The organism is Aeromonas enteropelogenes (assembly GCF_020097295.1).
In the GTDB taxonomy this organism is placed as follows: Bacteria; Pseudomonadota; Gammaproteobacteria; order Enterobacterales; family Aeromonadaceae; genus Aeromonas; species Aeromonas enteropelogenes.
Genome location: NZ_CP083625.1, coordinates 2132672 through 2363357 on the forward strand (window position 1 = coordinate 2132672; position 230686 = coordinate 2363357).

A 230686-nucleotide genomic window follows, 5' to 3' on the forward strand; every position below is an offset into this window, starting at 1 on the left:
GTAGCTGAAGTCACCGATCGCCTGATGCAAGGTCTGGGGCGTGTGGTTGGTGATGATGATGACGCTCTTTGACAGGTTGCGGCGCCGGCGCAGCAGGTGGCCGAGGAAGCTGGACTGGCTCTCCGCCATCTTGGCCCGGTTGGCCGACACTTCATCGATGATCAGTAAGTCCACCTCTTCCAGGGCACGGCGATACTGGTTGCGCTCGTCCTGATCGGGGATCACGTTGAAGAACAGCCGATCGACGATGGAGGCCCACTGCTGGAAGATCACCGACTTTTGGTGGCGCTCGATCAACTCATGGGCCACGGCACCTGCCAGGGTCGATTTGCCGGTGCCATAGTCACCGTAGATCAGCATGCAGCCGCCGCCGCTCTTCTCCCAGTGTTCGAAGCCGCTGATAAAGTAGCGGGCGGTTTCGATGGGATATTGCAACGCCGGATCACCGGCATCCATCTTGTCGAACACCCAGTCCGGGTTGAGGTCGGCCTGGGCGATCAGCTTCTGGATCCGCTCTTGGCGCGCCACCTTCTGCAGCTCGCGCACCTCGGCATTGGCCTTGGCATCGTACTCCTTGCGCAGGGTCTCGTAGTCGTACTGGCTGCCGCCGGTCTCCTGTTGTAGACGGCGAATTCGCTCCAGCAGGCTGCCGACGTGGCGTTTCAGCTCGGGGTCGTGGGCGCGTTGATCCTGCTTGGCCTTGGCAATTTTTTGGCGCTTGGCCTCGATCTCTTCCAGCTCCTGGCGCAGGGGATCGTACGGGTCAGTCATGGAGTGCTCCTTCTGCTTGATCAGGGATGGGGGGACAGGGGGCTGATTTTGCCTGTTGGCGGGGGCCTGTATCAATCATTATCCGGTGCCTCTGCTGCTTGTTGCCCCTGGGCCAGCCGTTTGGCCTCCTCGATCATCTCCTGGGCCCGCCGGCTCGGGCCAGCCTCCGCCGGCGCTGGCGTCACCTGTTGGTAACCCCTCACCTCCGTCGGCTGGCGACGGGCGTAGCGGCGGGTCTTGAGGGCGCGGATGAACTTGAGCATCCACTGGTGCTGGGAATCGAACACCTCGGGGCGCCCCAGCCAGTAGGCGATGAACTCCCCCAAGTCCTCTTCGCTGTAACTGGCATCGATCACTCCGCACAGGCGGGCGAGGGCGGGCAGCTCCTCGTCAGGGCGCCATTGCAGATGCATCTGGAACGGGCGATCAGGCAGCGGACTGCGTACCTTCTGGGCCAGCAGCGGCAACTGGAACGGGCACTGATGATAGTGCTCACTCTCGCTTTGTGCCTCGACTTGCAGGAGGCCCGCCTCCATCAGCTCGTCGAACAGCTCGGTCAGTTGGCGGGCATTGACCTGATAGGAGAAGCCGCAAGGATCACTCGGGTCGACCACAGCCAGCGCCCGGCCAAGCTCGGGGTAGTTGAGCCGGGCCAGCTGATTTTCCAGCACCAGTCTGCGCAGCTGCAGGGTATAGAGGCTGCGGGCTGGGTGGGAGAGTCTGGGATGGGCGAGGGCGCTGTATTCGGCTGGGGTCATGGTCTTCTTCATGCTCTGGAGTAAGGGGTATTATCCCCTATGGTGGGGGCTTGCACAATTCGCCCGGCCGGTGCGGGAAGAGGATATCCTTGATAGAAGGCCCGAGAATCCGGGCTCTTCCTCCCGACGGTCGTGCCACTTAGAAGGCTTCCAGATGAGCTGCCGTTATCTTGAATGGCAAAACCATTTCAAATACAGGGTTTTTGTGAGCAAGCTCGGGATTTGCGACCGTTTCTGACGAACTCGCTTCGGCGTTTTTGCCGATTTGGTCTAGTCTTATTGAGTAAATAACAGATTGACTAATAAGGATTTTATAACAATGTCAACAGCCGGGCTAAGGATCCTGGTGGTGGAGGACGAAGCCGTTTTTCGCCACTCGCTTGTGAGCTATCTGATGGGGGATGGGGCGACCGTTTTCCAGGCCGAGGATGGTATCGAAGGGCTGTCGGCTGCAGCGCTTTATCATCCCGATGTGGTGCTCTGTGATCTGAACATGCCGAATATGGATGGCCATGAGGTGATCGCCTGCCTCTCGGCTCGCAGCCCGGATATTCCGGTGATCGTGATCTCGGCCCAGAGCACCATGGAGGCGGTAGCTGCAGCCCTGCGTGCCGGTGCCCGGGATTACCTGATCAAGCCGCTCGACAATTATGTCCAGCTCGAGCGTAGTATTTCCGAGTGTCTGCACGGCGGTGTCGCACGCAGTCCACAGCTGGAACTGATGGATCATGTCGACTACTTTCGGGCTCACGACAGGGCGGCGACCCGCCTGCTGGCGGGTCTCAAGTCGCCGGGTGTGCAGGAGTGGGGCCCTTGGCAGGTAACATTCAAGGGGAGGGGAGCGCTGTTTCTCTCCGATACCTTCAAGGTGGCTGACAAGCTGCTGATGCTGATCATTGAATTGCCGGTGGCGGGAGCGGATGCGGCGTTTTGCGGCGCCCTGGTGCGTTCTTTGATGAACGTACCTTACCGCCAGTTTCAGCGCGAGGAGAGCCAGTTGCTGGAGCAGCCACACAGGCTGCTCGACTACCTCAATCACCAGCTGATGGAGTCCGGCCTGCGCCACTCGCTGGCCATGGCGGCCCTGCTCTTTGATCAGGAAGATGGTCTGGTCTTTGCCAATGCCGGGTTGACCTCCCCTCACTGGTTGATGCGAGCCGGCGGTTTGCCCCTGGGGCTGATGCGCAGCAGTCGCTATGCCTTGCACAGGCGCAGCTGGCATGAACCGTTCGAGCTGCAATTTCGCAACGAGAGTGGCTGCTCACTCCAGGTGCAGGTTCATCATCACTGAGTGAAAGCGAGCTTGCTCCAATAAAAGAGGGCGTCCCGTGGGACGCCCTCTTTACTTGCGTGATGCCAGCCTGTCAGGCAGTGGCAGATTGCAGTTTCTCGTCGCTTGTGTGCGGCTCTTTGGCCGGACCTTCGGCGCCATGCATCCAGTAGACCAGGCGGTTGGCCATGGCCAGCAGGATCAGGGCACTGATGATGGCAGCAAGCGCGATACCACCGAAGATGGCCAAGGGGCCGGACTCGCCAATAAAGGAACCGATAAGGCCGGCTGCGTAGTTGGCAACCGCGATGAAGCCAAGCCAGGCACCCATCATCAGGGAGGCCAGGCGCAGCGGAGCCAGCTTGGTCACCATGGAGAGGCCGATCGGAGAGAGGCAGAGTTCGCCCAGGGTGTGGAACAGGTAGGCTCCCACCAGCCAGAACATGGAGGTCTTGACGCTCTGATCACCGCCCTGCTCCAACACGGCACCCACCATGAACAGGAAGCCGATGGCCAGGAACAACAGACCCATGGCGAACTTGACCGGCGAGTTCGGCTCTTTTTTGCCGAGCTTGACCCAGATGGCAGCAACGATCGGTGCCAGGGTGATGATGAAGAAGGGGTTCAGGGACTGGAACCAGGCGGTCGGCACTTCGAAGCCACCGATCATCCGGTCAGTGTACTCCTGGGTGTAGAGGTTCATCAGACCACCGGCCTGCTCGAAGCCAGCCCAGAAGATGATGGTGAACAGGCCCAGCACCAGGATAACCTTGATGCGATCCACTTCCTGCTTGGTCAGCGGGGCCTTCTGTCCCTTGTCGCGCAGGGCGGCTGCGCGCTTGGCGGCAGGGATGCGGCCGATATCACCGAGGAAGCGTTGGGCCAGGGTTGCCTGCAACACCAGGGAGATCAGCATGCCGATACCGGCGCCGACGAAGGCAGCTTGCCAGCCATAGGCTGTGGCAGCGGCACCGCAGATCACGCCGGTCAGCAGGGAGCCCAGATTGATCCCCATGTAGAAGATGGTGAAGGCACCATCACGGCGGTGATCGCCCTCTTCATAGAGGTCGCCCACCATGGTGGAGATGTTCGGCTTGAACAGGCCGTTACCGATGATCAGCAGAGCCAGACCGGCGTAGAAGACGGTTACCACCTGATCCGGGAACATGCTGTGCGGCAGTGCCAGCGTGAATTGGCCGAGCGCCATCAGGACGGCGCCGATCAGAATGGCGCGGCGTTGCCCCAGGAAGGTGTCAGCCAGCCAGCCACCGATGAGCGGAGTGATATAAACCAGACCGGTATAGATACCGTAGAGCTTGAGGGCATCTGCCTGATTCCAGCCCAGACCACCGTTGGCAGTCAGGTCGGTCAGATAGAGTACCAGTACGGCACGCATGCCGTAGTAGGAGAATCTCTCCCACAGTTCGGTACTAAAGAGCAAAAAAAGCCCTTTAGGGTGACCTAAAAAGGTCCCTTTTGACGGGTTATTCATTGGAACTTCCACCTGTGTCTTATATTTTTTTAAGTTTTTTATGCAAGGGCGAGAAACACGCCTTAATCCTTATAGAACATGCGTAGATAAATTACAACATTATGATTTGATAGGGTTTTATTTATCAAAGATTGAGAAAGTGTTGCTGAAATGAAAAAGGAGCATCGTTTGATGCTCCTTTAATTTGTCTGTAGATAAGAGATTTATCAGCGATTACAACTGCTTGACGAACTGCTTCAGCCAGCCGATGAACTCGCCGTTAAGTTCGTGATGGCGTACGGCATATTCCACATTCGCCTTCATATAGCCCAATTTGCTGCCGCAATCGTGGCTCTTGCCCTTCATGAAGTAGGCGTTGACCTGCTCGCGCTCCATCAGCATGGCGATGGCGTCGGTCAGCTGGATCTCGTCGCCGGCACCGGCCGGGGTTTTTTCCAGCAGCGGCCAGATGTTGGCAGAGAGTACATAACGGCCGACCACGGCCAGGTTGGAAGGGGCCTCGTCACGGGGCGGTTTCTCGACGATGGCCTGCATCGGCAGTGACATGCCAGCACTCAGCTCTTCACCCTTGATATCGGCGATGCCGTATTTGTCCACCTCGCTCTCTGGAACCGCTTCCACCATGATCTGGCTGATCTGGTTTTCTTCGAACATGTGTACCATCTCGGCCAGGTTGTCCTGTTTCGGGTCGCTGGCGGCCTCGTCGATCAGCACGTCCGGTAGCAGCACGGCGAAGGGGTTGTCTCCGATGAGCGGGTGGGCGCAGAGCACCGCATGGCCCAGGCCTTTGGCCTCGCCCTGGCGCACGTGCATGATGGTGACGTCCTTGGGACAGATCTGTTGCACCTCTTCCAGCAGTTGACGCTTGACCCGCTTCTCGAGAGTTGCCTCCAGTTCGAAGCTCTTGTCGAAGTGGTTTTCGATGGAATTCTTGCTGGAGTGGGTGACCAGCACAATCTCCTTGATACCGGCCGCGATCGCCTCGCGTACCACGTACTGGATCAAGGGCTTGTCGACCACCGGCAGCATCTCTTTCGGGATGGCCTTGGTAGCAGGCAGCATGCGGGTGCCCAGACCGGCTACCGGCAGCACGGCCTTGCGAACAACAAGAGGTGTCTTTTTCATGGAGAGGTGTCCAGGAGGAATAAAGTGGGGCCATGATACCCGAAGAAAAATGGGGCAGCCATAAGCCGCCCCATCTGTAGCTTTTTCATCGGACGTTATTTGACCATCATCATATCCCTGTTGGCTTCCAGCGTGGCCGGGCCGATCCCCGTGACATCTGCCAATTGATCTACAGAGGTAAATTTCCCCTGTTTCTCACGATATTCGAGGATGGCCTGAGCCTTCTTCTCGCCAATACCCTTGAGGGTAGTGAGCTCGGCCAGGGTGGCCGTATTGAGGTTGAGTTTGCCACTCTCCTTGGCGGCGGTTGTGGTAGTGGTTTGCTTGGTCTGCGTCTGTTCGGCTGCCAGCGAGGGTTGGCTGAACAGGGGCAGGGTTGAGAGCAACATCACGGCGGCGAACTTGTGTATCTGCATTTTGCTTCTTCCTTCAATGACTGTTTGCATCAGCATATTGATAGATAGCGCAGCAGTAGAATGCGTCACTGTGATAAATGACAGCGGAGTTATCCGGCACTCTTTTTGAAGATTTGCTATAAGCGTTCTGGAAGTTACCTGATATTGATTTAACTGACTAATTCCAATCTGTTTTTACTGAGGTTTTTGAATCTGAGTTGTTGGGATTCATATTGATCTCAAGTGCGTATTCATGAGACAGCTGATACGGGGTTTCACTGGTGGAAATAAGCGTTGTTGGTATCTTTCACTGGTTGTCAAAAGAGAACCAATAAAAAAGGCTGCTCACCTTGGGTGAGCAGCCTTAATGATCTGTTTTTTCAGAGGGCGGACGATTACTCGGCCTGGGCTGCCTGAATACCGGTCAGGGCGATGGTGTAGACGATGTCGTCAACCAGGGCGCCGCGGGACAGGTCGTTGACCGGCTTGCGCATGCCTTGCAGCATGGGGCCGATGGAGACCAGGTCAGCGGAGCGCTGTACCGCCTTGTAGGTGGTGTTGCCGGTGTTCAGATCCGGGAACACGAACACGGTGGCCTTGCCGGCAACCGGGGAGTTCGGCGCCTTGGACTTGGCCACGTTCTCCATGATGGCCGCGTCGTACTGCAGCGGGCCGTCGATGATGAGGTCGGGGCGCTTGGCCTTGGCCAGCTCGGTCGCCTCGCGCACCTTCTCTACGTCCGCGCCGGCGCCGGAGGTGCCGGTGGAGTAGGAGATCATGGCCACGCGCGGCTCGATGCCGAAAGCGGCAGCGGAGTCGGCGGACTGGATGGCGATCTCGGCCAGCTGCTCGGCAGTGGGATCCGGGTTGATGGCGCAGTCACCGTAGACCAGCACCTGATCCGGCAGCAGCATGAAGAAGATGGAGGAGATCAGGGAAGAGCCCGGAGCGGTCTTGATGATCTGCATCGGCGGACGGATGGTGTTGGCAGTGGTGTGCACCGCGCCGGATACCAGACCGTCCACTTCGTTGCGCTCCAGCATCATGGTGCCCAGCACCACGTTGTCTTCCAGCTGCTCGCGGGCGACCACTTCGGTCATGCCCTTGTTCTTGCGCAGCTCGACCAGACGGGCCACGTAGCGCTCGCGCACGGCCACCGGATCGATGATCTCGACGCGATCGGTCAGGATCACGCCCTGCTGTTCGGCGACGCGGCGGATCTCGTCCGGGTTGCCCAGCAGCACCGGACGGGCGATGCCACGTTCGGCACAGATGGCGGCAGCCTTGATGGTGCGCGGCTCTTCCCCTTCTGGCAGCACGACGCGCTTGTTGGCCTGACGGGCCAGTTCGGTCAGCTGGTAGCGGAAGGCCGGCGGGCTCAGGCGACGGGAACGGGTGGAGCTGACGGTCAGAGACTCGATCCAGTGCTTGTCGATGTGGCCGGCCACGTAGTCTTGTACCAGCTCGATACGCTCGCGGTCATCTTCCGGAATATCGACGTTGAAGTTCTGCAGGCTGACGGCGGTCTGCCAGGTGTTGGTACCGGTGATCATGATCGGCAGGCCGGTGGCCATGGCCTGTTGGCACAGGGCCATCACCTGGGGTTCCGGGTGATAGTTGCCGGTCAGCAGCAGGGCACCCAGCTTGACGCCGTTCATGGCGGACAGGCAGGCAGAGACGATGACATCTGAGCGGTCGCCGGAGGTCACCAACAGGCTGCCCGGGCGGAAATGCTCGATCATGTTGTGGATGGAGCGAGCGCAGAAGGTCACGGTCTGCAGACGACGGCTGTCCAGTTCGCCCTGGTGCAGGATCTTGGCGGCCAGGTGCTTGGCGAGGTCCTTGGCGCGCGGGGCAATCAGCTGGGTATTCCAGGGGATGCAGCCCAAGATGCGCAGCGGGCTCTTGCCAAAGACCTGCAGCACTTCCAGGTTGTGGCCGGTGTCGGCGCCGTGGTGGTGCGCTTCGAACATCTCGGTCAGGTCGGGACGGGTCACACCGTGCTCGTCAACCGGGGCGCCAACCTTGTTGATGACACAGCCCACGATGCGCGGGTTGTTGACACCACCGAAGTTGGAGCAGGCCAGCTCGATGCGCTCTTTGAGCTTCTGGCTGGAGTCGTGGCCCGGGTGGGTGACGAACACCATGTCGGCGTCCAGCGCTTTGGCCACGTCGTAGTTCAGCTTGTTGGCAAACGGCTGCTTGTCGGTCGGCACCATGCCTTCGACCACCAGCACTTCGGCCCCGCTCGCTTTCACGTGCTCTTCGAAGCGGGCCACGATCTCTTCCAGCAGAATGTCGGTGTTGCTGGTGGTGATCATGTTCTCGGCGTAGGAGAGGGCGAACGGCTCGGGCGGATTGATGTTGGCAGCGGCGCGGATAACGGCGGTAGAACGCTCAGGACCGGTCTCACCCGGGCGCGGCTGGGCAACCGGTTTGAAGAAGCTGACATTGACACCGTGACGTTCCATGGCGCGAACCACACCAAGACTCACGGAAGTTACGCCGACACCAGTGCCGACCGGGATAAGCATAATAGTGCGTGCCACTTTATACCCCTTTTTCATTTTTTGGGATCAGGAAAAGGCCGCCCGAGGGCGGCCTTGCTTTACAGCGAAATTAGGCGCCGACCAGTTCCAGCGCATCGTGGGCGATGACCCACTCTTCGTTGGTCGGGATAACCAGAGCCTTGGTGGAGCCAGCCTTGGTGATCTCGCCACCCTTGCCGAAACGGGCGGCCAGGTTGGCGTCGTGGTCGACGTCAAAGCCCAGCAGGCCCAGTTTGCCCAGGGTGATTTCACGGATCGGGGCGGAGTTCTCACCGATACCACCGGTGAAGACCACTGCGTCCAGACGACCGTCCATGGCGGCGGCGTAGGCACCGATGTACTTGGCCAGGCGATAGCAGTAGACGTCCATGGCGCGCTTGGCTTCTTCCTTGCTGTCGTAGTTGTCTTCAACGAAACGGCAGTCGGAGGTCACTTCGGTCAGGCCCAGCAGGCCGGATTCCTTGGTCAGCATGGTGTTGATCTGCTCAACGCTCATGCCCAGCTTGTCATGCAGGAAGAAGATGATGGCCGGGTCCAGATCGCCGGAGCGGGTACCCATCACCAGGCCTTCCAGCGGGGTCAGACCCATGGAGGTGTCGACGGACTTGCCGTTCTTGATGGCACAGACGGAGCCGCCGTTGCCCAGGTGGCAGTTGATGATGTTCAGCTCTTCCACCGGCTTGTTCAGCTGCTTGGCAGCTTCCAGGCTGATGTAGTAGTGGCTGGTGCCGTGGGCGCCGTAGCGACGGATGCCGTTCTCTTTGTAGAGCTTGTACGGCAGGGCGTACAGGAAGGCTTCTTCCGGCATGGTCTGGTGGAAGGCGGTGTCGAACACGGCGACGTTCTTGTCGGCCAGGGCCGGGAACACGCGACGGGCTTCACGAATACCGATCAGGTGCGCCGGGTTGTGCAGCGGTGCGTACGGTACGGCGGCTTCGATGCCGGCGATCACGTCGTCGCAGATCACGACGGAGGAGGTGAAGCGCTCGCCACCGTGAACTACACGGTGACCGATGGCGATCAGGTTCTTGGCCAGTTCCGGATTGAGCGGCAGGATCTTGTTGACGATGAAGTCCAGCGCTTCCTGGTGAGCAGCCCCGGCGCCCAGATCGGCATTGCCTTTCTCGCCGTTCAGTTTCCACTTGATGCGTGCATCGTCGAGGTTGAAGCATTCGGCCAGGCCGGACAGCAGGTCATCACCGGTGGTTGCGTCAATGACGGCGAACTTCAGGGAAGAGCTGCCACAGTTAAGAACAAGAACCAGCTTACTCATGAATAAATCCTATCGCAGATTGGGTTGTGTAGGCGGATGGTGTTGGGCGCAGGGCGTCCAAAAACTTTCAACTTATCCTTATGAGGGTTGGCAATCTGTTGCTTGCCCCTTGTATAGTGATACAAGACCCGGAGTCCAGACGTCCCTGACAGGCCAACAGCAAGATGCGGTTGACGCAAAAATGGGCGTACAAAGGATAACCCGATTGTTGAAAAATAACAAAGTCATCCTCAACCTTTGTTACTTTGCATCAAAAAATGTCGAGGTTTTGCCGTCAGTGCGTTCAAAAAGCGCTCGGAGGTTGTATGAGCATGAACATTTTTGGAACTAAGTTACAGCAAGGCCACCATTATATGACGCTTTGGCCCCGTCGTCCCGAGCTCAATTCGATGTTTCCGGAAAATCGGGTGATCAAGGCCACCGAGTTTGCCCTCAAGATCATCCCCGCACTGGCAGTACTCAGCGTCATGCTGCAGTTCCAGTTTGGCGAGCAGCACTACTGGCCTTCCGTTATCACTTCCGTCCTGTTTCTGTTCAGCCTGCCATTGCAGGGTTTCTACTGGCTCGGCAAACGCGCCGATACTCGTCTGCCCCCCTCGCTGGCCAGCTGGTATCGCGAGATCAACGGCAAAATGAATGAGCAGGGCGGGCGTCGCCAGCTGGTTGCACAACCCCGTTATGAAGAGCTGGCCGATACCCTCAAGGCCGCCTTCCAGCAGTTGGATAAATCCTTCCTCTACGAATAATGCACCGCAAGCAAAACAAAGGCGCCATGGGCGCCTTTGTTTTTGTTGGGCATATCGACCATCAGGCCGCCAGCACCTTGCGGATCTCCTGGATGGAGAGCTTGTACTGGCGCGGGCACTGGCGCCACTCCACCAGCATGCGCTGGTATTTGCCGCGCATGGCGATGTCGCTGGAGAGCTCGTCGCACGGGCACTTGAGCTCGGGGAAGCGCTTGTCCACCTCCAGCAGGAAGCAGACATAGTCCGCCAGCTCACGCTCCTGGCTGCGGCTGTAGCCGTTGAATTCCAGCCGGCTGGCCGCGATCTCGGCCTGTTCGGCAGCCTCCAGGTTGCCCCAGGAGATGGCCAGCGCGTGATGCAGTTCCAGGGTGTCGATCACCTCCTGGCAGGTGGCCTGATCCAGGTGGCCGAAGTGCTTTTCCAGCTCGAGGAGTTGCAGGCAGTAGCCGCGCTCAATGATGGTGCTGGCCCGCTGATAGAAGGCCGCCTTTTCCGGATTGAGCTTGGCCAGGATTTCGTACTGGTTGCTCAGGATCAAACGCTCTGCATTACTGATGTTCATGGGATATCTCACTGGAAGATGACACTGGGGTCACGTTAACCCATATCTAGAATGAATTTTTTGATCTGGCGAGGCAGTTGGTGAGAAAAGCGGTGCTAAATGCCGGGGCGGCCGAGAGCACTGAGGCCTGCGGTTGCAGGCCCCGAAGTGGGGGAATTACCCCTTGAGGAATGCCAGTACCACCTGATGGTGAGCGCTGGTCTTGAACTTGGTGAAGTGATGGGCAACCTTGCCCTCTTCATCGATGAGGAAGCTCTGGCGATGGATGCCGTCATACTCCTTGCCCATGAACTTCTTCGGACCCCAGACGCCGAAGGCGTCAGCCACGGCATGCTCTTCGTCCGCCAGCAGGGTGAAGTTGAGCTGATCGCGCTCTTCAAATTTCTTCAACCGTTTGGCGCTGTCCGGGCTGATGCCGAGCACGACCACATTGAGAGCCGCCAGCTCGGCGTTGACGTCGCGCAGGCTGCAAGCCTGGGTGGTACAGCCCGGGGTCATCGCCTTGGGATAGAAATAGATCAGCACCTTCTTGCCGCGCAGATCGGCCAGGCGAACCGGGTTGCCATTCTGGTCCGGTAGGGTGAAATCGGGGGCGGTGCTACCTGCTTGTAAGGGTTGCATGGGATCTCCTCGAATAAACGCCCTCAGGCGTGTTTGCGATTGACGATAAACTCGAACGACTCGGCACCCAGTTCGCGACAGAATTCGGCGAAGGCCGCCTGGGAGCCTTCCGGTTCTCCCTGCTTGGCCAGATTGAGTTGGAAACTCGCTTTGAGCAAGTTGAATGGCTGCTGTTCCAGGGTCATGGTCTGCATCGCCTGGATATCCCAGCCGTGGTCGCTGAAAAACTGGGTGCACTGGCTGACGATACCATGCTCGTCACGGATCAGGATCTCGGCGTTGGCCCCGACATCGTACTGCAGTGACTGATGACGTTCGGTGCGTTTCATCATGGTAATGAGGTCCCACTCCTGACTGCGCAGGGGCAGGCTTATCTCGAGCTGCATCAGGCTGTTCCAGTCACCGGACAGCAGCATGATAAAGGTGAATTCATTGCCGAAGATGCCAAGGCGGCTATCCACTATGTTGCAACCACAGCCACTGACGTGGCGGGTGACCTCATTGACGATGCCGGGCCTGTCCGTGCCGATGGCCGTTACGACCAGGTAGTGAGTCATAAATCTTCTCTCGTCCGTTATATGTTGCGAAAGCGCCGCAGGGCCACCGATGCGCTGGTCAAATGACGCTTCCCTGACAGGCGGTGCCGGCTTTCGTTCATGGCGTTTGGAACCGGATGGTAACACGGCTCGCCCCCTCTCTCCCTTGTTTTTCAAAGGGGGCAGCTTTACCATTACGCCCCTGAAAATCGGGAGAATTATCCATGTTACGCGGTAGTATTGTTGCGCTCGTTACCCCCATGCTGACTTCGGGTGAAGTTGACTGGGCCAGCCTGGCCAGATTGGTCGACTATCATGTCAGCGCAGGCACCAGCGCAATCGTGGCAGTTGGCACGACAGGGGAGTCGGTGACCCTGAGCGAACAGGAACACATCGCCGTTGTTGAAAAAACCGTTGAATACGCCGCAGGTCGCATCCCGGTTATTGCCGGTTGTGGCTCCAACAATACCGCCCATGCCATCGAGTTGGCCAAACGGCTGGCCAAAACCGGCGTGGTGGCGGGCCTCTCGGTGACACCTTACTACAACAAGCCCACTCAAGAGGGTCTCTATCGCCACTATTGTGCGATCGCCGAGGCTAGTGGTCTGCCCCAAATTCTTTATAATGTGCCCGGTCGCACCTGTTGTGATCTCAAGCCGGAGACTGTTGCCCGTCTGGCCAAGGTGCCCGGCATCATAGGTTTGAAAGAGGCGACTGGCGATTTGAGCCGCACCCCGCTGTTGCGTGAACTGTGTGGCCCGGATTTTGCGCTTTACAGTGGCGACGATGCCACTGGTTGTGATTTTATGCTGCAAGGTGGCGATGGCGTCATTTCAGTCACCACCAACATTGCAGCGGCCCGGATGGCCGACATGTGTCGTGCTGCGCTGGCCGGTGATGCCGGTCTGGCTCATGACATCGACAATCTCTTGATGCCGTTGCACAAGACTCTGTTCTGCGAACCGAGTCCGACCCCGGTGAAATGGGCCTGCGCCCGACTGGGACTGATTGCAACGGCCACCTTGCGTCTGCCGCTGGTTGACCTCACTGCCGAGGGCGAACAGGCGATGGCGCAAGCACTGACCACTGCGGAGTTGATGGCGAGTGTTTAAATCAAATGGAAAGGGAAATAGAGCCCGTCTGGTGCTGAGTGTCGCGACCGTTGCCGTGCTGGCGGGGTGCAGTACCCCCCAGGATCGCAAGATGGCCAACCGTGGTTTCGAATATGAAGATGCCCGTCTTGAGGGCCGTGCTTTCTTGATCCCCGCCGGATTGAGCGCCCCCACCTTCAACAGCCAGTTCGATATCCCGCCGCTTCCCGAAAGCAGCCGTGAAGGTGCCCTCGGTGCCAAAGTTGACGTACGTCCCCCTGCCCAGCTGCTGACCGTGGTACCGGGCAGCCAGGTAGTGCCCAATGCCAGCGAACCCACCATCGCCTACTATGCCCTGAGCTCTGGCCAGAGCGTGGAGCGCGATACCTGGTCGTTCCTGATGAACTTCCTGGCCAAGTACAAAGTCTCCACCGAGAAGCTGGATCAGCAGGCCGGCGTGTTGCAGACCGGCTGGTTTGACAACACAGTCGCCCTCGATGGCTGGGCTGAAGATGACGAAGACTTCAAAATCCGTCAGCGCTACCAGTTCACGGTTCGCAACGATGAGCAGCGCCATGCCGTCAACATGTCGGTACGGGTGCTGGATCACGAAGAAACCATCGACGGTGAGACCAGCAACCGGATGAGCGAGGCCGAGGCCCAGCGCTATGCCGCACGGGTGCTGAACCAGTTCTCCCTCTACTACGACAGCCAGCTCAAGGCTCGCGAACAGCACAAGGCCAGCGATGGCATGGGGCTTGAGCTGGGTCTGGACAACAACGAACTGGCTGCCTGGGTCGCCAACGGTTCCTTTGAACAGGTATGGCGCCGTCTCAATCAGGTACTGCCGAAGTACGGTTTCATCATCAAGGATACCCAGCAGTCGCTGGGCTGGATCGATGTCGAGTATGAAGAGCCGGGTGCCGAGTTCTGGCAGGCCAAGGGTAGCGAACCGTTCAAGCTGGACGAGGAAAAGTACCGCTTCCAGCTGGGCGAGATGGCCGGGGGCAAGACCTCCATCACCCTGTTCGACAAGGACAAGAAGCCGGTGTCGTCCGGTGTCATCTCCCAGATGTATATCAGCCTGTCCGAGGCCTTTGCCAAGGGCTTGGCCGACCAGGCTGCAAAAGCAGAATAACAACAGGGGCCTCGTGCCCCTGTTTTGTTAGGTTGATCCCCCTGTCAATACAGGGGTTGAAGCGCTTGATATGTTAATCCCCGGAAGCAGGAGCCCGGCGCTCTTGTTTCATTACACCCACAAACAGGAAGTGTTATTAGCCATGAGTCTTGCAGATCAAGTATTGGCGGTGAACGACGATTTGCCGATCCGCACCAATAAACCTGTCCATTCCGGCAAAGTGCGCAGCGTCTACTGGTTGACCCCGGCAGACAGTGCCCGACTCATCCAGGAAAAAGGCTACGATGTGCCCGCCGATGCGCCCCTCGCCCTCATGGTGATCAGCGATCGCATCTCGGCTTTCGACTGCATCTGGCAAGGTGTGGACGGGCTGAACGGCGTGCCGGGCAAGGGGGCTGCGCTCAATGCCATCTCCAGCCACTGGTTCAAGTTGTTCAAGGAGAAGGGACTGGCTGACAGCCACATCCTAGATATTCCCCATCCGTTCGTCTGGATCGTGCAAAAAGCCCGCCCCGTGCTGATCGAGGCGATCGCCCGTCAGTACATCACAGGCTCCATGTGGCGTGCCTACCAGGATGGTGAGCGCGAATTCTGCGGCATCACCCTGCCGGAAGGGCTCGAGAAGGATCAGAAGCTGCCGGAAATTCTCATCACCCCTTCCACCAAAGGCATACTGAAAGGCCTGGATGGCGTGCCGGAAGCGGACGACGTCAACGTCTCCCGTGCCGACATCGAGCGCCACTACCAGGCTTTCGGCTTCCGCTCTCCGGCTGACATTGATCGCTACGAAGTGCTGCTCAAAGAGGGCTTCAACGTGATCAGCGACGCCCTGGCCGAGCTGGATCAGGTCTTCGTCGACACCAAGTTCGAGTTTGGCTATGTCCAGGATGCCGCTGGCAACGAGAAACTGATCTACATGGACGAAGTAGGGACCCCCGACAGCTCCCGTATCTGGGATGGCCCCGCCCTGCGCGACGGCCAGATCGTCGAGAAGTCAAAAGAGGGTTTCCGCCAGTGGCTGCTCAACCACTTCCCGGATCCGGATATCCTGCTCAACAAGAACCGCATGCCGGAACGCTTCGCCCTGGCCCGTGACAACAAGCTGCCGACCGAGGTGATGATGGATATCTCCCACACCTACGTGGGGATTGCCGAGAAGGTCATCGGCCACCCGCTGGTGCGCGCTGCCAATCCGAAACAGGAGATCATCGATGTCCTGCGCGATCAGTACGGTCTGATCGACTAAGGTTCTTGCTCTTTTTTTGTTGCCAGCAAACAAACGTTTGCTGGTGGCGAAATGAAGCATCGATATGACAAGCCGGCGGGCCCCATTGTGGGGGCCCGTTTTTATTGCCGTGATGACAAGCTACTGCCTGCCAGCCCGGTTATTTTTTTGTCATCTTCCCTTGTTACCCTTCGCCCATCGTAGGGATAAGGAAGATGAAAGAAGATGAGGGGTTATCAGAATTGGCGTAATTTGGCGCTGCTGTGTGCGGCAATGGGAACGGGGACAGTACAGGCCGCGGTTGAGGTGACTGTACCCGAGGATTTCCGGATCCTGGCGGTGAGCGAGGGCAGGCTGCACGACGAGCAGCACGCCACCCTGGCCGATGGAGAACAGCAACTGCTGGTGCGTTTCGAAGGGGTGATCCCCAGCCGAAACAGCAGCGAGAACGATCGCCAGATCCGCTCCGAGCCGCAGATCCTGCGCTATCGGGCCGACAACCAGTCTTTGCAGCTGAGCGCCAAGGTGCCGGACAAAGAGCAGGGGATGGAGACCTATGCCAGGAAGCCCGTCATCGCGCTGCAGGCCGGTGGGCAGCCGCTGCAGATAGCGCAGGATGCGCTGGTGACCCGTGGCATGCTGATCGGCATGGACTGGAACGCCAGACTCGTGGAGTACAACCGTAGTGGTGGCAAGGCGGCGCTGCGTGTTGCTGCGCCCGGTGGTGCTGTTGTTGCCCCCGGTAGAGCGACGGCCGCGAGCGCACTTGTGCCCCCGCAGAGCGAGCTTGAAGGGCAATTGCAGCAGCTATTCCTGCAGGCCGACCCGGCCCTTCGCAAGCGCTTCATCGGCTGGGCTGTGCCGCAGCTTTAAGTTTGCCCCCCGTTGCAGTAACGTGAGGGGCTTGCGGCGTGCCTTGCGCCCCTCCTTATGCAACGAGGTCTTCATGTTTGAACTGCACTCTCGCCTTGTGGCGGATACCCGGCAGCTCGGGGATCTGCCCCTCTGCCGTGTCCTGCTGGCCAAGGACAGCCAGTATCCCTGGCTTATTCTGGTCCCCCGTGTGGCCAATCTGCGGGAGATCCACCACCTGGCGCCAGAGCAGCAACAGCAGCTGATGCAGGAGTCCTGCGCGGTAGCGAGCCTGATGGAACAGGCACTCAATCCGGACAAGATCAACATAGGGGCACTCGGTAATCTGGTACCGCAACTCCATGTGCACCATGTCGCCCGTTTCACTACCGACAAGGCCTGGCCGGGTCCTATTTGGGGAGCCCACCCATCAGTGCCTTATGAACCACAAGTTTTGCAGCAACAGGCCGATATATGGCGTGCCCGACTCGCCAGGCTGACCGGTTTCACCCCTTTGACTGCTGATAACGGAGCCAACTGAGAGGTCCATCGCTATTTCAGTCCCCGGCCAGCGCTATCTGTTAGAGTTATGGTATAGATAAGCCCATTTTCGATGTTCAGGAAGGTCCCATGATAGTAACAAGAGCCGATGACGATGCCGTATTGACCACAGAGGATGTGCTGCTCAGCCTGTGCAACTCGGTAACGGATGTCTTGAGTGCCGCGACTATGAGTCAGGTGCGGTTTTCCGGTATGGTGCAACGGATCAGCAAGACCTGCCTCAAGCCGGATATCGGCTGTTTCGTGCTGTTTGATGGCGGTTTTTCCGGCCTGGTGGTGATCAACTTCTCCGCCGCAGCGGCCATGGAGCTGTACGAGAGCTACATGCTCAGCATGGGGCTTTCCAAGGAAGATCTCGCCATCTCCCACACCTCGGATGAGGTGAGCAACGTGATGGGCGAGCTGATGAACCAGATCGTCGGCAGCTTCACCGTCAAGGTAGGGCGCGACATGCAGACCCACATCACCCAGAACCAGCCCAAGATGCTGGCCCTGAACAAGCAGGTGATGCTGAGTGTCGATACCAACCTCGACAACCCGGAATCGCGCCGGGTAACCTTCTTCACCGCCCGCAATAACATCTTCTATCTGGAGCTGGCGATGGACAAAACCGAGTTCATCCGCATCCACAGCGACGGCATGGATGAGGAGGAGCTGGATCCGGATGCCCTGATCGCCCAGGCCAAACAGGGGGCTGCCAAACCGGCATCTGCTCCGGCGCCAGCCGCCGGCAACGATCATGATGACCTGCTGGACTCCCTCGGCATCTGAATTGGTATCAGCCAGAAAACAAGAAGGCCACCCTCGGGTGGCCTTCTGCATTGTCGGGCTTTGCTATCAGAAGTTGTAGAGCAGGCCGGTGTTGAACAGCACGGCATTGCTGTCGTAGAAGTCGATATCGGAGTCGGATTTGGAGTAACCGGCGGTGAAGGTCGCCGAGAGTGGCTCGATACCGAACAGGCGATGCCAGAAGAAGGTACCGCTCACGGCAAACTCGTCGGAATCGGCGCTGCGGCCAAAGATCGGGTTGGCTTCGTCATACTTGGTCTGACCCAGATAGAGGTTGCTGACGAATGACCATTGGGCTGCGCGCTTGCCATAGGTCAGCTGCAGACCGTTGCTCTCGTAGCTCTGGGCGCTGCCGTCGAGATCGGCCTGACGATAGATGAAGGCCGGTTCGAGGATCTGGCCCGGCGCCAGGTGCCACTTGTAGGAGAGTTCCATGGCGTGGATCTTGCCGTTGCGATCCAGCTTGGCGGCGGTATCGGCACCATACTGGCTGCCGCTGCGCTCTTCATCCACCTCGATCTCGCGGGTGGTCAGGCTGCCGTAGAAGTTGCTGCTCCAGATGTTGTCCCAGGCAAAACGTACACCTTTGGACTTGATGTCGGTGGATTGACGATCCACCCCGATGGCAAAGGGATCGCTCCACTGCTCAATGGGCAGAACGTTGAACACCACGGAGCCGGCCACTATGCCCTTGTCCCCCATCTCCTGGCGAATGCCAAGCTGCTGGGTGAAGTCGAAGCGGATGGCATCCTGGATCAGGTTGCCGAGGAACACCTGGGTGCGGGTATCGGCAAAGGTGTAGCGAATATCGGCATTGAGCAAGGGGTTGACGCTCTGGGTGCTGTCGGCGCTGCCCAGACCATGAATGCGACGATGGTCATCATCACTGCTGGCGAAGTTGGATTCGTAGTTGATGACATTGACCCCGCCGAGCAGGAAACCGGACCAGCCGGGCTCCTTGGGGATGGTCCCGAGATCTGCATACGCACTGTTGGCTACCAGTAGACCCAGGCCGAGCAGGCTAGTGTTACGCATCAAATAGCTCCCAAATTAAACGATTTTTAATTAAGTGGCGGCGATTATAGAAACCCAGCCTTAATGGCAACTGACTGAATCGGGTCAAATATCCTAGCCTACTTCTTTATTCAGGGAATCATTAATTAATTGAGCGAGATAAGAAGAGTTCACCGGGTTGTGCTGGTATTCTGTACCGCGCATATCGGGGGATAACAATAAGATGAAACAGATCAAATCCTGGGCACAATATTACGTCGACCTGATGACCAAGCTGGGACTGGTGCGCTTCAGCATGTTCCTGGCCGCCGGCATTATCGTGCTGGCCGTCGCCATCCAGATGGGGGTCACCCTCTTCCTGCGCGGCAATATCGATGTCATCGACTTTGTCCGTTCGGTCTTTTTTGGCCTGCTGGTCACCCCCTGGGCCGTCTATTTTCTCTCCATCGTGGTGGATCAGCTGGAGGACTCCCGTCAGCGGCTGAGCCGCATGGTGCGCAAGCTGCAGGATATGCGCGAGCGGGATCTTGAGCTAAACAGCCAGCTGCAGGAGAACATCAGCCGACTCAACGCCCAGATTGCCGAGACCAACCGGGCCGAGAGCCTGCGTCTGCAAGCCATTGAAGATCTGGAAAACGAAGTGTTCCAGCGTGAAAAAGCCCAGCTTCATCTCGGGGAGCGCACCGCCCTGCTGCGCTCCTTCATCGACTGCTCCCCCGATCTGGTCTACTACCGCAACGAAGACGAACAGTTCTCCGGCTGCAACCGCGCCATGGAGGAGCTGACCGGCAAGGCGGAGGCCGAGCTCATCGGTTTGACCCCGTTCGACGTCTACAAGCAGGAGATCGCCAACAAGGTAGTGGAGACCGACAAGCTGGTCTTTGCCAGCAACGAGCCGCTTACCTACGAACAGTGGCTGGAGTATCCCGATGGCCGCAAGGCCTACTTCGAGCTGCGCAAGGTGCCCTTCTTCGACCGGTTCGGCAAGCGGCTCGGTCTGCTTGGCTTTGGTCGTGACATCACCGAGCGCAAGCAGTATCAGGACAAGCTGGAGAAGGCGAGCCGCGACAAGACCACCTTCATCTCCACCATCAGCCACGAGCTGCGCACTCCGCTCAACGGCATCGTGGGCCTGAGCCGCATGCTGATGGATACGCCGCTCGATCCCAAGCAGCACCAGCAGCTCAAGACCATCCACCTGAGCGCCGTGACCCTTGGCAACATCTTCAACGACATCATAGATCTCGACAAACTGGACCGGCGTCGGCTGGAGATTGCCCCGGCCCGTCTGGACCTGCCCGCCTTCCTCGATGAGCTGGAGACTCTATCGCGTATCCAGGCGGAGCAGAAGGGGCTCTATCTCCACTTCGATCGGGATGGAGACATGCCGCAATTCGTGATGGCGGACGGTACCAGGCTACGTCAGGTGCTGTGGAACCTGGTGGGCAATGCGGTCAAGTTTACCGATGAGGGTGGGGTGACGGTGCGCTGCCTCTCCCATCCGGCGGACGAACCGGGCAAGCTGGCGCTGCACTTCGAGGTGGAAGACACCGGAGTCGGCATCCCCCGAGCCCAGCAGGAGAAGATCTTCGCCATGTACTATCAGGTGCAGGGTCAGAAACACGCCACCGGTACCGGCATCGGCCTCGCGGTATCCCGTCAACTGGTGCAGGCCATGGGTGGCCAGCTCTATGTGGACAGCGAACCGGGGGAGGGCTCCTGCTTCACCGCCGAGCTGGAAGTAGCCTGCGCCGAACCCCTATTGCCGGAGCTGGAGGAGGAGATGCCCTCCCTCGACATCCTGCTGGTGGAGGACGTGGAACTCAATGTGACGGTGGCCTGCGCCCTGTTGACCAAGCTGGGCCATCATGTCCAGGTGGCGCGGGATGGTGGTCAGGCGCTGGCGATGGCCAATCCCGATGATTTTGATCTGATTTTGCTCGATATCCAGTTGCCGGACATGACCGGCTTTGATGTGGCGGCCCAACTGCTTGATCGTTACGGTGACAGCCTGCCGCCCATGGTGGCGCTGACTGCCAACGTGACCGGTGATCGCCAGTATTATCTGGATCGCGGCATGCGGGATGTGATCAACAAGCCGCTGGGCTCGAAAGCGGTGCGGGAGGTGATTGGCCACCTGTTTGCCGATTTGGCAGAAGACGAGGCCGACGAGCAGGCCGATGCCGGCAATCAGGATGCACTGCTGGATATCCCCTTTCTCACCGATTACGCCGATACCGTCGGCAAGCCGGTGCTGCTCTCCAGCGTCGAGCTGTTCGAGAAGATGATGCCGGACTACATGGCGGTGCTCGATTCCAACATGGTTGCCCGGGATCAGGCCGGGGTGGTGGAAGAGGCGCACAAGATAAAAGGGGCGGCCGGCTCCATCGGCCTGCGCCGCCTGCAGCAGACAGCCCAGCTGATCCAGAGCCCGGATCACCCCGCCTGGTGGGAGAATGTCGAGGACTGGATCGAGACGCTGCGCCGCGAGTACCCAGGTGACATCGCCCGCTTGCGGCGCTGGTTGTTGTCTTGAGTCCGATGAAAGCCGCTGGCAAGGAGTCGCCTATGTATCGCCGTTTGATTACCCCCGAGCGCATCCACCCCTGGGGAGATGAGGAGCTGCTGGAGGCGACCGAGCAGGATCGTGCCCGAATTGTGCAGGCCGCCCCGGTGCGCCGTCTGCAGCAGAAGACCCAGGTCTTTCCCCTCGACGTGAAGGCGTCGGTGCGCAGCCGCCTCACCCACTCGCTGGAGGTGCAGGAGACCGGCCGCCAGATCAGCCGCTGCATTCTGGCGGCCTTGCCGACCGGAATGGTTTGTGAAGGGGCCTTTATCAATCTGGTGGAGATGTCCTGCCTGCTGCACGACGTGGGCAACCCGCCGTTTGGCCACTTCGGCGAGCAGGTGATGAGCCAGTGGCTCGGCGAGATGCTCGATCCCCTCTATCAACAAGCTTTGGGCCTGATGCCTTCATCCCAATGGGTGGAACTGCGCCAGGATCTGCTGCTGTTCGATGGCAATGCCCAGAGCCTGCGCCTGGTGCACAGCCTGCACGAACTCAATCTCACCCTGGGGCAGCTGGCGGCGCTGTGCAAATACCCGCAGCAGCCGCAGGCCGGGGTGAGCTATGGCCAGCATCATGGCTGGAGCAGCAAGCGGGGCATCTTCTTTAGCGAGCAGCCCCTCTATCGCGCTCTGGGCCAAAGCCTGGGGCTGGCCCAGGGTTGTCGCCATCCACTGGTCTACATCATGGAGGCGGCCGATGACATCTCCTACTGCATCGCCGATCTGGAAGATGCGGTGGATCGGCGCATCCTCACCCTCGGCGAGCTGCTGACGGCGCTGCGCAGCGCAGACGGGAGCGATTATCTGTCCGGATTGCTCGATGAGGCGCTGGCCTCCGGCAGGGGCTTCTTCCCCCACTTTCGCCAGCAGTTGACCCGGGATCTGGTGGCGCTTGCGGCAAAGAGTTATGTGGATGAACACGATGCCATCCTGCGGGGCAGTTATCCCCAGGCGTTGTTGCATGGTCAGGCACCGGCGGCGCGAGTGCTCGACATGCTCAAGCAGGTGGCCCGCGAGCTGGTGTTCCGGCGCCCCGAGGTGGAGGCGCTGGAGCTGGAAGGCTATGCCGCCCTGCGCGGGGTGCTCTCTACTTACGCCTGCCTGTTGGCAATGCCGGCCGGGCAGTTTGCTCGCTTGCTGGCGGGGGAAGGGGGCAATGAACTGTTCTTCGCCCGGCGCCTCTACCACAGGCTCTCGGCACGCCATCTCAAGGCTTATCGGCTGGCGGTGGCGACCCGTGATGCACGCTTTACCGACGAGGGGGAGCAGGAGTGGTATTACCGGGTGCGCCTGCTGCTCGATTACGTCAGCGGCATGACGGACACCTATGTGCTGGAGGAGTACCGGCTGCTGTCCGGCATCTGACGGCGATCCCTGTTTTTGTGATGGCCATGGCTTGCCAATGAAAACGTTTTTAAAAAGGTGCCATGAGAGACTTGTTTTAGATGTGAAGATTTTTTAGACTGCTGCAACCTGTTCAACTTTTACCCGGTAAGGAGACGAAAATGCAAGATCTGATGCTCAACGTTGCATTTACTCGCTGCACTCATGGCAGCGTGAAATCTCGTGCTCTTTTACCGCGTGGCGTAAACAGGTAACCCCTGCTTATTTTTATCACCCGCGGTTGTCCCGCAGGGTGATGTCCACTTTCTCCGGGAGAACCGCATGTTCAACTGGAGAATGTCATGTCAATCGAACTGGTTTTACTGCGCAGTGTAGAGTCCCTGGTCCAGAAGCGGATCGCCCATGTCGAGCGTCGCCTGACGCAGGTCAATCTTTCGCCGGCCTTGCTCAAGGATATCGGCCTGGAAGGGTATGAGGGGCAGGTTTCCCATGTCACTCACGTCCGTGAGCGAGAGTATCAAACCGGCTTTCGGCTCGGGAATCGAATAACCTGATCAAGGGGGGGAGTCATCCCCCCAACCCCTGTGGCGTGACAGGCCGGAGCCTGTCACTTTTTCTGCCATAAAAAGTAGGCCTTTTATTCACTTTTATTAGATATACCTCTATCCTCTTGGCCCCGTTTGTGACGGATGCGTATGTTTTCTCGCCTTGTGGTGCAATTGCCAGCAAGATGGGCGATAGCTGCATTATCGATTTCACTCATCAGGACAAGACGTTCATGCCTCTTTCTCGCCACTTTTTCTTCGCCTGGTTCGCGTGGCTGCTGCTGAGCAGTCCGTTAAGCGCTGCGACGCAGTCTGCATATGAAGGTAGCGGCGCCGTCGAGCAGCAGTCCGTACCCGAACTGGTGGTGGGAGTACCACGGGAAGGCTACCCACCATTTCTCTATGCCATGTCCGCCGATCATTATGCTGGGCCCCAGCGGGAGCTGACCCTGCGTATTGCCGCCGAGATGGAAAGAGAGGTGCGTTATGTTCCCTACACCTCTTATGTCGAAGCGCAGCAGGCGCTGATCGACGGGAAAGTGGATGCGCTGTTTGGCATCCCGCGCGATAGCCTGGATCATCGCGAAGTCAGCCAGGTCGGCTATCTGGGGAGCTATGACAGAGTAGTGCTGCTGCGGGAACCTGCCCAGATGCTCACCCTTGAGCAGGCAAAGAAACTGAGCTGGGTGTGTGTGCGCGGGTTTGGTTCCTGCCAAATCCTCGACAGGATGGGGATAGAGAACGTCACCCAGCTCAACAGTCGTGACGAGGCCAGCTACAGGGTGAAACTGGGTCTGGCCGATGCCTATGTGGGTCTGGAGCCCGCGCTGAAGAACGCCATGGAGCACATGTCCGGCCCGCTGGGGATCATCAATCCGGAGTGGTTGCAAGGCACAGTACTGACGATTGCGATCAGGAAGGGCAATATCGCCTTGAGAGATCGACTGCTCGAGGCTTACCAGCGGGTGCCGATCACCGATTCCAGGCTGCGTCTGGGGAGGGATGAATCTCCCGTCAGCCTCGCTCATCTGCTGGATGAAGAGGAGCGGGCCTGGCTGAAAAAGCGAGAGGTGGTTCGATTTGCGGTGGCGCCAGCCTTCGCCGGGATCAGTGAAATCGACAAGGAAGGTGTGCTGCACGGCTATGCGGCGGATCTGATGAAGCTGCTGAGCCTGCGTACCGGCATTCGCTTCGAGTTGACGCCAACGGACTCATGGACCCAATCCCTCGAACTGCTGCGCCGCCAGCAGGTGGATCTTATCCCCCTCATCACAGTGATGGACGAGCGGCGAGGCTACGCCTCTTTTACGTCTCCTTTCCTGATGCTCAATTCGTACGTGGTCGCCAAGCGGGGGAGCAAGAACCTGGCCTCTCTCGCTGATTTGCGTGGCCATCGGGTTGGCGGTGTGGTGGGTTCTTACGAGTCTTCCGTGGTCAATGCCAATGGTGGCATCCTGGTCCAGACCAGTACGGACAACGAGCTGCTGTCGATGCTGGATGACGGGCGAGCGGATTATGTGCTGCTGACCATGACCAACATCGGTCGTCAGGCGATGCAGGGCTTCAACGACAAGTACCAGGTCGTCTATGCCAGCAGCCAGTTTGGCACGCCGATCAGCATGGCTGTGGCGCACAGCCAGCCAGAATTGACCCGCATCATGGACAAGTTGCTGCTGACCATCAGCGACGATGAGTGGGCCCTGCTGGAGCGCAAATGGCTCAATATCTCCATCAACATGGAGCAGGACAATACGCTGCTTTACCGCTGGCTGGCCTTCTCTCTGGGCGGGGTTGTGGTCATAGGCGCGCTGGCATTTATCTGGGTCAGGAGCCTGCGGCGCCAGATAGCCCAGCGCCAGCGGGCGGAGCAAAAGCTCAACGAACAACTGGTATTTGTCCAGACCCTGCTCGATTCCTTGCCCAACATGGTGGCGCTGCGGGATCGCCAGCAGACCCTGACCTTGTGCAACAAGGCCTATCGGGAGACCTTCATCGGGGCCGAACTGGGGGATGGCTGGAGCAAGATGCAGCCGGACGAGCGGGAGCAGATGCTGCGCGAGGAGCGCCAGATTTGGGCGACCGGTGAGGTCATCGCCGGGGCGGGGCAGAGCAGCAATCGAGATGGCACCTTGTTCCACGTCATCTATGTGAAACTGCCCTACCGCGCCGCGGATGGGAGCATTCAGGGCGTACTGACGGTGCTGACCGATGTGAGCGCCATCAAGGCGGCCGAAAGCAAGGTGCGTGAAGCCGAAACCCGGTTGAAGGACATGACCGACAGCATGCCCGGGGTCGTATACCAATATCTGTGGCAGGGAGTGGGGAAAGGGCGTTTTCTCTATGTTTCGCGTGGCGCCGAAGAGATCCTGGGCAAACCGGCGGAAAGCCTGTTGCAGGCCCAGCCTGGCGGGGCGGTATTTGATCTCGGCGAGGAGATGCGGCAGGCGTTCGTCAGCGAGGTGGCGGCCCATGCCATGGCCCTGACGCCACTGGATCTGGAAGTCATGGTGCCTTCGCCTGCGGGGACGCGCTATCTGCAGGTGCGAGGCAACTTCGTCCCGCAGGAGAGTGGCGATCTGATCCTCAACGGTGTGGTGCAGGATATCACCACCCTCAAGCAGCAAGAGCTCGAGCTGCGCGAAGCGCGCGCGTCAGCCGAGCAGGCCATGCAGGCACGCAGCCGCTTCCTGGCGACCATGAGCCACGAGCTGCGGACCCCCATCTCCGGCATGCACGGCATGCTGGAGCTGCTGCGCATGAGTTCCCTCGACGAGGATCAGCGCTACCTGCTGCGCAATGTTGAGAGCTCCACCAACAATCTGCTCTATCTGGTCAACGATATCCTCGATTTTTCCAAGATGGAGGCGGGGCAGTTCCTGCTCGATTACCATCCCGGCCGCCTGCAGTCCGTCATCTGCGATGTGATCCGTGGCCATGCGGCCCAGGCCTACGGCAAGGGGTTGAAGGTGACGCTGCACTGGGAGGCGCAGATCCCCGATCAGGCGGTGCTTGATGCCATTCGCGTGGGGCAGGTGATCTCCAATCTGCTCAGCAATGCGGTCAAGTTTACCGAGCAGGGGAGCATCGGCATTCGGGTTGGCTATCGCGATGGCGCCCTCACCATCACGGTGAGTGACACCGGGATCGGGATCGCCGAAGAGAAGCAAGGGTTGCTGTTTACTCCGTTCGAGCAGGTGGAGTCCGACATCAATCGCCGTTTTGGCGGCACCGGGCTGGGCCTGGCCATCTGCGATCAGCTGGTGCGCAAAATGGGCGGAACACTCTCCCTCACCAGCCGGGCCGGTGAGGGGACCAGCTTCAGCTTCACTATCCCGCTTTCCGACTGCCGGTGGGATGCCCCGGCACTGACCGGCAGCCACTGGTGGCTGCTTGGTGATGATCTGCTGCTACAGGCAACCATGACCCGTTTCGGTGCTACCCTGCATCCCATTGATGGCAGCCAGCTAGATGGGGAGCTGGAAGGCTTGCTGCTGGCGGATGAACAAAGCCTCGAGCGAGCGCTTGGCAGCGAATGGCAACGCTGGTTACAGCACGCCAGTCTCAAGGGGATAGTTATCTCCCCCCGGGAGGCGCTGCGGGGGCGGCTTGGCACCAGCCACTGGTGGCGACTCGGTCAATCCCCCCTCTACCCGGACCTGCTGCTGGAAACGTGCCGCGATCTGCTGGCCGACCATGCCATGCCAAGCCAGGACGAAGCAACGGCAACCCTGGATGGCCGTGTGCTGGTGGCCGATGATCACCCGGTGAACCGGGCCTTGCTGGTCCGCCAGCTGGCGATACTTGGGGTCGACTGCGAGGTGGTGGATAATGGCGAGCAGGCACTGCGTGCCTGGCAAGGGCAGCGTTTTGCCCTGCTGCTGACCGATTGCCATATGCCGGTCATGGATGGCTATACCCTGGCGAGAACCCTGCGCAGCCAGGGAGAGCAGGCCCCCATCATAGGGGTGACTGCCGATGCGTCCGAGGAGGCGACCCAGAGCATGACGGCGGCCGGCATGAATGGCATGCTGATCAAACCCTATGCACTGGAATCGCTGCGCAAGTTGCTGACCAAGTGGTTGCCTGCAAGCGGCACCAATGCAGCTGAGCCAGCCGACTCGACTTCTGCCCTCGAGCAAGCCAGCCGCTGGCGGGATCTGTTTGGTGATGAGGCCCTGGCCTGCACCATGGCGCGAGAATATCTGGCATCAAATCAGGCTGATTGCCAAGAGATGATGGCAGCGACGGCGGCTCGTGATACCCGGGAATTGATGGAGATAGCCCATCGCATCAAGGGGGCAGCCCGCATGGTCGGTGAAGCCGCGCTGGCGGAACAGGCGGCCAGGCTGGAGTCAGCCGCCCGGTTGAAACAGCTGGATGAACTCGAGGCGTTGGCAGCCGGTGTGAATGCCGCCATGCATGAAGTAACACGCGAAATGGGACTGTGGATCCATGAATAAGAGAGAAGATGAGCTGGTTATCATGGTGGTGGAAGATCACGCCTTCCAGCGCAAGACCCTGTTGCACCAGATCCGCAGCCTCGGATATCAGCAACTGCTGGAGGCGCAGGATGGCCTCTCGGCGTTGGCGCTTTGCCAGCATCATCAGGTCGACATTCTTATCTGTGATCTGCGCATGCCCGGCATGGATGGCATGGCGTTGTTGCGCCGCCTCTCTCTGGGGGGCTTCAAGGGGGGCATTATCCTCTCCAGTGCCCTGGAGGATGACGTGGTGGCGGCAGTGCTGCGAATGAGTGCCGCCTATGGCCTGCAGGTGCTGGGGCGGCTCGAAAAGCCCTCAAGTCCGCAGCAAATCCGGCAACTGATCGACACCTGGTCCCCCGGACAAGAGCCACAACATAGCGAAGAGGGGGACGGCATCGACGTCGTCGAGTTGCAACTGGCCCTCGAGCGGGATCAGATCCTGCCCTGGTACCAGCCCAAGGTGAGCTTTGTGACCGGTCAGTGGGTGGGCATGGAGGCGCTGGCCCGCTGGCAGCACCCGGAATATGGCATGATCTCTCCCGCCCGTTTTATTCCCCTGGCGGAGAACAATGGGCTCATCGATCAGCTGACCGAGGTCATCATCAACAAGTCGCTCCGTGATGGTCATCTCTGGGAAGAGACGGGTCTGTCATTGAATCTGTCGATGAACCTCTCCACGACATCCCTGATCGAGGGGGATCTCTGCCACTCCCTCATCAACCAGTGTCAACGCTGGAGCATCAATCCCGAGTTGATCACCCTGGAGGTGACCGAGAGCTCTTTCGTCCAGGATTTGGGCAAGTCCCTGGAGGTGCTGACGCGTCTGCGCATGCACGGTTTTGGCCTCTCCATTGATGATTTCGGTACTGGCTACTCCTCCATGCAGCAGCTGGCGCTGCTGCCGTTTACCGAGTTGAAGCTGGATCGATCCTTCGTGGATCGCTGCTATGCCGATCCTTCTCGTCTGGCCATTATCGAATCCAGCATCGAATTGGCCCGTAAACTGGGGCTCAAGTCAGTCGCGGAAGGAGTGGAAGACGAGCAGACCTGGCGCCAGTTGGCTGCGCTGGGTTGCGATGTCTGCCAGGGATTTTTCTCCGCCCGGCCGATGCCCCGTCACGAGCTGAAAAACTGGCATGCAGCTTGGTTGGAACGCTTGCCAGCACTGCTGTCTGGCTGATGGGGGCTGTGCCTGACCCGTGGGCTGGATATGCAGTTGGTGCCGAATGAGAAAGGTTGGCAGGAAAGAGGGTCGGCAGGGTTGAAAGGGGTGGCGGAGCAAGCCGCCACCTGGCGTTATCGCGGCTAATCGAGGCGGCGGAAGGTGGCATTCTCGAGGCTGCAGGGGGTCTCCTGGTTGAGCAGGTTGACCAGCAGGATGGCCCGCTTCTCGCCATCAGGTTCCATATAGATGGCTTCAAAACCGGCGAAGGGGCCGGTCTCTATCTTCACCTTGTCCCCCTGGCTGGGCAGCCTGGCGTAACTGGCTCTCGCCTCGTCACTGTCATCCTTGCTCATCAGCTGATAGACAAGCGCACTGTTGATGGGCGTCCATTCGCTGCCGAAGTGGATGATCCGGCTGATGCCGCGGGTCGACTTCAGGGTGATGGGGGTGACTTCGTTCAGATCGACGAAGATAAACAGGTAGTTGGGAAACATGGGTTCCCGAACGGGAACCCGCTTGCCCCGGCGCAGCTTCTCGATCTCCACCATGGGGTAATAGGATTCGATACCCTGGGCATCGAGATGGGCGCGGGCGCGGGCCTCTTCTTTTGGCTTGCAGTAGGCCAGATACCATTTTTTCATGTGATCAGTATGTTCGTGTTGCCGTGCTCGCGGATATGATAGCGGCGCTTAATAAAAAGGCCACGCAAAGCGTGGCCTTTTTTACCGAATGGATGATTACCAGCCTTTGACCAGGCCGCCCTTGAACAGCTCCTGACCTTTCTTGTAGACATCGTCAGTCTGGAAGGACTGGACGAACTGTTTGACCTTCTCGTCATCCTTGTTGTTCTCGCGGGCCACGATCAGGTTGACGTAGGGGGATTCCTTATCTTCAACAAACAGGCCGTTTTCGCTCGGGGTCAGACCGATCTGGCCAGCGAAGGTGTTGTTGATGATGGCCAGATCCACGTCTTCCAGGGAGCGGGGCAGCTGGGCTGCTTCCAGCTCGACGATCTTGAAGTTACGCGGATTGTTGGTGATATCCAGTACGGTGGCTTCCAGGCCGGCACCCTCTTTCAGGGTCAGCAGGCCCTGCTTCTCCAGCAGGATCAGGGAGCGGCCCAGGTTGGTCGGGTCGTTCGGTACCGCGATCTGGGCACCATCCTGCAGCTCGTTCAGCGCCTTGATCTTCTTGGAGTAACCGGCGATCGGGTAGACGAAGGTGTTGCCGACCGGCACCAGCTTGAAGCCGCGATCACGGATCTGGGCATCCAGATAGGGTTTGTGCTGGAAGGCGTTGACGTCGATGCTGCCATCGTTCAGAGCCACGTTCGGGGTGACGTAGTCGGAGAAGGTCACCACTTCGACGTTCAGGCCATATTTCTCCTTGGCGATCTTGGCGGCCACTTCGACCAGCTCGGTTTCGGGGCCGGCGATGGCACCCACTTTCAGGCTCTTGTTCTCTTCTTTCTGGCCGCAGCCGGCCAGTACCAGGCCAGCCAGCAGGGCAGCCGCAACGGATTTGATGCCAAATTTCATAAAACCTCCTGTCAGAAATCGACGATTAACGATGATCGTATTTGTTGACCAGGCGCTCACCTGCGCTCTGGATGAGTTGAACCAGCACAACCAGGATAACCACGGTGACCAGCATGACGGTCGGGTCGAATCGCTGGTAGCCGTAACGGATACCCACATCACCCAGACCGCCCCCACCGATGGCACCGGCCATGGCGGAGTAGTTGACCAGGGTCACCAGGGTAATGGTGACGCTGTTGAGGATGCCGGGCAGGGCCTCGGGCAGCAGCACCTTGGTGATGATTTGCAGGGGCTTGGCGCCCATGGCCTTGGCTGCTTCCAGCAGGCCGTCCGGCACCTCCATCAGGGCCCCTTCCACCAGGCGGGCGATGAAGGGGATGCAACCGACGGTCAGCGGCACTATGGCGGCGATGGTGCCGATGCTGGTGCCGACGATCAGCCGGGTCAGCGGGATGATGGCCACCAGCAGGATGATGAAGGGCACCGAACGGCCGATGTTGACCACCATGCCGAGGGTGCGGTTGAGCAGCGGGTTGGCCAGGATCTGGCCGGCCTTGGTCACGTGCAGCGCCACGCCGAGCGGCAGACCGAGCAGGCAGCCGAACAGGGCGGAGGCAAACACCATGATGAGGGTGTCGCCCAGGGCCGTGAACAGCAGATTAATCATTGCTTCGGACATAACCCATTACCTCCAGCTGAATATGGTTGTCGATGAAGAACTGCTGGGTGGCCTCGCACTGGGCCTCATCCCCGAACAGTTCCGCCAGCAGGAAGCCGAACTTGACGCCGCCGGCGTATTCGATGTCGGCGCTCAGGATGCTGATGTCGATGTTGAAGCGGCGGCTCGCCTCCGAGATGAGCGGCGTGTCGACCGTGCTGCCGGTAAAGCCGAGCTTTACCAGCGGATAGCTGGCGGGTACCCGCTCCGTACTCATCCGATCCTGATACTCCTGGGGTACTTCCAGGTGGATGGTGGAGTGGATGAAATCCCGGGCCAGCTGGGTCTTGGCATTGCTGAAGAACCAGGCCACTTCGCCCTGCTCGATCAGCCGGCCGTCACTGATGATGGCCACTTCGTCGCAGATCCCCTTCACCACGTCCATCTCGTGGGTGATGAGCAAAATGGTGAGCCCCAGCTTGACGTTGATTTCCTTGAGCAGGGTCAGGATCGAGCGGGTGGTCTGCGGGTCGAGGGCCGAGGTGGCCTCATCGCACAGCAGCACCTTGGGGGCCGGGGCCAGCGCCCGGGCGATGGCGACCCGCTGCTTCTGGCCGCCGGAGAGCTCTGACGGATAGGCGTGGGCACGGGCTTCCAGCCCGACCAGCGCCAGCAACTCGGCGACCCGATGCTGGATCTTATCCTTGCTCCAGCCTGCCAGTTCCAGCGGGAAGGCGATGTTGGCAGACACGGTGCGGGAGGAGAGCAGGTTGAAATGCTGGAAGATCATCCCGATCTGGCGGCGGGCCTGGGTCAGGTCCCGTTCGCTCAGGGTCACCAGATCCTGGCCATCGACGATGACCTGGCCCTCTGTCGGACGCTCCAGCAGGTTGACACAACGAATGAGGGTGCTCTTGCCGGCGCCGGAGGCACCGATCACCCCGAAAATTTTGCCTTGGGGCACATGCAGGCTGACATCACGCAGGGCGTGCACGGCATCACTGCCTTTACCGTAGACTTTGTTGAGACCGATCAACTTAATCATGGGATTCTTCCGTGCTAACAGCCTTAAAGCACAGGGCGCTACAGGCGGGTGAATTGGGCAGAGGTTTCACTGGGTGACACTGCCATCATGGAGGATGATGCTAAGATGTCTGGATGGCCGTGTCAACGACCATTTATACATCTAGACGTCTAAAAAAGTGAGAAAAAGGATGCCCTTCCCGAGATGATGTTTTGTGGCGAAGAGGGGCTAAATATTGAATTCATGAATGTGGCTATCAATCCGAATTTAACATGGAAATCCTGGCTTGAATGTCATTTATATTGGATTTTGCACGACCTTTTTGTTCTGCTTCGTTTGAAGCACCTATGCACGCCCCGCCCTATCTTTTTACTTTTTGTTGCACAAATCGTTCCCGTTTCCTCGTCTATGGCACTTCTTGCCCGTTCATTTGATATAGCGCAAGGGGCAGCGCGATCCTGATTGGGGCACGAAAGATGGTTTTTTATACTGGGATGGACATCAGACAAGGAGGGCAGTGCGATGAGATTCCAACAGATCAAACAGTTGCTGCACTATCTGGAGCAGGTACATCACCAGCTTGGGCTCTGCTACGGGCGCTTGGCCGCTCAGGTGGACAGTGAACGCAGCCGGATGTTGCTGGTGTATTTGCAGGGGCGGGAAGACGCCGCCTGCGCTCACCTGCACGAGTATGGCAGCCAGCTGACCGAGGCGGTAAGGGAGACCTGGCTGGAGCAGGGGTTTAGCGAAGACATGTTGCCCGGCATTCGCCAGTTCGAGCTGCCAGCCACGGCCCAGACCCAGGATATCGTCACCCGGGTGTGTAGTTGGGAAGAGCAGCTGGTGGGCGAGCTCAATCATCTGGCCCGCGAGTGCCCGACCTCGGATACGGCGGCGCTGCTCGAGAATCTGGCCCGGCTGGAGCAGACCCGCCTGACCCGGTTGGTACACGGGGTGCATCGCCTGGACGATTTGTAAGGCCATATGAAAGAAGGGCCCGGCATGGCTGTCGGGCCCCTTGATTATGGGAGGTAGTCACAACGCCGAAGTGTTCAGCCCTGATGCTGCTCGGCGGCATAGAGGGCTGCCCCTATGATGCCTGCTTGGTTGAGGCTGGCCGCCGGGATGAGCGGCGCCCGGGTCTGGATGCGGTCGACAAACTTCTCCAGTTTGGCAGCGCTGCCGCCCCCCAGGATGAAGAGGTCGGGGGAGAACAGAAACTCGAGGCGGGCCAGATACTTGTTGAAGCGCTTTCCCCAGCGGTTCCAGGAGAGATCTTCGCGCTTGCGCACCGCATCCGAGCAGTAGTGCTCGGCGACCATGCCTTCCAGAACGAGATGACCCAGCTCGGTATTGGGCAGCAGGTGGCCGTTGACAAACACCGCCGTACCGATGCCGGTGCCTACCGTGATAAGGATGATCACCCCCTGGCGCTCCTTGCCTGCGCCAAATTTCATCTCGGCCAGACCGGCGGCATCGGCATCGTTCAGCACGTAGCAGGGCTGGCCGGTGACATCGCTGAACAGGTGAACGGCGTCGGTTTCTATCCAGCTCTTGTCGATGTTGGAGGCATTCTTGGCGATCCCGTGGTGGATGGTGGCGGGAAAACCGCACCCCACCGGCCCTTGCCAGTTGAAATGCTCCACCAGTGCCTTGAGGGTATGGGCAATGGCGGCCGGTGTGGCCGGTTGTGGCGTGGCAATGCGATGGCGCTCGCCGATCAGCTCGCCGGTTTTGGTATCGACCAGACAGCCCTTGATCCCCGAGCCGCCAATATCCACTCCCAACATATGCATCTGTGGTGTCCTTTTAATGTGCTGACCGTGACGGATCGGCAGAGCATGAAAAAACTGCGGCGTGCCGGCAAGGGGCAGATCGCTCAGGCGTGATCCGGCAAACCTTTTTCGATGCAGCGGATCAGCAAGCGAGTCTTTTTGCTCTCCTCTTCCCGACGGCCGGCCAGGGTTGCCAGCGCCCATTCGATATGCTCAGCCACCAGGGGCTTGGCCTCGGCAAGGGCCTGTTGCAGGGCGTCAATCACTTCCGCTGTGGCCGGCCCGTTGCCGAGTGCCACCGCCAGATTGCGGCGCCAGCGCTGGTAGCCGATGCGGCGAATGGGGCTCCCTTCAGTGTGCTTGAGAAACTCGCTCTCGCTCCAGCGCCACAGCTCAAGCAGGGGCGGGCGGTGCAGATTGGGTCGCGCACTGAAGTCAGGCTCCGGGCTGGCGTCCGCGTAGCGGTTCCAGGGGCAGATGAGTTGGCAGTCGTCACAGCCATAGATGCGGTTGCCCATCAGCGGCCTGAACTCTGGCGGGATGGGACCGTCATTTTCGATGGTGAGGTAGGAGATGCAGCGGCGGCCATCCACCACGTAAGGGGCGACAATGGCGCCGGTAGGGCAGATGTTGATGCAGGCCATGCACTTGCCGCACCGTTCCTTTTCGACCGGTTCGTCCAGCGGCAGCGGCAGGTTGAGCAAGAGCTCTCCCAGAAAGAAGAAGGAACCGGCCGACTCATTGAGCAGCAGCGAGTGCTTGCCCACCCAGCCGAGGCCGGCCTTGGCTGCCAGCGGCCGCTCCAGTACGGGGGCCGAATCGACGAAGGGGCGCCACTCGCCGATGGGGTCGGTTGTGGTTTGAAACAGCTCAGCGCAGCGCCGCTCGATGCGTTCCCCCAGCTGCTTGAGCCGGTTGCGCAGCACCTTGTGGTAGTCGCGCCCGAGGGCGTAGCGGCTGATGTAGCCGAGAGCCGGATCGCGCAGGGTGGCGGCGAAGCCCGCCTCGAAGGGGAGGTAGTTCATCCGCACCGACAGCACACGCCGGGTGCCCGGCAGCAGCTCGTGGGGGCGGGCCCGCATCATGCCGTGACGCGCCATATACTCCATGCTGCCGTGGTGGCCTGCATCCAGCCAAGCCTGCAGCCTGGGCTCTTCGATGGCGAGATCCGTATCCGTGATGCCTGCCTGGTCAAATCCTAGCTCGCGGGCCCAGAGCTTGATATCTTGAGCCAACTGCTCAAAGTCGGGGGCCGTCATCCCGCTGCATGCCTTAATGAATTGATCTGCAAGGCAAACAGGAGTGGATGCTCAGGCATCATCATGGGCCGGGCTGGGCCGGTTCGGGACAATGGATAAGCGTCGGGAGCCGTCATGGTACAGGTCATCGGGGATGCTGAATGCAAGAAAGAGGCGGACAGTCTATCACAGGGGCTGTGGCGGACCGAACAGATCCGCGCCCGTGAACAGGAGTGGGCCAGGCGTGAAGGGCAACCGCTCTATGCCCTGATGGAGCGGGCTGGTGCGGCCCTCTTTGCCCATGCAATCCGACACTGGCCCGAGCGTCGCAACTGGTGGATCTTCACCGGCCCCGGCAACAACGGCGGGGATGGCTATGTACTGGCTCGCCTCGCCCGCAAGCATGGGTTGGAGCCCGTGGTGATTGCCGCAAGGGAGCCCGTTCAGTTGAAGGGGGATGCCAGAGTGGCCGCCGAGGCCTGGCTGGCCTGCGGGGGAAAGGTCTGGCTGGCCGAAGACCCGGTGCTTGCCAGCCTTCCTCCCCCCGATCTGGTCATTGACGCCCTGCTGGGCACGGGTGTCAGTACACATCTCGCTCCGTTACTGACAAAGATCGTCGCAACAATCAATGGCTTGGGTGTGCCCGTGCTGGCCGTGGATCTGCCTTCCGGACTCAATGGCGATACGGGGCGCGCCATGGGGGCCGTGGTGCGCGCCACCTGCACCCTCACCTTTATCGGCATCAAGCAGGGCATGCTCACCGGGGATGGGGTCGACTGTGTCGGTCGGCTTGAATGCGATGAGCTTGGCGTTATGCCCGATGAGCGTGTGCCGCCTTCAGCCTGGCGGCTCGATTATCCGGCGCTCAAATCGCAACTGGTGCCGCGCTTGCGTTCGGCTCACAAGGGGATGAATGGCAAGGTGCTACTGGTGGGCGGCAATCGCGCCATGCAGGGGGCCATCCTGCTGGCGGCCAGGGCCTGCCTGCGGACCGGCGCCGGATTGGTGCGAGTGTGTCAGCATCCGGTTCATCCGCCAGTCAGTCTATCCCAGCCAGAATTGATGGGAGGCGATGAGGCGGATGACGGGGGCTGGGCATCGGTGCGGGTCATAGGGCCTGGCCTCGGGCTGGATGAGTGGGCTCGCACCCGGTTCGAGCAGGCATTGACCAGCAAAATTCCTCTGGTTTTAGACGCTGATGGATTGAATTGGCTGGCGCAAGCTCCTCGTCATCAGGATAATTGGGTACTTACTCCCCACCCTGGCGAGGCCGCTCGGCTGCTGGGGTGTTCCATCGCCGAGATTGAATCCGACCGGTTTGCCGCAGTGCGCGCCTTGCAGCAGCGTTACGGCGGCGTTGTGCTGCTCAAGGGGGCCGGTACCCTGATTGCCGATGACGAGGGGATCGCGCTCTGTTGCGAGGGCAATCCCGGCATGGCAAGTGGCGGCATGGGCGATCTGTTATCTGGTATAATCGCCGCCCTTTTGGCTCAGGGCTGGTCCGCCACCATGGCTGCCCGGCTGGGGGCCGTGCTCCACGGAGAGGCTGCCGATCTGGCCGCCGCTGACGGAGAGCGGGGCATGCTGGCGTCCGATCTGTTGCCCTGGATCCGCAAACTGGTTAATCCCGACACCATTACAAGTTAAAGAAGAACATGGCAAAACAGTTGATGATGACACTGCCGGACGAGGCAGCAACAGTGGCTCTGGGTGGCCGTCTGGCACAGGCCTGTCAGCAGGCGACCACGGTGTTTTTGCATGGCGCCCTGGGGGCCGGTAAAACGACCCTGACCCGGGGCTGGGTACAGGGGCTGGGCCATCAGGGCAAGGTAAAGAGTCCGACTTATACCCTGGTCGAACCCTATGAGCTGGATGGCTGGCAGGTCTACCACTTCGATCTCTACCGTCTGGCCGATCCCGAAGAGCTGGAGTTCATGGGGATCCGCGACTACTTCTCTGCCAACACCCTCTGTTTGGTGGAGTGGTCCGAGAAGGGGGAGGGCTGGCTGCCGGCACCCGACCTCGAAATCACCCTCACCTATGTAGGCGAGCAGCGCGAGGCCCTGATTGAGGCACGCACTGCTATTGGCGAAGCCATTCTGGAACGGTTGTCATCTACGTGCGCTTGATCCTTCTTATTGCTTTCTCCTTGATGGCCTTACCCTCCTGGGCGAATCAGCTCAAGAGCGTGCGGATCTGGCCATCACCGGACAACACCCGGGTGGTGCTCGACATGAGCAGCGCCCCCAATTACAACTACTTCACCCTGACCGGTCCGGATCGCCTGGTGATCGACCTGAAAGGGGCGAACGTGGCCACCAACCTGGCTCGCGTCGAGAACAACAGTGAACTGGTGCGCAAGGTGCGCCAGAGCACGCCCCAGGAGAAGGGCGACCTGCGGCTGGTGCTGGACCTGAGTTCAGCCATCAAGCCGGTGGTGTTCCCGCTGGCCCCGGCCGGCCCCTATGGGCATCGGCTGGTGATCGACTTGCCCTATGAAGAGAAGCGCTCGGCCGCCGCCGTGCGATCGGCGCCGGTGGGCGGCAAGGGCAAGGGGGTGGTGATTGCCATCGACCCGGGTCATGGCGGGGAAGACCCTGGCTCCATCGGCCCGCGTCGCACCTACGAGAAGCGGGTGACCCTGGCGGTTTCCCAGAAGCTGGCGGTTCTCATCGACCGTGAGCCCGGGATGCGTGCCATCCTGACCCGCCGTGGTGACTACTTCGTCGATCTGAACAAGCGCTCCGAAATCGCCCGCAAGGCGAAGGCTGATCTGCTGGTGTCCGTTCATGCCGACAGCTTCCATAACTCCACGCCACGTGGTGCTTCCGTCTGGGTATTGTCGACCAACCGCGCCAACCGCGAGATGGGCAGCTGGCTGGAGAAGCAGGAGAAGCAGGGCGAACTGCTTGGCGGGGTCGGCAAGGTATTGGCCGAATCCGATCCCAACCCCTATCTGGCACAGACCTTCCTCGACCTCTCGATGGACAAGTCCCGTGCCGAGGGCTATGACGTCAGCCGCCAGATCCTGCGCTCGATGGGTAAGGTCGCGAGGCTGCACAAGAAGGCGCCGGAACACGCCAGCCTGGCGGTGCTCAAGGCGCCGGACATTCCCTCCGTGCTGGTGGAGACGGGGTTCATCTCCAACCACGCCGAAGAGAAGTTGCTGGCCACCTCCAGCTATCAGGATCAGCTGGCTCGCGCCATCTTCGAGGGGATCCGCAATTATTACCGCGCCCACCCGACCAAGGGGGCCATGCTGACCGGCAAGAGCGTGGCGAGCCAGCCAGCTGCGGCGCCCAGACAGGTGGCCGCGAGCAAACCGGCTCCCCAACCCCAAGTGACCAACCGGATGCCGGCGACTGTGCGTGACAGTGGTGCACCGGTCAGCAGCGTGGGCAGCGCCTCCGGCGCCGGGGTGATCAAACCCTACTCGGCGACCACCAGTGCCGGGGTCAACGACAAGTCGAAGATGATCCGCCACGTGGTCACCCGCGGCCAGAGCCTCTCTCGCCTTGCCGAACGGTACGGGGTGAGCCAGGCCCGTCTGGTGGAGATCAACAAATTGAAATCGCGGGAAATCCAGATAGGGCAGGTGCTCTACATTCCCAAAAAATAAAGCAGGAGCCAGCGATGCCAATCCGTATATTGCCTCCGATTCTGGCTAACCAGATTGCCGCAGGGGAGGTGGTGGAGCGGCCCTCTTCCGTCGTCAAGGAACTGGTGGAAAACAGCCTGGATGCGGGCGCTGACCGGGTCGAAATCGATATCGACAAGGGGGGTGCCAAGCTGATCCGCATTCGTGACAACGGCTGCGGAGTTGCCCGGGATGAACTGGTGCTGGCGCTGTCGCGCCACGCCACCTCCAAGGTCGCGACCCTGGACGATCTGGAAGGGATCAACAGCCTGGGATTTCGCGGCGAGGCGCTCGCTTCCATCAGCTCGGTTTCCCGGTTGACCTTCACCTCCCGCACAGCGGAGCAGGCCGAAGCCTGGCAAGCCCAGGCCGAGGGGCGCGAGATGAGCGTCACCGTCAAACCGGCGGCCCATCCGGTGGGTACGACAGTGGAGGTGGTGGATCTCTTCTTCAACACCCCGGCGCGGCGCAAGTTCATGCGCAGCGAAAAGACCGAGTTCGCTCATATCGACGAGCTGGTGCGCCGCATCGCGCTCTCCCGCTTCGACGTCACCCTGATCCTGCGCCACAACGGCAAGGTGGTACGCCAGTACAAGGCTGCCAATACGGTGCCGGAGCAGGAGCGCCGCCTTGCCGCCGTCTGTGGCACGCCCTTCATGCATCATGCGCTGGCGGTGGAGAGCGAACACAGCGACGTGCGACTGTGGGGCTGGCTGGCCACTCCGCAGGGGGCCAGGCCGCAAAATGATCTGCAATACACCTACGTCAATGGCCGCATGATGCGCGACAAGCTCATCAACCACGCCATCCGCCAGGCCTACGACGAGCTGTTGCCCGCCGATCGCTTCGCCGCCTATGTGCTCTATATCGAGCTGGATCCCCGCCAGGTGGACGTCAACGTCCATCCGGCCAAGCACGAGGTGCGCTTTCATCAGGCCCGTCTCATTCATGATTTCATCTTCCAGGGGCTCTTTACCGCACTGCGCCGTGAAGGGGCTGGTAGCGCCACCGATGAGCCGCTGGCCGAAACCCTGGTGGAACTGCCGGTCACTCCGCAGATCGAATATCCCGGGCAGGCGCCTCGTCCCGAATGGTATGGCGCCGAGCACAACTACCGTGCGCCGTCTCAGGTGCGAGAAGGAGGTGCGGGAAGCGCCGGCAGCTACCAGCCACCCGAGCCCCCGAGCCGCGAGGCGATGCGGGGCATGGGAGCGCTGCTCACCACCTTGCCCATCGCCGAATCGGCACAAGTTGCGACAAACGCCCCTGCTGACGCTCCCAGGCCACCCGCACAACAGGGTTGCCGGGCGCTTACTCTGGTGGAGCAGGCCTATCTGCTGATAGAGCGGGATGGCCAGCTGGCACTGTTGTCGCTGGTGCGGGCCGAACGCCTGCTGCTGCGTCACTGGCTGCTGGAGACCTGGGGCCAGGGGCTGGCGGCCCAGCCACTGTTGTTGCCGGTCTCCTTCAAGTTGCCCAAAAACCTGATGACCCTGGTGGAGGCGCAGGAGCGTTTGCTCAAACGGATGGGGCTGGAGTTGAAAAGCGGTGGGCGCGACACCATGATCCTGACTCGGGTACCCGCCTTGCTGCGTCAGACCGACCTGGTACGGCTGTTACCCGAATTGCTGCAAATCATCGAGGGTGGATCTGACAGTGATGCCGGCCAGCAGGCTGAAGTATTATGCCAATGGCTGGTGGAGCAGGGGATAAGCCGCGAGAAAGTATACGATTTTTCAACTGCCAGTCGGTTGCTGACGGAACTTGTTGCCGATCACGCTGACCAACTGGCAGACGTTCGCATGGTGCGCCCGCTCTCGCTGGCGGCCGTGCTGGAGGAGTTCAAGCATGGCGAGTGACTTGCCGACTGCAATTTTTTTGATGGGGCCGACGGCCTCCGGCAAGACGGATCTCGCCATCGAACTGTGTCAGGCGCTGCCCTGCGACATCATCAGCGTCGATTCGGCCCTGATCTATCGCGGTATGGATATCGGCACTGCCAAGCCGACCCCGGCCGAGCTGGCGCTGGCGCCTCACCGGCTGATCGACATCTTGGATCCGGCCCTGAGCTACTCGGCGGCGGATTTTTGCAAGGATGCCCTGCGGGAGATGAAGGATATCGCCGATCGCGGCCGCATTCCGCTGCTGGTGGGTGGCACCATGCTCTATTTCAAGGCGTTGCTGGAGGGGCTGTCACCCCTGCCTTCCGCCGATCCGGCCATTCGTGCCGGCATTGAAGAAGAGGCGGCCCGCCTCGGCTGGCAGGCGTTGCACGACGAGCTGGTGCGCATCGACCCGGTAGCCGGTGCCCGCATTCATCCCAACGATCCGCAGCGGCTCAGCCGGGCGCTCGAGGTCTACCGCATCAGCGGCAAGACGCTCACCGAATTGACCCAGGTACAGGGAGAGGGGTTGCCCTATCGGGTGCAACAGTTTGCCATTGCGCCGAAGGATCGTGCCGTGCTGCATCAGCGTATCGAACAGCGTTTCGACAAAATGCTGCAAGGGGGCTTCGAACAGGAGGTGAGGGCCCTGATGGCCCGCGGCGATCTGACACCGGATCTGCCCTCTATTCGCTGCGTCGGATATCGCCAAATGTGGGACTATCTGAACGGTGAGATAGAGTATGATGAGATGCGTTATCGTGGCATCGTTGCCACCCGCCAATTGGCAAAACGACAGATGACCTGGTTGCGCGGTTGGCCCGATGTGACCTGGTTGGAATCTGGTGAGTCTGGCAATCTGGAACGCGTGCTTGCTCGCGCTGGTGCGGCTTGACACTCCCTGTATAATCAGGTTGTTATATTGAGATTCGATGTTTAAAAACAACAAACTATAAGGAAAAGAAAAATGGCTAAGGGGCAATCTCTCCAAGACCCGTTTTTGAATGCGCTGCGCCGTGAGCGTATTCCTGTTTCTATCTATTTGGTGAACGGCATCAAACTGCAAGGTCAGATCGAGTCTTTCGATCAGTTTGTCATCCTGCTGAAGAACACCGTGAGCCAGATGGTTTACAAGCACGCCATCTCCACCGTGGTGCCGGCCCGTGCCGTCAACCATCACCAGCCTGCTCCCAACGGCGGTGCTGATGAACAGGGTGACGCCGAGGCGTGATATCCCGGGACGAGTCCACTCGTCAACTCAGATTCATCATGATTCCTGTTAAGGAGCAAGCGCTTGTTTGACCGTTATGAAGCTGGCGAACAGGCCGTTCTGGTGCATGTCAACTTCAGTGATGAGGGCGAACGGGAGGATCTGGAAGAGCTCAAGATGCTGGTGAGCTCTGCCGGAGTCAATGCACTGGCGGTGATAACCACCAGCCGCAGTGCCCCAAGCGCCAAATTTTTTGTCGGCAGTGGCAAGGCTGAAGAGATCGCGTCCCAGGTCCAGATGCTGGACGCCGACGTGGTGATCTTCAACCATGCCCTGACTCCTGCCCAGGAGCGCAACCTGGAGCGTCTGTTCCAGTGCCGGGTGGTGGATAGAACCGGCCTGATCCTCGATATCTTTGCCCAGCGGGCCCGAACCCACGAAGGTAAACTGCAGGTCGAACTGGCCCAGTTGCGCCATCTTTCTACTCGCCTGGTGCGAGGCTGGACCCACCTTGAGCGTCAAAAAGGGGGGATCGGTCTGCGCGGTCCGGGGGAAACCCAGCTTGAAACCGACCGACGCCTGCTGCGTGAACGCATCAAGGCGATTTTGCGTCGGCTTGAAAAGGTAGCCAAGCAGCGGGAACAGGGGCGCCGCGCCCGCAATCGCAATGAAGTACCGACAGTATCCCTGGTTGGTTATACCAACGCCGGAAAGTCTACTTTGTTCAACCAACTTACAGCTGCCAGCGTGTATGCTGCCGACCAACTGTTCGCAACCCTGGATCCCACCCTGCGTAAACTGGTGATCCGGGATGTGGGTGATGTGATTTTGGCAGATACTGTTGGATTTATTCGGCACTTGCCCCATGATCTGGTCGCTGCCTTCAAGGCAACCTTGCAGGAGACCCGCGAAGCGGATCTGTTGCTGCATGTGGTGGACTGTGCCGATGAGCAGATGCAGGAGAATATCGGCTCCGTGCAGCTGGTGCTGGCCGAGATCGAAGCAGACGACCGTCCCCAACTGATGATCTGCAACAAGATCGACAAGCTGGCGGACCGTCCGGCTGGCCTGGAGCGGGATGAAGAAGGACGCCCGTTGCGCGTCTGGCTGTCTGCCCAAACCGGTGAAGGGTGTGAATATCTGTTTCAGGCCCTGACCGAGCTGCTGGCTGGCTCCATGGTGCATCACACCCTGCAGTTGCCGCCTTCTGCCGCGAGATTGCGCAGTGCGCTCTATCAGTTGAAAGGGATTGAGCAGGAAGGTTTTAGCGAGGAGGGGGATTTTGTGCTGGAAGTCCGCTTGCAAGTGGCCGACTGGAACCGCCTCGTGAAACAGGAAGGTGAGAGTTTACAACGCTTTATCAGACATTGATTCGTCGGTGAATGCTGACAGGCTTCATCAACGATGAGGGTTCGATAGAGATGATATCCATCCGCAAGTATTAATGGAGACGCTGATGGCTTGGAATGAGCCTGGTAACAACGGCAAAGACCGTGACCCTTGGGGGAACAACGGCAAGAATCAGGGGCCCCCTGATCTGGATGAAATGCTGCGCAAGGTGAGTCGCCGTTTCGGTGGCCTGCTGGGTGGCGGCAAGTCTGGCGGCGATGTGGGCCGCTTTGGTATTTCCATCGCGCTGGTGGTCGCCGTGGTGGTGTGGGTCGTCAGCGGCTTCTACACCATTCGTGAAGCCGAGCGCGGTGCCGTGCTGCGCTTTGGCAAGTTTTCCCACATTGTCGAGCCGGGCCTGCGCTGGAAGCCGACCTTTATCGATCAGGTGATCCCGGTGGACGTCGAGTCCGTTCGCTCCCTGCCGGCTTCCGGTTTCATGCTGACCCAGGATGAGAACGTGGTGCGGGTCGAGATGGACGTGCAATACCGTGTCGTCAATCCCGAGCAGTACCTGTTCAGTGTGACCAATGCCGACGAGAGCCTGAGCCAGGCGACCGACAGCGCCCTGCGCTACGTGGTGGGCCACACCAAGATGGATGACGTACTGACCACTGGTCGGGAAAAGGTCCGTCAGGAAACCTGGGAAGTGATCGATGGCATCATCGAGCCCTACCAGATGGGTCTGCAGATCGTGGACGTCAACTTCCTGCCGGCTCGTCCGCCGGAAGAGGTGAAGGATGCGTTTGATGACGCTATCGCCGCCCAGGAAGATGAACAGCGCTTCATCCGTGAAGCGGAAGCCTATGCCCGTGAAGTGGAACCCAAGGCCCGTGGCCAGGTGAAGCGTCTGGAGCAGGAGGCCGAAGCCTACAAGTCCCAGATTGTGCTGAAGGCCCAGGGTGAGGTTGCTCGCTTCAACGAGCTGCTGCCCCAGTATCAGGCTGCGCCCGAACTGACCCGTAACCGTATCTATCTGGAAACCATGGAAGAGCTGTACCAGCAAGCCAACAAGGTGCTGGTCGACATGCCTGCTGGCAACAACAGCATGATCTATCTGCCGCTCGACAAGCTGTCTGGCAAGCCGAACGTAGCCCAGCCACAGCGCTCGACCGTGGCACCGACCGTAGAGCCGGCGCCGGTTTCCAACGAGGGGAGCAACTCCACTCCAATGCCGCTGCGTAGCGGTGACCGCTTCAGCTCAGGGAGAAACTGATAGATGAAAAAGCTAGCTATTGGTGCAATCGCTGTCGCGGCCATGGTCTGCTTCTCCTCTGTCTTTATCGTTGATGAAGGTCAGAAGGGGATCGTGGTGCAGTTTGGCAAGGTGAAGCGGGTTGATTCCGGCGAGCCGCGCCTCTATGAGCCGGGCCTGCATTTCAAGGTGCCGCTCATCGACCAGGTTCGCAAGATGGATGCCCGTATCCAGACCATCGACAGCCAGGCCGACCGCTTCGTCACCTCCGAGAAGAAAGACCTCATCATCGACTCCTACGTGAAGTGGAAGATCGAGGACTTCTCCAAGTACTACTTGGCGACCGGTGGTGGCAACAAACTGCAGGCCGAAGACCTGCTCAAGCGCAAGATCAACAACGGTCTGCGTTCCGAGATCGGTAACCGCACCATCAAGGATATCGTCTCCGGCGAGCGTAGTACCGTGATGGAAGATGCCCTGAAGAAGATGGCGCGCTCCTCCGAGCTCGGCATCAAGGTAGTGGATGTGCGGATCAAGCAGATCAACCTGCCGGTGGAAGTCTCCAACTCCATCTATCAGCGGATGCGCGCCGAGCGTACCGCGGTGGCCCGTGAGCATCGCTCCCAGGGTCGCGAGAAGGCAGAGATCCTGCGTGCCGACATCGACCGCAAGGTGACCGTGATGATCGCCGATGCCGAGAGTAATGCCCGTCAGCTGCGTGGTGAAGGGGATGCCGAGGCCGCCAAGATCTATGCCGACAGCTACAAGAAAGACCCCGAGTTTTTCAGCTTCGTGCGCAGTATGGAGGCCTATCGCAAGAGCTTCTCCGGTGGCAATGAGCTGATGGTGCTCAAGCCGGACAGCGAGTTCTTCCGTTACCTCAAGTCGCCGAACGGCAGCAAGTAAGCCGTTGGGAAAAGTAGTTGCAAAGGGTCTGCATTGTCAGACCCTTTTCTTTTTCTTGGGTGCCGGCCACAGTGGTGGCGGCAGAAGAGGGGAGCAGAAGGGAACAAGATGCTGACATCTGTACTGATGGGATTGGGCTTGTTGCTGCTGTTTGAAGGACTGGGTCCGCTTTTGATGCCAAGAGCCTGGCAGCAGATGCTGCGCCTGCTGAGCGAGCAGCCACCCGAGCAGTTGCGCCGCATCGGCGGCTCTCTGGTGGTGGCCGGAGGCGTGATCCTCTGGATGCTTGCACGTTAAGCCAACCGGTGTGAATCCGAAGATAAAAAAAGAGGCCGTTCGGCCTCTTTTCGTGTGTGGTTGAGCCTTGACTCAGGCGCTGCGCTGCACTGCCATATGTGCCAGAGTCTCCAGCGCCTGCTTGTGCTGGGAGTCCGGCAGAATGGCGAGGGCGGCGATGGCTTTGTCGGCCTCCTCGCGAGCTCGCATGCGGGAGTATTCCAGAGCGCCGGTGCGCTCAAGGATGGCCAGGATCTGATCGAGATGCTCCATGCCGTTGCGGTGCTCAATGGCATCGCGTACCAGCTGGCGCTCTTGCGGCGTACCTACTTCCATGGCCCGCAACAGCGGCAGGGTAGGTTTGCCTTCGGCCAGATCGTCCCCCACGTTTTTGCCCATGTCGTCGCTCTGGGAGCAGTAGTCCATCACATCGTCGATGATCTGGAAGGCGGTACCCAGATACATACCGTAGTCGGTCATGGCTTGCTCGACCGGCTCAGGCTGATGGGTCAGCACGGCGGCGAGGCGAGTGGCGGCCTCAAACAGCTTGGCGGTCTTGCAATAGATGACCGTCATGTAGCTCTCTTCGGTGGTGTCGGGATCGTTGCAGTTCATCAGCTGCAACACTTCCCCTTCGGCGATGGTGTTGGTGGCATCCGACAGGATTTCCATCACCCTCAGGTTGGAGAGCTCGCTCATCATCTGGAAGGAGCGACTGTAGAGGTAGTCGCCCACCAGGACGCTTGCAGCATTGCCAAACAGGGCGTTGGCGGTTTCCCGGCCGCGGCGCAGATCGGATTCGTCGACCACGTCGTCGTGCAGCAGGGTAGAGGTGTGAATGAATTCGATGATGGCGGCCAGCTTCAGGTGATCTTCACCCTCGTAGCCCAGCGCACGGGCTGCCATGACGGTCAGCATGGGGCGCATCCGTTTGCCGCCGGCGCTGACAATATAGAAACCCAGCTGATTGATCAGACTAACGTCGGACTGAAGTCGAGCCAGGATCAGTTCATTGACCGCCGTCATGTCGGCGGCACAGAGCGCACGGATAGTCTGTTGGTCCATAAGTCTCGTAACGTGACGGCAGCAATAACTGCGATTTTTAGTAATGGCGGGGATTCTACACGATTTCACAATGGGTTACAGTTAAGCGTTTATCCACGGCGGCAGATATGCGCACAAAATAAACTTTTTGCTAAATTGGCCTTGCCTGAGCAGATCGATTTGCGTAGAATGCCCGCCCATTGTTATAGGTTTTTGCGCATGTCTGGCCTTGAGCAAAAGACATGCCTTTACGGAGTTAATCAAATGTACGCGGTATTCCAAAGCGGCGGAAAACAACACCGTGTGGCCGAAGGTCAAATCGTTCGTCTGGAAAAGCTGAACGTTGAGACTGGCGCTACCATCGACTTCAACGAAGTGCTGATGGTTGCTGCAGGCGACACTTTTAAAGTAGGTGCTCCTTTCGTTGAAGGTGGCAAGGTTGTAGCTGAAGTTGTGGCTCACGGCCGTGGCGAGAAAGTGACTATCGTCAAGTTCCGTCGTCGTAAGCACCACCGTAAGCAAGCGGGCCACCGTCAGTGGTTCACTGAAGTCAAAATCACTGGCATCAGCGCTTAATTAGAGGAGTCCGATAGATGGCACACAAAAAAGCTGGCGGTTCATCCCGCAACGGTCGCGATTCTGAAGCTAAACGCCTGGGCGTGAAGCGTTTCGGCGGCGAAACAGTTCTGGCTGGCAGCATCATCGTTCGTCAGCGCGGCACCAAGTTCCACGCTGGTGAGAACGTTGGTCTGGGCAAGGACCACACCCTGTTCGCTACCGCGAACGGCAAGGTGCAGTTCGAAGTCAAAGGTCCGCTGAACCGTAAGTACGTTAGCATCGTTGCTGAGTAATTACGGACCGCAAGGATCCGAAGCCCCGCCAACAGGCGGGGCTTTTGTTTTTCTGACGTCTTTTTGATGTTTTTGACGAAAAAACGGAACGCAGCCGACCCCGGTTCTGCAGGGCATGATTGGCAAGATGCGTATCGCCCGCAGGGGTCTGTACCACTATAATTGCGTATCGGTTTTTCGAATTAAGGTGACGGTTACCTATGAAGTTTGTTGATGAAGTCCAGATTCGAGTCGATGCCGGTGACGGTGGTAACGGTTGTGTAAGCTTTCGCCGTGAAAAATACATCCCGAACGGTGGCCCGGATGGTGGTGACGGTGGTGATGGTGGCGACGTTTACCTGATCGCCGACGAGAACCTCAACACCCTGATCGACTATCGCTTCGAGCGTTTCCATGCCGCCGAGCGTGGCGAGAATGGCCAGAGCGCCAACTGTACTGGTCGCCGCGGCAAGGACAAGATCCTGCGCGTGCCGGTCGGTACCCGCGCTACCGACGAAGACACCGGCGAGCTGCTGGGTGATCTGACTCACCACGAGCAGAAGCTGCTGGTCGCCAAGGGCGGTTTCCACGGTCTTGGCAACACCCGTTTCAAGAGCTCGGTCAACCGTGCGCCGCGCCAGAAGAGCAACGGCACCCCGGGTGAAGTGCGCACCCTGAAGTTGGAGCTGCTGCTGCTGGCCGACGTCGGCATGCTGGGTCTGCCAAATGCCGGTAAATCCACCTTTATCCGCGCCGTTTCCGCCGCTCGTCCGAAAGTGGCCGACTACCCCTTCACCACCCTGGTGCCAAACCTGGGCGTGGTGCGTGGCGAGAACTCCCGTTCCTTCGTGATTGCCGACATTCCGGGCCTCATCGAAGGGGCTGCCGAAGGTGCTGGCCTCGGTATCCGCTTCCTCAAGCACCTCGAGCGTTGCCGCGTGCTGATCCACCTGGTGGATATCTGCCCCATCGATGGTTCCGATCCGGCTGAAAATGCCGTGACCATAGTCCGCGAGCTTGAGAAATACAGCCCCGAGCTGGCGAGCAAGCCGCGTTGGCTGGTGTTCAACAAGATGGACCTGATCCTGGAAGAAGAGGCTCAGGAGGTGATGGATCGGGTCAAGGCTGCCCTGAACCATGAAGGGCCCGTCTACGCCATCACCGCCATCAGCAAGGAAGGGACCAAGAAGGTCTGCTACGACATCCTGGATCTGCTGGACACCATGCCCCGTCAGCTGGAAGCCGATGCGAAAGAAGCCATCGAGAAGGTTGAGTTCAAGTGGGATGACTACCACAAGAACCAGCTGGCCAAGGCCGAAGCCGAGGCGCTGGCCGCGTCCATGGCCTTCGACGAAGGGCTCGACGATGATGACTGGGATGAAGATGATGACGATGGCGTCGAAGTCATTTATGTCCGTGACTGAATCCCGTCACTGGCATTGAAAACCGGAGCCTGCCAAGGCTCCGGTTTTTTTATGCCTGTCAGTCGGATTCAATAGATATATTTGTGATGCTGCTTATTGCCTGTGATGGCCAACCGATTATACTGCCCACCTGAATTAACACTAATGAAACAATCTGCTAGCGATGTCGAATGAATCGATATGCGCTTCTGTAACGGGTTGTTTTGATGGATGGTTTTCCTGTAAAAATATTTATGCGCAGATTTATCCATAAAAAGGTTGTTTGTGCATTTTTTTAGAGTATTCTTGCGCCCGTTTTGCCGGGTTATGCGTGAGTATGCAGGTTGACCAGGCTAAGGAAAGTAACGTTAAGGTTGTCACATCATGTTGGAAAAGAGTCTGGAAGCACCGGCGGTCAACACCCGCCGCAACTTGTTGATGTTTTTGATCCCGTCCCTCATCGGGATCCTGCTGTTCATGACGCCGGTCGTCTATGAAGGTAATGTCACCATCCCGGTCGCCGTGCTGGCGAAGCTGGTTCAGCTGGTCTTTGCCGACTATCTGGTCGCCATGGTCAGCGCCGTGATCACCACCACTATGCTGATGACGATCATCGCCTGGTTGTTCAAACCGGCCATCCTGGTTCGTCGTCCTTTCCTCAACAGTCTGTTCAATGTCTCCCCCTTCTGGGCCTGCGTGCGGGTGCTGGGCGGCATCTTCGTCTTGCTGACTTTCTTCCAGATGGGGCCTGAGGTGCTCTACTCGGGCGCCACCGGCGGGCTGGTGTTGCACGATCTGCTGCCGGTACTGTTCTCCGTATTCATCTTTGCCGGCCTGCTGCTGCCCCTGCTGCTCGATTTCGGTCTGCTGGAGTTCGTCGGTACCATGATGACCCGCATCATGCGTCCCGTGTTCCGTCTGCCGGGTCGCTCCGCCGTGGACTGCTTCGCCTCCTGGCTGGGGGACGGCAGCGTCGGCATTCTGCTGACCAGCAAGCAGTATGAAGGCAAGTTCTATACCCAGCGTGAAGCGGCCGTGATCGGCACCACCTTCTCTGCGGTTTCCATCACTTTCTGCCTGGTGGTGATCTCCCAGGTGAAGCTGGAGCACATGTTCGTGCCCTTCTACCTGACCGTCTGCCTGGCCGGCGTGGTGGCCGCCATCGTGGTGCCGCGTCTGCCGCCGCTCTCCTGGAAGAAGGATGTCTACGCCGATGGCACTCCCCTGTGCCGCAAGCAGGAGGTGGTACCGCATCGTCACAGTGTGCTGAGCTACGGTTACGAGCGGGCGCTGACCAAGGCCGAGAGCGTGAGCGACCTCGGTGCCGTAGCGCGGGAAGGGGTGAAGAATGCACTGGATATGGTGTTTGGCGTGCTGCCCGTGGTGATGGCCATCGGTACCTGTGCCCTGATGCTGGCCGAGCACACTCCCATCTTCAACTGGCTGGGGGCTCCCTTTGTTCCCTTGCTGGAGTTGCTGCAACTGCCGGAGGCCGAGGCGGCCTCCAAGACCATCATGGTTGGCTTTGCCGACATGTTCATCCCGGCGGTGCTGGCTTCCACCATCGAAAGCGAGATGACCCGCTTCGTCATCGCCGCCATGTCTGTGACCCAGCTCATCTATATGTCGGAAGTGGGCGCTCTGCTGCTGGGCAGCAAGATCCCGGTCAAGTTGTGGGAGTTGTTCGTCATCTTCCTGCTGCGCACCCTGGTGACCCTGCCGGTCATCGCCGGTGTGGCGCACCTGCTGTTCTAAAATAGCCATTGCGGACTAAAAACGGTCAACTTCGGTTGGCCGTTTTTTTATGGTCAACATTAGACCAAAGTGAATCTTCTCAAGAATTGGTAGTTACATTAATGTAACAAATTGAACCCGTGCCAGCCGAGCAGTAGGCAATTCCAACCCATGTGGCCAGGAGTCACCCATGACCTCACTGCTCAGCTACCGGACCGGTCCCTGTGACCAACCTCTGCTATCCCAGACCATTGGCACTTATCTGCAAGAGATAGCCGAACGCTTTCCCGACCGCCCCGCCGTGGTGGTGCGCCACCAGCAGATCCGCTGGAGCTACCGCGAATATCTGGCCCGGATCGACAGACTGGCAAAGGGGTTGCTCGCACTCGGGATCAAGCCGGGTGACAGGGTCGGCATCTGGTCACCGAACAACATAGAGTGGTGCCTGGTGCAGTTTGCCACCGCTCGCATCGGCGCCATCATGGTTTGCATCAATCCCGCCTATCGCAGTTACGAGCTGGAGTTTGCCATCAACAACGTGGGTTGCCGTGCCCTCATCTGTGCCAGCGCCTTCAAGGGAAGCGATTACCTCGCCATGTTGAACGAGTTGGCCCCCGAACTGGCCGGCAGTACGCCGGGACGGCTCGCCGCCGCCCGTCTGCCAACCCTGGAGATGGTGATCCGGCTCGGGGAAGAGATGACCCCCGGCATGCTGAATTTTGATGCCGTGCAGGCCTTGGGGGAGGGAGTGGATCCCGCCGTGCTGGTCCGGGTGGGTGCCAGCCTCAAGCCGGAGGATGCCATCAATATCCAGTTCACCTCGGGCACCACGGGCAATCCCAAGGGAGCCACCTTGAGCCATCGCAACATTCTCAACAATGCGCGACTGGTGGCGAGCGGCATGGCGTTCAGCGAGCAGGACAAGCTTTGTATCCCGGTGCCGCTCTACCACTGCTTTGGCATGGTGCTTGGCAACCTGGTCTGCATCAGCGTGGGGGCCTGCGCCCTGTTTCCGTCGGAGGCCTTCGACCCGGTGGCAACCCTGCAGATGGTGAGTGAGGAGCGTTGCACCGCCCTGCATGGGGTGCCAACCATGTTCATTGCCGAGCTGGAGCTACCACAGTTCGCCAGCTTCGATCTCTCCTCCCTGCGCACCGGCATCATGGCCGGGGCCATCTGCCCCGAACCTCTAATGCGCAAGGTTCAGAGTCTGATGCACATGACCGAGGTAACCATTGCCTACGGTCAGACCGAGTGCAGTCCGATCAATCACATGACCGCCATCGATGCGCCGCTGGACAAGCGGGTGACCACGGTGGGCCGTGCCCTCGCCCACACCGAGATCAAGCTGGTCGATGCGAGCGGCGAGACGGTCCCCATCGGTGAGAAGGGAGAGATCTGCTGTCGCGGCCATGGGGTGATGCAGGGCTATTGGCAGGATCCGGCCAAGACGGCACAGACCATAGATGATGATGGCTGGCTCCACTCCGGGGACATCGGCATCATGGATGAAGAGGGGTATGTCCAGATCGTTGGGCGCATCAAGGATCTGATCATCCGTGGTGGTGAGAACATCTATCCACGGGAGATCGAGGAGCGCCTCTACGAACACCCGGCTGTGCAGGATGCGGCCGTGTTTGGCGTTGACAGCGAACGCTACGGCGAGGAGGTATGTGCCTGGGTCAAGCTCAGGCCGGATCTGGTGGCGAGCGAGGAGGAGATCAAGCAGTTCCTGTCGGCCCGCATCGCCTATTTCAAGGTGCCGCGCTATATCCGTTTCGTGGAGGAGTACCCCATGACGGTGACCGGCAAGCTGCAGAAATTCAGGATGCGGGAGATGATGACGGCCGAACTGACTCGCCAGTATGTCGAGGCTGGCGGCTGATTCGATCTGCCAAGAGAAGCAGGGGCCCGCGGGCCCCTTTTCAATGTCGTGGTGGCAACTAGCTGGCCAGCAGTATCTCCTGATCCACTTCGTCCAGCTGTTCCGGGGTCAGGAAGCGCTTGGCATAGTCGCGCCAGATACCGCTGCTGACGAACAGGGTAAACAGGGCCGGATCGATATGCTGTTCTCGCACCATGTTCTGCATGATGGCCAGGGACTGGGAGACCGTCTTGCCCGATTTGTAGGGGCGATCGCTTGCGGTCAGCGCCTCGAAGATGTCGGCGATGGCCATGATGCGGGCTGGGATGCTCATCTGTTCCCCCAGCAACTGGCGCGGGTATCCCTTGCCATCCATCCGCTCATGATGGCCGCCGGCAATTTCCGGTACGCTGCGCAGATGGCGCGGGAAGGGGAGGTGCTCCAGCATGCGGATGGTCTGGATGATGTGCTCGTTGATCTTGTAGCGTTCCTCCTCGGTGAGGGTGCCGCGGCCGATGGCCAGGTTGTAGCGCTCCCCGCGGTTGTAGAGATGTTTGGGCACCTTGACCTTGAACCCCCAGGGATTGCCATCGTCAAACCTGTCCTGCTGGGGCCGCGGAATAAGATGGGAGGGTTTGTCGGCCAGCAGCTGCTCAACACAGGGCAGGGTCGACGCCGGCTCGCTTTGATGCAATTTGAGCTCCTCGCGGCTGATGCCGAGCCGATCGTCCAGGGTGCGCAGCCAGGTGCGGCTGGCGATGGCGTCGAGCCGTTCAATCTTCTCGGGGGCCATCCACTCGCCACCCAGATTGCATTCGGCCACGAAAGCAAACTCCTCGTCCAGTTCCGACCAATGCGGAGCCACCGCTTCACGGCAGGCGATCCGCTCTGACTCTGGCAGCCTGGCACAGAGGGCCTCAATATAGGCATCGCGCTTGAGTACCTCGAAACGGGTGCGTATCTCGTGGATCCGGTCGTAGATGGTCTCCAGCTTGGTGGCCTTGTCGACCACGAACTCCGGGGTGGTGACCTTGCCGCAATCGTGCAGCCAGCTTGCGATATGGATGGCTTCCCACTCCTCCTCATTGAGCCTGAAATCGGCAAACGGGCCCTGTCGCTGGGCGCAGGCCGCCTCGGTCAGCATCTTGGTCAGCTCGGGCACGCGTTGGCAGTGACCACCGGTATAGGGGCTCTTGGCGTCGATGGCGCCCGCCATCAGCTCGATGAAGGACTCCAGAAGTTGCTTCTGCTCTTCCAGCAGGCGCTGGTTCTCGATGGCGGAGGCGGAAGTCCCCGCCAGCGCTTCGATCAGGCTGATCCGCGAGACCAGTTCCCGTGGCGAGCACTCGGGCAGGATCAGAAACAGGTAACCGATCAACTCCTGGCGGTGATTGCGCAGGGGCTCGGCGACCAGTTCACTGGGGCCGGGGAAGGAGCCCCAGCTGCTCATGTATTGCTGCCAGCCCGCTTGGTCGATGCTGACGGAGAGCCGGTTGGCGGCGACCTGAGTCCCGAACAGTGCCGGTTGCCAGGGTACCTGTTCGATCGGCAAATCGCCCTGTAACCAGCGTGCATTGACCGCCACCATCTGTTGATCTTGCGCCAGATAGAGGCCGCCTCCCGTAGCCTGTACCGCTGACGTGGTCTCGTGCAGGATGCGGCTGATCAGGGAGTCGAAGCGATGTTCGGCAGCCAGTGCCCGACCCATGTTCATGAAGTTGCCCAGGGTCAGGCGCATGCCGGACATGGTACGGGCCAGATCATCGATCTCGCGGATCGCTGATTCAGGTTCCTTACTGGCCGTAAAATCGAAATGCTGGATCCGCTCCGCCTCCCGGGTCAAAGCCTGCAGCGGGGTGGCGGTGCGGCGGGATACCCACCAGATCACCGGTAACAGCAACAGCAAACCGATCAGGGTGCGGGCCAGATTGACCAGTGCCGCGTCGCGCGCCTGCTGGTAGAGCACATCGGTCGAGACCAGCAGGGCAATATAGAAAGGCGAGCCCTCGCCGAGGGGGGCGAGGTTGGCCAGCCAGCTGTTGCCGTCAGGCAGGCTGATATCCAGCTCCACCGGGGTGTCCAGTAACCCGGGCTCACCGGTGATCTGCTGCTGTAACCGGGCCAGGGCGGGGTGAGCGAGGGCCGACAGCATGGGCAGCTGCTTCAACTGTTCGAAGCTGGGTAGATCCTTGGGATCGGCGGCCAGCAGGGTAGCATGGTCATCAAACAGAACCACCTGGCTCTGTTGTGGCAGGCGCAGCTCACCGATGAGGGCCGACAGTCCCTCGACGCTGGTATCGAGCCCAAGCACGGCGCGTTTGTCCTTGCTTTCCACCGCCAGGGTCATTCCGGGTTCCTTGGTGGTGAAAAAAAGATAGGGGTGGGTGACGGCAATGCCTGGATGGCGACGCGCCTGCTTGTACCAGTCACGGCTGCGGGGATCGTACTGGTATTGCGGCATAGCCCGGCGTTCGAGCAGCGTCAGATGCTGGTCAAAGTAGAGAAATTCCCCCTTGCCCTGATGCAGGCTCTGCACCATCAGGGTGCTGGCGAGGGGAACATTTTCCAGCTGCGTTCTGGCCCGACTGGTCAGCTTGCGTACCAGAAAAAAATCGCCGTTTTCATAGCCTGCGTAGACGGCACCATAGCTGGCGCTGTTTGCTAGCACCTCGATCAACTGCGGCAGGTAACCGAGCCGTTCATCCAGGCTCTCCATGCCCGCCAGCCGGCCAGTACGCAGCAGGCTGAGGGACATGCGAGCGGGACGTTCGTTCAACTGCAAGGCCAGGGCAAGCTGCTCCCGGTATTGCAAAAAATTCTGTCGCTCATGCTCGAGCCCTTGCTGGGTATCCTGCTGGAACTGGAGCGTGATAAGCGCCCCTCCCAGAAAGGTAAACAGCAAGATAAAGAGGGTGGCGATATGAACATAGAAGGGTTTACGACCAGGCCTGGCTGTTGTCATGGACACATCCTTGTCACACGTGCAGTTGCAGAAAAGATCAGTCAGCAGTGTGGCAATAAAATGACTAAAAAAACAGCGATGCTTTCAACCTATTCATCATTAGTCGCAGCATCCGCTTTAGGTGGATGTCCTGGCTCTTGTTCGACATCTGACAGAAACCGGTTTGTAAGGTGATTCATTCAGGTATCTCATGCTACATTGCCCCACTTGTTACTGGTCTGTGAATCAATGGAGTGACTCATGTCTGCCATCCCCTATTCCGTCCTCGATCTGGTGCCGGTTCCTGAAGGCTCCCAGCCGGCCGAGTCGTTCCACCGCTCGCGCGATCTGGCGCAACATGCCGAGCGCTGGGGTTACCACCGCTACTGGCTGGCCGAGCATCACAACATGCCGGGCATCGCCAGTGCCGCCACTGCGGTGCTGATCGGCCATCTGGCAGGAGCGACCCGCACCCTGAGGATAGGGGCGGGTGGCATCATGCTGCCGAATCACTCGCCGCTGGTGATCGCCGAGCAGTTTGGCACGCTCGCCTCCCTCTATCCGGATCGAATCGATCTGGGCCTTGGGCGCGCACCGGGCACCGATCAGCGCACCATGCAGGCACTGCGCCGCCAGCGCATCGGGGAAGTGGATGATTTTCCGGCAGATGTGCGCGAGCTGATGGACTATTTTGGCGATGAGGCGGGAGCGGTGCAGGCGGTACCTGGCCAGGGACTGCATCTGCCGGTCTGGTTGCTGGGCTCGAGTCTCTACAGTGCCCAGCTGGCGGCGGCCATGGGGTTGCCGTTTGGTTTTGCCTCTCACTTCGCCCCCGCGTTACTGCTGCAGGCGCTGGAGATTTACCGCACCCAGTATCGCCCTTCGGCTCGCTGGCCCAAGCCCTATGCGGTGGTGTGCGTCAACATGATCGCCGCCGACAGCGAGCGGGAGGCCCGTTTCCAGTTCACTACGGTGCAGCAACAGTTCCTGCGCCTCTATCGCGGTGATGCCGGCAAGTTGCCCGCCCCTGTTCAGTCACTGGGTGACACCTGGTCCCCCCGCGAGCTGATGGCCATGGAACAGACCCTGGCCCGCTCCCTGGTAGGGGATCAGGAACAGGTGCGTCATGGTCTCAAGTCGCTGCTGGTGGAAACCCGGGCCGACGAGCTGATGTTCAACGGCCCTATCGTCGATCATCAGGCGCGGTTGCGCTCCTTCGAGATCGCCGCCGAGTTGATGAAGAGTCTGTAAACCAGGCAGTTTGCGGCTGGTGCTTGTCAGCCGCAGGCGACACCTGTTTCCATGGCCTGTAGTTAACATTATGATTTTAAAAGATTGTCAGGTTTATGTCGGCTTGCTGTCGTCTCACCTTGCTCAAAGCTGACCCTATGCTGGCCCCGTCAATTACCACAAGGAGTGCAAGATGATCGTCAGGAAGTTGAGATTGCAGCGGGGCTGGTCACAGGAGCAGTTGGCGACCTTCTCCGGCTTGAGTGTCCGCACCATCCAGCGGATTGAGCAAGGGCAGCAGCCCGGACTGGAATCCCTCAAGGCCCTGGCCGCCGTCTTTGAACTCGATGTGGCTCAACTGGATGGAGTACAGCAACAGGAGCGCGAGATGAAAGGCAGCGAGACGAGGGAACGGGATTGGGGGCAGGTATCGGCCGAGGAGCGGGCGGCGATGAGCTATGTGGAGGATCTCAGAGGCTTCTACTACCACATCGCCAGCTATCTGGTGGTGATCGGCGGGCTGTTTGTCATCAACTACCTGAGCAATCCGGATTATATCTGGGCCTGGTGGGCGGCGCTGGGCTGGGGGCTGGGACTGATCTCTCACGCCATCAACCTGTTCCAGCCCTTCAAGTTGTTCGGCCCGGAGTGGGAGCGGCGCCAGATAGAGAAACGGCTGGGGCGCAAGTTGTAACCCGCCTGACAATAAAAAGCCCGACTATCAGTCGGGCTTTTTCATGCAGCCAGTATGGGCTGCGATCAGCTCGCATGCACCGGGCAGGGGGTAGCGATCAGGGCATCATCCTCGTAGCGCCACAGGGTGAGGCTGTTGCCCCAGACGCAGCCAGTATCCAGCGCCTTGATATCCTGCTTGTCGGTCTTGCCCATCAGGGCTGCCCAGTGGCCGAACACCAGGATGGGATCATCCACATGGTGCTCGCGCTGCTCGAACCAGGGGCGCAGGCCCGGGGTCGATTCGCTGGGACCCTTCTTGCATTTGAAGTCGAGCCGGCCGTCGAAGTAGCAAAAGCGCATCCGGGTGAAGGTGTTGATGATGTAGCGGTAGCGGTCGATCCCGACCAGATCGTCCCGCCAGCAGTCTGGCTGGTCGCCATACATGTTGTGCAGCAGCCAGCTGTACTGGTCACCGCGCAGCAGGCTCTCCACCTCGCGGGCACAGTTGCGGGCGGTGCGGGCATCCCAGGCCGGCGAGATGCCGGCATGCACCATCATGATCGGCAGATCTGGGTGTTCCGCCAGGAGCGGCCGGTGGCGCAGCCACTCCAGCAGTTCGTCCCGATCCGGCGCCTCCATCAGGCTCTGCAACCGGTCTCTTTTCTTGAGCGGTGCGACGCCGTTGGCGACAGCCAGCAGGTGCAGATCGTGGTTGCCGAGCACGGTGACGGCGCGGTTGCCCAGTCCCTTGACGAAGCGCAGGGTGTTGAGGGAGTCGGGGCCGCGGGCGACCAGGTCGCCACAGAGCCAGAGTACGTCATGCGCGGGATCGAACTCGGCCAGATCCAGCAGACGGCGCAAGTCGTCGTAGCAGCCCTGGATATCGCCGACAAAACAGTTCGCCATGAAACCTCAGTTGATAATATTGGGGATGGCCAGCGTGAAGGGGGCGATGGGCGCCTCAAATTGCTGACCAGAGCCATCTTGCAGGGTATAACGTCCTTCCATCACCCCGAGCGGGGTCGCCAGCGGGACGCCGCTCTGGTAGCGGTAGGTCTCCCCTTCGGCGATCACGGGTTGTTCCCCCACCACGCCCGGACCTTCGACTTCCAGCATCTTGCCATTGGCATCCGTAATGAGCCAACGCCGGTGCAGCAATTGCACCGGGCCGGGACCCAGATTCTCGATTTCAATGAGATAGTGAAACTGATATGGGTCTTTGGAGTCCGCCACATAACTGGGGTAGGGGCGGATCACAATGCGCGGGGTGGTCACGGGATCAGGCCTTTGGCTGATCCGCCAGCCAGTTGGCGATCATGACAAATTGCTCCAGGGTGAGGTTCTCGGGGCGCAGGTTGCCATCGATGCCAAGCTCGGTCAGCTGGGCGTCGGTGATGAAGTTGGAGAAGCTGTTGCGAATGGTCTTGCGACGCTGGCCGAAGCCCTCGGTGCAGACGCGATTCAGGCAACGGATATCCTTGGCGACGATGGTCGGGTTCTTGTGCGGCACCAGACGCACCACGGCGGAGTCCACCTTGGGGGCCGGCTTGAAGGCGCCCGGGCCCACTTCCAGCACCGGGATGACCTGGCAGTAGTACTGGGTCATCACGCTCAAACGGCCATAGGCCTTGCTGCCGGGACCGGCGGCCAGACGCAGTACCACTTCCTTTTGCAGCATGAAGTGCATGTCCTCCACCCGATCGGCGAACTCGCACAGGTGGAAGATGAGCGGGGTGGAGATGTTGTAGGGCAGGTTGCCAAAGATGCGCAGCGGCCCCTTGCCTTCTCCCATCAGGGTGCTGAAGTCAAAACGCATGGCGTCGGCTTCGATGACGGTGAGCTTGTCCTTCAGTGTCGGGTGCTCGCGCAGGCGGGCCGCCAGATCCCGGTCCAGCTCGACCACGGTCATCTTGTCCATCTGGGCGGCAACCGGCTCGGTCAGCGCGGCCAGACCCGGGCCGATCTCCACCAGGTTCTGGCCCGGCTGCGGATTGATGGCGGCCACGATCTGGTCGATCACGTAGCGATCGTGCAAGAAGTTCTGACCGAAACGCTTACGGGCCGTGTGGCCCATGTGCACCTTACTGCTCATATCTTTTTTTCTCTACCATCTTGATGGCGTGGTTAATCGCGGTGGTAAGGCTACCGGGATCGGCCAGGCCTTTGCCTGCCAGATCCAGTGCGGTGCCGTGATCCACCGAAGTGCGGATGAAAGGGAGTCCAAGGGTGATATTGACCGAACTGCCGAAGCCCTTGTATTTGAGCACGGGCAGTCCCTGGTCGTGGTACATGGCGAGTACCGCATCCGCATCCTTGAGGTATTTCTCCTGGAACAGGGTGTCGGCCGGCAATGGGCCGACCAGATCGATTCCCTCCTGGCGCAACGTGGCCAGAGCGGGTTCGATCACGTCAATTTCTTCACGACCGAGATGGCCCCCTTCCCCGGCGTGGGGATTGAGGCCGCAGACGTAAATGCGCGGTTTGGCGATGCCAAACTTGGCCTTGAGATCCGCATCCAGGATACGGATCACCTTGCCGAGACGATCCTCGGTGATGGCCTTCGCCACATAGGCCAGGGGGATGTGAGTGGTCGCAAGCGCCACCCGCAGCCCCTCGGTTGCCAGCAGCATCACCACGTCGGCGGTGTTGGATTGCTGGGCGAAGAACTCGGTGTGGCCGCTAAACGATACGCCCGCCTGGTTGATGATCCCCTTGTGCACGGGCCCGGTCACCACGGCGGCAAACTCACCGCTCATATTGCCGTCGCAGGCGCGCTGCAGGGTGGCCAGCACATAGGCACCATTGCCTACGTCGAGCTCTCCGGGCACCACGGTGGCGCCGAGAGAGACGGGGCAGACGGTCAGGGTACCGGCCCGCTGTGGATGCGCGGGCGCGGCGGGATCGTAGGGCTCAAGCTCGATGGGCAGACCCAGCAGGGCGGCGCGTTCATGCAGCAGCGCCGGATCGGCGATCACCACCAGCTGGTGGGGCCAATCCTGCTGGGCTATCTGCAACACAAGATCCGGACCAACCCCGGCCGGTTCACCCGAGGTCACGGCAAGGCGACGACAACGCATCAGCTGCTGGCGCCTTCGATCTGGATGTAAGCCTCATCACGCAGCTCGTCCAGCCACGCCTGGGACTCTTCCACGAAGCGACGGTTGTAGATCAGCTGATAGGCGCGCTGTTCCTGGGCCTTGTCGGTGGCATCCTGGCTGCGACGATCCTCCAGCTGGACAATGTGCCAGCCGTGAGAGCTGCGGAAGGGGGCGCTGATCTGGCCCGGTTGCAGACGGTTGACCATGTCGCGGAACTCTGGCACGTAGACGTTCGGATCAGACCAGCCCAGTTCGCCACCCTGCACCGCAGAGCCCGGGTCTTCGGAGTACTTCTCCGCCATGCTGGCGAAGCTCGCCTTGCCACTCTTGATATCGTGCAAGATGCCGTCCAGCATGCCCTTGGCTTTCTCTTCGCTCAGGATGATGGAGGGTTTGATCAGGATGTGACGGGCTTTCACCTCGGTCTGCATCACCTGCTGCTGACCCTTGGTGTCGAATACCTTGATGATGTGCAGGCCGGCACCAGAGCGCAGCGGACCGACGATGTCGCCCTTGGTCGCGCCCTGAACCGCTTCGGCCATCAGGGTCGGCATCTCCTGCGGGCTCATCCAGCCCCAGTCACCCCCTTCCAGCGCCTTGGGTCCGTTGCTCTCGGCAATGGCCAGCTTGCGGAAATCGGCCCCCTGTTTGAGCGCGGCCAGAATGCTCTCGATCTTGCTCTTGGCGGCATCCAGCTGAGCTGCGGAAGGGTTGTCAGGCAGGGCAATCTGGATATGACCGAGGTGATACTCGTTCTGCTGCTGACCCTGTTTTTTCAGGATGTCGACTACCTGTTTCACCTCCTGCTCGGAGATGTTGATGCGACGGCGCACCTGGTTGCGGCGTACCTCGTTCATCAGGATCTCGCGGCGCACCTCTTCCCGGTACTGGGCATAGCTCATGCCTTCGCGCGCGAGCTGGGCACGCAGCTGATCCAGGGTCATCTTGTTGTCGGCGGCGATCCCCTGGATGGCTTGTTCCAGCTGGGTGTCACTGATCTTGAGCCCCTGGCGCTCCGCCAGTTGCAGTTGCAGGCTCTCCTGGATCAGGCGATCCAGCGCCTGTTTGCGCAGGGTGGCGTCGTCAGGCAGAGACTGGCCGCTCTCCTGGGCGGAGATTTTGACCTTGTTGACCAGGGCATCCTGTTGGCTGGCAAGTACCACGTCCTTGTTGACCACGGCCAGAACCTTGTCCATCAGCTCGGGGGCCGCCATGGCGGCCTGGCTCATGGCGCCGAACATTCCCGCGGTCAGCAGGGCTATCAGGGTCTTTTTCATATCCATCTCTCAAGGCTGGACCAGCATCATTGCTGGTCTTTCAGATTAAACGGGCGAACATAGGGCAACAGTTCGGTATCCATCGTGACGCTGCGGCCACCGGTACCGACACTGCCGAGCCCCTTCATCTCGAACTGCAGACCGATCGATTTCTCCGAAGTGGGTCTCAGGGTGACGTTGTCAGGCTGGTTGTGCCACTCCAGGCTCAGGTTGATGCTCCAGCAGCAGGAGTCGTATTTGACACCGATCTTGCGGTCAATGTTCACATCCTGCTTGATATCGCGATAGTAGCCGCCGTAAACCTGCCACTGATCGGCAATCGGCGCCATCATTACCAGACCTGCCTGGCTAAGGTCCTCTGCCAGGGCGGCGTTGGCCGGGTAGCGGTAATCCCGGTTGCCATCCTGAATAAAGCGGTAGTTGAGCTGGGTAACCAGCTTGTCATGACGGTATTCCACGGCACCATTGCCTGAACTGAACGCTCCCTCCTCGGTATCGTACTGGGCGCCAGCATGGGCGAACCACTGATCCGTGATCCGGGCATCCCCCTCAAAGGAGAGCAGAGAACGGGCGTTGGTGCTCTCGGGATCCGAGGAATAGAGACGAACCTTGGGAGAGGTCAGCTCGAACGCCTGGGCGACGGAGAGACGCAGCCGCTCATCCCCGACGTTGTCATAGATCCGGCTGGTGAGGCCAGCACTAATCCGGTTGGCATCGCTGATCCTGTCAAGACCGGCGTAACGGCGATCGCTGAACAGGCTGTAGTAATCCTGTCGGGTGCTGGTGGAGTCGTAGACTCCTATATCGTCCTGGTTCTCGTAGGGGATGTAGAGATACTGGAACTCGGGTTCCAGAGTCTGGGTTCCCTTGCCGTCAAACCAGTCGACCGAGCGATCGAAGTTGAGGCCACCCTTGAGGCGGAAAGAGGGCAGCAGACGATTGATGGTGCCATCCTTGAGGGTCAGCTTGCCAGTCTCGGCATCGGTGAAGCGAGCGCGATCCGTACCGACCAGGGTGTCTGGTACCTCCTGGTTGTAGGAGGTAAACATCAGCTTGTACTGGCTGGTGAGGTAGTAACCGGGGGCATCCACCAGGGGAACCGTCAGGGTCGGTGCCATGTGCAAACGGGTTGCGGTATAGCGCTCTCCCGACTGATAGCTGCTGGCATTGCCGCTGTCATAACCAAACTTGGTCAGCTCGCTGTTCCAGGCCAGATCGAACCAGTTGCCCTGGCGGTAGTAGTTGTAGTCGATGCGCGGCAGCATCTCGTGCGGCAGCAGCGCATAGGGACTCAGGATCTGGTAGCGGCGCACCTCGGAGGTGAGGTTCCAGTTCTCCTGGTAGTAACCGGCGGTAAAGGATTGCTGCAACTGGTCATCAATCTGGGTGCCCACCTGGGGGCTGAAGTCGTTGAAGTAGTTGTAGTCCCTGTCCCGCACCTTGGTGTAGTCGAGCCCGAAGCGCAGGGAACCGTCCATCAGGCTGGAACCGTGGCGAACGTTCAGCAGATAGCGGTGGCCGTCAGACAAACCGGCCAGGCTGGGGTTGCTCGGGCTGTACTGTTTGTCATCCGCCAGGTTTTCGAAATAGAGGGTGCCGACGTGGGCGGGGTCCGGCATGTAGCGGAACTCCACCTGTTCCATCAGACCGCGCTTGTCCATGAAGCGGGAGGTGATGGTGGCGTCATAATTGGGGGCAATGTTCCAGTAGAAGGGCTGGGTGATCTCCATGCCGTTGCCGGAACTCTGCTTGTAACCCGGATAGAGCAGACCCGTCTTGCGTTCATCCTTGATGGGAAAGTTGATGTACGGGAAATAGAACACCGGATAGTCATAGAGCCAGAGGCTGGCGTTCCAGGCTTCACCGAACACCTCTTTCTGATCGATGTCGATGCTGCCCGCCTTGAGGGTCCACACCTCCTGACCGGGGGGGCAGGTGGTGTACTGGGCGCCCTCCATGGTGATGTTCTGGTTGTTGTTGGTCATGGTGACCCGTTTGGCAAAGCCGCGCACCGGTGAACCATGAACCTGATACTTGCCCTCTTCCAGTTCGGAATTCTTGGTATCCAGGTTGGACTTGAGGGTCTTGTCGCTGGTGACGGTCACCTGACCGTCGTTGTAATAGATGTTGCCGATGGCGATGACATCCCGGCTCTTCTGATCGAGCTGGGCATAGTCGGAGTCAAACTTGCGAACCCCCTGACGCACCTTGACGTCCCCTTCATAGACGGCGGTGCCGCCCTGCTTGGCCTCAAGGCGATCGGCGTCGACCTCGACCGGCAGGGCATTGGCATCTTCCGCCGAAGAGGGCTTTTCGACCTTGGGGACATAGTCATAGCAGAGGCTGTCGAGAATACCGGTCGCAGGCGGCGGATTGAACGGGGCCGCCTGCACCATCATGGAGGTCAGGGCCGGTGCCAGGCTGATAGTCAGGGCGATGGGATAGCGGTATCCCAGTGTCCATTTTGTCATGTGAAAGACTCGTGCAATCCGTGATAGTTACGGTTGATCCAGGGCATGCATTTTACGACAGGTTTCATCGAGTTGACATTGCATGTCATTGCTTTATGTTAGCCGGCAATGATAAAGCATTATTGCGGCCAGGGCTAACAGCCAAGTGCTGCTTTCCACCTTGGTCCTCGACTTATGCACGATCGCGATTCCCTGCTTCTGCAGTGGGCACGCCGACTCTCCGGTGATGCCAGCCTCCATCTTACCCTTATTTCCGGTGATGCCAGTTTCCGCCGCTACTTTCGTGGCGGTGGCCTTATCTGGGTGGATGCCAATCCAAAAACCGAAAAAAATCATGAGTTTGTTCGCAATGCGGCGGCCTTGCGTGCGCGTCAGCTGCTGGCGCCCGAGGTCAAGGCGGTGGACTATGAACTCGGTCTGCTGGCGGTGACCGATCTGGGGGATACCCAGCTTATTGGCTGCCTGAATGCCGACAACGTACTGGCCTGGTATGACAAGGCCATCGGGCTGTTGCCCCGCCTTGGCGTAGTTGAGCTGGATCTGGAGCCCTTTGATGCCGCCTTTATGGCCAGGGAGAACAGCATCTTCCCCGAGTGGCTGCTGGGCCACCACCTTCAACTGACCCTGAGCGCGGCAGAACAACGGCTGCTCGACGATACCTTTGCCTGCCTGACCGCCAGCAACCTGGCCCAGCCGCAGGGAGTGATGCACCGGGATTTTCACAGCCGCAACCTGATGGTGTGTGGCGGCAAGACTCCCGAGAGCAGCGAGCTTGCCATCATCGATTTTCAGGACATGGTCATCGGCCCCCTTGGCTATGACCTGGTCTCCCTGCTCAAGGATTGCTACGTGCGCTGGCCGGACGAGGTGATCGAACAGGGGATGTGCCATGGTTTTGCGACCCTGCAGCAGGCGGGGCTGCTCGGCGATCTCGATTACGCCAGCTTCCGCCGCCATGCGGATCTCACCGGCATGCAGCGTCACCTGAAAGCCGCCGGCATCTTCACCCGACTCTATCATCGGGATGGCAAGTCAGGTTACCTCCAGGATATTCCCCGCACCCTGGGATATGTGGTGGATGTCTGCCAGCTGCACGGGGCCAGCGAGCCCGTGCTCGCCCGTTTTGGCGACTGGTTGCGGCAGGTTGTGCTGCCGGGACTTGCCCGGGTGGCGGAGGCGCAGTCATGAAGGCGATGATCCTGGCGGCAGGACGTGGCGAGCGGATGCGCCCGCTCACCGATACCCTGCCCAAGCCGCTGCTGGTAGTGGGGGGCAAGCCTCTCATCGTGCATCATATCGAAAAGCTTAAAGCTGCGGGGGTGGCCGAATTGGTCATCAACCACGCCTGGCTCGGCCACAAGTTGGTGGAGGCGTTGGGGGATGGCAGCCAGTTCGGGGTGACCATCCACTGGTCAGCAGAGGAGAGTGCGCTGGAGACAGCAGGGGGCATAGTGCAGGCACTGTCGCTGCTGGGCAGCGACCCCTTTCTGGTAATCAACGGGGATACCTGGCTCGATCTGGACTACCGTACCCTGGTGACCCAGTCTCTGGGTGAGGATCTGGCCCATCTCTGGCTGGTGCCCAATCCCCCCCAGCATCCCCAGGGGGATTTTTCCCTGCAAGAGGGGCGGGTGCTGGATATTCCCGGGTTTACCTTCAGTGGCGTCGGGCTCTATCATCCGGCAGCATTCTCCGGCCTGGCGAGCGGTGCGCGCAAGCTGGCTCCCCTGCTGCGGGAGTGGATGGCACAAGGGCGAGTGGGTGGTAGCCTGCTGGCCGGCGAGTGGCGTGATATAGGCACAGTCCCGCGACTGCGCGAGCTGGATGATCAGCTTCTGGCTCGCACTCATTAACATCAAGAGGTCTTGAACCATGCGTATTTGGGGTAAGGTGCTCGGCGCCTTCTTCGGTTTTCTGCTCGGCCACCTGATTGGTGCCCTCATCGGCCTCTGGATTGGCCACCGTTTCGATCGGGGCATGGGATTGCAAAGTGCGTTTCGCCGCGGGCCGACTCAGGAGCAGCAGGCGGTCTTCTTTCATGCCACTTTCGCCGTCATGGGGCACATTGCCAAGTCCAGCGGTCAGGTGACCGAGCAGGAGATCCGGGTGGCCTCCAACCTGATGGATCGGATGCGACTGGCAGGGGAGCAGCGAGCCCGCGCCCAGGAGTCGTTCCGTCAGGGCAAGGAGGCCGGTTTCCCACTGCGCGAGACCCTGGCCGAGTTTCGTCGTGCCAGCCAGGGGCAGCGCGACATTCTGCGCTTCTTTCTGGAAGTACAGCTGCAGGCCGCGTTTGCCGATGGCCGGGTCGAGGATGGGGAACGTGCCATTCTGCACACCATCGCCGACGAGCTGGGCTTCAGCCGTATCGAGCTGGCCCGGATCCTGGCCATGGCCGAAGCGCAGATGAACTTCTTCAATCGCGCCCATGGCCAGTACCAGGGCGGCGGTGCGGGTGGCCAACAGTATCGTCAGGAAGCTCCGTCAGCCGATCGTCTCAAGGATGCTTATCAGCTGCTCGGGGTGAACGAGAGTGACAGCGATCAGGATATCAAGCGTGCCTATCGCAAGGAGATGAGCAAGCACCACCCCGACAAGCTGGCTGCCAAGGGGCTGCCACCCGAGATGATGGAGATGGCCAAGGAGAAGGCCCAGGAGATCCAGCAGGCCTGGGAGTGGATCCGCGAAGCCCGCGGCATTCGATGACCTGTTCTCGCCCATGACAAAAAAGCCCCGCATGATGCGGGGCTTTCTTGTTTATGGCTGGTGCCGTTTATTTGGCCGGGATCTGCTCCAGCACGCGGGTCAGCAGCTGCCAGAAGCGCTCTACCGCGACGATGTGCACCTTCTCGTCCGGGGAGTGGGCGCCGCGGATGGTCGGGCCGAAGGAGACCATGTCCCACTCGGGGTAGGCGCTCTTGAACAGACCGCACTCGAGGCCGGCGTGGATCACCATGATGTTGGGGCGGCTGCCGAACAGCTCCTCATAGGTGCCGCGCACCAGCTCCATCACCGGGGAGTTGACGTTCGGGGCCCAGCCCGGGTAGGCGCCGGTGAACTCGCAGCTGGCGCCGGCCAGGGTGAACAGGGAGCGGGTCATCTGCTCAATCTGGTCGCGGCCCGAGTCGATGAGGGAGCGGATCAGGCACTGGACGTACACTTCCCCGTCCAGGGTCTTGATGACACCGAGGTTGGTGGAGGTCTCGACCACGCCGGTCATGCTGTCACTCATGCGCATCACGCCGTTCGGGCAGGCCATCAGGGCATCCAGCAGGCGATCGCGCAGGGAGGCGCTCATCACCTTGGCGGGGGCGGCAGTCTGGGTCAGCAGGAGGGTCAGGTGCGGTTCGGTGGCGGCCAGCTCGGTCTGGTAGATGCCGGTGAAGCGATCGACCAGGGCCTTGAACTCGGCGACGCTGGCACCCGGCACCACCAGGGTGGCACGGGCCTCACGGGGGATGGCGTTGCGCAGGGTGCCGCCGTGGATCCCGGCGAGCTCCACATTCAGGGCCTGGGCGGCCTTGAGCAGGCGCACCAGCAGCTTGTTGGCGTTGCCGCGACCGCGGTGGATATCACCGCCGGAGTGGCCGCCGACCAGCCCCTTCACCTGCAGCTCGAATGCCTCACCCGCCGGAGCGGCGGTCAGCTCGAGGGGGAAGCGGATGTTGGCGTCGACGCCACCGGCGCAGCCCATGTAGACCTCACCGTCCTCTTCGGAATCGGTGTTGATGAGGATCTCGCCCTCCAGCCAGCCGGCCTCGAGGCCGAAGGCGCCGGTCATGCCGGTCTCTTCGTCGGAGGTGAGCAGCACCTCCAGCGGGCCGTGCTTGAGGCTCTTGTCGGCCAGCACCGCCAGGCAGGCGGCCATGCCGACGCCGTTGTCGGCGCCCAGGGTGGTGCCGCGGGCGGTGACCCATTCACCGTCCACGTAGGCATCGATGGGGTCTTTGGTGAAATCGTGCGGGGTGTCGGCGTTGGCCTGGGGCACCATGTCGAGGTGCGCCTGCAGCACTACCGGCTTGCGGTTTTCCATGCCCGGGGTAGCGGGCTTCTTGATGAAGAGGTTGCCGACCTTGTCCTGCTTCACCGCCAGCCCTTCGGCGCTGGCCCACTCGGTGATCCAGCTGGCGAGCGCCTGCTCGTGCTTGGAGGGGTGGGGGATGGAGCAGATTTTCTCGAAGAAATGCCACACCAGGGTGGGAGAGAGGGAACTCAGTTGTGCCACGTCAGGACTCCTTACCAGCACGGAATAGTGAGAGGCCCCGTCAACGGGCCCGGGAAGTGGATAACGATAATACAGCCAATCGCAGAAAAATGTGAGCAGACAGCGTAAATCTCGGGTCGGTTATGCTGCCGGGGAAGGTTGTGGCAGGCAATGATCAGGTTCGAGGGGGGCTGGCTGGTGGAAAAGAAATTATGTGACGCATCTCACAAAAAAGTTGAATTTATGGCGCCGACTGGTAAATTAGCCTCCGTGGTTCGCCACCCGTCAGGATGACGATGAAAGCCTCCAGGGAACCGAAGCAAAGACAAGTGCGCCTCCATGGAACCGAGTGTTCGTTCAAGGATTTGAGCCCGCATTAAAGGTACGTAACTTGTTAAGCAATCAGGAGTTTAAAGATGCCAGGCAGCAACTCAACCTATTGGTTCGCCCCGTCTCTCTATACCCAGGGTTTCAGCTACCCTAACCCCTTCGTCACCCGTCGCTAAGACGGTCTGTCCGAACAAACGGACAACCCGCCTGTGGCAAACAGGCATGACGAGAAAGCAGCAGGTGTGTGAGGTAAAACCTCCTCCCTGCTATTTTTTTATCTGCTGTTTGGCGTTGTGATGGATTTTGCGTCAACCGGACGGGTAGCCGCTTGGTCGTTTGGCTCTTTATATGAGTCATCTGGGGATAATCTGGACGATCTTTCCTTCATTTGGCATACGTTTGCCAGTCATTTTATCTGCAAACGGTGCTATCATATCGGCCCAACAGCCTGTCCGCGGTTTTGGCACACCATGCAACCGATCGCCGGATATGCCCATCTTGCTTCCACTGCCATAGATCCGCTGCCGAGGCTTAGCCCTGAGGCAGCCAAAGTGCAATCTGAATTCAGTCGAACAAGGGCCGTCATTGCTTGGTTATCGGGGAAGTGTCCCGGTTACCATCATTTTAAGTGATTGTTTTAAATAACTATTCGAGATCGATAACATGCCAAAAAAGTTCTACGTCTCATGGGACAACCTGCAACGTGAAGCGCGCCGTCTGGCCCGCCGTCAACTGCCAGTCAGCCAGTGGAAAGGGATCATCGCGGTCAGCCGTGGCGGCCTGGTGCCCGCGGCCCTGATGGCCCGTGAACTCGGCATTCGCAACGTGGAGACCCTGTGCATCTCCAGTTATGACCATGACAACCAGCGCGAGCTGGTGGTGGTCAAGGCCGCGACCACCGCAGGGGATGGTGAAGGCTGGCTGGTGGTGGACGATCTGGTGGATACCGGTGGCACCGCCAAGGCGATCCGCGAACTCTATCCCCGCGCCAAGTTCATCACCATCTTCGCCAAGCCGATGGGCGAGCCGCTGGTAGATGACTTCGAGGTTGCCATTCCGCAGGATACCTGGATTGAACAACCCTGGGACATGGCGCTGGAGTTCACCACGCCAATCTGCGACGAAAAATAACAGTTTCACAGGGCTCCACTTTGGAGCCCTGTTTTTTTGTCTGTCAATCAGGCCCGGGGTGGCTGTGTGACGACAAATCTGGTTAAGATGAACCATTGCCTGATCATGAATGAGATTTTACCTTGGACTTGAACGACGACCTCAACCTGACCGACCGACTGTTTACCCGCGTCAAGAAGGTATTGGAGACTTCCGAGATATCCAATACCAGTCCGGCGGCGGAAGAGGGCGAGTCAGAGGAGATGTTTATCGATGGCTCCCTGTCAAATCGCTGGTATCGTCTGCTGCGGCGCCCTTCCTGGGCTTGGCAGGGCGCCGATCCGGTCGAAGTGGAGCAGACCCTGGCGCGCATCGCCATGGCGACCGGGGAGCGAACCCATGATTGCTACCTCGATACCATCAAGGGTTATGTGCCGGGCAACTGGATCTATGAGTGGAGCCAGGTGGCCGGCACCTATTTCAAACGGGGACGCGAACTGCGCGAGCAGGGAGATTCGGCGGCTGCGCTGAAGCAACTGCTCAAGGCGGTGCGCTACTACTCCATCGCCAGCTACCCCCACCTCAAGAATGACGAGCTGGCGGATCAAGCCCAGCTTTTAGGCAACATGGCCTATCGCGAGGCGGGCCGGCTGTTCAAGGTGCCGCTCAAAGAGATCCAGGTGCCGTTTCGCGGCAAGCATATTCAGGGCTATCTGCACCTGCCGACTACCGACAAGCCGGTGCCTCTGGTGATCATCAGCGGTGGAATCGACTCCCTGCAGCTTGATTTCCTCGCCTTCTATCTCAAGCGGCTGGAACCCAACGGCATCGGCATGCTCTCGCTGGACATGCCGGGGATCGGCTATGCCGAACATTGGCCGCTGGTGCAGGACACCAGTCGCCTCCATCAGGCGGTGCTGCAGTATCTCTCCGAGGTGGCCTGGGTCGATCACCAGCGCATCGCCATGGTAGGCATGCGCCTTGCAGGGAATATTGCCGCGCGTTTGGCCTTCATCGAGCCTTTCAAGCTGCGTACCGTGGTGTGCGTGGGGGCGGGGGTCAATCAGGTATTCACCAGTCCTGAGCTTTTTGCAAAATGCCCTCGCATGATGCGAGACAGCCTGGCCAACCGGCTGGGAGAGGATGCAGCCCAGTGGGATACCATGCGCACCAAGTGCCAGGTATTTTCACTCAAAACGCAAGGATTGCTGGGGACTCGCACCTCGGTGCCGATATTAAGTATCGGGCACAAGAAAGATTTCATCTGTCCCGAGAGCGATGTCCGGGCATTGGCGGCGGCCAGCCGCAATGGCAAGGCGGTCGTGTTCGACAAGCAACCCTTGCTGGAGGTGTATGACCAGGCAATGGAGGAGATTGTCGAGTGGTTGAAACGACATCTGTGTGTCTGATGTCGCGCTAAAAATCTGATGCCATCACAAGGTGGCGCGGCTTGTTTAACAGGGAGGTTAACATGTCTGAAAGAGTGACCTACAAGCGACTGCTGAGGCAATTCGCTGCCATAGGCCCCTATCTGCGCGAGGATTTGTGTGAAGAGGGGCGTTATCGTTTCGATTGTCTGTCCGTCTGTGTCAGCGCAAAGCCGGCACCGGACAAGCGGGAGTTCTGGGGCTGGTGGCTGGTACTGGAGCAGGATGACCATCACTTCCGTTATCACTATCAGCTCGGTTTCTACGATGCCGACGGGGTGTGGCTCGACAAACCTGTCCCCAAGAAACACCAGGCAGAAGTGGAACGGACCCTCAATCACTTCTACAAGCTCCTGGTGGACAGATTGACCGTGATTGAGTGCCACCTGGCGCCAGCCGAGCAGGTGACCAATGAACTGGCGGTCACCGCCGCCTGATCCCCGATACCCTGCGAGGGACTCATTCCCTCGCAGGGTTATTCTTGTTCTCCCCTTCGCGGATTTTCGCCCCTTCTTCCGACGTTAATTGCCTTGCAGGGCCTGATGGCCGTGGGTATAAAGGGATTCCTTACTTTTTAGCCTTTATGCTCCCATGGAAAACAGAACCATAGTCGTCAAGTTGGGCACCAGCGTGCTCACAGGGGGGTCTTCCCAGCTCAATCGTGCCCATATGGTCGAGCTGGTCAGACAGTGTGCGGCCTTGCACCGTCACGGCCATCGCGTCGTCGTCGTCACCTCGGGGGCTATTGCCGCCGGACGTGAGCACCTGGGGCACCCGCCACTGGCGCCAACCCTGCCCAACAAGCAGATGCTGGCGGCGATAGGCCAGACCCAGCTGATCCGGGTATGGCAGGATCTGTTCAACCTCTACGGTTTGCATATCGGCCAGATGCTGCTGACTCGCGCCGATCTCGAGGATCGCGAACGCTACCTCAATGCCCGCGACACCCTGCGTACTCTGCTCGATCACCGCATCATTCCGGTCATCAACGAGAACGACGCCGTGGCCACCGCCGAGATCAAGGTGGGGGACAACGACAACCTCTCGGCTCGTGCTGCCATCCTGGCCGATGCGGATCTGCTGATCCTGCTTACCGACCAGAAGGGGCTGTTTACCGCCGATCCACGCACCAACCCGGATGCCCAGCTGATCGAGGAGGTGCAGACCATAGACGACACTCTGCGCAAGCTGGCGGGTGGCAGTGTCAGCGGCCTTGGCACCGGCGGCATGGCCACCAAGCTGCAGGCGGCCGACGTGGCCCGCCGTGCCGGTATCGACGTGGTGATCGCCACCGGCCAGGTGCCGGAGGTAGTGGGGCGCCTGGCCAAGGGCGAGCGTATCGGCACCCGTTTCCCGGCCCTGGCTACCCCGCTGGAAGGGCGCAAGAGCTGGATCCTGGCAGGCCCCCCTCCCCACGGCGAAGTGCATGTAGATCAGGGGGCCGTGGCCGCCATGCAGGAGAAAGGCTCCAGTTTGCTGCCCAAGGGGATCGTCGCGGTCAAGGGGGATTTCGTGCGCGGCGACGTGGTGCGTATCCTGGGACCCAAGGGCGCCGAGCTGGCGCGCGGCATCTGCCGTTACAACCATCAGGAGCTCGACAAGCTGCAGGGCGTCCATTCGGACCAGATTGAACAGGTATTGGGTTACGGCTATGGCGCCGTGGCCATTCATCGGGATGATATGGTGCTGCTGTGATCGCAGCATCGGCATAAACAGAAGGGAACAGTCATGAGTCTGGAAAAAATGGGGCAGGCGGCCCGTGAGGCCGCCTATCAGCTGGCCACCGTCAGCACGGCGCAGAAGAATCGGGCGCTGGCTGCCATCGCCGACGAACTGGAGGCGCGAAGCGCCCAGATCCTGGCTGCCAACGAGAAAGACATCGCCGCTGGGCGCGAGGCGGGGCTGTCGGAGGCCATGCTGGATCGGTTGCTGCTCAATCCGGCCCGTTTGGCTGGAATCGTGGCGGATGTGCGCAAGGTGATCACCCTGGATGATCCCGTGGGGGCCGAGATCGACAGCCGGGTACTGGAGAACGGCCTGCGCCTCTCCCGTCGCCGGGTGCCCATCGGCGTCATCGGCGTGATTTACGAGGCGCGTCCCAACGTCACCATCGATATTGCCAGCCTCTGCCTCAAGACTGGCAACGCCAGCATACTGCGCGGCGGCCGCGAGACCTTCCACTCCAACCTGGAGCTGGTGCGGGTGATCCAGAGCGCGCTGACCGCCTCAGGTCTGCCCGAGGCGGCGGTGCAGTACATCGACAACCCGGACAGGGCTCTGGTCGGTGAGCTGCTGCGCCTCGACCGCTACGTGGACATGATCATTCCCCGCGGTGGCGCCGGGCTGCACAAGATGTGCAAGGAGAACAGCTCCATCCCAGTCATCATCGGCGGATTCGGCATCAGCCATATTTTCGTGGACGAGAGTGCCGATCTGGTGCGTGCCTTGCCCCTCATCGACAACGCCAAGGTGCAGCGCCCCTCCGCCTGCAACGCCCTCGATACCCTGCTGGTGCACGAGAAGATTGCCGAGCGTCTGTTACCTCAGTTGGTGAGCCTGATGAACGAGCGCAAGGTGGCGCTGGTGGCCACCCCGGAGGCCATGCCTCTACTGGCCGGTGCCGAGCAACTGCGCGAAGCGGGTGCCGAGGACTTTGATACTGAATGGCTGTCGCTGACCCTGGGGATCAAACTGGTGGCGGACGTCAACGAGGCGCTGGCCCATATGCGCGAGCACAATGCCGGCCACTCGGACGCCATCCTCACCAACGATCTGGCCAATGCCGAGCGTTTCGTCAATGGCGCCGGTTCGGCGGCGGTCTATGTCAACGCTTCCACCCGTTTCACCGACGGTGGCCAGTTTGGTCTGGGGGCCGAGGTGGCGGTATCGACCCAGATGCTGCACGCCCGTGGTCCCATGGGGCTCACCGAGCTCACCAGCTACAAGTGGGTGGGCCAGGCGGACTATCTGAGCCGCGCCTGATGTGTCCTGGCGCCAGAGATGAAAATGCCGACCCCGGGGTCGGCATTTTGTTTTTTGAAGGTTCCCGGCATCGCGCCTGGGTACTTATTCCTGGGGATCCCGCTCAATGACGATGTTGGAGAAGCCCAGCTCCTTGAAGTAGTTCTCGCGGTAATCCTTCACGCTCTTCTTGTCGCGCCGGCATACCTGGGCCAGCTGCTCCTCCATGGCGTGGAAGCTGGTCAGGTTGATCCCTTCGGCAGCGGCAATGGCATCGTAGATGCTGTTGAACTTGTCGTTGGCGTAGCCGATCTCTTTGGTTTTCTTGCCGTAGGTGTAGGTAATCTTGAACGCCATGGCGTTATTCCTTTGATTTGGCCTGCTTGCGCTGGACGTAGAGGTAGAGGCTCTCTACCTTCTCCCGTGCCCAGGGGGTCTTGCGCAAAAACTTCAGGCTGGACTTGATGCTGGGCTCATGGGTAAAGCAGCGGATATTGATCTGCCTGCCAAGCTCTTCCCAGCCGTAGTGTTCGACCAGGGCGGTGACGATGGCTTCCAGCGTCAGCCCGTGCAGCGGGTTGTTCTTCTGGGAAGCGGGTTGATCGCTCATGCCTGCTCCGCCAGCTTGGCAAAGGGCTGGCCCATGCGGGTGGTGACCCCGTTGGCCAGATGGGGTTCGAACCCGGCCAGCATGCCCGGGCCAAACAGACAGACGACGGTGCTGCCGAGCTTGAACAGGCCCATCTCGGCGCCTTTTTGCAGGGTGATGGCCTCGTCGCCTGTGTAGTCCCAGCGCACCACCTTCTTCTCTTTGGTCGGCGCTATGTTGCCGGCCCAGATAGTCTCGATGCTGGCGACGATAGTGGCACCGACCAGCACCAGCGCCATGGGGCCGTGCGGGGTGCGGAAGGTGGCCACCACCCGCTCGTTGCGGGCAAACAGGTTGGGCACGTTCTCGGCGGTGAGCGGGTTGACGGAGAAGAGATCCCCCGGCACGAACACCATGCTCTCCAGCACTCCGTCCAGCGGCATGTGGATGCGGTGGTAATCCTTGGGCGCCAGATAGATGGTGGCAAAGTCGCCATCCTTGAACGGCGCAACCAGATCCTCATAACCACCCAGCAGCTCGCGGGCGCTGTAGTCGTGGCCCTTGGCCTGGATGATGCGACCCTGCTGGATGGGGCCGAGCTGGCTGACGGTGCCATCCACCGGCAGCGCCAGGGTCATGGCGTCTTCCACCACGGGGCGAATACCGGGCTTGAGCTCGCGGGTGAAGAACTCGTTGAAGCTCTTGTAGTGGGCAGGGCTCTCGTGCAGCGCCTCGCTCATGTCGACCTGGTACTGCTTGATAAAGGCCTCGATCACCTTGGTGGTGAGGTTTCCCGCTTCGGCGGCGGCAAGCTTGCCCACCAGGCGGGAGAGGGCGTGTTTGGGCAGACAGTATTGACCGGCAATTTTCAGGTTGTCAGTAATGCTCATGTTCATCATCAACGTAGGTTAAACAGGGTCACAGGCGTGCCTGTTGGCGACCGTGACGGGCTTCCTGCATGGTTTCCAGGATGCGGTGATAGTTGTGGAAGCGATCGGCGCTGATGGCGCCCGCTTCGACCGCGGCGCGCAGGGCGCAGCCGGGATCGTCCTTGTGGGTACAGTCGCGGAACTTGCAACCGCCCAGATAATCGCGGAACTCGACGAAGCACCAGGTGATGCGGTCGGCCTCCAGATGCCAGAGGGCGAACTCGCGGATCCCGGGGGAGTCGATGAGATCGCCACCGCTCGGGAAGTGGTAGAGCCGCGCCGTGGTGGTGGTGTGCTGGCCGAGCCCCGAGTTTTCGGAGATCTCGCCGGTGAGCACATCCAGCCCCGGCATCAGGGCGTTGGTGAGCGACGACTTGCCGACCCCGGACTGGCCGACGAAGATGCTGATCTTGTCGGTCAGGGCGGCTTTCAGCTCATCGAGCCCTTCGCCGCTCTCGCAGCTCACCAGCAGCACCTCGTAATTGAGCTTGCGGTAGGTTTCGAGCTGGCGCTCGATGCGGGCGCGGGCGGCATCATCGAGCATGTCGACTTTGTTCAGCACGATGAGGGGGCGGATCTCCACATCCTCGGCGGCCACCAGATAGCGGTCGACGATGTTGGTGGAGAACTCGGGCATCACCGCCGAGACGATGATGATCTGGTCGATGTTGGCGGCGATGGGTTTGACCCCGTCGTAGAAGTCCGGCCGGGTCAGCACCGAGTGACGCGGGTGCACCGCCTCGATGACGCCGGCGGTCGCGGCATTGAGGCCGGGACGCCACACCACCTTGTCGCCGCACACCAGGCTGCTGATGCTGCTGCGCCGCAGGTTGCTGCGGTGGATGGTGCCATCGCTCGCCTCGACGTCTGCATGCTGACCAAAACGGCTGATCACCACCCCTTCGATGGCCGGCCCGAACAGGGTGTCATCCACCTCTGTGGTGTGCTCTTTTTGCAGCCGACGCTCGCGGTTGGCCTGGACGCGCCTTTGTTGACCCAGATTGAGTTTTGCTTTCTTTGCCACTCGATTCGCCAGTTTATGAACAGATCCAAAGCCAGTATGATACATGCAAATTGGCAAAATTCCGCCATTCCTCCCAATAGAGAGAGCAATCATGACAGTCAGCGCGCAGAACCTGGTATGGATCGACATGGAGATGACGGGTCTCGACCCTGAAGAAAACGTGGTACTGGAGATCGCCACCATAGTCACCGACAAGGACCTGAACGTGCTGGCCGAAGGGCCGGTCATCGCCATCCACCAGAGCGACGAAGAGCTGGCCAAGATGGACGACTGGAACGTCAATACCCACACCAAGAGCGGTCTGGTGGCCCGGGTCAAGGCGAGCCAGCACGACGAGGCGAAAGCCGTCGCCGAGACCCTCGACTTCATTCGCCAGTGGGTGCCGGAGCGCACCAGCCCGCTGTGCGGCAACAGCATCGGCCAAGATCGCCGCTTCATGGTCAAGCACATGGCTGATCTGGAAGCCTTCTTCCACTATCGCAACGTCGATGTCAGCACCATCAAGGAGCTGGTACGCCGCTGGCAGCCGGAGCTGCTGGATCAGTTCAAGAAGAGCGGTACCCACCAAGCGCTGGACGATATCCGCGAATCCATTGCCGAGCTGCAGTTTTACCGCAGTCACGTCTTCAAGATCTGATGCCCAGGCAAGGGATTGCCCCGCTCTGGTTGCTAAAATCGACAGTTCGGTGAGCTTTTGAGCGAACGCGCGCAACCAGACAAAAAAGCCCTTGCAATTGGAATGACTGCTCTTATAATTCGGCTCCCGTACAGTAGCGCAAGCAACCAAATGCTGTACGGCCTGTTTTAAGGCAGTTGCGGGAATAGCTCAGTTGGTAGAGCACGACCTTGCCAAGGTCGGGGTCGCGAGTTCGAGTCTCGTTTCCCGCTCCAAAAATCTGATGATGACACTGGTGCAAACCAGCCCGATGCGGGAATAGCTCAGTTGGTAGAGCACGACCTTGCCAAGGTCGGGGTCGCGAGTTCGAGTCTCGTTTCCCGCTCCAATCATCATTTCGCCTAAAGACAACCCTTTGTTGCGGGAATAGCTCAGTTGGTAGAGCACGACCTTGCCAAGGTCGGGGTCGCGAGTTCGAGTCTCGTTTCCCGCTCCAAAAATTTGTAAGTGATATTCCGATGCGGGAATAGCTCAGTTGGTAGAGCACGACCTTGCCAAGGTCGGGGTCGCGAGTTCGAGTCTCGTTTCCCGCTCCAATCACTTGCAGATGACATCCTGTTGCGGGAATAGCTCAGTTGGTAGAGCACGACCTTGCCAAGGTCGGGGTCGCGAGTTCGAGTCTCGTTTCCCGCTCCAAAAAATTTGTAAGTGACATTCCGTTGCGGGAATAGCTCAGTTGGTAGAGCACGACCTTGCCAAGGTCGGGGTCGCGAGTTCGAGTCTCGTTTCCCGCTCCAATCACTTGCAAATGACATCCTGTTGCGGGAATAGCTCAGTTGGTAGAGCACGACCTTGCCAAGGTCGGGGTCGCGAGTTCGAGTCTCGTTTCCCGCTCCAATCTCTCCTCGAACTCTTGTCACTCCTTCTGATTTATCAATGACATCGCGCTGCGATGATTTTTCGTATCTGGCATTTGCCCAGATCGGCTTTCCCGTTTTTTGCAAACCGGGTTTGTACGTGGCTGGTCGTAGGGTACGGGATCATGACCCGTGGTGGGGGAGCGGAAAACGACGGGCAAAAAAATAGGAGGGGCGGCGGCTCCTCCTACGGGTTCGCTGGCACGGGCTTAGATAACGGTGACGTTCTCGGCCTGCGGGCCTTTCTTGCCTTGGGTCACAGTGAACTGGACTTTTTGACCTTCAGCCAGGGTCTTGAAACCCGCGCTCTGGATGGAGGAGAAGTGAACGAATACGTCCGGACCCTGGGATTGCTCGATAAAGCCAAAACCCTTGGTTTCGTTGAACCATTTGACCTGGCCGGTGCGAATGTCAGACATGTGCTAAATCCTATCTATAACAATATGAAACTAAGCCCGGTGGGGCTGCATTTGCCTTGTTGCAGGGGTTGGCTCATGACTGACCACGTCTCATTGTCCCAGTAGCACGCAGAACAATCCCTGTCTAAAGCAAAAACGATTGTACGTTAGCACCTATCCTTGTCAATTTTGCCCCTTTCGTTTTTTGAACAAGCTAAAAATATTGTGAAGTCAGCAGCTTATTTGAGGGAAAACGGCATAAAAAAACGGGAGGCCTGGCCTCCCGCTTCTCTTACTCCTTGAGGGCGAACCCCTCGCCCTGCCGATCGTAGCGATAGATGGCCTGGCCGTAGGAGCGAATTTCCACCCGCTGGATGCGACGATTTTCGTCCACCAGGATGAAGACCGATTTGCCGGATTGCAGCCGGGTCAGCGGACGATCCGGCCCTTCGATGGCGATGAGGCGACTCAGTTCCACCCCCGGCAGCTCGAATTTGCGGAAGATGGAGTAGAGGGTCTCGCCAGCCTGCACCTCATGTTGCAACCAGGTACCGTTGACCTTTTCTTCCACCGCCGGTTTGGCGGCAACTGCCGAAGAGGTGCTGCCGACAGTCAGTGCCTGGCTGGGTACGGCAAGGGGAATATCGAGTGAACCTGATGGGGCCACCGTTGGTGTACTGGGGGCCGGCTCCCAGGCCAGCACCAGCAACCAGAGCGGGGTCAGGATCAGCAGCCCTATGGTGTTTTTGCGGGGCAGCGGGCTGCTCAGCTTGAACCTGGTGGCCTTGGGTTCATGGCTACGTTGGCCGAAGCGGCTCATACCCTGGCCGATGCGCTGGCGCAGAGGCAGGGTTGCGGCATTGATACGATGGAGCAGGGATCCTTGTGATTCGTCTTGGCGACGCTGCTGGGCTCGTCTGTTATGGCCACGTGGGCGACGGTCCGGGGTGGGCACGGCATTTACCTCTCACTACATTGCCTGCCATCAGGCAAATACGATGCCTATGGTAAACGGACTCGCCCCCGAGGGGGAGAGTCCGTGAGAGGAAAATTATCAGCTGAGACGAAATTGTCCCAACAATTGCTGCAATCGCTCTGCGGCCTGACGCAGAGCCTGACTGGCTTTGGCCGTTTCGGTCGCATCCTGGGCGATGTCGTTGGCCAGTGCGTTGGTTTTTGACAGATTGCCGGAGACGGTCTCGGAAACCGAGCTCTGCTCCTCGGCGGCAGAGGCGATCTGGTAGGTCATGTCGTTGATGGTGGAGATGGCCTGATAGATGCTGCCGAGCGCCTCTTCCGCCAGATCTGCCTCGCCTACCGCTTGGTGGGTCAGCTGCTGGCTCTGGTTGATGGCGTTGACCGCGTTGGCCGAGCTGTGGCGGATCTTCTCGATCAGCTCCTGGGTGTTCTGCACCGCCTGCTGGGTGTTGCCCGCCAGCTTGCGCACTTCGTCGGCCACCACTGCAAAGCCGCGGCCCTGCTCGCCGGCGCGCGCCGCCTCGATGGCCGCATTGAGCGCCAGCAGGTTGGTCTGGTCGGCAATGCCCTGAATGACGGTGAGGATGCTGGTGATCTGCTCGCTGTCGTGGGCCAGCCCTTCCACTACCTCGGCCCCTTTCCCGGCCTCTGCGGCGACCTTGTGCATCGACTGGATCACCTGCTGGAAGCGTACCTTGCCCTGATCTGCCGCACTCTGGGCCTGCTTGGCCGAGTCTGCGGTGTTGTTGGCGTGGGTAGCCACCTCCTGGCTGACGTAGGACATCTCCTGCACCGCAGTCAGCATCTGCTCCATCTCTGCCTGATGATGCTGCAGGTTGTTGTCGGTCTGGCCGGCGATGCGGTCGGTGTCACCGGCGTGACGGTTCACCTCGCTGGCGGTTTTCAGCACGTCTCCCAGCAGCACCTGCAGCTTGTCGATGAAGCGGTTGATGCCCTTGGCCAGATCCCCCAGCTCGTCCACCGAGTTGGTGGTGAGGCGCTTGGTGAGATCCCCTTCGCCGTCGGCGATGTCATCCACCAGGCTGACCATCTGACGGATGGGGCCCGTGATGCTGCGAGCGATCACCAGCATGGTGGCCAGCGCCAGCACCAGCACGACGAGCGCACCCACCAGCTGTTGGGTCATGGCAGCCCGGTTCATATCGTTGAGCTGGGCTTCCAGCTGATCGGCGCCCGCCAGCACTACCTTGTAGGGCAGGGTGACAATGATGGCCCAGTTGCGGGCCATGCCCGGCACCATGATGGGCACCGAGATGCGGAATGAATCGTTCAGCTCCTGACGCTGAACCTCCGGCTTCAGATATTGTTGCCACTGCTGGCCGAGCACCTTGTCGGCCCGGCTGCCCAGCAGGCTGGCATCCCCGCTGGTGCCGGTGATGACACCGGCGGCGCTGACGATCAGGGTTTCGCCCTTGCCCTCATAGATGTTGCTGTTGAGGGTCTTGGCCTGGCGGCTGATGGAGTCTACCGCCAGATCCAGTGCGGCGATCCCCTTGAACTGGCCACCCACCATGATGGGGGTGGTGATGGTACTGACCAGCACCTGCTGGCCGTTGATGTCCACCTTGAAGGGATCGATGAGACAGGAGCGTCCCTCCCGTTTCGGACAGGAGTAGTAGTCGTTGGCCGGATTGCCGAACTCGTCGGGGTCGGTTTTTTCGATGGAGAGCAGCAGATCCGTGCCGATCTGATCCTTGTCACGATAGAAATAGGGAACGAAGCGACCCTTGTCGTCACTGCCGAGCGCGCTCTGGCCGGCGAAGCTGGCGTCCTGGCCATCGAAGCCGTTCGGTTCGAAGCCGGCAAAGGCGCCATAGAGTTGCGGCTCCAGCGCGAGCTGGGCCTTGAGCAGATCGGTGGCCTGCTGGCGAGTCAGGGGCAGCTTGCCTTCCTGCTGCAGGGCGAGGGCGCTGGCCATCTGCTGGGTATAGGAGAGCCCCTTTTGCAGCAATTGGGTGATGGCGGCCGCTTCGGCACGGGCGTTGGCGCTGACTTTTTGCCAGGCTTCTTGTTGCAGGGCGGCGCGGCTGGAGCTGATGGTCAGCTGTTGGGTCTGCTGACCCGAGTAGTGGTTGAGCAGGATCAGGATCACCAGGGCGGTGGTCATGGCGATCCCGGCCATTACCAGAATACGATTCTGGATAGAACGAAACTGCATCGTGCGTTCCTTGTGACGTGGAAAGTTGTTTGAATTATCGGCAGGGCGGGAGGCTTCTCCAGCAATGCTGCCTAGCAAAGCGGAAAAAACTGAACGGTTTTGCGATCCTCTTCAAAGATTGATGGGCATGCCCTATCGACCGCTTATTTCTTGTCCGGCGTCCTCATGGTTTTCCCATCCGTCACTGTCGGTGCTAAAATGCGACGGTTTTTTTAACGAATTGGCCCAAGGCCCTCTACACAAGGCTTAAAGATGAAAGTCAAAACCCGTTTTGCTCCCAGCCCGACCGGCTTTTTGCATGTCGGCGGTGCCCGTACCGCACTCTATTCCTGGTTGTTTGCAAAGAATCAGGGCGGTGAGTTCGTGCTGCGTATTGAGGATACCGATCTGGAACGTTCCACCCAGGAGGCGATCGACGCCATCATCGAGGGCATGGAATGGCTGGAGCTGAACTGGGATGAGGGCCCCTACTACCAGACCAAGCGTTTCGATCGCTACAATGCCTTGATCGACGAGATGCTGGCCGACGGTCGCGCCTACAAGTGCTACTGCTCCAAGGAGCGTCTGGAAGCGCTGCGTGAAGGCCAGATGGCCAACGGCGAGAAGCCCCGTTACGACGGCAAGTGCCGCCATGGTGATCACGATCACCCGGCCGATGCCCCCCACGTCATCCGTTTCCGCAACCCGACCGAAGGCTCAGTGGTGTTTGATGACCACGTACGTGGCCGCATCGAGTTCGCCAACACCGAGCTCGACGATCTCATCATCCGCCGCACCGATGGTGCCCCCACTTACAACTTCTGCGTGGTGGTGGACGATTGGGACATGGAGATCACCCACGTGGTGCGTGGTGAAGACCACATCAACAACACCCCGCGCCAGATCAACATCTACAAGGCGCTGAACGCGCCGGTGCCGGAGTTTGCCCACGTTTCCATGATCCTGGGTGACGACGGTGCCAAGCTCTCCAAGCGCCACGGTGCCGTCTCCGTGATGCAATACCGCGACGACGGCTATCTGCCGGAGGCCCTGTTGAACTATCTGGTGCGTCTGGGCTGGTCCCACGGCGATCAGGAGATCTTCAGCCTGGAAGAGATGATCAAGCTGTTCAGTCTGGATGCCATCTCCAAGTCTGCCTCTGCCTTCAACACCGACAAGCTGCTGTGGCTGAACAACCACTACATGCGCAGCCTGGATCCGGCCTATGTGGCCAAGCACCTGGCCTGGCACATGGAAAATCAGAAGATCGACACCAGCAATGGCCCGGCCTTGGCCGACGTGGTGACCCTGCTGGCCGAGCGCTGCAATACCCTGGTGGAGATGGCCGCCCAGAGCCGCTACCTGTTCGAAGAGTATGAAGCCATCGACGAAGCGGCTGCCAAGAAGCATCTGCGTGGCGTCGCCGCCGAGCCCTTGGCCCTGGCCAAGGCCAAGCTGGCTGCCCTGGATACCTGGACCACCGAAGCGCTGCACGAGCTGATTGAAGCCACTGCCGCCGAGCTGGGTCAGGGCATGGGCAAGGTCGGCATGCCGCTGCGCGTGGCGGTGACCGGTCTGGGCCAGTCCCCGGCTATTGATGCCGTGATGGCGCTGGTGGGCAAGGAGCGCGTGCTCGCTCGCATCGATCGTGCCCTGGCCTATATCGAAGCGCGCATGGCCGCTGAGTAAGCAGACCATCGTCAGGCCGGGCGGGATACCTGCTCAGCTGGACACCAGATACAAAAAATCCGAAACGTCATGTTTCGGATTTTTTTATGGTCGCAGTTTTGTGTGGCGGAGCCTGGCTGAGCAGGATCCGGATCGGGATCAGGTCAGCTTGAAGGAGTTGATCTGGCTGTCCAGATCCTTGCTGTGTTGCTCCACCAGCTCGGAGGCCTCCTGCAGCTCCCGCAGCACCACCACGGAGCCTTCGGCGATCTGCTTGACCTGCTCCAGGTTGCCGCGCATCTCTTCGGCCACCGAGCTCTGTTGCTCGGAGGCGGCGGCGATGTGGCGGTTCATATCGGCCACCCCCTGCACCCGTTGCACTATGGTGGCGAGTTGATCCCCCGCGCGAGTGACCTGCTCTACTCCCTTGTCCGCCTGTTGCACGCTCTGGGACATCAGCTCGGCCGCCTGGGCGGCATTGCCTTGCAGCTGTTCGATCATCTTCTGGATCTCGACGGTGGCCGCCTGGGCCCGGTTGGCCAGCTCGCGCACTTCCGAGGCGACTACCGCAAAGCCACGACCGGCCTCACCGGCACGGGCTGCCTCGATGGCGGCGTTCAACGCCAGCAGGTTGGTCTGCTCCGAAATGCCGCGAATGGTGTCGACCACAGAGCCGATGCGATCCACTCCCTGTTCCACCTGATTGACCACGGTGGCAGAGCGCTGGATGTTGCCGGAGAGGGTGTCGATGGTGTTGACGGTTTCCGCCACGCAGCGGCTGCCCTCTTCGGCCAGCTGGCTGGTTTCTGTGGTGGCATGGGAGGCCTGTTCGGCATGGGCTGCCACTTCACGAATGGCGCCGACCATCTGGCTCATGGCGCTGGCCAGTTGCTCTATCTGGCCGAACTCTTCGTTGATCGCCTCGTTGGCCTCCTCCATGCAAAGGGTGACCTGGGAGGCGATCTCGTTGAGCTCCTTGCAGGCGGCACGCTGGTTGCCAAACACAGCCTTGAGGTTTTCCTGGGAGTGGGAGACCGCCTTGGCAATGTCGCCGAACTCATCGCGGGAGTGGAGCAGCACCTTGTGGCTGAGATCCCGCTTGGCGAAGCGCTCCAGCAGGCCGACCAGATAATGTACCTGCTTCACCATCAGGCGGGAGCCGGTCAGCAACAGGATCACGAACAGCAGCCCCATGATGGCCGTCTCCATCAGACCGGTCCAGAGCAGGCGGTCGGCAATGGCATTTGCCTTGTCCGGATCCAGCCCTTCGCTGAGCAGGGTGGCTTCCAGATTGTTGGCATCGAACCAGAGCTTGGTGAGCAACAACAAGGTACTGAATACCATCAGCAGTACTACCTTGGGTACCAGCCGTATATCACTCATCCGCTTCTCTAGCAGGTTTAGCTGCATATTTTTTCTCCTTTAAAAAACTGCTTTTTCCTTTGTCCTCAGGGCTATCGGCATTATCTTCCCTTTTATTAATTTGCACTGTGTTTAAAGTTGGAAAATGTATGCGACATCACTTAACTCATCTGCGGGCCACCGATCTGCTGATGGCCTTCCTCTCTGTTATCTCGGTATTGCTGGTTACGGCCCGTTGGTGGGGGCACGAGACCCTGACTTCCCAGACACTGCAACTCTTCTATGACCTCGACAGCCTGATCTGTTACTTCTTTCTCGCCCACTTCGCCTATGGCCTGGCCCGCGCCCCGGACAGGAAGGCCTACTTCAAGGCCAACTGGTTCTATCTGCCGGGCAGTCTGCCCATGGTGGAATCCCTGCGCTGGGCCCGGTTGATCCAGTTGTGGCGGGTCTATCAGTTGCTGCGCAGCCAGCCGGACCTGCTGGCCATGTTTCGTCGCGAGCGAAACGAGACCACCATTTCCGGCATCCTGTTCCTGTTCGTCCTCTTGCTGGGGCTCGGCTCCGGGATCATGTACTGGATTGAATCCGGTCAGCCGGGCAGTGAAATCGAGACCCCCTATGATGCGTTCTGGTGGACCCTGGTGACCCTCTCCACCGTGGGTTACGGGGATCTGGTGCCCAAGACGGAGGAGGGGCGCTTTGTGGCCAGCCTGCTGATCCTGTTCGGGGTCGGCCTGTTTGGCGCGCTCAGCGGTTTCATGGCCAGCCTGTTTCTGCAGCCCAATCGCGGTGATAACGACACCGAGAAGTGGCGTCATCACTACAATGCCCAGCAGGAGCAGTTGTTGCAGGAGTTGCGAGCGCTGCGGGCCGAGGTACGGGAGCTGAGAAACAAGTGATGACGAGGTCAAAAAGTGGCCAAGTCATGCATGGCAGGGCAGGGAGTGCCCCCGGGGGAAGCGTTTTCTTTGCTTGTCCTTTAACCTGCCTGCGGCTTAACATTCAGCCTCTTACCCAAAACTGAAAAGAGAACCGATCGACCATGCGCGCCCTTCTCGGGATTTTGATCTGCTTGTGTGCCGGCCAGGCACTGGCCGAGACCCGTTATGTTTCAGACAACATCTTTACCTATATCCACAATGGCCCGGGGACCCAGTACCGGATCCTGGGCAGCGTCAAGGCGGGTGAGCCGCTGGAGATAAAGTCGGTGAACGGCGAAGCCGGTTTCACTCAGGTGGTGGACGGCCGTGGCCGTGAAGGGTGGATCAAGAGCAGCGAGCTGCAGAGCCAGCCCAGCCTGCGCGAGCGCCTGCCCCAGGTCGAGAAGGAGCGGGATGAGCTCAAGAGCCGCCTGCAGAACCTCAACGGCGACAACGAGAAACGCTTTGCCGAGAAGGATGGCCAGATTGAACTGCAGAGCAATGAGATAGCGTCGCTCAAGGCCCAGCTCGCCAGCCAGGGCGAGGAGATGAGCAATCTCAAGGAGCAGAACGATGCCCTGACCCAGAGTTATGACAACCGGGAACACGACATGCAGATGGACTGGTTCATCCGTGGCGGTGCCATGGTGGGGGCCGGCATCCTGCTCGGCATCCTGTTGCCCATGCTGCCTCGTCGCCGCAGCCGCAGCGATCGCTGGATGAATTGACAAAAATTGTCTGACTGAGCAGAAGGGTCGCCATGGCGGCCCTTCTCTGTTTCTATCGTTTGACGCAGGGCCGGAGGGGGCATAAAGGGAGAGCGAAATTGTATACAAAACAAGATGTGAAGCTGGCCTGAAAAGGGCATTTTCACCCTGAGATAGCCATAAAACTCCCATGTCAGCGATTTTTGTTAAAACAAGGCAACAAATTTATTTCATATAGGGTGCAATATTGTATACATTATCGGCGTTTCGGCGGCACGGCCGCCTTCGTCGATATCAGCCCTAGGGCGTACAGGAAGACCCCATATGTTCAAAGCGACTCAAGTGCTTGCAGCTGACTATATTCCCTCCGATCTGGCCGCCCTGCGCGAAGCCATCACCCAGAACTATGTGGTGGATGAAAATGCCTATCTGGCAGAGCTTGCCGCCATGCTGCCGGGAGATGGCGCCTCGCTGGAACAGGTGACCCAGCGGGCCCGCACCCTGGTGACCAAGGTGCGCAAGGAGAGCGGTTCCGGCGACGGTATCGACGCCTTCCTGCAGGAGTACAGCCTGGATACTCAGGAGGGGATCATCCTGATGTGTCTGGCAGAGGCGCTGCTGCGCATCCCCGATGCCCAGACCGCCGACGCCCTGATCAAGGACAAGCTCTCCGGCGCCAACTGGTCCTCTCATTTTCGCAAGAGCGACTCCACCCTGGTCAACGCCTCGACCTGGGGCCTGATGCTGACCGGCAAGATCATCAAGCTCGACAAGAAGCTCGACGGCAATCCTGCCAATCTGCTGGGGCGCATGGTCAACAAGCTGGGCGAACCCGTGGTGCGCTCTGCCATGTACGCCGCCATGAAGATCATGGGCAAGCAGTTCGTGCTGGGCCGCGATATGAAGGAAGCCCTCAAGGCGAGCCGCAAGTCCCGCGAGCTGGGTTACACCCACACCTACGACATGCTGGGTGAATCGGCGCTGACCATGCAGGACGCCGACAAGTACCTGGCCGACTACCACAACGCCATCGAAGCGGTGGGCGGCGAGCGGATCAGCGACGGCGGCCCGGCTCCCTCCATCTCCATCAAGCTCTCGGCGCTGCATCCGCGCTATGACGTGGCGAACCGCGAGCGGGTGCTCGGCGAGATGTGCGAGCGGCTGGTGGGGCTGGTGCGTCTGGCCCGCGACAAGGACGTGGCCATCAGCATCGACGCCGAGGAGATGGACCGCCTCGAGCTCTCCCTGGATCTGTTCGAGCAGCTCTATCGCTCCGAGGCCAACCGCGGCTGGGGCAAGCTCGGCATGGTGGTGCAGGCCTACTCCAAGCGTGCCCTGCCGGTCTTGTGCTGGCTCACCGCCCTGGCCCGCGAGCAGGGGGATATCATTCCGGTACGTCTGGTGAAGGGGGCCTATTGGGACAGCGAGCTGAAATATGCCCAGCAGGCGGGCTTGCCCGGTTATCCGCTGTTTACCCGCAAGGCCGGTACCGACATCTCCTACCTCGCCTGTGCCCGCTACCTGCTGAGCGAGCCGACCCGCGGCTTCATCGCGCCCCAGTTTGCCACCCACAACGCCAATACCGTGGTCAGCATTCTGGAGATGGCCGGCGATCGCCAGTTCGAATTCCAGCGCCTGCACGGCATGGGGGAGGAGCTGCACAACGCCGTGCTCAATGACAACCCGGGCCTGCACTGCCGCATTTATGCACCGGTCGGCGCCCACAAGGATCTGCTGCCCTACCTGGTGCGCCGTCTGCTGGAAAACGGCGCCAACACTTCGTTTGTGCACAAGCTGGTGGATCCCAACACCCCGGTGGACAGTCTGGCCGAGCACCCGCTGCGCACCCTCAAGCGCTACTCGAGCTTTGCCAACGACCGCATCCCGCAGCCGGTGAACCTGTTTAGCGATCGCAAGAACTCCAGTGGCGTGAACATGAACATCGTCTCCATCCAGCGCCCCTTCTTCGCCGGGCTCAAGGAGCTGGAGAGCAAGCAGTGGCTGGCCGGCCCCATCGTCGATGGCGAGACCCTCAAGCGCAATGACGCCCGTGTTGTGGTGAGCCCGCAGGACGTGAGCCTGACCGTCGGCAAGATCCACTGGGCCGACGAGCAGGCGGTGGAGCAGGCGCTGGCCTCTGCCCATGCCGCCTTCCCGCGCTGGCGCGAGACCTCGGTGAGCGAGCGTGCCGCCGCCCTTGAGAAACTGGCGGATCTGCTGGAAGCGAACCGCAACCAGTTTATTTCGCTCTGTACCCGTGAGGCGGGCAAGCTGCTGCAGGACGGCATCGACGAGGTGCGCGAGGCGGTGGATTTCTGTCGCTACTACGCGGTGCAGGCTCGCAGCATGATGGGTCAGGCGACCCTGCTGCCCGGCTACACCGGCGAGCAGAACGAGCTGTTCCTGCAAGGGCGCGGTGTGTTTGTCTGCATCAGCCCGTGGAACTTCCCGCTGGCCATCTTCCTGGGGCAAGTCGCGGCGGCGCTGGCCACCGGCAACACCGTCATCGCCAAACCGGCTGAGCAGACCGGCCTCATCGCCCATCTGGCGGTGACTCTGGCGCACCAGGCCGGCATCCCGGGTGACGTGCTGCAGCTGCTGCCGGGCGACGGTGCCACAGTGGGCGCCAAGCTGACAGCGGATCCCCGCATCGGCGGCGTCTGCTTCACCGGTTCCACCGAGACCGCCAAGCTCATCAACCAGACCCTGGCCAATCGTGACGGCGCCATCCTGCCGCTGATTGCCGAGACCGGCGGCCAGAACGCCATGATTGTCGACTCCACCGCCCTGCCGGAGCAGGTGGTGCGCGATGTGGTGAGCGCCGCTTTCCAGAGCGCCGGCCAGCGTTGTTCCGCCCTGCGGGTGCTGTTCCTGCAAGAGGAGATCGCCGATCGGGTGCTGGAGATCCTCACCGGCGCCATGCAGGAGCTCAAGGTCGGCAACCCGGCCGAGCACAACACCGACGTGGGCCCGGTCATTGACGCCGAGGCCAAGGCGGGGCTGGATCTGCACCTGGCCAGGATGATCCCGAAAAGCCGCCAGATCGCCCAGGCCCCCATGCCGAAGGCGACCCAGGAGGGACACTTCGTCCAGCCGACCGCGCTCGAGATCCGCTCCATCAAGGAGCTGGAGCGCGAGCAGTTCGGCCCCATCCTGCACGTGGTGCGCTATGTCGCCCGGGATCTGGAGCAGGTGATCAGCGACATCAACGGCACCGGCTACGGCCTGACGCTGGGCATTCACAGCCGCAACGAATCCCACGCAGAAGAGCTGGCGAGCCGCATCAACGTGGGCAACGTCTACATCAACCGCAACCAGATCGGCGCCATGGTCGGAGTGCAGCCGTTCGGTGGCCAGGGCCTCTCCGGCACCGGCCCCAAGGCGGGCGGCCCCCACTATCTGAGCCGCTTCGTCACCGAGAAGACCCGTACCATCAACACCACGGCGGTGGGGGGCAACGCCTCCCTGCTGGCAATGGGGGATGCCTGATATCGAGTCTTTCTGGTGAACACGAAATAACAAGGTCGCCTGCGGGCGACCTTGTTATTTTGGGGTGGCTCGTATCGGCGAGCCGCGCTAGCGGCATGGGGGTCGTCATCTTTTCGCGCTGGCCGTAAGATGAGAGCCTCGACCGGTGCCGAGCGCACCTTTACTACACAAAGCCTGGATGCTTATGTCATTGACCGAACAGGCCCGCTGGTTCGTACTGGGGGGCGATCACCTGGTGCTGCTCGACGAGCAGGGCCATATTCCGCAGGGGGCGTTGAGCCAGCTGCCCGCGTTTTTGCACACCAAGTCATTTGAGCGTTTCGACGAGTGGGAGGGCCTGCCCTGCTATCTGCTGGATCTGGGGGAGGAGGCCGAGACGTCTCTTATGACCCCCCTGCGCCAGCTGATGGTGGCCGGGGATGAAGAGGGCTTTCGCCTCGCCGGGCGTGCCTGGCAGCTCGCCACGTTTCGCCGCACCCATCGCTTCTGCGGCGAGTGCGGCGCCCCCATGGCGCCCAAGGCAGGGGAGTGGGCGCAAGGGTGCCGCCATGGCCACATCGTCTATCCGCGCATCTCCCCCTGCATCATAGTGGCGGTGCGCAAGGGGCCGGCCATCCTGCTGGCCGCCCATCGCCGTCACCATCAGGTCGAGGATCCCATGTATACGGTGCTGGCGGGCTTTGTGGAGGCGGGGGAGAACCTTGAGCAGTGTGTGGCGCGCGAGGTGTTCGAGGAGAGCGGCATCCGGGTACGCAACGTGCGCTACGTGGCCAACCAGCCCTGGCCCTTCCCCCACAGCCTGATGATGGGCTTCACCGCCGACTACGAGAGCGGCGAGATCCGGATACAGGACGAGGAGCTGGTGGCCGCCGACTTCTTCGAAGCTGACCGTCTGCCAAGGCTGCCTCCCCACGGTACCATAGCGCGGCGACTTATCGAGCTTTGCCTGGCGGGCGAGGCCTGAGGCGAGTCGTTATCCCCCCGTTGTAAAAAGGGACGCTTGTTTGCGTCCCTTCACATCTTTGCAACCGGCCCTGGATTTGCCACCCATTGGGCAGTCCGTTCCGGCGGGCAAAGTGGTATCATGGCCGCCATTTTATGCGTGATATGAATTCAGGAACTGGGATGAAAGAGCTGAAGAACGATCGTTACCTGCGTGCCCTGCTGCGCCAGGAAGTGGACATGACCCCGGTATGGATGATGCGCCAGGCTGGCCGTTATCTGCCGGAATACAAGGCGACCCGCGCCCAGGCGGGGGATTTTATGTCCCTGTGCCGCAACGCCGAGCTGGCCTGTGAAGTCACCCTGCAGCCGCTGCGCCGCTATCCGCTCGATGCTGCCATCCTCTTCTCCGACATTCTCACCGTGCCCGACGCCATGGGGCTGGGTCTCTACTTCGAGCAGGGGGAAGGCCCGCGCTTCGAGCGCCCGATAACATCCATGGCCGACGTGCAGGCACTGCCGGTGCCGGATCCGGAAGACGAGCTTGGCTACGTGATGAACGCGGTGCGCACCATCCGCCGCGAGCTCAAGGGCGAAGTGCCGCTGATCGGCTTCTCCGGCAGCCCCTGGACCCTGGCTACCTACATGGTGGAGGGGGGCAGCTCCAAGGCATTCACCAAGATCAAGCAGATGATGTACGCAGAGCCGCAGACCCTGCATCTGCTGCTCGACAAGCTGGCCGACAGCGTGATCGCCTATCTGAACGCCCAGATCAAGGCGGGTGCCCAGGCGGTCATGGTGTTCGACACCTGGGGCGGCGTGCTTACCCCGCGCGATTACCGCGACTTCTCCCTGCAGTACATGCACAAGATCGTCGACGGTCTGATCCGTGAGCACGACGGTCGCCGCGTGCCGGTCACCCTGTTCACCAAGAACGGCGGCCAGTGGCTGGAGCAGATCGCCGCCACCGGTTGTGATGCGCTGGGGCTGGACTGGACCACCGACATCGCGGACGCCAAGCGCCGGGTCGGCGACAAGGTGGCGCTGCAGGGCAACATGGACCCTTCCATGCTCTACGCCTCTCCCGAGCGCATCCGCGAAGAGGTCGCCTCCATCCTGGCCGGGTTCGGTCATGGCAATGGCCACGTCTTCAACCTGGGTCACGGCATCCATCAGGACGTGAACCCGGAGCATGCCGGCGTGTTCGTCAATGCGGTACACGAGCTCTCGGCTCAATACCACAAGCGCTGATACCGGCGCGTTTTATCGTGACGACGGGGCCTTGGGGCCCCGTTTCGTTGGTGGCGGGGCTGCATCCCGGTTGCCGCTCGGGTTACACTGCATCCCTTGTGGGAACGACGATGGGAGCGGGCATGAGTCTCGTTTTCCGGACAGATTTCCCTGGTCATGGCTGGAGGCTGGATGAGCAAGCGAGTATTGGATTGGGGTATCGATCTGGGCGGTACCAAGTGCGAGTGTGTGGTGCTGGAGGGGGACGAGGTGTTGCTGCGCCATCGTATCCCCACCGAGCGCCAGGGCGGTTATGACCACATGATCGGCCAGATCGCCAAACTGGTAGAGGAGTGCGCCGCCAAACTCGGCCAGCGCCCGGCCATCATCGGCATGGGCACCCCGGGAGCGCGGGATCCGCAAACCGGCCTGATGAAGAACTGCAATACGACCGAGCTCAACGACAAGCCGTTCAAGGAAGATCTGGAGCGCAGGCTCGGTGTACCCGTACTCATCGCCAACGATGCCAACTGCTTCGCCCTGGCGGAAACCCATCTCGGGGCGGTGCGCCAGCATCATCCGGATGCGAAAGTGGTGTTCGGTATCATCATGGGCACCGGCGTGGGTTCGGGCATTGTCATCAATGGCCGCATCCTCAACGGCCACCACGGCATCGCCGGTGAGTGGGGCCACAACGTGCTCTCACCCGATGGCCCCGAGTGCTACTGCGGCAAGCGTGGCTGCGTCGAGACCCTGATCAGCGGCCCGGCGCTGGAGGCCTGGTACGAAGCCAAGGCCAAGCGCCGCCTCTCGCTCGCCCAGATTGCGGCAGCTAGCACCCACGATCATGTGGCCAAGCTCACCATCGACCGGCTGCACCTGCTGTTTGGCCAGGCGCTGGCCAACGTGGTCAACATCCTGGATCCGGACGCCATCGTCATCGGTGGCGGGGTGGGCAATGTGCAGAGCCTCTATCGCGCCGGGCGGGAGACTATTTTGCCCTTCCTCTTTAATCCCCGCTTCCGGGCCCCCATTATTGCACCAGTCCTTGGCGACAGCGCCGGGGTGTTTGGCGCGGCCTTGCTGGCCCGCGGTGAATTCAAGGATGCCCTGCTGTCGTGAGCCGGGTGTCGGGTGGCCCTGAGGCCACCCCTTTTTGCTGGTAAGGAATGCATCCCAGATGATCAAGATTGCCATCAATGGTTACGGACGGATCGGTCGCAACGTGTTGCGGGCCCTCTATGAAAGCGGGCGCGACAAGACCATCAAGATCGTCGCCATCAACGAACTGGCGGCGCCGGAGGCCATGGTGCACCTGACCCGCTTTGACACAAGCCACGGTCGCTTCCGTTATCCGGTGCAACTGGCCGGCAACAGCATGCAGGTAGGCGAAGACCTCATCTCCCTGTTTGCCGAGAAAGACCCGTCCAGATTGCCGTGGCGGGCGCTGGGGGTGGACGTGGTGCTGGATTGCACCGGGGTGTTCGGCTCGCGCGCCGATGCCGAGCTGCATCTGGCGGCGGGGGCGGGCAAGGTACTCTTCTCCCATCCGGCCGATGCGGATGTGGATGCCACCATCGTCTACGGGGTCAATCACCAGGTGCTGACGGGACGGGAACGGATCGTCTCGAACGCCTCCTGTACCACCAACTGCGTGGTCCCCGTCATCGAAACATTGCATCGAGAATTCGAAATAAATTGTGGTACTATTACGACAATTCATTCGGCCATGCATGACCAGCAAGTCATCGATGCCTACCATGGCGACTTGCGCCGAACTCGCGCCGCCAGCCAGTCCATCATCCCGGTGGATACCAAGCTAGCCAAGGGGTTGGAGCGTATCCTGCCCCACTTCGCCGGCAAGTTCGAGGCGATCGCGGTACGGGTACCGACCATCAATGTAACAGCGATGGATCTGAGTATTACTGTTCGTAAAAAAGTGACAGTTAGTGACGTAAATCAAGCCCTGCAACGGGCATCCAGAGGTACATTACAAGGTATTCTGGATTACACGGAAGAGCCGCTGGTCTCCGTAGACTTTAATCATGATGCACACTCCTGCATCATTGATGGTACCCAGACCCGGGTGAGCGATGCCAACCTCGTCAAGATGTTGATGTGGTGCGATAACGAATGGGGCTTCGCGAATCGGATGCTGGATACTACCCGGGCCATGATGGTTGCAGGCTGAGCCTGCCCCGGACGAAAGGTTACTGTTTTTAACATTACCTGGAAAAATATAGAGGACTGAATATGTCTGTTATCAAGATGACTGACCTGGATCTGGCGGGCAAACGCGTTCTGATCCGTGCTGACCTGAACGTGCCGGTAAAAGACGGCAAGGTTACCTCCGATGCACGGATCAAAGCTACCCTGCCGACCATCAAGCTGGCTCTGGAAAAGGGCGCCAAGCTGATGATCACCTCCCACCTGGGTCGTCCGACCGAAGGCGAGTACAACGAAGAGTTCTCTCTGCTGCCGGTTGTCAACTATCTGAAAGACGCTCTGTCCTGCCCGGTTCGCCTGGCCAAGGATTACCTGGATGGCGTGGAAGTCGCTGCCGGTGAGCTGGTTGTGCTGGAAAACTGCCGCTTCAACAAGGGCGAGAAGAAGAACGCCGAAGAGCTGGCCAAGAAGTATGCCGCTCTGTGTGACGTCTTCGTAATGGATGCATTCGGTACTGCTCACCGCGCCGAAGGTTCCACCTACGGTGTGGCCCAGTTTGCCCCGATCGCCTGTGCCGGCCCCCTGCTGGCCGGTGAACTGGAAGCCCTGGGCAAGGCCATGCTGAAGCCCGAGCGCCCCATGGTTGCCATCGTTGGCGGCTCCAAGGTCTCTACCAAGCTGACCGTACTGGAATCCCTCTCCAAAATCGCTGACCAGCTGGTGGTCGGTGGTGGCATCGCCAACACCTTCATCGCCGCTGCTGGTCACAACGTCGGCAAGTCCCTGTGCGAGCACGATTTGATCGACACCGCCAAGAAGCTGGCTGCCGAAACCTCCATCCCGGCCACCACCGACGTGGTTGTGGGTAAAGAGTTCTCCGAGTCCACTCCGGCCACCACCAAGTCCGTCGCTGACGTTGCCGACGACGACATGATCTTCGACATCGGTCCGGATTCCGCCAAGGCCCTGGCCGACATCATCATGAACGCCAAGACCATCCTGTGGAACGGCCCGGTCGGCGTGTTCGAGTTCGACCAGTTCGCCAAGGGTACCGAAGTGATCGCCAAGGCCATCGCCGAATCCCCGGCCTTCTCCATCGCTGGCGGTGGTGACACCCTGGCTGCCATCGACAAGTTCGGCATCGCCGACAAGGTCTCCTACATCTCCACCGGCGGTGGCGCCTTCTTGGAGTTCGTAGAAGGCAAGGTACTGCCTGCTGTCGCGATTCTGGAAGAGCGCGCCAAAGCCTAATTGACCCGAGACGGGGGGCAAAAGCCTCCCGTTTCGTTTATCATGTGCCCGCTGTGCCGGTTCATGATGAACCCCCCATTTTTTATTAACGGCATACGAGACAGGACGATTAAACATGTCTAAGAAAATTTTCGACTTCGTAAAACCCGGCGTGATCACTGGTGATGACGTTCAGAAAGTGTTCGCCATCGCTAAAGAGAACGGCTTCGCTCTACCGGCCGTCAACTGTGTTGGTACCGACTCCGTGAACGCCGTGCTGGAAGCTGCCGCCAAGGTGAAAGCGCCGGTTATCGTTCAGTTCTCCAACGGTGGTGCAGCATTCACCGCTGGTAAGGGTCTGAAGCTGGAAGGTCAGAAGGCTGCCATCATCGGTGCCATCTCCGGTGCCAAGCACGTTCACGCCGTTGCCGAAGCTTACGGTGTACCTGTGATCCTGCACACCGACCACGCTGCCAAGAAGCTGCTGCCGTGGATCGACGGTCTGCTGGAAGCGGGCGAGAAGCACTTCGCTGAAACCGGCAAGCCGCTGTTCTCCTCCCACATGCTGGATCTGTCCGAAGAGTCTCTGGAAGAGAACATCGACATCTGCTGCGAGTACCTGACCCGCATGGCCAAGATGAACATGACTCTGGAGCTGGAACTGGGTTGCACCGGTGGCGAAGAAGACGGCGTCGACAACAGCCACATGGATCAGTCCGCTCTGTACACCCAGCCGGAAGACGTGGCCTACGCCTACGAGCGTCTGTCCAAGATCAGCCCGCGTTTCACCATCGCTGCCTCCTTCGGCAACGTACACGGTGTCTACAAGCCGGGTAACGTCAAGCTGACCCCGTCCATCCTGGATGCGTCCCAGAAGTACGTTTCCGAGAAGTTCGGTATTCCGGCCAAGTCCCTGGACTTCGTATTCCACGGTGGTTCCGGTTCCACTCTGGAAGAGATCCGCGAATCCATCTCCTACGGCGTCGTGAAGATGAACATCGACACCGACACCCAGTGGGCGACCTGGGAAGGCATTCTGGACTTCTACAAGACCAACGAAGCCTACCTGCAAGGTCAGCTGGGTAACCCGGAAGGTGCCGACAAGCCGAACAAGAAGTTCTACGATCCGCGCGTATGGCTGCGTGCCGGTCAGACTTCCATGATCAAGCGTCTGGAACAGGCTTTCTCCGACCTGAACGCCATCGACGTACTGTAATTCGTTACCGTACCTTGATTGCATGAAAAGGCGCCCTTCGGGGCGCCTTTTGCATTTCTGTGATCCGGTGCGACTGGTTTGCAGTGAGTGAGCTGGGTATTATCGAAACAAATCTGCTTATTTTATTAAACAATTTGCAACCAAGGCAGGATGCTGAGCATGCAGGCAGGAAAGCACAACGCACATCAGGAACACGCGGCCTCCTATTACGCCGCGACTCGCAACGATTCGCAGGAGTGGCCCGAGCTGGCCGGTGAACATCAGGCGGATGTCTGTGTCATTGGCGGTGGCTTTACCGGCCTCAACACCGCCATCAACCTGGCCGATGCCGGCTACAAGGTGATACTGCTGGAGGCCAACCGCATCGGCTGGGGCGCGTCCGGGCGCAACGGCGGCCAACTCATTCGTGGCATCGGCCACGACACCAGCCAGTTTGCCCGCTGGATTGGCGAAGAAGGCGTGCGTGAGCTGGATCTGATGGGATTGGAGGCGGTGCAACTGGTGCGCGAGCGAGTTGCGCGTTTTGCCATCGACTGCGATCTCACCTGGGGCTATTGCGATCTTGCTACCCGTCAGCGCCATCTGGCCGGTTTCGAGGAAGAGCTCGAACATCTGGCGAGCCTGGGCTACGAGCATGAGGTGAGGCTGGTGCCACGCGAGGAGATCCACACGGTCGTGGGCTCGGATCGCTACATCGGCGGCCTCATCGACATGGGCTCCGGCCACCTTCACCCCCTCAACCTAGCCCTTGGCGAGGCGCGCGCCGCCCAAAGTCTGGGCGTCGCCCTGTTCGAGCAATCCAGGGTAACCCATATCGACTACGGCAAGCGGGTGGAGATCACCACCGCTCACGGCCGGGTGAGCAGCGACTATCTGGTGATAGGGTGCAACGCCTATCTCAACGAACTCAATCCTGAACTCGGGGGCAAGGTGCTGCCGGCAGGTTCCTACATCCTCGCCACCGAGGTGCTGGAGAAGCGGCTGCGTCAGCGCTTGCTACCGCAGAACATGGCGGTGTGTGATCAGAATGTGGCACTCGACTACTACCGCCTCTCCGCCGACGGCCGCCTGCTGTTTGGCGGTGCCTGCAACTATTCCGGCCGTGATCCTCGCGATATAAAAGCCTTTATGCTGCCCAAGCTGCTGCGGGTATTCCCCGAACTGGCCGGCACCGCCATTGAATTCCAGTGGGGGGGGATGATAGGCATAGGCGCCAACCGCTTGCCGCAAATCGGCCGCCTCAAGCAGCATCCCAATGTCTTCTACGCCCAGGCTTATTCGGGGCATGGGGTCAATGCCACCCACATGGCGGGCAAGCTGCTGGCGGAGGCGATCCGCGGCGAGAGCCGGGGCTTCGATCTGTTTGCCAGCGTGCCCCATATCACCTTCCCCGGTGGCCCTGCACTGAGCTCCCCGCTGCTGGCGCTCGGCATGCTGTGGCACCGGATGAAGGATTTGCTATAGCGCAGGCGGGGCGGGCATGATCCTGAGCGGGATTAGTGGACGGGCTCGGCCAGCCGCCAGCCCTGCTCCGTCTTCATCATCCACACCTCGGCTTGCTGGGGCAGCACCTGGCCAGCCTCGAAGTCGCCATATTTGCGTTCGAGCCCCATCAGTCCCATCTCCTGCTGGAAGGGACCGACCTTGTCGTAGACCAGATCCTCGTCGTGCAGCACCTGCAGTTGAGCCAGCCCCTGCTTGAAGTGGAGCTGGTAGCTGACCTTGACCAGATAGACGCCTTCCATGCGTTCCTCCTTGTCCAGGACGGCGAAGTTGCTGATCTCGAACAGGCTGGCGTCCGTCTCCGCCATCAGCTTGTCACTGACCTGCTGGCGGATCACCTCTTCACCGGGGCCTGCGCTGCAGCCATAGAGCCAGAGGGCCAGCAGGGGGATGAACCACTTTTTCATCAAAACTCCGGACGGGCGAAACAATGGAGGGCAAATTTTGCCACGCTGTCGCTCATATACAAGGGATTGCCAGAAAAATCAGCGAGTAACAGTGGGGATGGCCCAGCGGTGCGCCAGGCCAATTCCCATCTATGGCAGCTTGTCGAGCTGAGCCAGAAACTCGGCCGGGCCCATAAAGCCGGTGACTCTTTGCCCCGTGAGTTCGTTGCCGGCGCGATCGAAGAATATCAGGGTGGGCAAGCCCAGCACATTGAGGCCGTTGAGCAGCTCGACATCGGTGTCGTCATTGGCAGTGACGTCCGCCTGCAACAGCACCATGTCGGCAAAGCGCTCGCGCACCGCAGGATCGCTGAAGGTCTTGTGCTCGAACTCCTTGCAGGCGACGCACCAGTCGGCATAAAGGTCGAGCAGCACCGGTTTGCCGCGGGCGGCGGTGAGTTGGGTCTTGAGATCATCCTGGGTCTTGATGCGAATAAACTGCGGCGCTTGAGCCTCGGCACCGGTCTGGACACCGGGGGCGGGCAGTAGCAGATCCTTGCCCACCACTACGGCACTGATCATCGCCAACAGCAGCACAAAACCGCGCAGGCTCTTGCCGATGGAGTGGGGCTGATGCTGGTTGTGGTGATAGAGGTAGGCGCACAGCGCCAACCCCCAGCCGAGCCAGGCCAGGGTGGTAGCCTGATCGCTCCAGAGCCGTGACAGCAGCAGGATGGGCACCGCCAGCAGAGCAAAACCAAAGAGTTGCTTGATCACATCCATCCAGGCGCCGGCCTTGGGCAGCAGCTTGCCGCCCGAGGTGCCGAGCAGCAGCAGGGGCAGCCCCATCCCCAGCGACAGGGCGTAAAGCGCCGCGCCGCCGAGCCAGAGATCGCCGCTCTGGGCCACGTAAATCAGGGCACCGGAGAGCGGTGCCGTGGTACAGGGGGAGCAGACCAGTCCCGAGATCATCCCCATGATGGCGACCCCGGCCACCGAACCGCCCTGCTGGCGGTTGGAGAAGCCGGAGAGGCGCGTCTGCAAACTGCTCGGCAGCTGCAGGGTGTAGAGCCCGAACATGGAGAGTGCCAGCAGTACGAACATCACCGAGAGGCCGATCAGCACATAGGGGTGCTGCAGCGCCGCCTGGAATTGCAGCCCCGCCGAGGCCACCACCAGCCCGAGCAGGGTGTAGGTGAGCGCCATCCCCTGCACATAGACGAAGGAGAGCAGGAAGGCGCGGCGGGTGGAGAGGCGATGGCCGGCACCGGCGATGATGCCGGTCAGAATGGGGTACATGGGAAAGACGCAGGGGGTAAAGGCGAGCCCCAGCCCCAGTGCAAAGAAGGCGGCGATGCTGAGCCAGAAGCCCTGGCTGCCGAGGGCGGCGGCCAGTTTATCCTGTTGGCTGGACGGTGCAGTCGGCGTCGCCTCGTCATCACCCGACGTGGCCATCAGCGACTGCACCTCGATCACCTTGGTAGTCGGCGGGTAGCAGAGCCCCACGGTGCAGCCCTGGTAGCTGATTTTGAGGCTCGCTTGCGGCCCTACCTCGGTCAGGGTGACGGGGATCTCCACCTCCTGGTAATAGACCCGGGTCTTGCCGAAGAAATCGTCCTCGTGTTCGGTTCCCTCGGGCAGGACGGGCTCGCTGAAGGTGAGGTCGTTACCCTGAAAGCGCAGGCTGTGGCGATAAATATAGTAATCATCGGCGATGCGAAGTCGCAGCAGCAGCCGGTTGCCCCGCTGCTCGCTCTCCAGGGTGAATGCCTCGTCGACTTTCAGGAAGGCGGGCTTGGCACTGGCCTGAATGCCCAGGCTCCCCAGCAGATCACTGCTTGCCTGGACGGGGGTGAACAACAGGCTCAGCAGCAGGGTAAACAGGGCGGGCAGCAGATAGCGCAGGCGAGTGCAACTCATGGGGTCTCCTCCTTCAGCCAGTCGAGATAGGCGGGTAGACCCGCACTGACCGGCAGCGCCAGCAACTCGGGCACCTCGTAGGGGTGGTGGGTGAGGATGCACTGCTGCAGCTCGGCAAAGAGCGGTATCCGGGATTTGATGATGAGCTGGATCTCGGTGGTCCGTTCCACCTTGCCTTGCCAGCGATAGACAGAGGTCACGCCCGGCAGCTGGTTGATGCAGGCGGCCAGTCGCCGGGTCAGCAGCTGTTCGCAGACAAGGTCGGCACTGGGTTGGTCTGGGCAGGTGCAGAGCACCACAATGGCGTCAGTCATAAAGGGGGATCTTCACCTCGGTGGGGTAAACCGGCGGGGTCATTTTTGTTAATGAAATGCCCCGAAAATCAGCGGCTACTATACCCCAGAGCCGCCCTGAATATCATCTGTCGCCATTTGTGAACCTGCGCCGAAAATTTGTGGGGGTCATGAGATGGACGCTGCCATGGGGACAGGGCAGAATGAGCGAGCTTGTTCCCACTAGACGTAAGGAAATGTATGACCCAACAGAATGAGCAGCAGAGAAACCGCATGTTGAGCCTGCTGCGCGAAGGTGAGCGCCGCATGTTGGTTCAACTCGCCGGTCTGCTGCGTACCACTGCCGATGACATCAATGCCGAGCTGGAAAAAGAGGGGCTGCAGAGCTTCCTGGAGCAGCCCATCACGGTGGATTATCTCAATGGCGTGGTGCAGCACCATCTGTTCGAGCGCAAGCACAAAGGGGATATGGCGGTGGCCCAGCAGATGCTTGGTGAATACCAAAGCGAGCTGGAAGCCCTGCAATTAGCCCAGGCTCAACCCGAAGAGGCTGATGCCACCGATGAAGAGGGTGCCGAGCTCAAGGCTCAGGCCTGACGTTTCTCTCCCCCCGCTAGCCGCTTTTGTTCTCTCAGGCACCATCATTGCGATCATGATGGTGCCCTGTTTTTTTGGAGGCCTTGCCGCTTAGCCCAGCGCCTTCTGTAGCACTGGTTGGGGGATGGGGAACACCTTGTCATAGCCCCAGTTGTAGGCGAAGGCGTAGACCAGATAGAAGGCTACGAAACCCAGATCCAGCACCAGCGCCTCCAGCAGGCTGATGTCCAGCCACCAGGACATCACCGGCAGGGCGACGGTCAGTAGCCCCCCCTCGAAACCGAAGGTATGCACAATCCGTTGCCACAGGCTTTTGTGGGTATGGCCCTGATACTTCATCAGCAGCTTGTCGACGCCGATGTTGTAGACATAGTTCCAGACGGTGGCGAGCACCGAAAAGAACAGTGCCAGTGGCCCCATGTGGTTGAGCCCGACTCCGGTGACCCAGCTCGCCAACGGGGCGGCAATCAGCAGGCCAATCAATTCAAAGCCGATGGCATGGCGCAGGCGATCGTTACGGGTTCGCATAAATCACTCTCTCAATCAGGTTCATTCACGAATATCGGGCCAATCTATCGATAAAAGTTGATGTATTCACGTTACTATCTATCTGCAAATCAGATAGGTTGGTCGACAAGTATCACAAGCAAACAGGAATTCCGGGATGGGGCCGTCACTGGAACAACTCAATGTACTGCTGGCCGCCGCCGAGACCGGCTCGTTTTCGGCTGCGGCGCGCAAGCTGGGCAAGGCGCAGTCGGTGGTGAGCACTGCCATCGCCAATCTGGAGATCGATCTGGGGTTGATCCTGTTTGACCGCACCGGCCGTTATCCCCGGCTGACGGTGGCCGGGGTTCGTATGGTGCAGGAGGCGAGCATACTGTTGGCGCAGGGTGAGCGTCTGCAGGCGATCGCCGGCGAGCTGGCGGCGGGGGTGGAGTCACGGCTGACCCTGGCCATTGACGATGACTCCCATCTGCCCTGGCTGGGCGCCTTGCTGGAAGAGTTTGCCCGCCGTTACCCGGCTGTCGAGCTGGAGCTGCTCTTTCCCTTGATGGAGGATGTGACCGACATGCTGGTCAGCGGCCGTGCCCAGCTTGGCATCAGTTACCAGCAGGCTGTTCCCCAGCGGGAGATAGTCACCCGTACTCTGGGGGAAGTGGCCATGCCGCTGGTGGTCTCGCCGGATCATCCGCTGGCGCACAGGGTGCTGGTGCAAGAGGTCGATCTGCAGGGGGCGCGCCAGCTGATTGCCACCGGGCGGCGGGATGGCCCCGAACGTCAGCGCTTTCGCATTGCCTCCCAAGTGTGGTGGGTCGAGGGAGATCTCGGCGTGCTGGAGCTGGTCAAGCGCGGGCTGGGATGGGGCGTGGTGCCCGAGTTCTTGCTGGATAGGCCCCTGGCACGCAAGGAGGTGGTGGTGCTAACGCCTGAGTTTATCGCCAGGCATGAACTGGTGCTGGAGCTGCAGTGGCACCGCGCCCGCCCGCTTGGGCAGGCGGGGCGCTGGCTGAAGGAGGCACTGCTGGCGCGCGTGCCTCGTTAGTCCGGATTGCGGGTCAGTCGACGAGGGAGTAGGGCAGGGGCTGCAGGGTGAGGCTGGCGCTCTCATCCTGCTTGAGACGGAACAGGGCGTCGGTCTCGGTGTCTTTGGGCAGCACGGCGGTGAGCCACACCTGACCATCCCGTTGCCAGGCGTTGAGCACCATACCGCTGCGACGCCAGTTGTCACCGAGCCGGATTTCCAGCGTATCACCACTGGCCACTGGCTCGCTGGCAACGCCCGCCAGCAGGAACAGGGCACGGTTGTTGGCGCCGCGATACTTGGCGCGCGCCACCGTCTCCTGACCCATGTAGCAACCCTTGGTAAAGCAGATGCCGTCGAGGGCCTGCAGGTTGAGCATCTGCGGGATGAACTCCCCCTGATGCACCGCTTCCATGTGCGGCAGACCCGCCTTGATCTCGAGTCCCCACCAGAGGGATTCGTCGCCCGCCGGCAGGGTATCGGCTTGCTGGTCGCTCACCAGCAGCCAGCGATCCTGTTCAATCTTCACCGCCATGCCGCCGTTGACCAGCCCGCTTTGGACCAGGCCAAAGTGATCGGCGATCCAGACGTCGCTGCCGGTTCCGGCGATCCCGGTGGCATGGCGCTCGTCGGCGGCGATCTCCACCTTGGAGAAAACGGCGAATTTCTTCAGCTCCGGCAGCTGGCGCTCCAGCACGGAGGGGGTCGTCAGCATCAGCAGGCTCTCTTCGAGACAGAGCAGGCGGAAATTGCTCCACAGCTTGCCCTTGGGATCGCAGTGGCCACCTAGGGTATTTTGTCCCGGTTGCAGGGCATTGACGTCACAGGTGACCTGACCTTGCAGGTATTTGACGCGATCCTGGCCGGCGATGCGGGTGATGGCGATCTTGGTCAGGGCAAAGCGGGTCGGCTCGGCAGGAAAAACAGGTGGTTGCAGGCTCACGATGGTATTCCAGAGAGAAAGTATGTGAGCTGCATGGTAAAGACGTAACTAATGTTTGTCAGCCGGAAAATCCAGCTGGTACCATCCCACGGTCTTTGTAAGGAGAGTTCCATGTTGAGCCCAGTTGAAAAATCCCGCCTGAAGTGGGCCTGCCGTCGTGGCATGCTTGAGCTGGATGTGATCTTTATGCCCTTTTTTGAACACGAATTCGACACCCTGAGCGAGGCCGATCAGCAGACCTTTATCCGCCTGCTGGAGTGCGATGACCCGGACCTGTTCAAGTGGTGCATGGGTCATGGTATCCCCGAAGACCCGGCCTTTGCCGCCATGATCCCGATGATCCTGGAGCGCAACCAGGCCCGTCACGACCGCCAGGGCTGAGCCGGTGGAGCGGGTGAGCATGACGGTTCACCCCTCTCGCCATCAGCGGATCTGGCTGCTGGCGCTCTTTCTGTTGTTGCTATGGCCTGTGGCCATGCTGATCGATGGTTGGCGTTGGGCCCTGTTTGTTCCCTGCTGGCTGGTCGCTCTGGTGCTGGGCTGGCGTGCACTGCCCCGCGATGCCTTTATGCTGGAGTGGGATGGCCGCTGGCTGTCGTGGCAAGGTGCCCGCTACCAGCTGGGCCCCGGGAGCCGCACTTTGCCCGGGGTGCTGAGGCTCTCCCTTCTGCCCGAGCAAGGTGCTCCCCGCATTTTGTGGCTCTGCTCCGACTCGCTTCCCCCCGCACACTATCGCCTGTTGGCCCGGGCTATCCATTTCCTGTCGTCAGATACCGGACGTTGAATGCCGCGCTTTCGCAGCCTCATTGTCAGGTTGGGGGGCAGTGATGATGTTGCTTTCTGCTTGTCACTTTGCCAAAAAAGAGTGACCCCGCCTTAAGCGGGGTCACGGATGGGCATTTGCCTGGCCGGGATCAATCCCGCTCCGGGGTCAGTACGGTGGGCTTGGGGTTCGACAGCATGTCCGGATAGTCCAGGTTGTAGTGCAGGCCGCGGGACTCTTTGCGTTGCAGGGCGCAGTTGACGATAAGCTCGGCCACCTGCAGCAGGTTGCGCAGCTCCAGCAGGTTGTTGGAGACCCGGAAGTGGGCATAGTACTCCTGCACTTCCTGCTTGAGCAGGTCGATGCGGCGTTTGGCGCGGGCCAGACGCTTGTTGGTACGCACTATCCCCACATAGTCCCACATCATCAACCGCAGCTCGTGCCAGTTGTGCTGGATCACCACCAGTTCGTCGGAGTCTTCCACCTGGCTCTCGTCCCAGGCGGGCAGGTGAGGCGGCTCCACGCTTGTCGGCAGCTTGGCCAGGATGTCGGCACCCGCCTGGTGGGCATAGACCACACATTCCAGCAGGGAGTTGGAGGCCATCCGGTTGGCGCCGTGCAGCCCGGTGTAGGTCACCTCGCCGATGGCATAGAGGCCGGGAATGTCGGTCTGGCCATTGTTGTCGATCATCACGCCACCACAGGTGTAGTGAGCCGCGGGCACGATGGGCATGGGCTCTTTAGTGATGTCGATGCCGACCGCGAGGCAGCGCTCATGGATGGTCGGGAAGTGCTTGATGATGAACTCCGCCGGCTTGTGGCTGATGTCCAGATACATGCAGTCGGCACCGAGGCGCTTCATCTCGTGGTCGATAGCACGGGCGACGATATCCCGCGGTGCCAGCTCGGCGCGCTCGTCAAATTCCGGCATGAAGCGGCTGCCGTCTGGGCGGCGCAGATAGGCGCCTTCACCGCGCAGGGCCTCGGTCAGCAGGAAGTTGGGATCGTCGGGGTGGAACAGGCTGGTAGGGTGGAACTGGTTGAACTCCAGATTGGCCACCCGGCAGCCGGCGCGCCATGCCATGGCGATGCCGTCCCCGGAGCTGACGTCCGGGTTGGAGGTGTACTGGTACACCTTGGAGGCGCCACCGGTTGCCAGCGCCACGAAGCGGGCGCGAACAACTTCGACCTGCTCGGCGTTGCGATTCCAGACATAGGCGCCGAGGATCCGGTTGCCCGGCAGACCCAGCTTGCGGGTGGTGATGAGGTCGACCGCGTTGAAGCGCTCCATCAACTGGATGTTGGGGTGGGCGCGAACCTGATCGATCAGGGTCAGTTGCACTGCCTTGCCGGTGGCATCGGCCGCGTGGAAAATGCGGCGATGGCTGTGGCCCCCTTCGCGGGTCAGGTGATAGTGGGATTCGCCCTCGGAGTCTTCTTCCTGATCGAAAGGGACCCCCTGCTGGATCAGCCACTGAATGGAGTTGCGGGCGTTGCGGGCGGTGAACTCGACCGCGGCCGGGTCGCACAATCCTGCCCCGGCATTGAGCGTGTCGCTCACGTGGGATTCGATGCTGTCGGTCTCGTCGAACACGGCAGCGATGCCTCCTTGCGCATAGAAAGTGGCCCCCTCACTGATGGGCCCCTTGCTCAGAACCAGGACTTTGGCCTGGTCAGCCAATCGCAATGCGAGAGACAGACCGGCGGCACCGCTGCCAATGATCAGTACGTCGCAAAGGTATTCAACACTTGCTTTCATAAGTATCATTGGCCTGGATTAAGAACTGGCACCATGGTAGCCCAAGCGGGGGCGTGTATGCAGCCTGCATCACATTTTTTTCAATGCAAGCGAACTTTCTCTGATTCTCCCTGTCTGAACTTGTGCGCTTAGGAAGGGCCGGAAAAGAAAAACGATAACCTGATGGGGGTTTTACGGCTCCAATGAGCGACCAGAATCTACTGGACGAACAGCTGGTTGAACGTGTCCAGCGTGGCGACAAAGCAGCGTTCAACCTGTTGGTAAAAAAATACCAGCACAAGGTGGTCAACCTGGTGGCCAGGTATGTCAACAATCCCGGAGATGTGCCCGATGTGGCGCAAGAGGCCTTTATCAAAGCCTACCGGGCTTTGCCGACATTCCGTGGTGAGAGTGCTTTCTATACCTGGTTGTACCGAATTGCCGTCAACACGGCGAAGAATTATCTGACCTCCCAGGGGCGCAGGCCGCCCAGCAGTGATGTGGAGGCTGACGAAGCAGAGTCCTATGGTGGTGGTGAAGCCTTGCAAGAGGTCTCAACCCCTGAAAACCTGGCGCTGACCGACGAGATCAAGCGCACCGTGTTTGCCGCCATAGAGGCCTTGCCGGAAGACCTGAGGACAGCGATCACCCTTCGTGAACTGGAAGGGCTGAGCTACGAAGAGATTGCCGAAATCATGGATTGCCCTGTGGGTACGGTCAGATCCCGTATCTTCCGGGCGAGGGAAGCAATCGACAAAAAGCTGCAACCTCTGATCGAGAACTAACTGGGGAAAGACGGGTTTAACTTATGGCAAATAAAGAGCAAATCTCTGCCCTGATGGATGGTGACCTGAGTGACGCACAAGTACTGAACGAGCTGGAGCTGGACTCCGACTTGCAAGATACCTGGGGTCGTTACCACCTGATCGGCGATGCCATGCGGGGGGACCTGCCGGTCAATCTGCAGCTGGATCTCAGCGACAGCATCATGGCCGCACTGGAAGATGAGCCCACCGTACTGGCACCCAAGCCGGTCGAGGCCAAACCGGTTGCGCCTCAGGCACAACCGGAAATGGAACCAGCCAAGACAGATTCCAATGTGGTGCCGCTGTTCCGCCGTATCGGCCAGCAACTTGGCCAATACGCCATTGCGGCATCGGTCGCCGCGGCGGTCATCTTCGGGGTACAGCAGTATCAGGGACAGGACGGCGTGCCGACCAACCCTGTGCTCAATACCATCCCTATCGGTGGCAGCGCGGCCCCGGTCAGCGTGCACTATCCGCAAGAGGGTAACCGCAATCGCCAGCAAGGGTTGACCGAGCAGCAGATGCAGGAGCAGCGGGAACGGATCAACGCCTTCCTGCGTGACCACCAGTTGCAGCAACGTCTGCTGCAAGACAGGCAAATTCAACAATAACGAGTCGTCAGGGATACCAACAACGTGCGCCAGTCCAGCCGTATTTTGCTGGCCTCTCTCCTGCTGATCAGTGCCAAGGCCTCGGCCGACGATAAGTCGGCCGAGGCCTTGTTGCAGCAGATGCAGAGTGCCGTGCAGCAGCAAAACTTCGAGTTATCCATGGTCAAAGCCCGTCAGGGGCGCCTTGAGCCGATCCGCATCAGTCATGCCGTGATCGATGGCAAGGAGGTCGCTCATCTCAGCTATCTCGACGGCAAGGCCATCGAGTATCTGCAGCGCCAGGATGAATTCACCTTTTTTGAAAACAGTCATGAACCCTACACCCTGAAGGGGGCACGCTTCCCGGGCGTCTGGTCGACCCTGGTGAAGATGCCGCTTTCCCGGGTGATGGAAAGCTATGACGCCGTGCTGGCCGGTCGCAGCCGGGTAGCTGGTGTGGTGGCCCAGGTCGTCAGACTGGTGCCAAAAGAAGCAGACAAGTATGGCTTCGTGCTCTGGATCGATGAGCAGAGCAACCTGTTGCTGCGGGTCGACATGGTGGAGCGGGAAGGCAATCTGGTCGAGCAGGTGCTGGGTGTCGATCTGGAGCTGCAGAGCAAGCCGGCACCCTGGCTGGTTGCCCTGGCCAAGAGCAAGCTGCCGGAGGCGCTGGCGCTGGAAGATGCCTATCCTGCCCCGCAGCAAGTGCTGAGCTGGCAGATCACCTGGCTGCCGGATGGCTTCAAGGTGCTCTCTCGCGACAAACACCAGCTGGTGACCACCAGTCTGCCTGTGGACTACATGATGCTCTCCGATGGCCTGGTGGACCTCTCCGTCTATGTGGCCCGGGTCGATCCCAAGCAGGCGGTGCGCCAGCAGCTGATCCGCCAGGGAGCCACTTCGCTGGTGAGCTATGTCAACGAGGTGGGGGTCGAGATCACCGTCGTGGGGGAAGTGCCTGCCGAGACGGCCAAGCGGATCGCCGAGTCGGTCCAGCCCCTGGCTCGCAACGAAGCGGTACAATGACGCTGGCACAGAGGGGAAGGGCGCTTGCTGAACCTGGCAAAGCGTGTTCAGATCCCGTGCTTTGCAAGCCCGAGGTGTTGCCGTGAACGAGATGAGTGAAGAGCTGGCGACGGTTGTGGCCATTGAGGGCGACCATGCCTGGGTGGAGTGCGAACGGCGCTCCGCCTGCAGCGGTTGCCAGCAACAATCCAACTGTGGCACCGGTACGGTTGCCAAGGCGTTTCCCCTCAAGGCGCCGCGTCTGCGGGTGCGCCTGACTGCCGAGGTGCGGGTCGGCCAGCAAATCCGGCTCGGAATTCCTCAAGAGAGCCTGCTGCGCGGGGCCGCACTGGTCTATGTGCTGCCGCTCTTCTGCCTGTTGGCGGGGGCTCTGCTGGGCCAGCTCTGGCTGGCGCCGCTGCTCGCCGGGGGAGAGGGGATCACCATTCTCTCCAGCATATTGGGGGGAGTACTCGGCTTTTTACTGGTTCGTTACTTTTCCAACCGCCTGGATCAGGGGCGCTATGGCCCCCGGATGATCGGAGTGGTGGTTCCTGTCCGCAATCTCTCTTGACCCGATGGGCGCTATTTGACGGGCGCTGGCGACTAAAGAATGGCCGTCAGCCGGGTTATCCAGTAAAATCGCGCCTCCATAACCGACCTTAAACCAATTTTGAGTGACTCTTGCTCGATGAAACACATTCGTAACTTCTCGATTATTGCGCACATCGACCACGGTAAATCGACCCTGTCGGACCGTCTGATCCAGACTTGCGGCGGCCTCTCCGACCGCGAGATGCAGGCTCAGGTGCTTGACTCCATGGAGCTGGAGCGCGAGCGCGGCATTACCATCAAGGCGCAGAGTGTGACCCTGAACTACCAGGCACAAGACGGTAACACCTACCAGCTGAACTTTATCGATACCCCGGGCCACGTGGATTTCTCCTACGAGGTTTCCCGCTCTTTGGCGGCCTGTGAAGGGGCACTGCTGGTAGTGGATGCCGGCCAGGGGGTTGAGGCACAGACTCTGGCCAACTGCTACACCGCCATGGAAATGGATCTGGAAGTGGTGCCGGTGCTGAACAAGATTGACCTGCCGGCTGCCGAGCCGGAGCGTGTTGCCGAAGAGATTGAGGATATCGTCGGCATCGATGCGGTGGATGCGGTGCGCTGCTCCGCCAAGACCGGCCTTGGCGTCGATCTGGTACTGGAAGAGATCGTGGCCAGAATCCCGGCACCGGAAGGTGATCCGAACGCTCCGCTGCAGGCGCTGATCATCGACTCCTGGTTTGACTCCTATCTGGGCGTCGTCTCCCTGGTGCGGATCAAGAACGGTTCGCTCAAGAAGAACGACAAGATCAAGGTCATGAGCACCGGCCAGACCTGGGGCGTCGATCGCATCGGTATCTTCACCCCCAAGCAGGTGGATACCGACGGCCTGGGTTGTGGCGAGGTAGGTTGGGTTGTCTGCGGCATCAAGGACATCCACGGCGCGCCGGTGGGCGATACCCTGACTCTGGCCAAGCACGGTGCCGAGAAGGCGCTGGCGGGCTTCAAGAAGGTGAAGCCGCAGGTCTATGCGGGCCTGTTCCCCATCTCCAGCGATGACTACGAGTCGTTCCGCGATGCGCTGGAGAAGCTGTCGCTCAACGACGCCTCCCTGTTCTACGAACCGGAGAGCTCCACTGCGCTGGGCTTCGGCTTCCGTTGCGGCTTCCTCGGCATGCTGCACATGGAGATCATCCAGGAGCGTCTGGAGCGTGAATACGATCTGGATCTGATCACCACGGCGCCGACCGTGGTCTACCAGATTGAGCAGACCGATGGCACCACCATCCACATCGACAGCCCGGCCCAGATGCCTGCCATCACCAGCATCAAGGAGATGCGCGAGCCGATCGCCGAGTGTCACATCCTGCTGCCGCAGGAGTACATGGGCAACGTGATCACCCTGTGTATCGAGAAGCGTGGCGTGCAGACCAACATGGTCTACCACGGCAAGCAGGTGGCGCTGACCTATGAGATCCCGATGGCGGAAGTGGTGCTCGACTTCTTCGACCGCCTCAAGTCCACCAGCCGCGGCTACGCCTCACTGGATTACGGCTTCAAGCGCTTCGAAACCTCCGACATGGTCCGTCTGGACATCATGATCAACGGCGAGCGCGTCGACGCCCTGGCCATCATCACCCACAAGGACAACGCCCAGTATCGCGGCCGTCAGGTGGTGGAGAAGATGCGCGAGCTGATCCCGCGCCAGATGTTCGACATCGCCATCCAGGCAGCCATCGGCAACCAGATCATTGCCCGCAGCACCGTCAAGGCCCTGCGCAAGGACGTGACCGCCAAGTGTTACGGTGGTGACGTGAGCCGGAAGAAAAAGCTGCTGAACAAGCAGAAAGAAGGTAAGAAGCGGATGAAGTCCCTGGGCCGTGTCGACGTGCCGCAGGAGGCTTTCCTCGCGATTCTCCACGTCGGAAAGGATTGATAGATGGCTAGCACGTTTTCCCTGATCCTGGTGGTGGTCTGCGCGATCACCGGTGTTATCTGGTGCCTGGACAAGATGATCTGGTCCAAGCAGCGCGCGGCCAAGATCGCCGTGGCCCGTGCCCACGGCGGCGCCAATCTGGACGAGAAGACCCTGGCCAAGGTCGCTCCCGTGCCGGTCTGGATCGAACAGACCGCCGGGATCTTCCCGGTCATCACCTTCGTGCTGGTATTGCGTTCGTTCATCTTCGAACCGTTCCAGATCCCGTCAGGCTCCATGATGCCCACCCTGCTGGTGGGCGACTTCATCCTGGTGGAGAAGTTTGCCTACGGTCTGCGGGATCCGGTGACCAACACCAAGTTCCTCGAGACCGGTGAGCCCAAACGCGGTGATGTGGTGGTGTTCAAGTACCCGCTCGAACCTCGGGTGGACTACATCAAGCGGGTAGTCGGCATGCCAGGGGATAGGATCATCTATCGCAACAAGGAGCTGATGATCCGGCCCAAGTGCGAGGAGCAGGAAGGGAAAACGTGCCCGGGCTTCAAGAAGCTCGACATCAAGTTTGAACAAAGAGGTGAATTTACCCAGATGGGGATCCCCCTTGACCGCTATACCGAGCAGTTGGGCGACGTCTCCCACGAGACCCTGCGCAATCCGCTGATGCCCGATATGGTCGGCCGTTACTATCGCCAGCCGGGCACCTACCCGGATGAGTGGGTGGTGCCGGAGGGGCAATACTTCGTGATGGGCGACAACCGCGACAACAGCACCGACAGCCGTTTCTGGGGCTTCGTGCCCGAACAGAATTTGGTGGGCAAGGCGGTCGCTATCTGGATAAGTTTTGAATTTGAGCGCGAAGAAGGCTCCCTGCTGCCAAGCTGGGTACCGACAGGGGTGCGCTTCAACCGCATTGGCGGAATCAAGTAAATGAATATCAAGATGAACAGACTGCAGTCCCGTCTCGGGCATGTCTTTCAGGATCAAGAATTGCTGACCCGGGCGCTGACTCACCGCAGCGCCGGTTCCCGTCACAACGAGCGACTGGAATTTCTGGGCGACTCCATTTTGAGTCTGGTGATTGCCGATGATCTGTTCCACCGCTTCCCGCAAGCGGCGGAAGGGGATCTCAGCCGGATGCGTGCCACCCTGGTGCGCGAGAAGACCCTGGCCGAACTGGGCCGGGAGTTCGACCTCGGGGATCACCTGATCCTGGGGCCGGGCGAGCTGAAAAGCGGCGGTTTTCGCCGTGAATCCATTCTGGCCGACACGGTCGAGGCGGTGATCGGCGCCGTCTATCTGGATACCAATCTTGAGACGGTACGGACCCTGCTGTTGGGCTGGTACGCCAGCCGCCTGGACGAGATCAAGCCGGGCATAGAGCAGAAGGATCCCAAGACCCGTCTGCAAGAAATTCTGCAGGGAAGCCGCAAATCCCTGCCGACCTATACAGTGACCAACGTCAAGGGCGAAGCCCACAACCAGGAGTTCACCGTCCAGTGTGAGGTGGAAGGCCTGGATGGTCCGCTGGTCGGGGTCGGCACCAGTCGCCGCAAGGCCGAACAGGCCGCAGCGCAGCAAGCATTGGAAAAACTGTCATGACAGATACTACCTACTGCGGCTTTGTCGCCATCGTGGGCCGCCCCAACGTGGGCAAGTCCACCCTGCTCAACAAGCTGCTTGGCCAGAAGGTCAGCATCACCTCGAAGAAGCCCCAGACCACCCGTCACCGGATCCTGGGGATCGACACCGAGGATAACTACCAGACCATCTATGTGGACACCCCGGGTCTGCACATCGAAGAGAAGCGGGCCATCAACCGCCTGATGAACCGCGCCGCCACCAGTTCGCTGGGAGACGTGGCCATGGTGGTGTTCGTGGTCGACGGTACCCACTGGACCAAGGATGACGAGATGGTGCTGGGCAAATTGCGCCACCTCAAGTGCCCTGTGGTGCTGGCGGTCAACAAGGTCGACAACGTCAAGGAGAAGGAAGAGCTGCTCCCCCACCTCGAGTGGCTGGGTCAGCAGATGGCCTTCTCCCACATCCTGCCCATCAGCGCCCAGAAGGGCACCAACGTGGCCAAGATCCGCGAGTGGGCCAAGGATCTGCTGCCGGAAAACGTGCACTTCTTCCCGGAAGATTACGTGACCGACCGCTCCTCCCGTTTCATGGCCTCCGAGATCATCCGCGAGAAGCTGATGCGTTTCACCGGCGAGGAACTGCCCTACTCGGTGACGGTGGAGATCGAGCGCTTCAAGGTTGAAGAGAGCGGCATCTTCCACATCAATGCCCTGATCCTGGTGGAGCGCGATGGCCAGAAGAAGATGGTCATCGGCAACAAGGGTGAGAAGATCAAGACTATAGGCACAGAAGCACGCCTCGACATGGAACGGCTGTTCCAGAACAAGGTGCACCTGGAGCTGTGGGTCAAGGTCAAGGCGGGCTGGGCCGACGACGAGCGCGCCCTGCGCAGTCTCGGGTATGGTGACGATTGATTGCTGACCCCGGCTTTCGTCATCCACAGTCGGCCCTATCGGGAGACCAGCCAGCTGGTCGAGGTATTCACCCAGGATAGTGGTCGCTTTACCCTGGTGGCTCGCGGTTCCCGCGGGCCACGCTCCCCTCTGAAGGGGCTGCTGCAGCCCTTTACCCTGCTCACCATCGCCTGGCGTGGCAAGGGAGATCTCAAGAACCTCACCCAGGTGGAGTGCCCGGATCACTCCCTGCGCTTAGGGGGCGATCGCCTCTTCTACGGCCTCTATCTCAACGAGCTGGTCTACTACCTGCTGGAAGCCCATACCCCCTTCCCCGAGGTATTTGATGCCTATGCCCGTGCCATCATGGCGCTGGCGGATGGCGAGACCCCGGAACTGCCCTTGCGACGCTTCGAATTCCTGCTGCTGCAGGCCCTCGGCTATGCGGTGGACTTCGAATATGCCGCCGACGACGATGCGCCGATCCAGCCCGAACTGCTCTACGGTTTCGAGCGCGAATTGGGCTTTGTCGCTTGCGAGCGGGCGCCGGATCCCCGTACCCTGTTCCTCGGTGCCCACCTGCTGGCCTTCGCCGAGGGACGTTTCGATACTCCCCCCCTGCTGCAGGCGGCCAAGCGTTTCAGCCGGCTGGCCTTGCAACCCTATCTCGGCAAACGCCAACTCAAGAGCCGGGAGCTGTTTTTGAAGCGCAAAGCCAGCATGCAAGGCTGACATACGGATATCGGAGCTGGCGCCAAGGCGGCAGCCGCACAGTCAACAAATGAAGTGTTTCAAGGAGTCGTCATGAGTGAAATCTACCTGGGTGTGAACATCGACCATATCGCCACCCTGCGCAATGCCCGCGGCACCCAGTACCCGGATCCGGTACAGGCCGCCTTCGTGGCCGAGCAGGCTGGCGCCGATGGCATCACGGTTCACCTGCGGGAAGATCGCCGTCACATCACCGACCGGGACGTGGAGATCCTGCGCCAGACGATCCAGACCAGGATGAACCTGGAGATGGCGGTGACCGAGGAGATGATCGGCATCGCTTGCCGCATCAAGCCCCATTTCGTCTGCCTGGTGCCGGAGAAGCGCACCGAGGTGACTACCGAGGGTGGCCTGGACGTAGCCGGCCAGCTGGACAAGGTGACCGATGCGGTGGCTCGCCTCTCTGCCGTCGGTGCCCAGGTGTCGCTGTTTATCGATGCCGATCCGGTCCAGATCGATGCGGCCGCCGCGAGCGGCGCTCCCTTTATCGAGATCCACACCGGGCGCTACGCCGATGCCACCACGGATGCCGAGCGCAACGCCGAGTTCAAGCGTATCGCCGCCGGTGCCTCCTATGCCGCCGGCAAGGGACTCAAGGTCAATGCCGGCCACGGCCTGCACTATCACAACGTCAAGGCCATCGCCGCCATTCCCGAGCTCTATGAACTCAACATTGGCCACGCCATTATCGGTCGTGCCGCCTTCGATGGCCTGGCCAAGGCGGTCAGCGATATGCGTGCACTGATGCAGGAAGCCCGTCAGGGGATCTGATCGGCCGAGACTGACAAGAGATAAAAAGGGACGCTGCGGCGTCCCTTTTTATCAGTGCAGCCCGGCATGCTGAATTGTGCCTGGCCTGTGGTTTGCTAGCTGGCGGGGGCCAGCTCAATGGAGGGGGTCAGTTCAAGGGTAATGAGCTCCAGCGGTGCCAGCTTGATGACGGCGCCATTGCCAAGCGAAGAGGGGACGGTCGGGTTGTTGCCATAGCGTGACCGAACCTCGAAGTAGCTTGCCTCCCCCGACGGGATCTCAAGTTGACGCTGTGGTTCCAGCAGAAATTGTTGAGGCTGGCTCGACGGATTGCGCAAGGTGATAAATGCTCTGTCGGGACTCCACGCGGCCCAGCCGTAGACTTCCAGCAGGGTGGGATCGCCGCCGATCCAGTGGCTGTCAAACAGCACGGCCTGGTTCTGGCGTGACCAGAGCGCCGCCCTGGCCAGCAGATCCCAGTTCTCACCGGTCAGCAGCTCGGGAGTGAGGTAGAGCTCCTGCAGCTGGGTGCCGGTGGCGAAGTAGCTCCAGGCCTGATCGGCAAAGTCCTGCGGTGACTGCTTGTCCAGATGTTTGGCCTGCTTGGCATAGACCAATCCGTGCAGCATCAGGGAGTTGAGCGGAAACAGGGGACCGTTTTTGACGATAGAACGATAGGTTTCGGCATCCCGATAGGTGATCCATTGCTGAACCTTGGAGCCCGGACCGTAGAAGTTGATGTCATCGCCGCCGCGCCAGATGGAGTCGGCGAAGAACAGCCAGGCGGGGGAGGCCGTGGTACCCGTGGTCAGGTTGATAAATACATCCTTGTTGGTGGCCCGCGCATCCGCGATGAGATTGATAGCGGCATCGAAGTCGCTGGTGAAGCGGCTCCCCTTGATCAGCTTGTCCGCATTGCCGGTACCGTCAAACTTGAAGTGAGTAACTCCCTGTTCCTTGATGAGCGACATCACCTTCTGGTGGAAGTTTTGATAGTAGATCGGGCCCGAGAGGGCGAACTTGCCATCGCTCAGCTCATACCCGAACTCGGCGGCATGGGAGATCCGCTCATCCCTTGGTTTGTTGTAGCCGCCCCAAGGGGAAAGCCAGATCCCGAGCTGGGCATGGTATTTTTCGGCAGCCTTTTTCAGTTTGCGAAAACCGTTGGGGAAGTCCTTGCTAAATGCCCAGTTGCCCTTGCGATTGTCCCAGCCATCATCAAACAGAAAGCCGTTTACGGGTACCCCACGCTGTTTGACCAACGCCTCGCCAATCTGGTTGATACGCTTGAGTGCTTCGGCTTCGGTGTAAGGGGTGAAGAAGCCTATGTCGAGCCAGGAGTTGTAGTGCAGATAGGGGGCGTAAGGTCTGTCGCGGGCGTCATTGATAAAGCGGTTGAAGTCGCGTCTGAGCTGGCCCTCACCGAAAGTGCCGATATAGGTGCGATAGCTGAGCGGTTTGTCCTGCGAGAGGGGGAGTTTGAGGGAGACAAGTTGGCTGACGCCCCCCTCGTAGGCACGGGTGTTGACCAGTGGATTCTGCGGCGTGATGAAGAAGCTGTCGCTGATGATGGGGGAACTGTTGATGGCTCCATAGACGAACGGGGCCTGGGTGCGAAATGGCAGCATGGAAAAACCGTTGATCCGCTTGTCGTTTTGCCGAGAGCCTAGTGAGAAATCAATGCTGGCGTAGCTTTTGTTCGAGGGCAGCCGGATAGCGCTTTTGACCACGAAGTCGGCGTTTTTCAACTCTAAGTTGATATGGTCTTGCACCTTGGCGAACGCCGTGACTCTGAAGTCGGCCGATGAGGTCAGCCGATCATCCAGCCCTTTGATATCAAAAAGATTGTTCGAGCGGATGAGATCGCCATTGGCAGTGTTGGTGAAGGTGATCTCTCGGAACTGGTCGGCAGCTGTCTCGACGGTGATGCGGTACTGGTTTCCCTCCAACGACATCACCTCGGCCCGGGCGAAGGTGGGTAGGGTCAGCATGACCAGCAGCGTCATGCTCGCGATACGTGAGTGCATGGTTGTCTCCGTGCGGTAGTGGAAAGGTCAGAATGGTGTGCTGGCGGGTTGCCTCCTGTGGCTTGTGGATGGGAGGATTCGAACAAACCCAAGGTGGCGTATCGGAGAGTGGCCGTCAGCCACCAGTTGATACAGGTGGCTATCCTGTTTATCTCGCAGGACAAGACCCTGCATCCCTTTCATTCCACCATCCTTGCCCGTCTGGTCATCAGAAAAAGTTTCGATCCGTTTCAAAACCATATGCTTGTGGCCTGCACAACAAAACAGAGTGCTGCCTGCTCTATGAGTAAGATCACAAAAAGAAAGGTATCGAAGTTTTTTGAGATTGATGTGTAGCGAGTCACTGTGTTCTATTACACAGGAGAAAGGCTTTGTTGTGGCTTTATCATCGAATCATGATGGATAGAAACGAAATGAAATCTTTGTTTCAACGCATCGCTTCGGCAGAAGAGTCTGTGCAAATAGCTGAAAAGCGTCGCTTCATTACTCTGGATACCTATGATGCCATCCCGGGAGAAGCGGCCCCTGGCGTGCGCCATGTAGGTGGTTCCTGACTCTTGATTGCACGCTGATGCATACCAGCTCAAGGTAGCAGCCGCAGGACATAGCTCAGAGCAATAAGCTATAAGCGATTGATGTCAAAAGGGTTACACTGACTGGCCTGCACACTGGAAGAGCCCCTTATGTACCGACCCGAGATTGCCGAGATTGAACCCGTTGCCCGCGCCGCGGGGGAGGCCATCATGGCCATCTACAGCCAGCCCTTTGCGGTAGAGTACAAGAGTGACGAGAGCCCGCTCACTGCCGCCGACAAGGGGGCCCACGAGGTGATAGTGCGAGCGCTTGCCAGGATCACGCCGGATATCCCCGTGCTGTCGGAGGAGTCGGGCCCGCAAGTGATGGCCGAGCGGCTGGGGTGGCGGCGCTACTGGCTGGTGGATCCTTTGGATGGCACCAAGGAGTTTGTCTCCCGCAACGGCGAGTTCACCGTCAATATCGCGCTGATTGCAGAGGGGGCACCGCGCTGGGGGCTGGTCTACGCTCCCGTGCTGGACAAGCTCTGGTATGGCGGCAAGGGGCTCGGTGCCTGGTGCATCGCCGATGGCAAGTGTGAGGCCATCCAGACACGCCCACACCGGGAAGGAAGCCCCTGGCGGGTGGTGGGCAGCCGCAATCACCTCTCCCGGGAGACCCTCGACTATCTGGCACGCTTTGGTGACATGGAACGGGGCGAGATTGAGCTGGTCTCCATGGGCAGCTCTCTCAAGTTCTGCATCATCGCCGAGGGGGGCGCCGAGCTCTATCCCCGTCTTGCGCCCACCTGCGAGTGGGACACGGGCGCCGCCCAGGCGGTGCTGGAGGGGGCCGGCGGCAGCGTAACCCGGCTCGATGGCGAGCCCCTTGTCTACAACAAGCCGGATATCCTCAATCCCTGGTTTGTCGCGAAGGCCTGATCGGGTGTTGCTGGCAGCCGAGGCAGAAAAAAGAGGCCGGACAGTATCCGGCCTCTTTGCATCCATCGTTTGCGGCAGCGCTCTCTTAAAAGACCTTCTTGAACGGTTTGACCGTGACGCTGGCATAGATGCCGGCCGCCACATAGGGATCGGCATCGGCCCAGGCCCGGGCATCCGCCAGGCTGGCAAACTCGGCGATGACGGTACTGCCGGTGAAGCCGGCATCGGCCGGATCCTCGGCATCGATGGCCGGGTTGGGGCCGGCGGTCAGCAGACGTCCCTCATCCTGCAGCGCCTGCAGACGGGCCAGGTGAGCGGGGCGAGCCTGTTTGCGCAGCGGCAGGCTGTTGGGAACATCTTCCGAATAGATGAGATACCACATGAGAGCGTCCTTTTCTTGATGCGATTATTTTTTCAGCTCGCCTTTCTGCTCGGCGGGCAGGTGGCGATAGAGGTAGGCACCGCTTAGCAGGGTAAAGACCAGGGTCATGCCGAGCAGGCCGAATACCTTGAAGTTGACCCAGATCTCCTGCGGCAGATTGAACGCCACATAGAGGTTGAGCAGGCCACAGACGGTGAAGAAGCCGACCCAGCCGAGGTTGACCTTGTCCCAGATGGCATCTGGGGCTTGCAGCTCCTTGGCCAGCATCTGCTTGATCAGGTTCTTGCCAAAGCCGTAGCGGCTGATGAGCAGCCCCAGGGCAAACAGGGCGTTGACCACGGTCACCTTCCACTTGATGAAGGCGTCATCGTGGAAGAAGACGGTGAGACCGCCGAAGAAGCCGACCAGCAGGAAGGTGAACAGCTGCATCTTCTCGACCTTGCGATAGCGCACCCAGCCATAGATGAGCTGCAGGCCGGTCACCACCACCAGGGCGCCGGTGGCCATATAGATGTCGTAGAACTTGTATACGGCAAAAAATACAATAAGTGGAATAAATTCAATAAATTGCTTCATATCTGGCCCATCGCCCTCAAAATTTGGTTCAGTTTACCTGCAAGGTGGATAACGGCAAATGAATAAGACCGCTCATTTTGCATCCGGTTCCCTGTCGCTACTCTGGTCGAACATCTGGCCGGCAATCTCGCCGCCGAGGCGTTTCTGATCCGCCAGCAGCTCGCGGATATGGCGCTCTTCGATAAGCGGATTGAGCAGCACGGCCCGCAGCAGGGTAAGGGGTTGGGCACCGTAGCGCACCACCGCCCGCTGGGTGCGGGAGACAAAGCTGTGCCCCTCGGCCCGCTGGGCCTTTTGCAGGGCGACATTGAAGGCGTTGATCTGCGCGTTGGTAGCCTCGTTCAAGGGCTTGCCCTGCAGATGGGGCGGAATGCAGCGGTAGGAGAGCAGGTTCATCACGGGGGCCGACATCAGCTCGAAGGCGGGATCCGCATCGATGAGCGCCGCCATCAGGCGTGCCCGATCGTAGTTGGCCTCGATCAGGCTGGCGTAGCCCTGCTGGCCAAACAGCTGGAAGGCGGCGTCCAGATAGAGGGCGTTGGCGGGGCGGGTTCCTTCCAGGGTGAAGCGTCCCTGATCAAAGGAGCTGGCGCGAATGGCGTAGGGGGCCTCGCGCTTGACCGTCATCATCAGATCCGGCTGGCGGCAGAGCAGCATGCCGGTACCGAGCGGCACCAGCAGTTGCTTGTGGCCATCCAGGGTGACGGTATCGGCCCGCTCGATCCCCTCCAGCAGCCCCTGATAGCGGGGAGAGAACAGGGTCGGGCCGCCCCAGGCGGCATCCACATGAAAGTGGATCTGCTCGCGCTCGGCGATGGACGCCAGCTCTGGCAGGGGATCGATGGAGCCAAAGTCGGTACTGCCGGCGACGCCGACCAGTGCCAGCACCTTCAGCTTCTGTGCCTTGCACTGGGCAAGGGCCTGCTCCAGCGCCGCCAGGTCGAGCCGGTTGCGCTCGTCGGTGTCGAGGCGCCACACGCTTCTGGCCCCCAGCCCCAGCAGATCCATCCCCTTGTCGAAGGAGTAGTGCATCAGCCGCGAGCCCAGGATCACGGCGCCGCGATAACCCTGCTCATAGAGGGCGAACAGGTTGTCGCCACAGGCGCGGTTGCGTGCCAGCCAGAGGGCGGTGACGTTGGCGATGGTGCCGCCGCTGGTCATGACGCCAAGGGCTGCATCCTTGGCATGCATCTGCTCGCCATAGAAGTCGTCATCGGCGCGGTAGATGAGGCGGTGCAATTTGGCCAGAACCTCCCGCTCAAGAAAGCTGAGCAGACGGGATGACTCCATCTTCATCGGATTCTGGTTGAGCATCACCAGCAGGCGCGATAGCTCGGCGGTGAAGGCCGGTAATGGTGCCGTCATGTGCCCCATGTAGCGTGGTGAAGTGAGGTGGGAGGCGCCGAGCACCAGGATGGCCAGCCGGGCCAGATAGTCGTCGATGCTGATGCCCTGGGTCGGCATGCGGGACTGATCGAGCTGGTGGGTGAACTGCTTGCGCTGGTAGGGAGCCTGGCTGTCATCCGAGTGGTGAAAATGCTCCAGCAGGGCGGTCATCGCCTCGCCAAAGGCCGGGGTCGGTTGTGTAAACAGCTCAGTCAGCTTCATCAGGTTCTCCAGACCAGATCACCGGGGTCGGTGTGCATGTCCCTTGTCGCGGGCGTCGGCGGCAGAGCATACACCATAGGGGGGGAGGGTGACAGCTATCCCCTTTTTTAAGCTAACACTTGTACACTGAAAATGGGCTCGGTAGAGTGGAGCCAGTTATCGTGGAGTGCGTATATGAGTGGTGAGATGGATTACTCCCCCCGGGAGGAGCTGGCCAACCGGCTGAGCCATGGGGCTGGGCTGCTGCTGGGGATCGTCGGTCTGGTGCTGTTGCTCGTCAAGGGATGGGAACAGGGAACCCGGGCGCTGGTCAGCTATGGCCTCTACGGGGGCAGTCTGGTATTGCTCTACCTCGCCTCGACCCTCTATCACAGTGTGGCGGAAGGAAAAGCCAGGCGCTGGTGCAAGGTCTTCGACCACTGCGCCATCTATCTGCTGATCGCGGGCACCTATACCCCCTTTCTGCTGGTGACTCTGGATACGCCGCTGGCGCGTGGCTTGATGGCGGTTATTTGGGGGCTGGCGCTGGCGGGAGTGGTGTTCAAGCTGGTCTTCATCAACCGATTCAAGCGGTTGTCGCTTTTTACCTACCTGATGCTGGGCTGGTTGTCGCTGCTGGTCATCTATCAGCTCTATATCCACCTGGCCGGTGCCGGCTTGCTGCTGCTCGCCCTGGGCGGACTGGTCTACAGCCTGGGGGTCATCTTCTATGTGGCCAAGCGCATTCCCTATAACCACGCCATCTGGCATCTGTTCGTGCTGGGGGGCAGCATTTGTCACTTTGCGGCCATCTATGGTTATGTTGCTGACTAGCCCTTAATTGGTATTTATCGCCGTTTTAAAGGATAAATTCGTGCGGTATCACACAGTTGGCCCCGGCTTTTACTGACAAGCTAGTCACAGTTTCAATTTGCAAAGGATGCACAAGATGAGTGATATCGCGCTTTCCATCAGCATATTGTCGCTGGTGGCGGTGCTGGGGCTGTGGCTGGGCAACTGGCGGGTCTATGGCGTTGGATTGGGAATAGGGGGGGTGCTGTTCGGTGGCATCATAGTGGGCCACTTCGCAGGGGTCTCCGGCTTGGCGCTGGATTCGCAGACCCTTCATTTTATTCAGGAATTTGGCCTGATCCTGTTTGTCTATACCATCGGCATCCAGGTCGGTCCGGGCTTTTTCTCCTCCTTGCGCAGCTCCGGGCTCAAGCTTAACGGCTTTGCCGCCCTGCTGGTGCTGCTCGGCTGCGTGGTGGCTGTGGTTCTGCATCAGCTGTTTGATGTGCCGCTGCCGGTGATCCTCGGGGTCTTCTCTGGCGCGGTCACCAATACCCCGTCACTCGGTGCCGGTCAGCAGATCCTGGGCGAACTCGGCGCCGCGCCCGGTTCGACCGGCCTGATGGGGATGGGTTATGCGGTGGCCTATCCATTCGGCATCTGCGGCATCCTGATCACCATGTGGCTGGTGAGAGTCTTCTTTCGCATCAAGATCGACGATGAAGCCGCCCTGTTCGAACAGCAGACCGGCAAGACCAAGGAGAGCCTGCAGACCATCAATATCGCGGTGCGCAACCCCAACATGCATGGTCTGATGCTGAGCGAGATCCCCAGCCTCGACGAGTCCGACGTCATCTGCTCCCGCCTCAAGCGCGGCGAGGAACTGATGGTGCCGAGGCCCGAGTCCCGCATCGAGCTTGGGGATCTGCTGCATCTGGTTGGCGAACGCCACGCCCTGCACAAAGTGCTGCTGGTGCTGGGAGAGGAGGTGGAGACCTCTCTCTCGACCCGTGGCACCGATCTGCGAGTGGAGCGGGTGGTGGTTACCAACGAGCAGGTGCTCGGCAAAAAGATCCGCGATCTCGACATCAAGCAGAAGTACGATGTGGTGATCTCCCGCCTCAACCGGGCTGGTATCGAACTGGTGCCGACCAGTCAGACCAGCCTGCAGTTCGGTGACATCCTCAACCTGGTGGGGCGGCTCGACGCCATCGAGGCGGTCACCAATGTGGTGGGCAACGTGCAACAAAAACTGCAGCAGGTGCAGATGCTGCCGGTGTTCATCGGTATTGGCCTCGGCGTGCTGCTGGGATCCATCCCCTTCTATCTGCCGGGATTCCCCGCTGCCCTCAAGCTGGGGCTGGCGGGCGGGCCGCTGGTGGTGGCGCTGATCCTGTCGCGGATCGGCAGCATCGGCAAGCTCTACTGGTTCATGCCCCCCAGCGCCAACCTGGCGCTGCGAGAGATTGGCATAGTGCTGTTTCTGGCGGTGGTCGGCTTCAAATCAGGCGCTGGCTTTGTCGATACCCTGATCAATGGTGATGGCCCGGCCTGGATGCTCTATGGCGCCGCCATTACCCTGATCCCGCTGCTGGTGGTCGGCGTGCTTGCTCGTCTATATGGCAAGATGAACTACCTCACCCTGTGCGGTTTGCTGGCGGGCTCCATGACGGATCCTCCCGCCCTGGCTTTTGCCAACGCCATGCATCCGACCAGCGGGGCCAGCGCCCTCTCCTATGCCACCGTTTACCCTCTGGTCATGTTCCTGCGGATCATCTCGCCGCAGCTGCTTGCCATCATCCTCTGGGCAGGTGCCTAGTCGAGTGCCCAAACGGGAGCCTGCCTGATCAGGCTCCCACCATCATCATTTGCAATCTATTGATAGAATACACTTTATTGCCACACCTCCGCTTTGCAACACCCTTCTGTCTGGCTGAAAATTCGAGGTTTAAATCAGTCGATCTGTTCGAATTTTCGAACTGGTTATTTGCACCATCAAGGAGCAAAGTACGCTGTGGTTTTTTGTATGCCAAAAACAGGACTCAGGAGCGAAGATGATCACCAATAGCATTACCTTGGCACAGGGCGTAACCGTTACCCAGCTGAAAGGAGAGGTCTATCTGCTGGCCGCAGATGGCAGCCGCAAGCTGTTGGCTGAAGGTGATGTAGTGCCAAAAGGTGCTGTGATCATCTCTCCGGAGGGGGGGAGTTTTCTCGGGGGGGAGCAACAGTTCACCCTGAGCCCCGCAGAAGAACCCCGTGAACAAGCCCAAGAGGCAGAAACCCTGCTGGCGCAAAATGAAACAGCCGGTGCGCCGGATGATATCAATGCGCTGCAACAGGCGATCCTGGGGGGCGCCGACCCGACCCAGACCTTTGAAGCCTCGGCTGCCGGCGGGGCTCCTGCCGCCGGTGGTGGCGTGGGCGGAGTGGCCGGTGCCAGCGGCAACGGTGGCTTCGTCACTATCGACCGTACCGGTGATACCACCATCTCCCAGGCCGGTTTCGACACGACCTACAACACCAATGCTGAACCCCCGCGCGATGCGCTGGGAGGGGAAGATCAGACATTTATCTCCACCAACCTGACACTCTCCGCAGCACCTCGAGTGAGTGAAGGTGGCACTATCACCTTCACTGTGTCAGTGGATACACCGGTTTTTGGTACCGATCTGATAGTTACTCTCTCCAACGGTGCCGTTATCACTATCCCTGTCGGCCAGAGCTCGGGTTCCGTGACCGTTGCAGCCCCCAGCGACACTCCTTATGTCGATCCGTCAACCATCACAGTCGCGATCACCGGCACCCAGGGTGGTGGCTTCAATCAGATCATTATCGGTCCTTCGACGACCACCGAGATTAACGACACCGTCGACACCACCACAGTGACTTTGAGCGCTCCGGCGCAGGTCAATGAAGGGAGCCAGATCACCTACAGCGCCAGCGTCAACAACGCGCCGCAAGACGATCTGGTGCTGAGCCTGTCGAACGGGGCGAGCATCACCATCAAGGCAGGCGAGCTGAGTGGCAGCGTGACGGTCGCCGCGCCTGGCGACGATGTCTACAAAGATGGCAGCAACCTGACGGTGAGCATCACTGGCAGCAGCGGCGGCAACTACGAAAAACTGGATACCAGTAGCACGGTGACCACCGAGGTGGCCGATACGGTGGACACCACCACAGTGACCCTGAGCTCGGCCACCCATGGCCAGGACGTGGTCGAGGGCGGCAGCATCGTCTACACCGCCAGCGTCAACAACCCGGTGACCGGCAGCCCGCTGACCGTGACCCTTTCCAACGGCGTGGTCATCACCATCCCGGTGGGAGCCAGCAGCGCCAGCAGCGATCCGGTGCCGGTTCGTGGTGATGACATTTATCAGCAAGGTGAAGAGTCACTGAGCGTCACTATCGATAAGACCAGCGGCGGCAATTACGAGAATGTGGTTACCACTGGCACCATCACCAATACCGTGGTGGATGATCAGGATGCGCCGACACTGACTCTGACTGGGGATGCCAATGTGGTCGAGGGGGGCAAGGCGAGCTACACCCTGACCATCAGCGACGCGCCGAAAACCGATCTGACCGTCAAGGTGGTGGTGGGTCACATCACTACCGACGAGGGGGATGTGCAGGCGGTGACCCGCGACCTGGTCATGAAGGCGGGCACCACCTCGGTGAGCTTCGATGTAGCGACCTTGGACGACGTCTACGCCGAGCCGGCCGAGCAGTTCCGGGTGAGCGTGAGCGAGACCAGTGGCGGCGGTTACGAGCAGGCGCCAGCGCTGCCAGGGGCGGTGACCACCACGGTGACCGACGAGCCGCAGGGCCAGGGCGACCAGGTATCGGTGACCATCGAGAGCAATGGCGATGTGAGCGAAGCCGACCAGCCGGTGTTTACCATCAAGGTGAGCCAGGCACTGGACAGTGACCTGACCGTCACCCTGAGCAACGGCGAGCAGGTGGTGATCAAGGCGGGCGAGAGCCAGACCACTTACAGCCCGGACGCGCAGGGCGACGACGTGTTCAAGGACGGCGAGACCCTGACCGTGGGTATCGACAGTGCCAGCGTCGTTGGCAAGAGCTTTGAAAACCTGACGCTCGGTGGCGACGCCAGCGTCCGGATCAGCGACACCGAAAGCGAGGTGGTGGCGACCCTGACGGCGGACAAGACTACCGTGGCCGAAGGGGGTGAGGTGACCTACACCGTGACCCTGACCAGCAAAGACGGTTTGCCGGTGAGTGGCCACAACGGTCTGAGCTTTACCCTGAGCAACGGCGAGACCATCACCATTGCTGCGGGCGAAACCAGCGGCAGCGTGACAGTGACCGCCGGGGACGACGTCTACAGCGGTGGCCAGGCGGACCTGAGCGCCAAACTGACCGGCGTGAGTGGCGCGGACAACTTCGAGCAGCTGACCCTGGGCCAGGAGACGGTGACCACCACGGTGACCGATGAGCCGCAGGGCCAGGGCGACCAGGTATCGGTGACCATCGAGAGCAATGGCGATGTGAGCGAAGCCGACCAGCCGGTGTTTACCATCAAGGTGAGCCAGGCACTGGACAGTGACCTGACCGTCACCCTGAGCAACGGCGAGCAGGTGGTGATCAAGGCGGGCGAGAGCCAGACCACTTACAGCCCGGACGCGCAGGGCGACGACGTGTTCAAGGACGGCGAGACCCTGACCGTGGGTATCGACAGTGCCAGCGTCGTTGGCAAGAGCTTTGAAAACCTGACGCTCGGTGGCGACGCCAGCGTCCGGATCAGCGACACCGAAAGCGAGGTGGTGGCGACCCTGACGGCGGACAAGACTACCGTGGCCGAAGGGGGTGAGGTGACCTACACCGTGACCCTGACCAGCAAAGACGGTTTGCCGGTGAGTGGCCACAACGGTCTGAGCTTTACCCTGAGCAACGGCGAGACCATCACCATTGCTGCGGGCGAAACCAGCGGCAGCGTGACAGTGACCGCCGGGGACGACGTCTACAGCGGTGGCCAGGCGGACCTGAGCGCCAAACTGACCGGCGTGAGTGGCGCGGACAACTTCGAGCAGCTGACCCTGGGCCAGGAGACGGTGACCACCACGGTGACCGATGAGCCGCAGGGCCAGGGCGACCAGGTATCGGTGACCATCGAGAGCAATGGCGATGTGAGCGAAGCCGACCAGCCGGTGTTTACCATCAAGGTGAGCCAGGCACTGGACAGTGACCTGACCGTCACCCTGAGCAACGGCGAGCAGGTGGTGATCAAGGCGGGCGAGAGCCAGACCACTTACAGCCCGGACGCGCAGGGTGACGACGTGTTCAAGGACGGCGAGACCCTGACCGTGGGTATCGACAGTGCCAGCGTCGTTGGCAAGAGCTTTGAAAACCTGACGCTCGGTGGCGACGCCAGCGTCCGGATCAGCGACACCGAAAGCGAGGTGGTGGCGACCCTGACGGCGGACAAGACTACCGTGGCCGAAGGGGGTGAGGTGACCTACACCGTGACCCTGACCAGCAAAGACGGTTTGCCGGTGAGTGGCCACAACGGTCTGAGCTTTACCCTGAGCAACGGCGAGACCATCACCATTGCTGCGGGCGAAACCAGCGGCAGCGTGACAGTGACCGCCGGGGACGACGTCTACAGCGGTGGCCAGGCGGACCTGAGCGCCAAACTGACCGGCGTGAGTGGCGCGGACAACTTCGAGCAGCTGACCCTGGGCCAGGAGACGGTGACCACCACGGTGACCGATGAGCCGCAGGGCCAGGGCGACCAGGTATCGGTGACCATCGAGAGCAATGGCGATGTGAGCGAAGCCGACCAGCCGGTGTTTACCATCAAGGTGAGCCAGGCACTGGACAGTGACCTGACCGTCACCCTGAGCAACGGCGAGCAGGTGGTGATCAAGGCGGGCGAGAGCCAGACCACTTACAGCCCGGACGCGCAGGGTGACGACGTGTTCAAGGACGGCGAGACCCTGACCGTGGGTATCGACAGTGCCAGCGTCGTTGGCAAGAGCTTTGAAAACCTGACGCTCGGTGGCGACGCCAGCGTCCGGATCAGCGACACCGAAAGCGAGGTGGTGGCGACCCTGACGGCGGACAAGACTACCGTGGCCGAAGGGGGTGAGGTGACCTACACCGTGACCCTGACCAGCAAAGACGGTTTGCCGGTGAGTGGCCACAACGGTCTGAGCTTTACCCTGAGCAACGGCGAGACCATCACCATTGCTGCGGGCGAAACCAGCGGCAGCGTGACAGTGACCGCCGGGGACGACGTCTACAGCGGTGGCCAGGCGGACCTGAGCGCCAAACTGACCGGCGTGAGTGGCGCGGACAACTTCGAGCAGCTGACCCTGGGCCAGGAGACGGTGACCACCACGGTGACCGATGAGCCGCAGGGCCAGGGCGACCAGGTATCGGTGACCATCGAGAGCAATGGCGATGTGAGCGAAGCCGACCAGCCGGTGTTTACCATCAAGGTGAGCCAGGCACTGGACAGTGACCTGACCGTCACCCTGAGCAACGGCGAGCAGGTGGTGATCAAGGCGGGCGAGAGCCAGACCACTTACAGCCCGGACGCGCAGGGTGACGACGTATTCAAGGACGGCGAGACCCTGACCGTGGGTATCGACAGTGCCAGCGTCGTTGGCAAGAGCTTTGAAAACCTGACGCTCGGTGGCGACGCCAGCGTCCGGATCAGCGACACCGAAAGCGAGGTGGTGGCGACCCTGACGGCGGACAAGACTACCGTGGCCGAAGGGGGTGAGGTGACCTACACCGTGACCCTGACCAGCAAAGACGGTTTGCCGGTGAGTGGCCACAACGGTCTGAGCTTTACCCTGAGCAACGGCGAGACCATCACCATTGATGCTGGCCAGACCAGCGGCAGCGTGACAGTGACCGCCGGGGATGACGTCTACAGCGGTGGCCAGGCGGACCTGAGCGCCAAACTGACCGGCGTGAGTGGCGCGGACAACTTCGAGCAGCTGACCCTGGGCCAGGAGACGGTGACCACCACGGTGACCGACGAGCCGCAGGGCCAGGGCGACCAGGTATCGGTGACCATCGAGAGCAATGGCGATGTGAGCGAAGCCGACCAGCCGGTGTTTACCATCAAGGTGAGCCAGGCACTGGACAGTGACCTGACCGTCACCCTGAGCAACGGCGAGCAGGTGGTGATCAAGGCGGGCGAGAGCCAGACCACTTACAGCCCAGCGGCGCAGGGTGACGACGTGTTCAAGGACGGCGAGACCCTGACCGTGGGCCTGAAAGAGGCGGTGGTTGACGGCAAGAGCTTTGAAAACCTGACGCTCGGTGGCGACGCCAGCGTCCGGATCAGCGACACCGAAAGCGAGGTGGTGGCGACCCTGACGGCGGACAAGACTACCGTGGCCGAAGGGGGTGAGGTGACCTACACCGTGACCCTGACCAGCAAAGACGGTTTGCCGGTGAGTGGCCACAACGGTCTGAGCTTCACCCTGAGCAACGGCGAGACCATCACCATTGCTGCGGGCGAAACCAGCGGCAGCGTGACAGTGACCGCCGGGGACGACGTCTACAGCGGTGGCCAGGCGGACCTGAGCGCCAAACTGACCGGCGTGAGTGGCGCGGACAACTTCGAGCAGCTGACTCTGGGCCAGGAGACGGTGACCACCACGGTGACCGACGAGCCGCAGGGCCAGGGCGACCAGGTATCGGTGACCATCGAGAGCAATGGCGATGTGAGCGAAGCCGACCAGCCGGTGTTTACCATCAAGGTGAGCCAGGCACTGGACAGTGACCTGACCGTCACCCTGAGCAACGGCGAGCAGGTGGTGATCAAGGCGGGCGAGAGCCAGACCACTTACAGCCCGGACGCGCAGGGCGACGACGTGTTCAAGGACGGCGAGACCCTGACCGTGGGTATCGACAGTGCCAGCGTCGTTGGCAAGAGCTTTGAAAACCTGACGCTCGGTGGCGACGCCAGCGTCCGGATCAGCGACACCGAAAGCGAGGTGGTGGCGACCCTGACGGCGGACAAGACTACCGTGGCCGAAGGGGGTGAGGTGACCTACACCGTGACCCTGACCAGCAAAGACGGTTTGCCGGTGAGTGGCCACAACGGTCTGAGCTTTACCCTGAGCAACGGCGAGACCATCACCATTGCTGCGGGCGAAACCAGCGGCAGCGTGACAGTGACCGCCGGGGACGACGTCTACAGCGGTGGCCAGGCGGACCTGAGCGCCAAACTGACCGGCGTGAGTGGCGCGGACAACTTCGAGCAGCTGACCCTGGGCCAGGAGACGGTGACCACCACGGTGACCGACGAGCCGCAGGGCCAGGGCGACCAGGTTTATGCCCAAATCAGCGTGGACCAGTCGAGCGTGGCCGAAGGTGGCCAGCTGATCTATACCGTTAGCCTTGTTGATGGCAAGGGTAATGCTGTCACCGTCCCTGCCGGTAAAGAAGTGGTCGTCAACCTTGCATGGGGCGGTCCTGCTGCTAATGACTCCGATACGACGGGGCGGTTGAACTCGGTGACCATCGGCTCTGATGGCAAGGCAACATTTACCGTAAACACGGTTAATGATGCGACTTATGAACCGTCAGAGGGGCTGGTCGCGACTATCAGTGGCATTGGTAGCAATACGGCATTCGAGGCCATTGTCGCTGATGCCGGCAAGGATCGCGTTACTTCTACCATCTTGGACAATGATGCGCCGCCGAGTGTCGTGGTGAATGGCAGTGTGACCGTATCGGAAGAGGGATTGGCCGGTGGCTTGTCAGATAATGGCGGTAACACGGATACGACCAACTCGGTGGTGGGTTCCGGTACGCTGGTCGTGAATGATGTCGATAGCAGCCGTGTGACGGTGACTCTGAGCGGGCCTTCCAATCTGACTTCGGGTGGTCAGGCCATTACCTGGATCATGGTTGGTCAGACACTGGTAGGCAGCGCTGCTGGCAAGGCAGTGATCGAGGTGGCTCTGACGGCTCCGAATGCGAGCGGCAAAGGGGAGTGGACCTATGTCGTGACCCTTAAAGGGCCAGTCGATCACCCTGTCGCAGGCCAAGAGGATACGCTTCGCTTCGACCTGGACGTAGCCGTGAGTGATGGACAGTCCAGTGTCATCAGCAAGCTGCCGATTATTATCGAAGATGATGCTCCAATAGCCGGTAACAGCGTGGCTGTCTCTGTCACCAGTACCCAGATCCCGGATGTTTTGACCGGTAAATTCAGCCTGACTGGATATTCCGGTGACAAGTCGATGATCGATGCCGGTCGTTTCACCATTACGGCCAAAGGGTTCGAATCTGCCACGTCCTCCAAGTTGATCGATGCCTCTGTCAATGGCTCGTCGGATGGCATCGGGGTCAAGAGCGTGGGGGCGCCTTATCACAACCTGTCGAATGAAGTGGATTTCCGCAAGTTTGCGGATGGCTCCAGTGCCTCCGAACAGCTGGTTTTCAAGCTGGATGCCGGTACGGTTGCTTACGGTGCCAAGCTCGAGTTCAGCAAGATCTATGGTGGTGAGCTGGAGAGCGGGGTGGTGGAGTTCTGGCGTGATGGCAAGCTGATTGCAACCCAGACGTTCAGTTCCAATACCAGTAGTGGTGATTATGCGGCCAACTTCCAGGTCCAGCTGGGAGGCTTTGACACCATGGTGATCAAGGCTACCGATAACGGTAACGCCTTCACCACCAAGGACAACAGTGACTTCACCATCAAATCTGTCGAGTTCTTGGGCTCCGATGCGCCTCAGGCTATCGCCTATGGTTCCGGGGCGGTCAATCCCCAGTGGGGGGCGGACGGCAAGGGGGCGCTCGAGCTGGTTTCCGGCGAGAGCGGACTCAAGACCGCCGCTGGTTCTCTGATCAGCTTGGTAGCCGATGGGACGAACACCCTGCTGGGTAAGGATGAAAACGGTAACCTCATCTTCAAGCTGGAGTTCACGCCAGGTAACGGTCAATGGGAATTCTTCCAGTACAGGGAGATGCAGCGTCCCGTCGGTGATGGTGATATCGACTTCGTCTTCAGGGCCGTGGACAAGGATGGTGATGGGGCCTTGGGCAGCTTCGCAGTCAACCCGTTGAGCGCTCCTACCATTGCCACCGTATCTGATGCGTCGGCGACCGAGGGTGGTTCACTGGCTCACAACGTGACTTTGACGGCCGCGACCAATATTGCGACCGAGTACAGTCTCTCTATTCTGGGGACCGGCGCTTCACCGACATCGGCCGGTGATCTGGGAAGCCTGACTTTCAGCAATGGGGTGAGCTACAACAGCCAGACTGGCAAGATTGTCGTTCCTGCGGGGGTGAGCAGCTTCACCGTGTATGTACCTGCGGTCGATGATCGCCTCGTTGAGTCGGATGAGCGGTTCCAACTGACCATAGGTGGCGTGAGCGGAGCGGGTGTCATCCACGATAACGATGCGCGTCCGACACTGGCGATTTCCGGGCAGGTACAGCTCTCCGAAGAGGGGCTGGCAGGAGCATTGCCAGATAGTCAAGGCAGTGTGGATACTACCAACAACGTTGTGGCATCTGGCAAGCTGGTCGTGCAAGACGCCGATAGCAGTCAGGTGAGTGTCACCCTCAACGGCCCCACCGGGCTGACGTCAGGGGGGAGTGCCATCACCTGGAGTATGTCGGGGCAGACTCTGATAGGCAGTGCCAATGGCAAGCCGGTGCTCGAGGTCAAGCTCACACCGCCTGATGCCACGGGTAAGGGAGAGTGGAGCTATCAGGTGACCCTCAAGGGGCCTGTCGATCACCCTGTCGCGGGTCAGGAGGATACACTTCGCTTCGAGCTGGACGTGAATGTGTCTGACGGGCAGTCGGTAACCACCGGCAAGCTGCCAATCACCATTGAGGATGACAGCCCCATGGTGGTCACGCCTCAGGCAGGGCATATCGATGGCTCGGGGATCCAGACCAATCTGATGTTGATCGTCGATGTATCGGGTTCCATGGACTATGCCTCTGGCGTTCCAGGCAAGACGAGACTGGATATTGCCAAGGAGTCACTCATTTCCCTGCTCAATACCTATGACAGTCTGGGTTGCACCAAGGTGCGTATCGTGACGTTCAGCAGTGAGGCCGATGACATCGGTGAGCGCTGGATGACGGTGACCGAGGCCAAGACCTATGTTTGGTCCTTGCGAGCAGATGGGGGCACCAACTACAAGGATGCCATCAACGAGAGTATCGATGCGTTTGCCGACCCGGGTAAATTGACGGGACAAGGTGTGCAGAATGTCAGTTATTTCTTCTCCGACGGGGAACCATGGGCAAACTATGGGGTACCCGAGAACAAGTGGCTGAACTTCCTCAAGGCAAATGACATCAAGAGCTTCGCCTTGGGAATGGGTTCTCAAATCAATCAAGATGCACTCAATCTCGCTGCCTATGACGGGGTATCCGAGCAGAACACTGATGCCATTGTCGTGACCGATATGGGCAAGCTGGATCAAGCCATCAGCGGTACGGTTCAGCGAGAAGTGAGCGGTGATCTCTTTGGCCAGGCGGGAACCGGTGCCGGTGCTGACGGTGGCGCCATCAGCACAGTGCGCGTCGATGGTCACATCTATGCGATTGAGAATGGTCGTCTGGTGAGCGGCGCAGCTCAGGGGGGAAGCTATGATGCCCAGCATCAGCAACTGATAATTACCCTGGGTAATGGTGACAAGCTGACCATTGGTCTGGTGACGGGGGAGTATCTTTACCAAACCAGTCAGCTTGGTGCTCAGAGCAAGATCATCGGTTTCGATCTGGTGGATGCGGATGGTGATAAAGCGACAGGATCGCTGGCCATCACCATCGAACCGTCAGACAACGGGCGAACCTTCGCAGGTAATGATGGCGATGATCACCTGACAGTGCTCAACGACAGCCAGGTGCATATCGCCTTGGGTGGTGTGCATGGCGGTGGTCCTCAGGTCATGATCGAAGAGAATATCGACACTCGTTCCGGTGTGACTCTCTATGGTGGCCAGGGGTATGACCATCTGACCGGGGGCCAGGGGGAGGATATTCTGATTGGAGGAACCAATGGACACGGCTCTTCCGGCCCGCTCAGCGTGGATGGCAAGCTCTACTACGGAGATGTACTGACAGGAGGGGATGGTGCCGATACCTTCCAGTGGCAACTGGGGGATGCCCTGGAGCAGGGCTCAAATAATGCAGCCATGACTCCCGATCACGCCATTGACTATATTACCGATTTCAATGTGGAGCATACGTCAGGCTGGCAACAGAGCAGTAACGGCTGGAATTACTTCAAGAGTGTGGACATCGCCCACTCCGACAAGCTGGATCTCTCCGATATGCTGGATCACAGCGGCAGCAATTTGGAGGGAGATATCAGCAAGTTGCTTTCGGCCTTCGAAGCTCAAGATGGCGTGCATTTGCAGGTGAAGTCGGCGGCGGGGAGTAATCAGGTCAGTCAGGAGATTGTCTTGCTGGGCGAGAACTTCAGTTCAATTACTGGGGATTCCAATGGGGTTTATGGCCCATCTCAGGCGGATGCTTCCCAACAGGTAATCAACTATATGTTGCAAAACCACTTGCTCGATATCGACAAGTAATCCCGGTTCGGGGCAACAAAAAGCGGCAGAGAAATCTGCCGCTTTTTTATTGTTCGAAGAGCGTGAAATCAGTTGCCGAGGGTGGCGAACAGGCTCTGCTCCAGGGTGCCGCGAGAGACGCAGACCGGCTGGATGGAGGGGGCGGGCACGCGCTCGCCGGACGACTCGACGAAGAACAGCTCGGTGTTGCCCTTGACGTTGACGGTGGCCACGCTGTTGTTGCCGCTCTGGGTGATGATCAGGTTGATCTGCAGGTTGGGGTTGCCCAGTGCGACCTTGGCACCCATGGTGCCGCAATCGAGCCACTCCAGCCCGTCGGCGGCCTGGCTCACGCTGGCGGTCATCAGACCGGAACCACGCTGGCTGTTCTCGATGCTCAGACCATGATCAGCGAACCATTTCTCGGCGCGCGCCCATACCAGATCCACCGGGATCGCCATCTCCTGGGTGTTGTTGGTGGCCTTGGCAATCGGCGGATTGTAGCGATACGCCTCACCACCATTGTTGTCACCAGCACAACCAATCAGCAGCAGCGCCAGGGCGCCCCCCATTATTTTTTTCATTTTTCTCTCGTCCATAAACAGGCCATTGGCCAACCGGTGCCCATTATCGCCGGCGCGCCATTTTCTGTCAGCAGGCATCCTGCATCCAACGCCTCGTCAATTTGTCCGCCGCTTTACAAAATGAGTTGTCTATCATAGATTTGCTCGAAATTCCTCCATAAGCGCCTCCGTGAACAACATCCTCACTCCGGATCTGCTGCAACAGATCATCGACCACTTGCCCATGAGTATCTTTTGCCGGGATAAGCAGGGGCGTTATCTGTTCGTCAATCGCCGCTTTGCCAGCGAGGCACAGTACGCCTCACCGGCGGAGCTGGTTGGCAAGACGGATGCACAGATGCCCTGGGGGGATGTGTTTCGCAGTGAAGACGAGAAGCTGCTGGCAGAGGGGAGCCCCCTGCTTAACCAGCAGCTCTATTGCCAGAACGGGGAGCGGGGCAGCTGGTCGGAGACCCACAAGATCCCCCTTTACAACGAGGCGGGGGAGCCCTGCGCCGTGTTTGGCGTCGTCAACGAAATTGCCGAGCGCAAGTCACTCGAGGAGACATTCAGGAAGCAGCAGCTGTTGCAGCGCTTTCTGCTCGATGCGATCCCGGATCTGATCCGTTTCGATGACCACAACGGTGTCTTGCTGGAGTGCAATCAGGCGTTTCTCGACTTCGTTGGCCACAACGCCGAGGAGGTACTGGGTCAGCAGAGCCAACATATTCTGGCGGCACCCCAGGGTATGGGGCCCGGAGAGTGCTGCCTGCTGGATGCTCGTGGTCAGGGGCGACACATGGATATCACCCGGGTGGATGTGCCCGGGGGCGATGGCCACTCCCTGGGAACGCTGACCCTGGGGCGCGACATCACGGGCCTGCGCACCACCCAGGCCCAGTTGCAGCAGGAGCAGCATTACGACAGCCTGACCGGGTTGCTCAAACTTTCCCGTTTTTTGCAGACCAGCCGTCATCTCGGTACCCGCAACGCCACCCTGGTGCTGATCGACCTGCACCATTTTCGCGAGATCAACGATCGCTTCGGGATCCGGATCGCCGACCGCCTGCTAAGCCAGGTGGCCAAGCGACTGCAGCAGCTGGCGCCTCCCCGCACCCTGCTTTGCCGGGTGGCGGCCGATGACTTCTGCCTGCTGCTGCCCGAGCTCAGCGAGCCGCTCTCGACATGGTGCCGCCATCTTCAGAAACAGCTGATGGAGCACTATCTGATCGAGGATCACCGTATTCAGATCCCGGTGTTTCTGGGGCTGGCCCAGGGGCGGGCGAGCGATGCCGAACGATTGCTGAGCCATGCCGAAGCCGCTCTGGCGCAGGGCAAGCAGTTGCAGCAGAACTACACCCTGTTCGATCCCGCACTTCATGCCAGGCTCAAGCGGCGTCAGCTGATCGCCTCCCAGTTACCGCTGGCCATCAAGGCCGCCCAGCTGGTTGCGGTCTACCAACCCATCATCTGCACCCGTAGCCATCGGCTGCATGGTACCGAGCTGCTCTGCCGCTGGCCCCATCCAGAGCTTGGAATGATCTCCCCCGAGGAGTTCATCCCGCTGGCGGAGGAGATGGGCCTCATCGGCCAGCTCGGTCAGCTGATGCTGGAGCAGGGCTGCGCCCAGTTGGCCCAGTGGCAAGCGGCGCTGCCGGACATGGTGCTCTCCATCAACCTGTCACCGCTGCAGTTTCGGGATCCGGGGCTGTGCGAGCTGGTGCAGGGCTGCATTGCCCGGCACGGGCTCAAGGCCAGTCAGCTGGAGCTTGAGATCACCGAAGGGGTCTTGATGGAAAATGCCGACGAGATAGAGACCAACCTCGACAATCTGCTGGCCGCCGGTTTTCAGCTGGCCATCGATGATTTCGGTACCGGCTACTGCTCGCTCGCCTATCTGCCCCGCCTCAAGGTGGCGACCCTCAAGCTGGATCGCAGCTTCACCCAGGGGCTGGAGAGCAACACGGCCACCGCGGCCATCATTCGCTCGGTGATTGGCCTGGGTCATGAGCTGGGGATAGGGATCACCGCCGAAGGGGTGGAAACCCCGGAGCAGCAGCAGTGGCTGATGGAGGCGGGGTGTGATCGGCTGCAGGGGTATCTCTTCAGCCGCCCCCTGCCGCCGGAGGAGTTCGCCACCACCTATCTGGCGTAACGCCCCAAACAACAAGGCCACCCGAGGGTGGCCTTGTTGTTTGATGAGGGGACATCACTCCTGGAAGTAGGTACCCCAGCCATCGTAATCCACCCCGTATTTCTCGAGGATGGGCATCATCTTGGCGATATCGGCGACGATCGCTTCGACATTCAGCTTGCTCTCGCAGGTGGCATCGAAGCAGAAGATGGTGGCGCCGTCATCCAGCTCCATCTCCTCGGCATCGGTCACCTCAAAGCCGGCCTTGAACAGATCGACCGCGGCCTTCTCCAGACGGTCGAAGTCCTGGCAGGCGAAGTGGTGCTCAATGTCGTAATCCGCCTCGGGGTTGCTGCCGTCAGCCAGCAGTTCATTGACGATTTCGGTGGTCTCTTCACGCCACTCTTGCATATTCAGACTCATGTTGCCTCCAGGCGTTATCATTGCGGCAAAGCATACTCGCAGAGTGCATCCGGCTCAATGCGGCAGATCGGTGGTGGCAGGATAATGTTGCGGGCAGGCCCCCGTATCACCTTGAAATGGTGAATAACTGCCCATTGCGTTCAGTTGTTGAGCGAACGCGCTTTTTATCTTGCATGGCGGTTGACACCCGACGCCGGAAAGGGTTTAATGCGCGCCGTTGCCCAGATAGCTCAGTCGGTAGAGCAGGGGATTGAAAATCCCCGTGTCGGCGGTTCGATTCCGTCTCTGGGCACCACAATTCCTCCTTAGTTCAGTCGGTAGAACGGCGGACTGTTAATCCGTATGTCACTGGTTCAAGTCCAGTAGGAGGAGCCAAATTCGAAAAGCCCGCTCAATCGAGCGGGCTTTTTTCGTTTATCAGTTGCTGTTGCAGGCGGCCAGAAACAGGGTCGCCCCGCAGGTGGCGCCGAACACCAGCATACCGGTCTGCAGCACGCCGCCAGGGCTTGCCATCTTTTCCTTCTTTCTGCCCCTGATCCACTTGGGTTTCATCACGCTCTTCTCCCTGCTCGCAGCGTCCATCGGCCTGCACTTTACGTGCCGGCGAGCCATCTTGGTCGAAGGCAACATGGACGTCAATCGTCCTTGACGAAGATGTTTCCGGTCGCTGTGGCTTGCGCCATCCTGAGTATTTAACTCATTGTTAATGTTTTGAAAAACCGAAGTGACCCGGCATCTTTGCAACGTTATGATGAGGCCCACCATGTTCCCATCCTGACGGAGAGATCCCAGATGAACAGCCCCCTGCACTATGTCCTGGACGGCATCCATTGCGAGCCGCATTTTTATACCGTCCCGCTCGATCACGACGATCCGGATGGCGACAGCATCACCCTGTTTGCCCGCACCCTCTGTCGCAAGGACAAGCTGGATGACAAGTTGCCCTGGCTGCTCTATCTGCAAGGGGGGCCGGGCTTTGGGTCACCACGGCCGACCGCCAACAGCGGTTGGCTCAAGCGGGCGTTGCAGGAGTTTCGGGTGGTGTTGCTCGACCAGCGGGGGACCGGCATGTCGAGCCCGATCCATGGCCAGCTGCTGGCTGCCATGACGCCGGCGGAGCAGGCGGCGTACCTCAGTCATTTTCGTGCCGACAACATAGTGCGTGATGCCGAGTTCATCCGGCTGGAGATCTCTCCTTCCCATCGCTGGAGCCTGCTGGGGCAGAGCTTTGGCGGCTTCTGCTGCCTCACCTATCTCTCTTTGTTCCCGGACAGCCTGCGGGAGGTCTACATCACGGGGGGCGTCGCCCCGATCGGGCGCAGTGCCGACGAGGTGTATCGCGCCACCTATCAGCGGGTTGTCGACAAGAACCGCGCCTTCTTCGCCCGCTTCCCCTATGCCCAGGGCATTGCCAACCGGCTGGCCACCCATCTGCACCAGCACGATGTGCGCCTGCCCAACGGCCAACGGCTGACGGTGGAGCAGTTCCAGCAACAGGGGCTGGATCTGGGGGCCAGCGGCGCCTTTGAAGAGCTCTACTACCTGCTGGAAGAGGCCTTTATCGGGGAGCAGATCAACCCGGCCTTCCTCTATCAAGTGCAGGGGATGCAGCCGTTCAACACCAATCCGCTGTTTGCCGTGCTGCACGAGGCCATCTACGCCGAAGGGGAGGCGACCCGCTGGGCGGCCGAGCGGGTCCGAAGCGAATACCCCCTTTTCGACTGGGAACCGGGCAAGGACTTCGCCTTCACCGGCGAGATGATCTTCCCCTGGATGTTCGATCAGTTCCGCGAGCTGGTGCCCCTCAAGGAGGCGGCCCATCTGCTGGCACAGAAGCGTGACTGGGGCCGGCTCTATGATCCCGCCCGGCTGGCCCGCAACAAGGTGCCGGTGGCCTGTGCCGTCTATGCCGAGGACATGTATGTGGAGTTTGATTACAGCCGCGATACGCTGCGCACACTGGGCAACAGCCGGGCCTGGATCACCAACGAGTATGAGCACAACGGCCTGCGGGTCGATGGTGAACGGGTGCTCGATCGCCTCATCGCCCTGAACCGGGATTGCTGATCCGTCTTGGATTGTGTGGCATGAAAACAGGGGCCTGATGGCCCCTGTTTCGATTGCTCAGCTCTTGACCACCGGCTTCGGGGTGTCGGGCTGGGAGGGGGGCAAGATAGGCAACACTATTTGGGGTTGTTCACCAGTCAGGCTCTTGAGGTAGGCGGTCATGTCTTCGGCCTCCTGATCCGTCAACTGCTGGCCCAGCTGGATATCGGCCATGATCTGCACCGCCTCTTTCAGATCCCAGACCGAGCCGTCATGGAAGTAGGGATAGGTCAGCTCGATATTGCGCAGGGTGGGCACCTTGAACCAGCCGATGAACTGCTTCTCACCGGTGACGGCTCCGCGCCCCTGGGCCGGGTTGTCGGTCTTGAACGGCTTGACCAGCCCCATCTTCTGATAGGAGTTGCCACCGATGGCAGCGCCGTTGTGGCAGGCGGTACACCCCTTGTCCTTGAACAGCTGATAGCCCTTGAGCTGCTGCGCCGTCAGCGCCTTGCTGTCACCCTTCAGCCAGCGATCGAACGGCGCATTGGGGGTGACCAGGGTCTCTTCGAAGGCGGCGATGGCATCGGTCACCTCCTTGATGTCGAACTCTGCCTTGCCGTAGACGGCGTTGAAGCGGGCGCGGTATTCGGGCAGGGTGCGCAGGGTCTCCACCGCCAGCTTGTGGCTGAAGGCCATCTCCAGCGGGTTTTCGATGGGGCCGGCCGCCTGGGCTTGCAGATCCTTGGCCCGGCCATCCCAGAACTGCACGAAGTTGAGGCTGGAGTTGAGCACGGTCGGCGAATTGATCGGCCCCTCCTTCCACTTGTGACCGAGGGAGCTGACCTGGTTGTCCACGCCCCCCGTGGCCAGGTTATGGCAGGAGTTGCAGGAGATGGCATTGGATTTGGAAAGTCGCGGCTCGAAAAACAGCATCTTGCCCAGTTCGACTTTTTCCGGTGCGCTCACCTTGGCTGCTTCTATGGGTTGAATGGGTTCGCTTGCCCAGCCCATCCCGGGCAGGGCCAACACCATTAACAGACAATATTTATTCATTCTTTTTCTCTCCCTTTTGGCTGTGCCTAACAGCAGCCCCAGCCTGACCGGGAAAGCCTGGTTGTTATTTGCTCAAGATCAATTGAACACAACAAAAACCACATTAAAAACAATGAATTGGATAATTACGGACGGACTGGTGGCGGGGTCTTGCGAGGAAAAAACATGCGAATTTCTGACCAGTAATTTATGGCCTAATTCATCATTTCCCATAGCCAATTAATTAGATTGCTACCATTGAATAAAGCGATTATCCAATATGCAGAGACAGCGAGTTTATTAATTAGATTTATTTAAAATGCATTATTGAATGCCATCAATAACTCGCTGCCAATAATAAATATTCCGGTCTGAACCACTGCACCCTGCATTCCAGAAATGCCGCCCTCTTTACCTGCCTCGATGAGGAGAGGGACGGCCCGCTTTTCAATCAAGATTAGGATGCATGATGAAAACGTCTCTGCTGGCTTGCAGCCTGTTGTTCGCTCTTCCCGCGTTTGCCGCGGCCCCGCACTGGGAATACAGCGGGGCGGCAGGTCCCGACCACTGGGCCAAACTGACGCCGGAATTCAGCCCCTGTGCGGGCAGCAACCAATCTCCCGTGGATCTGACCGGTCTGGTCGAGGCCGATCTGCCCCCTCTGGTGTTTCACTACCGTGCCGGGGGCGAGTTCGCAAGCAACAACGGTCATACCGTGCAGATCGGCTATGCCCCTGGCAGTACGCTTGAGCTCGATGGCATGAGCTTCGAGCTCAAGCAGTTCCACTTCCACGCGCCGAGCGAGAATCATATCGAAGGGAAATCCTATCCGCTGGAGGGGCATCTGGTGCACGCCAATGGCAGGGGGGAGCTTGCCGTGGTGGCGGTAATGTTCGAGGTGGGCAAGGCCAATCCCGTGCTGGCCGAGGCGTGGCGGCAACTGCCAATCAAGGCGGGTGAGAGCCATGCCCTCAAGGCACCGGTTGCGGTCGAGCAACTGCTGCCCGCCAAGCGTGACTACTACCGCTTCAGCGGCTCCCTCACCACGCCCCCTTGCTCGGAAGGGGTGCGCTGGCTGGTGCTCAAGCAACCGGTCGAGGCCAGCCAGGCCCAGATCGATGCCTTCAAGGAAGTGATGCACCACCCCAACAACCGGCCGGTGCAGCCCCTTAACGGCCGTGTCGTCCTGCAATAAGGAATGAAGAGGGGGAAATAGAAAGATGCCAGTCAGCGTTTGCCAACTGGCATCTTTGCTTATGGTTGCGAGTTGTCCCAGCGCCGGAAGATGAGGGAGGTATTGATGCCGCCAAACGCGAAGTTGTTGGACATCAGGTATTCGATCTCCGGCAGCTCGCGGCCCGTTCCCGTGATGTGATCGAGAGGGGCACAGGCCGGATCCGGGTTGGCGAGATTGAGGGTCGGAGCAAACCAGCCATCGTGCATCATCTCCAGCGACAGCCAGGCCTCGATGCCGCCGCAGGCCCCCAGGGTGTGGCCGAAGTAGCTCTTGAGGGACGAGATGGGGGTCTGGTCACCAAAGATGGCGGCGGTTGCCTGGCTCTCGGCGATGTCTCCGCGCTCGGTGGCAGTGCCGTGGGCACTGATGTAACCGATCTGCTCGGGGGTCAGCCCTGCCTGATCCAGCGCCATCTGCATGCACAGCTGCATGGTCTGGCTCTGGGGCTGGGTGACGTGGGCCGCGTCGCAGTTGGTGGCAAAGCCCACCAGCTCGGCGATGATGGGGGCGCCGCGCGAGAGGGCGTGTTCCAGCTCTTCCAGCACCAGAGTGCCGGCCCCCTCACCGATGACCAGACCGTCGCGATCCCGATCGAACGGGCGAGGGGTGAGTTCGGGGGTGTCGTTGAGTTGACTGGTGGCGAACAGGGTGTCGAACACCACGGCTTCGGAGGGGCAGAGCTCCTCTGCGCCGCCCGCCACCATCACTGTCTGGTAGCCGTGGCGGATCGCCTCATAGGCATACCCAATTCCCTGGCTGCCGGAGGTGCAGGCGCTGGAGGTGGGGATGACCCGGCCACGCAGGCCGAAGAAGAGGCCGGTATTGACCGCCGCCGTATGGGGCATCATCTGCACATAGGTGGTGGCGGTGATGCTGGCGGTGGTCTTGTCGTTGAGCATGGCGCCAAAGGCGCTGATGGGGGCCGTGCTGCCGGTGGAGGAGCCGTAGGCGATGCCGGTACGACCATCGGTCAGCACAGGATCACCCAGCAGCCTGGCCTGCTCCAGCGCGAGCTCGGTGGCCACGGTGGACATCTCGGAGACGCGGCCCATGGCGCGGGTCTTCTTGCGCGGATAGTGGGCCGGCAGGGAGAAATCGGTGATGGGGGCCGCCAGCCGGGTGTTGAGCCCGTCGTAGACGGCCCACTCCGGCATGGTTACCACGGCGCTGCGTCCTGCCTGCAGGCGAGCCTTCACGATGGCCCAGTCGTTGCCAAAGGCGGTCACACCAGCGATGCCGGTGACGACGACACGTCGGTTCATATCAGGCCTCCGTTGATGGAAATCACTTGCCGGGTCACGTAGCCGGCGATGTCGGACATCAGGTAGGAGACCAGACCCGCAACTTCGTCCGCCTGTCCCATCCGCTTGAGGGGGATCATCTTGAGCGCCTCGCTCTCTACCTCGGGGCTCACCATGCCGGTGTCGATAAGGCCGGGGGCCACGCAGTTGACCGTGATGCGCCGCTTGGCCAGCTCCAGTGCCAGCGCCTTGGTAGCGCCGATGAGGCCCGCCTTGGAGGCGCTGTAGTTCACCTGGCCACGGTTGCCCATGATGCCGGAGACCGACGACAGGGTGACGATGCGCCCGCCGCGGCGCAGCCCGATCATCGGCATGATGCAGGGCTTGAGCAGGTTGTAGAAGCCGTCGAGGTTGGTGTGGATGACGTCGTCCCACTCCCCGTCCGTCAGGGCCGGGAAAGCGCCGTCGCGCACGATACCGGCGTTGCAGACCACGCCGTAGTAGGCGCCGTGCTGCTCGATATCGGCTTCGAGGCGCTCGCGGCACTGCTCCCGATCGCCGATATCGAACTGGATCAGGCGCCCGCTCCCCCCTTGGGCGACGATGTCGTTGAGGGTCGCCTGGGCGCCCTGTTGATCCCCGTGATAGTGGACCACCACGGCAAAGCCGTCGGCGGCCAGTTTCAGGGCGATGGCCCGGCCAATCCCCTTGCTGGCGCCGGTTACCAATACGGTCGAGTTCATTGTGATTGGGTCTCCAGTAAGTCTGTCAGTTGGGCCGTCGTGGGCTGGTAGGTGCTCAGGCGCGCCTTGGCGCACAGGGTCTCACCTTGCAGGATGCGGCATTCGAAGCTGGCCATGCCGGCGTCCTGCAGCAGGCAGTGCGCCTCGATGCGCAGCAGGCTGCCAGCGGCAAACGTGGGCAGATGGCTCTCGTATTTGCGGGTGCCGAGCAGCATGCCGATACGCACCGGCTCGCGGAGTTGATGCGCCTGCAAGCCGGCCCAGGCGGCGATAGCCTGGGCCATCAGCTCGATGCCGCACCAGCCGGGCAGGTTGCCCTGTGCATCGAGCAGCAGGGCGTGCCGCTCGCCCACCCGGGTCTCGCAGCTGATGCTCTGGGGCTCAAACGCCGTGACGCGATCGAGCAGCAACATGGGCGCCTGGTGGGGCAGCAGTTGTTCTATGGGAGGAAAAGTCATGGCGCCTCTTTGCCAAAGATAAGGCTCACGTTGTTGCCACCGAAGGCAAACGAGTTGGACATGATGATGCGGGCCGCCCCGGCCTCCCTGACCAGCGTGAGCGGGGCCAGACTCGGGTCTTGCGCTTCCCCTTGCGGGGGCAGCGGCAGGGCGCGCTCCAGGAGCAGGCAGCACAAAGCCGCCTCGGTGGCTCCGGCCGCCCCAAGGGTGTGGCCGGTCAGCACCTTGGTGGAACTCACCGCCACCCCGTGAGGGAAGAGGCGCGACAGGGCCAGGCTCTCCATCTCGTCGTTGAGACGGGTGGCGGTACCGTGGGCGTTGACATAGTCGATGTGCTCGGCCTCAAGGCCGGCGCGCGCCAGCGCCATGCGCATGGCCCGCTCGGCCCCTTCCCCTTGCGGGTGCGGCGCCGAGATGTGCCAGGCATCCGACGACTCCCCATCTCCCAGCAGGGCCAGGGGGGCGGGATCGCGGCTCACCAGAAACAGGGCCGCCCCTTCACCGATGTTGATGCCGTCGCGCCCCGCCGCAAACGGACGGCAGCGCCGCTCGCTCAAGGACTCCAGGCTGTCGAAACCGTTCAGGGTGAGGCCGCACAGGGAGTCGGCACCGCCGACCAGGGCCACATCGGCCTGGCCGCTCTCGAGCAGGCGGCGCGCCGTGATAAAGGCCCGCGCGCTCGACGAACAGGCGGTCGAGATGGTCATCGCCGGTCCCAGTATGCCCAGATGCTCGGCAAGAAAGGTCGACGGGGATCCCAGCTCCTGCTGGGCATAGTCGAAGCGGGGCGACATCGCTTCACCTCTTAGCTGCGCCGCCACGGCCACCTCGGCCTCGCCGATGCCGGAGGTGCTGGTGCCGAGCACCAGGGCCACCCGATCCGCGCCCACCCGGCTGATGGCCGCGCTCACCTCGGCTTCGATGTCGGCCAGGGCGGCGAGCAGCAATTGGTTGTTGCGCGAGTCGTGGCGGGGCTGCGCCACCTCGGGCAGCGGATCCCTCACCCGCCCCACCGGCGAGGTGCGGCCATCGACCAGGGTCCAGTGCTCTTTATCAAGGGGGCTCTCACCCCGGCTATGCCACCCGTTGAGGGCGTCGCACACCGCCTCCTTGCCGCGACCGAGGGCGTTAATGAGGCTGTAGGCGTGAACGTAGAGGGTCATGGGGCCAGGCTCTCCAGTGTCAGGGCATAGCCGAAGCGGTGCTGGGTCAGGCTGACCGGCTCGCGCTGGCCCTGCCAGGTGTGGTAACGGATCTCGGTGACCAGCTCTCCGGCGGGATCGGTGAGGCGCCGGACATCTCCCTCGTCCTTGAGTTGCCAGCCGGCGGGCAGGCGGGGCTGCCAGTCGGCCACGGGCCAGTAGCAGAGCATGACATCCGCCAGCACCTGGGCGGGGGGCGGCAGGGCGTTACCCGGCAGGGGAAGCAGGCGCTCGCTATGAATGCCGCTTCGATCGTACTGCACCTTGAACAGGCGTGCCCCGGTGGGCATCAGGCCGACCAGGGTGATCCCTTGCGGGCCCGCCTCCAGGGCGGTGAGCAGCTGGTACTGCTTGCCCTGGGCGCTGGCCAGCAGCAGTTGCTGGCGGGTGAGAGGTTCGGCCAGGGTGGGCGCCGGCAGCGACAGGGGGACGTTCGGGGCGATAAAGGCCTCCACCCCCTGCCGGCTGCTGCAGCCGCCCAACAGCAACAGCAAACACATCAGATATCTCATCATGACTCCGCAGCCGGCCGCGGGGCCAGCACCATGGGCGATAACAAAAACGCGGTAAAGATCCCGCCGCTCAGCACGATGCCAAAGCCGGCGATGGCCGGGGTGTGGCTAAGCGCCAGCAGGCCGAAGGCCAGCAGGGTGGTGAGGTGGGCGAGCAAAATAGCCAGCAGGGTCGACTGCTGGCGTCCCGGGTCCTCGCCGCAGTGGGCGAAGAAGAGGCCATAGTCGATGCCGATACCGAAGATGAGGCTCAGCGCCAACACCCCGAAGAGGGTCAGCGGCTGCTGGCTGAAACCGAGCAGGGCCAGCCCCATGGCGATGGCCAGGGCGTTGACCAGCAGGATGCGCGCCGCGACGCGCCAGCCGACGCGCCGCCAGAGCAGCCCGGTCACCAGCAATACCGCTACCAGCAGCAGCTCGGCCAGCTTGAGGCGATAGTCGGCGAAGAGCTGGCTCCACTGGCTGCGCTGATCCTGCCACACCACACCATCCAGTTCGGTGGCGAGGTTGGCCAGGGCGGCGGCGTCGTGAATACCGGCGAGTGGCACCCAGATGCCGACCCGGCCGTCAGGCAAGACATGCCAGAGCAGCCGGCTCCCTTCGCTGACCGGGCTCGCCAGCCAGGCTTCGGGGGTGAGCGGCGAGAAGGGGCGTCTCTTGGCCTCCACCGGCAGGCCGGCCCCCTTGAGCGCCGCGATGACGCTCGGTTGCAATTTCATGATGGCGTGATGGTCCGCCTGCTGGCTGGCCAGGGAGGGGAGCCATTGGCTGATGGCGACGAATTGCTCCAGCTGTCCGTGCTGACGGGCCTGCTCGAGGTGGCCGGCTAGGGTTTCGAGTCGGGTGAGGGCCTGCTCGCCATCGCGCCCGACCACCAGATAGCCGGTCATGCCCCCCTGCTGGCCAGTCAGCTGCTGGATCTGGCGCTCCTGCGCCTGCAACTGGTGCGGCAAGGGTTGCAGCTTCTGGATGTCGTCATCCACCACCAGACGACTCACGCCGATGGCGCTGATGACGAGAACCAGCAGCGGAAGCCAGCGGCGCAGGCCAGCGGGCGCGCGCCAGGCGGCAATCCAGCGCGCCTGCCAGCGGCGGATGGGGAGCGGCCCCTGTGACAATTCCCCGAGCCAGGCCGGGAAGAGCAGCAACACGGTCAGGAAGGCGGCCAGCAGGCCGGCCAGGGCGCAGACCGCCAGCTGCTGCAGCCCCGGGAAGGGGGCGAGCCAGAGCAGGGCATAACCGATGAGCGTGGTGAGCAGGGCCAGGCTCAGGCCAGGCAGCAGGTGGGCGCGGGTCTGGGCCGGCGTCTCGTGGCCGTGCAGACGCCGCTCGCTTAGAAAGTGGAGCGCATAGTCGATGGAGATGCCGATGAGGCTGGTGCTGATCACCAGGGTGAAGACGTGGATCTCCCCGAACACCAGCAGCACGGCGCCGAGCCCCCACAGCATCCCCGTGGCCAGCGGCAACAGGGAGAGCAGCAGGGCCCGCAGCGAGCGAAACGCCAGCCAGATCAGCAGCACCACGCCAAAGAGCGATCCCAGACCGATGGTGGAGATATCCTGCTCGGCCAGGGTGCTGGCGTGCTGGCTATAAAACAGGGTGCCGCGGCGCAGCAGCTCGGCCCCGGGGTAGTCCTGTTTCAGCGTATCTTCGGCGCGGGTCAGCTCGGCCAGCAGCTGCCGGTTGCGGGCCATGTCGAAGGCCGAGAGGTTGAGCTCGGCGCGCACCAGATACCAGCGCCGGCCATCGGGCCCCAGGGCACTCAACCAGCCCTGTTCGCCAAGCTGCATCAGGCTCTTCTGTTCGAGCACGGCGGCGCGGGTCAGCAGCATGGGGTCGGCCTGCCGCTCGGCCCGGGAGACGCCGCCGAAGGGGGAGTAGATCTGCCCAAGCACCCACTGGCTCCAGACGCTGGCGCCCCCCTCCAGCCGCGCCCGGGCGGCCGGGGTGAGGTGCTGCCAGGCCATCTGCTGCAGATAGGCTTGCCAGGCGGGTGCAAGCTCGGGCTGAGCCCCCTTCACCTGCACCAGGGCGTCGATGGCTTGCAGCTGTCGGCTCCACTCGGTCGCGGCGGCCTCACCGTCCTTGCCAGCGGGCAGGCTCACCAGCCACACCAGCTGCCGGTCCAGGTTGGCGAGCAGCCCGGCGCGCAGCTCGGGGTGCCACTGCTGATGCTCCTCTTTGGGCAGCAGGTCCATCACGCTGGTATTGAAACGGGCGCGGGGCAGGGCCAGCGCCAGGGCGATGCAGACCACCACGCAGAGCAGCAGCCAGGCCCGCCCCAGCAGGCGCCAGTGTCGTTCAGTGAGCATCAAAGCGGGACTGCTCCTCGGCGCTCAATGGCAGGGGCTTGAGCTGCCAGTTGGAAAAGCGGATCAGGGTGACATCCCCCTGCTTGTCGTGGATGGCCAGCGACCTGAGCTCATCGCGCCCCTTGAGCACCAGAGTCGCGAAGATCTTGTCAAGGGGAGCGCGGATGGGCTCCAGGGTCAGGGTCCACTCCTCTCCCTCGCTGGTGAGGGTGTGGCGAAAATAGCTCGCCAGCGCCGCTTCGCTCGGGTCAAACAGGGCCAGCATCAGGTTGCTGAACTCCAGCAACTGGGGGTTGTCCAGGGTCTGGGTCGGCTGGCCCTGCAACTGCTGCACCATGCGGGTGGGGGTGAGCGTCAGGGTCAGGAGAAAGGGCTTTTGCTGCTGCCACCAGAGCCCCTGGCCCTTGACCAGCAGGATCTCGCCGCCGGATCGCAAGGGTTGGCTCAAGCCACTTATCTGGCGCTCCTGCTCGAAGCGGGCGCTGCGGGCATCGGCGGCGGTGAGCTGACGCTGCACCTCGGCCAGGGTGATCTGACCGGCCAGCAGGGGCCAGGGGAGCAGGGCCAGCAGCAGCCAGAGGCACTTTCTCACTCTTTCACCCCCAGCTTGTCGAGCAGCACCCGGGGCGAGGCGAGGCACATCTCGCCACTCTCCTTGCTGACCGCCACCTGCACCGTGTAGCCCTTGCTGGTGCGTTGATTGGTCGCGGGATCGTAGAGCAGGTAGTCAATCTTGAGGCGGTTCTGGTACTCCGCCAGGGTGGCACGCACCCGTACCGTCTGGCCAAAACGCAGAGGCGCCACGTACTTCATGCGCACGTCGATGACCGGCCAGAGGTAGCCGGAGGCCTCCATCTGCGGGTAGTTGTAGTCGATGCGATCGAGCAGGGCGCAGCGGGCCAGCTCGATGTAGCGCAGGTAGTGGCCGTGCCAGGCGACGGCCATCATGTCCACGTCGTGAAACGGGACTGTGACGTCGACTTCGGCGCTCAGTTGCCAGGGCTCAGCCATGGGGCACCTCGTCGTAGAGCGGGTAGTGACGGGCCTGCAGGCGCCCCATCAGGGCGCGCAGCTCGGCCTCCAGCGGGCGATCTTCAGTCAGGAAGGGGTGATCTCGGCGCACCGCCTCCACCGTGTGAGCCAGCGCCGGGCTAAGGGAGTCGGGCCCCTTGCCCTGCAGGGCGAGTCGCAGTTCCACCCCTTGCACCGCGGCCAGCAGGCTGGCACTCGCCACCTGCTCGGTCAGGGTCAGCACCCGCAGGGCGTCGCGGGCCGCTATGGTGCCCATGCTCACCTTGTCCTGATTGTGACACTCGGTGGAGCGGGAGAAGACGCTGGCGGGCATGGTGTGCTTGAGGGCCTCGGCGGTCCAGGCGGAGGCGCCGATCTGCACCGCCTTGAAGCCGTGGTTGATGAAGCGCAGCGATTCACTGGCACCCGAGAGGTTGCTCGGCAGCCCCTGATTGAACTTGGTGTCCACCAGTTGCGCCAGCTGGCGGTCGAGCAGATCGGCCAGGTTGGCCACCGCCACCTTCATGCTGTCCATGGCCATGGCGATGTGGCCGCCGTAGAAGTGGCCGCCGTGCATCACATGCTCCCCGTCACCGTCGATAAGAGGATTGTCGTTGGCGCTGTTGAGCTCGTTTTCGATGAGCTGGCGCCACCAGGGCAGGCTGTCGGCCACCACGCCGATGACGTGGGGCGCGCAGCGCAGGGAGTATCTGTCCTGCAGCCGGTTGCTGTGGTGGGGCAGCTCGCCGCTTTGCAGATCCGCGCGCAGCCAGGCGGCGATCTGCTGCTGGCCCGGGTGGGGTTTGGCGGCAAACAGGCGCTCGTCGAAGTGGAAGGCGTTGCCCTCCATGGCCACGCTCACCAGCGCCGTGATGCGGGTACACAGACGCATCAGGTAGTCGCAGCGGGCGAAGGCGAGGCAGGCGAGCGCCGTCATCACAGAAGTGCCGTTCATCAGCGCCAGCCCCTCTTTCGGGCGCAGCTTGAGCGGTGTCATGCCGAGTTCACGGTAGAGATCCGCCGCCGCCATCAGCTGGCCGTCCCGATAGAGATCGCGCTCTCCCACTAATGCCGCCGCCACATAGGAGAGGGGCGTCAGATCGCCGCTGGCACCGACCGAGCCCTCCTCGGGAATGCGCGGCAGCAGATCTTGCTCCAGCAGCCAGGTGAGGCGCTCGAGCAGGGTGACGCTGACCCCGGAGACCCCCTGTGCCAGGGAGTTGAGGCGGGTGGCCAGCACGGCGCGGGTAGCGGCCGGGCTGAGATTCTCGCCCATACCACAGCCGTGGAAGCGGGTCAGGTGCAGGGGCAGGGCATCGACCAGATCGAGGGGCACGGCGCGGGTGACAGAGTCGCCGTAGCCTGTGGTGACCCCGTAGATGACCCCTTCGTCGGCCAGCAGCCGGTCCAGATAGTCGGCGCCGCGCTGGATGCGGGCACGGAAAGCGGGCTCGGGGTTGAGCGTCGGGGTGGCGCGGCGCTCGGCCAGGGCGACCACCTCTTCAATGGTGAGGGGACGGGCCCCGAATACGATCTCGTGCATACCTTGCTCAATCCTGCTCATCGGTCAGATGCCAAAAGTCAAAAAAGTTGAACCACTCCAGCGGGGCCCGCAGGCAGTGGTATTCCAGCCGGTCGGCATAGTGTTGCACCCTGGCCTCGAGGCGCTGCTGGCGCTCGGCGCGGGGCAGGGGAGTGCCATCGGCAAAGGGTTCGAAATGGACCCGAAAACGCCCCTGTTCCCGCAGTCCGAACATCAGATAAGTGGGGCAGCCGAGCACCGCCGACAGGGCAAAGGGTCCCAGGGGGAAGGGCGCCTTCTCCCCGAGAAAATCGGCCCAGACCACCCGTTTCTCACGGGTCACCGAGGTGCGATCCCCCACGATCACCACCCATTCCCCCGCCTCGATGCGGGACTTGAGCATGATGGCGGTATCGGGCCCGAGCTCCTGCACCTGTACCAGGTTGAGGCCCGAATCGGGGTTTACCTCTTGCATCAGGGCGTTGAAGCGGGCGGCGTGGCGGGTGAAGACCAGGGCCGTGATGCGCACTCCCTGCTCCTGGCTGCCGAGGGCGCGGCACAGCTCCAGGTTGCCCAGGTGTGAGCCGATGATGAGCGCCCCCTGGCCGCGGGCGGCCTCGTAGTGCTCACGGTTGACCAGCTCGACGTCGTCGAGATGGATGTCGCCGCGCCAGGCGGCCAGCTTGTCGAGGGCCGCCTCGCCAAAGCGCAGGAAATGGCGCAGGCTCCCCATCCGCTCGGGCAGGGGATGGCCAAGCTGCCCGGCGCGGGCGGTGAGGCGGGCCAGATAGTTGCGGGAGGCCTCGCGCTGGCGGCGACCGGTCAGCCAGAAGTAGGCGATAACCGGCAGCGATATCACTCTGAAACCGGGGCGCCCGAGCAGCCGGTAGCTCCACAGCAGAGTACGGATGCCGAGCAGGGTGCCACGCTCCGGAGTGCGAGACCAGTGCGCCTTCCCCTTGTTCAGCAGCCTCTTGGGCCAGCGCAGCAGGTGGGCGGCTCCATCGCGCAGCAAGGTCAATACCAGCCGGGTGTGCATCCAGGAGATGCGCAGGTTGTCGTGCAGCGGGTTGAAGTGGGAGAGGCCATCCTCGGGGTAGTGCACCTTCACCGGGATAAAGCGCACCTGTATCCCTCGCCAGTGCAGGCGCACCATCACCTCGATATCAAAATCCATCCGCTCCCCGAGGGCGCACTGCTCGAGCAGCTCGCAGCTTGCTGTCACCGGATAGACCCGCAGGCCGCACATGCTGTCTTTTATCTCGAACGAGAGGGTCTCTATCCAGACCCAGACATGGGTCAGGTAGCGGCCGTAGAGGCGCCCCTTGGGCACCGACTCATCGTACTGGGGGGCGCCGGAGATGAGAGCCTCGGGGTAACGCCGCGCCTCGGCCAGCAGATCCGGCAGGCGGGCGAGATCGTGCTGGCCATCCGCATCGACCTGCAGGGCGTGGCTAAAACCTAGGCCCCTTGCCGCCAGCAGCGCCGTTTTGACCGCTCCGCCCTTGCCCCGGTTGTGCTCATGGCGCAGCAGGGTGACCCAGGAGGCGTGCTCGGCAGCCAGCTGGTCCAGCCGGGCGGCGGCAACCGGTTCGCTGCCATCGTCCACCAGCAGGCAGGGCAGGCCGAGGGGGGCGAGTTCATCGAGCACGCCGGCAAGGGGAGCGGCGTGGTTGTAGCAGGGGATAATCAGGCAGGGCGTCACGATACCTTGACCCTTCCGCTGCTCGCCAGGGGCAGCTCTGCCAGGGACTCGGCGCAGCCGACCCGGTACTCGAAGCGCAGCTGGCCGTCGTCTTGTCTCTGTAGCATCAACCAGCACTGCTCATCCGGGCGCAGGGGACGCTGGAACTTGAGCTGATCCATCCCCTGAAATTCACCAGCAAGCAGCCCTTCCTCGCGGGCGAAGTGGATGGCCAGGTGCAGCTGGGCGACCCCGGGCAGCAGGGGAGCGCCGGGAAAGTGGCCACTAAACCAGGGCAGGCTGGCATCAAGGCGCAGCAGCAGTTGCACGCCGTCGGAGGTGACCTGACGCGCCAGCTGCGTGGGGAGCAGTGAAATATCCATCAGGGGTGTTCTCCGGGAATGGGGGCGGCCGGCTCGTCGAAGGCGCGGCGCAGCGCCACGCCGTCGCGCTTGCCGGCGCCGGTGAGGGGCAAAGCCTCCAAGAGTCTGAGGCTGCGCGGCAGCGCCACCGGCTCGAGCCAGGGGCGAAGCCGTTGGCGCAGGGCCTGCAAGAAGGCGCCGTGACCGAGGCGGGTGAAGCTCGCCATCCCCTCCGGGGTCAGCACCAGAGCAACCCCCAGGATTTGGCGGCCACTCTGTTCAAGGGGCAGGATGGCGGCATCGTGCACACAATCGAGGGCCAGGAGGCGTTGCTCCACCTCGTCGAGGGAGATGCGTTTCTCCTCGAGCTTGATGATGCGATCCAGGCGGCCCAGCAGGCGAAATTGCCCCGGCTCGCCGCACAGGGCGATGCGATCGCTCCCGCGCCAGGGGGCGAGCTCGTCCATAAAGGGGGAGCTCAGCAGCAGGGTCTGCTGCTCGTCACAGCCGACCTCGACCCCGGGGAAGGGGGTCCAGGGGCAGTCCGGGCCGCTGCTCTGGCGCCAGCCGATGCCGCCGGTCTCGCTGCTGCCGTAGATCTCTACCGGCAAGGGACCGAGCAGGGCGGCGCACTGGCGCGCATCCTCATACGCGAGGGGGCCACCGGAGGAGACCACCAGTCGGCAGCCGGGGGCATTCAGAACGGCACCGAGGCGCGAGAGAAATGCCGGTGAGCTGATCAGTGCCCAACTCTGGGGCTGGGCGAGCAGCTGCTCCGGGTAGTCGGTCTGCCGACGGGCAAACGGCACGCCGAGGGCCAGCGGCAGCAGGATGCGAAACAGCAGGCCATAGATATGCTGGTGGCTGACGCTGGCAAAGAGCCGTGCGCTCGTGAGGGCGGGGCCCCAGAGGGTCGCCTGCACCCGCACCTCTGCCTCGATCAGTGACCAGGGCTTGGCGATGGCCTTGGGCTGGCCGCTGGAGCCCGAGGTGTAGAGGGTGAGGGTCGGGGCCAGGGAGGGGGCGTGGCGGCTCGTGGGCTGTGCGTCGTCGCCAGCCACGCAATCCACCCGCAGCACGGGGCAGGGAAGCGAGAACGCCTCGTCGCAGATCACTCCCTCGAAGGCATCTTGTTCGAGCAGCTCCTCCAGGGCGGCAAGCCGCTGGTGGCCGGGTAGCACTACATCGTGTCCGGCTATGGCGCAGGCCAGCAGGGCAACGGTGAAGTAGTAGCTGTCGTTCAGACAGAGCGCCCAGCGGGTCGCAGAGCCGCTCTTCAGCTGGTCGGCCAGCGTCATGGCCGTGCGGCGCAGGGTCTCCAGCGTGACCTCACCTTGGGCATCGAACGCGACGACGCGCTTGCCATCGGCCAGCAGCAGTTCATCCAGCAGGGTCATGGTGTACCCCGCTTCATCACTCGTTGTCTAATCAGCCACTCGCCGCCCATCAGGGCCCCCATCAGCAGATAGCTGATAAGGCCGTTGTAGAGGCTCCAGAGCGCCAAGTCCCCCTGCCAGATGGTCCAGCCGGAGCAGGCACCATTGGCGATGAAGAAGAGGCACCACACCAGCGTCACCTTGCGGGTGTAGCGAACCCCCTGCTCGGGCAAGTCCGGCGTGGTCAGGCGTGCCAGCCGCTCGACCATGGTCATGGGTTGGCGCAGGCTCGCGCCAAACAGGGCCAGCAGGGTGGCGTTGACCGCCAGCGGGTAGTAGAGCAGCCAGTCGTGCTCGCGAAACCAGAGGTTCAGGAGCACCAGCAGCAGACCGGTGGCCCCGAGCCAGCGGGTCGCCCACTGCCACGCCACCGGCATCGCCGAGCCGGCGATGAGGCGAATGGCAAACAGTGGCAGCAGCAGGAGCGTCAGCAGCTGCCCCTCCCCGGATGACAGGCAAAAGTAGACCAGCAGGGGATAGAGCAGCAACAGGGCGCCTGCCAGCAGGTTGAACCGCCGCACCATTACTCGGCGATCAGGCGTTCGACGGCGTCGACCACGTCGGCGACGGTGCGCACCGACTTGAACTCTTCCGGCTTGATCTTCTTGCCGGTCAGCTTCTGCAGATGTACCACCAGATCGATGGCGTCGATGCTGTCGAGCTCGAGTTGCTGATAGAGCTGGGCATCCAGGGTCACGGCCTCGGGATCGATCTCGAACAGCTCGACCAGGGCATTGCGGATCTCGTTGAAGATGTCGTCTCTGGTCATGGCCTTATCCTCGCTGTGCGGCGACGAGGGCCGCCAGGGCAGTGACACTGGCAAAGTGGCGACGGGTGTTTTCGTCATCGGCGGAGAGCACTATGCCGTAACGACCCTTGATCGCCAGACCCAGTTCCAGGGCATCGATGGAGTCGAGCCCGAGGCCGTCGTTGAAAAGCGGGGCATCGGCGTCGATGTCGGCCGGCGTCATGCCCTCCAGGTTGAGGCTGTCGATGATCAGTTGTTTGATTTCTTCAGTTAAGGTGTGTTGCATCTTGAGTCCATCGCGGTGCTGGTTGGGTCGGGCTCAATACCCGTTTGAAATAGTGGGTCAGATGACGTGCCGCCAGTGAAGGGGTCTCTTCCTGTGGCAACATCTCCTGAACCTGGCATTGGGGCAGAAATTCTACCGTAAAGACCGGCTTGTGTGCGGGCACCCGAAACCAGGGGTGCTGCTTGGTCAGAAAAGGGGCCGAGCAGTGAATGCGCACTGGTTGCAACCTCGCATTGCAGCGCACGGCGAGGTGGGCCGCCCCCCGCTGCAGTTGCAGCGGCTGGCCCGGCGTGGTGCGGGTGCCTTCCGGAAATATCAACAGCACGCCACCCCGTTGCAGGCGCTCACTGCACAGGGGCAACAATTTTTCGGCCGCCACGTTGGGAATATACCCGGCGGCGCGGACAATACCGGCGACAAAAGGATTATGCCAGAGCGCCTCCTTGACGATGCAGTCGCACTCCGGCATATGGGCCGCCAATAATACGTAATCGAGCAGGCTGGGGTGATTGGCCAACACCAGCACGCCGTTTAGTTGCTGCGGAATATGGTGGAAACGGTAATCCAGCACACCCAATAGTTTGAGAATATTGATAAACAGACGGAAGGTGACCCGGATGGTGGTCTGGGCAAGATGACGCTGCATATCACCACGGACAAACAGCCACAGCAAAGGAAACCAGAACAGAGTCAGCAACAGGCAACCCAGGCCAAACAGGGTAAACCCCAGCATGGTGCCGAACAAGCGCCAGAGCTGATTCAATTTCGCTGCCATAGCCACTCCCGACGCCCGTCGAAAATAGAAAAACGCGACTCATCGGTCAGCAGCGCCCGCCAGCAGGCGAGGGCATCTCCTGTGCCGGTTGCGCATGAGGGCGTTGTCATCACCTCTCCTTGCCACTGCGTTCCCCTGGTCAACACCAGGCCCACCGCGTGGGGTGGCGCTTCATCGGGCAGCCAGGGCTGACTGAAGGCGGGGATCGCGCCTTCGAAGCTGACCACCAGCACCCGTTTCATGCCGTCGGCCAGCATGCCCATCGCCTCCTGCAGCGCGGCAGCAACACTGCCGGTGCCGGCGGCCAGGGAGCTCATGGGGATGGGCTGCTTGCCCTGAATGGAGGTCAAACCGGCGGCCGTGTTGTGCACCGATTGGGAGAAATCGGTGGGAGAGAGGCTGCGCCGCTCGGCCAGGGCGCCGAGCAAGCCCAGGGAGCGATCCAGCTCACCGTGGCGACTGGCAAACACGGCGCCATCCACCGGATGGCGGGAAAGCAGCTCCAGCGCCACCTCGACCGCCAGGCGTCCACCCAGGCTCATGCGCCTGGCCACCATCATGGGGATATGGGGCGTCACAGCGAGTGCCGGAGGCAGCCAGAAGTCATCCTGAGCCCACGCCAGCCACTGCTCACGGGTCGACATACCCGGAGCCAGGGCGTGGCTTGCAACGATGGAAAAAGTGGGCATTCTGTGCACGAAACGACCTTGATGCGCTAACGGCTGTGATACCAGGGGAGATGTGACCGGACCCACAGAAAGTCGGTTCAGCTCCGGTTAAGGATTCTGAAATAGGGCTGCATATTACCATTATTTTTCTTTATGACCAGAGGGAAAGTGTGAGCTCGCCAATAGGTGTGATGGAAAGTTAATTCACCTTCCTTTATTTATTGAAAGCTTGCAGTTTTTATTGTTTTATTGGGGCGGTTTTTGGCAGGTGTCACAATTTAAAAAGGTTAATAAAATGAAAATATTTAAACTTATTTTTGCAGCCCTCACATTAACGCTGGCCGCAGGCTGCTCCACGACCCAACCGGTCATGAATATGAGCAATAGCCCGGTACCGGCCAATCTCAGCGAACAGACAATTTCTCAGGCAATTATTAATGCGGGTGTCAGTAAGAAATGGGTAATGCGTGAAGAACGTCCCGGGTTAATTAGCGGCCATATTCAAGTTCGCTCACATCAGGCAAACATCAGTATTCCCTATAACACTCTCAATTATTCCATTAATTATGTGAGCAGCGTCAATTTAAGTGACAACGGTAGCGGAAAAATTCACCGTAATTATAACCGCTGGATCAACGGGCTGAATCAGGCCATTCAGATCGAACTGAATCGCGCCAGCAGCTACAAGTAAGGTCGGTGTCTCTTGAACCACTATCACTCCGATAGCCATAACGCACTGGATGCCATCAGCCAGGCCCAGCGGATTGCCTTCGCCCCCATGCTGTTCCAGGCTGCCTGGAGCCTGCGCGAGACCGGCATCCTCGCCAGCCTGGCCGCCTCCCGGGAAGGGGCCACTGTGGCCACTCTCGCCCATGAGACCGGCCTGACCGAGTATGCGGTCGGCGTCTTGCTGGACATGGGCCTGGGGGGCGGCATCTGCTACGTCCGCGAGGAGCGCTACCATCTGGGCAAGGTGGGGCAATACCTGTTGAGCGATCCCATGACCCGGGTCAACATGGATTTTGTCCAGCACGTTTGCTACAAGCCCCTCGCCCATCTGCAACAGGCCATCGAGAGTGGTACTCCGGCTGGCATCAAGGAGTTTGGCGACTGGCAGAGTCTCTATCCCCATCTTAAGGATCTGCCGGAGCCGGCGCGCGGCAGCTGGTTTCGCTTCGACCACTTCTATTCGGACTGGGCGTTCAAGCAGGTGCAGGATCTGGTCTTTGGCTACGAACCCCGTCACCTCTACGATCTCGGCGGCAACACCGGCAAGTGGGCCCTCTCGTGCGCCCGGCGCAATCCCGAGCTGGAAGTGACTATCCTCGATCTGCCGGAGCAGATCGCCATGGCCGACGAGCAGATCCGCGAGGCCGGGCTGGCAGGTCAGGTCCGGGGTTATCCGGTCAACCTGCTTGAGGAGCGCCAGCTTCCCGGTGAAGCGGATATCTGGTGGATGAGCCAGTTTCTCGACTGCTTCGGCCACGACGAGATCGTCGCGCTGCTGCGGCGCATCCGTCGCAGCATGAAGCCGGGGGCGCGCCTGTGCATCCTGGAGCTGTTTTGGGATCGGCAACCGTTCGAGGCGGCGAGCTTCAGTCTCAATGCCACCTCCCTCTACTTCACCTGCCTGGCCAATGGCAACAGTCGCTTCTATCACTCGAAGGAGCTGTACCAGTGTCTGCGGGAGGCGGAGTTCCATGTGGAGGCCGATCACGACATTTCGGGGCCGGGCCATACGCTGCTGGTTGCGGCGCCGCTGTGAAGCGGGTAAACAGTAGAGCCTGACTGATTGCATGGAGCCGTGATGAAATACCTGCTGCTGATTGCCGCCGTGTTGCTGGCGGGCTGCGCCGAGTTGAAGGGGGCGGGGCGTACCATAGGCCATACGACTCGTGATGTGACCCGCGAGATAGGCCATACCACGCGGGATGTGACCCGGGAGATCGGTCATGGCACGCGCGATGCGGTCAAAGGGATTGGCAACGAGATCCAGAACCAGTAAGACAAGAAGGGCCCGTGGGCCCTTCTTTCATTGGGGAGCCTGATTTACAGGGCGGCGGCGATGCGCGCCCCCAGGGCGGCATTATTCAGCACCAGCTGGATGTTGGCCGAGAGCGAATTGCCGCCGGTCAGTTCGCAGACCCGGGCCAGCAGGAAGGGGGTAGAGGCCTTGCCCTTAATCCCCTGTTCGTCCGCTTCACCCAGAGCCTGAACGATGGCCGCATCGATGTCGGCCCTGGGCATGGCATGCTCGGCCGGAATGGGGTTGGCCACCACGGCGCCGCCAGCCAGCCCCAGCTCCCATTTCAGACGCAGCGCTTCGGCAATGGCCGCCGGAGTATCGAGCCGGTAATCCACCTTGAAGCCGCTTTCGCGGGTGTAGAAGGCGGGCAGCTCCTCGCTCTGGTAGCCGATGACGGGCACCCCTTGCGTCTCCAGATACTCCAGGGTCAGGCCGATGTCGAGAATCGACTTGGCTCCGGCGCAGACGACAGCAACCGGCGTTTGCGCCAGTTCCTGCAGATCCGCCGAGATGTCGAAGGTCTCGGGCGCGCCGCGATGCACCCCGCCGATGCCACCGGTGGCAAACACCCGGATCCCCGCCATGGCGGCGATGATCATGGTCGAGGCGACCGTGGTGGCCCCCATCCCCTTGCGTGCCAGCACGAAGGGAATATCGCGTCGGCTGCATTTGGTGACGGCGTGACCGGCGCGGCCCAGCGCCTCCAGGGAGTCCCCATCCAGCCCCACCTTGAGGCGACCATCCATGATGGCGATAGTGGCCGGTACGGCGCCGTTGTCGCGTACCACCTGCTCGACCTGGCGGGCCGTCTCCACGTTCTGCGGATAGGGCATGCCGTGGGAGATGATTGTGGATTCGAGGGCCACCACAGGTTTGCCTGCGGCCAGGGCGGCGGCGATTTCCGGCTGGATATCAAGGTATGCGTTCAGCATGAGTACTCCTCCAGTATGCGGTCAACGGCGGTCTTGGAGAGACCGGAATAAACGGTATCGGAACAATTGACGGTGAGGGCGGCGCAGCCCAGGGCGAAGCGGGCCGTGCTGGCGATGTCGTGCCCCTGCAGCCAGGCGTGGGCCAGACCGGCCATGAAGGCATCTCCACCGCCGGTAACATTGAGCACCGGGCTGCCGAGTACCGGCAGATGGCCCTGCAGCTCGCCGTCGCTGTAGAAGATCCCCTGATCCCCCAGGCTCAGAAACAGCCGCTGCACCCCGGCACGGTGGAACCAGGCGGCGGCCATGGACCAGGTCTCGGGTCCGGCGATGGTCATGCCGCACAGCTTCTCCGCCTCGCTGCGATTGGGTTTGAGGGTATGGATCCGGCCGAGCCAGGGGCGAATTTTCTCCACCTTGGCCACCGAGACGGTGTCGACGAAGATGGCGTGCTTCCCCTGTCGCTCGAACAGCCAGTCGAGGGTGTGGATGGCCAGGTTGGTATCCAGTACCCAGAGCCGGGCGCCGGCGAGAAATCCGGCCAGGGGGGTGAGCCTTGCGGGGGTGAGCTGATCGATGATCGCCATGTCGTTGATGGCGCAGCTCATCTCGCCGCTGCCGTCGTGCAGGCTGAGATAGCAGGAGGTGGCATGGCTGTCCAGTACCTGGGTCTGGCGCACATCGACCCCCGCCTTCTGGCTCACCTCGAGTAGGTGATGGCCATATTGATCGTTGCCCACCGCGGTCAGCAGCCGGGTATCGGTACCTAGTCTGGCCAGGTTTTCGGCGATGTTGCGCCCCACGCCGCCGGCTGAGGTACGCACCTTGCCTGGGTTGGAGTCGCCAATCAGCAGCTGGCCATGGCTGGTGCCGCAGATATCCATGTTGGCACCGCCGACCACCACCACGTAAGGGCCTTCCCGCAGCACATAGCCTCTGCCTTGCACATATCCCTGGCGGATCAGGCTGGAGATATGGCTGGCCAGCGCCGAGCGGCTGATGCCGAGGCGATCTGCCAACTCCTGCTGGGGGATCATGGGGTCCTGGCGCAGCAGGGCGAGGATCTCTTGTTCACGCTCCGTCATAGACAAACATCCATTTGCAAACGTTTGTCTATTATTTCCATTCGCTCTTTTCGCGCCATCGCAGCGTGTGGAAAGTGTCGGCGAGCGCACAAAAAATCGTCATTGGGTTAGCGGGCGTTGCCGACGCGGTCGGAAGGCGCACTTTTTGCGGGTCGGGTGCGCCATTGGAGCTTATAATGCCGGCCGCAAAGAGGAGAAGAGATGATGGTGAAACGTTCGTTCTGCTGTGTGGGGCTGGTCAATCCCAAGTCACCGGAAAATGTGGGCTCGGTGATGCGGGCGGCGGGTTGCTACGGGGTGGATGAGGTCTACTACACCGGCCATCGCTTTGAGTTGGCGCGCCGGTTTGCCACCGATACCAAGCAGATGGTGGACAAGATCCCGCTACTGGGGGTCGATGATCTGCTGGCCTTTATCCCCGAGGACTGTGTGCCCGTGGTGGTGGATCTTATCGAGGGGGCCACTCCGCTTCCGGAATACCAGCATCCCGAGCGGGCTTTCTACATCTTCGGACCCGAGGATGGCACCCTGGATCCCGCCCTCTATGGTGTGGTCAGGGATGTGGTGTATGTGCCGACCCGGGGTTGCATGAACCTGGCCGCCTCGGTCAACGTGATCCTCTATGACCGCCTGGCCAAGCAGCACAGGGCTGACTAGGGGATAACCGTGTCTCGCCTTGATGTCATCGGGGAGCGGCCTGCTTTTCCAGCTCCTTGATGAATCCCTGATAGTAGTCATAGAGATGGTTGTGGCGATAGATATCGGCCAGTGTGCCCTGACGGATCAGGGAGGCCATGTCTTGATCCCAGATCCGCTGCAGCTTCGCCCCCTCTGCGGTATCGGAAAAAATGGGGTAGGTGGGGATCCAGCGCAGAAAGGTCCGGTACAGACCGGTGGGGAGTTCACCGTCGGGATAGAGCACTCCGGCCGTCAGGAAGTAGCGATAGCGCCCCTTGTTCAACAGCTGCAGGGCCACCTCGTCACTGTCTATCTCGTGCCACTTCATGGTGACCGGGATGTATTTGTCCAGCGCCCAGCCCCGTCGCCATAACACATGCTGTCCCTGCAGGCTGGATTCTCCCCGCCACTGGGGTTGCCACTGCTTGAGCATGATCACCGTCAGATCATCGGCAGAGGCGGGAAAATATGGCTGCCGCACTCCGCGCACTTCGCCAAGATAGACCCCCATCGCCATGTCCCCCCCTTTTTTGGCGATCAAGGCCAGGGAGCGCTTGTAGGGCACAATATGGTGGATCACCCGGTAACCATGGGGTTGGTAGATGGTGCGCACCAGCTCGAGATAGACCCCCTTGCCATCCGCTTGGCAGAAGCCGGGCCAGTCATCGCAATAGACATGAAGGGACGCTGCGCGGCTGCCAAAAGAGGCGCACAGGCAACAGAGCAACAGAAAACCGATACGCAGTAGAGTCAGAACAGGCTCCATGGTGACAAGCGAGTCATGCTGAGCCTTTACTTTATACCAAGGTATGGGTAGCGGCTATGCGCAGAAAAACTCGGATGCTCATTTTGCGACAGGGTCGAGGGTTCTTTTTCAAGTAGTTGTTATGATGGGGTTAAAGATTCAATAGTGACCCAACAACAGAAGAGGAGACTGCTTATGTCATCGATCAAGACGCTGCTCTGCCCCGTCGATTTTTCCCACATGTCTCAAGCGGTACTCGACTACGCCGTCTTCATGGCTCAGACCCATCAGGCCCAGCTCAAGCTGATCCACGTGGTCGATCAACTGCACGGCTTCGACAGTTACAAGATCCTGCACATGACGGCCATCGAGATCACCCATGAGATGGAGCGTCAGGCCAGAACCCAGCTCAAGGAACTGATAGCGACGCTGCCCATTCCCGCGACCTTCGATATCCGTTTTGGCCGGGCGGCAGACGAGATCGTCATCCAGGCAAAAGAGGATGAGGTGGACTTGATCGTCATGGGCAGCCATGGCCGCTCGGGGATCACCCATCTGCTGGTGGGCAGCGTGGCTGAATCCGTGGTGCGTCATGCCCCTTGCCCCGTGCTGGTGGTGCGCAAATAGGGCGTTGCGCTGGTGGGATGATCAGGGCCGGCGTTTGCCGGCCCTTTTTGTTGCCTCAGCCATGGGCGTAGATGACGCTGCCCCCCTTGATAGCATCAATGATGGCCTTGGCCTGCTCCTTGGGCAGGGCGGGGCATCCCCAGCTGCGACCCAATTTGTTGTGCTTGCGCAGATGGGAAGGGCTGGCGTAGGCCGCGCCATGTACTACGATGGCCCGTTTGCGGGCATTGCCATTGAGGGCCGGGGTCAGGCCATCGAGGCGCAACGAGTAGCCATGCTTGCCCTGATAGGTCTCCGCGGTACGGTAGACCCCGAGGGAACTCTTCAGGGAATTGGGCTGATTGGAAAATTGACGGGCGGCCAGCTCGCCGGAGTTGCGGCCATGGCTGACCCAGGTGTGATAGAGCAGCTTGTGCCGCTTCATGTCGATGACAAACAGGCGGCGCAGGTTGGATGGTTTGCTGTAATCGATGATGGTAAGGATGGGTTTTTGCTTGTGGCGTACGCTCTGGTAACCGTAAAGTGCCTTGCGAAACGTCTCCCTGTCCAGCTTGCCTGCCAGTCCCAGCTGGCGGTAGAGCGTCTGATCCCAGCTTGCATGGGCCTGGTTGTCCAGGCTGATGGCGACCAGCAGCAGTGGCAACAGCAGCCACGCCAGCCAGTGTTTGTGTCGGGCGTATTCTCTCATCCGTGAATTACCTCGCTATTCCCGGCCGTCCAGGCTTTCGCAGATAGTCCGTTATCCGCTCGATAGTTATATGCAAGGTATTGAAAGGGCGCAATAAAAAAACCGGCCGCAGAGCGGCCGGAAAGAAATTCATACAATAGGCATTGCTTTCACAGGGGGTAACACACTTCCAATTGCTTAGAAGTTGTATTGCAGGGCAACAGCGACGATGTCGTCGGTGTTCTGGCCCAGCTTGCTGGTGCTGGAACCGTTTTCTTCGTCCAGCAGGTTCAGCTTGTAATCAACATAGGCGTTGAAGTTGTCGGTGAAGTAGTACCAGGCACCGATGGAAACGTACTCGGTGTAGGTGTCATCGATACCGCGTGCATCATCTTTCACGTCGGTGCGCAGGTAAGCCAGAGACGGCTTGAACTTGCCGATGGTGTACTGGGCAACGGCTTCGTAACCGTCATGCTTCTCGGCGTAGCCGTTGTAGCCATTGCCGATGAACATGTAGTCTTCACCGTGGGCATAGGTAGCAGCCAGGTAGAGGTCGCCAGTTGCGTACTTGACGCCGACACCCATCAACTTGGCATCGTCGTTGCCGCCGAAGGCTGCATAACGGGACTGCTCGTCAGTCTTGCCGGCCTGGTTGTAGGCAGCAGACAGACCCAGACCCATATCGAAATCGTAGGAGGCCGCTACGGCGAAGCCTTCAGCAGAACCTTTGGTGTTCCAGCTGTTGCCGGTGTAGGCGTTGCCGCTGTAGCTCTGCTCAATGGCGCTGCGACCGGAGTTCTGCGGATCATTGTTGCCGGTGAACTGGGCACCCAGGGTCAGACCATTGTAGGTGTACAGGTACTGGGCCAGGCCGTTGGTACGACCGGTACCGAATACTTCAGTACCTTTGCCCAGGCCGTCACCACCCCATTCGGGCAGTACGTCGGTGTAGTCGTTAACGATGCGGAACAGACCGTCCTGACGGCCGTAGCTGAAGGCACCGAAACGATCGTGCTTGATGCCGGCGTAGGCATAACGCAGTTCATCGTTGTCAGAACCGGAGGTAGGCAGGTTGTACTCGACAAAACCGAAAGCCTTCATTTCCGGGGCAATCTTGGTTTCACCGCTCATGTTTACACGGAAGTAGCTGGCGTCGCCTTCGGAACTGTCGTCATCAGTACCGTAGTACATGCCCTGAGCACGACCACCGATGTCCAGTTTGGTGTCGTTCTGGTTGTATACGGTTGCGGCATTGGCACCACCGGCCAGCAACAGGCTGGAGATGGCAAGAGTCAGTGCAGACTTTTTCATAATGCTTATTCCTCTGTAATAAGACTTCCGAACCTGTTTCTCGGTTCTATTGGATCGGAGGGGCTCCGATACCCACAAGGTAGGAGTCGAAACCTTGACTGGCGCTGAATGCATCAATGCTTAATTAACCTTGGGGCATCCGCTAGGACAGTTAATTTCTTGCGATTAAAAAAGTAGCATAAAAAATTAACTTAATTTTATTCAATGAGTTAATTGGTGAGGATGAGTGAGCAGGGATGTGGATGTGAGCCAATAGTATCCCATAAGCCGGAAGTGGCAGGTTGTGAGGCCGATCACACAGGAGATCGCGGCAAAACAGGGAGGTGGGGGAAAAACAGAGGGGCGAATGGAGCGCCCCCCCGGGAAGATCAGCAGGGTTTTTGCCACAGGGTGAGCAACAGATCCTGCTCCAGCAGATCCGGCCCCTGATGGGTGAAGGCGTGACGTTGTTCGCCGTTGGCTCGCCAGCCGAGGCGACTGGTTTCCAGAATAAAGGTGCGCAGGGCCTGATCCATGGTCATGGCGAACTGGCAACGATCCTGCCCCACCAGCTCGAGGCCGGTGAGAGATGGCCAGCTCAAGGGATGTTCCATGCTCACCGGATTGAGACTGACTCTCAGCTGCCACTGGTGGCGAGGTCCGGGTTGCAGATAGAGCAGATAACCGCCCGGTGCCAGCCAGCTGACCAGTTGCTCTGTCTTGACCTTGAGATCGTTGACCAGCAATACCTGGGCAGTGCCGGGCTGCAGGAGCGCACGGACCGGATCGGCGATGACGAACTGGCCCTCCGGCTGGGCCTTGCTGGCGGCGAAGATGGTGTTCTTGGCGATATCGACGCCGCCAAATTGCCAGCCGGGCAGCCGCTCGGCCAGTGCGCGGCAGTAGTAGCCTTCGCCGCAGCCTAGGTGGATCAGCTCATGGACGCCGAGTGGGGCGAGCAAGGCGGCCATCGCCTCGATGAGTGGCAATTGGTGTCCCTGTTCCAGAAAATGGCGCTTGGCACGCATCAGGGCGCGGCTGTCGCTGTCCTTGGGATTCTTCTTGCCGGGGATGAGATCCAGATAGCCTTCCGGTGCAGGATCGAAGTGGTGCTTGTTGGCGCAGTAGACCCCACGAGAGACTTCGTGAAGATGCAGGGGGCTGCGGCAACGGGGACATTGAAGATGCATAAAAACTCTCCTGGCTGATGCCATGAAAGGGGAAGGGCGTTCGGGATTATAGGGGAGCGGATCGAAAAAGGCTGCCGTGGCAGCCTTTTTTATCCGGTAGCCGGTATCGGGTCTATCTGCGGGTGCCGAAGACCACGATAGTCTTGCCGTGGGCGGAGATGAGCTCCTGCTCTTCCAGCATCTTGAGGATGCGGCCGACGGTTTCGCGGGAGCAGCCGACGATCTGTCCGATCTCCTGACGGGTGATCTTGATCTGCATGCCATCCGGGTGGGTCATGGCATCCGGCTGTTTGGCCAGGTTGAGCAGGGTCTGGGCGATCCGGCCGGTCACATCCAGGAAGGCGAGGTTGCCGACTTTCTGGCTGGTATGTTGCAAACGCTTGGCCATCTGGCCGGAGAGGCGCATCAGGATATCCGGGTTGACCTGGATCAGCTGGCGGAACTTCTTGTAGGAGATCTCTGCGACTTCGCAGGAGCCCTTGGCACGAACCCAGGCTGAACGCTCAGGATTCTCGTTCTCCTCGAACATCCCCATCTCGCCCAGGAAGTCGCCCTGGTTCAGGTAGGAGAGGATCATCTCTTTGCCCTCATCGTCCTTGATCAAGACGGCCACAGTGCCCTTGACGATGTAGTAGAGGGTTTCCGCTTTTTCACCCGCGTGGATCAGGGTGCTCTTGGCGGGATACTTATGAATGTGGCAGTGCGACAAGAACCATTCCAGGGTGGGATCGCTTTGCGGTTTGCCAATAACCATGAGAATTCCTCTGTAGTGTCTTTTTATGGACTTGTGCGTCCGGGCAAGCTGCCAACCTTGCCATTCCTTGTAGTGGTCGCAGTAGGATAAGAGCCTTTGTCTGTGCTGACAAGGCTTTGCGGGCTTTTGAGGATCCCTTGGAGTCATGCCTGCTGCGCCGTTCGCGTCATTCTAGGGAAGATGAGTGGGGGATATGTTGATTTTGATCTATTTCCATTCCAACTCATCCGTTACGGCGTCGGTATGGGCACAAGGGTGCCGAACGGAGGGGGAGTGGGGTATGCTATGGACATCATGAGCATAATGACAATACGAGGATGCGTGAGATGAAAGCCAAGGTCAGCTGGGTAGAGGGCATGAAATTTACAGGGGAGAGCGAGTCCGGCCACAAGGTGGTGCTGGATGGTGCCAACCCTGGTGAAGGGGCAAGCCCGATGGAGATGATCCTGCTGGCGGTCGGTGGTTGCAGCTCCATCGACGTGGTCTCCATCCTGGAGAAGGCGCGTCAGTCTGTGACCGCCTGCCATGTGGAACTGGCCGGCGAGCGGGCAGATTCGGTGCCACGGGTTTTTGAAAAGATCCACCTGCACTTTGTCGTCACCGGCAAGGGGCTGGCCGAAAAACAGGTGGCCCGCGCGGTGGATCTGTCGATGGAAAAATACTGTTCCGTTTCCCTGATGTTGGAAAAAGCGGTACAAATTACTCACAGTTATCAAATTCTTGAAGCCTGATAACCCGAGCGTTGTTTCGTTGATAACGCCACGACATAAGGAAAGTGCAATGAAAAAAATGATCGTTCTGCTTCCTCTGTTGGGTCTGGCGGCGTGCAGCAGCCCGCAACCTACCCAGTACCAGTACAGCCAGTACCAGTGCGGGGAGGTGATGCTGGCCGTCACCTATGATCCCCAGGCTGACATGGTGCAATTCCCCTATGGTGGGCTCTATTACAAGCTGGATCGGGTGGAGTCACAATCAGGCGAGAAATACTCGGACAGTGTGACCACTTTCATGAAGCAGGACAAACAGGCCACGTTGGTACAGAAGAATGTCACCCAGCTGACCTGCACCCTGCAGTAAGCATAAGGTCTCGCTCCATGACCTGAGTCTGTTGCCGATGTCGTGGTGATATCGGGGTCAAAAAAGGGCGGCTTGCCAGAGACAAGCCGCCCTTTTGCATCTGTGCCGAACCCGGGTCAGTGGCCGGGCACCGAGGAGAGCAGTTCGGCGGCCAACTGCTGGCTCAGTTGCTGGCGCTGGCTATCGGCAATGGCGACATCGCTGGCCAGGGAGATGGCGCTGCTCCAGACCGCCTGCTGGGTGCGCCGATCGAGCAGTACGATGGCCAAGGTGCCTTTGCGCTCACCGGCCTTGGTCTGCAATCCCGGCGTCATGCCAAGGCGTGCGAAGATCTGGCCATCGCTGACATCTTTTTCACCCGCGACGCCGATGGCAACCCAGAGATCCGCCTCATCGAGGGGCACGCTCTGCCACCCTTTGCCATTGAGCTGCTGGCTGACCGCCTGCTGCAGGGGATCTAGCCACCCTTCGGCATGGGCCCCGGCAAACTGGAACTGTTCGGCCAGGGCGTAGCGCGGTGTCGCGCCGAATGACCAGTCACTGGCCGGCCGAACCACCATGGTGCCCGCCTCGACGGTCGGCGCAGCCGGACCCGTGCTGCAGCCACCCAGCAGGGCCGCCAATCCCACAGAGATAAACGCTAACCGCATCATAAACTCCTTGGCTCAGGTGATCTTGCCGGTTTCGATCAGTTGCTGGATGAGGGGACGCAGGATCAGCTCCATCGCAAAACCCATCTTGCCGCCCGGTACGACGATGGTATTCATGCGTGACATGAAAGAGCCATCGATCATCGACAGCAGGTAGGGGAAATCCACCTGCTTGATGCCGCGAAACCGTATCACCAGCATACTCTCGTCCAGACTCGGGATCACCTTGGCACTGAAGGGGTTGGAGGTGTCCACCGTCGGCACCCGCTGGAAGTTGATGTGGGTGCGTGAGAACTGGGGGGTGATGAAGTTGATGTAGTCATCCATGGAACGGACGATGGAGTCGGTCACCGCCTCGCGGGAGTGCCCGCGCTCCGAAGTGTCGCGGATGAGCTTCTGGATCCACTCCAGGTTGACGATGGGCACCACGCCGATGAGCAGGTCCACGTGGCGGGCCACGTTGTGCTCGTCGGTGACCACGCCGCCGTGCAACCCCTCATAAAACAACAGATCGGTCTCGCTCGGCAGATGCTGCCAGGGGGTGAAGGTACCCGGCATCTGGTTGAAGGGGACCGCCTCGTCGAAGCTGTGCAGATAACGACGATACTGGCCGCTGCCTTGCTGGCCGTACTCCTGGAAAAACGACTCCAGCAGGCCGAAGTCGTTGGCTTCCGGGCCGAAATAGCTGATATGGCGCCCCTGTTCGCGCGCCTTGCGGATCGCCACATCCATCTCCGGTCGGGTGTAGCGATGAAAACTGTCCCCCTCCACCACGGCCGCGTTGTAACCCAGTTGATGAAACATGGAACGAAAGGCGATGGTGGAGGTGGAGGTGCCGGCTCCGGACGAACCGGTAACCGCAATAATGGGATGCTTGGCCGACATAGAATGCTCTCTTCCTTGGGAGTTCCGTTATAAAGGCAGGCTTCGTGCCCGGTCAAGCCGACTCGATGAAGCGATCCTTGGGCACTATGTTGACCGACTCGTGCAACTCGCTGTAGACGATGACGGCGGAGCCTTGCTGCAACTGGGCTTTGACGGTCTCGACCTTGCGGGCGAGGGGCACATCCTGCTCGCCATATTCGGTGCCTTCCTGCAGTACGAAATGTTCGATGAGATTGGTCAGGGTTTCGCTATCCAGCTCTTGCCAGGGGATGATCATCGGTAAGTCTCACAACAAAAAAAGGGCTGTCGGGTCATTGTTATGCCCGCTTGCCCGAGTGCAACTTCTTTTTACGCCTTACGGGTACTCTAGCGGGTGCTAAAGCGTCACCTGGCGATGGCTCGGAATGTGCAACCGGGCAAATGCAAAAGGGGTCAGTTTGGTGTGGCCGCCTGGGCTTGCTCGGTTATCCAGCGGCTGATCCGCTCATCCAGCCAGAATCTGGGTCGCCAGGGCGTGCCGTGCAGGAATCCCACATGGCCGCCACGCTGGCTGAGCTCATAGCGCACCATGGGGTTGAGCTGTTCGGGGCGCGGGATCACCGCTTGCGACATGAAGGGATCGTCGGCGGCGTGGATGATCAGCGTCGGGATCGGGATCTGTCGCAGCAGGGGCAGACCGGAGCAGCTCTGGTAGTAGTGGCCGGCGTTGGTGAAACCATGGAGCGGGGCGGTGACCTGCTCGTCAAAGTCGCGCAGGGTGGCAATGCTTCGCACCTGCTGTGGTTGCCAGCGCTCGCCCGCTTTCTGTTGCTGGTGGATCTTGTTTAACAGGTTGCGGCGCATGGTGCGCAGCAGATAGTTCTGATAGACCTTGGAGAAACCCTGGTTGACCCGGTTGGCACAGCTTTCCAGCTGCAAGGGGGCCGAAATTACCACGGCCGCTGTCAGTGCCGCCGGACAGGCGCGAGCCAGCAGATTGACCAGCATGTTGCCACCCAGCGAAAAGCCGATGGCAATCAAGGGTTTGCCCGGAAAGCGTCGGCTCAGCTCGGCAATCACTTCCAGCGCATCGCCGATGGCCCCCGAGTGATAGGCCTGCAGGTGGCGATTGGGCTCGCCGCTGCAACCCCGAAAGTGCATCAGCACCGCCTCTCTCCCTTCCTGCTGCAGGTGGCCAAACAATCCCTTGGCGTAGTGGGAGTGAATGCTTCCCTCCAGGCCATGGAACACCACCACCAGCGGCTGGGCATCCTGGGCAATTTCCCCGTTCCATGCGAGGTCGACGAAATCCCCGTCCGTCAGTTCAAACCGCTCGGCCACGAAGCGGGCCGGGGTCCGGCGCAGCCACTTTGGCAATATGGTTTGCAGATGGGGGTTGCGGGCCCACCAGGGGGCCTGAAAGTAACTCTCGGTCAACATGGGTCTGCCGGTTCCGGTTGTAACGGCGGGAAGTGTCCTCCCCGCCTCTGGGGTCAGTGCTGCAGGCGGTCGTGGTGCTCGGCACCGCGCAGCATGGCCTGGATCAGCTCGTTGGCCTCGAACTTGGTCAGCGCTTCGTGAGCCCCCACCTGATGGGCTCGCTCCACACTGATCTCGCTGGAGAGGGAGGTGTGCAGGATGATGTAGGCGCCCGCCAGCTTGCCGTCGCTCTGCACCTCGAAGGCCAGCTCATAACCATCGAGCCCCGGCATCTCGATATCGCTTACCAGGATATCGATGGGGGTCTGCTGGCCAGCTCTCTCCTGCATCAGGGTCAGCGCATCCTTGCCGTTGGTGCAGACTTCGTAGGGGATATTGATGTAATCGAGTGCCGCCATCAGCTGGCGGCGGGCGACGGAGGAGTCATCCACCAGCAGGATCCGCATCGGCTTGATCCGCTCCCGCTGCACGTCGGTCAGCACCGGATAGAGGTGGCTGGGATCGTCAGGGTAGACCCGTGACAGGATCAGCTCCACGTCCAGCAGCTGGATCAGCTGGCCGTTGACCCGGGTTACCCCGGTCACGAAGACGTTGTGACCGAGGGCTGCAGGCGGCGGGGCGATATCGCGCCAGTTGCACTCGGTGATCTTGTCGATGCCGCGCACCAGAAAGCCCACCAGGGTGCGGCGACAGTCGGTGATGATGATGAAGCAGTGTTGCATCTCTTCCCGCTGGATGGGGCGATACCCCACCGCCATGGCCATGTCGATCACCGGAATGGTAGTGCCACGCATATTGGCTGCTCCCAGCACGGTCGGGTGGGACTGGGGCAGCGCGGTCAGCTGGGTATAAGGCACTATCTCCTTTACCTTGAGGGTGCCGATGGCGAAGGATTGGTTGGCTGAGAGATGAAACAGCAACATGCCCTGGGATTGATTGGCTTTGCTCGTCATGGCAGATGTCCTGTTGGTCGAAACGTTGGCCGTCACTTATGGTTCCAGCATAAAGGATAAGAGGGGAGATGGTCCTCTCTTGTTAACGACCGGCGGCTAAAAAACTGGACTCGCCTGGCCGTTTTTCTTCGCTGGTGGGGGAGGGCGCTTATTGCCCCTCGCCCGGTGTCACGCCCCAGCGCTGACAAGCCTGTTGCAGCGTCGCTTCATCGGGATAGCCCAGTTTTCCGGCAACCTGGGCTGCCTTGCTGCCCCCCTTGAGCAGTCTGAGGGCCTGCAGCAGTTGCCACTGCTGTTGCAGGGCATCGCCCGGGACTGGCGCATCGGCCCGCTCGGCCCACTTTTGCAGCGCATCGGGATGACCGCTGGCGATGGCCTGCCAGTCCGCTTGCAGGGTTTCATTCCCCTGCTGACTGATGGGGCACTGTTGCACCTCATCGAGAATGACCTGCAGCCGGTGGCCATAGGCCCCCTGCCAATCCTGTGGCCGCTGCCATTGAGCCAGCGAATCGAGCAGGGCATCGAGCAGCGGCGAGGCTTGCAGCCAGCCGGCCTGCCCGGGTTGCGGCGCTCGCAGGGAGACGCTCAGCAGGTCGTAATCGCAATCCGCCAGCGGGCTGAAGGCGGCCAGAGCATCGGCACAGAGCCAGAAACAGCGGCCGGCCGGGAGCAACAGCTCATGCTGACCGAGTCTTAGCAGCGCGGCTCCTCTGGTCACCCGCAACAACTGCCCGACCGGGGTACGTTTGCGATGACCGGCTTGCAGGCCCTGGCTGGAAAAATGGTGGTACTCGATGGCGTGATGCATGTAAAAACCCTGATATGATGCTGCCTGGAGGTAACAAAAATGGAAACCAGACGTAAAAAGCGCTTCATTGCCGGTGCAGTCTGCCCGGCGTGCGGCAAGATGGACAACATGATGCTGTATCTGGAGCATGGAGTCGAGAAGGTGACCTGTGTCTCCTGCGGCGATACCCAGGTGCAGACGCCGGCCGAGGTCGATCAGATGACCCGGGAGGCCGAAGAGGTGATCGGGGTATTCCGCCCCTGACGGGGTAACGGGATTGGGTGAGGTGCGTCACTTCGCTCCCGTTGTCGCTTTTTTCAACACCCGCTGGCAGGGTCCGCCATAGGCGTGGCCCGCTTTTTAGGGTATTCTGAGCCCGTTTTTTTCTATCCGCAGGATCCTGACATGAAAGTAGCTCCTCTGAGCGTGGTTACGCTGGAATACACAGTCACCGACGAGCACGGTGAAGTCATCGATAGCACTGTCGGCAAAGAGCCGCTGGTATATCTGCACGGTACCCGCTATCTGGTTTCCGGCCTCGAAGCCGAGCTGGAAGGTCGCGCGGTAGGTGACGCCTTCGAAGTGACCCTGACCCCGAGCCAGGCCTACGGCGAATATGACGAGTCTCTGGTGCAGGAAGTGCCGGGTGAGCTGTTCGACGGTATGGAAGTCTCCGAAGGGGATACTTTCGTGGCCGAGACCGATGACGGCCACCGCCCGGTGACCGTGGTTGAAGTGTCCGAGTCCTTCGTCAAGGTGGATGGCAACCATCCGCTGGCTGGCGTGACCCTGGGCTTCAAGGTCGAGATCAAAGACGTGCGTGCCGCTACCGCCGAAGAGCTGGCTCACGGTCACGTTCACGGTGCCGGTGGTTGCGGCCACGATCATGGTCATGATCATGATCATGACCACGATCACGGTGGCTGCTGTGGTGGTGGTCATCACCATCATGAAGAAGAGCATGGCCATGGTGGTTGCTGCGGCGGTGCTGGCCACGGTCACGACCACGGCCATGATCACGGTGACGACCATGGTCACGGCGGCTGCTGCGGTGGCGGCGGTTGCGGTGGCAAGGGCCATCACCACTGATCCGGGTTCGACCCGAGATAAAAAAAACCCGCGCCTGGCGCGGGTTTTTTTATGAACTGGTGGCTGGCGTCACCGGATCAGTAGTGAGGGGGGGGCGTCTCTTCGGACATGCTGGCAATCTGGCTCGGCTGCACGCTCTTGAGCTTGTCCACCAGCAGCTGGATCTGATGCTTGAGCCGATCCAGCTCGCGCCCCTGGGTGGTGACCTCATCGTTGAGCAGCTCTATGGTGTATTCCGCATAGGCAAGACGGGTTTCCAGGGTTTCGATACGATCGTTTACTTGCTGACTCATGGGCCTTCGGGTCCTTACTTGATTGTCCAGATTTCGGCCAGACCACTGGAGCTGGCGCTGACAAGGTGGCTATTGTCGCGCAAAGCCACGCCGTAGACCACAGCGCTGGGCGGTTTGGCCTTGGGATAGGGGGCGACGCGCCAGCTCTGCAGCAAGGTGCCATCGCTCACCCGCCACAGGGAGAGCTGGCGTGACGGGGCTCCTGTGATGAGCCATTTGCCGTCGTTGGCAAAGCGGGCGCTGCTGTACACCTCGAAACGGTGATCAAACTGCAGCCGGCTCACCTCTTTACCTGTTTTCAGATCCCAGATGCTGGCCTGACGGCTGTCAGCGGTGAAGGCGTAGCGGCCGCTGGGCTCCAGTCTGGCCATCACCACCCGGCCGCCGTGGTTGAAACGCCACACTACCTGGCCACTCTGGGTATCCCACAGATAGGCGCTGTAGTCGTTGCCACCGGTCAGGGCATAGCGGCCATTGGCGGAGAGATCCACCGTATTGATCTGCTCGGTATGCCCCAGAAATTGCAGGCGGCGTCCGCTCTGGGTGTCGACCACCTCCGCCTTGCCATCTTCCCGACCGATCAGCACCTGACGGCCATCTGCCGACAGGGCGATGTCCCTCAGCCTGGATTCAGGAAGGGAGTAGTAGCCTTGCGAATGCCCATTCTGGAGCGCCCAGATGGCGAAGGTATTTGACGTTGCGGTGACGGCGTGGTCGTTGCCTTCGGCAAAACGGGTAATGAACACCAGGTTGTCCGGTGCGTCTGATTGCGTCCAGCGCCAGCGTTGGCGGTTTTGCTCAAGGTCCCATACCACGATACCCTGACTCAAGCTGGAGACGATGGCTTGCTTGCCATCGCTGGAGAGATCGGCGGTCAGCAGGCCTGTGCTGGCGAGGGTAATTTGCTGGTCTGGCCGGGCGCTTTGCTCGCAGCCAGTCAGCATCAAGCAGAGGCTTACCAGATAAATAGCACTTTTTAACATTTTTGCGGTCTCACGCTGTTGTTACCTGCAATCACGGCGTTAGTATAAGGCGCTTGTCACGATAAACCTCTCATTTCACGATGGAACCGAGAGCGGTATTTGAAGTTTGGAGAAACTGATGAATAAATTTCTGAAGGTGTCCCTGTTGGCTGCGGCGGTTGCCGTGGGTCTGACTGCTTGCCAAGACGAGAAGCCGGCGGCCAATACCGCCGAGGTGAAGGCAGAGGCCAGCAAGCCTGCAGAGGCGACCAAGGCTGAAGCCAAGAGCTTTGAAGAGCAATCCGGTTATGCGATTGGCCTCTCCATGGGTCGTTACATCGCCAATACCCTGGAGCGTCAACAAGAGCTCGGCATCAAGCTGGACAACGCCGTGATCCTGAAAGGGGTGACTGACGGTCTGGGCAAAGACGCCAAGATGACCGATGAAGAGATCCAGAAGGTTCTGCAGCAGTACGACGCCAAGATCAACGAGCTGACCAAGGCCAAGGCCGAGAAAGATGCCGTTGAGAACCTGAAGAAGGGCGAAGCCTTCCTGGCTGACAATGCCAAGAAAGAGGGCGTGAAGACCACTGAATCCGGCCTGCAGTATCAGGTCGAGAAGATGGGCACAGGCGCCAAGCCGAAGGCCACCGATATCGTCAAGGTGCACTACACTGGCACTCTGACCGATGGCACCAAGTTTGACAGCTCCGTCGATCGTGGCGAGCCGGCGACCTTCCCGCTGAACCAGGTGATCCCGGGCTGGACCGAAGGGGTACAACTGATGCCGGTTGGCTCCAAGTTCAAGTTCTTCCTGCCGTCCAAGCTGGCCTATGGCGAGCACGGTGCAGGCACCATCCCGGCCAATGCCGTGCTGGTGTTTGACGTTGAACTGCTGGACATCGAGAAGCCAGCGGCTGACGACGCTAAAAAGTAAGTTCATCTTGCGCAAAAACGGCTCCTTAGGGAGCCGTTTTTTCTTGTGTCTCTTCGGGATCCGCGGGATAACTGGAGGGGCGTCACCTTGGGTTTGCCCGAGAAAGGTTGCAAAATAAAAGCGCACAATCAATGACAAGGATGAATCCTGTGGCTGAAAACAAACCGCGTGTGCTGTTGGTGGAAGATACCCGGAGTCTGGCGGTCGTCTATGAGCAGTACCTGCGTCAGGATGGTTATGAGGTACTGTTGGCCGATTGTGGCCAGCAGGCGCTGGACCAGCTGATGGCGAGCCCCCCGCCCGTGGTGCTGCTCGATCTGGAGCTGCCGGACATGTCCGGCATGGACATTCTGCAGCAGATCACCGAACAGCAGCTGCCCTGCGCCGTGGTGGTGATCACCGCCCACGGTTCGGTGGACGTGGCGGTAGAGGCGATGCGCCTCGGCGCCTTTGACTTCCTGACCAAACCTTTTGACAGCAAGCGGCTGTGCGCCACGGCGCGCAACGCACTGAAGCACCAGCAACTGAGCTCGCTGGTGGCCCAGTACCGGGAAAACTTCGAGCGTCACTCCTTCGCCGGCTTCATCGGTGCCTCCATGCCGATGCAGGCTGTCTATCGCATCATAGAGAGTGCGGCTCCGAGCAAGGCCACCGTGTTCATCACAGGAGAGAGCGGTACCGGCAAGGAGGTGTGTGCCGAGGCGATTCACCAGTGCAGCCCTCGCCGCGATCAGCCCTTCATCGCACTCAACTGCGCAGCTATTCCCCACGATCTGATGGAGAGCGAGATCTTCGGTCACGTGAAGGGCTCTTTTACCGGCGCCCAGGGGGATCGCAAGGGGGCGGCGAGTCTTGCGGACGGCGGCACCCTGTTTCTGGACGAGCTCTGCGAGATGGATCTCGACCTGCAGAGCAAGCTCTTGCGTTTCATCCAGACCGGCACCCTGCAGCGCGTCGGCAGCAGCAAGCTGGAGACGGTGGATGTGCGCTTCGTCTGCGCCACCAACCGGGATCCGCTGGTGGAGGTAAAGGCGGGGCGTTTTCGCGAGGATCTCTACTACCGGTTGCACGTCATCCCCCTCTACCTGCCACCGCTGCGCGAGCGGGGGGAGGACATCCTGCTGCTGGCTCGCAGCCTGCTGCAGAGCTACGCCAAGGAAGAGAACAAGCGCTTCAAGGATTTCGATGCCCAGGCGGCGCGGGTGCTGCTCGACTACCCCTGGCCCGGCAACGTGCGCGAGCTGCAGAACGTGGTGCGCAACATAGTGGTGCTGAACGACAAGGATCAGGTGAGCCAGGATATTTTGCCGCCCCCGCTCAATGGCGGACGTTCCCTGAACGGGGCGGCCCCTGTGGCCCAGCCTGCTGTGGCCAGCGCGCCGGAGCGACCAGCCCACGGGCCGATCCGCCCGCTCTGGCTGGTGGAAAAAGAGGTGATAGAGCAGGCCATCGCCAGCTGTGACGGCAATATCCCCAAGGCCGCGGCTCTGCTGGAGATCAGCCCCTCGACCATCTATCGCAAGAAGCAGGGGTGGGAAGAGGCCAACCTCGCCTGACTCGGGGGCTGCGCCAGGCCGCCCCTGCGTTGTCAAAGCTTGGCGAGCCGCTTGAGACGGGCGAGCCGCTCCCCCTCCTGGCGCTTGAACCACTCATCGCGCGACAGCAAAAACCAGGCGCGGGCGAAATATTCGGCCGCCGCCGGCTCGTCCAGCGCCAGCGCATTCTCCCCCAGCTCTTCGAACACATAGCCATCCTCGGGGGCGCCGGCGGCAGCCATGTCGGCCTGCAACTGCGTGAGCTCGGCCTGCGCCTGTTCGTGCAGCCCCTGGGCCCGGCTCAGACGAGCCAGGCTCCAGCGGGCGATAAAGGCCTTGGCCGGGTTGTTATGCTGCTCGTGCCAGGCCAGGCATTTTTGCTGACACTGGCGAGCCTCTTCCAGGCGGCCCAGTTCAAACAGGGTCCAGCCCTGATTGTTGTAGAGGGGGGCGAGCCAGCCGCGCACCCGCTCGTCCTGGCTGCGCTCCGCCAGCTCCATCGCCAGCTGGTGCCAGCGGCTCTGCTCCTCCAGCGGGGCGGCGATGGCCACCATGTGGGCCGCATCGATGGCCAGATAGAGCTCCTTGTGTTTCAGCCCCTGTTGCCAGGCCTGTTCAAACAGCGTCCTGGCACTGGCCTTGTCGCCGGCGGAGTTGAAGCTGCGACCTCGCTCCAGCAGGACGCGAAGGCGCGCCCGCGGGGTGGCATCAGTGAGGCGGGGTTCTATCTCGTCGAGCAGCTGGTGCGCCTCGGCAAACTGGCGTTGCAGCGAATGGGTGCGGGCTATCTGGGTGAGCAGCTCCAGTTCATACTGCAGGTCGGCGGCGGCGTGCGCCTCGGGCAGCAGAGCATGAAAACGCAGGGCGCTGGCGGCGGGATCCTGATAATCCCACAGCGCCATGAAATCGGGCGGATTGTCCATTCGGCCTCCTTGCTGGCGATCCTGTCACCAAGATGCCTGCCGGCCATTGTTTGTACAAGGGGCGTCCGTCACAGAGCGCCCCTTGGGTTATGTCGTCACAGCCGCTCTCTCAGTAGACCATGGCCAGGCTCATCAGCATCAGGCCCAGAGCGGCGAAGGCTCCCTCCTTGATGGCAAGCCGGGGCACCAGCGCCTTGGGCAGGGCCGGAAACAGGCTGAGCGCAAATCCCAGGCCCGGCATCAACCAGTGGAAGGCTGGATTGCGCAGGGCCGGATCGGCCGCGCCATTGATCACGATGAGCAGGATGAACAGGGTGAAGGCGGGTAGAATAAACCAGCGCACATTGCCGCTGGCCACCGCCCGCAGTGGCGAGATGCGATAGAGCAGCATGGTGACGAGAAACAGCACGAAGGGGGCGAGCAGGTAGAGCGGAGCCGGGTTCATAGCAGATGTCCTGAAAACGAGTGGCGGGATTTAATCAGCCCGGGGCGGCGATGACCAGCCATATGGGCCAGGGCTGTGAAGAAGATCCCAGGCAAAGGTTTGCAGCGCCGGGGTCAGCGCAGCCAGAGCCAGGCTGCGGCGAAGCCCAGCCAGCTCAATACCAGCAGCGCCCAGGGCAGGGGATGCTGGCGGGTCACTTCCACCAGTTCGAGCGACTCGTCCTGTTCATCGAGCTGGTTTTCACTCTGCTGTTGTCTGGCTTTGGCCTGCTGCTTCTTCTGGCGATTGGCTTCGCGGGCTCGCGCCTTCATCTGCTTCTTGTATTCATCTATGCCCTTCTGGATCCCCTGGGCGATCAGCTGGGTCTGCTCCTTGGTCTGCCCCGGCTTCTGGTTGGCACGGGCAATCTTCATCGCCTCCTGCTGGGTTTCTGGGGAAATCTTGTCGTATTTGGCCATCTACTCTCTCCTCGGGCTCCGATGGGGTGGGAGAGTATGCCACAAAGGTGTGGCAAGAAGCGGCTTGCCATCCCCCGGCGCCGAATTTTGCGCGACCACTCATAAAAAGAGACGAGAAAACGGTGGAAATCCGGATGTTGAGCCAAGGATCACAATTAACGCATTTTGTGAGTCATTGATGAAAAATCGTCATCTGTTGTTTGTTATATTGGCGCCCGACCCGCCGGATCGGGTCATAAATAACAACATAATCAAGGTGATATGGATATGAATAAGAACTTCATCAGGGGCACCGTGGCGCTGGCCGTGCTGGCTGCCCTGACTGGCTGTAATTCCTCTGGCAATGACACCGTTGCCCCCTGCACTGAAAATGTCTGCAAGCTGACTGTTTTGCACACCAACGACACCCATGGCCGTTTCTGGCACAACACCGAGAACGAATATGGCATGGCGGCCCAGAAGACCCTGGTCGAGCGGCTGCGCGCCGAAGCCAGGGCCGCCGGCAGCGAAGTACTGGTGCTCTCCGGTGGGGACGTCAACACAGGGGTGCCCGAGTCGGATCTGCAGGATGCCGAGCCCGATTTCGTCGCGATGAACAGCATTCGCTACGACGCCATGGCGGTGGGCAACCACGAGTTCGACAACCCCCTCGATGTGCTGGAGAAGCAGCGTGAGTGGGCCCGGTTCCCCATGCTGTCGGCCAACATCTATGACAAGGCCAGCGGCAAGCACTATTTCGACCCCTACAAGGTATTCAGATTGGATAACGGCCTCAAGGTCGCGGTGATCGGCCTGACCACGGAAGACACCGCCCAGCTGGTCGATCCCAACAACGTCAAGACCCTGGAGTTCCGCGATCCCACCACCGAAGCGGCCCAACTGGGCAAGCAGATCCGTGACAAAAATGAGGCCAACCTGGTCTTCGCCATCACCCACATGGGCCACTATGCCGATGGCCAGCATGGCAGCAATGCCCCGGGTGATGTGGAGATGGCCCGCGCCCTGCCGGCAGGCACCCTGGATGCCATCATCGGTGGCCACTCCCAAAACCCGGTCTGCATGGAACCGGGGACGGCGAACAAGTATGCCGACTTCAAACCGGGTGATGACTGCCTGCCGGATCAGCAGAACGGTACCTGGATCATGCAGGCCCACGAGTGGGGCAAGTATGTGGGTCGTGCCCAGTTTGATTACCAGAATGGCAAGCTGACCCTCACCAGCTATGAGCTGATCCCGGTCAACCTCGTCAAGCGCAATGCCAAGGGTGATCCCATCGACGCGACCGGCGCCGCCACCAAGGATCCGGCCAAGATGCAGTTCGTTCAGGACGAGATCACCAAGGATCCCGAACTCTACAACACCCTGCTGGGCTATCAGGAGAAGGGCCAGCAGGAGCTGAGCGTGGTGATCGGTTCCAGCGATGGCCTGCTGGTCGGCGATCGTGCCAGCGTGCGCAACATGCAGACCAATCTGGGACGCCTGATCACGACCGCCACCTCCAGAAAGCTGGCGACTGACTTCGGTATCGTCAACTCCGGCGGCGTGCGGGACAGCATCCCGGCCGGCGATATCACCTATCGCAGCGTGCTACTGGTGCACCCGTTCGGCAACACGGTCAACAAGGCCGTCATGAATGGCAGTGAGCTGGCCAGCTACCTGGGACAGGTTGCCACCAAGACTCGCAATACCGGCGGTTATGCCCAGTTTGGCGGCATCAACATGGCGGTGGATTGCCAGGCCAAGAGCGTGAACATCACCAGCATTGGTGGCAAGGCGTTCGATCCGGCGGCGACCTACAGCTTCGCCATTCCGAGCTTCAGCGCCGCCGGTGGCGATGGCTATCCCAAGATCGACACCATCAATGCCGGGCTGGTGGATGCGGCCGTGCTGAAGGAGTATATCGAGATCAAGAAGACCATCAATGTGGCTGACTATCAGCCTGCCGGTGAGGTGAGCTACCTGAACTCCACCTCTAGCGACGGTTGCAACTGATCGACGTAAATCCCGAGGCAGGGTCATCGCCGTTACACACAAAGGGCAGCCAGTGGCTGCCCTTTGTTATGGTGGGGTCTGCGCCTTTCGTGTCAGGCCGCGTCCCGGGGGACAGAGAGCAATAAAAAAGGCGACCCCAGGGTCGCCTCTTGATGCCGGTTTGCGCTGACGGGCGCTGATGCCTTACAGCTGCTCGATCCCGACGATATGCCAGGGGGCATTGTTCTTGGCCAGATCGCGCTCCAGGTGCCACACCTCTTTGATGTCTTCCTCGACCTGCTCCTGGCGATCCATGTAGCGGCCGCTGAAGCGCACGCTCACCTGGGCCCAGTCGCTGCCGTAGTCGGCACGCACCAGCTGGGTATCCACATACATCACCTCGGTGTGCTGCTCACCGGTCAGCTCGGCACGCTCGGCCTTGAGCTGCTCGAACAGCTCCGGGCTCACGTACTCGCGGATCTTCTCCAGATCGTTCTTGTTCCAGGCCTCTTGCAGGGTGCGGTAGTGGTCACGGGCACCGGCCAGGAAGCCGTTCATGTCAAAGCCGGGCGGCAGGCGGAACGGCACATCGCTGTCGGCAAAGCCGGTGGCTTGCGGCGCGCTGTGGCTCTGCTCGAACTGCTGCGGAGCTGCCTGCGGTGTCTGATATCCCGCGTAGGCCGCCTGTTGCTGCTGTGGCGCCGCCATCTTGCCTTTGCGCAGGGCGCGGAAAAGGAAGACAGCACCCAGGGCCAGCAGGGCGATCAGCAGGAAGTCCATGCCCTGCATGCCTTCAAAGGCACCGCTGCCCAGCAGGTAGGCAAACAGACCGCCGGCCAGCAGGCCGCCCAGCAGACCCCCCATCATGCCGCTCTTCTTCGGCGGAGTCTGGGCGTTCAGTGTCGGATTCTTGTTGTCGACCGGTTTGGCCGCAGGCTGGGCCGGCGCAGTTTTGTAACTTTTACCAAAGGATTTGCTGCCGCCAAACTTCTTGGCCTCGGCATGAGGTGCCCCCAGGCCAATGGCCAGGATCACGGCAAACAGGGTCAGCATCTTTTTCATTTTGACTCTTTTCACTCTCGTCTGTGGGTGGGGCATGCTCCGCGTTGGCTAGCTCAGCAAGACGCATGGCAGGCTGCCTGTCCCTAAATGTGTCGCAGCTTGGGCCGATATGTACCATGATTGGCATGAATTATTCATGAACGAGTTGCCTGGCATCGGGCGTCAAGAATGGGAGCATGCAGCATGAAAAGCAGACGATTGAGTCGCAAGGAACGCAAACTGCGAAGCAAAACGAGAAGCAGCAAGGGGGAGCAGACCCTGGTCTGGCCCTTCATGATGGTGTGAATAAGCCAGAATAGGGCTCGCCGTGCCTGGCTTTCTTTTGTAAAATTCCCGTCCCCTTCCCGCTGCGGTTTTTATGTGTATGGCAGAGCAAGTGACGGCGAAAAAAGACGCCAAGACACAACAGCTGAAAGTACCTCCCCACTCCTTTGAGGCCGAACAGTCCGTACTGGGCGGCCTGATGCTGGACAACGACGCCTGGGATCGGGTTGCCGAGCGGGTGATCGACAAGGATTTCTACAGTCGTCCGCACCGCCTGATCTTCCAGGCCATGACCCGCCTCTCCAATGCGGGCAATCCCATCGACCTCATCACCTTGCAGGAGGAGCTGGAACGCTCCGAGCAGCTCGAAGAGGCCGGTGGCTTCGCCTATCTGGTGGAGATCGCCAAGAACACCCCGAGTGCCGCCAACATCAACGCCTACGCCGAAATCGTGCGTGAGCGTGCCGTGGTGCGGGAGATGATCTCGGTCGCCAACGAGATAGTCGAAGCGGGCTACGAGCCCCAGGGGCGCACCTCCAACGATCTGCTGGATCTCGCCGAGAGCAAGGTGTTCCAGATCGCCGAGCAGCGCACCAGTGCCAACGAGGGCCCCCAGCCGCTCAAGCTCATCCTCGAGCAGACTGTCGACAAGATTGAAGAGCTGTTCAAGACCCCGCACAACGGGGTGACCGGCGTTTCGAGCGGCTACAACGATCTGGACAAGATGACCGCCGGCCTGCAGCGTTCGGACCTGGTCATAGTCGCGGCCCGTCCCTCCATGGGCAAGACCACTTTTGCCATGAACCTGTGCGAGCACGCGGCCCTCACCGCCGACAAGCCGGTGCTCATATTCTCCCTGGAGATGCCCTCCGAGCAGATCATCATGCGTATGCTCGCCTCGGTGGGGCGCATCGACCAGACCAAGGTGCGGACCGGTCAGCTCGACGACGAGGACTGGGCTCGTCTCTCTTCCACCATGGGACTGCTGCTCGAGAAGGGGAAGATGTACATCGACGACTCCTCCGGCCTCACCCCGACCGAAGTGCGCTCGCGCGCCCGCCGGGTGGCGCGGGACAACGGCGGCATCAGCATGATCATGGTGGACTACCTGCAGCTGATGCGGGTGCCCAGCCTCTCCGACAACCGTACCCTGGAGATCGGTGAAATCTCCCGCTCTCTCAAGGCGTTGGCGAAAGAGCTGCAGTGCCCGGTAGTGGCGCTCTCCCAGCTCAACCGAAGCCTGGAACAGCGGGCCGACAAGCGCCCGGTCAACTCGGATCTGCGGGAATCGGGCTCCATTGAGCAGGATGCGGACTTGATCATGTTCATCTACCGCGACGAGGTCTATCACGACGACAGCCCCGACAAGGGGATCGCCGAGATCATCATCGGCAAGCAGCGTAACGGCCCGATAGGAAGAGTGCGTCTCACCTTCCAGGGGCAGTTCTCGCGGTTCGACAATTATGCCGGCCCGGCGTTTGATGATGACTACTAATCATCGTCATCGCAATTCTGAAGAGGAAGTGGTGAGAGTCATCTCTGCCAAGCAGCGTAACGGCGCCAATATGCGGCCGAGTGCGGTTCACCTTCCAGGCCAGTTCTCGCGGTTTGACAACTACGCGGGCCCTGCGTTTGATGATGACTATTGATCATCAGGTGACCCGCTCTGCGCGTGTCACCCTGATGATGGTAAAGAGAGTTCCAGAAACAGTTTTCCCGGTTCGACAATTCTGCCGGTCCGGCCTTAGACGATGACATTTGAGGGCTGACACCACCCGGTGCCTGACGCGTTGGCGCGTTATCATGCCCTCGTAAGGGAAAACAGATGAAAGCGGCAATTGCCCAAATCGATACAGCGGCCCTGCGCCACAACCTCGCCGTGGTCAAACGCCACGCCCCCGAATGCAAGATCATCGCCGTGGTCAAGGCCAACGCCTACGGCCACGGCCTGCTGCCGGTCGCCCGTACCCTGGTGGATGCGGATGCTTACGCGGTGGCCCGCATTGAAGAGGCCCTGATGCTGCGCTCCTGCGCCGTGGTCAAGCCCATAGTGCTGCTGGAGGGCTTCTTCAGCGCCGCCGACCTGCCGGTGCTGGCGGCCAACAATCTGCAGACCGCGGTGCATACCTGGGAGCAGCTCGAGGCGCTGGAGCAGGCCGAGCTGCCGGCCCCCGTAGTGGCCTGGCTCAAGCTCGACACCGGCATGCACCGGCTCGGGGTACGGGCCGAGGAGATGCCCGCCTTTATCGAACGGCTCGGCAAGTGCAAGAACGTGGTGCAACCGTTCAACATCATGACCCACTTCAGCCGCTCCGATGAGCTGGAGCAGCCCACCACCCGTGAGCAGATCGATCTGTTCAGCAAGCTGACCGCGCAGCTTTTGGGCGAGCGCGCCATGGCCAACTCGGCGGGCATTCTGGCCTGGCCGGACTCCCACTGCGACTGGGTGCGTCCAGGGGTGATCCTCTACGGCGTCTCGCCATTCCCCGATACGGTGGCGGCGGATTACGACCTGAAACCCGTGATGACCCTGCGCACTCAACTCATCGCCGTGCGCGATCACAAGGCGGGCGAGCCGGTGGGGTATGGCGCCAACTGGGTGTCGGATCGCGATACCCGCCTCGGTGTCATCGCCATCGGCTACGGCGACGGTTATCCGCGCATGGCCCCCAACGGCACGCCCGTGCTGGTCAATGGCCGCATAGTGCCGCTGGTGGGCCGGGTTTCCATGGACATGAGCACGGTGGATCTGGGCCCGGACGCAACCGACAAGGCGGGAGACGAGGCGGTGCTGTGGGGAGAGGGGCTGCCGGTTGAGCGGGTGGCCGAAGAGATTGGCACCATCCCCTACGAGCTCATCACCAAGCTCACCTCCCGCGTCTTTATGGAGTACGTCTGATGTGGCAGCAGCGCCTGCTGGCTCTGAAGCCCCGCTCCCGGGGCTTTCATCTGGTGACCGACGAGCTGGTGGCCAGGCTGCCGGAGCTTGCCGATTACCGAGTTGGCATGGCGCACCTGCTGTTGCAGCACACCTCGGCGTCACTCACCCTCAACGAGAACTGCGACCCGAGCGTGCGCGCCGACATGGAGGCGCACCTGCACCGGCTGGCGCCGGAAGATGCCCCCTACTATCGCCACACCTGTGAGGGACCGGACGACATGCCGGCCCACATCAAATCTTCCCTGCTCGGGGTGAGCCTGCTGCTGCCGGTGCGTGACGGCCGGCTGGCGCTCGGCACCTGGCAGGGGATCTGGCTCGGCGAACATCGTATTGACGGCGGCGCCCGCAAGATCCTGGTGACCCTGCAGGGGGAGTAAGCGGGCGTCGGTGGTGTCGGGCAGAATGAAAAAGAGGGATGGCCTTGAGCCATCCCTCTCTGTTTTTGTGTCTGGCTGTGTGCGGCCTAGCGCACCCTGAACGGGGTCAGTTCGGCCAGCGGGGTTGCATCCATAAAGGCTTGCGGTTCCTGACCGTGCTTGAAGATCTTGAAGTCCTGATCGCGAGCACTCCAGTACTCCAGGGTGTCGCCGCTCACCTGTAGCAGGCTCGCTTCGCGCAGGGCCACCACGTATTCGCTCGGGTTGATGGTGCAGAACTCGGCGAGGCGCTCATCGCGGGTCTCTCCCATGTGGCCGCTGATGCTGGCGTCCAGGTAGTGGGGGTTGATCTGCAGCGGAAACAGACCCAGCGCCGGCAACACGGCGGCGTTGCACACCGGCATGTCGTTGGTGGTGCGGATGCTCGGGGTGGCCACATTGCAGCCGGCGCTCCAGCCTACATAGGGGACGCCACGCTCGTGCACGGCGCGCTGGATTGGCACGATCAGCCCCTGCTCGTGCAGCTGCTGGTTCAGACGCCAGGTGTTGCCGCCGCTGATGAAGATAGCCTCGGCCTGGTTGATGGCGGCCACCGGATCGTCGAAGTGATGGATGCTGATGGCCTCGACCCCCAGGCTGTCACCGAGATCCCGGGCGCGTTCGTCCCAGTCGCTGCGGATCACCGCATAGGGAATGAGCAGGATACGCTTGACCTGCTTGCGGGCGAGCAGGCTCTGCACCCGCTCGCGGGCCCAGCCGAGCAGGCCCGGAAATTCGTTGGCTTTACCGTTGCTAAGAAGAAGCAGTTCCATGAAACAAGTCCTCGATGAATGAAGGCACGGGAGGATCGCCCGCCACGGCAAGGGCAGGCGACAGGAGGGCTTATTCTAGCCCGATTGGTGGCGTGGTTTTGTGATCTTCCCGACTTTGGCCGGAGAAACGATGAGGGGGCCACAGCCCCCTCGGTTGATGCGTCAGGATCAGTCGAGCTTGAGATCGACCCACACCAGGCGGTGATCCGAACTCACCCCCTTGGCGATGCCAAGCTTGGCGTCGTAAACCAGATGGTAACCGGCCTCGAAGCTTGCCGGCCAGAACACACCGCTGCTTGTGGCCTCCAGGTTGGCGGAGGGGATAACGTGATCCAGCTGCAACCCGCTACTGCTGGTGATGCGCTCCGGCGAGGGGCGATTGTTGTTGCGCTTGCAATCGGTGCCGCTGGCCAGGCACTCCGGGCCCCCTTCGCTGACCGGGATCAGCGAGCCATTGGTGACGGCCTGATTCATCCGCGCATTGTCCAGCAGCGCCTTGATGGCGCTCAGATCGCCGTCGCCGGTGAGCGGATCGGCGTTGAGATCCCCGGCGATGACAAACTTGGCATCTTTGGCCAGCCCACCCTTGGTGCCCTTGTCATCCGTCATGTAGTCGAGGCCGTTGACGTAGTCATTCCAGAAGGCGATTTCGGCCCGGTTGTGCTTGACGTTGTGGCGCGCCGCATTGCCGAAAATGGGGGGTGTCGGGTGGGAGATGAGGAAGTGAACCACCTCTTCCCCCTGCGGCGTCTTGATCCGCACCGGCACATCGGCGTGGTTCTTGGACGAGAGCGGGAACTGCTGCCAGGCCGCGTCGTCATACCAAGCATCGCCACACTGGCGGCTGGCCGGGATCGGGGCCTTGGGGTTGCTGCAGTCATCGATGACGGGGTTGGTTTCACCGGGCATATCCTTCCACTTGAAGGTCTGGAAGGTGCGGATCTGTTTGGTGTCGACCGGATATTTCGACATGACTGCGAAGGCGTACTGGCCGTGGTAGTTGCCAAAGCCCCAGGCATCGTCCGGCCCCGTGTTGACCTTGCCATCCTGATTGAGGTCAAAGCCGCTCATCAGGCCGGTATTGGTGGCAAAACCCTGGCGTACCGGATAGCTGATGGCAGTGACGTCGGAGTGCTGGGCGTGGGCAAGGTAGTTGTCGTTGAAGGCATTGAGGGCGGCAGTGCTCTCGCCCTTGCCGTCGTTGTCGAACTCGTTGAGCAGGAAGACGTCGGGGCGAGTGCGCTGGACTATCTCGGCGATATTGCGGATCTGCTGCACGTTCTTGGCGGTGGTCTTTTCCGCCTCGCTCAGGCTGGTGTCACCCTCCTGGTAACGGGCCAGCAGGGCATCCTGAGCGGTGCGGGTCAGGGCCAGTTCGCCGGCCAGCATGCCGGGAGCGGTGCGGTCGAACGAGAGATTGAAAGTGGCAAAACGGACCATGGGATCGGGGGCCTTGGAGTCGTTGTCGCTGTTGCAGCCGGCGAGCAGCCCGAGGGCGACGGCCGCGGCCAGCAGGGTTCTGTGTTTGTTCTTCATTATAATTGTTCCGTAGCATCAATGGGTTAAGCCTTTTCAAGGCCGCGCCATTATAGTGCTCGCTTGAGAACTGAAACCCCTTGTCTGGCAAAAGTGTGAAAGCATTCACAGCGTTTGTTGAACCTTGATGGATATCTCGCTGCCGATAAGCACAGCGACGAATCCCGACGTAATCCGGGACCCGATAGAGGGAAGATGGCTTGACTTTCAGCCTTCAAAGCACCATGGGCAAACCGCTGTCGGGGTGGTGGATCACCTGGGCCGGATAGTCGTAGAGGCGGGCAATCAGCGCAGGGGTCAGCACCTCGGCCGGTGTCCCGTCCGCCATCAATTTTCCCTGTTCCAGCATCACCAGCCGATCGGCGTAGCGGGCTGCCAGATTGAGATCGTGCAGCACCACCAGCACGGCGGTGTTGCGGCTCGCCAGGGCGCGGGCCATGGTCAGCAACTGGTGCTGGTATTTCAGATCAAGGGCCGAGGTGGGCTCATCCAGCAGCAGCAGGCGCGGCTGCTGCACCTCGTCGGGGGCTTGCCAGATCTGGGCCAGCACCCGGGCAAACTGCACCCGCTGCCGCTCGCCGCCGGATAGGCCTGGATAGAGCCGCTTGGCCAGGTGTTCTACCCCGGCGTGGGTCATGGCGGCCTGCACTATCTCGTCGCGCCGTTTGGCCGGTTCGCTGTGGGGCAGTCGCCCCATGGCCACCACCTCCTCACACAGAAACGGAAAGTTGAGCGACGAGCTCTGCGGCAAGACGCCGACCCGGTGGGCCAGCTGGTTGCTGTCCCAAAGCCTGCGATCCTGGCCAAACAGAGTGATGCTGCCTTCGTGCTCCAGTTCACCGGTCAGGCACTTGAGCAGGGTGCTCTTGCCCGCCCCGTTGGGGCCGAGCAGGGCGGTCAGGGTAGCGCTTTCGAGGGTCAGATCCAGCCTGTCGAGGATCCGGCGCTGGCCGCGGCGCAGGCCAAGCTGCTGACAGGTCAGGAGGGGGGAGGGGACAAGATGATCCATAGCAATCCGTCTTAGAGGGCGCGACGGCCCTTGATCAGCAACCAGATGAAGAAGGGGGCGCCCAGGAGGGCCGTGATGATGCCCACCGGCAATTCGGCCGGAGCCAGCAGGGTGCGGGCCAGCATGTCGGCACCAAGCAGAAGGGCGGCCCCCAGCAGGGCCGAGAGTGGCAGAAGCCTGACGTGATTGGGCCCCGCCATCAGCCGCACCAGATGGGGCACCACCAGACCGACGAAGCCGATCATGCCGGAGACGGCCACCGCCACGCCGACGCCGGCGGCAGTGAGCAGGATGAGGCGGCGCTTGAGCGCCTGCACATCCACCCCCAGGTGGCGCGCTTCCCCTTCGCCAAGCAGCAGGGCGTTGAGCGGGTTGGCATCGCGCAGGAAGAGCCAGATCAGGGTCGCCAGGGTCAGCAGCGCCAGCGCCACATCCGCCGGTTTGCCCGCCGCCAGGGTACCCATCTGCCACAGGCTCAAATCCCTCAGCATCTGGTCGTCGGCCAGATAGGTGAGCAGGCCTATCACGGCGCCGGAGAGCGCCGTGATGGCGACCCCGGCCAGCAGCATGACGGTGACCGAGGTGCCTCCCTCCCGGGTGCCGAGCAGATAGACCAGGGTTGTGGTCAGCGCCCCGCCGAGAAAGGCAAGCAGGGGCAGCAGGCCGATTCCCAGAGTGGCTTGCCACTGCTGGCTGAGGGGAGTCAGGAGCACGATGGCAAGCGCAGCCCCAAGAGCCGCACCGCCCGAGACCCCTATGATGCCGGGGTCGGCCAGCGGATTGCGAAACAGCCCTTGCATCACGGCGCCGCAGAGCCCGAGTATGCCCCCCACCGCGATGCAGAGCAGGGTGCGGGGCAGACGGATCTCCTGCACAATCAGCAGCTTGTGCGCTGCAATCCCGCTCTCCTGACCGACCAGCAGCGCCCTGATGCTCTCGCTCATGGTGAGGGCCATAGGGCCGGTTGCCAGAGAACCGAGCAGCAGCAGGGCCAGCAAGGCCGTAGTGATGGCCAGCAACCAGGGGAGGGGCAGGCGCATCATGATCCCTGCTTGATCCACTGGGCGATCTGGTTCGCCTGCTGCAGTGAGTTGAGGCTCAGCCCCCCTTGCAGGGCGTGACCGTCGATGGCGTGAATGGCCTTGCGCTTGCCGGCCGGAGTGGCCGCCAGGGCGGGCACTTCTGCCAGCACGCTGGCCGGATCGGCATATTGCTGCCAGTCGCGGCCGCTTACCAGCACCAGGTCGGGTTGCATTTCGATCAGGGATTCGGCAGAGACGGGCTTGTAGTTGCGCAGGCTGGCGACCGGATTGATGCCGCCCGCCAGTTCGATGAGGGCGCTGGCGGTGGTATCTCCACCCGCAATGCTGGTGGGTTGTCCCTTGTGCAGCAGCAGGAAGGCAACCTTGAGCGGCTTGTTCTGTTTGGCCTGGGCCGCCAGCTTGTCGGTCTGGGCCCGGATCTCGGCCTTGAGTCTGGTGCCGGCCTGCTTATCCCCCAGCAGAGCGGCCAGGGTGTCGATGCGCTCGGTGAGGTTGGCCAGGGTGGGGGCCGTCTTCAACACGTCCACCTTGACGCCGGCGCGGCGCAATTGATCCAGCGTCGGGGCCGGGCCCATCTCGTCACTGCCGACTACCCGGGTCGGGGCGAGGCTCAGGATCCCTTCGGCTGCGAGGGCGCGGTGGTAGCCCACCCTTGGCAGTCCCTTGGGCAGCGGACTGCTGACATCGGTGGCGATCAGGCTGGGTTCACCGCCCAGCGCGAGGATGAGTTCCGTGGTGGCCGGACCTATGCTGACGATACGTTCTGTTGGAGTAGCCGATACCGCCAGAGGGGCAAGGAGGGCTGAGCAGCCCAACAGGGTGAGTGCGAGGGCAAGACGACGGCCCATGCTAACCTCCGAAAAGGATCAATGAAACGGGTGTGTCGCCGAGAATATCAAGGCCGCAACAAAATTGCACTGATAATGATAGCAATTATCAATTGCATTGAGTTTGGTGCTTTATTAGAGTAGCCGCCATGATGAATAGCGGGGCGAACGGGCCTCGCAGAGGGAGAGAACATGAGCATTGCACAACGCATTCATGCGCTGCTGGAACAGGATCCCGGCGCTCATCCGTCAACCTTGGCGGCCCAGTTGGCCGTCAGCGAGTGGGAGGTGGTGCGCCATCTGCCAGCCGAGCTGGTGACCCTGTTGCCACCGGAGCGTGCCCAGGGTCTGCTGGAGGATCTGGCCGACTGGGGGCCGGTGACCACCATAGTCGAATCGGAAGGTTCTATCTTCGAGGTCAAGGCGCCTTTCCCGAAGGGCAAGGATGCGCGCGGCTATTACAACCTGATGGGGCGTGATGGAGAGCTGCACGGCCACCTCAAGCTCGACAGGGTGGTGGGGATTGCGCTGGTCAGTAAGCTGTTCATGGGCAAGGAGGGGCACTCGTTCCAGTTCTTCGCCGAGAGTGGCCGCTGCATCTTCAAGATCTACCTGGGGCGTGACGAGAAACGCCAGCTGCTGGCGGATCAGGTGACCCGTTTCATGGCCCTGCGCCACCCGTCTCAAGAGGAAGTCAAAGCATGAGTGAGCGTCAGGAACGTCTGCAAAACCGCCTGCAACCGGAGATCCGCGAGTTTCGCGACCACTGCCGCACCCTGCAGCTGGCCACGGTCGACAGCGAAGGCAATCCCAATGCCAGCTATGCCCCCTTCGTGCTGCAGGAAGATGGTTACTATGTGCTGATCTCCGAGATCGCCCGTCACGCCCGCAACCTGCAGCAGGTGCCCAGGGTGTCGCTGATGCTGATCGAGGATGAAACCGGTGCTCGCGAGCTGTTTGCCCGCAAGCGCCTCACCTTCGATGCGGTGGCCGAAGTAGTGGCCCGCGACGATGTGCGCTGGGAGAAGGCAGTCGGCGCGCTGGAAGGGCGCTTTGGCGAGATTGTCCACGGTCTCTCCAATCTCAAGGATTTCGTGCTGTTTCGCCTCAAGCCCGAGCAGGGTCTGTTCGTCAAGGGCTTCGGTCAGGCGTTTCGCGTCTCCGGCGACGAGCTGGTGGATTTCGTCCATCTGGTGGAAGGGCACAAGCGCATCGACAATGGCGCCGAGCTGACCAGCCCGGCCGATGCACCTCTCTGAGTGCCAGCCATACCATGACAAAACGGGCAGCCAGTGGCTGCCCGTTTTCATTGATATCTTGCACCGGCGCGCAGCGCCTCAATCCTGCCAGGTGCCCCTGTTCGGGAAGGCGCCACGGTCGGCCTCGGTCGCTGTCTCGTTGCACTCCCCCCGCAGTCGCCAGGAGTTCTGGCTCAGCACTATGTAACCGTCGCGGCAATATTGCTTGCGGGCCAGGGTCTCGGTCAGCAGATCCTGTTGCAGCTCCTCCCGCTGCTCCAGCAGTCGCTGGTGCTGGGCGGCCGACAGCCCGCGCGGCAGGGTGTCGTTGGGCGCGGCTTCGAAGGTGAAGCGCTTGCTTCCCTCTTCGCTGATGTGGGTCAGGAACAGGGGCTCAGGCCCGTCATAACCCTGCCCGGGCAAGCCGGAGCAGGCACTGAGCAGGGGAAACAGCAGCAACAGGGTGACAGGCAACAGGCGCACGACAGACTCCGGTGAAAACTAAACGAGGCTCGCAGATTAACATGGCTGCACAGCGGGTGTTACTGCCAGCAGCTCATCCGTGCTGAGCAGGGTGACACCGCGCCCCTGCGGCAGGCTGAGGTGGCGCCACATCCAGTTGTGATGCTCGATGATCTGCGCCGCCCCCAGGTGGGGACGATCGGCCGTGGTATGGCCATCGCTCAGCACCAGCACCTCGAAGCCGTGGGAAGCCGCGCTGCGCACCGTGGTATCGACGCAAAAATCGGTGTTGCTGCCACAGAGGATGAGTCTGTCGACCGGTTGTTCGGCCAGCAGGAAGGCGAGCTCGGTATCGAGGAAGCTGTCACAGCCCTCCTTGCGTACCCGGCTGTCCCCCTTGGCCGGTTGCAGCGCCGGGTGCAGTTGCCACCCCGGCGTGCCCGGTACCAGCTCGCTACCGGGCGGGCCATCGTGCTGGACGTAGATGACCCGGCCATGTTGCTGCCTGATGTAAGCCGCAGCCCGGTTGATATTGGCCAATACCTGCTGCTGGTTGTAGTGGGTATCTTTCATTACCCCTTGCTGCACGTCGATGATCAGTAACACGTCCATATATGCTCGCCGTCTCCTTGATGATTAGGGTTGCAGCCACAGGCTGCAGTCACGGCTGCGGGATTGATGCAGCGCCCCCATATCTTGCTTCATCTCGGCACTGCTTTGCCAGCGTGCCGGCAGCGGCATGACGGTGACCGTCACATCGGCAGGGCGCCCGGCAGCGGGCGTGTCGCCGGTTTGCGGCACTATCAGGGCCACCTTGAGCGCCGGATTGCGGCTGGCGATGCGGCTGGCGAGCCCCAGGCCCCCCTCCACATGGAAGTTGCCGGCGATATGCATGATCTGGCGGCCCGGGTGGCTGGCGAGGTAATCCACCATGCTTTCTGCCATGGTGTCGTCCCAGCTGGTCTGGGCGGCGAAACGGCGGGCGTTGCTGTCGGCATCGCCGTGGTGCATGGAGGCCATAAACTTCTGGCGATAGGCATCACTCCCCAACGTCAGCTCGCGAGCCAGCTGGCTGCGCCGGTTGGCGGGAAGCTTGTCCAGCCACTCGGGCCCCTCCTGGCCGACACAGCTCACCAGAGGTTTGGGGGCATTGGCGGCGATCACTGGCAGCCGATGGGTTTTGGCAAATTCCACCAGGGGGCGGTAGTCGCTTTGGTAGTTGGGCCAGGCATGGCCTTCGCGGATCAACACCGCTTCGCCGATGCGCCCTGCCAGATAGGCATCCAGGGTAGCCTGATCGGCCCGGCTGAACTGCTCCATGGAGAGGGTCAGCTGCCGCCTTGTCTGTGCGGCGCTGTCATTCAATCCGGCCAGCAGGCGGGATTGCAGCAGATGGATGGCGGGGTGCGTGTGCAATTCGCCCACCAGTATGATGTCGGCATCGGCCACACGGGCGATGGCCTGCTCCAGGGTGAGGGGATCCTGCCGATCGCTGCTCAGTTGGTAGTCATAGAGGGTCTGCAACGATGCAGGTGGTACGGGTTGAGTGGCACAGGCTGCCAGCAACAGGGGCAGGGCGAGCAGAGGGAGTCGTTTCATCATGGATCTCACGGCAAATGGTTCGGGATGCGCAGGCATCGCGGATGAAAAACAGGATTAAAGGGTAACAGCCGCCGACAGTGTAAGAGCAAGAAGTTCGCTTTCAAATGATAATGATTCTTTTTATTGATCTTTGTTTGATGGTGAGTAATATGCGCATTGATTGATAACTATTCTCAACAAGGATTCGCTGTGACCCACCATAACTCACTCTCTCTGGTTGCCATGGCTGTGGCAGCAGGGCTTTCCACCCCACTCTTTGCCGCCAGCCACCAGGCGAATGAAGTCGTGGTCGTCAGCGGCTCACGGATGGAGCAAAAACTGGAAGATGTTTCCGGTCCTATCTCGGTGATCACCGCCAAGCAGATTGAAGAACAGGTAGTAACCGATGCCGCTGATCTGTTCCGCTACGAGCCGGGCGTGACCGTGCTGGGCGGTCAGGGGGATGCCCAGACCTTCATCATTCGTGGCATGGGGGAGAACCGGGTCAAGGTGGTGCGTGACGGCGTGCGCCTGAACGATGCCTACAGCAAGGGGGGCGTGGGTCAGAGCTATTTCGACACCGAGATGATCAAGCAGGTGGAAGTGGCCAAGGGGCCGGCTTCTGCGGCGTATGGATCAGATGCGCTGGGGGGCGTCATCGCCATCACCACCAAGGATGCCGGCGACTTCCTCAAGGGCAGGGACAGCTATCTGGACGTGACCAGCGGCTATGCCTCCGGCAGTCACCAGACGATGGCGGGCTTTACCGGCGCCCTGCGCACCGGCGAGGTGGAAAACCTGCTGCGCTACACCTGGCGAGATGGTGGCGTGACCCAGAATTATGACTCCAGCAAGAGCGATTTCGATATCGGTACCCACGCCCTGCTGCTCAAGAGCAAGTGGAACCTCTCCGATGAGCAGTTCCTCAAGCTGACCGTCGATTACCTGACCGATGGCGAGGAGCCGGATGCCATCAAACTCAACAAGGTGGGTACCGGCACTGCCCGCGTCTTCGAGCAGCCCATCACCGACAAGCAGACCGACAACCTCTCCCTAGTGCTGGATCACGGCATCGCGCTCAACCTTGGCTGGGCCGATCGGATGGACAGCAAGGTCTACTACTCCCGCACCAAGCAGACCCTGGATCAATACGCCTCTTCCAAGTACCCGGTCAGCCCGGGCAACCCCTATGTGACCAAGAACTCGCTGGACAACAACGAGTTTGAGCAAACTAGCGCAGGAGCCCAGCTGCAGTTCCACAAGGCGATTGGCAATCACCGCCTGGCCTGGGGGGCCGAGTACGAACACACGGACAACGAGCGATCCCGTTACAAGGGGCCCACCACCTCGGGGGATTTTGTCGGCTACAACGAGCTGAGTTTCCCCTCAACTACCAGCGAGCGTGGCTCACTGTGGGCTTTTGACGAGATCAAGTTTGGCGAGCGCTGGGTGCTGACGCCGGGGGCCCGCTACGACTACTACCGCATGACCCCGGACAATGACCCTGCGTACACCGGAGACAAGCTGCACAAGTTCTCCGAAGGGGAGCTGTCGCCCAAGCTGGGCCTGGTATTCAAGGCCCATGAGGCGGCCAACCTGTTCGCCCAGTACAGCCATGGTTTCAAGGCGCCCATGTATGACACCGCTTTCTCCACCCTCAATCACCAGGCCTACGGCTATCGCATCGAGCCGAATCCGAACCTCAATCCGGAGAGCAGCGACGGCATCGATCTCGGCGTGCGCGGCAGCAGCCACGGTCTGAGCTACGAAGTCTCCGGCTTCTACAACAAGTTCGATGATTTCATCGAGATGGTGCAGGTGGGCACGGAAGGCAGAACCTCCGTCTACCAGTATCAGAACCTGAGCAAGGCCACCACCAAGGGGGTCGAAGCCAAGGCGGATTACTGGCTGAACGACATCGTCAACGTCTGGGGCAACCTGGCCTATATCGAAGGCAAGGATGGGGATGGCAACTACATCAACAGCCTGAGCCCGCTCAATGGTAGCGTAGGGGTGCGTCTCGAACAGGCTAAGTGGAACTTCAACACGGCGCTGCGTTTTGCCGACGACATGGACAAGGTTCGCAAGGACAGCAAGGGCAACGAATACGTCAAGAGCGCAGGCTGGGGCGTAGTGGACATGTATGCCCAGTTCAATCCGATGGCCGATCTGCAGCTCAACGTCGGTGTCTTCAACCTGTTTGACAAGGAGTACACCAGCTATGAACGCATCGCCGGCCGTGTCGAAGGGTCGGACAACAGCGCCATGACCGAGCCGGGCCGCAACCTGAGCGCACGGATCAAGTACGTCTTCTAAATAACAAGCAGCACACGCAGTCATGAGGGGAGCAGGGATCCCCGCACACATCCCCGCCCGAACAGGCGGGGATTTTTTTATCTCTGCTTCAGTGACAAGGATTGACGCGAGGTCACGGAAAAGTGGCTGGCACCTTGGTCGCACAGAGGGAATGTTGGTAATGGGGGGGGGCGAGACCATCTTTGTAGTCATAAATGCTGATATGCGCAACATCTTGCTTTCATGATGACATTTATCACTGCCATTGCAGTATTTGGTAGTTCGGGGAGCAGGTTTGCGCGAAATCTTGCGTAAAAAGTGGTGATGGGGACGAGGGCTTGTTTTTATCTATATGATATTTATATGGTTTTTGGTTTGGCATGGACGCTGCTAATAGATTCGCTCGAGTGCTATCTCATTTCACTAATCTATCAGGAGCATATCCATGCCAACTCCATGTTATATCAGCATCGAAGGTAAAACCCAGGGCAACATCACCGCGGGTGCCTTCACCTCTGACTCCGTCGGCAACATCTTCGTGCAAGGCCACGAAGACGAGATGCTGGTACAAGAGTTCCAGCACGTCGTGACCGTACCGACCGACCCGCAATCCGGCCAGCCGGCTGGCCAGCGTGTCCACAAGCCGTTCAAGTTCACCGTGGCCCTGAACAAAGCGGTTCCGCTCATGTACAACGCCCTGGCGTCTGGCGAGATGCTGCCGAAAGTGACCCTGAAATGGTATCGCACCTCCGTCGAGGGCAAGCAGGAGCATTTCTTCAGCACAGTGCTGACCGATGCCACCATCGTGGATATCGACTGCCAGATGCCGCACTGCCAGGATCCGACGAAGTCTGACTTCACCCAGCTGATCCAGGTCTCCATGGCATACCGCAAGATTGACTGGGAACACACTGTGGCCGGTACCTCTGGTGCTGACGACTGGCGTGCTCCGATCGAGGCTTAATCCTCGATTTCTTACTTTGGTATTCCTTGTAAGTAGTTATGTGTATTTTGGTCGGTTGAGCAACCGGCTTCTTGTACTGTGCATTTTCTCCAGTCTGCCTGTGGGCAGGCTGGAGCTTTTCTGTTTTGCCATCCCTGATGCGATGACTGCGCAGGGATGGCAAAGCAATAAAGGTGTCCTGTGATGCAGACACAATCAGCACGTGATTCATTGCCTGCCTTATCTTTGGTTGCATTTTAGGAACCGGAGAGGGCGGGCGCGTGGTGTTTTGGAAGGGTCAGGCATATTCGGGTCAGACAGTGGCGAAGGCTTTGGCATTGCCGAGCCGTGACAAGGGTGAGAGAGCATGGCTAATCAAACCGGATTGCAGTTTACCGTCAAGGTGGGGGCGCTGCCCGAGGGGACCTTCGTGGTGGCCGAGTTTGCCCTGGAAGAGGCGCTGAACGACCCGTTCCAGCTGCGCCTTGAGTTGGCAAGTCCCCAGCCGGACATCGACTTTGCCGCCGTGCTGGACCAGCCGTGCGAGCTCCTGGTGTGGTATAACGGCGAGCTGCAGCGCCGGGTATGCGGGGTGGTCAGTGACGTTGCCCAAGGGGACAGCGGTTTTCGCCGTACTCGCTACCAGCTGCTGGTGCAACCGGCCCTGTGGCGGCTGTCGCTGCGTCACAACTCGCGCATCTTCCAGGCGCAAAAGCCCGACGAAATCCTCAGCATCCTGTTGCAGGAACACGGCATTACCGACTATGCCTTTGCCCTCAAAAATGAACATGCCCAGCGCGAGTATTGTGTCCAGTATCGCGAGACCGACCTCGATTTCTTGAATCGCCTCGCCGCCGAAGAGGGGATGTTCTACTTCTTTGAGTTTGAGCAAGGCAAACACCGTCTCGTGTTTGCCGACGACGCGGCGGCCCTGACTGCCGGTCCCGAGCTCTTCTTCAACCTCGGCAACCGCTCGCTCGAGCAGGGCGCCTATGTGCGCCAGTTCCACTATCGCGAGGCGGTACGCACCTCGGATGTGGAGCTCAAAGACTACAGCTTCAAGACCCCGGCCTATGGGCTCTCCCACAAGAAGCTGGGGGCCGAACTCGAGCATCAGCGCCAGAGCTACCAGCACTTCGACTACCCGGGCCGCTACAAGCAGGACCCGAGCGGCAAGGCGTTTGCCCAGCATAGGCTGGATGGCCTGCGCAATGACGCCGTGACCGGTAGCGGCAAATCCAACAGCGCGGCCCTGCTGCCGGGGCAGTATTTCTCCCTGACCGAACACCCGAACGCCAACCTCAACAGCGATTGGCAAATCGTCCATATCCGTCATACCGGCCAACAGCCGCAGGCGCTGGAAGAGGAGGGGGGCAGCGGCCCGACCGTCTACCACAACGAATTTGGCGTGGTGAAGGCGAGCAGCACCTGGCGGGCCCGTATTGGCAGCCCGCAAGCGCCTCACAAACCCATGGTGGATGGCCCGCAGATTGCCATGGTGGTGGGCCCGGAGGGAGAGGAGATTTACTGCGACGAACACGGCCGGGTCAAGCTGCAATTCCCCTGGGACAGATATGGCAGTTCCAATGACCAGAGCTCCTGCTGGGTACGGGTGAGTCAGGGCTGGGCGGGCGGCCAGTACGGCATGATGGCCATTCCGCGTATCGGCCATGAGGTCATCGTTTCATTTCTGGAAGGAGACCCGGACCAGCCCATCGTCACCGGGCGCACCTACCACGCCACCAACCGGCCGCCTTATGAGTTGCCGGCCAACAAGACCCGCACCGTGCTGCGTACCGAGACCCACCAGGGTGAGGGCTTCAACGAGCTGCGTTTTGAAGACCAGGCGGGGCAGGAAGAGATTTACCTGCGCGGTCAGAAAGACCTGAACGTGCTGATTGAGAATGATGCGGCCTGGCATATCAAGCACGACGAGCATCGGGACGTCGATAACGAACGGGTGACGCGCATCAAGGCCAATGACCACCTGACGGTGGAAGGTGAGAAGCGGGATCATATCAAGGCAGACTATTCCCTCACGGTCGATGCCAGCCTGCACCAGAAGCTGGGGCAGTCGTTGCTGGTGGCTGCCGGACAAGAGGTTCATATCAAGGTCGGCGACAAACTGGTGCTGGAGGCGGGCTCCGAAATCACCCTCAAGGGGGGCGGCAGTTTCGTCAAGGTCGACCCCAGTGGCGTCAAGCTGGTCGGCCCCGGCATCAAGCTCAATGCAGGCGGCAGTCCGGGCTCAGGCTCCGGCTGGGCAGGTCAGGCTCCGGTAGCGCCCAAAGGGGTAGAAGTGGTCAAGGCTCCCGATGCGGTGGAGTTGGTCAAGGCCGTACCCACAGAAAAAGCGATGGAAGCACTGCTCAAGGAGCAGGAACCTGTAGAGAAGAAACCCAAGGCCTTCTACCTCTTTTCTGAATAAGGACGCAGCATGAAGTTTGCATTTCCCATCCTCACCGCAGCAGGGGAAGAGTTCAAAGACGTCAAGGCATTGACTGCGCTGATCAACGGTGAGAAGTCCGGTCACTATCTGCTCGGTAATCACAACAAGTGGCACGGTGGCATTCATATCAGCGACCAGAGTGCTCCCTGGTGCAAGGATAAGTATCCCGTCAGGGCGATTGCCGATGGCAAGGTAGTGGCATTCCGGATGATGAAGGATTACTTGACCTCTGAATTTCAGGGCGAATCCCTGCGCTATTCCAACTGCTTCTGCCTAGTGCAACATGAATATTGTGAAATCAATGCACAGACCAAGGCGAAAAATGAATTCACCTTCTATTCGCTCTATATGCATTTGCTGCCCTGGGATCAATATCAGACCGCCGAGAAGCTGGTGCTGAAAAAGGGATGGAATGCGCGCAATTCCGTTCCTGATGCCAATCAGCAGCGTGCCGATGCCGCCTTGCCCCGTTTCACGCTGCCCAAGGATACCGAATTGGAGATGGACAGCAGCACGCTATCCCAAAAGGGGTGTGTAGGGGGCAAGGAGTATGACTTCATCAGGGTGACCATCAAGAGCAAACTTTCCAATGCCCAGATGAAAGAGGCCGAGAAGGCGGGAGTATTGGTCAGTGAAGGGAGCTCAGTCTGGATCGCCAATAGTCCGGACGCGGTCGAGGCGATTAAACCCAATCTACCAAGCTGGCTAGATGACCAGATAGAGGCCGAATTACTGAAGAATATGGCCGGGCGTGCAGATCCCGTCCCGGATGACAAAAGCGGTCGTCTGATGGCAGGCAGTAGCAGCGTCTCACTGCCTGTGGGCACCAAAGTGCAGTATGATGCGCACCAACTCGAATTCCATTGGATGGGTGACAAGGCGCGCAAGATGGCCAGATGCAACTATGTGACGCCGAGTGTGGAGGGGGAGCCAGGTCGCTGTGGTGTGGCCTGGGTGTGCGTAGAGGATGAATTTATCAAGGTGAATGTACGCGTCCCCTCCCATCTTGGCGAGCTCTATGTGTTGCCTTCGCCAGTCGCTATCGCAGCGGGTGACACCATTGGTTACCTCGGCCTGGTGGAAACGCCGGGTTCCCTCATCGGAGGGAAACAAAGCAAGCATCAGGTCCATCTTGAGGTATTTACTCAGGACCCTCGTCTTGACGATGTGCTGGCCAACAAGGCCGGTACCAAGGGGGGCACTACCTATGCCAAGGTCCCGGCGGATCTGATCCTCCATGAGATGAAGAACAGGGTGTGGGTCGCCACCGATGGCAAGAGTCAGGAAGAATTGGTTGAATCCCCCAAGATAGAGAAAGATGCGGCAAAGCAGGAGTGGGTCTGCATCTCATCAGGGAAATATGTCAAGAAAGAGCAAGTCGAGCTGCTGAGTCAACATGACTGGTTGAAGATTGGTTTTAAAAAGGTCGATGGTTCAGGCTCCGACGGCTATCTGGATCCCGAGGCGCCACCGACTTTTTTCACCGACCTGGTCAACAGCTTCGATACCGACAAGAGTGGCGAGCTTAGTAGTGAAGAGATCAAGGCTGCCTTGCAAAATAGCGGCAATAGAGAACAGCTGAACAAGCTTATCGTCAAGCACCCTAGCGAGTGGTACGAAAAATCCTCGGCCAGTAGTTATCTATGGCTGGACAAGTTGATGGCCAAAATTGGCTTACCCGATTTTGACCAACTGGTGGATCACGAAAAGCAGCGTATCGATAAGCTGGAATGGATGCAGAGTGCAACAGGTCTTAACATCAGACCAGATATTTGGCATATATATCCTATAGCCATGTATGGAAAGAAAAAAAATAGGTTCGTAGTAAACTATACAAAATATAACTATGCATTAGAAAAAGCGTTAGAAAAACAAATGGCAATACCTTCTAAATACGCACCTAAAGTGGGTAATTATAAAATAGCAAGTCGAGATGAAGTGTTAGTCAATCTAACTCCAGACGATGATATTACTAAAGATTCTATTTATCAGTTTCTTGATCTTTCTAAGTGTTCAGAGATTTCAGATGATGAACTTAATAAGTTTTTATTAGGGCAGGGAGTTCTCGAAGGGAAAGGGGCTGTGTTTGTATCAGCAGCCAAGAAATATAATGTTAGTGAAGTGTATCTTGTTTCTCATGCATCACTAGAAACTGGGCGGGGTACATCAGGTTTTGCACGAGGAAAAGAATATAACGGGACTAAAGTCTATAATATGTATGGCATTAACGTTAGAGATGACAAACCGTCATTAGGAACAGAATATGCTTATAGCAAAGGATGGGATTCTATTGAAAAAGCAATAGATGGTGGTGCTAAGTGGATATCTGATAATTTTATTAATCATCCGAGATATAAACAAAATACTCTTTATAAAATGCGTTGGAATCCTGCATCACCTGGTGAGCACCAGTATGCTAGTGATGTTCTATGGGCTAAACATCAAATCCCTAACATGAAAAAACGATTTGATATTTTTCCTAATGCTATTCTACATATAGATATTCCAGTTTATGAGGAATAATTAATGAGAAGTATATTTAGTGTCATCTTTCTATTTTTTTCTTTTAGCGTGCAAGCAGCATGTGAAAAAGTCAGTTTTGATGAAATCAAGAAGAGTTATGATAATGTTTTTTACGATGTGTCAAATATTATCGTAACATCAAAAGGTAGAGTTTTTTTTCACGATTTCCCTATTGATAAATGTAAATCAAAAAAATTCATTATTAATGGTGATAAAGCTATATCATATGCTTCATATAATGGTTTTCAATATATTAATTATTTAGATAGAAATGGTGAGGTCCATACAGGATGGATTGAATCATCTCGCGTCAGTAAAAAAGAAACATCATCAGAATATTTAAATATTAAAAAAAATGATTTTTCTATACATTTCAATGGCCATGATATAAAAGTCGGTGCTAGTTATAGTGAGATTGTTGGGGTATTCGATGATTTTAGTGAAACAACAGATGATGGAAATGGATTTTTAGACGTATTTAAGACGATTAATGGGGTGGATTATAAATTCTATCCACATGATTTTGATTTCATATATATAGAGTCATCAAATCTTAATTATGAAAAATTAAAAAGAGATTTTGATGATTATAGAATAACTAAAATTATTCTCAAGAAAAGTATAGGGTTCAGTAGTAGAGGAATTTATGTTGGAAGTAAAATGCTTGACGTTGTAAAAGTGTATGGTGTTCCAGCATCTAAGAAAGATGGTGCTTTTATTTATGTGAGTGATAATTACACGATAAAATTTGTTGGTTCTGAAGTAGTTAATGAAATCGAAGTTTCTATCAATCCGATATGAACGTGTTGATTAGTGAACAGTTCTAGTTATAACCTGACATCGTCTTCAAACCGGTGTTGTATGGAGACCAGTTGGTGATGGGGTGAAGCGCCTTTCCCATGGAATGTTGACTTAAAGAGGATGGTGGCGATCAGATAACAATCTCTTCAGTTAGTTCCATTCAAGCAGTATCCAGTATCGACTTGAGAAACAACGCCGAAGATTGGCGATTGATGAGCTCTTTTTTTGGCGGCTGCAATTTACCAAAAAGAAACCCGCCGGTGGCGGGTGGAAGGATTGCAACACTAACCAGGAGGAGGTGTTATCCAGTAGACCCTACCCCTGCGTAATAGTTCAATTTTATTGAGTTTTTTCATTTTTGATGTCGGCTTTGCATCGGGATCTGGGGCGCCGGATCGGTTATCATTCCGGTCCCGTCATCCGGTTGTTGAGGACTTATGCCTGCATTCTCCTGGTTAGCGCTCTTCTTTGGCGCGTTTTACTTTGTCTACGGTGCCTATCTGCCGTTCTGGTCGCTCTGGCTGGAGGGGATAGGGGTGAGCGCCGAGATGATTGGTCTCTTGCTGGGGGCGGGGATGGCGATCCGCTTTGCCGGCAACCTGATGGTGATGGGGCAGATCAAGGGGGCGGGTCACCTGCTGCCAGTGACGCGGCTGCTCTCCCTGCTCAGTCTGCTGGCGTTTCTCGGGTTTTATCTCAGCCACAACCTCTGGTGGCTGGTGGCGCTGACCCTGGTGGCGAACTTTATCTACCCGACTCTGATGCCGGTGGGGGAGGCGCTGGCTACTCGCATGGTGGTGCAGGCCCATCTCGACTATGGCAAGGTGCGCCTGTGCGGCTCCTTCGCCTTTATTGTCGCCTCCACCCTGGTGGGGGCCCTGGTGGGCAATTTTGGCAGCGACTGGATCTTGCATACCATGGTGGCCGGCTTGTTGCTGATGCTGCTGCTGAGCTGGTTGCCGATCCATCCGGTGCCACAGGATATTCAGGGCGAGCGGGAGCGATCCTCCCTGCTGGATACCCTGAGATCTCCCCAGGTGCGACGTTTCTTGTTGATCACCGCCCTCCTGCAGGGCAGTCATGCCGCCTACTATGGCTTCAGCGCCATCTACTGGAAGGCGCAGGGCTACAGCGGTACCACCATAGGTTATCTGTGGGCGCTGGGGGTGGTTGCCGAGATCTGCATGTTCGCCGCCGACAAGCGCTTCCTGCAGCGCTACGGGGCCCAGATGTTGTTCACAATCGGTGCCATCGGATGTGTGGTGCGCTGGACCCTGCTGGGCGCCTCGACCGAGATCTGGGTGCTGGTGCTTGGGCAGTTGCTGCACTCGGTCACCTTCTGTGTCAGTCATCTGGGGGCGGTACGCTTCATGACGCGAATGTTGCCCGCCGAGCAGATGATCCCCACACAGTCTCTCTATGCCGCCATTGGTCTCGGCATGACGGTGGCCGCGTTGATGGCGCTGTGCGGCGTGTTGTTCGAGCCCCTCGGCGGCAGCATCTTCTTCCTGATGGTGCTGGTGGTGCTGCCAGTGTTCTTCTTGCGTCTCAGGCCACAAACGGTGGCTGCCTGATGGGGACGTACGGGGCAGGAGGGCCATGTGCTTATCCTGCCCCCATGACTTTTGACCGCCGTCTCTCTAGACTGGCGGTGGTTTGAACCAATTTCCAGGATGGACAAGGGGTTATAGATGCACCAGGGATGGCTGCTGATCGGATTGTCGCTCGCCTATCTCGGCTTGCTGTTTTTGATCGCCTTCGTGGCGGACAAGCACAAACGCCACCGGCTCAAGGGGCAACCCCTGCTCTACAGCTTGTCGCTGGCGGTCTATTGCACCTCCTGGACCTTCTTCGGGACGGTCGGACAGGCCAGCGAATCCCCCTGGTCGCCGGTGCCCATCTATCTTGGCCCCATGCTGGTGTTCCTGTTTGGCTGGCGCCTGCTGGCCCGCCTCATCCTGGTGGCCAAGCGCGAGCACATCACCTCCATCGCCGACTTTATCGCCGCCCGTTACGGCAAGTCCCAGCATCTGGCCATGGTGATCGCGCTGATCGCCATCATGGGCATACTCCCCTATCTGGTATTGCAGCTTAAAGCCATCGTCACCGGGCTGGATCTGCTGATGGTCAACTCGGTGCCTGCCGGCCCCGCTGGCAATACCGCCGAGCTGGCCCTGGGCGTCACCCTCTTATTGGCCCTGTTCAGCATACTGTTCGGCACCCGCCATCTGGATGCCACCGAGCATCACAGGGGCATGGTGGTGGCCATCGCCTTCGAATCCGTGGTGAAACTGCTGGCCTTTATCGCGGTGGGGGGCTTCGCCCTCTGGCTCATCCTGAGTCAGCCGAGCCCGGAGCACACCCGGGTTGCCAGCGATTTCCTGGATGCCGTGGTGTCCGTCTCGCCCGGCAATCTGCTGGAGCTGGCCATCTATACGGTGCTGGCCATGTGCGCCGTCATCTGCCTGCCGCGCCAGTTCCATGTGACCGTGGTGGAGAACAACCAGGGCCAGGATCTGCACTGGGCGCGCTGGATATTCCCCCTTTATCTATTTGCGATGGGGCTCTTCATCTGGCCGCTGGCGCTGGCAGGCAAGCAGTGGGTGGGGGCGGACATGGCCTCCGACACCTATGTGATCAGCCTGCCGATGGCCCTCGGCTTCGACGGCATGGCGATGCTGGCGTTTCTCGGCGGCACCTCTGCGGCGACCGGCATGGTGATCGTCTGCACCATCGCCCTGGCCATCATGGTGAGCAACGATCTGGTGCTGCCGGTGCTGTTGCGCCGCTTCTGGCAGCAGGGGCGGGACGAGCGGCTGGTGCGTCTGCTGCTGCGGGTGCGCAGGGGGGCCATTTTGCTGATCCTGCTGGCGGCCTGGGGGCTCTACCTCTGGCTTGGTGATCTTACCAGCCTGTCGCGCATCGGCTATCTGTCGTTTGGCGCCGTGGCCCAGTTTGCTCCCGCCCTGCTGCTCGGCCTCTACTGGCGACACGGCAATCGCAAGGGGGTCTATCTTGGCCTCGCCCTCGGGGTCAGCCTCTGGTTCATCACCCTGCTGGCGGAGAGCGGCCTGCTGGCCGGTTCGCCGCTGGAGGCCCTGCTGGCCCCTCCCGACTGGCCCGCGTTTCGCGATCTGAGCCTGGGGGCCTGGTGCATCTTCCTGAGCCTGCTGCTCAATGTCATCGGCTATGTGGCTGGCTCCCTGCTGTCGCGGGCGGCGGTGAGCGAGCGGTTGCAGGCGGCCAACTTCGTCGGCAATGCCAGCCGTGATACCACGGCCCTCTATCAGGCGCGGGTCTCGGTCAAGGAGCTGGAGATGCTGGCGGCTCGTTTCGTCGGCTCGAGCCGGGTCAAGCGCGCCTTTGGTCGCTTCGCCGGGGAGCATGGCGGCACCCTGGCGCCCCAGATGCAGGCCTCTGCCGAACTTATCGCCCACACCGAGCGGCTGCTGGCGGGGGTGTTTGGCACTTCGTCGGCCCGGCTGGTGCTTGCCTCGGCCCTGCAGGGGCGCAACATGCAGCTCGAGGAGATCGCCACCATAGTGGACGAGGCTTCCGATGTGTTTCGCTTCAACCGCGGCCTGTTGCAGGGGGCCATCGAACACATAGGGCAGGGGATCTCGGTGGTGGATCGGGAGCTCAAGCTGGTGGCCTGGAACCGGCGTTATATAGAGTTGTTCCGCTACCCCCCCGGGCTTATTCAGGCGGGGCGCCCCATCGAGGAAATCATTCGCTACAACGCCCAGCAGGGGCTGTGCGGCCTTGGTGACATCGAGGATCAGGTGGCCCGTCGGGTCGCCTTCATGAAGAAGGGGAGCGCCCACATCTCGGCCCGGGAGCGCCCCGACGGCCGGGTGATCGAGATGCAGGGCAACCCCATGCCGGCCGGCGGCTTCGTCATGACCTTTACCGACATCACCCCGTTTCGCGACGCCGAGCGGGTGCTGCGCGAAGCCAACGAGTTGCTGGAGGCGCGGGTGGCCGAGCGTACCCACGAGCTCTCCGAGCTCAACCGCCAGCTGCTGCTGGTGAACCAGCAGGTGGAGCGGGCCAACCACTCCAAGAGCCGTTTCCTCGCCGCGGTCAGCCACGATCTCACCCAGCCGCTGAATGCGGCCAAGCTGTTCACCTCCTCCCTGCTGGAGATGTTGCCCGGTGAAGGGGAGCCGGCCCGCATCGCCCGCCATATCGACGATGCCCTGGGGGCGACCGAGGATCTCATCAGCGATCTGCTCGACATCTCGCGCCTCGAGGCGGGCAAGTTCAAGGCCAGGAAGCTCGACTTTGCCCTGCGCGAGGTGTTCGACAACCTCAAGGCTGAGTTTGGCGTGTTGGCCCAGGCGGGGGAGATCCACTTCTCGGTGGTAGAGAGCAAGCTCGCCGTTTACAGCGACGTGCGTCTGCTGCGCCGGGTGCTGCAAAACTTCCTCACCAATGCGTTTCGCTACAATCCGGGCGGCCGGGTGCTGCTCGGTTGTCGCCGGGTGGGGGACAAGGTGCGCATCGAAGTGTGGGACAACGGTCCCGGCATTCCGCAGGACAAGCAGGAAGCGATCTTCGACGAGTTTTCCCGCCTCGATCACTCCCGCACCACCCGGGAGCAAGGGCTTGGATTGGGGCTAGCCATCGCCCGCGGCATCTCGCTGGTACTGGGTCATCAGCTCACATTGCGCAGCTGGCCGGGAGCTGGCTCGGTGTTTGCCATCACCCTCAATCAGGCGACCCGCCCGGTCACGCCCCAGTTGCCGGTGGCGCCCGTGGTGCGCGACAGCCAACTGGAGGGGGTGCGGGTCCTCTGCATCGACAACGAGCGGGATATTCTGGTGGCGATGGCCTCCCTGCTGGAACGCTGGGGCTGCGAGGTGCGTTGTGCTCTCAATCAGAGCGAGGCCGAGGGGATAGTGGCGGAGGGCTTCGTGCCGAGGCTGGTGCTCTCCGATTACCACCTGGATGACGACAAGACGGGATTGCAGGCACTGGATGGGCTGCAGCAGGCTCATGGGGACCATATCGGTGGCATCATCATCAGCGCCGATCGCAAGAGCGAATTGCAGGCGCAGATCCGCGAGCAGGGTTATGGCTACATCAGCAAGCCGGTCAAACCGCTCAAGTTGCGTGCCCTGATGAACAGCCTTTTATTGCCGCCGCAGTGAGCAGGCTCACAAAATTAATCAAATCATGAAACTGTTCGGTGCGATATGAAGGGGCGGGAATGGCGAGGATTGCCGCATCAATCCTCACCAAATCATGCTTTTTGCCAAACCTGAGTCCCATCTCCTGTCATTTCTGCTAGGTAGCGGTCCGGATTGCCCCCCTCTATAGTCGGGGGGCGATTTTTTATGTCGCGAATGAAGTGTGTTAAGGGCAAACCGATTGAAAAATCGGGACGCAAAGCTTCCGGTCTAAGGGTCAGCAGTACCTAAGATAGCGGGGCCACCACAGGTCGTTGTGCTCCTTTTGCCAAGGAGGAGCTGCTGTCTGCATTACCTGTCAGGGGCGTCGCCCTTTTCGTTGCAAACATAACGAGATAGGGAAATACAACAATGCCAAGTCCAAAACCAACCATGCTGGCTCTCGCGGTCGGTCTCTTCTGTGCATCTTCCGCCTACGCCGCGCCGCCCGGCAAAGCCACCATCGGCTGGGGTCCCACCAAGTTTTCCATCATCGAAGTGGATCAGGCCGCGACCTCCTACAACAACCTGGTCAAGGTGAAGGATGCCGCCGATGTCGAGGTGAACTGGAATCTCTGGAGCGGTGATCTGGGCCAGACCGCCAAGGTCCTGCTCGATGGCCAGGAGGTGTGGTCCGGCCCCTCCGCTGCGTCCGGCAGCGCCACCTTCAAGGTGAAAAAAGGGGGGCGTTACCAAATGCAGGTGGCTCTATGCAACGCCGATGGCTGTACCCTCTCCGACAAGAAGGAGATAGTGGTGGCCGATACCGACGGCAGCCACCTGGCCCCGCTCAAGACGTCACTGCAGGAGAACAACAAGCCTTACGCCAACAAGTCCGGCAAGGTGGTCGGTACCTACTATGTGGAGTGGGGCGTCTATGGCCGCAAGTTCACAGTGGACAAGATCCCGGCCCAGAACCTGACGCACATCCTCTACGGCTTTACCCCCATTTGCGGCGGGGATGGCCTCAACGACAGCCTCAAGGAGATCGAAGGAAGCTTCCAGGCGCTGCAACGGGCCTGTGCCGGCCGCGCTGACTTCAAGGTGGCGATCCACGATCCCTGGGCTGCCGTCCAGATGCCGCAAAGCGGCCTGACCGCCCACGATGAGCCCTACAAGGGCAACTTCGGTGCCCTGATGGCACTCAAGCAGGCCTACCCGGATCTGAAGATACTGCCGTCCGTGGGGGGCTGGACCCTCTCCGATCCCTTCTACTTCCTCGGTGACAAGACCAAGCGCGACACCTTCGTCGCCTCGGTGAAGGAGTTCCTGCAGACCTGGAAATTCTTCGACGGCGTGGATATCGACTGGGAGTATCCGGGTGGCCAGGGTGCCAACCCGAAACTCGGCAGCCCGACCGATGGTGCCACCTATGTGGCCCTGATGAAGGATCTGCGCGCCATGCTCGACGAGCTGGAAGCCCAGACGGGTCGCAAGTATGAGCTCACCTCCGCCATCGGTGCCGGTGGCGACAAGATTGAAGACGTGGATTACCGCGCGGCCCAGCAGTACATGGATCGCATCTTCCTGATGAGCTACGACTTCAACGGCGGCTGGAGCAATACCGAGCTCGGCCACCAGACCAACCTCTACCCGGCCAGCTGGGATCCCGATACCAAGTACACTACCGACAAGGCGGTCAAGGCGCTGTTGGGGCAAGGGGTCGAGCCCGGCAAGCTGGTGGTGGGCGCGGCCATGTATGGCCGTGGCTGGACCGGTGTGAGCGGCTATCAGGCCGGCAACCCCTTTACTGGTACCGCGACCGGCAAGGTGAAGGGGACCTGGGAAGATGGAGTGGTGGACTATCGCGACATCGTCAACAACCGCATGGGCAGCGAGTGGGAGAAAGGCTACGACGAGGTGGCCGAAGGGCCCTACGTGTTCAAGGCGTCGACCGGCGATCTCATCACCTATGACAACGACCGCTCGGTCAAGGCCAAGGGGCAATACGTGCTGGCCAACCAGCTCGGCGGCCTCTTCTCCTGGGAGATCGATGCCGACAACGGTGACATCCTCAACGCCATGCACGAGGGGCTGGGCCACGGCGAGGGCATCACGCCGCCGGCCAACAAGCCGCCGGTGGCCAATGCGGGCAGTGATCTCGGCGTCACCGGCCCGGCCGAGGTGACCCTCAATGGCGCTTCTTCCCATGATCCGGAAAGCGGTGCCCTCACCTACAGCTGGAAGCAGGTATCAGGCCCGCAGGCCACCCTGCTCGACGCCAGTCAGGCCAAGGCCCGGGTAGTGCTCGATGGCGTGACAGCCGACATCAATCTGGTGTTCGAGCTGACCGTCACCGACGATCAGGGACTCTCGGCCAGCGATCAGGTGGTAGTGACCAACAAGGCGCCCCAGCCCAACCTGCCACCCGTGGTAACGGTACCGGCCAGTGCGACCGTGGAGTCGGGCAAGCAGGTGACCATCAAGGCCAGCGTCTCCGATCCCAACGGCGATGCCCTGACGTATCAGTGGAGCGTACCGGCTGGCCTCAGTGTCGCCGGGCAGGATAGCCCCACTCTGGTGGTGACCGGTCCGAGCGTGACCAGTGACACGGCTTATGACCTGACTCTGACGGTATCCGATGGTGCCCTGGATGCCAGCGCCAGCAGCCGGCTCACCGTCAAGCCCGCCAGCACGGGTGGCGGTTGCGAGGTCAGCGATCCGGATGCGGCCAACTGGCCAGCCTGGCAGGCGAGCCAGACCTACAACAGCGGGGACAAGGTAAGCCACAACCAGCTGGTGTGGCAGGCCAAGTACTGGACTCAGGGCAATGAACCGAGCCGTACGAGCGACCAGTGGCTGCTGGTGAGCAAGGTTCAGCTGGGTTGGGATGCCAATGTTGCCTACAACGGTGGCGATCTGACCAGCCATAATGGCCGCCAGTGGAAAGCGCAATACTGGACCCGTGGCAACGAACCCGGCAAGCATGAAGTCTGGCTGGACGTTGGCGCCGCCAGTTGCAACTGATCCTGGCCCATGAAGGCAGGCTCTGCCGCAAGGGGTGGCAACCCGGTGCTATGGTGACCGACGGGGTATGTGAGTGACATTGCTGCTTACATCTTGTCCCACAGGGAGCGTCGGCCGCCAAGCCTGACCGGGGAGACTCGTCAGCTGTGAGGCCTTGCCTTGAGCCGAGCCAATCATGGTAGAACCGTAACACTATAAAAAGATGGGGCCTGTGGGCCCCATCTTCATTTGCTGGAGTTCAGGTTTGGCCGTAGAGAGGTTGGCCAGGACAGGACAGCACCCTGGTGGCGCTGCGAGGGGGTGTATTTATGTAATTTTACTACTAGGTGTGTGTAATGTTGTCAGCCGTTCACGCGCCATAACGGAAGTAGTACTGGCGGGTTGACGGGGCATACGCGTCTTTCTCGATGACGCCATTTTTGCGGGTCGCACCTTTAAGGTGGAACAGTACAGCCAGATTCTCAAACATGATTAACCTCATCGCTCTGTTATTTATGATTGCTTGTGTGACCTCGGTCACAGTTTGATCCTAGGAGTATCTGTGAGCTGAATCAACTTTTTGTGTTGTAAATTTACATAAATCATGGAAAGGGTTTTCAAATTCAAAAGCCCTTATGGAAAGGCTTTCATGTCGCCCGTTACAACGCCTGTTACAAGAGGGACCTGGTGTCCCGGATTGGGAAGCGGAGTCCTTCAGGCTAAGTCGGGAGAAACGGGATAAAGCAGCCAGGCATTATGAGGCACTGACCGGTAGGCATTTCATCCTGGCATTACGCCTGTTTTGTAACCAAAAACAGTGAGATAGCTGACCTCTTGCTGGTTAAATCGACGAACTGCTGTAATTTTGACTAAACGCGCTTGTGGGGATTATTTTAGGGTTGACAGCAAAGCGGGTGATGCCTATCATGCGCCTCCGTTGCCGGAGATAACTTCGGTGGCCCGAGGTGAGTTGGGGTTATAGCTCAGCTGGGAGAGCGCTTGCATGGCATGCAAGAGGTCCGCGGTTCGATCCCGCGTAGCTCCACCAAATTCTTCTCGGACAATCTGGAATCAAAGGGGTTATAGCTCAGCTGGGAGAGCGCTTGCATGGCATGCAAGAGGTCCGCGGTTCGATCCCGCGTAGCTCCACCAGATTCTCGATTGTAAATTTCAGTACCCAGGGCAGTGTGGTGTGTACACCCAAGCCGACCTTTGTGGGGTTATAGCTCAGCTGGGAGAGCGCTTGCATGGCATGCAAGAGGTCCGCGGTTCGATCCCGCGTAGCTCCACCATTATTGAAGCCGACAGGCTGACGACAAGCGGCATCCAGAACCGTTTGTCGGGTAGACAATTTGGGGTTATAGCTCAGCTGGGAGAGCGCTTGCATGGCATGCAAGAGGTCCGCGGTTCGATCCCGCGTAGCTCCACCATTATTGAAGCCGAGAGGCTGACGACAAGCGGCGTCCAGAACCGTTTGTCGGGTAGAAAATTTGGGGTTATAGCTCAGCTGGGAGAGCGCTTGCATGGCATGCAAGAGGTCCGCGGTTCGATCCCGCGTAGCTCCACCATCTTCTTATTGGAAGAACGCCAAAGGCCACCGCATTGCGGTGGCCTTTTTGTTTTTTCTTGCCCGTTATTTTCTCCCTTGCTTCCCATAGGTCGTGCCACTCACAGATCCCGGGGGCAAAAAAGCCCGCGGCAGGTGCGGGCTTTGGGGCATGAGGATAGGCGTCACCGTGTTTAGCGGCGGCGTCGCCAGGCCAGCGGCAACAGGGCCAGCAAGCCCAGGCCAAGGGCGCCGCCACCTGACGAGGAGCCTGGCTTGGCCGCATCGCTGCCCAGTTTGAGATCGACGATGACGGGATCATGGTCGGAGGCGCTGAACGGATTGTCGGATTTGATCATATCGCCGGTGAAGCTGCGACCATATTCGAACAAGTTGCTCTCGAACGAGTTGATATGCCAGTCGGCGACTCCGAGTACCTTGCCGGCCAGCGCCGGATTGGCGAGGGCGTAGTCCAGGGTGCCGAGCTCGGCCTCATAGCTGTAGGAGATGGCTTTCTCCTTGTTGAATTTTACGTTCAGATCGACCAGACCGTAGCTGCGAGTCACCTCCTGTCCCAGCTGCTCATAGGGCTGTTCGCCGAGATAGGTGTGGGAGGCCGAGACAATCTTGCGTTCGCTGGTGGCCGGGTTGTAGTCGGTCAGCACCCGGATTGGATCTTCCTTGGCGTAGGAGTTGAAGTCCCCCACCAGCAGCACCTGACCGGACAGCTTGTTGACGGCATCCCCCAACACCTTGGCGGCGGTAACCCGGAACTCGGTGCATTTGCCCTGCAGATCGGCGGGTTCGCTCTTGCCATCACCATTCTCGTAGCAGCCGGAGCCCTTGGATTTGAGGTGGTTGACCACCAGGGTCAGTGGCTCCTTGTTGCCCTCGACGGTGAAAGTCTGCACCAGAGAGTCACGCTGGGAGGCGCGCTTGGCGATGCCACCCACTGTGTAGCGCTGTTCCGGCATCTGGATGAAGCTGGCATCGCCGGCGGGAGTGAGCAGGGCGGGGCGGTAGATCATGGCAACCATGATGGCGTCACCGCCGAAGAACTTGCCCTCGGTGAGAGCCGTGGCTGGCAGGCGAACATAGGCATAGTGCTTGCTCGCGTCTTTTTGTGCCTGGTTGAGACGGGTGACCAGATCATGGAGGGCAGAGGTATCGTCGAAGCCGTTGTTCTCCATTTCCATCAGACCGAGCAGGTCGGCATCCATCTGGGTGATGGCGTTGACAATCTTGGTGCTCTGTTTCTGGAAATCCTCCAGACTCTTGGCGCCCCGGTTGCAGCCCTTGGCGCTGTCCGCATCAGCCTGATCCTGGCACAGTACGTTGAGGGCACCGCCCACGCTGGAGTGGCTGGTGAAGTAGTTGAGCACGTTGAAGCTGCCGATCCGCAGATCCGAGCCTGTAACGCGATCCGGTGCATTCTGGCGATCGTTGTCACTGGTGCGCAGCAGATCTCCTACGGTGATGGTCTGCTCCCGGGGGATGATGAGGCGATACTCGCCGAAGCTGTAGCCCACCATGGCCTCCAGATTGACCGGTGCATCGCCGATCCGCAGGTAACCCTGCTCCGGCTCCCAGGCGGGCAGCCAAGGCAGCGTGCCGTTGGCGGCCTTGAAGTCCGATTCGAGGAACACCCGGTTGCCGGCATTGGCGGAGGCCTGTGCCTTCGCCTCGCTGCTGCCAGCCACATGCTGCTGGGTTGGCTTCATCAGCGGTGCCTGATGGGCGAGCACCAGGTTGTTGCGTCTGGCGGCATAGTCATAGCTGAAGTTGCGGCTCACCTTGAGCAGGCTGTCGGCATCGAGGCGCACCCGCATCCCTTCGTGGCGCTCCAGGGACCGTGCGAGGTTTTCCCCTTCCAGTACCCGCAATGGCACGGCGGCCGGAGCTTGCGTCTGGGTCAGGACCTGCAGGCGCGGGGTTGTGCCGTCAAACACGGGCTTGAGCTGGGTGTGGCCAAAATACTCCTCGACCCTGGCCTCCAGGCAGACTTCGGCGCCCGGCTTGATGTCCGGGGACTTGCTGGCGAAGTTCTTGTCGTTCAGATAAACAAAGATGCCGTCCGACGTCTGGGGATTGCCATCGCCCTGCACATCCAGCAGGTAGAACCCCTTGTTGAGGCTCTCGCCAAGGGCGGAGACCACGGCCTTGACCGTGACGCTCTGGGGGCTCACGAAGCTGTCGTCGGGCACCAGGGGGCTCTTGTCGCCACTGCCCTGGATGGCGGGGACAGGAGTTAAGGACGCATCGGCCGGGCAGGTGAATCCAGCCGCGTAGAGAGACGGGGACGCAAGCGCCAGCCCCACGGCCAGCGATAGCAGGGTACGTGTACCTTTCATAGGTGTTCCTTTTTTATTTTTGCCAGTATTTCCATAGCCTTGGCTCCTTGACCAAGGGCGCGCATTGTCACATTTCCGGCATGTCATACCAGTGAGCCAACGCACATAACCGGGATGTCGGCGCCTGAGACATCCCTTTTTTTGACTTGGCTAACACACTGAAATAAATGATAAAAATGTTATCTGTGTGCGCGATTGGAGCCAGGTGGCCGGCGTCGGTCACATAATTTTCTTTGAAAATGAAGATTGAGACTCTGGTGGTTAATTCCTATACTTGATCCGTTCCTAACGGAACCCAGGTAAAGGGCAAACCGGTAGCGATGCCGGGACGCAATGCCTCCGGTCTGTCTGGGTAGTCAAGACAGATAGCGGGGTTCCCCTGGGTGACAGTCGTGTCTGTGGCGCGTCCATCGCCAGTTGTCTGCACCTATCACGCAGGTTGCGATTGTTCTTTGTCCTGGTGACCCATGCCAAGACAAAACAAGGAAGATAACAATATGCAACAAACCCTAAGGCCCAGCCGGCTCGCCATGCTGGTGGCCCTTGCTGCCATGCCCGCCTGGGCGCTGGCGGCGTACCCTGCCTATCAGGCCGGCACGGCCTACAAGGCTGGCGATGTTGTCAGCAACGTCGGCAACCTCTACGAATGCAAGGAATTCCCCTACTCCGGCTGGTGCGGTGCGTCTCCCTATCACTACGAACCCGGCGTGGGTTCGGTCTGGGGTGATGCCTGGAAACTGTTCAGCGAGGGGGGCGGTAATCCGGATCTGGGGCTCGTCGTCAGCTCGCCCGCCGTTGGCAGTGCATTTGACGAAGGGGCAGAGGTTGCGCTGGCGGTGACCCTGAGTGGCAACAGCAGCGCGCTGGCGAAGGTCGAGTATCTGATCGATGGCCAGCCGGTGGCGCAAGTGAGCGCCTCTCCCTGGTCAGCCAGCTGGGTCGCCAGCGGAGTGGGGGCCCATCAGCTCAAATCCCGGGCGCTGGACAAGGACGGCAAGGTGCTGAGTGAGGCGGACGCCAGTTTCAGCATCAATGCCGTGGTGGCGCCAGAAGCGCCCAAAGTGAACATCAGCAGCCCGGCCAATGGTGCCAAGGTGACCCTGGGCCGCAGCGTGGCGGTGAGCGGCAATGTGACCGACGCCAACAACGATGTCGCCAAAGTCGAGCTGTTTGTCGATGGCAAGAAGGTAGGAGAGGACACCAGCGCGCCCTGGCAGGTAAGCTGGATCCCGCAAGCCAAGGGGGCGGCGGCACTCAAGCTGGTGGCGACCGACAAGGCAAACCTCACTGGCGAATCTGCTCTGGTCGACGTGCAGGTGGAAGAGGCGGCCCTGCCACCCACCGGTGGCAACCTCTCCTGCGATATCCGCCAGATCTACCGCCCGGACGGCTACGAGTGCATGGGGGATGACCATGCCCGCCGGGTCATCGGCTACTTCACCTCCTGGCGCACCGGCAAGAACGGCCTGCCCGCCTATCTGGTCAACGATATCCCCTGGGACAAGATCACTCACATCAACTATGCCTTCGCGGCGGTGGATGAACAGAGCCATACCATCAAGGTGGATGACTCCGCCACCAAGATGACCTGGGACGGAGTGCCGGGCGCCGAGATGGATCCCGAATTCGCCTACCAGGGCCACTTCAACCTGCTCTCCAAATACAAGAAGCAGTACCCGGACGTGAAGACCCTGATCTCGGTCGGTGGCTGGGCCGATACCCGCGGCTTCTACACCGCCACCACCAAGGGCGACTGCTCGGTCAACACCGCCGGCATCAACGCCTTTGCCGACTCGGCGGTGAGCTTCATCCGCCAGTACGGTTTCGATGGTGTGGATGTGGACTACGAGTACCCCACCTCCATGAAGGATGCGGGCAACCCGAACGACTTCCCGCTCTCCAACCAGTGCCGCGCCAAGTTGTTTGCCAACTACGAGGTGCTGATGAAGACCCTGCGGGAGCGGCTCGACAGCGCCGGCACCGAGGATGGTCGCAAGTACATGCTGACCATTGCCTCGCCGGCATCGGCCTATCTGCTGCGCGGTATGGAGAACTTCCAGGTCACCCAGTATCTGGATTACGTCAACCTGATGACTTATGACTTCCACGGTGCCTGGAACCACTTCGTCGGTCACAACGCGGCCCTGTTCGACAACAATGCTGACCCCGAGCTCTCTCACTGGGGCGTCTATACCCAGACCCAGTTCGGCGGTATCGGTTATCTGAACGCGGCCTGGTCTGCCCACTACTTCCGCGGCGCCCTGGCCGCCGGCAAGATCAACGTGGGTGTGCCCTATTACACCCGCGGTTGGCAGGGGGTGAGCGGTGGTACTCACGGCCTGGGTGGCAAGGCGGCCTTGCCGAGCCAGAACGAGTGCCAGCCGGGCACGGGTGGCAGCACGATTCCGTGCGGCAATGGGGCGGTCGGCATCGACAACATCTGGCACGACCTTGACAAGAACGGCAAGGAGATCGGCGGTGGCGCCGTGCCCATGTGGCATGCCAAGAACCTGGAGCACGCAGCCAGCCTCGGCATCACTACGCTGCCCAGTTATGGCACGGCCTGGGGTCTGGATCCCAACAATCCGGCGCACGTGATGCAGGGGCAATATGTCCGTTACTACGATGACAAGGCCCATGCGCCCTGGCTGTGGAACGAACAGAAGAAGGTATTCCTCTCCACCGAAGATGAAGAGTCCATGGGCCACAAGCTCGACTACATCATCAAGCGCGGCCTGGGCGGCGTCATGTTCTGGGAGATGGCGGGTGACTACGCCTTCGATCCGGCCAAGAACGAGTACGGCATGGGCAGTACCCTGACCACCCTTGCCTACGAGAAGTTTGCCAAGGCCGCGCCTTACAACACCCAACAGAACGATCTGCCGGCGCCGAGCGCCCAGCTCGACATCCAGGTCAGTCTGTATGGCTTCAAGGAAGGGGACTCCAACTACCCGATCAACCCGAAACTCAAGCTGGTCAACAAGTCGACCCAGACCATTCCGGGCGGCGCCAGAATCGAGTTCCTGGTCCCCACCTCCACCTCTGACACCATCACGGATCAGAGTGGCATGGGGCTCAAGGTGGTCGAAAGCGGTGGCAACGACAACTCGGAAGGCATCGCAAACGAGAAGGACTTCCACAAGGTGGCCATGAACCTGCCGGGCTGGCAGACCCTGGCACCGGGAGCCGAGGTGGAAGTGGCGATGACCTACTATCTGCCGGCCGCCGGCGTACCGAGCGGGATGCGCATCATCAGCGGCAGCCAGACCATAGGTCTCAAGGCCGAGTTCCCGACCCTGCCCGAAGCGGTGCTGGGCACGGGTGGCACAGGTGGCGGTGGTTCCGATGGTTCTACCTGCAGCAGCCAGAACGTGGATCCGGCCTCCTACCCGGCCTACCCGAGCTGGCCGCGCGGCGATCACGCCAGCGGCGGCGATCGCATCACCCACAACAAAGCGGTGTGGCAGGCCAACTGGTGGACCAGCAGTGAACCCAAAGCCGGCGACGGCAGCTGGAAGTCAGTCTGTAGCTATTGATTTTAAAATCAATGTGATAAGTGAGGCTTCGGCCTCACTTTTTTTGTCTGATTGGTCGCTCTGCTGGAAAAAGCGTCTGCCTTTCCTGGCCGCTGCTCTCTATAATAGAGTCGATTAATAATCAGATGGATGTCAGCATATGGCGAGTATATTGGATTCAGTTGATCAACGAACCCAGCTGGTGGGCGAAAACCGCCTGGAGTTGTTGATGTTCCGCCTCGGCACCCGCCAGATGTTTGCGATCAACGTCTTCAAGGTGAGGGAGGTCGTCAAGCTGCCCCACCTCAACAAGATGCCGGGTTCCCACCACAACATCAGCGGCGTGGCCAATATCCGGGGTACCTCGATTCCGGTCATTAACCTGCGCAGCGCCATCGGCATGCGCCCCATGCCCATCGATAGCGAATCCAACCTCATCATCACCGAATACAACCGCACCATTCAGGGCTTTCTGGTGGGGCAGGTGGCCAATATCGTCAATATGACCTGGAAGGATATTCTGCCGCCGCCGCGTTCCGCTGGGCGGGCCAACTACCTGACCGCCATCACCCGGATCCCGGAGGATGGGGTCGATCAGATCGTCGAGATCATCGACGTGGAGAAGGTGCTGGCGGAGATCATCACCTATGACATCCGCATCTCGGAAGAGGTGCTGGATCGGGAGATCCTGCCCGAGATGCACGGTCGCAAGGTGCTCATCGTGGATGACTCCAGCACGGCCCGCAATCAGGTGCGTGAAACCTTGGGGCAGCTTGGCCTTGAGGTTATCGAGTGTCAGGATGGCTTGCAGGCCCTCACCCTGCTCAAGGGGTGGTGCGATGCGGGCAAGAAGGTGACCGACGAGATCCTGCTGATGATCACGGATGCGGAGATGCCGGAGATGGACGGCTATCGCCTGACCCACGAGGTGCGCAGCGATGCGCGCATGGCCGACCTCTTCATCACCCTCAACACCTCCCTGAGCGGCAACTTCAATGAAGCCATGGTCAAGAAGGTGGGGTGTGACCGCTTCATCTCCAAGTTTCAGCCCGACTTGCTGGTCGGAGTGGCGCAGGAGCGTCTGCGCCAGGTGCTGGAGCAGTAAATTTCGTGTGTCTTTGATAAAACAAACATCCCGCCCTGGCGGGATGTTTGTTTATGGGGAGGAAGTCGGTATGAAGGACGGGTTAGGCCTCAGCGCTCTAACAGAGGCTCGATGAAACGGGCCACCTTGTCGCGGATTTGCGGCTGGGCGGCTGGCGTCGGATGGATGCCATCGTTCATCATGAGTTCAGGGCGCAGCGCAATATCATCCATGAAGAAGGGGAGCAGCGGCAGTTTGTTGGCCTCGGCCAGTTCCGGGAAGATCTGCTCGAACTGGCGCAGATAGCGGGCACCATAGTTGCGCGGCAGCTGGATCTGGGTCAAGGCCACGCGCGTCTGGTTGGCCTTGGCCAGGGCAATCATGTCGGCCAGGTTCTTGCGGGTGATGGCCGGCGCGAAGCCGCGCAGGCCGTCATTGCCCCCCAGCTCGATCAGCAGCCAGTCCGGCTGGTGTTCTTTCAGCAGGGCGGGCAGGCGGGCCAGTCCCCCCTGGGTCGTTTCGCCGCTGATGCTGGCGTTGATCAAGGAGTGCACAGCCCCTTCATTTTGCCACTTCTGGTTGAGCAGGGCAGGCCAGCTCTGCTGAGCCTGCATCTGATAACCGGCACTCAGGCTGTCCCCCAGCACCAGCAGGGTCTGGGCCTGAACGGATGAAATCAGGAAACAGAGGGCAAACAGAATACGCGCCATAACATCAACTCCCTTCAGTGATTGGCATTAAAAAAGGACAAGGGCCTGCACAGGGTGCCGACACTCTATGGTGACGGTCACCAAGGCCCTGAATAAACAGGATACGCAGCATGAGTTCAACACCCATTATCGTCGTCAGGGGCCTGGGCAAATCGGTTCGCCTCGGCCAGGAAAGCCTCACCATCCTTGAAGGGATCGATCTGCAAGTCAATAGCGGTGAGACGGTGGCCCTGGTGGGGGCGTCTGGATCGGGCAAATCCACCCTGCTGGGGCTGCTGGCAGGCCTCGATCTGCCGAGCCAGGGGGAGATAGAGATCCTCGGCAAATCCCTCGGCGAGCTGGATGAGGAGGGGCGGGCGCGGCTGCGAGCCGAGCAGATCGGTTTCGTATTCCAATCCTTCCTGCTGCTGCCCACCATGACAGCCCTTGAAAACGTGATGCTGCCGGCCGAGCTGCGCGGCGAGCGGGAGTGTGAACAGAGGGCCCGCGAGCTGCTGGCGGCGGTGGGCTTGAGTGAACGGTTGCACCATCTGCCACCCCGCCTCTCCGGTGGCGAGCAGCAGAGGGTCGCCATCGCACGAGCCTTCATGACCCGGCCCAGCCTGCTACTGGCTGACGAGCCGACTGGCAACCTCGACAGCAAGACGGGCGAGAAGGTGATAGAGCTGTTGTTCGAGCTCAACCGCAAGCACGGCACGACCCTGGTGGTGGTGACCCACGACCACGAGCTGGCCCGGCGCTGCCAGCGCCAGATCGTGATGGCGGCCGGACGGTTGGAAGGGGCAGCCGAAGGAGTGGAGGCATGAGACGATCCGGGATGGCATGCCAGCCTGTTTGGCCAGTAAATGGAGGTCACGGGGAATGATGCAGTGGCGACTGGGATGGCGACTGCTTCGTCGGGAGGGATTCAACGGCGAGTTGCGCTGGTTTGTGCTGGCGCTGGCCCTGAGCGTGGCCTGCGTGCTGAGCGTGGCGCTGGTGGCCGATCGGCTTGATGCCGGCCTCAAGGCATCGGGCCGCGACTTTATCGGGGCGGATCGGGTGCTGCGCACCGCCACGGCCATGCCGGATGGCTGGTTGCAGCAGGCAAAAAATGACGGATTGGCGGTGCAGACCACGGTTAGCTTCAACAGCATGCTGTTTCATGGCGAGGCGCTGCAGCTCGCCTCCATTCGTGCGGTGCCGGACGGTTTTCCCTTCTACGGCAAGCTGGAGTTGACCCCGCAGCGTTCTCCCGCGCCTGGGGAGATCTGGCTGTCGGCCCGGGTGATGCAGCTGCTGGCGGCCAAGCCGGGGGACGAACTGGAGGTCGGCAATACGGTGCTGAAAGTGGCCGGGCTGCTTGGCGAGGAGCCGGATCAGGGCTTCAGCCCCTTCCTGCTGGCGCCCAGGGCTCTCATTCACAGTGCCGATATTGAGGCGACCGGCGCCCTGTTGCCCGGCTCGCGCCAGCAGTGGCGCTATCTGTTCCAGGGCTCGCGGGAGTCACTGGCCCGCTACGAGCGCTGGCTGGAGCCAAAGCTGCAGCCGGGCCAGAAGTGGATCAAGCCGGATGACGGCGAGTCCCGGGTGGGACGATCGCTCGCCAATGCGGAGCGTTTCTTCCGGCTGGCCTCCCTGAGCGGCGTGCTGCTGGGGGCGCTGGCCATGGGGATCGCCGTGCGCCACTTTGCCGAGCGCCAGACCAACATGGTGGCGCTGCTCAAGACCCTGGGGGCCTCCCGTGCCAGCCTATGGCAACTGATGAGCGTGCTGCTGCTCTCCCTGACCCTGATTGGCGCCCTGCTTGGCCTGCTGGCGGGCACTGTGATGCAGTGGTTCACCCTGCAGCTGTTGGGGGAGTTGCTGCCCCCGGATCTGCCGCCTCCCTCCTGGCGTCCTTTTGCTCTCGGGGTGGCGGTCGCCTTCTTCATCACCCTGTTGCTCGCCTTCGTACCCTTCCTGCGCCTGCTCAAGGTGCCGCCCCTGCGGGTATTGCGCCGCGAGCTGGAGGCGAGCGTTCCCCCCTGGCTGGCGTTGCCGGTAGGGTTGCTCGGCCTGTTTGCCCTGGTGTGGGGCTTTACCGCCGACGTGCGTCTGGCGTTCGGGCTGGTCGGGGGCATGGGATTGCTGATGGGGTTGCTGGCGCTGCTGGCCGCCGGCTTGCTGCGGCTGGGGGCTAGAGTAAACGGCCCTCACGCCCTGCGTCTGGCGCTGGCCCATCTCTCCCGCGAGCGCAGCAGCGGCCTGTTCCAGCTGGCGGGCTTTGCCCTGGCACTCATGCTGTTTGGCCTCTTGTGGGCGGCGCGCGTCGATCTGCTGGACGAATTCTCGGCCCGTCTGCCCGCCGATGCCCCCAACCGGTTTCTGGTCAATGTGGCGGAACATGAGCGCGAGGGGATCCTGGCCGATCTGGCGGCGGCGGGCGCGGTCACTTCGGACTTCTACCCCATGGTGCGCGGTCGCCTGACCCACATCGCCGGCGAGGCGGTGGGTGAGGGGGCCGCCAGCGGCCGCGAGGGGGTCGATCGGGAGCTCAATTTCACCACTACCAGCACCCTGCCGGTCGACAACCAGCTGGTGGCGGGGCGCTGGTTTGACGGGCCCGGGGAAGTGTCGGTGGACAGCGAGCTGGCCGGCAGGCTCGGCATCAAGCTGGGGGACATGCTCGGTTTCACTATTGACGGGCGCAGCTTCGGGGCTCGAGTGACCAGCCTTCGCAGCATCAAGTGGGACAACATGCGCCCCAATTTCTACATGATCTTCTCGGAGGATCTGCTCTCCTCCTTCTCCCGTACCTGGCTCGGCAGCTACCGGCTGCCCGCCGCCGGGCGCGCCGCCGAGGTGGAGATCATCCGCCGCCATCCCACGGTCAGCCTCATCGACGTAGATGACTTGATCGCCCGCCTGAGCCAGGTTTCCGAACAGGTGAGCCGGGCGCTGGCCCTGATGCTGGGGTTGGTGACGGTGGCGGCGCTGCTGGTGCTGCTGACCCAGACCCAGGCCAGCATGGCCCACCGGCGCCGCGAGCTGCTGCTGATGCGCACCCTGGGGGCCGGCAGCGCACTGCTCAAGAGGATGCTGCGTTGGGAGCTGGTGGCGAGCGGTGCTCTGGCGGGGCTGTGCGCCGCCATGGTGGTGGAGCTCTGCTCATTCGGTCTGCAGTGGTGGTGGTTCGAGGGGCAGTGGCAGTTCCATTGGGCCATCTGGCTGACCTTGCCTACCCTGGGGGCTGTGCTGGTGACGCTGGCCGGGCAGGGGATGCGCCGTCAGCTGCTGGCGGGTACCTTGAGCGATCGATTGCGCGGCTTGGGGCAGGGCTTGCTGTAAGCGGTGGTAGACCTATTTACAGCCAATAAAAACAACCCGGCCAATTGGCCGGGTTGTTTTTATTGGGATCGGGCGTGCTAGCGGGGAGATCTCAGCAGATTGGTGAGGGCCTGGGGGAGTTCAGGGTAAGTGAAGTGAAAACCGGCCTGCTGCAGGCGGGCGGGTAGCACGTGTTGTCCGGTCAGCAGCAGATCCGATGCCTCTCCCATCATCAGGCGCAGCAAGGCGGCGGGCACGAAAAAGAGGTGGGGGCGGTGAAGGGTGTGCGCCAGAGCCTGGCTGAACTCCCTGTTGCTGACCGGATGGGGAGCGGTGCCGTTGAAGATGCCGTCGCACTCGCCGTGCTCCAGCAAAAACAAGATGGCACGCACCAGATCCTGCACATGGATCCAGCTCATCACCTGGTTGCCGGCGCCCATGGGACCGCCGAGACCAAACCGGTAGGGGGGCAGCATTTTGGGCAGGGCGCCGCCATCGGTGCCAAGCACCAGCCCGATCCGCACGATGCAGACCCGGGTCAGGCGGCTGCGGGCCTCCTGAGCCAGGGTTTCCCACTGCTGGCAGAGCTGGTGGGTGAACTCGTCGTGGGGCGTCTGACACTGCTCATCCAGCGGCGCATCGTCTTGCCTGCCATACCAGCCGATGGCGGAGGCGTTGATCAGCACCTTGGGGGGCGTGGTTGAGAGCTTGATGAGATCCACCAGCTGTTCGGTCAGCAGCCAGCGGCTGTCGCAGAGCAGCTGCTTTCGCTGCTCGCTCCAGCGCCCGGCGGCGATGGGTTCCCCCGCCAGGTTGATGACCGCATCCACGTCATTGAGATCGTCGAGCCTGTCCAGGCTGTCGAGCACCTTGATGTCGTGACCCAGCAGGGTATAGGCGCGGCTGCCCTGGCGGCTCAATACCACCACCTCGTGGTTTACCTTGAGATGGGCCACTAGTCGACGGCCGATAAAGCCGGTGCCCCCCGTGATCAGAATCTTCATCGCTGCGCTCCCTAATTCGTTGTTTTCACTCTAATCAGCTCTTGGGCATTGAACAAGTGGCCGCAGGTTCATCATTGTCTGCCTGCTCTGTTACCGCCGCTGGATGCGGGCGAAAAAAAACCAGCGGATCACTCGCTGGTTTCAGGAACGTGCTCACCATCATGGCGGCGCTATCAGAGCATGCGGGTGAGGGCGCGGCAGAGGCGCTTGACCCCCTCTTCGATGGTTGCCTCATCCACGCAGGAGAAGCTCAGGCGCAGGGTGTTCTGGATCTCGGGGCGCACGTAGAAGGGGGCCCCGGGTACGAAGGCAACTTTCTCCTTGATCGCCTCGTCAAACAGCGCCATGGCGCTGACGCTCGGCGGCAGGGTCAGCCAGAGGAACATGCCCCCTTCCGGTCGGGTGTAGCTGACGCCGGGCGGGCAGTGACGGGCCAGGGCAGCCTCCATGGCGGCGCGCTGGCGGCCATAGACCTCCTTGATCTTTTCCAGATGGGCATCCAGCGAGTTGTCGCAGAGGAAGCGGTGTAGTACCTGCTGGCTGAAGGCGTTGCTGTGCAGATCGGTGGCCTGCTTGGCGATGGTGACCTTCTTGCGCAGCCAGTCCGGCACCAGCATCCAGCCGAGGCGGAAGGCCGGGACGACGGTCTTGGAGAAGGAGCCGAGCAGCACGGTATTGTTCGGCGCCAGCTTGGCGATAGGGGGCAGGTGCTCGCCCTCGAAGCGCAGCTCGCCGTAGGGGTCGTCTTCCACCATCAAGAGCTCGTGGCGCACCAGCCGCTCGGCCAACGCCTCGCGGTTGGCGCGGCTGTAGGAGACGCCGCTCGGGTTCTGGAAGTTGGGCACGCCGTAGAGCAGCTTGGCGTTGGAGCCGCTGGCCAGCAGCGCATCCAGCGCCGCCAGATCCAGCCCTTCTTCGCCGAGGGTGATGGGCTTGAAGGTGGGCTGATAGACGGAAAACGCCTGGATGGCGCCAAGATAGCCTGGCTCCTCGATGATGAGGTCCTGCTCCTCGTCGATCAGTACCTTGCCCAGCAGATCCAGCGCCTGCTGGGAGCCGCTGGTGATGAGGATGTTGTCCGGGTTGACCTGCATGCCGTGGCGGCTCAGATAGCGGTCGGCAATGTATTGGCGCAGCGGAGCGAAGCCCTCGGTGGCGGCATACTGCAGGGCGGCGGCACCCTGCTCGCGCAGCACGTCCTGGCAGGCTTGGTCGATGGCCTTGACCGGGAACAGATGTGGATTGGGCAGGCCGCCGGCGAAGGAGATGATCTCCGGGTTGGCGGCAACTTTAAGGATTTCGCGGATAAAGGAAGGCTCGACTTTTTCGAAGCGCTGGGCAAAAAACGGCTGCATAGGACTCTCTCTGGCATGATGAGCGGTCACTCCATTCGACCGCCAAGTTATCCGGTTGTATCAGATTTAAAAAATGAGGCAATGGCTGTAACAATATTCGCCAAAAAAGAGCCGGTTTGGCGCCGTGGCGGCGGCCACTGCCCATGACTGTGAGATCCGCGGGCGTGGATGGAAGATTTGTTGTGCGAAACACTTGCGCCCAGTGGCTATCTTGGGATAATTCGCTCCCCTGTTTTCGCCAGGCGATGAAATAACGAGCGTCGAGCCGTCCTTGCGCTGAGCGGATCCAAGACGTATTACCCGGATTGATGAAATAACGAGACAATTATGCCTGTGACCCAAGATGTATTTAACGAAGACGGCAAGTTCATGCGCAAGATCCGCAGCTTTGTCCGTCGCGAAGGCCGCCTGACCAAAGGGCAGGAGAAGGCCCTGGAAGAACTCTGGCCGGTCATGGGTATCGATTTCGCGCCAGAGCCGCTCGATCTGGTCGCCCTGTTTGGCCGCGAAGCACCGGTAGTGCTGGAGATCGGTTTCGGCATGGGCGCCTCCCTGGTCGAGATGGCCAAGAACGCCCCCGAGAAAAACTTCATCGGTATCGAGGTACACACCCCGGGTGTAGGTGCCTGCCTGGGTACCGCCCAGGAAGCGGGCGTCACCAATCTCAAGGTCATTTGCCACGACGCGGTCGAGGTGCTGGAGCACATGATCCCGAACGGCTCTCTCGCCTGCCTGCAGCTCTTCTTCCCTGACCCCTGGCACAAGAGCCGCCACCACAAGCGCCGCATCGTGCAGCCGGCGTTCGCCCAGGCCATTCGTCAGAAGCTGGCCATCGGTGGCGTCTTCCACATGGCCACCGACTGGGAAAACTATGCCGAGCACATGCTGGAGGTGATGAGCGCCGCCGAGGGGTACGAAAACACCTCTGCCACCGGCAACTGGGTGCCGCGCCCCGACTGGCGTCCGCTGACCAAATTCGAACAACGGGGCCATCGTCTTGGTCACGGGGTTTGGGATCTGATTTTCAAACGTGTCAACTAACTAAGGAGCTATCATGGCCAATCGTAGCCGCCGCCTGCGTAAGAAACTGCGCGTCGATGAATTCCAGGAAATGGGGTTCGACATCGGTTTCAACTTCCCGGTCGGCACTGCCGAAGAGACCATCGATGCGGTAGTCGATGCGATGATCGATGAAGTAATTGAACCTCGCAAACTGGCCTTCGCCGGTTCCGGCCACCTGGCCTGGGAAGGGATGATCTGCACCCAGCAGCTCGGCAAGTGCACCGAAGAAGATCGCGCCGCCGTCAAAGCCTGGCTGGAAGCCAAGGGGATGGAAGCCGTGGTGGTCAGCGAGCTGTTTGACCTCTGGTACGGTGAACCGGCCTAATCATCTCTTGCCCATGGTGGGCAGATAGACAAATCCCGCCGCTGGCGGGATTTTTGTCAGTGGACCCGGGTTCTTCGCAGCCGTTTTAGTCATGGAATCGCTTATGGTGTTGTCATCCGAATTACTGGCCAGCATTCTGGAAGAGGTGCGCCCGCTGCTGGGGCAAGGCAAGGTGGCCGACTACATTCCCGCCCTGGCCCAGGTGCCCGCCGATCGGCTTGGCATGGCGGTCTGTACCGTGGAGGGAGAGCTGTTCACCGCAGGTGATGCCTTCGAGCCCTTCTCCATCCAGAGTATCTCCAAGGCCCTGAGCCTTACGCTGGCCCTCACCCTCTATCAGGAGGAGGAGATCTGGGCCCGGGTGGGCAAGGAGCCGTCCGGCCAGCCATTCAACTCTCTGGTCCAGCTGGAATTCGAACAGGGTATTCCCCGCAACCCCTTCATCAATGCCGGCGCTCTGGTGGTGAGCGATCTGCTGGAGACCCGCCTGACCGCCCCGCGCCAGCGTACTCTGGAGCTGGCCCGCCGTCTTTCCGGCAACCCGGCCATCATGGCGGATCAGATAGTGGCTCGCTCCGAATACCAGCACTCCGCCCGCAACGCCGCCATCGCCTACCTGATGAAGGCTTATGGCAACTTCGAAAATGAAGTGGACAAGGTGCTGCAAAGCTACTTCAATGCCTGCGCGATCCGTATGAGTTGCGTCGATCTGGCGCGGGCCTTCATCTATCTGGCCAACCGGGGTGTGCCGCTCGGTGAGACGACGCCGCTGCTGCCGGCCCGTACCACCAAGCAGGTCAATGCTCTGCTCGCCACCTGCGGCCTCTATGACGAGGCCGGTGATTTTGCCTATCGGGTGGGGATGCCGGGCAAATCCGGGGTCGGCGGCGGCATCATCGCCCTCATCCCGGGTGAGTTGTGCGTCTGTGTCTGGTCGCCCGAGCTCAACAAGGCCGGCAATTCGCTGGCGGGCACGGCGGCGCTGGAGTTGCTGGCCGAGCGCCTGGGCCGCTCCATTTTTTAACCTTGTTCAATGAATCGAGAGATCATCATGAAACGATATCTTCGCTCTCTGCAGGCCGCACTGGCGACCTTGCTGCTCTGGTGTGCCTGGCCCGTCCTCGCCGCCGAATTGCCGTCGCTCACCCTGACCGATGCCAAGGCCAAGCAGGCGGTCATCCTGGATACCCGTGCCAGCTACTTCTATCAGGGGTGGCCAATGGAGGGCGAGCAGCAGGGTGGCCATGTGGCCGGGGCCGAACTCCTCTCCGCTGACTGGAAATACAGCGATGAAGAGTGGCCCAAGGCGCTTGCCGCCAAGGGGCTGAAAGCCGATCGTCCGGTCGTTCTCTATGGTGCGCCGCGCGAGGTGGCTGAGGTGGCCCGCCTGCTGCGCCAGCAGGGCATCAAGCAGCTGTTCGAGCTGCAGGATTGGCAGAGTGCCCCGCGCGAGCATCTGGTTCGCTGGCAGCAGCTGGTCTATCCGCAGTGGCTGGCCGATCTGCAGGCCGGCAAGCCGGTAGTTGCCGCGCCGAAAGGGGAGTGGAAGTTGGTCGAGGTGGATTGGGGGGCACCCAAAGCCTACCTCATCAGCCACATTCCGGGGGCGGGGTACATCGACACCAACCGCCTGGAGGAGGAGCCGCTGTGGAACAAGGTCTCTGACGAGGCGCTCAAGAAGCTGCTGCTGGAAAATGGCATCCGTCACGATACCACCGTCATCCTCTATGGTCGCAACACCATGGCGGCGGCCCGGGCGGCCCACCTGATGATGTATGCCGGAGTGGAAGATGTGCGGCTGCTGGACGGTGGCCTGGAGGCCTGGTTTGGCCAGCATCTGCGCACTGAAACCGGCCTGCCCAACACCTTTGCACCGGTCAAAGAGTTCGGGGCCACCATTCCTGTGCATCCCGAGTACCTCACCACCCTGGCCCAGGCCAAGGAGCTGCTCAAACAGCCCGATGGCGCCCTGGTCAGTGTTCGTACCTGGGACGAGTTTGTCGGCAACACTTCGGGTTACAGCTACATCAAGCCGAAAGGGGACATCCCGGGTGCCAAGTGGGGGCGTGGTGGCGTGGATGCCAACAGCATGAGCGACTTCCACAACCCGGACGGCACCATGAAACCGGCCGGCGAGATCCTCGCCATGTGGGATGAGTGGAACATAGAGCCGACCCAGCAGGCCGCCTTCTATTGCGGTACTGGCTGGCGCGCTTCCGAGGCCTTCTTCTACGCCTGGCTGATGGACTGGAAGCGGATCAGCGTCTATGACGGTGGCTGGTACGAGTGGAGCATGGATCCCAGGAATCCCACGGTGACCGGTGAGCGTCAGCCCGCCAAGTAATTGATAATCTTGAAAAGGCCGGACATCTGTCCGGCTTTTTTTATCCCGGTTCGTGTCAGCGGCCACGGAACACTACACTTTTTGCGAAGAGATATCAGATCGACGTGAGGAGTGACTGATGAAACGGATATGGATAAGTCTGCTGGTGGCAGGGATGTTGGGGCAGGGTGCCATGGCCGCAGAGCGGGCCCGCTATCTGGTGCAGATCAAACCGGGTGCCAGCGACTCCGTGCTGGCCCAGAGTCAGGGGATGGGGGGCGAGCTGGCACTGGCGCTGAAGGAGCAAAATGCCCTGGCACTCTGGTTGCCGTCGACGGCAGTCACAGCCTTGGCGCGTAATCCCAACGTACTCTGGGTTGAACCGGATGCCAAACGTTATGCCAGTGCCGAAACGCTGCCTTA

201 protein-coding genes, 14 tRNA genes, 1 pseudogene and 2 riboswitches (2 of these 218 cut by a window edge) are annotated in these 230686 nt (G+C 60.5%); of the genes and pseudogenes, 121 read left to right on the forward strand and 95 right to left on the reverse strand.

Features of this window, described 5'->3' with window-relative positions:
* Positions 1-771, reverse strand: the 5' portion of a protein-coding gene (locus tag LA321_RS10070) for a DnaA ATPase domain-containing protein (protein WP_042070155.1). The gene continues 84 nt to the left of window position 1, outside the view; the window shows 771 of its 855 coding nt (coding positions 1-771); the start codon lies at positions 769-771; its stop codon lies beyond the left edge, outside the window.
* Positions 772-842: 71 nt separating this feature from the next.
* Positions 843-1529 (reverse strand): DnaT-like ssDNA-binding domain-containing protein, encoded by a 687-nt coding sequence (locus LA321_RS10075; protein WP_042070154.1) that lies wholly within the window; start codon positions 1527-1529, stop codon positions 843-845.
* A gap of 319 nt (positions 1530-1848) precedes the next feature.
* Here LA321_RS10075 and LA321_RS10080 point away from each other — a divergent pair, with 319 nt between their 5' ends.
* On the forward strand, positions 1849-2820 hold the full coding sequence (locus LA321_RS10080) for a response regulator (protein ID WP_042070153.1): 972 nt from the start codon (positions 1849-1851) through the stop codon (positions 2818-2820).
* A 73-nt stretch (positions 2821-2893) separates the two neighbouring features.
* On the opposite strand, the gene LA321_RS10085 is transcribed toward LA321_RS10080, so the two are convergent.
* From LA321_RS10085 to LA321_RS10105, 5 genes are all read right to left on the reverse strand, one after another.
* Complete coding sequence (locus LA321_RS10085; RefSeq protein WP_042028771.1) at positions 2894-4291, reverse strand: peptide MFS transporter; 1398 nt, start codon at positions 4289-4291, stop codon at positions 2894-2896.
* A gap of 213 nt (positions 4292-4504) precedes the next feature.
* Positions 4505-5416, reverse strand: a complete 912-nt coding sequence (gene galU / locus LA321_RS10090) for a UTP--glucose-1-phosphate uridylyltransferase GalU (protein WP_026455884.1) — start codon at positions 5414-5416, stop codon at positions 4505-4507.
* A gap of 95 nt (positions 5417-5511) precedes the next feature.
* Entirely contained in the window at positions 5512-5832 is a 321-nt protein-coding gene (locus LA321_RS10095) for a ComEA family DNA-binding protein (RefSeq protein ID WP_026455883.1), read from the reverse strand.
* Positions 5833-6206: 374 nt separating this feature from the next.
* Complete coding sequence (pta, locus tag LA321_RS10100; protein WP_042070151.1) at positions 6207-8378, reverse strand: phosphate acetyltransferase; 2172 nt, start codon at positions 8376-8378, stop codon at positions 6207-6209.
* Positions 8379-8430: 52 nt separating this feature from the next.
* Positions 8431-9633, reverse strand: coding sequence for an acetate kinase (locus LA321_RS10105; RefSeq protein ID WP_026455881.1), 1203 nt, complete (start codon positions 9631-9633; stop codon positions 8431-8433).
* A gap of 305 nt (positions 9634-9938) precedes the next feature.
* On the opposite strand from LA321_RS10105, the gene yfbV reads away from it, so the two are divergent.
* Positions 9939-10379 (forward strand): terminus macrodomain insulation protein YfbV, encoded by a 441-nt coding sequence (gene yfbV / locus LA321_RS10110; protein ID WP_026455880.1) that lies wholly within the window; start codon positions 9939-9941, stop codon positions 10377-10379.
* A gap of 61 nt (positions 10380-10440) precedes the next feature.
* On the opposite strand, the gene LA321_RS10115 is transcribed toward yfbV, so the two are convergent.
* The 3 genes from LA321_RS10115 to LA321_RS10125 form a co-directional block, all read right to left on the reverse strand.
* A complete protein-coding gene (locus tag LA321_RS10115; RefSeq protein WP_042028775.1) occupies positions 10441-10941 on the reverse strand; it encodes a YfbU family protein in 501 nt (166 codons plus the stop codon).
* A 156-nt stretch (positions 10942-11097) separates the two neighbouring features.
* Entirely contained in the window at positions 11098-11562 is a 465-nt protein-coding gene (bcp, locus tag LA321_RS10120; RefSeq protein ID WP_042070149.1) for a thioredoxin-dependent thiol peroxidase, read from the reverse strand.
* Positions 11563-11585: 23 nt separating this feature from the next.
* The gene (locus LA321_RS10125) at positions 11586-12119 is read right to left on the reverse strand and encodes a glycine cleavage system protein R (protein WP_026455877.1); all 534 of its coding nucleotides are present in this window, start codon (positions 12117-12119) and stop codon (positions 11586-11588) included.
* A 203-nt stretch (positions 12120-12322) separates the two neighbouring features.
* On the opposite strand from LA321_RS10125, the gene dapA reads away from it, so the two are divergent.
* The 6 genes from dapA (at position 12323) to LA321_RS10155 (ending at position 17736) form a co-directional block, all read left to right on the forward strand.
* The gene (gene dapA, locus LA321_RS10130; protein WP_042070147.1) at positions 12323-13210 is read left to right on the forward strand and encodes a 4-hydroxy-tetrahydrodipicolinate synthase; all 888 of its coding nucleotides are present in this window, start codon (positions 12323-12325) and stop codon (positions 13208-13210) included.
* Entirely contained in the window at positions 13203-14327 is a 1125-nt protein-coding gene (gene bamC, locus LA321_RS10135; protein WP_042028779.1) for an outer membrane protein assembly factor BamC, read from the forward strand. Before dapA ends, bamC begins: the two co-directional genes overlap by 8 nt.
* A 142-nt stretch (positions 14328-14469) precedes the next feature.
* Positions 14470-15573, forward strand: coding sequence for a phosphoribosylaminoimidazolesuccinocarboxamide synthase (locus LA321_RS10140; protein WP_042070146.1), 1104 nt, complete (start codon positions 14470-14472; stop codon positions 15571-15573).
* 204 nt (positions 15574-15777) lie between these two features.
* Complete coding sequence (locus LA321_RS10145; RefSeq protein WP_042070144.1) at positions 15778-16425, forward strand: DUF2057 domain-containing protein; 648 nt, start codon at positions 15778-15780, stop codon at positions 16423-16425.
* A gap of 73 nt (positions 16426-16498) precedes the next feature.
* Complete coding sequence (locus LA321_RS10150; protein ID WP_042070143.1) at positions 16499-16945, forward strand: HIT domain-containing protein; 447 nt, start codon at positions 16499-16501, stop codon at positions 16943-16945.
* An 89-nt stretch (positions 16946-17034) separates the two neighbouring features.
* Positions 17035-17736 (forward strand): DUF3334 family protein, encoded by a 702-nt coding sequence (locus LA321_RS10155; protein ID WP_042028786.1) that lies wholly within the window; start codon positions 17035-17037, stop codon positions 17734-17736.
* Positions 17737-17802: 66 nt separating this feature from the next.
* Here LA321_RS10155 and LA321_RS10160 read toward each other — a convergent pair whose 3' ends face one another.
* On the reverse strand, positions 17803-18789 hold the full coding sequence (locus LA321_RS10160) for a DUF2860 family protein (protein WP_042070142.1): 987 nt from the start codon (positions 18787-18789) through the stop codon (positions 17803-17805).
* Between the two features lie 202 nt (positions 18790-18991).
* On the opposite strand from LA321_RS10160, the gene arcB reads away from it, so the two are divergent.
* The 5 genes from arcB (at position 18992) to LA321_RS10185 (ending at position 28889) form a co-directional block, all read left to right on the forward strand.
* The gene (gene arcB / locus LA321_RS10165) at positions 18992-21304 is read left to right on the forward strand and encodes an aerobic respiration two-component sensor histidine kinase ArcB (protein WP_042070140.1); all 2313 of its coding nucleotides are present in this window, start codon (positions 18992-18994) and stop codon (positions 21302-21304) included.
* Positions 21305-21336: 32 nt separating this feature from the next.
* Entirely contained in the window at positions 21337-22701 is a 1365-nt protein-coding gene (dgt, locus tag LA321_RS10170; protein WP_042070138.1) for a dGTPase, read from the forward strand.
* 320 nt (positions 22702-23021) lie between these two features.
* A complete protein-coding gene (locus LA321_RS10175) occupies positions 23022-23234 on the forward strand; it encodes a hypothetical protein (RefSeq protein ID WP_026456921.1) in 213 nt (70 codons plus the stop codon).
* Between the two features lie 224 nt (positions 23235-23458).
* A complete protein-coding gene (locus tag LA321_RS10180) occupies positions 23459-27685 on the forward strand; it encodes an ATP-binding protein (protein ID WP_042070210.1) in 4227 nt (1408 codons plus the stop codon).
* Positions 27678-28889 carry an EAL domain-containing response regulator gene (locus LA321_RS10185; protein WP_042070137.1) on the forward strand — a complete coding sequence of 404 codons (1212 nt, stop codon included), beginning with the start codon at positions 27678-27680 and terminating at the stop codon, positions 28887-28889. The genes LA321_RS10180 and LA321_RS10185 overlap by 8 nt, the downstream gene beginning before the upstream one ends.
* A 125-nt stretch (positions 28890-29014) precedes the next feature.
* On the opposite strand, the gene rfaH is transcribed toward LA321_RS10185, so the two are convergent.
* The 4 genes from rfaH to metN form a co-directional block, all read right to left on the reverse strand.
* Positions 29015-29515 (reverse strand): transcription/translation regulatory transformer protein RfaH, encoded by a 501-nt coding sequence (rfaH, locus tag LA321_RS10190; RefSeq protein WP_042028240.1) that lies wholly within the window; start codon positions 29513-29515, stop codon positions 29015-29017.
* Positions 29516-29611: 96 nt separating this feature from the next.
* Positions 29612-30412: a methionine ABC transporter substrate-binding lipoprotein MetQ gene (gene metQ / locus LA321_RS10195; RefSeq protein WP_042070136.1), complete on the reverse strand. Its 801-nt coding sequence runs from the start codon at positions 30410-30412 to the stop codon at positions 29612-29614.
* 25 nt (positions 30413-30437) lie between these two features.
* Positions 30438-31091, reverse strand: coding sequence for a methionine ABC transporter permease (locus tag LA321_RS10200; protein ID WP_042070135.1), 654 nt, complete (start codon positions 31089-31091; stop codon positions 30438-30440).
* The gene (metN, locus tag LA321_RS10205; RefSeq protein ID WP_042070134.1) at positions 31072-32115 is read right to left on the reverse strand and encodes a methionine ABC transporter ATP-binding protein MetN; all 1044 of its coding nucleotides are present in this window, start codon (positions 32113-32115) and stop codon (positions 31072-31074) included. The genes LA321_RS10200 and metN overlap by 20 nt, the downstream gene beginning before the upstream one ends.
* A gap of 501 nt (positions 32116-32616) precedes the next feature.
* Here metN and LA321_RS10210 point away from each other — a divergent pair.
* On the forward strand, positions 32617-33072 hold the full coding sequence (locus tag LA321_RS10210; protein WP_026457144.1) for a hypothetical protein: 456 nt from the start codon (positions 32617-32619) through the stop codon (positions 33070-33072).
* 74 nt (positions 33073-33146) lie between these two features.
* Here the strand turns inward: LA321_RS10210 and ppgK are convergent, their stop codons facing one another.
* Both ppgK and queG read right to left on the reverse strand, forming a co-directional pair.
* Positions 33147-33890, reverse strand: coding sequence for a polyphosphate--glucose phosphotransferase (ppgK, locus tag LA321_RS10215; RefSeq protein ID WP_042070132.1), 744 nt, complete (start codon positions 33888-33890; stop codon positions 33147-33149).
* 83 nt (positions 33891-33973) lie between these two features.
* On the reverse strand, positions 33974-35128 hold the full coding sequence (gene queG / locus LA321_RS10220; RefSeq protein ID WP_042070131.1) for a tRNA epoxyqueuosine(34) reductase QueG: 1155 nt from the start codon (positions 35126-35128) through the stop codon (positions 33974-33976).
* Between the two features lie 114 nt (positions 35129-35242).
* On the opposite strand from queG, the gene LA321_RS10225 reads away from it, so the two are divergent.
* From LA321_RS10225 to LA321_RS10270, 10 genes are all read left to right on the forward strand, one after another.
* Entirely contained in the window at positions 35243-36754 is a 1512-nt protein-coding gene (locus LA321_RS10225; protein WP_042070129.1) for a bifunctional ADP-dependent NAD(P)H-hydrate dehydratase/NAD(P)H-hydrate epimerase, read from the forward strand.
* 8 nt (positions 36755-36762) lie between these two features.
* Positions 36763-37236, forward strand: coding sequence for a tRNA (adenosine(37)-N6)-threonylcarbamoyltransferase complex ATPase subunit type 1 TsaE (gene tsaE / locus LA321_RS10230; protein ID WP_042028249.1), 474 nt, complete (start codon positions 36763-36765; stop codon positions 37234-37236).
* Positions 37237-37259: 23 nt separating this feature from the next.
* Positions 37260-38726: an N-acetylmuramoyl-L-alanine amidase gene (locus LA321_RS10235; protein WP_223380415.1), complete on the forward strand. Its 1467-nt coding sequence runs from the start codon at positions 37260-37262 to the stop codon at positions 38724-38726.
* A gap of 14 nt (positions 38727-38740) precedes the next feature.
* The gene (gene mutL, locus LA321_RS10240; protein WP_042070127.1) at positions 38741-40603 is read left to right on the forward strand and encodes a DNA mismatch repair endonuclease MutL; all 1863 of its coding nucleotides are present in this window, start codon (positions 38741-38743) and stop codon (positions 40601-40603) included.
* Positions 40593-41522, forward strand: coding sequence for a tRNA (adenosine(37)-N6)-dimethylallyltransferase MiaA (gene miaA, locus LA321_RS10245; RefSeq protein WP_042070125.1), 930 nt, complete (start codon positions 40593-40595; stop codon positions 41520-41522). The genes mutL and miaA overlap by 11 nt, the downstream gene beginning before the upstream one ends.
* A 72-nt stretch (positions 41523-41594) precedes the next feature.
* Positions 41595-41858: an RNA chaperone Hfq gene (gene hfq / locus LA321_RS10250; RefSeq protein ID WP_026456017.1), complete on the forward strand. Its 264-nt coding sequence runs from the start codon at positions 41595-41597 to the stop codon at positions 41856-41858.
* A gap of 63 nt (positions 41859-41921) precedes the next feature.
* The gene (gene hflX / locus LA321_RS10255; RefSeq protein ID WP_042070124.1) at positions 41922-43208 is read left to right on the forward strand and encodes a ribosome rescue GTPase HflX; all 1287 of its coding nucleotides are present in this window, start codon (positions 41922-41924) and stop codon (positions 43206-43208) included.
* An 85-nt stretch (positions 43209-43293) separates the two neighbouring features.
* On the forward strand, positions 43294-44442 hold the full coding sequence (gene hflK, locus LA321_RS10260) for an FtsH protease activity modulator HflK (RefSeq protein ID WP_042070122.1): 1149 nt from the start codon (positions 43294-43296) through the stop codon (positions 44440-44442).
* 3 nt (positions 44443-44445) lie between these two features.
* The gene (gene hflC, locus LA321_RS10265; RefSeq protein ID WP_026456015.1) at positions 44446-45327 is read left to right on the forward strand and encodes a protease modulator HflC; all 882 of its coding nucleotides are present in this window, start codon (positions 44446-44448) and stop codon (positions 45325-45327) included.
* Positions 45328-45435: 108 nt separating this feature from the next.
* Positions 45436-45624 carry a DUF2065 domain-containing protein gene (locus LA321_RS10270; RefSeq protein WP_026456014.1) on the forward strand — a complete coding sequence of 63 codons (189 nt, stop codon included), beginning with the start codon at positions 45436-45438 and terminating at the stop codon, positions 45622-45624.
* Between the two features lie 72 nt (positions 45625-45696).
* Here the strand turns inward: LA321_RS10270 and ispB are convergent, their stop codons facing one another.
* The gene (ispB, locus tag LA321_RS10275; RefSeq protein ID WP_026456013.1) at positions 45697-46668 is read right to left on the reverse strand and encodes an octaprenyl diphosphate synthase; all 972 of its coding nucleotides are present in this window, start codon (positions 46666-46668) and stop codon (positions 45697-45699) included.
* A gap of 243 nt (positions 46669-46911) precedes the next feature.
* Between ispB and rplU the strand changes: the two genes are divergently transcribed.
* From rplU to LA321_RS10300, 5 genes are all read left to right on the forward strand, one after another.
* The gene (rplU, locus tag LA321_RS10280) at positions 46912-47223 is read left to right on the forward strand and encodes a 50S ribosomal protein L21 (protein WP_005304210.1); all 312 of its coding nucleotides are present in this window, start codon (positions 46912-46914) and stop codon (positions 47221-47223) included.
* A gap of 17 nt (positions 47224-47240) precedes the next feature.
* Positions 47241-47498: a 50S ribosomal protein L27 gene (gene rpmA, locus LA321_RS10285; protein ID WP_005304202.1), complete on the forward strand. Its 258-nt coding sequence runs from the start codon at positions 47241-47243 to the stop codon at positions 47496-47498.
* A gap of 200 nt (positions 47499-47698) precedes the next feature.
* Complete coding sequence (cgtA, locus tag LA321_RS10290; RefSeq protein WP_042070120.1) at positions 47699-48901, forward strand: Obg family GTPase CgtA; 1203 nt, start codon at positions 47699-47701, stop codon at positions 48899-48901.
* 363 nt (positions 48902-49264) lie between these two features.
* Entirely contained in the window at positions 49265-50635 is a 1371-nt protein-coding gene (locus LA321_RS10295) for a YjiH family protein (RefSeq protein ID WP_042070119.1), read from the forward strand.
* 169 nt (positions 50636-50804) lie between these two features.
* Entirely contained in the window at positions 50805-52499 is a 1695-nt protein-coding gene (locus LA321_RS10300) for an AMP-binding protein (RefSeq protein WP_042070118.1), read from the forward strand.
* A 58-nt stretch (positions 52500-52557) separates the two neighbouring features.
* On the opposite strand, the gene LA321_RS10305 is transcribed toward LA321_RS10300, so the two are convergent.
* A complete protein-coding gene (locus LA321_RS10305; protein WP_042070116.1) occupies positions 52558-55440 on the reverse strand; it encodes an HD domain-containing phosphohydrolase in 2883 nt (960 codons plus the stop codon).
* A gap of 240 nt (positions 55441-55680) precedes the next feature.
* Here LA321_RS10305 and LA321_RS10310 point away from each other — a divergent pair, with 240 nt between their 5' ends.
* Both LA321_RS10310 and LA321_RS10315 read left to right on the forward strand, forming a co-directional pair.
* A complete protein-coding gene (locus LA321_RS10310; RefSeq protein ID WP_042070115.1) occupies positions 55681-56670 on the forward strand; it encodes a luciferase-like monooxygenase in 990 nt (329 codons plus the stop codon).
* 172 nt (positions 56671-56842) lie between these two features.
* Positions 56843-57343, forward strand: a complete 501-nt coding sequence (locus tag LA321_RS10315; RefSeq protein WP_042028262.1) for a 2TM domain-containing protein — start codon at positions 56843-56845, stop codon at positions 57341-57343.
* A 65-nt stretch (positions 57344-57408) separates the two neighbouring features.
* Here the strand turns inward: LA321_RS10315 and LA321_RS10320 are convergent, their stop codons facing one another.
* The 6 genes from LA321_RS10320 to lptD are packed head-to-tail and all read right to left on the reverse strand — an operon-like array spanning position 57409 to position 64170.
* On the reverse strand, positions 57409-58230 hold the full coding sequence (locus tag LA321_RS10320; RefSeq protein WP_042070114.1) for a symmetrical bis(5'-nucleosyl)-tetraphosphatase: 822 nt from the start codon (positions 58228-58230) through the stop codon (positions 57409-57411).
* Positions 58231-58236: 6 nt separating this feature from the next.
* Positions 58237-58599, reverse strand: coding sequence for a Co2+/Mg2+ efflux protein ApaG (gene apaG / locus LA321_RS10325; protein ID WP_026458356.1), 363 nt, complete (start codon positions 58597-58599; stop codon positions 58237-58239).
* Between the two features lie 4 nt (positions 58600-58603).
* Positions 58604-59416 (reverse strand): 16S rRNA (adenine(1518)-N(6)/adenine(1519)-N(6))-dimethyltransferase RsmA, encoded by an 813-nt coding sequence (rsmA, locus tag LA321_RS10330; RefSeq protein ID WP_042070113.1) that lies wholly within the window; start codon positions 59414-59416, stop codon positions 58604-58606.
* Positions 59406-60401 (reverse strand): 4-hydroxythreonine-4-phosphate dehydrogenase PdxA, encoded by a 996-nt coding sequence (gene pdxA / locus LA321_RS10335; RefSeq protein WP_042070112.1) that lies wholly within the window; start codon positions 60399-60401, stop codon positions 59406-59408. Before pdxA ends, rsmA begins: the two co-directional genes overlap by 11 nt.
* A complete protein-coding gene (surA, locus tag LA321_RS10340; RefSeq protein WP_042070208.1) occupies positions 60401-61699 on the reverse strand; it encodes a peptidylprolyl isomerase SurA in 1299 nt (432 codons plus the stop codon). Before surA ends, pdxA begins: the two co-directional genes overlap by 1 nt.
* A gap of 26 nt (positions 61700-61725) precedes the next feature.
* A complete protein-coding gene (gene lptD / locus LA321_RS10345; RefSeq protein WP_042070110.1) occupies positions 61726-64170 on the reverse strand; it encodes an LPS assembly protein LptD in 2445 nt (814 codons plus the stop codon).
* A gap of 174 nt (positions 64171-64344) precedes the next feature.
* On the opposite strand from lptD, the gene LA321_RS10350 reads away from it, so the two are divergent.
* The 3 genes from LA321_RS10350 to djlA are packed head-to-tail and all read left to right on the forward strand — an operon-like array spanning position 64345 to position 66876.
* Positions 64345-65358: an aminoglycoside phosphotransferase family protein gene (locus tag LA321_RS10350; RefSeq protein ID WP_042070108.1), complete on the forward strand. Its 1014-nt coding sequence runs from the start codon at positions 64345-64347 to the stop codon at positions 65356-65358.
* The gene (gene murU / locus LA321_RS10355) at positions 65355-66023 is read left to right on the forward strand and encodes an N-acetylmuramate alpha-1-phosphate uridylyltransferase MurU (protein WP_042028269.1); all 669 of its coding nucleotides are present in this window, start codon (positions 65355-65357) and stop codon (positions 66021-66023) included. Before LA321_RS10350 ends, murU begins: the two co-directional genes overlap by 4 nt.
* Before the next feature lie 19 nt (positions 66024-66042).
* Positions 66043-66876, forward strand: a complete 834-nt coding sequence (gene djlA, locus LA321_RS10360) for a co-chaperone DjlA (protein WP_042028270.1) — start codon at positions 66043-66045, stop codon at positions 66874-66876.
* 67 nt (positions 66877-66943) lie between these two features.
* Here the strand turns inward: djlA and LA321_RS10365 are convergent, their stop codons facing one another.
* Positions 66944-68395: an aminoacyl-histidine dipeptidase gene (locus LA321_RS10365; RefSeq protein ID WP_042070107.1), complete on the reverse strand. Its 1452-nt coding sequence runs from the start codon at positions 68393-68395 to the stop codon at positions 66944-66946.
* Positions 68396-69367: 972 nt separating this feature from the next.
* On the opposite strand from LA321_RS10365, the gene gpt reads away from it, so the two are divergent.
* From gpt to LA321_RS10390, 5 genes and pseudogenes are all read left to right on the forward strand, one after another.
* Positions 69368-69835 (forward strand): xanthine phosphoribosyltransferase, encoded by a 468-nt coding sequence (gene gpt / locus LA321_RS10370; RefSeq protein ID WP_026457557.1) that lies wholly within the window; start codon positions 69368-69370, stop codon positions 69833-69835.
* Between the two features lie 122 nt (positions 69836-69957).
* On the forward strand, positions 69958-71223 hold the full coding sequence (frsA, locus tag LA321_RS10375; RefSeq protein WP_026457558.1) for an esterase FrsA: 1266 nt from the start codon (positions 69958-69960) through the stop codon (positions 71221-71223).
* A gap of 62 nt (positions 71224-71285) precedes the next feature.
* Positions 71286-71678, forward strand: a complete 393-nt coding sequence (gene crl / locus LA321_RS10380; RefSeq protein ID WP_042070105.1) for a sigma factor-binding protein Crl — start codon at positions 71286-71288, stop codon at positions 71676-71678.
* Positions 71679-71832: 154 nt separating this feature from the next.
* The gene (gene proB / locus LA321_RS10385) at positions 71833-72936 is read left to right on the forward strand and encodes a glutamate 5-kinase (protein WP_042028272.1); all 1104 of its coding nucleotides are present in this window, start codon (positions 71833-71835) and stop codon (positions 72934-72936) included.
* A gap of 15 nt (positions 72937-72951) precedes the next feature.
* Positions 72952-74223, forward strand: a pseudogene (locus tag LA321_RS10390) (glutamate-5-semialdehyde dehydrogenase); the annotation flags it as partial.
* Between the two features lie 84 nt (positions 74224-74307).
* Here the strand turns inward: LA321_RS10390 and LA321_RS10395 are convergent.
* From LA321_RS10395 to rsgA, 4 genes are read right to left on the reverse strand one after another with little or no spacing between them, the layout of a single operon-like run.
* The gene (locus LA321_RS10395) at positions 74308-74559 is read right to left on the reverse strand and encodes a DUF2960 domain-containing protein (RefSeq protein WP_042070102.1); all 252 of its coding nucleotides are present in this window, start codon (positions 74557-74559) and stop codon (positions 74308-74310) included.
* 4 nt (positions 74560-74563) lie between these two features.
* Positions 74564-74812: a VF530 family protein gene (locus tag LA321_RS10400; RefSeq protein WP_042070101.1), complete on the reverse strand. Its 249-nt coding sequence runs from the start codon at positions 74810-74812 to the stop codon at positions 74564-74566.
* On the reverse strand, positions 74809-75681 hold the full coding sequence (gene asd, locus LA321_RS10405; protein ID WP_042070100.1) for an archaetidylserine decarboxylase: 873 nt from the start codon (positions 75679-75681) through the stop codon (positions 74809-74811). The genes LA321_RS10400 and asd overlap by 4 nt, the downstream gene beginning before the upstream one ends.
* Before the next feature lie 28 nt (positions 75682-75709).
* The gene (gene rsgA, locus LA321_RS10410) at positions 75710-76744 is read right to left on the reverse strand and encodes a small ribosomal subunit biogenesis GTPase RsgA (RefSeq protein WP_041202860.1); all 1035 of its coding nucleotides are present in this window, start codon (positions 76742-76744) and stop codon (positions 75710-75712) included.
* Positions 76745-76835: 91 nt separating this feature from the next.
* On the opposite strand from rsgA, the gene orn reads away from it, so the two are divergent.
* From orn to LA321_RS10450, 8 genes are all read left to right on the forward strand, one after another.
* Positions 76836-77381, forward strand: a complete 546-nt coding sequence (orn, locus tag LA321_RS10415; RefSeq protein WP_026455924.1) for an oligoribonuclease — start codon at positions 76836-76838, stop codon at positions 77379-77381.
* A 178-nt stretch (positions 77382-77559) separates the two neighbouring features.
* Positions 77560-77635 (forward strand) — tRNA-Gly (locus tag LA321_RS10420).
* A 37-nt stretch (positions 77636-77672) separates the two neighbouring features.
* Positions 77673-77748, forward strand: a tRNA-Gly gene (locus LA321_RS10425).
* A gap of 32 nt (positions 77749-77780) precedes the next feature.
* Positions 77781-77856 (forward strand) — tRNA-Gly (locus LA321_RS10430).
* Positions 77857-77880: 24 nt separating this feature from the next.
* Positions 77881-77956 (forward strand) — tRNA-Gly (locus LA321_RS10435).
* A gap of 24 nt (positions 77957-77980) precedes the next feature.
* Positions 77981-78056, forward strand: a tRNA-Gly gene (locus tag LA321_RS10440).
* A 25-nt stretch (positions 78057-78081) separates the two neighbouring features.
* Positions 78082-78157 (forward strand) — tRNA-Gly (locus tag LA321_RS10445).
* Positions 78158-78181: 24 nt separating this feature from the next.
* Positions 78182-78257: transfer RNA gene (locus LA321_RS10450), tRNA-Gly, on the forward strand.
* A 229-nt stretch (positions 78258-78486) separates the two neighbouring features.
* Here the strand turns inward: LA321_RS10450 and LA321_RS10455 are convergent.
* The 3 genes from LA321_RS10455 to LA321_RS10465 all read right to left on the reverse strand — a co-directional run bounded on the left by LA321_RS10455 (position 78487) and on the right by LA321_RS10465 (position 81832).
* Positions 78487-78696 carry a cold-shock protein gene (locus tag LA321_RS10455; protein ID WP_005297820.1) on the reverse strand — a complete coding sequence of 70 codons (210 nt, stop codon included), beginning with the start codon at positions 78694-78696 and terminating at the stop codon, positions 78487-78489.
* A 271-nt stretch (positions 78697-78967) separates the two neighbouring features.
* Positions 78968-79630: a LysM-like peptidoglycan-binding domain-containing protein gene (locus tag LA321_RS10460; protein WP_042070099.1), complete on the reverse strand. Its 663-nt coding sequence runs from the start codon at positions 79628-79630 to the stop codon at positions 78968-78970.
* A 99-nt stretch (positions 79631-79729) separates the two neighbouring features.
* Complete coding sequence (locus LA321_RS10465) at positions 79730-81832, reverse strand: methyl-accepting chemotaxis protein (protein ID WP_042070098.1); 2103 nt, start codon at positions 81830-81832, stop codon at positions 79730-79732.
* A 252-nt stretch (positions 81833-82084) separates the two neighbouring features.
* Between LA321_RS10465 and gltX the strand changes: the two genes are divergently transcribed.
* Entirely contained in the window at positions 82085-83500 is a 1416-nt protein-coding gene (gltX, locus tag LA321_RS10470; protein WP_042070096.1) for a glutamate--tRNA ligase, read from the forward strand.
* 138 nt (positions 83501-83638) lie between these two features.
* Here gltX and LA321_RS10475 read toward each other — a convergent pair whose 3' ends face one another.
* A complete protein-coding gene (locus LA321_RS10475; RefSeq protein WP_026455921.1) occupies positions 83639-84889 on the reverse strand; it encodes a methyl-accepting chemotaxis protein in 1251 nt (416 codons plus the stop codon).
* A gap of 32 nt (positions 84890-84921) precedes the next feature.
* Between LA321_RS10475 and LA321_RS10480 the strand changes: the two genes are divergently transcribed.
* The 10 genes from LA321_RS10480 to LA321_RS10525 all read left to right on the forward strand — a co-directional run bounded on the left by LA321_RS10480 (position 84922) and on the right by LA321_RS10525 (position 98208).
* Positions 84922-85743, forward strand: a complete 822-nt coding sequence (locus tag LA321_RS10480; RefSeq protein ID WP_042070094.1) for a potassium channel family protein — start codon at positions 84922-84924, stop codon at positions 85741-85743.
* A gap of 143 nt (positions 85744-85886) precedes the next feature.
* A complete protein-coding gene (locus LA321_RS10485) occupies positions 85887-86492 on the forward strand; it encodes a TIGR04211 family SH3 domain-containing protein (RefSeq protein ID WP_042028283.1) in 606 nt (201 codons plus the stop codon).
* 303 nt (positions 86493-86795) lie between these two features.
* Complete coding sequence (gene putA, locus LA321_RS10490; RefSeq protein WP_042070093.1) at positions 86796-89960, forward strand: bifunctional proline dehydrogenase/L-glutamate gamma-semialdehyde dehydrogenase PutA; 3165 nt, start codon at positions 86796-86798, stop codon at positions 89958-89960.
* Positions 89961-90144: 184 nt separating this feature from the next.
* Positions 90145-90924 (forward strand): NAD(+) diphosphatase, encoded by a 780-nt coding sequence (nudC, locus tag LA321_RS10495; RefSeq protein ID WP_042070092.1) that lies wholly within the window; start codon positions 90145-90147, stop codon positions 90922-90924.
* 161 nt (positions 90925-91085) lie between these two features.
* Entirely contained in the window at positions 91086-92153 is a 1068-nt protein-coding gene (gene hemE / locus LA321_RS10500; protein WP_026455918.1) for a uroporphyrinogen decarboxylase, read from the forward strand.
* A 171-nt stretch (positions 92154-92324) separates the two neighbouring features.
* Positions 92325-93254 (forward strand): ROK family protein, encoded by a 930-nt coding sequence (locus LA321_RS10505; RefSeq protein WP_042070090.1) that lies wholly within the window; start codon positions 92325-92327, stop codon positions 93252-93254.
* 58 nt (positions 93255-93312) lie between these two features.
* Positions 93313-94323, forward strand: a complete 1011-nt coding sequence (epd, locus tag LA321_RS10510) for an erythrose-4-phosphate dehydrogenase (protein ID WP_042070089.1) — start codon at positions 93313-93315, stop codon at positions 94321-94323.
* Positions 94324-94385: 62 nt separating this feature from the next.
* The gene (locus tag LA321_RS10515; RefSeq protein WP_042070088.1) at positions 94386-95549 is read left to right on the forward strand and encodes a phosphoglycerate kinase; all 1164 of its coding nucleotides are present in this window, start codon (positions 94386-94388) and stop codon (positions 95547-95549) included.
* Positions 95550-95664: 115 nt separating this feature from the next.
* Positions 95665-96744: a class II fructose-bisphosphate aldolase gene (gene fbaA / locus LA321_RS10520; RefSeq protein WP_042070087.1), complete on the forward strand. Its 1080-nt coding sequence runs from the start codon at positions 95665-95667 to the stop codon at positions 96742-96744.
* 159 nt (positions 96745-96903) lie between these two features.
* Positions 96904-98208 (forward strand): NAD(P)/FAD-dependent oxidoreductase, encoded by a 1305-nt coding sequence (locus LA321_RS10525; protein ID WP_156140911.1) that lies wholly within the window; start codon positions 96904-96906, stop codon positions 98206-98208.
* 32 nt (positions 98209-98240) lie between these two features.
* Here the strand turns inward: LA321_RS10525 and LA321_RS10530 are convergent, their stop codons facing one another.
* The 3 genes from LA321_RS10530 to cutA all read right to left on the reverse strand — a co-directional run bounded on the left by LA321_RS10530 (position 98241) and on the right by cutA (position 100867).
* Positions 98241-98654, reverse strand: a complete 414-nt coding sequence (locus tag LA321_RS10530) for a hypothetical protein (protein ID WP_042070084.1) — start codon at positions 98652-98654, stop codon at positions 98241-98243.
* A gap of 129 nt (positions 98655-98783) precedes the next feature.
* Positions 98784-100553: a protein-disulfide reductase DsbD gene (locus tag LA321_RS10535; RefSeq protein WP_042028293.1), complete on the reverse strand. Its 1770-nt coding sequence runs from the start codon at positions 100551-100553 to the stop codon at positions 98784-98786.
* Positions 100550-100867, reverse strand: coding sequence for a divalent-cation tolerance protein CutA (gene cutA, locus LA321_RS10540; protein ID WP_042028294.1), 318 nt, complete (start codon positions 100865-100867; stop codon positions 100550-100552). The genes LA321_RS10535 and cutA overlap by 4 nt, the downstream gene beginning before the upstream one ends.
* Positions 100868-101086: 219 nt before the next feature.
* Between cutA and LA321_RS10545 the strand changes: the two genes are divergently transcribed.
* Positions 101087-101443: a hypothetical protein gene (locus LA321_RS10545; RefSeq protein WP_026456213.1), complete on the forward strand. Its 357-nt coding sequence runs from the start codon at positions 101087-101089 to the stop codon at positions 101441-101443.
* A gap of 90 nt (positions 101444-101533) precedes the next feature.
* Here LA321_RS10545 and LA321_RS10550 read toward each other — a convergent pair whose 3' ends face one another.
* The gene (locus tag LA321_RS10550) at positions 101534-101971 is read right to left on the reverse strand and encodes a PACE efflux transporter (protein WP_042028295.1); all 438 of its coding nucleotides are present in this window, start codon (positions 101969-101971) and stop codon (positions 101534-101536) included.
* Positions 101972-102107: 136 nt separating this feature from the next.
* Here LA321_RS10550 and LA321_RS10555 point away from each other — a divergent pair, with 136 nt between their 5' ends.
* Positions 102108-102989, forward strand: coding sequence for a LysR family transcriptional regulator (locus LA321_RS10555; protein ID WP_042028296.1), 882 nt, complete (start codon positions 102108-102110; stop codon positions 102987-102989).
* Positions 102990-103002: 13 nt separating this feature from the next.
* On the opposite strand, the gene ygfZ is transcribed toward LA321_RS10555, so the two are convergent.
* On the reverse strand, positions 103003-103911 hold the full coding sequence (gene ygfZ / locus LA321_RS10560) for a tRNA-modifying protein YgfZ (RefSeq protein WP_042028297.1): 909 nt from the start codon (positions 103909-103911) through the stop codon (positions 103003-103005).
* 111 nt (positions 103912-104022) lie between these two features.
* Here ygfZ and sdhE point away from each other — a divergent pair, with 111 nt between their 5' ends.
* Positions 104023-104292 carry an FAD assembly factor SdhE gene (sdhE, locus tag LA321_RS10565; protein WP_042028298.1) on the forward strand — a complete coding sequence of 90 codons (270 nt, stop codon included), beginning with the start codon at positions 104023-104025 and terminating at the stop codon, positions 104290-104292.
* A gap of 19 nt (positions 104293-104311) precedes the next feature.
* Entirely contained in the window at positions 104312-104695 is a 384-nt protein-coding gene (locus LA321_RS10570) for a protein YgfX (RefSeq protein WP_042028299.1), read from the forward strand.
* 130 nt (positions 104696-104825) lie between these two features.
* On the opposite strand, the gene nadB is transcribed toward LA321_RS10570, so the two are convergent.
* Complete coding sequence (gene nadB, locus LA321_RS10575) at positions 104826-106433, reverse strand: L-aspartate oxidase (protein ID WP_042070082.1); 1608 nt, start codon at positions 106431-106433, stop codon at positions 104826-104828.
* A gap of 182 nt (positions 106434-106615) precedes the next feature.
* Here nadB and rpoE point away from each other — a divergent pair, with 182 nt between their 5' ends.
* From rpoE to pdxJ, 10 genes are all read left to right on the forward strand, one after another.
* Positions 106616-107197: an RNA polymerase sigma factor RpoE gene (gene rpoE, locus LA321_RS10580; RefSeq protein ID WP_042028302.1), complete on the forward strand. Its 582-nt coding sequence runs from the start codon at positions 106616-106618 to the stop codon at positions 107195-107197.
* Positions 107198-107220: 23 nt separating this feature from the next.
* Complete coding sequence (locus tag LA321_RS10585) at positions 107221-107829, forward strand: RseA family anti-sigma factor (protein ID WP_042028304.1); 609 nt, start codon at positions 107221-107223, stop codon at positions 107827-107829.
* Between the two features lie 24 nt (positions 107830-107853).
* Positions 107854-108834, forward strand: coding sequence for a MucB/RseB C-terminal domain-containing protein (locus tag LA321_RS10590; RefSeq protein ID WP_042028305.1), 981 nt, complete (start codon positions 107854-107856; stop codon positions 108832-108834).
* A 91-nt stretch (positions 108835-108925) separates the two neighbouring features.
* Positions 108926-109387 (forward strand): SoxR reducing system RseC family protein, encoded by a 462-nt coding sequence (locus LA321_RS10595; RefSeq protein WP_042070207.1) that lies wholly within the window; start codon positions 108926-108928, stop codon positions 109385-109387.
* A 117-nt stretch (positions 109388-109504) separates the two neighbouring features.
* Positions 109505-111298, forward strand: a complete 1794-nt coding sequence (gene lepA, locus LA321_RS10600; RefSeq protein ID WP_042028307.1) for a translation elongation factor 4 — start codon at positions 109505-109507, stop codon at positions 111296-111298.
* A gap of 3 nt (positions 111299-111301) precedes the next feature.
* Positions 111302-112225, forward strand: coding sequence for a signal peptidase I (lepB, locus tag LA321_RS10605; RefSeq protein WP_042070081.1), 924 nt, complete (start codon positions 111302-111304; stop codon positions 112223-112225).
* Entirely contained in the window at positions 112226-112897 is a 672-nt protein-coding gene (rnc, locus tag LA321_RS10610) for a ribonuclease III (protein WP_005309383.1), read from the forward strand. It begins immediately after the preceding gene.
* Positions 112894-113793, forward strand: coding sequence for a GTPase Era (gene era / locus LA321_RS10615; RefSeq protein ID WP_026456171.1), 900 nt, complete (start codon positions 112894-112896; stop codon positions 113791-113793). Before rnc ends, era begins: the two co-directional genes overlap by 4 nt.
* Positions 113794-114504, forward strand: coding sequence for a DNA repair protein RecO (recO, locus tag LA321_RS10620; protein WP_042028311.1), 711 nt, complete (start codon positions 113794-113796; stop codon positions 114502-114504).
* 72 nt (positions 114505-114576) lie between these two features.
* The gene (gene pdxJ, locus LA321_RS10625) at positions 114577-115314 is read left to right on the forward strand and encodes a pyridoxine 5'-phosphate synthase (RefSeq protein ID WP_042028312.1); all 738 of its coding nucleotides are present in this window, start codon (positions 114577-114579) and stop codon (positions 115312-115314) included.
* 95 nt (positions 115315-115409) lie between these two features.
* Here the strand turns inward: pdxJ and LA321_RS10630 are convergent, their stop codons facing one another.
* Positions 115410-117320 (reverse strand): alpha-amylase family protein, encoded by a 1911-nt coding sequence (locus LA321_RS10630; RefSeq protein WP_042070080.1) that lies wholly within the window; start codon positions 117318-117320, stop codon positions 115410-115412.
* A 413-nt stretch (positions 117321-117733) separates the two neighbouring features.
* Between LA321_RS10630 and LA321_RS10635 the strand changes: the two genes are divergently transcribed.
* Together LA321_RS10635 and cysQ are read left to right on the forward strand one after the other, a co-directional pair.
* On the forward strand, positions 117734-117874 hold the full coding sequence (locus tag LA321_RS10635) for a hypothetical protein (RefSeq protein WP_156140909.1): 141 nt from the start codon (positions 117734-117736) through the stop codon (positions 117872-117874).
* Positions 117875-118003: 129 nt separating this feature from the next.
* A complete protein-coding gene (gene cysQ / locus LA321_RS10640) occupies positions 118004-118774 on the forward strand; it encodes a 3'(2'),5'-bisphosphate nucleotidase CysQ (RefSeq protein ID WP_042070077.1) in 771 nt (256 codons plus the stop codon).
* A gap of 85 nt (positions 118775-118859) precedes the next feature.
* Here the strand turns inward: cysQ and LA321_RS10645 are convergent, their stop codons facing one another.
* The 3 genes from LA321_RS10645 to LA321_RS10655 form a co-directional block, all read right to left on the reverse strand.
* Complete coding sequence (locus LA321_RS10645; RefSeq protein ID WP_026456167.1) at positions 118860-119156, reverse strand: YciI family protein; 297 nt, start codon at positions 119154-119156, stop codon at positions 118860-118862.
* A gap of 24 nt (positions 119157-119180) precedes the next feature.
* Positions 119181-119732 carry a septation protein A gene (locus tag LA321_RS10650; RefSeq protein WP_026456166.1) on the reverse strand — a complete coding sequence of 184 codons (552 nt, stop codon included), beginning with the start codon at positions 119730-119732 and terminating at the stop codon, positions 119181-119183.
* 72 nt (positions 119733-119804) lie between these two features.
* Positions 119805-121340: a pyridoxal-dependent decarboxylase gene (locus LA321_RS10655; RefSeq protein ID WP_042070076.1), complete on the reverse strand. Its 1536-nt coding sequence runs from the start codon at positions 121338-121340 to the stop codon at positions 119805-119807.
* 174 nt (positions 121341-121514) lie between these two features.
* On the opposite strand from LA321_RS10655, the gene trhA reads away from it, so the two are divergent.
* The 3 genes from trhA (at position 121515) to LA321_RS10670 (ending at position 134665) form a co-directional block, all read left to right on the forward strand.
* Complete coding sequence (gene trhA / locus LA321_RS10660; RefSeq protein ID WP_042028321.1) at positions 121515-122153, forward strand: PAQR family membrane homeostasis protein TrhA; 639 nt, start codon at positions 121515-121517, stop codon at positions 122151-122153.
* Positions 122154-122268: 115 nt separating this feature from the next.
* Positions 122269-123930, forward strand: a complete 1662-nt coding sequence (locus LA321_RS10665) for a putative transporter (RefSeq protein WP_042028323.1) — start codon at positions 122269-122271, stop codon at positions 123928-123930.
* 235 nt (positions 123931-124165) lie between these two features.
* A complete protein-coding gene (locus LA321_RS10670; protein WP_224212206.1) occupies positions 124166-134665 on the forward strand; it encodes a retention module-containing protein in 10500 nt (3499 codons plus the stop codon).
* A 68-nt stretch (positions 134666-134733) separates the two neighbouring features.
* Here the strand turns inward: LA321_RS10670 and LA321_RS10675 are convergent, their stop codons facing one another.
* The gene (locus LA321_RS10675) at positions 134734-135228 is read right to left on the reverse strand and encodes a hypothetical protein (RefSeq protein WP_042072763.1); all 495 of its coding nucleotides are present in this window, start codon (positions 135226-135228) and stop codon (positions 134734-134736) included.
* A gap of 169 nt (positions 135229-135397) precedes the next feature.
* Here LA321_RS10675 and LA321_RS10680 point away from each other — a divergent pair, with 169 nt between their 5' ends.
* Entirely contained in the window at positions 135398-137362 is a 1965-nt protein-coding gene (locus LA321_RS10680) for a sensor domain-containing protein (protein WP_042072762.1), read from the forward strand.
* A gap of 54 nt (positions 137363-137416) precedes the next feature.
* Here the strand turns inward: LA321_RS10680 and rraB are convergent, their stop codons facing one another.
* A complete protein-coding gene (gene rraB, locus LA321_RS10685; RefSeq protein ID WP_042072770.1) occupies positions 137417-137752 on the reverse strand; it encodes a ribonuclease E inhibitor RraB in 336 nt (111 codons plus the stop codon).
* Between the two features lie 231 nt (positions 137753-137983).
* Here rraB and LA321_RS10690 point away from each other — a divergent pair.
* From LA321_RS10690 to LA321_RS10700, 3 genes are all read left to right on the forward strand, one after another.
* Positions 137984-138059: transfer RNA gene (locus LA321_RS10690), tRNA-Phe, on the forward strand.
* A 4-nt stretch (positions 138060-138063) separates the two neighbouring features.
* A tRNA-Asn gene (locus tag LA321_RS10695) sits at positions 138064-138139 on the forward strand.
* Between the two features lie 417 nt (positions 138140-138556).
* Positions 138557-139831: an alpha/beta hydrolase gene (locus tag LA321_RS10700; RefSeq protein ID WP_042072761.1), complete on the forward strand. Its 1275-nt coding sequence runs from the start codon at positions 138557-138559 to the stop codon at positions 139829-139831.
* A 57-nt stretch (positions 139832-139888) separates the two neighbouring features.
* Here LA321_RS10700 and LA321_RS10705 read toward each other — a convergent pair whose 3' ends face one another.
* Positions 139889-140866, reverse strand: a complete 978-nt coding sequence (locus LA321_RS10705; protein ID WP_042072760.1) for a cytochrome-c peroxidase — start codon at positions 140864-140866, stop codon at positions 139889-139891.
* A 448-nt stretch (positions 140867-141314) separates the two neighbouring features.
* Between LA321_RS10705 and LA321_RS10710 the strand changes: the two genes are divergently transcribed.
* Positions 141315-142040 carry a carbonic anhydrase gene (locus LA321_RS10710; protein WP_042072758.1) on the forward strand — a complete coding sequence of 242 codons (726 nt, stop codon included), beginning with the start codon at positions 141315-141317 and terminating at the stop codon, positions 142038-142040.
* Between the two features lie 59 nt (positions 142041-142099).
* Here LA321_RS10710 and LA321_RS10715 read toward each other — a convergent pair whose 3' ends face one another.
* From LA321_RS10715 to LA321_RS10795, 17 genes are read right to left on the reverse strand one after another with little or no spacing between them, the layout of a single operon-like run.
* A complete protein-coding gene (locus tag LA321_RS10715) occupies positions 142100-143344 on the reverse strand; it encodes a beta-ketoacyl-ACP synthase (RefSeq protein ID WP_042072757.1) in 1245 nt (414 codons plus the stop codon).
* Complete coding sequence (locus LA321_RS10720) at positions 143341-144066, reverse strand: 3-ketoacyl-ACP reductase FabG2 (RefSeq protein ID WP_042028334.1); 726 nt, start codon at positions 144064-144066, stop codon at positions 143341-143343. The genes LA321_RS10715 and LA321_RS10720 overlap by 4 nt, the downstream gene beginning before the upstream one ends.
* Entirely contained in the window at positions 144063-144524 is a 462-nt protein-coding gene (locus LA321_RS10725) for an ApeP family dehydratase (protein ID WP_042072755.1), read from the reverse strand. The genes LA321_RS10720 and LA321_RS10725 overlap by 4 nt, the downstream gene beginning before the upstream one ends.
* Positions 144521-145687 carry a beta-ketoacyl-[acyl-carrier-protein] synthase family protein gene (locus LA321_RS10730; protein WP_042072754.1) on the reverse strand — a complete coding sequence of 389 codons (1167 nt, stop codon included), beginning with the start codon at positions 145685-145687 and terminating at the stop codon, positions 144521-144523. Before LA321_RS10730 ends, LA321_RS10725 begins: the two co-directional genes overlap by 4 nt.
* Positions 145684-146226: a DUF3261 domain-containing protein gene (locus tag LA321_RS10735; RefSeq protein ID WP_224212207.1), complete on the reverse strand. Its 543-nt coding sequence runs from the start codon at positions 146224-146226 to the stop codon at positions 145684-145686. Before LA321_RS10735 ends, LA321_RS10730 begins: the two co-directional genes overlap by 4 nt.
* 11 nt (positions 146227-146237) lie before the next feature.
* On the reverse strand, positions 146238-148553 hold the full coding sequence (locus tag LA321_RS10740) for an MMPL family transporter (protein WP_052445751.1): 2316 nt from the start codon (positions 148551-148553) through the stop codon (positions 146238-146240).
* Positions 148540-149142, reverse strand: a complete 603-nt coding sequence (locus LA321_RS10745) for an outer membrane lipoprotein carrier protein LolA (protein WP_042072750.1) — start codon at positions 149140-149142, stop codon at positions 148540-148542. The genes LA321_RS10740 and LA321_RS10745 overlap by 14 nt, the downstream gene beginning before the upstream one ends.
* Positions 149139-149561 carry an acyl-CoA thioesterase gene (locus LA321_RS10750; protein ID WP_042072749.1) on the reverse strand — a complete coding sequence of 141 codons (423 nt, stop codon included), beginning with the start codon at positions 149559-149561 and terminating at the stop codon, positions 149139-149141. Before LA321_RS10750 ends, LA321_RS10745 begins: the two co-directional genes overlap by 4 nt.
* The gene (locus LA321_RS10755) at positions 149554-151104 is read right to left on the reverse strand and encodes an HAL/PAL/TAL family ammonia-lyase (RefSeq protein WP_407929422.1); all 1551 of its coding nucleotides are present in this window, start codon (positions 151102-151104) and stop codon (positions 149554-149556) included. The genes LA321_RS10750 and LA321_RS10755 overlap by 8 nt, the downstream gene beginning before the upstream one ends.
* Positions 151105-151111: 7 nt before the next feature.
* The gene (locus tag LA321_RS10760; protein ID WP_042072746.1) at positions 151112-152788 is read right to left on the reverse strand and encodes a glycosyltransferase family 2 protein; all 1677 of its coding nucleotides are present in this window, start codon (positions 152786-152788) and stop codon (positions 151112-151114) included.
* On the reverse strand, positions 152785-153150 hold the full coding sequence (locus LA321_RS10765) for an ApeI family dehydratase (protein ID WP_042072744.1): 366 nt from the start codon (positions 153148-153150) through the stop codon (positions 152785-152787). The genes LA321_RS10760 and LA321_RS10765 overlap by 4 nt, the downstream gene beginning before the upstream one ends.
* Positions 153150-154526 (reverse strand): AMP-binding protein, encoded by a 1377-nt coding sequence (locus LA321_RS10770; RefSeq protein ID WP_042072743.1) that lies wholly within the window; start codon positions 154524-154526, stop codon positions 153150-153152. Before LA321_RS10770 ends, LA321_RS10765 begins: the two co-directional genes overlap by 1 nt.
* Positions 154523-155089: a COG4648 family protein gene (locus LA321_RS10775; protein ID WP_042072742.1), complete on the reverse strand. Its 567-nt coding sequence runs from the start codon at positions 155087-155089 to the stop codon at positions 154523-154525. The genes LA321_RS10770 and LA321_RS10775 overlap by 4 nt, the downstream gene beginning before the upstream one ends.
* Positions 155089-155334, reverse strand: coding sequence for an acyl carrier protein (locus LA321_RS10780; RefSeq protein WP_026457247.1), 246 nt, complete (start codon positions 155332-155334; stop codon positions 155089-155091). Before LA321_RS10780 ends, LA321_RS10775 begins: the two co-directional genes overlap by 1 nt.
* Before the next feature lie 4 nt (positions 155335-155338).
* Complete coding sequence (locus LA321_RS10785; protein ID WP_042028351.1) at positions 155339-155599, reverse strand: phosphopantetheine-binding protein; 261 nt, start codon at positions 155597-155599, stop codon at positions 155339-155341.
* The gene (locus tag LA321_RS10790; protein ID WP_042028352.1) at positions 155580-156374 is read right to left on the reverse strand and encodes a lysophospholipid acyltransferase family protein; all 795 of its coding nucleotides are present in this window, start codon (positions 156372-156374) and stop codon (positions 155580-155582) included. Before LA321_RS10790 ends, LA321_RS10785 begins: the two co-directional genes overlap by 20 nt.
* Entirely contained in the window at positions 156359-157063 is a 705-nt protein-coding gene (locus tag LA321_RS10795; RefSeq protein ID WP_042072740.1) for a beta-ketoacyl synthase chain length factor, read from the reverse strand. The genes LA321_RS10790 and LA321_RS10795 overlap by 16 nt, the downstream gene beginning before the upstream one ends.
* A gap of 274 nt (positions 157064-157337) precedes the next feature.
* On the opposite strand from LA321_RS10795, the gene LA321_RS10800 reads away from it, so the two are divergent.
* From LA321_RS10800 to LA321_RS10810, 3 genes are read left to right on the forward strand one after another with little or no spacing between them, the layout of a single operon-like run.
* Entirely contained in the window at positions 157338-157733 is a 396-nt protein-coding gene (locus LA321_RS10800) for a hypothetical protein (RefSeq protein WP_026457251.1), read from the forward strand.
* Between the two features lie 12 nt (positions 157734-157745).
* Entirely contained in the window at positions 157746-158807 is a 1062-nt protein-coding gene (locus LA321_RS10805) for a methyltransferase (protein WP_042072738.1), read from the forward strand.
* Between the two features lie 42 nt (positions 158808-158849).
* On the forward strand, positions 158850-159047 hold the full coding sequence (locus LA321_RS10810) for a hypothetical protein (protein ID WP_042028357.1): 198 nt from the start codon (positions 158850-158852) through the stop codon (positions 159045-159047).
* A gap of 44 nt (positions 159048-159091) precedes the next feature.
* Here LA321_RS10810 and LA321_RS10815 read toward each other — a convergent pair whose 3' ends face one another.
* Both LA321_RS10815 and LA321_RS10820 read right to left on the reverse strand, forming a co-directional pair.
* Complete coding sequence (locus tag LA321_RS10815; protein ID WP_042072737.1) at positions 159092-160000, reverse strand: pseudouridine-5'-phosphate glycosidase; 909 nt, start codon at positions 159998-160000, stop codon at positions 159092-159094.
* Positions 159994-161085 (reverse strand): PfkB family carbohydrate kinase, encoded by a 1092-nt coding sequence (locus tag LA321_RS10820; protein WP_042072735.1) that lies wholly within the window; start codon positions 161083-161085, stop codon positions 159994-159996. Before LA321_RS10820 ends, LA321_RS10815 begins: the two co-directional genes overlap by 7 nt.
* Positions 161086-161289: 204 nt before the next feature.
* Here LA321_RS10820 and LA321_RS10825 point away from each other — a divergent pair, with 204 nt between their 5' ends.
* Complete coding sequence (locus LA321_RS10825) at positions 161290-161742, forward strand: RNA methyltransferase (protein ID WP_042072769.1); 453 nt, start codon at positions 161290-161292, stop codon at positions 161740-161742.
* Positions 161743-161767: 25 nt separating this feature from the next.
* Here LA321_RS10825 and LA321_RS10830 read toward each other — a convergent pair whose 3' ends face one another.
* Positions 161768-162529, reverse strand: coding sequence for a type 2 periplasmic-binding domain-containing protein (locus tag LA321_RS10830; protein ID WP_209418323.1), 762 nt, complete (start codon positions 162527-162529; stop codon positions 161768-161770).
* Positions 162530-162703: 174 nt separating this feature from the next.
* On the opposite strand from LA321_RS10830, the gene LA321_RS10835 reads away from it, so the two are divergent.
* Entirely contained in the window at positions 162704-163135 is a 432-nt protein-coding gene (locus tag LA321_RS10835) for a universal stress protein (protein ID WP_026457772.1), read from the forward strand.
* A 55-nt stretch (positions 163136-163190) separates the two neighbouring features.
* Here LA321_RS10835 and LA321_RS10840 read toward each other — a convergent pair whose 3' ends face one another.
* From LA321_RS10840 to crp, 4 genes are all read right to left on the reverse strand, one after another.
* Positions 163191-163823 (reverse strand): murein L,D-transpeptidase catalytic domain family protein, encoded by a 633-nt coding sequence (locus LA321_RS10840; RefSeq protein WP_042072734.1) that lies wholly within the window; start codon positions 163821-163823, stop codon positions 163191-163193.
* A gap of 177 nt (positions 163824-164000) precedes the next feature.
* On the reverse strand, positions 164001-165113 hold the full coding sequence (locus LA321_RS10845; RefSeq protein WP_042072732.1) for a porin: 1113 nt from the start codon (positions 165111-165113) through the stop codon (positions 164001-164003).
* Between the two features lie 368 nt (positions 165114-165481).
* Positions 165482-166282 (reverse strand): putative RNA methyltransferase, encoded by an 801-nt coding sequence (locus LA321_RS10850; protein ID WP_042072731.1) that lies wholly within the window; start codon positions 166280-166282, stop codon positions 165482-165484.
* Positions 166283-166394: 112 nt separating this feature from the next.
* The gene (gene crp / locus LA321_RS10855; protein ID WP_042072729.1) at positions 166395-167036 is read right to left on the reverse strand and encodes a cAMP-activated global transcriptional regulator CRP; all 642 of its coding nucleotides are present in this window, start codon (positions 167034-167036) and stop codon (positions 166395-166397) included.
* Between the two features lie 326 nt (positions 167037-167362).
* Here crp and LA321_RS10860 point away from each other — a divergent pair, with 326 nt between their 5' ends.
* Both LA321_RS10860 and LA321_RS10865 read left to right on the forward strand, forming a co-directional pair.
* Entirely contained in the window at positions 167363-167767 is a 405-nt protein-coding gene (locus LA321_RS10860) for an OsmC family protein (RefSeq protein WP_026456728.1), read from the forward strand.
* Positions 167768-167816: 49 nt separating this feature from the next.
* Entirely contained in the window at positions 167817-168113 is a 297-nt protein-coding gene (locus tag LA321_RS10865; protein ID WP_026456727.1) for an MliC family protein, read from the forward strand.
* 116 nt (positions 168114-168229) lie between these two features.
* On the opposite strand, the gene LA321_RS10870 is transcribed toward LA321_RS10865, so the two are convergent.
* From LA321_RS10870 to LA321_RS10895, 6 genes are all read right to left on the reverse strand, one after another.
* Positions 168230-168763 carry a DUF4136 domain-containing protein gene (locus LA321_RS10870; protein WP_042072727.1) on the reverse strand — a complete coding sequence of 178 codons (534 nt, stop codon included), beginning with the start codon at positions 168761-168763 and terminating at the stop codon, positions 168230-168232.
* Positions 168764-168778: 15 nt separating this feature from the next.
* The gene (locus LA321_RS10875; protein WP_026456725.1) at positions 168779-169648 is read right to left on the reverse strand and encodes a phosphoribulokinase; all 870 of its coding nucleotides are present in this window, start codon (positions 169646-169648) and stop codon (positions 168779-168781) included.
* 52 nt (positions 169649-169700) lie between these two features.
* On the reverse strand, positions 169701-169925 hold the full coding sequence (locus tag LA321_RS10880; RefSeq protein ID WP_042072725.1) for a YheU family protein: 225 nt from the start codon (positions 169923-169925) through the stop codon (positions 169701-169703).
* 155 nt (positions 169926-170080) lie between these two features.
* Entirely contained in the window at positions 170081-171067 is a 987-nt protein-coding gene (locus tag LA321_RS10885; protein ID WP_042072724.1) for a hydrolase, read from the reverse strand.
* Positions 171068-171120: 53 nt separating this feature from the next.
* Positions 171121-172020: a chemotaxis protein gene (locus LA321_RS10890; RefSeq protein ID WP_224212208.1), complete on the reverse strand. Its 900-nt coding sequence runs from the start codon at positions 172018-172020 to the stop codon at positions 171121-171123.
* 148 nt (positions 172021-172168) lie between these two features.
* The gene (locus LA321_RS10895) at positions 172169-172828 is read right to left on the reverse strand and encodes a hypothetical protein (protein ID WP_042072720.1); all 660 of its coding nucleotides are present in this window, start codon (positions 172826-172828) and stop codon (positions 172169-172171) included.
* A 39-nt stretch (positions 172829-172867) separates the two neighbouring features.
* Between LA321_RS10895 and LA321_RS10900 the strand changes: the two genes are divergently transcribed.
* Positions 172868-173071, forward strand: a complete 204-nt coding sequence (locus tag LA321_RS10900; protein ID WP_026458669.1) for a YheV family putative zinc ribbon protein — start codon at positions 172868-172870, stop codon at positions 173069-173071.
* 141 nt (positions 173072-173212) lie between these two features.
* On the forward strand, positions 173213-173896 hold the full coding sequence (locus LA321_RS10905) for an FKBP-type peptidyl-prolyl cis-trans isomerase (protein ID WP_223380018.1): 684 nt from the start codon (positions 173213-173215) through the stop codon (positions 173894-173896).
* A gap of 77 nt (positions 173897-173973) precedes the next feature.
* Here the strand turns inward: LA321_RS10905 and LA321_RS10910 are convergent, their stop codons facing one another.
* Entirely contained in the window at positions 173974-174189 is a 216-nt protein-coding gene (locus tag LA321_RS10910) for a SlyX family protein (protein WP_042027198.1), read from the reverse strand.
* Positions 174190-174203: 14 nt separating this feature from the next.
* Entirely contained in the window at positions 174204-175172 is a 969-nt protein-coding gene (locus tag LA321_RS10915; RefSeq protein WP_042072717.1) for a WD40 repeat domain-containing protein, read from the reverse strand.
* A gap of 118 nt (positions 175173-175290) precedes the next feature.
* On the opposite strand from LA321_RS10915, the gene fkpA reads away from it, so the two are divergent.
* Positions 175291-176088, forward strand: a complete 798-nt coding sequence (fkpA, locus tag LA321_RS10920) for an FKBP-type peptidyl-prolyl cis-trans isomerase (protein ID WP_026457833.1) — start codon at positions 175291-175293, stop codon at positions 176086-176088.
* A gap of 149 nt (positions 176089-176237) precedes the next feature.
* Positions 176238-177644, forward strand: a complete 1407-nt coding sequence (locus LA321_RS10925; protein WP_201940524.1) for a sigma-54-dependent transcriptional regulator — start codon at positions 176238-176240, stop codon at positions 177642-177644.
* Positions 177645-177676: 32 nt separating this feature from the next.
* On the opposite strand, the gene LA321_RS10930 is transcribed toward LA321_RS10925, so the two are convergent.
* From LA321_RS10930 to LA321_RS10940, 3 genes are all read right to left on the reverse strand, one after another.
* On the reverse strand, positions 177677-178546 hold the full coding sequence (locus LA321_RS10930; protein WP_042070682.1) for a tetratricopeptide repeat protein: 870 nt from the start codon (positions 178544-178546) through the stop codon (positions 177677-177679).
* Between the two features lie 109 nt (positions 178547-178655).
* Positions 178656-178991 (reverse strand): hypothetical protein, encoded by a 336-nt coding sequence (locus LA321_RS10935; protein WP_026457698.1) that lies wholly within the window; start codon positions 178989-178991, stop codon positions 178656-178658.
* A gap of 113 nt (positions 178992-179104) precedes the next feature.
* Positions 179105-179449: a DUF2956 domain-containing protein gene (locus LA321_RS10940; RefSeq protein ID WP_026457697.1), complete on the reverse strand. Its 345-nt coding sequence runs from the start codon at positions 179447-179449 to the stop codon at positions 179105-179107.
* Between the two features lie 267 nt (positions 179450-179716).
* On the opposite strand from LA321_RS10940, the gene ushA reads away from it, so the two are divergent.
* Positions 179717-181441 (forward strand): bifunctional UDP-sugar hydrolase/5'-nucleotidase UshA, encoded by a 1725-nt coding sequence (gene ushA / locus LA321_RS10945; RefSeq protein WP_042070679.1) that lies wholly within the window; start codon positions 179717-179719, stop codon positions 181439-181441.
* Between the two features lie 183 nt (positions 181442-181624).
* Here ushA and LA321_RS10950 read toward each other — a convergent pair whose 3' ends face one another.
* Positions 181625-182482: a Tim44 domain-containing protein gene (locus tag LA321_RS10950; protein WP_201940522.1), complete on the reverse strand. Its 858-nt coding sequence runs from the start codon at positions 182480-182482 to the stop codon at positions 181625-181627.
* A 364-nt stretch (positions 182483-182846) separates the two neighbouring features.
* On the opposite strand from LA321_RS10950, the gene dnaB reads away from it, so the two are divergent.
* The 3 genes from dnaB (at position 182847) to LA321_RS10965 (ending at position 186064) form a co-directional block, all read left to right on the forward strand.
* On the forward strand, positions 182847-184241 hold the full coding sequence (gene dnaB, locus LA321_RS10955; protein ID WP_041210543.1) for a replicative DNA helicase: 1395 nt from the start codon (positions 182847-182849) through the stop codon (positions 184239-184241).
* 330 nt (positions 184242-184571) lie between these two features.
* Positions 184572-185645 carry an alanine racemase gene (gene alr / locus LA321_RS10960; RefSeq protein WP_201940520.1) on the forward strand — a complete coding sequence of 358 codons (1074 nt, stop codon included), beginning with the start codon at positions 184572-184574 and terminating at the stop codon, positions 185643-185645.
* A complete protein-coding gene (locus LA321_RS10965; RefSeq protein WP_201940518.1) occupies positions 185645-186064 on the forward strand; it encodes a secondary thiamine-phosphate synthase enzyme YjbQ in 420 nt (139 codons plus the stop codon). The genes alr and LA321_RS10965 overlap by 1 nt, the downstream gene beginning before the upstream one ends.
* A gap of 86 nt (positions 186065-186150) precedes the next feature.
* Here LA321_RS10965 and pepE read toward each other — a convergent pair whose 3' ends face one another.
* The 5 genes from pepE to LA321_RS10990 all read right to left on the reverse strand — a co-directional run bounded on the left by pepE (position 186151) and on the right by LA321_RS10990 (position 191312).
* On the reverse strand, positions 186151-186876 hold the full coding sequence (gene pepE, locus LA321_RS10970) for a dipeptidase PepE (RefSeq protein WP_042070224.1): 726 nt from the start codon (positions 186874-186876) through the stop codon (positions 186151-186153).
* Between the two features lie 168 nt (positions 186877-187044).
* Positions 187045-188412, reverse strand: a complete 1368-nt coding sequence (locus tag LA321_RS10975; RefSeq protein WP_042070223.1) for an endonuclease/exonuclease/phosphatase family protein — start codon at positions 188410-188412, stop codon at positions 187045-187047.
* Between the two features lie 214 nt (positions 188413-188626).
* A complete protein-coding gene (locus LA321_RS10980) occupies positions 188627-189421 on the reverse strand; it encodes a heme ABC transporter ATP-binding protein (protein ID WP_201940514.1) in 795 nt (264 codons plus the stop codon).
* Between the two features lie 11 nt (positions 189422-189432).
* Entirely contained in the window at positions 189433-190464 is a 1032-nt protein-coding gene (locus LA321_RS10985; RefSeq protein WP_201940511.1) for a FecCD family ABC transporter permease, read from the reverse strand.
* Positions 190461-191312 carry a heme/hemin ABC transporter substrate-binding protein gene (locus LA321_RS10990; protein ID WP_042070238.1) on the reverse strand — a complete coding sequence of 284 codons (852 nt, stop codon included), beginning with the start codon at positions 191310-191312 and terminating at the stop codon, positions 190461-190463. Before LA321_RS10990 ends, LA321_RS10985 begins: the two co-directional genes overlap by 4 nt.
* A gap of 171 nt (positions 191313-191483) precedes the next feature.
* Between LA321_RS10990 and hutX the strand changes: the two genes are divergently transcribed.
* The gene (gene hutX / locus LA321_RS10995) at positions 191484-191996 is read left to right on the forward strand and encodes a heme utilization cystosolic carrier protein HutX (RefSeq protein WP_026457788.1); all 513 of its coding nucleotides are present in this window, start codon (positions 191484-191486) and stop codon (positions 191994-191996) included.
* Positions 191993-192550: a heme utilization protein HutZ gene (gene hutZ, locus LA321_RS11000; protein WP_042070236.1), complete on the forward strand. Its 558-nt coding sequence runs from the start codon at positions 191993-191995 to the stop codon at positions 192548-192550. The genes hutX and hutZ overlap by 4 nt, the downstream gene beginning before the upstream one ends.
* 78 nt (positions 192551-192628) lie before the next feature.
* Here the strand turns inward: hutZ and LA321_RS11005 are convergent, their stop codons facing one another.
* From LA321_RS11005 to LA321_RS11015, 3 genes are read right to left on the reverse strand one after another with little or no spacing between them, the layout of a single operon-like run.
* Positions 192629-193012 carry a hypothetical protein gene (locus LA321_RS11005; protein WP_026457790.1) on the reverse strand — a complete coding sequence of 128 codons (384 nt, stop codon included), beginning with the start codon at positions 193010-193012 and terminating at the stop codon, positions 192629-192631.
* A gap of 36 nt (positions 193013-193048) precedes the next feature.
* Positions 193049-193603 carry a cysteine hydrolase family protein gene (locus LA321_RS11010; protein ID WP_026457791.1) on the reverse strand — a complete coding sequence of 185 codons (555 nt, stop codon included), beginning with the start codon at positions 193601-193603 and terminating at the stop codon, positions 193049-193051.
* Positions 193604-193627: 24 nt separating this feature from the next.
* Entirely contained in the window at positions 193628-194593 is a 966-nt protein-coding gene (locus LA321_RS11015; protein WP_201940509.1) for a ChaN family lipoprotein, read from the reverse strand.
* A 189-nt stretch (positions 194594-194782) separates the two neighbouring features.
* Here LA321_RS11015 and LA321_RS11020 point away from each other — a divergent pair, with 189 nt between their 5' ends.
* From LA321_RS11020 to LA321_RS11080, 13 genes are all read left to right on the forward strand, one after another.
* Positions 194783-196888, forward strand: a complete 2106-nt coding sequence (locus LA321_RS11020) for a TonB-dependent hemoglobin/transferrin/lactoferrin family receptor (protein ID WP_042070231.1) — start codon at positions 194783-194785, stop codon at positions 196886-196888.
* Positions 196889-197312: 424 nt separating this feature from the next.
* Positions 197313-197831 (forward strand): type VI secretion system effector Hcp1, encoded by a 519-nt coding sequence (hcp1, locus tag LA321_RS11025; protein WP_201940504.1) that lies wholly within the window; start codon positions 197313-197315, stop codon positions 197829-197831.
* 346 nt (positions 197832-198177) lie between these two features.
* Positions 198178-200238, forward strand: a complete 2061-nt coding sequence (gene tssI / locus LA321_RS11030) for a type VI secretion system Vgr family protein (RefSeq protein WP_042072379.1) — start codon at positions 198178-198180, stop codon at positions 200236-200238.
* 9 nt (positions 200239-200247) lie between these two features.
* The gene (locus LA321_RS11035) at positions 200248-202782 is read left to right on the forward strand and encodes a glucosaminidase domain-containing protein (RefSeq protein WP_052445743.1); all 2535 of its coding nucleotides are present in this window, start codon (positions 200248-200250) and stop codon (positions 202780-202782) included.
* A 3-nt stretch (positions 202783-202785) separates the two neighbouring features.
* Positions 202786-203583 carry a hypothetical protein gene (locus LA321_RS11040; protein WP_156141125.1) on the forward strand — a complete coding sequence of 266 codons (798 nt, stop codon included), beginning with the start codon at positions 202786-202788 and terminating at the stop codon, positions 203581-203583.
* Positions 203584-204020: 437 nt separating this feature from the next.
* A complete protein-coding gene (locus tag LA321_RS11045; RefSeq protein WP_042072378.1) occupies positions 204021-205157 on the forward strand; it encodes a 3-phenylpropionate MFS transporter in 1137 nt (378 codons plus the stop codon).
* Between the two features lie 117 nt (positions 205158-205274).
* Entirely contained in the window at positions 205275-208736 is a 3462-nt protein-coding gene (locus tag LA321_RS11050) for a hybrid sensor histidine kinase/response regulator (RefSeq protein ID WP_042072377.1), read from the forward strand.
* Between the two features lie 200 nt (positions 208737-208936).
* A riboswitch (cyclic di-GMP riboswitch) is annotated at positions 208937-209024 on the forward strand.
* Positions 209025-209126: 102 nt separating this feature from the next.
* On the forward strand, positions 209127-211721 hold the full coding sequence (locus tag LA321_RS11055) for a glycosyl hydrolase family 18 protein (RefSeq protein ID WP_042072375.1): 2595 nt from the start codon (positions 209127-209129) through the stop codon (positions 211719-211721).
* 951 nt (positions 211722-212672) lie between these two features.
* Positions 212673-212748, forward strand: a tRNA-Ala gene (locus LA321_RS11060).
* A 28-nt stretch (positions 212749-212776) separates the two neighbouring features.
* Positions 212777-212852 (forward strand) — tRNA-Ala (locus LA321_RS11065).
* A 64-nt stretch (positions 212853-212916) separates the two neighbouring features.
* A tRNA-Ala gene (locus tag LA321_RS11070) sits at positions 212917-212992 on the forward strand.
* A gap of 62 nt (positions 212993-213054) precedes the next feature.
* Positions 213055-213130: transfer RNA gene (locus LA321_RS11075), tRNA-Ala, on the forward strand.
* A gap of 62 nt (positions 213131-213192) precedes the next feature.
* A tRNA-Ala gene (locus LA321_RS11080) sits at positions 213193-213268 on the forward strand.
* Between the two features lie 172 nt (positions 213269-213440).
* Here the strand turns inward: LA321_RS11080 and LA321_RS11085 are convergent.
* Positions 213441-215597, reverse strand: a complete 2157-nt coding sequence (locus tag LA321_RS11085) for an ExeM/NucH family extracellular endonuclease (protein WP_042072373.1) — start codon at positions 215595-215597, stop codon at positions 213441-213443.
* A 295-nt stretch (positions 215598-215892) separates the two neighbouring features.
* Positions 215893-215979: riboswitch (cyclic di-GMP riboswitch) on the forward strand.
* Positions 215980-216094: 115 nt separating this feature from the next.
* Here LA321_RS11085 and LA321_RS11090 point away from each other — a divergent pair.
* Complete coding sequence (locus LA321_RS11090; protein WP_052445742.1) at positions 216095-219133, forward strand: glycosyl hydrolase family 18 protein; 3039 nt, start codon at positions 216095-216097, stop codon at positions 219131-219133.
* A gap of 139 nt (positions 219134-219272) precedes the next feature.
* Positions 219273-220217 carry a chemotaxis protein CheV gene (locus LA321_RS11095; RefSeq protein WP_042025772.1) on the forward strand — a complete coding sequence of 315 codons (945 nt, stop codon included), beginning with the start codon at positions 219273-219275 and terminating at the stop codon, positions 220215-220217.
* 89 nt (positions 220218-220306) lie between these two features.
* Here the strand turns inward: LA321_RS11095 and LA321_RS11100 are convergent, their stop codons facing one another.
* Positions 220307-220906, reverse strand: coding sequence for an arylesterase (locus LA321_RS11100; RefSeq protein ID WP_042072372.1), 600 nt, complete (start codon positions 220904-220906; stop codon positions 220307-220309).
* Between the two features lie 110 nt (positions 220907-221016).
* On the opposite strand from LA321_RS11100, the gene LA321_RS11105 reads away from it, so the two are divergent.
* Both LA321_RS11105 and LA321_RS11110 read left to right on the forward strand, forming a co-directional pair.
* Complete coding sequence (locus LA321_RS11105) at positions 221017-221712, forward strand: ABC transporter ATP-binding protein (protein ID WP_042072371.1); 696 nt, start codon at positions 221017-221019, stop codon at positions 221710-221712.
* Positions 221713-221767: 55 nt separating this feature from the next.
* Positions 221768-224215: an ABC transporter permease gene (locus LA321_RS11110; protein WP_042072369.1), complete on the forward strand. Its 2448-nt coding sequence runs from the start codon at positions 221768-221770 to the stop codon at positions 224213-224215.
* A gap of 77 nt (positions 224216-224292) precedes the next feature.
* On the opposite strand, the gene LA321_RS11115 is transcribed toward LA321_RS11110, so the two are convergent.
* Positions 224293-225198, reverse strand: a complete 906-nt coding sequence (locus LA321_RS11115; protein WP_042072368.1) for a TIGR01777 family oxidoreductase — start codon at positions 225196-225198, stop codon at positions 224293-224295.
* Between the two features lie 173 nt (positions 225199-225371).
* On the reverse strand, positions 225372-226553 hold the full coding sequence (locus LA321_RS11120; protein ID WP_042072366.1) for an aminotransferase-like domain-containing protein: 1182 nt from the start codon (positions 226551-226553) through the stop codon (positions 225372-225374).
* 327 nt (positions 226554-226880) lie between these two features.
* Here LA321_RS11120 and trmB point away from each other — a divergent pair, with 327 nt between their 5' ends.
* The 5 genes from trmB to LA321_RS11145 all read left to right on the forward strand — a co-directional run.
* Positions 226881-227594, forward strand: coding sequence for a tRNA (guanosine(46)-N7)-methyltransferase TrmB (trmB, locus tag LA321_RS11125; RefSeq protein ID WP_042025765.1), 714 nt, complete (start codon positions 226881-226883; stop codon positions 227592-227594).
* Positions 227595-227607: 13 nt separating this feature from the next.
* Complete coding sequence (locus tag LA321_RS11130) at positions 227608-227940, forward strand: YggL family protein (RefSeq protein WP_042025764.1); 333 nt, start codon at positions 227608-227610, stop codon at positions 227938-227940.
* A 103-nt stretch (positions 227941-228043) separates the two neighbouring features.
* The gene (gene glsB / locus LA321_RS11135) at positions 228044-228964 is read left to right on the forward strand and encodes a glutaminase B (RefSeq protein ID WP_042025762.1); all 921 of its coding nucleotides are present in this window, start codon (positions 228044-228046) and stop codon (positions 228962-228964) included.
* A gap of 27 nt (positions 228965-228991) precedes the next feature.
* Positions 228992-230284 carry a sulfurtransferase gene (locus tag LA321_RS11140; protein WP_042072365.1) on the forward strand — a complete coding sequence of 431 codons (1293 nt, stop codon included), beginning with the start codon at positions 228992-228994 and terminating at the stop codon, positions 230282-230284.
* Between the two features lie 118 nt (positions 230285-230402).
* Positions 230403-230686: the 5' portion of a S8 family peptidase gene (locus LA321_RS11145; protein ID WP_042072364.1), read on the forward strand. It continues 898 nt past the right edge of the window; only the first 284 of its 1182 coding nucleotides appear in the window; it begins with the start codon at positions 230403-230405; the stop codon falls past the right edge of the window.

Excerpts from the sequence above, each read along its gene's own strand:
- LA321_RS10075 (WP_042070154.1), bottom strand. The coding sequence starts at position 1,529 with ATGACCCCAGCCGAATACAGCGCCCTCGCCCATCCCAGACTCTCCCAC.
- LA321_RS10080 (WP_042070153.1), top strand. The coding sequence starts at position 1,849 with ATGTCAACAGCCGGGCTAAGGATCCTGGTGGTGGAGGACGAAGCCGTT.
- LA321_RS10085 (WP_042028771.1), bottom strand. The coding sequence starts at position 4,291 with ATGAATAACCCGTCAAAAGGGACCTTTTTAGGTCACCCTAAAGGGCTT.
- galU (WP_026455884.1), bottom strand. The coding sequence starts at position 5,416 with ATGAAAAAGACACCTCTTGTTGTTCGCAAGGCCGTGCTGCCGGTAGCC.
- LA321_RS10095 (WP_026455883.1), bottom strand. The coding sequence starts at position 5,832 with ATGCAGATACACAAGTTCGCCGCCGTGATGTTGCTCTCAACCCTGCCC.
- pta (WP_042070151.1), bottom strand. The coding sequence starts at position 8,378 with ATGAAAAAGGGGTATAAAGTGGCACGCACTATTATGCTTATCCCGGTC.
- LA321_RS10105 (WP_026455881.1), bottom strand. The coding sequence starts at position 9,633 with ATGAGTAAGCTGGTTCTTGTTCTTAACTGTGGCAGCTCTTCCCTGAAG.
- yfbV (WP_026455880.1), top strand. The coding sequence starts at position 9,939 with ATGAGCATGAACATTTTTGGAACTAAGTTACAGCAAGGCCACCATTAT.
- LA321_RS10115 (WP_042028775.1), bottom strand. The coding sequence starts at position 10,941 with ATGAACATCAGTAATGCAGAGCGTTTGATCCTGAGCAACCAGTACGAA.
- bcp (WP_042070149.1), bottom strand. The coding sequence starts at position 11,562 with ATGCAACCCTTACAAGCAGGTAGCACCGCCCCCGATTTCACCCTACCG.
- LA321_RS10125 (WP_026455877.1), bottom strand. The coding sequence starts at position 12,119 with ATGACTCACTACCTGGTCGTAACGGCCATCGGCACGGACAGGCCCGGC.
- dapA (WP_042070147.1), top strand. The coding sequence starts at position 12,323 with ATGTTACGCGGTAGTATTGTTGCGCTCGTTACCCCCATGCTGACTTCG.
- LA321_RS10140 (WP_042070146.1), top strand. The coding sequence starts at position 14,470 with ATGAGTCTTGCAGATCAAGTATTGGCGGTGAACGACGATTTGCCGATC.
- LA321_RS10145 (WP_042070144.1), top strand. The coding sequence starts at position 15,778 with ATGAGGGGTTATCAGAATTGGCGTAATTTGGCGCTGCTGTGTGCGGCA.
- LA321_RS10150 (WP_042070143.1), top strand. The coding sequence starts at position 16,499 with ATGTTTGAACTGCACTCTCGCCTTGTGGCGGATACCCGGCAGCTCGGG.
- LA321_RS10155 (WP_042028786.1), top strand. The coding sequence starts at position 17,035 with ATGATAGTAACAAGAGCCGATGACGATGCCGTATTGACCACAGAGGAT.
- LA321_RS10160 (WP_042070142.1), bottom strand. The coding sequence starts at position 18,789 with ATGCGTAACACTAGCCTGCTCGGCCTGGGTCTACTGGTAGCCAACAGT.
- arcB (WP_042070140.1), top strand. The coding sequence starts at position 18,992 with ATGAAACAGATCAAATCCTGGGCACAATATTACGTCGACCTGATGACC.
- dgt (WP_042070138.1), top strand. The coding sequence starts at position 21,337 with ATGTATCGCCGTTTGATTACCCCCGAGCGCATCCACCCCTGGGGAGAT.
- LA321_RS10175 (WP_026456921.1), top strand. The coding sequence starts at position 23,022 with ATGTCAATCGAACTGGTTTTACTGCGCAGTGTAGAGTCCCTGGTCCAG.
- LA321_RS10180 (WP_042070210.1), top strand. The coding sequence starts at position 23,459 with ATGCCTCTTTCTCGCCACTTTTTCTTCGCCTGGTTCGCGTGGCTGCTG.
- LA321_RS10185 (WP_042070137.1), top strand. The coding sequence starts at position 27,678 with ATGAATAAGAGAGAAGATGAGCTGGTTATCATGGTGGTGGAAGATCAC.
- rfaH (WP_042028240.1), bottom strand. The coding sequence starts at position 29,515 with ATGAAAAAATGGTATCTGGCCTACTGCAAGCCAAAAGAAGAGGCCCGC.
- metQ (WP_042070136.1), bottom strand. The coding sequence starts at position 30,412 with ATGAAATTTGGCATCAAATCCGTTGCGGCTGCCCTGCTGGCTGGCCTG.
- LA321_RS10200 (WP_042070135.1), bottom strand. The coding sequence starts at position 31,091 with ATGTCCGAAGCAATGATTAATCTGCTGTTCACGGCCCTGGGCGACACC.
- metN (WP_042070134.1), bottom strand. The coding sequence starts at position 32,115 with ATGATTAAGTTGATCGGTCTCAACAAAGTCTACGGTAAAGGCAGTGAT.
- LA321_RS10210 (WP_026457144.1), top strand. The coding sequence starts at position 32,617 with ATGAGATTCCAACAGATCAAACAGTTGCTGCACTATCTGGAGCAGGTA.
- ppgK (WP_042070132.1), bottom strand. The coding sequence starts at position 33,890 with ATGCATATGTTGGGAGTGGATATTGGCGGCTCGGGGATCAAGGGCTGT.
- queG (WP_042070131.1), bottom strand. The coding sequence starts at position 35,128 with ATGACGGCCCCCGACTTTGAGCAGTTGGCTCAAGATATCAAGCTCTGG.
- LA321_RS10225 (WP_042070129.1), top strand. The coding sequence starts at position 35,243 with ATGGTACAGGTCATCGGGGATGCTGAATGCAAGAAAGAGGCGGACAGT.
- tsaE (WP_042028249.1), top strand. The coding sequence starts at position 36,763 with ATGGCAAAACAGTTGATGATGACACTGCCGGACGAGGCAGCAACAGTG.
- LA321_RS10235 (WP_223380415.1), top strand. The coding sequence starts at position 37,260 with ATGGCCTTACCCTCCTGGGCGAATCAGCTCAAGAGCGTGCGGATCTGG.
- mutL (WP_042070127.1), top strand. The coding sequence starts at position 38,741 with ATGCCAATCCGTATATTGCCTCCGATTCTGGCTAACCAGATTGCCGCA.
- miaA (WP_042070125.1), top strand. The coding sequence starts at position 40,593 with ATGGCGAGTGACTTGCCGACTGCAATTTTTTTGATGGGGCCGACGGCC.
- hfq (WP_026456017.1), top strand. The coding sequence starts at position 41,595 with ATGGCTAAGGGGCAATCTCTCCAAGACCCGTTTTTGAATGCGCTGCGC.
- hflK (WP_042070122.1), top strand. The coding sequence starts at position 43,294 with ATGGCTTGGAATGAGCCTGGTAACAACGGCAAAGACCGTGACCCTTGG.
- hflC (WP_026456015.1), top strand. The coding sequence starts at position 44,446 with ATGAAAAAGCTAGCTATTGGTGCAATCGCTGTCGCGGCCATGGTCTGC.
- LA321_RS10270 (WP_026456014.1), top strand. The coding sequence starts at position 45,436 with ATGCTGACATCTGTACTGATGGGATTGGGCTTGTTGCTGCTGTTTGAA.
- ispB (WP_026456013.1), bottom strand. The coding sequence starts at position 46,668 with ATGGACCAACAGACTATCCGTGCGCTCTGTGCCGCCGACATGACGGCG.
- rplU (WP_005304210.1), top strand. The coding sequence starts at position 46,912 with ATGTACGCGGTATTCCAAAGCGGCGGAAAACAACACCGTGTGGCCGAA.
- rpmA (WP_005304202.1), top strand. The coding sequence starts at position 47,241 with ATGGCACACAAAAAAGCTGGCGGTTCATCCCGCAACGGTCGCGATTCT.
- cgtA (WP_042070120.1), top strand. The coding sequence starts at position 47,699 with ATGAAGTTTGTTGATGAAGTCCAGATTCGAGTCGATGCCGGTGACGGT.
- LA321_RS10295 (WP_042070119.1), top strand. The coding sequence starts at position 49,265 with ATGTTGGAAAAGAGTCTGGAAGCACCGGCGGTCAACACCCGCCGCAAC.
- LA321_RS10300 (WP_042070118.1), top strand. The coding sequence starts at position 50,805 with ATGACCTCACTGCTCAGCTACCGGACCGGTCCCTGTGACCAACCTCTG.
- LA321_RS10305 (WP_042070116.1), bottom strand. The coding sequence starts at position 55,440 with ATGACAACAGCCAGGCCTGGTCGTAAACCCTTCTATGTTCATATCGCC.
- LA321_RS10310 (WP_042070115.1), top strand. The coding sequence starts at position 55,681 with ATGTCTGCCATCCCCTATTCCGTCCTCGATCTGGTGCCGGTTCCTGAA.
- LA321_RS10315 (WP_042028262.1), top strand. The coding sequence starts at position 56,843 with ATGATCGTCAGGAAGTTGAGATTGCAGCGGGGCTGGTCACAGGAGCAG.
- LA321_RS10320 (WP_042070114.1), bottom strand. The coding sequence starts at position 58,230 with ATGGCGAACTGTTTTGTCGGCGATATCCAGGGCTGCTACGACGACTTG.
- rsmA (WP_042070113.1), bottom strand. The coding sequence starts at position 59,416 with ATGAGCAGTAAGGTGCACATGGGCCACACGGCCCGTAAGCGTTTCGGT.
- pdxA (WP_042070112.1), bottom strand. The coding sequence starts at position 60,401 with ATGCGTTGTCGTCGCCTTGCCGTGACCTCGGGTGAACCGGCCGGGGTT.
- surA (WP_042070208.1), bottom strand. The coding sequence starts at position 61,699 with ATGAAAAAGACCCTGATAGCCCTGCTGACCGCGGGAATGTTCGGCGCC.
- lptD (WP_042070110.1), bottom strand. The coding sequence starts at position 64,170 with ATGACAAAATGGACACTGGGATACCGCTATCCCATCGCCCTGACTATC.
- LA321_RS10350 (WP_042070108.1), top strand. The coding sequence starts at position 64,345 with ATGCACGATCGCGATTCCCTGCTTCTGCAGTGGGCACGCCGACTCTCC.
- murU (WP_042028269.1), top strand. The coding sequence starts at position 65,355 with ATGAAGGCGATGATCCTGGCGGCAGGACGTGGCGAGCGGATGCGCCCG.
- djlA (WP_042028270.1), top strand. The coding sequence starts at position 66,043 with ATGCGTATTTGGGGTAAGGTGCTCGGCGCCTTCTTCGGTTTTCTGCTC.
- gpt (WP_026457557.1), top strand. The coding sequence starts at position 69,368 with ATGCCAAAAAAGTTCTACGTCTCATGGGACAACCTGCAACGTGAAGCG.
- crl (WP_042070105.1), top strand. The coding sequence starts at position 71,286 with ATGTCTGAAAGAGTGACCTACAAGCGACTGCTGAGGCAATTCGCTGCC.
- proB (WP_042028272.1), top strand. The coding sequence starts at position 71,833 with ATGGAAAACAGAACCATAGTCGTCAAGTTGGGCACCAGCGTGCTCACA.
- LA321_RS10395 (WP_042070102.1), bottom strand. The coding sequence starts at position 74,559 with ATGGCGTTCAAGATTACCTACACCTACGGCAAGAAAACCAAAGAGATC.
- LA321_RS10400 (WP_042070101.1), bottom strand. The coding sequence starts at position 74,812 with ATGAGCGATCAACCCGCTTCCCAGAAGAACAACCCGCTGCACGGGCTG.
- asd (WP_042070100.1), bottom strand. The coding sequence starts at position 75,681 with ATGAGCATTACTGACAACCTGAAAATTGCCGGTCAATACTGTCTGCCC.
- orn (WP_026455924.1), top strand. The coding sequence starts at position 76,836 with ATGACAGTCAGCGCGCAGAACCTGGTATGGATCGACATGGAGATGACG.
- LA321_RS10455 (WP_005297820.1), bottom strand. The coding sequence starts at position 78,696 with ATGTCTGACATTCGCACCGGCCAGGTCAAATGGTTCAACGAAACCAAG.
- LA321_RS10465 (WP_042070098.1), bottom strand. The coding sequence starts at position 81,832 with ATGCAGTTTCGTTCTATCCAGAATCGTATTCTGGTAATGGCCGGGATC.
- gltX (WP_042070096.1), top strand. The coding sequence starts at position 82,085 with ATGAAAGTCAAAACCCGTTTTGCTCCCAGCCCGACCGGCTTTTTGCAT.
- LA321_RS10475 (WP_026455921.1), bottom strand. The coding sequence starts at position 84,889 with ATGCAGCTAAACCTGCTAGAGAAGCGGATGAGTGATATACGGCTGGTA.
- LA321_RS10485 (WP_042028283.1), top strand. The coding sequence starts at position 85,887 with ATGCGCGCCCTTCTCGGGATTTTGATCTGCTTGTGTGCCGGCCAGGCA.
- putA (WP_042070093.1), top strand. The coding sequence starts at position 86,796 with ATGTTCAAAGCGACTCAAGTGCTTGCAGCTGACTATATTCCCTCCGAT.
- nudC (WP_042070092.1), top strand. The coding sequence starts at position 90,145 with ATGTCATTGACCGAACAGGCCCGCTGGTTCGTACTGGGGGGCGATCAC.
- hemE (WP_026455918.1), top strand. The coding sequence starts at position 91,086 with ATGAAAGAGCTGAAGAACGATCGTTACCTGCGTGCCCTGCTGCGCCAG.
- LA321_RS10505 (WP_042070090.1), top strand. The coding sequence starts at position 92,325 with ATGAGCAAGCGAGTATTGGATTGGGGTATCGATCTGGGCGGTACCAAG.
- epd (WP_042070089.1), top strand. The coding sequence starts at position 93,313 with ATGATCAAGATTGCCATCAATGGTTACGGACGGATCGGTCGCAACGTG.
- LA321_RS10515 (WP_042070088.1), top strand. The coding sequence starts at position 94,386 with ATGTCTGTTATCAAGATGACTGACCTGGATCTGGCGGGCAAACGCGTT.
- fbaA (WP_042070087.1), top strand. The coding sequence starts at position 95,665 with ATGTCTAAGAAAATTTTCGACTTCGTAAAACCCGGCGTGATCACTGGT.
- LA321_RS10525 (WP_156140911.1), top strand. The coding sequence starts at position 96,904 with ATGCAGGCAGGAAAGCACAACGCACATCAGGAACACGCGGCCTCCTAT.
- LA321_RS10530 (WP_042070084.1), bottom strand. The coding sequence starts at position 98,654 with ATGAAAAAGTGGTTCATCCCCCTGCTGGCCCTCTGGCTCTATGGCTGC.
- LA321_RS10535 (WP_042028293.1), bottom strand. The coding sequence starts at position 100,553 with ATGAGTTGCACTCGCCTGCGCTATCTGCTGCCCGCCCTGTTTACCCTG.
- cutA (WP_042028294.1), bottom strand. The coding sequence starts at position 100,867 with ATGACTGACGCCATTGTGGTGCTCTGCACCTGCCCAGACCAACCCAGT.
- LA321_RS10545 (WP_026456213.1), top strand. The coding sequence starts at position 101,087 with ATGACCCAACAGAATGAGCAGCAGAGAAACCGCATGTTGAGCCTGCTG.
- LA321_RS10550 (WP_042028295.1), bottom strand. The coding sequence starts at position 101,971 with ATGCGAACCCGTAACGATCGCCTGCGCCATGCCATCGGCTTTGAATTG.
- LA321_RS10555 (WP_042028296.1), top strand. The coding sequence starts at position 102,108 with ATGGGGCCGTCACTGGAACAACTCAATGTACTGCTGGCCGCCGCCGAG.
- sdhE (WP_042028298.1), top strand. The coding sequence starts at position 104,023 with ATGTTGAGCCCAGTTGAAAAATCCCGCCTGAAGTGGGCCTGCCGTCGT.
- LA321_RS10570 (WP_042028299.1), top strand. The coding sequence starts at position 104,312 with ATGACGGTTCACCCCTCTCGCCATCAGCGGATCTGGCTGCTGGCGCTC.
- nadB (WP_042070082.1), bottom strand. The coding sequence starts at position 106,433 with ATGAAAGCAAGTGTTGAATACCTTTGCGACGTACTGATCATTGGCAGC.
- rpoE (WP_042028302.1), top strand. The coding sequence starts at position 106,616 with ATGAGCGACCAGAATCTACTGGACGAACAGCTGGTTGAACGTGTCCAG.
- LA321_RS10585 (WP_042028304.1), top strand. The coding sequence starts at position 107,221 with ATGGCAAATAAAGAGCAAATCTCTGCCCTGATGGATGGTGACCTGAGT.
- LA321_RS10595 (WP_042070207.1), top strand. The coding sequence starts at position 108,926 with ATGAGTGAAGAGCTGGCGACGGTTGTGGCCATTGAGGGCGACCATGCC.
- lepA (WP_042028307.1), top strand. The coding sequence starts at position 109,505 with ATGAAACACATTCGTAACTTCTCGATTATTGCGCACATCGACCACGGT.
- lepB (WP_042070081.1), top strand. The coding sequence starts at position 111,302 with ATGGCTAGCACGTTTTCCCTGATCCTGGTGGTGGTCTGCGCGATCACC.
- rnc (WP_005309383.1), top strand. The coding sequence starts at position 112,226 with ATGAATATCAAGATGAACAGACTGCAGTCCCGTCTCGGGCATGTCTTT.
- era (WP_026456171.1), top strand. The coding sequence starts at position 112,894 with ATGACAGATACTACCTACTGCGGCTTTGTCGCCATCGTGGGCCGCCCC.
- pdxJ (WP_042028312.1), top strand. The coding sequence starts at position 114,577 with ATGAGTGAAATCTACCTGGGTGTGAACATCGACCATATCGCCACCCTG.
- LA321_RS10630 (WP_042070080.1), bottom strand. The coding sequence starts at position 117,320 with ATGCACTCACGTATCGCGAGCATGACGCTGCTGGTCATGCTGACCCTA.
- LA321_RS10635 (WP_156140909.1), top strand. The coding sequence starts at position 117,734 with ATGAAATCTTTGTTTCAACGCATCGCTTCGGCAGAAGAGTCTGTGCAA.
- cysQ (WP_042070077.1), top strand. The coding sequence starts at position 118,004 with ATGTACCGACCCGAGATTGCCGAGATTGAACCCGTTGCCCGCGCCGCG.
- LA321_RS10645 (WP_026456167.1), bottom strand. The coding sequence starts at position 119,156 with ATGTGGTATCTCATCTATTCGGAAGATGTTCCCAACAGCCTGCCGCTG.
- LA321_RS10650 (WP_026456166.1), bottom strand. The coding sequence starts at position 119,732 with ATGAAGCAATTTATTGAATTTATTCCACTTATTGTATTTTTTGCCGTA.
- LA321_RS10655 (WP_042070076.1), bottom strand. The coding sequence starts at position 121,340 with ATGAAGCTGACTGAGCTGTTTACACAACCGACCCCGGCCTTTGGCGAG.
- trhA (WP_042028321.1), top strand. The coding sequence starts at position 121,515 with ATGAGTGGTGAGATGGATTACTCCCCCCGGGAGGAGCTGGCCAACCGG.
- LA321_RS10665 (WP_042028323.1), top strand. The coding sequence starts at position 122,269 with ATGAGTGATATCGCGCTTTCCATCAGCATATTGTCGCTGGTGGCGGTG.
- LA321_RS10670 (WP_224212206.1), top strand. The coding sequence starts at position 124,166 with ATGATCACCAATAGCATTACCTTGGCACAGGGCGTAACCGTTACCCAG.
- LA321_RS10675 (WP_042072763.1), bottom strand. The coding sequence starts at position 135,228 with ATGAAAAAAATAATGGGGGGCGCCCTGGCGCTGCTGCTGATTGGTTGT.
- rraB (WP_042072770.1), bottom strand. The coding sequence starts at position 137,752 with ATGCAAGAGTGGCGTGAAGAGACCACCGAAATCGTCAATGAACTGCTG.
- LA321_RS10700 (WP_042072761.1), top strand. The coding sequence starts at position 138,557 with ATGAACAGCCCCCTGCACTATGTCCTGGACGGCATCCATTGCGAGCCG.
- LA321_RS10705 (WP_042072760.1), bottom strand. The coding sequence starts at position 140,866 with ATGAATAAATATTGTCTGTTAATGGTGTTGGCCCTGCCCGGGATGGGC.
- LA321_RS10710 (WP_042072758.1), top strand. The coding sequence starts at position 141,315 with ATGAAAACGTCTCTGCTGGCTTGCAGCCTGTTGTTCGCTCTTCCCGCG.
- LA321_RS10715 (WP_042072757.1), bottom strand. The coding sequence starts at position 143,344 with ATGAACCGACGTGTCGTCGTCACCGGCATCGCTGGTGTGACCGCCTTT.
- LA321_RS10720 (WP_042028334.1), bottom strand. The coding sequence starts at position 144,066 with ATGAACTCGACCGTATTGGTAACCGGCGCCAGCAAGGGGATTGGCCGG.
- LA321_RS10725 (WP_042072755.1), bottom strand. The coding sequence starts at position 144,524 with ATGACTTTTCCTCCCATAGAACAACTGCTGCCCCACCAGGCGCCCATG.
- LA321_RS10730 (WP_042072754.1), bottom strand. The coding sequence starts at position 145,687 with ATGACCCTCTACGTTCACGCCTACAGCCTCATTAACGCCCTCGGTCGC.
- LA321_RS10735 (WP_224212207.1), bottom strand. The coding sequence starts at position 146,226 with ATGTGTTTGCTGTTGCTGTTGGGCGGCTGCAGCAGCCGGCAGGGGGTG.
- LA321_RS10750 (WP_042072749.1), bottom strand. The coding sequence starts at position 149,561 with ATGGCTGAGCCCTGGCAACTGAGCGCCGAAGTCGACGTCACAGTCCCG.
- LA321_RS10755 (WP_407929422.1), bottom strand. The coding sequence starts at position 151,104 with ATGCACGAGATCGTATTCGGGGCCCGTCCCCTCACCATTGAAGAGGTG.
- LA321_RS10765 (WP_042072744.1), bottom strand. The coding sequence starts at position 153,150 with ATGGATATTTCACTGCTCCCCACGCAGCTGGCGCGTCAGGTCACCTCC.
- LA321_RS10770 (WP_042072743.1), bottom strand. The coding sequence starts at position 154,526 with ATGACCCTGCTGGATGAACTGCTGCTGGCCGATGGCAAGCGCGTCGTC.
- LA321_RS10775 (WP_042072742.1), bottom strand. The coding sequence starts at position 155,089 with ATGGTGCGGCGGTTCAACCTGCTGGCAGGCGCCCTGTTGCTGCTCTAT.
- LA321_RS10780 (WP_026457247.1), bottom strand. The coding sequence starts at position 155,334 with ATGACCAGAGACGACATCTTCAACGAGATCCGCAATGCCCTGGTCGAG.
- LA321_RS10785 (WP_042028351.1), bottom strand. The coding sequence starts at position 155,599 with ATGCAACACACCTTAACTGAAGAAATCAAACAACTGATCATCGACAGC.
- LA321_RS10790 (WP_042028352.1), bottom strand. The coding sequence starts at position 156,374 with ATGGCAGCGAAATTGAATCAGCTCTGGCGCTTGTTCGGCACCATGCTG.
- LA321_RS10795 (WP_042072740.1), bottom strand. The coding sequence starts at position 157,063 with ATGCCCACTTTTTCCATCGTTGCAAGCCACGCCCTGGCTCCGGGTATG.
- LA321_RS10800 (WP_026457251.1), top strand. The coding sequence starts at position 157,338 with ATGAAAATATTTAAACTTATTTTTGCAGCCCTCACATTAACGCTGGCC.
- LA321_RS10810 (WP_042028357.1), top strand. The coding sequence starts at position 158,850 with ATGAAATACCTGCTGCTGATTGCCGCCGTGTTGCTGGCGGGCTGCGCC.
- LA321_RS10815 (WP_042072737.1), bottom strand. The coding sequence starts at position 160,000 with ATGCTGAACGCATACCTTGATATCCAGCCGGAAATCGCCGCCGCCCTG.
- LA321_RS10820 (WP_042072735.1), bottom strand. The coding sequence starts at position 161,085 with ATGACGGAGCGTGAACAAGAGATCCTCGCCCTGCTGCGCCAGGACCCC.
- LA321_RS10825 (WP_042072769.1), top strand. The coding sequence starts at position 161,290 with ATGGTGAAACGTTCGTTCTGCTGTGTGGGGCTGGTCAATCCCAAGTCA.
- LA321_RS10830 (WP_209418323.1), bottom strand. The coding sequence starts at position 162,529 with ATGGAGCCTGTTCTGACTCTACTGCGTATCGGTTTTCTGTTGCTCTGT.
- LA321_RS10835 (WP_026457772.1), top strand. The coding sequence starts at position 162,704 with ATGTCATCGATCAAGACGCTGCTCTGCCCCGTCGATTTTTCCCACATG.
- LA321_RS10840 (WP_042072734.1), bottom strand. The coding sequence starts at position 163,823 with ATGAGAGAATACGCCCGACACAAACACTGGCTGGCGTGGCTGCTGTTG.
- LA321_RS10845 (WP_042072732.1), bottom strand. The coding sequence starts at position 165,113 with ATGAAAAAGTCTGCACTGACTCTTGCCATCTCCAGCCTGTTGCTGGCC.
- LA321_RS10850 (WP_042072731.1), bottom strand. The coding sequence starts at position 166,282 with ATGCATCTTCAATGTCCCCGTTGCCGCAGCCCCCTGCATCTTCACGAA.
- crp (WP_042072729.1), bottom strand. The coding sequence starts at position 167,036 with ATGGTTATTGGCAAACCGCAAAGCGATCCCACCCTGGAATGGTTCTTG.
- LA321_RS10860 (WP_026456728.1), top strand. The coding sequence starts at position 167,363 with ATGAAAGCCAAGGTCAGCTGGGTAGAGGGCATGAAATTTACAGGGGAG.
- LA321_RS10865 (WP_026456727.1), top strand. The coding sequence starts at position 167,817 with ATGAAAAAAATGATCGTTCTGCTTCCTCTGTTGGGTCTGGCGGCGTGC.
- LA321_RS10870 (WP_042072727.1), bottom strand. The coding sequence starts at position 168,763 with ATGCGGTTAGCGTTTATCTCTGTGGGATTGGCGGCCCTGCTGGGTGGC.
- LA321_RS10875 (WP_026456725.1), bottom strand. The coding sequence starts at position 169,648 with ATGTCGGCCAAGCATCCCATTATTGCGGTTACCGGTTCGTCCGGAGCC.
- LA321_RS10880 (WP_042072725.1), bottom strand. The coding sequence starts at position 169,925 with ATGATCATCCCCTGGCAAGAGCTGGATAGCGAAACCCTGACCAATCTC.
- LA321_RS10885 (WP_042072724.1), bottom strand. The coding sequence starts at position 171,067 with ATGTTGACCGAGAGTTACTTTCAGGCCCCCTGGTGGGCCCGCAACCCC.
- LA321_RS10890 (WP_224212208.1), bottom strand. The coding sequence starts at position 172,020 with ATGACGAGCAAAGCCAATCAATCCCAGGGCATGTTGCTGTTTCATCTC.
- LA321_RS10895 (WP_042072720.1), bottom strand. The coding sequence starts at position 172,828 with ATGCATCACGCCATCGAGTACCACCATTTTTCCAGCCAGGGCCTGCAA.
- LA321_RS10900 (WP_026458669.1), top strand. The coding sequence starts at position 172,868 with ATGGAAACCAGACGTAAAAAGCGCTTCATTGCCGGTGCAGTCTGCCCG.
- LA321_RS10905 (WP_223380018.1), top strand. The coding sequence starts at position 173,213 with ATGAAAGTAGCTCCTCTGAGCGTGGTTACGCTGGAATACACAGTCACC.
- LA321_RS10910 (WP_042027198.1), bottom strand. The coding sequence starts at position 174,189 with ATGAGTCAGCAAGTAAACGATCGTATCGAAACCCTGGAAACCCGTCTT.
- LA321_RS10915 (WP_042072717.1), bottom strand. The coding sequence starts at position 175,172 with ATGTTAAAAAGTGCTATTTATCTGGTAAGCCTCTGCTTGATGCTGACT.
- fkpA (WP_026457833.1), top strand. The coding sequence starts at position 175,291 with ATGAATAAATTTCTGAAGGTGTCCCTGTTGGCTGCGGCGGTTGCCGTG.
- LA321_RS10930 (WP_042070682.1), bottom strand. The coding sequence starts at position 178,546 with ATGGACAATCCGCCCGATTTCATGGCGCTGTGGGATTATCAGGATCCC.
- LA321_RS10935 (WP_026457698.1), bottom strand. The coding sequence starts at position 178,991 with ATGAACCCGGCTCCGCTCTACCTGCTCGCCCCCTTCGTGCTGTTTCTC.
- LA321_RS10940 (WP_026457697.1), bottom strand. The coding sequence starts at position 179,449 with ATGGCCAAATACGACAAGATTTCCCCAGAAACCCAGCAGGAGGCGATG.
- ushA (WP_042070679.1), top strand. The coding sequence starts at position 179,717 with ATGAATAAGAACTTCATCAGGGGCACCGTGGCGCTGGCCGTGCTGGCT.
- LA321_RS10950 (WP_201940522.1), bottom strand. The coding sequence starts at position 182,482 with ATGAAAAAGATGCTGACCCTGTTTGCCGTGATCCTGGCCATTGGCCTG.
- dnaB (WP_041210543.1), top strand. The coding sequence starts at position 182,847 with ATGGCAGAGCAAGTGACGGCGAAAAAAGACGCCAAGACACAACAGCTG.
- alr (WP_201940520.1), top strand. The coding sequence starts at position 184,572 with ATGAAAGCGGCAATTGCCCAAATCGATACAGCGGCCCTGCGCCACAAC.
- LA321_RS10965 (WP_201940518.1), top strand. The coding sequence starts at position 185,645 with ATGTGGCAGCAGCGCCTGCTGGCTCTGAAGCCCCGCTCCCGGGGCTTT.
- pepE (WP_042070224.1), bottom strand. The coding sequence starts at position 186,876 with ATGGAACTGCTTCTTCTTAGCAACGGTAAAGCCAACGAATTTCCGGGC.
- LA321_RS10975 (WP_042070223.1), bottom strand. The coding sequence starts at position 188,412 with ATGAAGAACAAACACAGAACCCTGCTGGCCGCGGCCGTCGCCCTCGGG.
- LA321_RS10980 (WP_201940514.1), bottom strand. The coding sequence starts at position 189,421 with ATGGATCATCTTGTCCCCTCCCCCCTCCTGACCTGTCAGCAGCTTGGC.
- LA321_RS10985 (WP_201940511.1), bottom strand. The coding sequence starts at position 190,464 with ATGATGCGCCTGCCCCTCCCCTGGTTGCTGGCCATCACTACGGCCTTG.
- LA321_RS10990 (WP_042070238.1), bottom strand. The coding sequence starts at position 191,312 with ATGGGCCGTCGTCTTGCCCTCGCACTCACCCTGTTGGGCTGCTCAGCC.
- hutX (WP_026457788.1), top strand. The coding sequence starts at position 191,484 with ATGAGCATTGCACAACGCATTCATGCGCTGCTGGAACAGGATCCCGGC.
- hutZ (WP_042070236.1), top strand. The coding sequence starts at position 191,993 with ATGAGTGAGCGTCAGGAACGTCTGCAAAACCGCCTGCAACCGGAGATC.
- LA321_RS11010 (WP_026457791.1), bottom strand. The coding sequence starts at position 193,603 with ATGGACGTGTTACTGATCATCGACGTGCAGCAAGGGGTAATGAAAGAT.
- LA321_RS11015 (WP_201940509.1), bottom strand. The coding sequence starts at position 194,593 with ATGATGAAACGACTCCCTCTGCTCGCCCTGCCCCTGTTGCTGGCAGCC.
- hcp1 (WP_201940504.1), top strand. The coding sequence starts at position 197,313 with ATGCCAACTCCATGTTATATCAGCATCGAAGGTAAAACCCAGGGCAAC.
- tssI (WP_042072379.1), top strand. The coding sequence starts at position 198,178 with ATGGCTAATCAAACCGGATTGCAGTTTACCGTCAAGGTGGGGGCGCTG.
- LA321_RS11035 (WP_052445743.1), top strand. The coding sequence starts at position 200,248 with ATGAAGTTTGCATTTCCCATCCTCACCGCAGCAGGGGAAGAGTTCAAA.
- LA321_RS11040 (WP_156141125.1), top strand. The coding sequence starts at position 202,786 with ATGAGAAGTATATTTAGTGTCATCTTTCTATTTTTTTCTTTTAGCGTG.
- LA321_RS11045 (WP_042072378.1), top strand. The coding sequence starts at position 204,021 with ATGCCTGCATTCTCCTGGTTAGCGCTCTTCTTTGGCGCGTTTTACTTT.
- LA321_RS11050 (WP_042072377.1), top strand. The coding sequence starts at position 205,275 with ATGCACCAGGGATGGCTGCTGATCGGATTGTCGCTCGCCTATCTCGGC.
- LA321_RS11055 (WP_042072375.1), top strand. The coding sequence starts at position 209,127 with ATGCCAAGTCCAAAACCAACCATGCTGGCTCTCGCGGTCGGTCTCTTC.
- LA321_RS11085 (WP_042072373.1), bottom strand. The coding sequence starts at position 215,597 with ATGAAAGGTACACGTACCCTGCTATCGCTGGCCGTGGGGCTGGCGCTT.
- LA321_RS11090 (WP_052445742.1), top strand. The coding sequence starts at position 216,095 with ATGCAACAAACCCTAAGGCCCAGCCGGCTCGCCATGCTGGTGGCCCTT.
- LA321_RS11095 (WP_042025772.1), top strand. The coding sequence starts at position 219,273 with ATGGCGAGTATATTGGATTCAGTTGATCAACGAACCCAGCTGGTGGGC.
- LA321_RS11100 (WP_042072372.1), bottom strand. The coding sequence starts at position 220,906 with ATGGCGCGTATTCTGTTTGCCCTCTGTTTCCTGATTTCATCCGTTCAG.
- LA321_RS11105 (WP_042072371.1), top strand. The coding sequence starts at position 221,017 with ATGAGTTCAACACCCATTATCGTCGTCAGGGGCCTGGGCAAATCGGTT.
- LA321_RS11110 (WP_042072369.1), top strand. The coding sequence starts at position 221,768 with ATGATGCAGTGGCGACTGGGATGGCGACTGCTTCGTCGGGAGGGATTC.
- LA321_RS11115 (WP_042072368.1), bottom strand. The coding sequence starts at position 225,198 with ATGAAGATTCTGATCACGGGGGGCACCGGCTTTATCGGCCGTCGACTA.
- LA321_RS11120 (WP_042072366.1), bottom strand. The coding sequence starts at position 226,553 with ATGCAGCCGTTTTTTGCCCAGCGCTTCGAAAAAGTCGAGCCTTCCTTT.
- trmB (WP_042025765.1), top strand. The coding sequence starts at position 226,881 with ATGCCTGTGACCCAAGATGTATTTAACGAAGACGGCAAGTTCATGCGC.
- LA321_RS11130 (WP_042025764.1), top strand. The coding sequence starts at position 227,608 with ATGGCCAATCGTAGCCGCCGCCTGCGTAAGAAACTGCGCGTCGATGAA.
- glsB (WP_042025762.1), top strand. The coding sequence starts at position 228,044 with ATGGTGTTGTCATCCGAATTACTGGCCAGCATTCTGGAAGAGGTGCGC.
- LA321_RS11140 (WP_042072365.1), top strand. The coding sequence starts at position 228,992 with ATGAAACGATATCTTCGCTCTCTGCAGGCCGCACTGGCGACCTTGCTG.